At 50.7% G+C, this 230686-nt stretch carries 234 protein-coding genes, 1 tRNA gene, 2 pseudogenes and 1 other annotated feature (1 of these 238 cut by a window edge); of the genes and pseudogenes, 41 read left to right on the top strand and 196 right to left on the bottom strand.

The window, feature by feature from the left end; genetic code table 11:
- Positions 1-540, bottom strand: the 5' portion of a protein-coding gene (locus NYE24_RS01185) for a substrate-binding domain-containing protein (RefSeq protein ID WP_036694467.1). The gene continues 474 nt to the left of window position 1, outside the view; 540 of the gene's 1014 nt are visible here — the first part of the coding sequence; it begins with the start codon at positions 538-540; the stop codon falls past the left edge of the window.
- A gap of 217 nt (positions 541-757) precedes the next feature.
- Between NYE24_RS01185 and NYE24_RS01180 the strand changes: the two genes are divergently transcribed.
- The 4 genes from NYE24_RS01180 (at position 758) to NYE24_RS01165 (ending at position 4008) form a co-directional block, all read left to right on the top strand.
- Positions 758-946, top strand: coding sequence for a hypothetical protein (locus NYE24_RS01180; RefSeq protein WP_076154758.1), 189 nt, complete (start codon positions 758-760; stop codon positions 944-946).
- A 145-nt stretch (positions 947-1091) separates the two neighbouring features.
- Positions 1092-1991: a WYL domain-containing protein gene (locus NYE24_RS01175; RefSeq protein WP_342477840.1), complete on the top strand. Its 900-nt coding sequence runs from the start codon at positions 1092-1094 to the stop codon at positions 1989-1991.
- Between the two features lie 11 nt (positions 1992-2002).
- Positions 2003-3010, top strand: a complete 1008-nt coding sequence (locus NYE24_RS01170; RefSeq protein ID WP_342477839.1) for a hypothetical protein — start codon at positions 2003-2005, stop codon at positions 3008-3010.
- Positions 3007-4008: a hypothetical protein gene (locus NYE24_RS01165; protein WP_342477838.1), complete on the top strand. Its 1002-nt coding sequence runs from the start codon at positions 3007-3009 to the stop codon at positions 4006-4008. The genes NYE24_RS01170 and NYE24_RS01165 overlap by 4 nt, the downstream gene beginning before the upstream one ends.
- 15 nt (positions 4009-4023) lie before the next feature.
- Here the strand turns inward: NYE24_RS01165 and NYE24_RS01160 are convergent, their stop codons facing one another.
- From NYE24_RS01160 to NYE24_RS01130, 7 genes are all read right to left on the bottom strand, one after another.
- Positions 4024-5835: an LTA synthase family protein gene (locus NYE24_RS01160; RefSeq protein WP_179090394.1), complete on the bottom strand. Its 1812-nt coding sequence runs from the start codon at positions 5833-5835 to the stop codon at positions 4024-4026.
- A 710-nt stretch (positions 5836-6545) separates the two neighbouring features.
- The gene (locus NYE24_RS01155; RefSeq protein ID WP_036694474.1) at positions 6546-7538 is read right to left on the bottom strand and encodes an aldose 1-epimerase; all 993 of its coding nucleotides are present in this window, start codon (positions 7536-7538) and stop codon (positions 6546-6548) included.
- A gap of 82 nt (positions 7539-7620) precedes the next feature.
- Positions 7621-8343 carry an MgtC/SapB family protein gene (locus NYE24_RS01150; protein ID WP_342479181.1) on the bottom strand — a complete coding sequence of 241 codons (723 nt, stop codon included), beginning with the start codon at positions 8341-8343 and terminating at the stop codon, positions 7621-7623.
- Positions 8344-8583: 240 nt separating this feature from the next.
- The gene (locus NYE24_RS01145) at positions 8584-9375 is read right to left on the bottom strand and encodes an SDR family NAD(P)-dependent oxidoreductase (protein ID WP_342477837.1); all 792 of its coding nucleotides are present in this window, start codon (positions 9373-9375) and stop codon (positions 8584-8586) included.
- Between the two features lie 275 nt (positions 9376-9650).
- Entirely contained in the window at positions 9651-10445 is a 795-nt protein-coding gene (locus tag NYE24_RS01140) for an ABC transporter ATP-binding protein (RefSeq protein WP_209985520.1), read from the bottom strand.
- On the bottom strand, positions 10432-11361 hold the full coding sequence (locus NYE24_RS01135; RefSeq protein ID WP_036694477.1) for an ABC transporter permease: 930 nt from the start codon (positions 11359-11361) through the stop codon (positions 10432-10434). Before NYE24_RS01135 ends, NYE24_RS01140 begins: the two co-directional genes overlap by 14 nt.
- A 70-nt stretch (positions 11362-11431) precedes the next feature.
- Positions 11432-12508 carry an ABC transporter substrate-binding protein gene (locus NYE24_RS01130; RefSeq protein ID WP_036694482.1) on the bottom strand — a complete coding sequence of 359 codons (1077 nt, stop codon included), beginning with the start codon at positions 12506-12508 and terminating at the stop codon, positions 11432-11434.
- 325 nt (positions 12509-12833) lie between these two features.
- Here NYE24_RS01130 and NYE24_RS01125 point away from each other — a divergent pair, with 325 nt between their 5' ends.
- The gene (locus NYE24_RS01125; protein ID WP_256706288.1) at positions 12834-13769 is read left to right on the top strand and encodes an NlpC/P60 family protein; all 936 of its coding nucleotides are present in this window, start codon (positions 12834-12836) and stop codon (positions 13767-13769) included.
- Positions 13770-13911: 142 nt separating this feature from the next.
- Here NYE24_RS01125 and NYE24_RS01120 read toward each other — a convergent pair whose 3' ends face one another.
- Positions 13912-14367 carry a DUF2500 domain-containing protein gene (locus NYE24_RS01120; RefSeq protein WP_342477836.1) on the bottom strand — a complete coding sequence of 152 codons (456 nt, stop codon included), beginning with the start codon at positions 14365-14367 and terminating at the stop codon, positions 13912-13914.
- A 163-nt stretch (positions 14368-14530) separates the two neighbouring features.
- On the opposite strand from NYE24_RS01120, the gene NYE24_RS01115 reads away from it, so the two are divergent.
- Positions 14531-14905, top strand: a complete 375-nt coding sequence (locus NYE24_RS01115) for a hypothetical protein (RefSeq protein ID WP_036694483.1) — start codon at positions 14531-14533, stop codon at positions 14903-14905.
- A 65-nt stretch (positions 14906-14970) separates the two neighbouring features.
- Positions 14971-15843: a YitT family protein gene (locus tag NYE24_RS01110; protein ID WP_076154748.1), complete on the top strand. Its 873-nt coding sequence runs from the start codon at positions 14971-14973 to the stop codon at positions 15841-15843.
- A 114-nt stretch (positions 15844-15957) separates the two neighbouring features.
- Here the strand turns inward: NYE24_RS01110 and NYE24_RS01105 are convergent, their stop codons facing one another.
- From NYE24_RS01105 to NYE24_RS01090, 4 genes are all read right to left on the bottom strand, one after another.
- Positions 15958-16245 carry a stage VI sporulation protein F gene (locus NYE24_RS01105; protein ID WP_036694485.1) on the bottom strand — a complete coding sequence of 96 codons (288 nt, stop codon included), beginning with the start codon at positions 16243-16245 and terminating at the stop codon, positions 15958-15960.
- Positions 16246-16311: 66 nt separating this feature from the next.
- Complete coding sequence (gene recG / locus NYE24_RS01100; protein WP_076154746.1) at positions 16312-18363, bottom strand: ATP-dependent DNA helicase RecG; 2052 nt, start codon at positions 18361-18363, stop codon at positions 16312-16314.
- A gap of 15 nt (positions 18364-18378) precedes the next feature.
- Positions 18379-19239 (bottom strand): DegV family protein, encoded by an 861-nt coding sequence (locus NYE24_RS01095; protein WP_036694488.1) that lies wholly within the window; start codon positions 19237-19239, stop codon positions 18379-18381.
- 64 nt (positions 19240-19303) lie between these two features.
- On the bottom strand, positions 19304-21088 hold the full coding sequence (locus tag NYE24_RS01090; RefSeq protein WP_036694490.1) for a DAK2 domain-containing protein: 1785 nt from the start codon (positions 21086-21088) through the stop codon (positions 19304-19306).
- A 191-nt stretch (positions 21089-21279) separates the two neighbouring features.
- Between NYE24_RS01090 and rpmB the strand changes: the two genes are divergently transcribed.
- A complete protein-coding gene (gene rpmB, locus NYE24_RS01085) occupies positions 21280-21468 on the top strand; it encodes a 50S ribosomal protein L28 (RefSeq protein WP_076074411.1) in 189 nt (62 codons plus the stop codon).
- Positions 21469-21641: 173 nt separating this feature from the next.
- Here rpmB and spoVM read toward each other — a convergent pair whose 3' ends face one another.
- The 16 genes from spoVM to NYE24_RS01005 form a co-directional block, all read right to left on the bottom strand.
- A complete protein-coding gene (gene spoVM / locus NYE24_RS01080) occupies positions 21642-21722 on the bottom strand; it encodes a stage V sporulation protein SpoVM (protein WP_020431362.1) in 81 nt (26 codons plus the stop codon).
- 213 nt (positions 21723-21935) lie between these two features.
- Positions 21936-22607 carry a ribulose-phosphate 3-epimerase gene (rpe, locus tag NYE24_RS01075; RefSeq protein ID WP_342477835.1) on the bottom strand — a complete coding sequence of 224 codons (672 nt, stop codon included), beginning with the start codon at positions 22605-22607 and terminating at the stop codon, positions 21936-21938.
- 4 nt (positions 22608-22611) lie between these two features.
- Positions 22612-23517 carry a ribosome small subunit-dependent GTPase A gene (gene rsgA, locus NYE24_RS01070; RefSeq protein WP_342477834.1) on the bottom strand — a complete coding sequence of 302 codons (906 nt, stop codon included), beginning with the start codon at positions 23515-23517 and terminating at the stop codon, positions 22612-22614.
- 125 nt (positions 23518-23642) lie between these two features.
- Positions 23643-25901 (bottom strand): Stk1 family PASTA domain-containing Ser/Thr kinase, encoded by a 2259-nt coding sequence (gene pknB, locus NYE24_RS01065; RefSeq protein WP_342477833.1) that lies wholly within the window; start codon positions 25899-25901, stop codon positions 23643-23645.
- The gene (locus NYE24_RS01060; protein ID WP_342477832.1) at positions 25898-26674 is read right to left on the bottom strand and encodes a Stp1/IreP family PP2C-type Ser/Thr phosphatase; all 777 of its coding nucleotides are present in this window, start codon (positions 26672-26674) and stop codon (positions 25898-25900) included. The genes pknB and NYE24_RS01060 overlap by 4 nt, the downstream gene beginning before the upstream one ends.
- Before the next feature lie 6 nt (positions 26675-26680).
- Entirely contained in the window at positions 26681-27721 is a 1041-nt protein-coding gene (gene rlmN / locus NYE24_RS01055) for a 23S rRNA (adenine(2503)-C(2))-methyltransferase RlmN (RefSeq protein ID WP_036694503.1), read from the bottom strand.
- A 152-nt stretch (positions 27722-27873) separates the two neighbouring features.
- Positions 27874-29226, bottom strand: a complete 1353-nt coding sequence (rsmB, locus tag NYE24_RS01050; RefSeq protein ID WP_342479180.1) for a 16S rRNA (cytosine(967)-C(5))-methyltransferase RsmB — start codon at positions 29224-29226, stop codon at positions 27874-27876.
- Between the two features lie 122 nt (positions 29227-29348).
- Positions 29349-30290 (bottom strand): methionyl-tRNA formyltransferase, encoded by a 942-nt coding sequence (gene fmt / locus NYE24_RS01045; protein ID WP_342477831.1) that lies wholly within the window; start codon positions 30288-30290, stop codon positions 29349-29351.
- A 5-nt stretch (positions 30291-30295) separates the two neighbouring features.
- Positions 30296-30781 (bottom strand): peptide deformylase, encoded by a 486-nt coding sequence (gene def / locus NYE24_RS01040; protein ID WP_076154736.1) that lies wholly within the window; start codon positions 30779-30781, stop codon positions 30296-30298.
- 92 nt (positions 30782-30873) lie between these two features.
- Positions 30874-33405: a primosomal protein N' gene (priA, locus tag NYE24_RS01035; protein ID WP_036694510.1), complete on the bottom strand. Its 2532-nt coding sequence runs from the start codon at positions 33403-33405 to the stop codon at positions 30874-30876.
- Positions 33405-34637: a bifunctional phosphopantothenoylcysteine decarboxylase/phosphopantothenate--cysteine ligase CoaBC gene (coaBC, locus tag NYE24_RS01030; protein WP_342477830.1), complete on the bottom strand. Its 1233-nt coding sequence runs from the start codon at positions 34635-34637 to the stop codon at positions 33405-33407. The genes priA and coaBC overlap by 1 nt, the downstream gene beginning before the upstream one ends.
- A 239-nt stretch (positions 34638-34876) precedes the next feature.
- Positions 34877-35077, bottom strand: a complete 201-nt coding sequence (gene rpoZ, locus NYE24_RS01025; RefSeq protein WP_076154734.1) for a DNA-directed RNA polymerase subunit omega — start codon at positions 35075-35077, stop codon at positions 34877-34879.
- Positions 35078-35132: 55 nt separating this feature from the next.
- Positions 35133-35702 (bottom strand): guanylate kinase, encoded by a 570-nt coding sequence (gene gmk / locus NYE24_RS01020; RefSeq protein ID WP_076154732.1) that lies wholly within the window; start codon positions 35700-35702, stop codon positions 35133-35135.
- 18 nt (positions 35703-35720) lie between these two features.
- The gene (locus tag NYE24_RS01015; protein ID WP_006209218.1) at positions 35721-35981 is read right to left on the bottom strand and encodes a DUF370 domain-containing protein; all 261 of its coding nucleotides are present in this window, start codon (positions 35979-35981) and stop codon (positions 35721-35723) included.
- Positions 35982-36033: 52 nt separating this feature from the next.
- Positions 36034-36924 (bottom strand): YicC/YloC family endoribonuclease, encoded by an 891-nt coding sequence (locus NYE24_RS01010; protein WP_342477829.1) that lies wholly within the window; start codon positions 36922-36924, stop codon positions 36034-36036.
- Positions 36925-36962: 38 nt separating this feature from the next.
- Positions 36963-38837 (bottom strand): bifunctional homocysteine S-methyltransferase/methylenetetrahydrofolate reductase, encoded by a 1875-nt coding sequence (locus NYE24_RS01005; protein WP_076154728.1) that lies wholly within the window; start codon positions 38835-38837, stop codon positions 36963-36965.
- Positions 38838-39003: 166 nt separating this feature from the next.
- Here NYE24_RS01005 and NYE24_RS01000 point away from each other — a divergent pair, with 166 nt between their 5' ends.
- The gene (locus tag NYE24_RS01000) at positions 39004-39261 is read left to right on the top strand and encodes a hypothetical protein (protein WP_076154726.1); all 258 of its coding nucleotides are present in this window, start codon (positions 39004-39006) and stop codon (positions 39259-39261) included.
- On the opposite strand, the gene NYE24_RS00995 is transcribed toward NYE24_RS01000, so the two are convergent.
- From NYE24_RS00995 to NYE24_RS00975, 5 genes are all read right to left on the bottom strand, one after another.
- Positions 39234-40334 carry a GerAB/ArcD/ProY family transporter gene (locus tag NYE24_RS00995; RefSeq protein ID WP_342477828.1) on the bottom strand — a complete coding sequence of 367 codons (1101 nt, stop codon included), beginning with the start codon at positions 40332-40334 and terminating at the stop codon, positions 39234-39236. The two genes, NYE24_RS01000 and NYE24_RS00995, sit on opposite strands and share 28 nt — an antisense overlap.
- A 40-nt stretch (positions 40335-40374) precedes the next feature.
- Complete coding sequence (locus NYE24_RS00990) at positions 40375-41577, bottom strand: Ger(x)C family spore germination protein (protein ID WP_342477827.1); 1203 nt, start codon at positions 41575-41577, stop codon at positions 40375-40377.
- Positions 41567-43228, bottom strand: coding sequence for a spore germination protein (locus tag NYE24_RS00985; protein WP_342477826.1), 1662 nt, complete (start codon positions 43226-43228; stop codon positions 41567-41569). The genes NYE24_RS00990 and NYE24_RS00985 overlap by 11 nt, the downstream gene beginning before the upstream one ends.
- A 168-nt stretch (positions 43229-43396) precedes the next feature.
- On the bottom strand, positions 43397-44233 hold the full coding sequence (gene dapF, locus NYE24_RS00980) for a diaminopimelate epimerase (RefSeq protein ID WP_076154720.1): 837 nt from the start codon (positions 44231-44233) through the stop codon (positions 43397-43399).
- A 115-nt stretch (positions 44234-44348) separates the two neighbouring features.
- On the bottom strand, positions 44349-47159 hold the full coding sequence (locus NYE24_RS00975) for a calcium-translocating P-type ATPase, SERCA-type (RefSeq protein WP_342477825.1): 2811 nt from the start codon (positions 47157-47159) through the stop codon (positions 44349-44351).
- Between the two features lie 191 nt (positions 47160-47350).
- On the opposite strand from NYE24_RS00975, the gene NYE24_RS00970 reads away from it, so the two are divergent.
- Positions 47351-49237 (top strand): NFACT RNA binding domain-containing protein, encoded by a 1887-nt coding sequence (locus tag NYE24_RS00970; protein WP_342477824.1) that lies wholly within the window; start codon positions 47351-47353, stop codon positions 49235-49237.
- A gap of 333 nt (positions 49238-49570) precedes the next feature.
- On the opposite strand, the gene NYE24_RS00965 is transcribed toward NYE24_RS00970, so the two are convergent.
- From NYE24_RS00965 to NYE24_RS00905, 13 genes are all read right to left on the bottom strand, one after another.
- Positions 49571-50482, bottom strand: coding sequence for a PHP domain-containing protein (locus NYE24_RS00965; RefSeq protein ID WP_051493469.1), 912 nt, complete (start codon positions 50480-50482; stop codon positions 49571-49573).
- A gap of 72 nt (positions 50483-50554) precedes the next feature.
- Complete coding sequence (locus NYE24_RS00960) at positions 50555-51454, bottom strand: selenium metabolism-associated LysR family transcriptional regulator (RefSeq protein ID WP_036694991.1); 900 nt, start codon at positions 51452-51454, stop codon at positions 50555-50557.
- 93 nt (positions 51455-51547) lie between these two features.
- On the bottom strand, positions 51548-51991 hold the full coding sequence (locus tag NYE24_RS00955; RefSeq protein WP_256706320.1) for a hypothetical protein: 444 nt from the start codon (positions 51989-51991) through the stop codon (positions 51548-51550).
- Between the two features lie 112 nt (positions 51992-52103).
- Positions 52104-53072 (bottom strand): GGDEF domain-containing protein, encoded by a 969-nt coding sequence (locus tag NYE24_RS00950; protein ID WP_036694993.1) that lies wholly within the window; start codon positions 53070-53072, stop codon positions 52104-52106.
- Complete coding sequence (locus NYE24_RS00945) at positions 53053-53961, bottom strand: EAL domain-containing protein (RefSeq protein ID WP_036694994.1); 909 nt, start codon at positions 53959-53961, stop codon at positions 53053-53055. Before NYE24_RS00945 ends, NYE24_RS00950 begins: the two co-directional genes overlap by 20 nt.
- A 128-nt stretch (positions 53962-54089) precedes the next feature.
- On the bottom strand, positions 54090-55340 hold the full coding sequence (locus NYE24_RS00940; protein ID WP_342477823.1) for an MFS transporter: 1251 nt from the start codon (positions 55338-55340) through the stop codon (positions 54090-54092).
- A 159-nt stretch (positions 55341-55499) separates the two neighbouring features.
- Positions 55500-55979 carry a MarR family transcriptional regulator gene (locus NYE24_RS00935; protein WP_036694996.1) on the bottom strand — a complete coding sequence of 160 codons (480 nt, stop codon included), beginning with the start codon at positions 55977-55979 and terminating at the stop codon, positions 55500-55502.
- Between the two features lie 63 nt (positions 55980-56042).
- Positions 56043-56306: a YlbG family protein gene (locus NYE24_RS00930; RefSeq protein ID WP_036694997.1), complete on the bottom strand. Its 264-nt coding sequence runs from the start codon at positions 56304-56306 to the stop codon at positions 56043-56045.
- A gap of 42 nt (positions 56307-56348) precedes the next feature.
- Positions 56349-56786: a YlbF family regulator gene (locus NYE24_RS00925; protein ID WP_036694998.1), complete on the bottom strand. Its 438-nt coding sequence runs from the start codon at positions 56784-56786 to the stop codon at positions 56349-56351.
- A gap of 46 nt (positions 56787-56832) precedes the next feature.
- On the bottom strand, positions 56833-59082 hold the full coding sequence (locus NYE24_RS00920) for a helicase-associated domain-containing protein (RefSeq protein ID WP_342477822.1): 2250 nt from the start codon (positions 59080-59082) through the stop codon (positions 56833-56835).
- Entirely contained in the window at positions 59082-60797 is a 1716-nt protein-coding gene (locus NYE24_RS00915; RefSeq protein ID WP_342477821.1) for a DNA repair helicase XPB, read from the bottom strand. Before NYE24_RS00915 ends, NYE24_RS00920 begins: the two co-directional genes overlap by 1 nt.
- Positions 60798-60931: 134 nt before the next feature.
- Positions 60932-61366, bottom strand: a complete 435-nt coding sequence (locus NYE24_RS00910) for a CBS domain-containing protein (RefSeq protein WP_076154708.1) — start codon at positions 61364-61366, stop codon at positions 60932-60934.
- Positions 61367-61430: 64 nt separating this feature from the next.
- Complete coding sequence (locus NYE24_RS00905; RefSeq protein WP_036695002.1) at positions 61431-62612, bottom strand: amidohydrolase; 1182 nt, start codon at positions 62610-62612, stop codon at positions 61431-61433.
- 240 nt (positions 62613-62852) lie between these two features.
- Between NYE24_RS00905 and NYE24_RS00900 the strand changes: the two genes are divergently transcribed.
- On the top strand, positions 62853-63200 hold the full coding sequence (locus tag NYE24_RS00900; RefSeq protein ID WP_036695003.1) for a YugN family protein: 348 nt from the start codon (positions 62853-62855) through the stop codon (positions 63198-63200).
- Positions 63197-64465, top strand: a complete 1269-nt coding sequence (gene ftsW / locus NYE24_RS00895) for a putative lipid II flippase FtsW (RefSeq protein WP_036695004.1) — start codon at positions 63197-63199, stop codon at positions 64463-64465. The genes NYE24_RS00900 and ftsW overlap by 4 nt, the downstream gene beginning before the upstream one ends.
- A 98-nt stretch (positions 64466-64563) precedes the next feature.
- Here the strand turns inward: ftsW and NYE24_RS00890 are convergent, their stop codons facing one another.
- The gene (locus NYE24_RS00890; protein WP_036695005.1) at positions 64564-64929 is read right to left on the bottom strand and encodes an Asp23/Gls24 family envelope stress response protein; all 366 of its coding nucleotides are present in this window, start codon (positions 64927-64929) and stop codon (positions 64564-64566) included.
- A 155-nt stretch (positions 64930-65084) separates the two neighbouring features.
- Here NYE24_RS00890 and cax point away from each other — a divergent pair, with 155 nt between their 5' ends.
- On the top strand, positions 65085-66155 hold the full coding sequence (gene cax, locus NYE24_RS00885; RefSeq protein WP_036695006.1) for a calcium/proton exchanger: 1071 nt from the start codon (positions 65085-65087) through the stop codon (positions 66153-66155).
- Between the two features lie 148 nt (positions 66156-66303).
- Here the strand turns inward: cax and NYE24_RS00880 are convergent, their stop codons facing one another.
- From NYE24_RS00880 to NYE24_RS00860, 5 genes are all read right to left on the bottom strand, one after another.
- Positions 66304-66606: a YlaN family protein gene (locus NYE24_RS00880; RefSeq protein ID WP_036695007.1), complete on the bottom strand. Its 303-nt coding sequence runs from the start codon at positions 66604-66606 to the stop codon at positions 66304-66306.
- A gap of 181 nt (positions 66607-66787) precedes the next feature.
- Entirely contained in the window at positions 66788-67030 is a 243-nt protein-coding gene (locus tag NYE24_RS00875) for an HPr family phosphocarrier protein (RefSeq protein WP_036695008.1), read from the bottom strand.
- Positions 67031-67170: 140 nt separating this feature from the next.
- Complete coding sequence (locus NYE24_RS00870; RefSeq protein ID WP_036695009.1) at positions 67171-68286, bottom strand: aminopeptidase; 1116 nt, start codon at positions 68284-68286, stop codon at positions 67171-67173.
- Positions 68287-68383: 97 nt separating this feature from the next.
- Positions 68384-69247 (bottom strand): hypothetical protein, encoded by an 864-nt coding sequence (locus NYE24_RS00865; RefSeq protein ID WP_342477820.1) that lies wholly within the window; start codon positions 69245-69247, stop codon positions 68384-68386.
- A 201-nt stretch (positions 69248-69448) separates the two neighbouring features.
- Positions 69449-71455, bottom strand: a complete 2007-nt coding sequence (locus tag NYE24_RS00860; RefSeq protein ID WP_342477819.1) for a sensor domain-containing diguanylate cyclase — start codon at positions 71453-71455, stop codon at positions 69449-69451.
- A gap of 474 nt (positions 71456-71929) precedes the next feature.
- On the opposite strand from NYE24_RS00860, the gene rpsD reads away from it, so the two are divergent.
- The gene (gene rpsD, locus NYE24_RS00855; protein ID WP_036695012.1) at positions 71930-72529 is read left to right on the top strand and encodes a 30S ribosomal protein S4; all 600 of its coding nucleotides are present in this window, start codon (positions 71930-71932) and stop codon (positions 72527-72529) included.
- Positions 72530-72853: 324 nt separating this feature from the next.
- Positions 72854-75826, top strand: a complete 2973-nt coding sequence (locus NYE24_RS00850; RefSeq protein ID WP_036695013.1) for a transglycosylase domain-containing protein — start codon at positions 72854-72856, stop codon at positions 75824-75826.
- Positions 75827-75904: 78 nt separating this feature from the next.
- Here NYE24_RS00850 and acsA read toward each other — a convergent pair whose 3' ends face one another.
- Positions 75905-77629 carry an acetate--CoA ligase gene (gene acsA, locus NYE24_RS00845; protein ID WP_342477818.1) on the bottom strand — a complete coding sequence of 575 codons (1725 nt, stop codon included), beginning with the start codon at positions 77627-77629 and terminating at the stop codon, positions 75905-75907.
- Between the two features lie 159 nt (positions 77630-77788).
- Between acsA and NYE24_RS00840 the strand changes: the two genes are divergently transcribed.
- Positions 77789-78421: a GNAT family N-acetyltransferase gene (locus tag NYE24_RS00840; RefSeq protein WP_036695015.1), complete on the top strand. Its 633-nt coding sequence runs from the start codon at positions 77789-77791 to the stop codon at positions 78419-78421.
- A 21-nt stretch (positions 78422-78442) separates the two neighbouring features.
- Here NYE24_RS00840 and NYE24_RS00835 read toward each other — a convergent pair whose 3' ends face one another.
- From NYE24_RS00835 to NYE24_RS00825, 3 genes are all read right to left on the bottom strand, one after another.
- Positions 78443-79138, bottom strand: a complete 696-nt coding sequence (locus tag NYE24_RS00835) for a 5'-methylthioadenosine/adenosylhomocysteine nucleosidase (RefSeq protein WP_036695016.1) — start codon at positions 79136-79138, stop codon at positions 78443-78445.
- Positions 79139-79232: 94 nt separating this feature from the next.
- The gene (gene ccpA, locus NYE24_RS00830; protein ID WP_036695017.1) at positions 79233-80243 is read right to left on the bottom strand and encodes a catabolite control protein A; all 1011 of its coding nucleotides are present in this window, start codon (positions 80241-80243) and stop codon (positions 79233-79235) included.
- Positions 80244-80561: 318 nt separating this feature from the next.
- Positions 80562-81017 (bottom strand): hypothetical protein, encoded by a 456-nt coding sequence (locus NYE24_RS00825; RefSeq protein WP_051493470.1) that lies wholly within the window; start codon positions 81015-81017, stop codon positions 80562-80564.
- 214 nt (positions 81018-81231) lie between these two features.
- Here NYE24_RS00825 and NYE24_RS00820 point away from each other — a divergent pair, with 214 nt between their 5' ends.
- Entirely contained in the window at positions 81232-81756 is a 525-nt protein-coding gene (locus NYE24_RS00820) for a type 1 glutamine amidotransferase domain-containing protein (protein ID WP_036695018.1), read from the top strand.
- An 87-nt stretch (positions 81757-81843) separates the two neighbouring features.
- On the opposite strand, the gene NYE24_RS00815 is transcribed toward NYE24_RS00820, so the two are convergent.
- The 8 genes from NYE24_RS00815 to aroA form a co-directional block, all read right to left on the bottom strand.
- Positions 81844-83250 carry a DUF4179 domain-containing protein gene (locus tag NYE24_RS00815; RefSeq protein WP_036695019.1) on the bottom strand — a complete coding sequence of 469 codons (1407 nt, stop codon included), beginning with the start codon at positions 83248-83250 and terminating at the stop codon, positions 81844-81846.
- Between the two features lies 1 nt (position 83251).
- Positions 83252-83776, bottom strand: coding sequence for a sigma-70 family RNA polymerase sigma factor (locus NYE24_RS00810; protein WP_051493471.1), 525 nt, complete (start codon positions 83774-83776; stop codon positions 83252-83254).
- A gap of 305 nt (positions 83777-84081) precedes the next feature.
- Positions 84082-85848: a phosphoenolpyruvate--protein phosphotransferase gene (gene ptsP, locus NYE24_RS00805; protein ID WP_036695020.1), complete on the bottom strand. Its 1767-nt coding sequence runs from the start codon at positions 85846-85848 to the stop codon at positions 84082-84084.
- On the bottom strand, positions 85845-87731 hold the full coding sequence (locus NYE24_RS00800; RefSeq protein ID WP_036695021.1) for a glucose PTS transporter subunit IIA: 1887 nt from the start codon (positions 87729-87731) through the stop codon (positions 85845-85847). Before NYE24_RS00800 ends, ptsP begins: the two co-directional genes overlap by 4 nt.
- A gap of 462 nt (positions 87732-88193) precedes the next feature.
- Positions 88194-88865, bottom strand: a complete 672-nt coding sequence (locus tag NYE24_RS00795; RefSeq protein ID WP_342477817.1) for a hypothetical protein — start codon at positions 88863-88865, stop codon at positions 88194-88196.
- Positions 88866-89090: 225 nt separating this feature from the next.
- Positions 89091-89525: a CoA-binding protein gene (locus NYE24_RS00790; RefSeq protein WP_341023278.1), complete on the bottom strand. Its 435-nt coding sequence runs from the start codon at positions 89523-89525 to the stop codon at positions 89091-89093.
- 165 nt (positions 89526-89690) lie between these two features.
- Entirely contained in the window at positions 89691-90257 is a 567-nt protein-coding gene (locus NYE24_RS00785; protein ID WP_342477816.1) for a GNAT family N-acetyltransferase, read from the bottom strand.
- Positions 90245-91537, bottom strand: a complete 1293-nt coding sequence (gene aroA, locus NYE24_RS00780; protein ID WP_036695025.1) for a 3-phosphoshikimate 1-carboxyvinyltransferase — start codon at positions 91535-91537, stop codon at positions 90245-90247. Before aroA ends, NYE24_RS00785 begins: the two co-directional genes overlap by 13 nt.
- Before the next feature lie 126 nt (positions 91538-91663).
- Here aroA and NYE24_RS00775 point away from each other — a divergent pair, with 126 nt between their 5' ends.
- Positions 91664-91972 (top strand): rhodanese-like domain-containing protein, encoded by a 309-nt coding sequence (locus NYE24_RS00775; protein WP_036695026.1) that lies wholly within the window; start codon positions 91664-91666, stop codon positions 91970-91972.
- A 38-nt stretch (positions 91973-92010) separates the two neighbouring features.
- Here the strand turns inward: NYE24_RS00775 and NYE24_RS00770 are convergent, their stop codons facing one another.
- The 4 genes from NYE24_RS00770 to NYE24_RS00755 all read right to left on the bottom strand — a co-directional run bounded on the left by NYE24_RS00770 (position 92011) and on the right by NYE24_RS00755 (position 96698).
- Positions 92011-92517, bottom strand: coding sequence for a shikimate kinase (locus NYE24_RS00770; RefSeq protein WP_036695027.1), 507 nt, complete (start codon positions 92515-92517; stop codon positions 92011-92013).
- 190 nt (positions 92518-92707) lie between these two features.
- Positions 92708-94120, bottom strand: coding sequence for an NADP-dependent phosphogluconate dehydrogenase (gene gndA / locus NYE24_RS00765; protein ID WP_036695028.1), 1413 nt, complete (start codon positions 94118-94120; stop codon positions 92708-92710).
- Between the two features lie 363 nt (positions 94121-94483).
- Positions 94484-95080, bottom strand: coding sequence for a hypothetical protein (locus tag NYE24_RS00760; protein ID WP_342477815.1), 597 nt, complete (start codon positions 95078-95080; stop codon positions 94484-94486).
- Positions 95081-95408: 328 nt separating this feature from the next.
- Positions 95409-96698, bottom strand: coding sequence for an MFS transporter (locus tag NYE24_RS00755; RefSeq protein ID WP_342477814.1), 1290 nt, complete (start codon positions 96696-96698; stop codon positions 95409-95411).
- A gap of 143 nt (positions 96699-96841) precedes the next feature.
- Here NYE24_RS00755 and NYE24_RS00750 point away from each other — a divergent pair, with 143 nt between their 5' ends.
- Positions 96842-98317, top strand: a complete 1476-nt coding sequence (locus NYE24_RS00750; RefSeq protein WP_036695030.1) for an aminotransferase class I/II-fold pyridoxal phosphate-dependent enzyme — start codon at positions 96842-96844, stop codon at positions 98315-98317.
- Between the two features lie 77 nt (positions 98318-98394).
- On the opposite strand, the gene NYE24_RS00745 is transcribed toward NYE24_RS00750, so the two are convergent.
- From NYE24_RS00745 to NYE24_RS00720, 6 genes are all read right to left on the bottom strand, one after another.
- Positions 98395-98718: a DUF1292 domain-containing protein gene (locus tag NYE24_RS00745; RefSeq protein ID WP_019911532.1), complete on the bottom strand. Its 324-nt coding sequence runs from the start codon at positions 98716-98718 to the stop codon at positions 98395-98397.
- A gap of 83 nt (positions 98719-98801) precedes the next feature.
- Positions 98802-99356, bottom strand: a complete 555-nt coding sequence (locus NYE24_RS00740; protein WP_342477813.1) for a copper amine oxidase — start codon at positions 99354-99356, stop codon at positions 98802-98804.
- Positions 99357-99611: 255 nt separating this feature from the next.
- Complete coding sequence (locus NYE24_RS00735) at positions 99612-99848, bottom strand: DUF3892 domain-containing protein (protein ID WP_036695032.1); 237 nt, start codon at positions 99846-99848, stop codon at positions 99612-99614.
- Positions 99849-99939: 91 nt separating this feature from the next.
- Positions 99940-100383, bottom strand: a complete 444-nt coding sequence (locus tag NYE24_RS00730) for a GNAT family N-acetyltransferase (RefSeq protein ID WP_342477812.1) — start codon at positions 100381-100383, stop codon at positions 99940-99942.
- Between the two features lie 123 nt (positions 100384-100506).
- Entirely contained in the window at positions 100507-100722 is a 216-nt protein-coding gene (locus NYE24_RS00725) for a hypothetical protein (RefSeq protein WP_036695034.1), read from the bottom strand.
- Positions 100723-100799: 77 nt separating this feature from the next.
- A complete protein-coding gene (locus NYE24_RS00720; protein ID WP_036695035.1) occupies positions 100800-101876 on the bottom strand; it encodes a site-2 protease family protein in 1077 nt (358 codons plus the stop codon).
- A gap of 182 nt (positions 101877-102058) precedes the next feature.
- Positions 102059-102330, top strand: a binding site (T-box leader).
- Between the two features lie 49 nt (positions 102331-102379).
- Between NYE24_RS00720 and metG the strand changes: the two genes are divergently transcribed.
- Positions 102380-104029 carry a methionine--tRNA ligase gene (gene metG / locus NYE24_RS00715; protein WP_342477811.1) on the top strand — a complete coding sequence of 550 codons (1650 nt, stop codon included), beginning with the start codon at positions 102380-102382 and terminating at the stop codon, positions 104027-104029.
- Positions 104030-104237: 208 nt separating this feature from the next.
- Here the strand turns inward: metG and NYE24_RS00710 are convergent, their stop codons facing one another.
- The 10 genes from NYE24_RS00710 to NYE24_RS00665 form a co-directional block, all read right to left on the bottom strand.
- Complete coding sequence (locus NYE24_RS00710; protein ID WP_342477810.1) at positions 104238-105191, bottom strand: aldo/keto reductase; 954 nt, start codon at positions 105189-105191, stop codon at positions 104238-104240.
- Between the two features lie 157 nt (positions 105192-105348).
- Entirely contained in the window at positions 105349-106158 is an 810-nt protein-coding gene (locus NYE24_RS00705; protein ID WP_342477809.1) for a helix-turn-helix transcriptional regulator, read from the bottom strand.
- A gap of 32 nt (positions 106159-106190) precedes the next feature.
- Positions 106191-106613: an NUDIX domain-containing protein gene (locus NYE24_RS00700; RefSeq protein WP_342477808.1), complete on the bottom strand. Its 423-nt coding sequence runs from the start codon at positions 106611-106613 to the stop codon at positions 106191-106193.
- 218 nt (positions 106614-106831) lie between these two features.
- Complete coding sequence (locus tag NYE24_RS00695; protein ID WP_342477807.1) at positions 106832-108034, bottom strand: flagellin; 1203 nt, start codon at positions 108032-108034, stop codon at positions 106832-106834.
- Between the two features lie 665 nt (positions 108035-108699).
- Positions 108700-109353 (bottom strand): Ig-like domain-containing protein, encoded by a 654-nt coding sequence (locus NYE24_RS00690; RefSeq protein WP_342479346.1) that lies wholly within the window; start codon positions 109351-109353, stop codon positions 108700-108702.
- Between the two features lie 30 nt (positions 109354-109383).
- Positions 109384-109824 (bottom strand): hypothetical protein, encoded by a 441-nt coding sequence (locus NYE24_RS00685; RefSeq protein ID WP_342477806.1) that lies wholly within the window; start codon positions 109822-109824, stop codon positions 109384-109386.
- 211 nt (positions 109825-110035) lie between these two features.
- Positions 110036-110200, bottom strand: coding sequence for a hypothetical protein (locus tag NYE24_RS00680; protein WP_342477805.1), 165 nt, complete (start codon positions 110198-110200; stop codon positions 110036-110038).
- Positions 110201-110273: 73 nt separating this feature from the next.
- Positions 110274-110768, bottom strand: coding sequence for a hypothetical protein (locus NYE24_RS00675; protein ID WP_342477804.1), 495 nt, complete (start codon positions 110766-110768; stop codon positions 110274-110276).
- A 1-nt stretch (position 110769) separates the two neighbouring features.
- Positions 110770-111558, bottom strand: a complete 789-nt coding sequence (locus NYE24_RS00670; RefSeq protein WP_342477803.1) for a hypothetical protein — start codon at positions 111556-111558, stop codon at positions 110770-110772.
- A 138-nt stretch (positions 111559-111696) separates the two neighbouring features.
- A complete protein-coding gene (locus NYE24_RS00665) occupies positions 111697-111891 on the bottom strand; it encodes a hypothetical protein (protein ID WP_342477802.1) in 195 nt (64 codons plus the stop codon).
- A 451-nt stretch (positions 111892-112342) separates the two neighbouring features.
- Between NYE24_RS00665 and NYE24_RS00660 the strand changes: the two are divergent.
- Positions 112343-113657 (top strand): annotated as a pseudogene (locus NYE24_RS00660) (transposase).
- Positions 113658-113686: 29 nt separating this feature from the next.
- Here the strand turns inward: NYE24_RS00660 and NYE24_RS00655 are convergent.
- From NYE24_RS00655 to NYE24_RS00590, 14 genes are all read right to left on the bottom strand, one after another.
- Positions 113687-113998: a phage tail protein gene (locus NYE24_RS00655; protein ID WP_342479345.1), complete on the bottom strand. Its 312-nt coding sequence runs from the start codon at positions 113996-113998 to the stop codon at positions 113687-113689.
- An 89-nt stretch (positions 113999-114087) separates the two neighbouring features.
- Positions 114088-114588, bottom strand: a complete 501-nt coding sequence (locus NYE24_RS00650; RefSeq protein WP_342477801.1) for a phage tail protein — start codon at positions 114586-114588, stop codon at positions 114088-114090.
- A 380-nt stretch (positions 114589-114968) separates the two neighbouring features.
- A complete protein-coding gene (locus tag NYE24_RS00645; RefSeq protein WP_342477800.1) occupies positions 114969-116759 on the bottom strand; it encodes a hypothetical protein in 1791 nt (596 codons plus the stop codon).
- Positions 116760-116877: 118 nt separating this feature from the next.
- The gene (locus tag NYE24_RS00640; RefSeq protein WP_342477799.1) at positions 116878-117015 is read right to left on the bottom strand and encodes a hypothetical protein; all 138 of its coding nucleotides are present in this window, start codon (positions 117013-117015) and stop codon (positions 116878-116880) included.
- 58 nt (positions 117016-117073) lie between these two features.
- Positions 117074-117394, bottom strand: coding sequence for an XkdW family protein (locus NYE24_RS00635; RefSeq protein ID WP_342477798.1), 321 nt, complete (start codon positions 117392-117394; stop codon positions 117074-117076).
- A gap of 135 nt (positions 117395-117529) precedes the next feature.
- Entirely contained in the window at positions 117530-118594 is a 1065-nt protein-coding gene (locus NYE24_RS00630) for an IS4 family transposase (protein ID WP_342477797.1), read from the bottom strand.
- A 558-nt stretch (positions 118595-119152) separates the two neighbouring features.
- A complete protein-coding gene (locus tag NYE24_RS00625) occupies positions 119153-119512 on the bottom strand; it encodes an HNH endonuclease signature motif containing protein (RefSeq protein WP_342477796.1) in 360 nt (119 codons plus the stop codon).
- A gap of 34 nt (positions 119513-119546) precedes the next feature.
- The gene (locus NYE24_RS00620) at positions 119547-120014 is read right to left on the bottom strand and encodes a hypothetical protein (protein WP_342477795.1); all 468 of its coding nucleotides are present in this window, start codon (positions 120012-120014) and stop codon (positions 119547-119549) included.
- Positions 120007-120309: a hypothetical protein gene (locus NYE24_RS00615; RefSeq protein ID WP_342477794.1), complete on the bottom strand. Its 303-nt coding sequence runs from the start codon at positions 120307-120309 to the stop codon at positions 120007-120009. Before NYE24_RS00615 ends, NYE24_RS00620 begins: the two co-directional genes overlap by 8 nt.
- Complete coding sequence (locus NYE24_RS00610; RefSeq protein WP_342477793.1) at positions 120306-120641, bottom strand: hypothetical protein; 336 nt, start codon at positions 120639-120641, stop codon at positions 120306-120308. The genes NYE24_RS00615 and NYE24_RS00610 overlap by 4 nt, the downstream gene beginning before the upstream one ends.
- A complete protein-coding gene (locus NYE24_RS00605) occupies positions 120638-120973 on the bottom strand; it encodes a hypothetical protein (protein ID WP_342477792.1) in 336 nt (111 codons plus the stop codon). The genes NYE24_RS00610 and NYE24_RS00605 overlap by 4 nt, the downstream gene beginning before the upstream one ends.
- 91 nt (positions 120974-121064) lie before the next feature.
- Positions 121065-121406 carry a hypothetical protein gene (locus NYE24_RS00600; RefSeq protein ID WP_342477791.1) on the bottom strand — a complete coding sequence of 114 codons (342 nt, stop codon included), beginning with the start codon at positions 121404-121406 and terminating at the stop codon, positions 121065-121067.
- 86 nt (positions 121407-121492) lie between these two features.
- Complete coding sequence (locus tag NYE24_RS00595; RefSeq protein WP_342477790.1) at positions 121493-121831, bottom strand: hypothetical protein; 339 nt, start codon at positions 121829-121831, stop codon at positions 121493-121495.
- Positions 121832-122610: 779 nt separating this feature from the next.
- Positions 122611-124005 (bottom strand): hypothetical protein, encoded by a 1395-nt coding sequence (locus tag NYE24_RS00590; protein WP_342477789.1) that lies wholly within the window; start codon positions 124003-124005, stop codon positions 122611-122613.
- A gap of 441 nt (positions 124006-124446) precedes the next feature.
- Here NYE24_RS00590 and NYE24_RS00585 point away from each other — a divergent pair, with 441 nt between their 5' ends.
- Positions 124447-125610 carry a site-specific integrase gene (locus tag NYE24_RS00585; RefSeq protein WP_342477788.1) on the top strand — a complete coding sequence of 388 codons (1164 nt, stop codon included), beginning with the start codon at positions 124447-124449 and terminating at the stop codon, positions 125608-125610.
- 289 nt (positions 125611-125899) lie between these two features.
- Here NYE24_RS00585 and NYE24_RS00580 read toward each other — a convergent pair whose 3' ends face one another.
- From NYE24_RS00580 to NYE24_RS00480, 21 genes and pseudogenes are all read right to left on the bottom strand, one after another.
- Positions 125900-127033: an Ig-like domain-containing protein gene (locus NYE24_RS00580; RefSeq protein ID WP_342477787.1), complete on the bottom strand. Its 1134-nt coding sequence runs from the start codon at positions 127031-127033 to the stop codon at positions 125900-125902.
- 3 nt (positions 127034-127036) lie between these two features.
- Positions 127037-127384, bottom strand: a complete 348-nt coding sequence (locus NYE24_RS00575) for a hypothetical protein (RefSeq protein ID WP_342477786.1) — start codon at positions 127382-127384, stop codon at positions 127037-127039.
- Between the two features lie 85 nt (positions 127385-127469).
- Entirely contained in the window at positions 127470-128216 is a 747-nt protein-coding gene (locus tag NYE24_RS00570; protein ID WP_342477785.1) for a stalk domain-containing protein, read from the bottom strand.
- A 120-nt stretch (positions 128217-128336) separates the two neighbouring features.
- Positions 128337-128681, bottom strand: a complete 345-nt coding sequence (locus tag NYE24_RS00565) for a hypothetical protein (protein WP_342477784.1) — start codon at positions 128679-128681, stop codon at positions 128337-128339.
- A gap of 548 nt (positions 128682-129229) precedes the next feature.
- Positions 129230-130495 carry a phage portal protein gene (locus tag NYE24_RS00560; RefSeq protein WP_342477783.1) on the bottom strand — a complete coding sequence of 422 codons (1266 nt, stop codon included), beginning with the start codon at positions 130493-130495 and terminating at the stop codon, positions 129230-129232.
- 2 nt (positions 130496-130497) lie between these two features.
- Positions 130498-132078: a DNA packaging protein gene (locus NYE24_RS00555; RefSeq protein WP_342477782.1), complete on the bottom strand. Its 1581-nt coding sequence runs from the start codon at positions 132076-132078 to the stop codon at positions 130498-130500.
- A gap of 58 nt (positions 132079-132136) precedes the next feature.
- Positions 132137-132526 carry a hypothetical protein gene (locus NYE24_RS00550; RefSeq protein WP_342477781.1) on the bottom strand — a complete coding sequence of 130 codons (390 nt, stop codon included), beginning with the start codon at positions 132524-132526 and terminating at the stop codon, positions 132137-132139.
- A 345-nt stretch (positions 132527-132871) separates the two neighbouring features.
- Positions 132872-134254, bottom strand: a complete 1383-nt coding sequence (locus tag NYE24_RS00545) for a phage/plasmid primase, P4 family (RefSeq protein WP_342477780.1) — start codon at positions 134252-134254, stop codon at positions 132872-132874.
- Positions 134247-134606: a hypothetical protein gene (locus NYE24_RS00540; protein WP_342477779.1), complete on the bottom strand. Its 360-nt coding sequence runs from the start codon at positions 134604-134606 to the stop codon at positions 134247-134249. Before NYE24_RS00540 ends, NYE24_RS00545 begins: the two co-directional genes overlap by 8 nt.
- A gap of 28 nt (positions 134607-134634) precedes the next feature.
- Positions 134635-136023 (bottom strand): hypothetical protein, encoded by a 1389-nt coding sequence (locus tag NYE24_RS00535; protein WP_342477778.1) that lies wholly within the window; start codon positions 136021-136023, stop codon positions 134635-134637.
- Between the two features lie 257 nt (positions 136024-136280).
- Positions 136281-137144 (bottom strand): DUF5309 family protein, encoded by an 864-nt coding sequence (locus NYE24_RS00530; RefSeq protein ID WP_342477777.1) that lies wholly within the window; start codon positions 137142-137144, stop codon positions 136281-136283.
- A gap of 30 nt (positions 137145-137174) precedes the next feature.
- On the bottom strand, positions 137175-137576 hold the full coding sequence (locus NYE24_RS00525) for a hypothetical protein (protein ID WP_342477776.1): 402 nt from the start codon (positions 137574-137576) through the stop codon (positions 137175-137177).
- Between the two features lie 163 nt (positions 137577-137739).
- A complete protein-coding gene (locus NYE24_RS00520) occupies positions 137740-138882 on the bottom strand; it encodes a hypothetical protein (RefSeq protein WP_342477775.1) in 1143 nt (380 codons plus the stop codon).
- Positions 138883-139193: 311 nt separating this feature from the next.
- Positions 139194-139514 carry a hypothetical protein gene (locus NYE24_RS00515; RefSeq protein ID WP_342477774.1) on the bottom strand — a complete coding sequence of 107 codons (321 nt, stop codon included), beginning with the start codon at positions 139512-139514 and terminating at the stop codon, positions 139194-139196.
- A gap of 418 nt (positions 139515-139932) precedes the next feature.
- The gene (locus NYE24_RS00510; protein ID WP_342477773.1) at positions 139933-140262 is read right to left on the bottom strand and encodes a hypothetical protein; all 330 of its coding nucleotides are present in this window, start codon (positions 140260-140262) and stop codon (positions 139933-139935) included.
- A 104-nt stretch (positions 140263-140366) separates the two neighbouring features.
- Positions 140367-140921, bottom strand: coding sequence for a hypothetical protein (locus tag NYE24_RS00505; RefSeq protein WP_342477772.1), 555 nt, complete (start codon positions 140919-140921; stop codon positions 140367-140369).
- Positions 140922-141034: 113 nt separating this feature from the next.
- A complete protein-coding gene (locus tag NYE24_RS00500) occupies positions 141035-141205 on the bottom strand; it encodes a hypothetical protein (protein WP_342477771.1) in 171 nt (56 codons plus the stop codon).
- Between the two features lie 11 nt (positions 141206-141216).
- Complete coding sequence (locus tag NYE24_RS00495; RefSeq protein WP_342477770.1) at positions 141217-142146, bottom strand: site-specific integrase; 930 nt, start codon at positions 142144-142146, stop codon at positions 141217-141219.
- A gap of 121 nt (positions 142147-142267) precedes the next feature.
- A tRNA-Val gene (locus tag NYE24_RS00490) sits at positions 142268-142339 on the bottom strand.
- A gap of 193 nt (positions 142340-142532) precedes the next feature.
- Positions 142533-142786: pseudogene (locus NYE24_RS00485) on the bottom strand (PD-(D/E)XK nuclease family transposase); the annotation flags it as partial.
- 38 nt (positions 142787-142824) lie between these two features.
- Positions 142825-143370: a hypothetical protein gene (locus NYE24_RS00480; RefSeq protein WP_342477769.1), complete on the bottom strand. Its 546-nt coding sequence runs from the start codon at positions 143368-143370 to the stop codon at positions 142825-142827.
- A gap of 305 nt (positions 143371-143675) precedes the next feature.
- Here NYE24_RS00480 and NYE24_RS00475 point away from each other — a divergent pair, with 305 nt between their 5' ends.
- Complete coding sequence (locus NYE24_RS00475; RefSeq protein ID WP_342477768.1) at positions 143676-144206, top strand: GNAT family protein; 531 nt, start codon at positions 143676-143678, stop codon at positions 144204-144206.
- Between the two features lie 135 nt (positions 144207-144341).
- Here the strand turns inward: NYE24_RS00475 and NYE24_RS00470 are convergent, their stop codons facing one another.
- The 8 genes from NYE24_RS00470 to NYE24_RS00435 form a co-directional block, all read right to left on the bottom strand.
- Entirely contained in the window at positions 144342-144737 is a 396-nt protein-coding gene (locus tag NYE24_RS00470; RefSeq protein ID WP_036695041.1) for a LytTR family transcriptional regulator DNA-binding domain-containing protein, read from the bottom strand.
- Between the two features lie 17 nt (positions 144738-144754).
- A complete protein-coding gene (locus NYE24_RS00465) occupies positions 144755-144892 on the bottom strand; it encodes a cyclic lactone autoinducer peptide (protein WP_083677765.1) in 138 nt (45 codons plus the stop codon).
- Positions 144892-145419, bottom strand: coding sequence for an accessory gene regulator B family protein (locus tag NYE24_RS00460; RefSeq protein WP_036695042.1), 528 nt, complete (start codon positions 145417-145419; stop codon positions 144892-144894). The genes NYE24_RS00465 and NYE24_RS00460 overlap by 1 nt, the downstream gene beginning before the upstream one ends.
- Positions 145412-145909 carry a hypothetical protein gene (locus tag NYE24_RS00455; RefSeq protein ID WP_342477767.1) on the bottom strand — a complete coding sequence of 166 codons (498 nt, stop codon included), beginning with the start codon at positions 145907-145909 and terminating at the stop codon, positions 145412-145414. Before NYE24_RS00455 ends, NYE24_RS00460 begins: the two co-directional genes overlap by 8 nt.
- Before the next feature lie 310 nt (positions 145910-146219).
- Positions 146220-146786: a hypothetical protein gene (locus NYE24_RS00450; RefSeq protein WP_036695043.1), complete on the bottom strand. Its 567-nt coding sequence runs from the start codon at positions 146784-146786 to the stop codon at positions 146220-146222.
- A gap of 165 nt (positions 146787-146951) precedes the next feature.
- Entirely contained in the window at positions 146952-147623 is a 672-nt protein-coding gene (locus tag NYE24_RS00445) for a stalk domain-containing protein (RefSeq protein ID WP_036695044.1), read from the bottom strand.
- Between the two features lie 83 nt (positions 147624-147706).
- Positions 147707-147916 carry a hypothetical protein gene (locus tag NYE24_RS00440; protein ID WP_342479344.1) on the bottom strand — a complete coding sequence of 70 codons (210 nt, stop codon included), beginning with the start codon at positions 147914-147916 and terminating at the stop codon, positions 147707-147709.
- Between the two features lie 97 nt (positions 147917-148013).
- A complete protein-coding gene (locus tag NYE24_RS00435) occupies positions 148014-148283 on the bottom strand; it encodes a hypothetical protein (protein ID WP_342477766.1) in 270 nt (89 codons plus the stop codon).
- A gap of 355 nt (positions 148284-148638) precedes the next feature.
- Here NYE24_RS00435 and NYE24_RS00430 point away from each other — a divergent pair, with 355 nt between their 5' ends.
- Together NYE24_RS00430 and NYE24_RS00425 are read left to right on the top strand one after the other, a co-directional pair.
- Positions 148639-149694: a LacI family DNA-binding transcriptional regulator gene (locus tag NYE24_RS00430; RefSeq protein ID WP_036695047.1), complete on the top strand. Its 1056-nt coding sequence runs from the start codon at positions 148639-148641 to the stop codon at positions 149692-149694.
- Positions 149695-149880: 186 nt separating this feature from the next.
- Positions 149881-152316 (top strand): glycosyl transferase, encoded by a 2436-nt coding sequence (locus tag NYE24_RS00425; protein ID WP_342477765.1) that lies wholly within the window; start codon positions 149881-149883, stop codon positions 152314-152316.
- 69 nt (positions 152317-152385) lie between these two features.
- Here NYE24_RS00425 and NYE24_RS00420 read toward each other — a convergent pair whose 3' ends face one another.
- Positions 152386-152634 carry a hypothetical protein gene (locus NYE24_RS00420; RefSeq protein ID WP_342477764.1) on the bottom strand — a complete coding sequence of 83 codons (249 nt, stop codon included), beginning with the start codon at positions 152632-152634 and terminating at the stop codon, positions 152386-152388.
- Between the two features lie 89 nt (positions 152635-152723).
- Here NYE24_RS00420 and NYE24_RS00415 point away from each other — a divergent pair, with 89 nt between their 5' ends.
- The 3 genes from NYE24_RS00415 (at position 152724) to NYE24_RS00405 (ending at position 154688) form a co-directional block, all read left to right on the top strand.
- Positions 152724-153305: a YitT family protein gene (locus NYE24_RS00415; protein WP_036695050.1), complete on the top strand. Its 582-nt coding sequence runs from the start codon at positions 152724-152726 to the stop codon at positions 153303-153305.
- Positions 153306-153455: 150 nt separating this feature from the next.
- Complete coding sequence (locus tag NYE24_RS00410; RefSeq protein ID WP_036695051.1) at positions 153456-154223, top strand: threonine/serine exporter family protein; 768 nt, start codon at positions 153456-153458, stop codon at positions 154221-154223.
- Positions 154224-154250: 27 nt separating this feature from the next.
- Entirely contained in the window at positions 154251-154688 is a 438-nt protein-coding gene (locus NYE24_RS00405) for a threonine/serine exporter family protein (RefSeq protein WP_036695052.1), read from the top strand.
- 204 nt (positions 154689-154892) lie between these two features.
- Here the strand turns inward: NYE24_RS00405 and NYE24_RS00400 are convergent, their stop codons facing one another.
- From NYE24_RS00400 to NYE24_RS00335, 14 genes are all read right to left on the bottom strand, one after another.
- The gene (locus NYE24_RS00400) at positions 154893-156923 is read right to left on the bottom strand and encodes a Na+/H+ antiporter (protein WP_076154646.1); all 2031 of its coding nucleotides are present in this window, start codon (positions 156921-156923) and stop codon (positions 154893-154895) included.
- 181 nt (positions 156924-157104) lie between these two features.
- Positions 157105-157971 carry a VOC family protein gene (locus tag NYE24_RS00395; RefSeq protein WP_036695054.1) on the bottom strand — a complete coding sequence of 289 codons (867 nt, stop codon included), beginning with the start codon at positions 157969-157971 and terminating at the stop codon, positions 157105-157107.
- A gap of 234 nt (positions 157972-158205) precedes the next feature.
- On the bottom strand, positions 158206-158871 hold the full coding sequence (locus NYE24_RS00390; protein WP_342477763.1) for a DUF4085 family protein: 666 nt from the start codon (positions 158869-158871) through the stop codon (positions 158206-158208).
- Between the two features lie 30 nt (positions 158872-158901).
- Positions 158902-159297: a hypothetical protein gene (locus tag NYE24_RS00385; RefSeq protein ID WP_036695056.1), complete on the bottom strand. Its 396-nt coding sequence runs from the start codon at positions 159295-159297 to the stop codon at positions 158902-158904.
- Positions 159298-159326: 29 nt separating this feature from the next.
- Complete coding sequence (locus NYE24_RS00380; RefSeq protein ID WP_036695057.1) at positions 159327-159875, bottom strand: GNAT family N-acetyltransferase; 549 nt, start codon at positions 159873-159875, stop codon at positions 159327-159329.
- A 390-nt stretch (positions 159876-160265) separates the two neighbouring features.
- The gene (locus NYE24_RS00375) at positions 160266-160688 is read right to left on the bottom strand and encodes an Rrf2 family transcriptional regulator (protein ID WP_036695058.1); all 423 of its coding nucleotides are present in this window, start codon (positions 160686-160688) and stop codon (positions 160266-160268) included.
- A gap of 107 nt (positions 160689-160795) precedes the next feature.
- Positions 160796-161155, bottom strand: coding sequence for a carboxymuconolactone decarboxylase family protein (locus tag NYE24_RS00370; RefSeq protein ID WP_051493478.1), 360 nt, complete (start codon positions 161153-161155; stop codon positions 160796-160798).
- A gap of 81 nt (positions 161156-161236) precedes the next feature.
- Entirely contained in the window at positions 161237-161983 is a 747-nt protein-coding gene (gene map, locus NYE24_RS00365; RefSeq protein ID WP_036695059.1) for a type I methionyl aminopeptidase, read from the bottom strand.
- Between the two features lie 80 nt (positions 161984-162063).
- Positions 162064-162225, bottom strand: coding sequence for a hypothetical protein (locus NYE24_RS00360; protein WP_156949628.1), 162 nt, complete (start codon positions 162223-162225; stop codon positions 162064-162066).
- Between the two features lie 88 nt (positions 162226-162313).
- Entirely contained in the window at positions 162314-162613 is a 300-nt protein-coding gene (locus NYE24_RS00355) for a hypothetical protein (protein WP_036695060.1), read from the bottom strand.
- Between the two features lie 122 nt (positions 162614-162735).
- The gene (locus tag NYE24_RS00350) at positions 162736-162888 is read right to left on the bottom strand and encodes a hypothetical protein (protein ID WP_342477762.1); all 153 of its coding nucleotides are present in this window, start codon (positions 162886-162888) and stop codon (positions 162736-162738) included.
- Between the two features lie 35 nt (positions 162889-162923).
- Complete coding sequence (locus NYE24_RS00345) at positions 162924-163553, bottom strand: SGNH/GDSL hydrolase family protein (protein WP_036695061.1); 630 nt, start codon at positions 163551-163553, stop codon at positions 162924-162926.
- A 165-nt stretch (positions 163554-163718) separates the two neighbouring features.
- Positions 163719-164897, bottom strand: a complete 1179-nt coding sequence (locus tag NYE24_RS00340) for an NAD(P)/FAD-dependent oxidoreductase (protein ID WP_036695062.1) — start codon at positions 164895-164897, stop codon at positions 163719-163721.
- A gap of 31 nt (positions 164898-164928) precedes the next feature.
- Entirely contained in the window at positions 164929-165366 is a 438-nt protein-coding gene (locus NYE24_RS00335; protein WP_036695063.1) for a DUF1641 domain-containing protein, read from the bottom strand.
- Between the two features lie 324 nt (positions 165367-165690).
- On the opposite strand from NYE24_RS00335, the gene NYE24_RS00330 reads away from it, so the two are divergent.
- A complete protein-coding gene (locus NYE24_RS00330; RefSeq protein WP_036695064.1) occupies positions 165691-166308 on the top strand; it encodes a nitroreductase family protein in 618 nt (205 codons plus the stop codon).
- Positions 166309-166380: 72 nt separating this feature from the next.
- Here the strand turns inward: NYE24_RS00330 and NYE24_RS00325 are convergent, their stop codons facing one another.
- The 7 genes from NYE24_RS00325 to NYE24_RS00295 form a co-directional block, all read right to left on the bottom strand.
- Positions 166381-167052, bottom strand: a complete 672-nt coding sequence (locus tag NYE24_RS00325; protein ID WP_342477761.1) for a hypothetical protein — start codon at positions 167050-167052, stop codon at positions 166381-166383.
- Between the two features lie 606 nt (positions 167053-167658).
- Entirely contained in the window at positions 167659-171036 is a 3378-nt protein-coding gene (locus NYE24_RS00320) for a X2-like carbohydrate binding domain-containing protein (RefSeq protein ID WP_342477760.1), read from the bottom strand.
- Between the two features lie 201 nt (positions 171037-171237).
- Complete coding sequence (locus NYE24_RS00315) at positions 171238-171465, bottom strand: hypothetical protein (protein WP_342477759.1); 228 nt, start codon at positions 171463-171465, stop codon at positions 171238-171240.
- A gap of 51 nt (positions 171466-171516) precedes the next feature.
- Positions 171517-171783: a hypothetical protein gene (locus NYE24_RS00310; RefSeq protein ID WP_051493482.1), complete on the bottom strand. Its 267-nt coding sequence runs from the start codon at positions 171781-171783 to the stop codon at positions 171517-171519.
- Between the two features lie 266 nt (positions 171784-172049).
- Complete coding sequence (locus NYE24_RS00305; RefSeq protein WP_051493483.1) at positions 172050-172709, bottom strand: DUF1775 domain-containing protein; 660 nt, start codon at positions 172707-172709, stop codon at positions 172050-172052.
- A gap of 29 nt (positions 172710-172738) precedes the next feature.
- Complete coding sequence (locus tag NYE24_RS00300) at positions 172739-173404, bottom strand: response regulator transcription factor (RefSeq protein ID WP_036695068.1); 666 nt, start codon at positions 173402-173404, stop codon at positions 172739-172741.
- On the bottom strand, positions 173373-174245 hold the full coding sequence (locus tag NYE24_RS00295; RefSeq protein ID WP_036695069.1) for a histidine kinase: 873 nt from the start codon (positions 174243-174245) through the stop codon (positions 173373-173375). Before NYE24_RS00295 ends, NYE24_RS00300 begins: the two co-directional genes overlap by 32 nt.
- 241 nt (positions 174246-174486) lie before the next feature.
- On the opposite strand from NYE24_RS00295, the gene NYE24_RS00290 reads away from it, so the two are divergent.
- The 4 genes from NYE24_RS00290 (at position 174487) to NYE24_RS00275 (ending at position 177871) form a co-directional block, all read left to right on the top strand.
- Entirely contained in the window at positions 174487-175182 is a 696-nt protein-coding gene (locus NYE24_RS00290; protein ID WP_342477758.1) for a response regulator transcription factor, read from the top strand.
- The gene (locus NYE24_RS00285) at positions 175175-176272 is read left to right on the top strand and encodes a HAMP domain-containing sensor histidine kinase (protein WP_342477757.1); all 1098 of its coding nucleotides are present in this window, start codon (positions 175175-175177) and stop codon (positions 176270-176272) included. The genes NYE24_RS00290 and NYE24_RS00285 overlap by 8 nt, the downstream gene beginning before the upstream one ends.
- Before the next feature lie 173 nt (positions 176273-176445).
- Positions 176446-177309, top strand: a complete 864-nt coding sequence (locus tag NYE24_RS00280; protein WP_342477756.1) for a M15 family metallopeptidase — start codon at positions 176446-176448, stop codon at positions 177307-177309.
- Positions 177310-177355: 46 nt separating this feature from the next.
- Complete coding sequence (locus NYE24_RS00275; RefSeq protein WP_036695074.1) at positions 177356-177871, top strand: VanZ family protein; 516 nt, start codon at positions 177356-177358, stop codon at positions 177869-177871.
- Positions 177872-177900: 29 nt separating this feature from the next.
- Here the strand turns inward: NYE24_RS00275 and NYE24_RS00270 are convergent, their stop codons facing one another.
- Together NYE24_RS00270 and cysK are read right to left on the bottom strand one after the other, a co-directional pair.
- Positions 177901-178917, bottom strand: a complete 1017-nt coding sequence (locus NYE24_RS00270; protein WP_342477755.1) for a hypothetical protein — start codon at positions 178915-178917, stop codon at positions 177901-177903.
- A 19-nt stretch (positions 178918-178936) separates the two neighbouring features.
- A complete protein-coding gene (cysK, locus tag NYE24_RS00265) occupies positions 178937-179860 on the bottom strand; it encodes a cysteine synthase A (RefSeq protein ID WP_342477754.1) in 924 nt (307 codons plus the stop codon).
- Between the two features lie 184 nt (positions 179861-180044).
- Between cysK and NYE24_RS00260 the strand changes: the two genes are divergently transcribed.
- On the top strand, positions 180045-181127 hold the full coding sequence (locus NYE24_RS00260) for a nucleotidyltransferase domain-containing protein (RefSeq protein WP_342477753.1): 1083 nt from the start codon (positions 180045-180047) through the stop codon (positions 181125-181127).
- Positions 181128-181182: 55 nt separating this feature from the next.
- Here NYE24_RS00260 and NYE24_RS00255 read toward each other — a convergent pair whose 3' ends face one another.
- From NYE24_RS00255 to NYE24_RS00245, 3 genes are all read right to left on the bottom strand, one after another.
- The gene (locus tag NYE24_RS00255; RefSeq protein WP_342477752.1) at positions 181183-182886 is read right to left on the bottom strand and encodes a methyl-accepting chemotaxis protein; all 1704 of its coding nucleotides are present in this window, start codon (positions 182884-182886) and stop codon (positions 181183-181185) included.
- A gap of 160 nt (positions 182887-183046) precedes the next feature.
- Positions 183047-183745: a cyclic nucleotide-binding domain-containing protein gene (locus NYE24_RS00250; protein WP_342477751.1), complete on the bottom strand. Its 699-nt coding sequence runs from the start codon at positions 183743-183745 to the stop codon at positions 183047-183049.
- Between the two features lie 64 nt (positions 183746-183809).
- Entirely contained in the window at positions 183810-185348 is a 1539-nt protein-coding gene (locus tag NYE24_RS00245) for a DUF4173 domain-containing protein (protein ID WP_342477750.1), read from the bottom strand.
- Positions 185349-185471: 123 nt separating this feature from the next.
- Between NYE24_RS00245 and NYE24_RS00240 the strand changes: the two genes are divergently transcribed.
- Positions 185472-187148: an ABC transporter substrate-binding protein gene (locus NYE24_RS00240; RefSeq protein ID WP_342477749.1), complete on the top strand. Its 1677-nt coding sequence runs from the start codon at positions 185472-185474 to the stop codon at positions 187146-187148.
- 66 nt (positions 187149-187214) lie between these two features.
- On the opposite strand, the gene NYE24_RS00235 is transcribed toward NYE24_RS00240, so the two are convergent.
- From NYE24_RS00235 to NYE24_RS00225, 3 genes are all read right to left on the bottom strand, one after another.
- Complete coding sequence (locus NYE24_RS00235; protein WP_342477748.1) at positions 187215-187706, bottom strand: DinB family protein; 492 nt, start codon at positions 187704-187706, stop codon at positions 187215-187217.
- A 79-nt stretch (positions 187707-187785) separates the two neighbouring features.
- Complete coding sequence (locus NYE24_RS00230) at positions 187786-188841, bottom strand: DUF1835 domain-containing protein (protein WP_342479343.1); 1056 nt, start codon at positions 188839-188841, stop codon at positions 187786-187788.
- Positions 188842-188883: 42 nt separating this feature from the next.
- Positions 188884-189714 (bottom strand): copper amine oxidase N-terminal domain-containing protein, encoded by an 831-nt coding sequence (locus NYE24_RS00225; protein WP_342477747.1) that lies wholly within the window; start codon positions 189712-189714, stop codon positions 188884-188886.
- A gap of 300 nt (positions 189715-190014) precedes the next feature.
- On the opposite strand from NYE24_RS00225, the gene NYE24_RS00220 reads away from it, so the two are divergent.
- A complete protein-coding gene (locus NYE24_RS00220; RefSeq protein WP_342477746.1) occupies positions 190015-190920 on the top strand; it encodes a helix-turn-helix domain-containing protein in 906 nt (301 codons plus the stop codon).
- A 177-nt stretch (positions 190921-191097) separates the two neighbouring features.
- On the opposite strand, the gene NYE24_RS00215 is transcribed toward NYE24_RS00220, so the two are convergent.
- The 15 genes from NYE24_RS00215 to NYE24_RS00145 form a co-directional block, all read right to left on the bottom strand.
- A complete protein-coding gene (locus tag NYE24_RS00215; protein ID WP_342477745.1) occupies positions 191098-192282 on the bottom strand; it encodes an MFS transporter in 1185 nt (394 codons plus the stop codon).
- Between the two features lie 142 nt (positions 192283-192424).
- Entirely contained in the window at positions 192425-192727 is a 303-nt protein-coding gene (locus NYE24_RS00210; protein WP_036695142.1) for a metalloregulator ArsR/SmtB family transcription factor, read from the bottom strand.
- A gap of 317 nt (positions 192728-193044) precedes the next feature.
- Positions 193045-193869, bottom strand: coding sequence for a carbohydrate ABC transporter permease (locus NYE24_RS00205; RefSeq protein WP_076154612.1), 825 nt, complete (start codon positions 193867-193869; stop codon positions 193045-193047).
- Positions 193862-194758 (bottom strand): sugar ABC transporter permease, encoded by an 897-nt coding sequence (locus NYE24_RS00200; protein WP_036695086.1) that lies wholly within the window; start codon positions 194756-194758, stop codon positions 193862-193864. Before NYE24_RS00200 ends, NYE24_RS00205 begins: the two co-directional genes overlap by 8 nt.
- Before the next feature lie 205 nt (positions 194759-194963).
- Positions 194964-196292, bottom strand: coding sequence for an extracellular solute-binding protein (locus NYE24_RS00195; RefSeq protein ID WP_342477744.1), 1329 nt, complete (start codon positions 196290-196292; stop codon positions 194964-194966).
- A gap of 195 nt (positions 196293-196487) precedes the next feature.
- Positions 196488-198263: a sensor histidine kinase gene (locus tag NYE24_RS00190; protein ID WP_036695088.1), complete on the bottom strand. Its 1776-nt coding sequence runs from the start codon at positions 198261-198263 to the stop codon at positions 196488-196490.
- Positions 198264-198268: 5 nt separating this feature from the next.
- Entirely contained in the window at positions 198269-199918 is a 1650-nt protein-coding gene (locus tag NYE24_RS00185; RefSeq protein ID WP_342477743.1) for a response regulator transcription factor, read from the bottom strand.
- 192 nt (positions 199919-200110) lie between these two features.
- On the bottom strand, positions 200111-200956 hold the full coding sequence (locus NYE24_RS00180) for an alpha/beta hydrolase (RefSeq protein WP_342477742.1): 846 nt from the start codon (positions 200954-200956) through the stop codon (positions 200111-200113).
- A gap of 68 nt (positions 200957-201024) precedes the next feature.
- Entirely contained in the window at positions 201025-201468 is a 444-nt protein-coding gene (locus NYE24_RS00175) for a GNAT family N-acetyltransferase (protein WP_342477741.1), read from the bottom strand.
- A 34-nt stretch (positions 201469-201502) separates the two neighbouring features.
- Positions 201503-202075, bottom strand: a complete 573-nt coding sequence (locus NYE24_RS00170; RefSeq protein WP_342477740.1) for a histidine phosphatase family protein — start codon at positions 202073-202075, stop codon at positions 201503-201505.
- A gap of 12 nt (positions 202076-202087) precedes the next feature.
- The gene (locus NYE24_RS00165) at positions 202088-202525 is read right to left on the bottom strand and encodes a hypothetical protein (RefSeq protein WP_342477739.1); all 438 of its coding nucleotides are present in this window, start codon (positions 202523-202525) and stop codon (positions 202088-202090) included.
- A gap of 28 nt (positions 202526-202553) precedes the next feature.
- Complete coding sequence (locus tag NYE24_RS00160) at positions 202554-203093, bottom strand: AAA family ATPase (protein WP_342477738.1); 540 nt, start codon at positions 203091-203093, stop codon at positions 202554-202556.
- Positions 203094-203151: 58 nt separating this feature from the next.
- Positions 203152-203391, bottom strand: coding sequence for a hypothetical protein (locus NYE24_RS00155; RefSeq protein WP_342477737.1), 240 nt, complete (start codon positions 203389-203391; stop codon positions 203152-203154).
- A 214-nt stretch (positions 203392-203605) separates the two neighbouring features.
- Entirely contained in the window at positions 203606-205012 is a 1407-nt protein-coding gene (locus NYE24_RS00150) for an NAD-dependent malic enzyme (RefSeq protein ID WP_342477736.1), read from the bottom strand.
- 81 nt (positions 205013-205093) lie between these two features.
- On the bottom strand, positions 205094-205582 hold the full coding sequence (locus NYE24_RS00145; RefSeq protein WP_342477735.1) for a hypothetical protein: 489 nt from the start codon (positions 205580-205582) through the stop codon (positions 205094-205096).
- A gap of 134 nt (positions 205583-205716) precedes the next feature.
- On the opposite strand from NYE24_RS00145, the gene NYE24_RS00140 reads away from it, so the two are divergent.
- The 3 genes from NYE24_RS00140 to NYE24_RS00130 all read left to right on the top strand — a co-directional run bounded on the left by NYE24_RS00140 (position 205717) and on the right by NYE24_RS00130 (position 208773).
- The gene (locus NYE24_RS00140) at positions 205717-206709 is read left to right on the top strand and encodes an acryloyl-CoA reductase (RefSeq protein ID WP_342477734.1); all 993 of its coding nucleotides are present in this window, start codon (positions 205717-205719) and stop codon (positions 206707-206709) included.
- Between the two features lie 174 nt (positions 206710-206883).
- Positions 206884-208338 (top strand): prolyl oligopeptidase family serine peptidase, encoded by a 1455-nt coding sequence (locus NYE24_RS00135; protein WP_342477733.1) that lies wholly within the window; start codon positions 206884-206886, stop codon positions 208336-208338.
- A gap of 36 nt (positions 208339-208374) precedes the next feature.
- Positions 208375-208773, top strand: a complete 399-nt coding sequence (locus tag NYE24_RS00130; protein WP_342477732.1) for a MerR family transcriptional regulator — start codon at positions 208375-208377, stop codon at positions 208771-208773.
- A gap of 111 nt (positions 208774-208884) precedes the next feature.
- On the opposite strand, the gene NYE24_RS00125 is transcribed toward NYE24_RS00130, so the two are convergent.
- The 8 genes from NYE24_RS00125 to NYE24_RS00090 form a co-directional block, all read right to left on the bottom strand.
- Entirely contained in the window at positions 208885-209646 is a 762-nt protein-coding gene (locus tag NYE24_RS00125) for a cupin domain-containing protein (RefSeq protein WP_342479342.1), read from the bottom strand.
- A 641-nt stretch (positions 209647-210287) separates the two neighbouring features.
- Positions 210288-210839, bottom strand: a complete 552-nt coding sequence (locus NYE24_RS00120) for a YfiT family bacillithiol transferase (protein WP_342477731.1) — start codon at positions 210837-210839, stop codon at positions 210288-210290.
- 19 nt (positions 210840-210858) lie between these two features.
- The gene (locus NYE24_RS00115) at positions 210859-211545 is read right to left on the bottom strand and encodes an HAD family hydrolase (protein ID WP_342477730.1); all 687 of its coding nucleotides are present in this window, start codon (positions 211543-211545) and stop codon (positions 210859-210861) included.
- Between the two features lie 20 nt (positions 211546-211565).
- Complete coding sequence (locus NYE24_RS00110) at positions 211566-213191, bottom strand: glycoside hydrolase family 9 protein (protein WP_342477729.1); 1626 nt, start codon at positions 213189-213191, stop codon at positions 211566-211568.
- On the bottom strand, positions 213188-214042 hold the full coding sequence (locus NYE24_RS00105; protein ID WP_342477728.1) for an HAD hydrolase family protein: 855 nt from the start codon (positions 214040-214042) through the stop codon (positions 213188-213190). The genes NYE24_RS00110 and NYE24_RS00105 overlap by 4 nt, the downstream gene beginning before the upstream one ends.
- Positions 214043-214070: 28 nt before the next feature.
- The gene (locus NYE24_RS00100; RefSeq protein ID WP_036695103.1) at positions 214071-214811 is read right to left on the bottom strand and encodes a GTP pyrophosphokinase family protein; all 741 of its coding nucleotides are present in this window, start codon (positions 214809-214811) and stop codon (positions 214071-214073) included.
- A gap of 245 nt (positions 214812-215056) precedes the next feature.
- Positions 215057-216091, bottom strand: a complete 1035-nt coding sequence (locus tag NYE24_RS00095) for an HD domain-containing phosphohydrolase (protein WP_036695104.1) — start codon at positions 216089-216091, stop codon at positions 215057-215059.
- A gap of 253 nt (positions 216092-216344) precedes the next feature.
- The gene (locus tag NYE24_RS00090; RefSeq protein WP_036695105.1) at positions 216345-216803 is read right to left on the bottom strand and encodes a hypothetical protein; all 459 of its coding nucleotides are present in this window, start codon (positions 216801-216803) and stop codon (positions 216345-216347) included.
- Between the two features lie 81 nt (positions 216804-216884).
- On the opposite strand from NYE24_RS00090, the gene NYE24_RS00085 reads away from it, so the two are divergent.
- Positions 216885-217184, top strand: coding sequence for a Dabb family protein (locus NYE24_RS00085; RefSeq protein WP_036695106.1), 300 nt, complete (start codon positions 216885-216887; stop codon positions 217182-217184).
- On the opposite strand, the gene lepB is transcribed toward NYE24_RS00085, so the two are convergent.
- Genes lepB through NYE24_RS00035 form a run of 10 tightly spaced genes read right to left on the bottom strand, consistent with a single transcriptional unit; the run spans position 217181 to position 226167 of the window.
- A complete protein-coding gene (gene lepB / locus NYE24_RS00080) occupies positions 217181-217678 on the bottom strand; it encodes a signal peptidase I (RefSeq protein WP_076154588.1) in 498 nt (165 codons plus the stop codon). The two genes, NYE24_RS00085 and lepB, sit on opposite strands and share 4 nt — an antisense overlap.
- A gap of 25 nt (positions 217679-217703) precedes the next feature.
- Positions 217704-218105: a DUF4265 domain-containing protein gene (locus NYE24_RS00075; protein WP_036695108.1), complete on the bottom strand. Its 402-nt coding sequence runs from the start codon at positions 218103-218105 to the stop codon at positions 217704-217706.
- Between the two features lie 33 nt (positions 218106-218138).
- Complete coding sequence (locus NYE24_RS00070; protein WP_342477727.1) at positions 218139-219011, bottom strand: SDR family oxidoreductase; 873 nt, start codon at positions 219009-219011, stop codon at positions 218139-218141.
- 15 nt (positions 219012-219026) lie between these two features.
- Positions 219027-219629: a CDP-diacylglycerol--glycerol-3-phosphate 3-phosphatidyltransferase gene (pgsA, locus tag NYE24_RS00065; protein ID WP_342477726.1), complete on the bottom strand. Its 603-nt coding sequence runs from the start codon at positions 219627-219629 to the stop codon at positions 219027-219029.
- 34 nt (positions 219630-219663) lie between these two features.
- Complete coding sequence (locus NYE24_RS00060; protein WP_342477725.1) at positions 219664-220809, bottom strand: GNAT family N-acetyltransferase; 1146 nt, start codon at positions 220807-220809, stop codon at positions 219664-219666.
- A complete protein-coding gene (locus NYE24_RS00055) occupies positions 220806-222122 on the bottom strand; it encodes a F390 synthetase-related protein (protein ID WP_342477724.1) in 1317 nt (438 codons plus the stop codon). The genes NYE24_RS00060 and NYE24_RS00055 overlap by 4 nt, the downstream gene beginning before the upstream one ends.
- A complete protein-coding gene (locus NYE24_RS00050; RefSeq protein ID WP_342477723.1) occupies positions 222119-222973 on the bottom strand; it encodes an MBL fold metallo-hydrolase in 855 nt (284 codons plus the stop codon). Before NYE24_RS00050 ends, NYE24_RS00055 begins: the two co-directional genes overlap by 4 nt.
- Complete coding sequence (locus NYE24_RS00045; RefSeq protein ID WP_342477722.1) at positions 222970-223962, bottom strand: SDR family NAD(P)-dependent oxidoreductase; 993 nt, start codon at positions 223960-223962, stop codon at positions 222970-222972. The genes NYE24_RS00050 and NYE24_RS00045 overlap by 4 nt, the downstream gene beginning before the upstream one ends.
- A complete protein-coding gene (locus NYE24_RS00040) occupies positions 223959-225176 on the bottom strand; it encodes an ATP-grasp domain-containing protein (RefSeq protein ID WP_342477721.1) in 1218 nt (405 codons plus the stop codon). The genes NYE24_RS00045 and NYE24_RS00040 overlap by 4 nt, the downstream gene beginning before the upstream one ends.
- Entirely contained in the window at positions 225166-226167 is a 1002-nt protein-coding gene (locus NYE24_RS00035; protein WP_076154572.1) for a beta-ketoacyl-ACP synthase III, read from the bottom strand. Before NYE24_RS00035 ends, NYE24_RS00040 begins: the two co-directional genes overlap by 11 nt.
- Before the next feature lie 301 nt (positions 226168-226468).
- Here NYE24_RS00035 and NYE24_RS00030 point away from each other — a divergent pair, with 301 nt between their 5' ends.
- Complete coding sequence (locus NYE24_RS00030) at positions 226469-227293, top strand: hypothetical protein (protein ID WP_342477720.1); 825 nt, start codon at positions 226469-226471, stop codon at positions 227291-227293.
- 14 nt (positions 227294-227307) lie between these two features.
- On the opposite strand, the gene NYE24_RS00025 is transcribed toward NYE24_RS00030, so the two are convergent.
- The 5 genes from NYE24_RS00025 to NYE24_RS00005 all read right to left on the bottom strand — a co-directional run bounded on the left by NYE24_RS00025 (position 227308) and on the right by NYE24_RS00005 (position 230398).
- Positions 227308-228099 (bottom strand): lipid II flippase Amj family protein, encoded by a 792-nt coding sequence (locus NYE24_RS00025; protein ID WP_342477719.1) that lies wholly within the window; start codon positions 228097-228099, stop codon positions 227308-227310.
- A 120-nt stretch (positions 228100-228219) separates the two neighbouring features.
- On the bottom strand, positions 228220-228600 hold the full coding sequence (locus NYE24_RS00020) for a DUF2809 domain-containing protein (RefSeq protein ID WP_342477718.1): 381 nt from the start codon (positions 228598-228600) through the stop codon (positions 228220-228222).
- Positions 228601-228626: 26 nt separating this feature from the next.
- Complete coding sequence (locus tag NYE24_RS00015; protein WP_342477717.1) at positions 228627-229103, bottom strand: NUDIX domain-containing protein; 477 nt, start codon at positions 229101-229103, stop codon at positions 228627-228629.
- A gap of 55 nt (positions 229104-229158) precedes the next feature.
- Entirely contained in the window at positions 229159-229446 is a 288-nt protein-coding gene (locus tag NYE24_RS00010; RefSeq protein WP_342477716.1) for a hypothetical protein, read from the bottom strand.
- A 364-nt stretch (positions 229447-229810) separates the two neighbouring features.
- A complete protein-coding gene (locus NYE24_RS00005) occupies positions 229811-230398 on the bottom strand; it encodes a putative ABC transporter permease (RefSeq protein ID WP_083677754.1) in 588 nt (195 codons plus the stop codon).
- Between the last annotated feature and the right edge of the window lie 288 nt (positions 230399-230686).

Raw genomic sequence — 230686 nt, 5'->3', positions numbered from 1 at the left:
CTGATGATTATGCTGATCCGGTGTGGTGATAATGGCGACCTCGCCCTTGCCTCCGGTCAGTTCGGCCATCTTATCCGCCGCCTTCGTTCCGGCATTATAATTGTCCGTTCCCAGGAAGGAATACGCCTTGCTGCCCTCAGCGCCCGAATCAAACAGCACCACTGGAATGCCGCTCTCCACAGCCTTGTTAATCGTCGCAGTAAGCAGCTTGGAATTCACGGCCGAGATGGCAATTCCCGCCGGCTTCTTGGCGATGGTCTGCTCCAGCACCGTCATCTGTTCATTCGCGTTGTGCTGGGTGGAGCCGTGATACTCGACGGATACATTAAGCTCCTCTGCGGCGTCCTCGAAGCCCTTCAGCACGCTTTTCCAGTAATCAATACCGATCTGGAACGTAACCATCACGTATTTGTCCTCAATATTGCCGCGCAGTCCGGTAGTCTCCCACGGATCTGCCGTATTCCCCTGCTGCTTGTAATTCAGCACGTAGAGCACGAAGATGCCGATTAGCAGCACGTAGACGAGCCAAAGCTTTTTCACATATGTAACCCCTTTCATAAAAATGAATGCCGAAGGCACAAGGGCCCCAGGTTCTTCCATCTATGTCCAATCTAGTCTACTGGCTTGGCAGCCGTTCCGTCAATTACGTTACAGGGCCTATAGTTAAAAACTCAATATCTGCTGCGACATTTTATGTCGTACCAGCTATTTTATACTGTACAGGTACCATCAATTCAATGAAACGAGGATTACAAGAATGTCAAAAACCAAACGCGGACGGGTACTCTGGACCCTTCCTTCCCGCGGACGCGGCACCTGTCCGGTCTGCGGAACCACCCGAATCAAGCTGCTCTACACCAAAATAAAATCCGACGGCACCGCCCTGAAGGTCTGCAAGCGCTGTGACAAAGCCGCGCAGGTTAGAGTGGACGCAGCAAACCGGTAAACTGACGCAAGGATGCCCCCTGCTTCATGCTTCGCGCATGGATGCCGGGCAGCATCCTTGTTTCTTGACGGGGAATGCTCACCTCTGGTCTAATGCGTCATCACCAGCTATACTGGAGGCTTACAGAAAGGAGCGGAGCCGTAGTATGAGCCATATTCACCGGATTCAGTGGTTTGACCAGCAGATCCGCCAGCTTGCTTATCCGAACAGCAGTAAGCTGGCGGAACAGTTCGAGATCTCGAGGCGCCAGGCGCAGCGGGATATTGAATACCTGACAGAATCCCTGCGGGCTCCGCTCCAGTATGTGGCGAAGCAGCGCGGATATATATATCAGAACAACAGCTTCGTGCTGCCTCATCTGTACATTACGGACGAGGAGCAGCGGGTGCTTAAATATCTGGCTTACCGGTATAGTCACTATGATTATGAGAATGCCCAGAGTATCCGCAAGGTCGGGAGTCTGCTGGAGCGGTTCACCGAGCAGCCGCTTACAGATAGAGAGCTTAAGCTGCCAGTCTTTGAAGTGAATGCCCAGCGCATACAGATGATAGAGATGCTGGAGCAGGCGATCCTGGCCCGCAGGGTGGTCCATGTTCTTTACAGGAATGGACAGGACACTCCGCAGGAGCTATATCTCTGCCCCCAGCAGCTAAGCCGGCGGGTAGAGGAAGATTATCTGGTGGCCGCTGTGGAGGGAGACGGGCGAAACGAGTACTTCAGCCTGTCTGGCATCCGCCAGCTAACGCTGACCGGCAGGGTCTTCATCCCCGTGGAGGACGGCCCGGCGGCAACGGCAGAGCAGACCAGACCCTTGAAGCCTTTCACGGCGAGAATCCGTATGAACGGAATACCTCAGGATAGCTCATGGGGCGGTTACAGGCTCCACGCCGCCGCTGATGAGGTCTATGAGGTTGATTTTTATGATACCAGCGCGTTTATTACTCAGTTGCTCCAGGCGGAGTGGAATGCCCTCCTGTCCCCCAAATGGCTTAAGGACAAGCTTCGCAGTATATGTGAGGCAACGCTGAAACGGCTGGATGAATAGGAGAATGAACAGTGAGCAAACGATCAGGCGTAATTCTTGACGTTCAGATGAAGCGTGAATCGAAATCTTTTACCGATGCGCTCTATGCCGTAACCACTGCCGCCGGTTTATTCGAGGGTCCAAAATTCATGCTCTCCGGGCTAAGCGGCATGGCCTTCAAATTCACCGTGCACGAGAAGCTCCTCCCCATGTCTGTTACAGCTTACGGACAGTGGGGCACAGAGCATCGCCGGGCTGTCGATAACCTCGGGATCTTCTTGCTGGATGACGGCGGGCGAACCAGACATGATTCGTTCGGGGAGTATCAGCGCATCGCTATTGACGGTGTCAAGCTGAGTCTCGACCGCGGCCTGGCCTGCATCTACTGGATACCGGAATTCGGAGTGATTCATGGTTATGATGAGGATGACCGCGTGTTCTATGTACAGGATGGCTGGTCCGGCGAGACACAATATGTGTTATATGATAACTTCGGCCTTAACTTCACACCCTTCTGGGACTGTACGTATGTTGGAGAGCGGGTGAAGATTCCGCTGCAGGATACTGTGCTCGAATCGCTTCGCCTTGCGCTGGAGGATTGGGAGACTCCTCACAAAACACTTCCTGACGTAAGCCTCGGCTCAGGCCGCCTGGCCTACAGCTTCCTGATCCGGGCGCTTCAGCAGGGCGGATTCGACAGCTACGGCGCTGTCTACATCCTGGAATCCTACCTGACATCAAGGATCGAAATCTCCGCTTATCTGCGGGAGGTTCAGTCTGTATTGCCGGGGCTGGAGGAGGTTCAGCACTTGTATGCTGAGCTGGTGGAAGGACTGAGGGGGCCGCTCACGGCTGCAATCTCTGAGAACAACAGCGGCAAGGTGCTGAATGAGGAACAGCTTCCGTCCCTCTGTGCTGCTTTGGAGAGGGCATTGGAGCTTGAGGAGCAGGCCATGGGGCGGGTCAAAATAATCTCCGGACAGTACCCGGACCGTAAGCGGTCCACACTGCCAAGATGGGGGGCGCATACCGCACGATGAATGACCATTATAACAAGCACGTTTCAGCCACTGCGGATCAACCGCGTGTGCCGCTCGCATCTTCTTTTGCGGATGCCATGCATCAGGTCCTGTCGGCTAAAGGCTGGTTCACGTTGTCGAAGCCCATGCTGGCCGGAATGACGGCCTTATGCTTCCGCCTGTCGGTGCACAGGCAGCTTCACCCGGATTCTGCTACGGCTTATAACTGGGCAGCTGAACATTTCGTAGCAGCTGATCTGATCGGCATTATCGCCAGTCAGGGTGCAGGCTTTAACTTCAGCCCCACCTTCCCTCTCTATCAGAAGCAGGCTATTGCGGCAATCCGCCAATCCCTTGAGCAGGGCACCGGGGTGGTCTGCTGGAAAGACCGTTTCGTAGTGATTACCCGCTATGATGATGAGCGGCAGCTCTTCTATTACAAGGAGAGTGATGCTGCCGCTGAGCTGGAGCTGCCTTATGATCAACTCGGAAGAAATGAGTCACCATATTGGTACGGCCAGATCTATGAAGGTCAGGTCCAAAAAGATACTCTTCAGGTAATCAGAGAGTCCTTCATTCAAGCGGTGTACAAGGCAGAGGTCCATGATCTGATGCTGCCGGAATCGCAATATGCCTGCGGCCTCAAGGCCTATGACGCTGTGCTGGTAGCCTTAGCGGATAAGAGCTATGATGCTGCCGGAGCCTATGAGACGCTGGTCTTCTATGCTGGTATGAAACAGGATACGGCTGCCTACGCCAGGGAAGCCAGCCTGTACTGGCCCGAGCTCGAGGGGATTGCCGAACATTATACGGCTCTAGCCGCTGTCTATAATGAAATTACAGACACTCTTAACGAGAGGCTCGTGCAAGCACCAGAGGCACCATGTTCCATTGATGCTGAGAGCCTGCTGCCGCTCCTCCGGGAAGCCAAGCGTATAGAGACCGCAGCGATCCAGTCCATCCGTCTGCTGCTGCGGGAGCCGATCGAGAACCGCTTCCATGATGTGGGGCTGCGCTAAGCCCTGACGGAGTGCTCAGAACATCAGAGACTCCGCGTACTTCTCCCCTTCCAGCAGGTCATATTCAACTAGACGGTAGTCATTCAGCAGCGCCTGCTGCTCCGGGGTTAACTCCTTCAGGATTCCGGTATCGCCCGGCCCGATCAGCACCTTTTTGCTGAGTCCGGGAATTTCCGCCCGTACCTGCTCCAGTAGCTTGTAGAAGGCTGGCAGCGTCTGCCCGGATAACCGGAAGACTGCAGGGCCGAGGAAGGCCGGGCTAAGCGTCCCGAGCGGCTCCTTCCCGATCTCAAAGTTAGCGAGCACCAACAGCTTCGTCTCATGCTTCAGCCTTGGCTCCTGATCCCAGCCTGCTGCGGTATAGATCCCGGCGCTGAGCGCAGGCAGATGATCTCCCCAGAACACCGCAAGGGTCGGACGCTTTATCTTCAGCAGCTCCTGCTGGAGATAAGCCATGGCCTCGTCTGTCAACTTGGTGTCCTGTATATAAGTCTCCAGCTCATCCTTCTGCTCCGGCAGGCCTCCTTGGACGGTGATCGTGTTCGGTCCGTTCAGGCCTTTGGTGAATGGAAAATGATTCTGCATCGTCACCAGATGCAGGAATGCCGGGCCCGAAGCCGCTTGAAGCTGCCGGACTGCCTCCTGTACAGCCGCTTTATCCGAGACATACCCCCCTGGAGTCAGGCGGTCAGCGTCCGGCAGATCCTTCTCACTCGTGAAGCGGTCGAAGCCCAGCACCGGATACACACGGTTCCGGTTATAGAAGGTCTCATCGAACGGGTGCAGCGCCAGTGCCTCATACCCTCTGTCCTTCAGAATACTGACGATCGACGGCAGGGAGGACATTTTGACGATGCGCTGTTGATAAGGAATGGTTCCATCCCCCAGAAAATACATCGAAAGCCCGGTCAGGGCCTCGAACTCCACATTAGCCGTATTGCCTCCGAATTCCGGGGAGAGCAAATAACCGGACGGCGTCTGGCCCGCCACCGCATGGATGAACTTCAGCGGATCCTCGCTTAATGTATACCCAGGCAGGCGCGTAGGGTCAAAGAACGCCTCATTCATCATAAACATAATGTTCGGCTGCTCCTCCGGCGCGGCCTGCACCTGCACATCGGGCAATGCCGAATACTTAGCAGCCACCGCTTCAACCGCTTCACGGCTGTAGCCCTCCGGCTTGTCCATCAGGCTCTGCCGCAGATTCCCGGCGAAGGCATATACGAACCCGTTCTGGGTATAATTCACCTTCTGATTCCAGAAGATGTTCTGATAGCTCATCGCTGCAACAACAGGAGATTGACCGGTAACCAGCACAAGAAACCATGCGCTGAGCCCTACAGAGATCCCCGCCAGCGTCACGCGCAAGGACAGTCTGATCCGGTTCTTCGGCAGCTTAATAATCACAAGGACCAGACCGGCAACCAGCAGAACAGCGGCCCCTATAGCAAGCGGAGAGATCATCCCGCTGGTGATTTTACTCATCTCACCGGCATTCTTCAGCAGCATCAGATCCCACGGAAACAGTGGTTCGCCTCTCGTAGCCAGCTTCTGATCACTGGCAATCCCAAGCAGAACGAACAGCGCCGAGACCACTGCCGGTCCCGCATACGCGTTCGGCACAATCACTGAGCTTAAGAGCAGGATGAAGAAAATAAACAGACTTCCAGTACAATACAGCCAAGGATAAGCGCCAACCCACTTTAGCGTATGAAGCACATCCATCCGAAAAGAGGCAGTCTGCAAAAACAAATTCAGCCCAAACCCTATAGCCAGCAAAATAATCAATAAATACGACAAACGCTTCGATGGCAATAACCGTGACAAGTTCATTCACTCCTAACTGTTAAAGGAGTAGTATACGCCTTTTAGCTTAAAACCGCCTTAAAATTTAGCATCCAATTGGGCACACCCTCTATTTTTCTCCTGTTCCACTAGGATTTGGGGAGGAAACGTGCGCTTGCTGGATACCCCCCCTCTTCAAAAAAAAGCTATCGGCGAAGTAGCCGAAGGATAACAAGTTGAAAAACGTAGTTTAATACTCCGGATTCTACCGATTTTGCTGAAGCAATTGGAATAACTACATCTATACAAGCGGATTAGGGCTCTTTTGAAGGAAATCTGGTTCAACAAATGCTATTTTTCCAACTGCTTCTCGACCAGCCTTCTTCCGCCCATCAGCAAGTGGATTTTTTCCAACTGTCTCCGCTTCTGAAAGCACTCAATAAGGCAATGAGCCTACAGCCAGTTACTCCCAGCAAAAAGAGAGCAGCATCCAAATTTCAGACGCTGCTCTCTTATCTTTTCTATTCTCATCCCAGCAGGATAGACTGAAAGGATAATTAATAATTAGGCCAAGGATTGGAGGGGAATTTTGGAACTGTAGGAGCGGTAGCGTCCGCCTTTGTCACCGGATTTCTACCGCTCTAAGCGGTATAAATCAAGAAATCTGGGGACAACAGCGGCCGGAAGTCCAAATATTCTCCGGAATGACGCCTTTGCCTAAGGTTACGAACTGAAGTTCAGTTTGTCTCCCCCTACTTCACGTATATCCGGCTGCTCTCCTCCCAATATTCCCCAGGCTCCAGCCCGAACAAACCGATGTCATCAGCAGGCAGATCCACCTTCGGCGCATTCACCAGGTTGATCTGCGGTTCAGGGCAGAAGAAGCCTTCGGTCGCGCCGTTGTTCCAGATCATCCATTGCTTATACGAGGTGCCCACATCATACACCAGCGTAACTCCAGCCTTACTGTCGGTAAGCTCCATCCGGTTCCGTCCATTCTGGGCGGCTGCAGTATAGTGGTTGTCCATCGACGCGTAGAACGGATACAATCCTTCGCCGCGCAGAGCCACCTCATCGGCCGTCAGCTCCTGGAATTTACCGGTTGGCAGCATCCGCTCATTAAGCTCCCAACGTTCGCCAATCGTCAGCTTAACACGGTAATCCTGCGCGCTGCTGCCTGGTGCGAATGGAGCATTAATAGCCGTATGGAACGCCAGCAGGCAAGGCATCAGCACATCGCCGTCATTGTGGACCAGCAGCTGCTGGGACAGGCCGCTTTCACCGAGCGAGTAGCGCAGCTTGACCGTGTATTTGAACGGCAGGTACTGATAGGACGGATGATTCTCATCCACCTTAATAGCTACAGTGACGAAGCTTTCACTTTTGCCGGTGCCGAATTCCTCTACCTCCCATGCAGCTGTATGTAGGAAGCCGTGCAGATGATTGCCGGTCTTAGCTTCATTGACTGGCAGGTGGTAGGTCTGTCCGTTCCAAGGGAACTCTCCATCCTCATAGCGGTTAGGCGGAAATAGCACAGGAATGCCGTGAATGCCCGGGTTCGCCTTGAATGCTTCCATCTCCTCCGCGCCCGGCTCATGCAGGAAACGGTAACCGCTCTCAGTATCACGGAAGCAGATCAGATTCCCGCCGATGCCCGGCAGAATAGCCGCTTCATAACGGCCAGCCTTCAGCCAGACAGCAGCTTCGCCCTCATAGTGTCCTTCAAATGCTGTAATCGATGTCATTACATTAATCCCCTTCCATATGTTCAAAATGACTCTCTCATAGATAGAGTACCACATCTGCCGGAATGGAGACATGCCATTTTTACAGCTGCTCCACTTCGACACTCATGACATGCTCGATTTTTTTGACATCATAATAGATTTCCGTAGCATAATCCTTGTCTGGCGCAGAGACGACCATATCGATCATTTGCCTGCCATCATCGAGATCCTTGATCTTCATCCGCCGGATGGTCCGGCCGGTTTTGCGCGTTTTGCGCTGGTCGGTCATGACATTCCGCTGCTCAATCTTCTGGATGACATCCGTCAGGATATAGTTGGGTTCCATAATGATTTTGATGGAGATCTCGTGCTTGTTCAGCACCTCAGGTCCGATGGCCTTAATCAGATGAGGCACAGCATTGACTGCGAACATAAGCAGAACCACCGCATAACCTGCCTCTACAAAAAAGCCCGCGCCGACCGCAATCCCGATGCCGGAAGCCGTCCAGATCAGCGCCGCCGAGGTCAGCCCGGAGATGGCATCTCCGCCTCTGCGCAGAATGACACCCGCCCCCAAAAAACCGATGCCGCTGACGATCTGCGCCGCCAGACGCATCGGGTCCATGCTCGGATGCTCAGGTCCACCGAATTTGTCATACGCGTGAATAGATACCAGGGTAACCAGACAGCTGGCGATACTGATGACCATACTGGTCCGAATTCCCAGCGGTTTCTGTTTCAATTGGCGGTCAATGCCGATGAACAGCCCGAACAGCATGGCCACCAGCAGCTTAATGATTGATTCTGTATGCAGCAGGTCCATATTCATAATTTATTTTCCTCCTTTCTCGCCCGTCATGGCACATAGAATCAGTATACCTGAAATACGCTGCAATCTTTACTGAAATTTTCTGCCCCCTGTTCAAAAAAAGAAACGGACGCCTATCCCCGCTAACCGGGAGCTTCAGGCAGTACTGCCTGAGGCCCCGGCAAGGAACATCGTCCGCTTCAGAGAAGACCTCACTTATCCCATCATATGAGCGATGAGTGACTTATAGAAGGATTAGCCGTGCAGAAGCGATTCTGCTCCGTCACAGTAGATTTCCGTACCGGTGATATGATCAGAATCCTCAGAAGCCAGGAACAACGCAAGCTTGGCCACCTGATCTGGTCGCCCCGGCCCTTTCTCCAGCGGCTGCCCGCCATCCGGGAACTCCACTTCAATCTGCACTTCCTTAAGATCATCCGAAGGATAGGTATTATCATCTATATTCGTGGTAATGGCTCCCGGACAGATAGCGTTTACACGAATCTTGTACTGGGCCAGCTCAAGCGCAGCCATCTTCATAAAAGCCACCTGCCCCGCCTTGGTTGTACTATATGCAGAGAACCCGACATTGGAGAATACCCGGTTGCCGTTAATCGAGCTGTTGATCAGAATGCTGCCGCCCTTCTCCTTGAGATGGGGAATCGCATATTTGACGGTGGCGAAGGTGCCCCGCAGATTAATCTGAATCGTCTGGTCCCAGGACTCGATGTCCATCGTCTCAATCGGTGTCATGGCGCCGTTGATCCCGGCATTGGCGAAGACCACATCCAGCTGTCCCCACTTCTCCACTACCTGGTTCACGGCATGCTCCACCTGCTGCGGATCAGCAATGTCGCATTCAAACACTGCGGCTTCTCCGCCCTCCTGCTTGATCTGAGCGGCCACCTTCTCCGCATTCTCCACCGTCCGGTCCAGAAGTGCCACCTTGGCTCCGCTTCTGGCGAACTCCAGCACAGATGCCCGGCCGATACCCGAGCCGCCTCCTGTAACAATCGCTACCTTGCCTTCCAGTTTCTTCGCAGTCATATGTGCAGTCGCCTCCATTGGTGTTTGATGTTCAAGTTATGTTCTTTCCCTTAACTTTACCTCTCATACCCGGAAGTGAATCGGAACATAGCGCCTGAAATGGCAAACGGAAACGGCTGCGCCGTCCTTTTAAAGGACGGTACCGTTTCAGTGAGAAATAGAAGGATAAGTTATAGCGTGAAACATATAAATTTTTATATTTCAAAAAAGCTTGACCCGTACCGGTTGAACCGGCGTCAGATCAAGCCTTAACGCTAAAGAATAATGATCCAAAATCAGCCCAGCATCATCCGGTCGTCAGCCAGCTTATGGCCGCTGATCGCTTCGAATTCGCCAAGCAGACGCTCTACCGTCAGATCCTTCTTGCGTGTCTCATCGAAATCGAGGATGATCGACCCTTTATCCATCATGATAAGCCGGTTGCCCAGCCGGATCGCCTGATCCATGTTATGGGTAACCATCAGCGTAGTCAGCTTCATCTCACGGACAATGGATTCCGTAAGGGTGGTGATTAGCTCCGCGCGCGATGGGTCAAGCGCGGCTGTATGCTCATCCAGCAGCAGAATCTGCGGCTGGGTGAAGGTTGCCATCAGCAGGCTCAGCGCCTGACGCTCGCCTCCCGAGAGCAGCCCCACCTTGGCCCGGAGCCGGTCCTCGAGGCCGATGCCCAGGCGGCTGAGCTGTTCGCGGAACAGCGTACGTCTCTGCGCGTTGACACCCAAGGACAGCCCGCGGGGCTTGCCCCGCTTGTAGGCCATAGCCAGGTTCTCCTCAATCGTCATATGCGGAGCAGTCCCGGCCATCGGGTCCTGGAAGACCCGGCCGATCCAGCGTGCGCGCTGGTATTCCGCCAGATGGCTGATCGAGCTGCCCTCAATACGCGCTTCCCCCAGATCGGGCTTCATCACGCCTGAGATAATATTCATCAGCGTAGATTTGCCGGCACCGTTACTGCCGATAATCGTTACGAAATCCCCGGCGTTCAGTTCAAGATCAATTCCCAGCAGCGCGACCTTCTCATCCGGTGAGCCGGGGTTGAACAGCTTACATACATTATCAAGCTTCAACATTAGCGGCCCCTCCTCTCTGCTTACTGCGCTGAGCCAGCTCAGCAAGCTCTGCGGTCCGTCTGCGGGCCGTGCTCTTCTGCTTCACATACCGCTGAACCGACGGGAAGACGAGCGCAATAATAACGATAATTGCGGTGATCAGCTTGAGGTCGGAAGCCTTAAGCCAAGATACCCGGAGTGCCAGAGCGACGACGATCCGGTACACGATTGAGCCAAGCAATACAGCCAGTGTCGCCCGGAAGACGTTCTTCGCACCGAAGAGCGCTTCCCCGATAATCACCGATGCAAGCCCGATGACAATCATCCCTATCCCCATTGAAGCATCGGCGAAGGAAGAATACTGGGCGATCAATGCGCCCGAGAGCGCCACCAGCCCGTTCGACAGGCTGATTCCCATAATGGTTGTTGTATCAGTGTTCACTCCGAAGCTGCGGATCATCCGCGAGTTATCGCCGGTGGCCCGCAGGGCCAGCCCCAGATCAGTGCGCAAGAACAGATCCATCAGGATTTTGACCAGCACGACGATAAAAGGCATAACCAGCAGAGGATTAATGGAGCTGAATAACGTATCCTCCCCCATCACGGAGACATTCGGCTTCACCAGAATCCGCAGATTGATCGAATACAGGGCTATCATCATCAGAATCCCTGATAACAGGCCGTTGATTTTACCTTTGGTATGGAGCAGACCGGTACACATTCCTGCCGCCATTCCGCCGAGCAGTGCACACAGAGTCGCCAGTAATGGAGAGTAACCGCTACTGATCATCACTGCAGCAATCGCGCCGCCGGTTGTAAAGCTTCCATCCACCGTCAGATCGGGAAAATCCAGAATACGGAAGGTAATATACACCCCAAGTGCCATGAATGCGTAGAGCAGGCCCATTTCCAGAGCCCCGATTAATGAATTATACATTGCTGACTTCCTCCCTCAAGCGGCAAAGGGCGCCCACCCTCGGACGCGCCCTGTTTATGAACTCTATAGGTTATTGAATAATATTATTGCCCGGGTCAGCCACTTCAGCCTTCATGGCATCGGTCACTTCAATTCCCTGTGCTGCCGCTGCCTTGAGGTTAAGGACCAAGTCCAGCTTCTCCTGCATCGTCACCTTCATATCACCGGGACTCTTTCCGTTCTTAAGCACTTCTACCGCCATTTGGCCGACCTGATAGCCATGATCATAGTATTTGAAGCCTACTGTAGCAAAAGCACCCTTCTCCACCGTATCACGGTCTGCCGAGAAGAACGGAAGCTTGTTGTCATTAGCCGTCTGGATAATCGAGTCTACGCCGCTGACAACGGAGTTATCAAGCGTAATGTACAGCGCATCTACACGCCCTACAAGCGATTCTGCAGCCTGCTTCACTTCCGAAGTATTGGTAATCGCCGCCTTCACCAGCTCAATCCCGTGCTTGTCCAGCTCACCTTTGGCGATATCCGCCATAACTACAGCATTCGGCTCTCCTTCATTAATGACCAGGCCCAGCTTCTTCACCTTGGGAAATTGCGTGGCAATGAAGTTCATCAGGCGGGTAATCGACTCCGGATTGGTATCCGATGCGCCGGACACATTACCTCCGGGATGCTCCAGATCACTGACAATCTTGGCATCGAGAGGGTCGGTTACCGCAGCGAATAGAATCGGAGTGTCCTTCACTTTTTGAACAACTGCCTGAGCTGAAGGTGTCGCAATCCCCAGCACCAGATCGTTCTTGTCGCCGGCAATCTTCTGGGCAATGGACAGGTTGTTGGCCTGATCAGCCTGGGCGTTCTGAAGATCCACCTTCAGGTTCTCCCCTTCGACAATCCCTGCATCCTTCAGCGCAGCCAGGAATCCCTCGCGGGTGGCGTCCAGAGACGGATGCTCAACATATTGCGAGATAGCAATCTTGTAGGACTTGGCATCGCCTGAGCCTGCACCCGAGGCTGGAGCTTCCGTTGCTGCGGCCGGAGCATTTCCGGTGCCCGCGTTATTTTTCACTGGAGCATTATTGTTCCCGCAACCGGCAGCAACGAGCATCAACGCCATACTAAGCCCCATCCAAATCTTCTTTGTCTTCATGAGATAACCCCTCTTCTTGTACGGGTTCAGCGCGAGAACCTGGGCTAGCGGTCCAGCATTATCGCTTTCATCTTTAAAAGCATTAAAGCGAAGGCCTGCACCCTGTCCCCATCCGCTCCCCGAATCTATTAAACATATATTATATGTAGGTTGATTTCCCGTCAATCATTTAAGTGGGGGCCATATTTTACAAAATACGCACAATGAATGTTCACCCGCTTCAACAATCTGCAGTTTATCTTGACATTGTTTGCTAAAGCCTGCAGCACATAAAAAAAGCGGTCCTGCACAAACTTACCTTAAAGTTGAAAATGGAGCGTGCCCAATGCCAATAATCAATCTGCGTACAAGCAAAATGTTATTGTCCTCCGCTATCCTGGTTACCGCCATTACGGGAACAACCGCCTGCAGCTACACCAGCAAGGACAGCACTCCCAAGGTTAACTCGCTGACCCCAACCGGAACTTTTGCGGGCAGCTACTATGAGAAGAATTCTTTTACCGACAAGGAAGGCAAGTACTGGATTCCGCTCAAACCGGCTGTCGCCTCCATCGGCTTCCGGATGAAGGATGACACGGCAAGCGGCGGCTATACCAAGCTCGGCTATAGTGATGTCATGTATATGCTGCGGCCGGATTCCAGCCAGGTGTTCTCATTGGGCCAGAAAATCACCCTTCCCGATGTCCCCGTCCGCCGTGAAGGTCAAATCTATATCACCCCTACCGCCTTGTCCAAGCTGCTACAGACTGAGGTCGGCTGGAATCCCGTTACTGGCGAGATTAATATCGCGACTCCTTCCGACAGGGAGAGCACAGAGGATTCCGCCAAGGCAGAAGCTCCGAAGCCGCTGCGGATTCAGAGTGTATCGAATGTGGACACAGGCGAGTTGGTCTCCTATGCCAAAAAGTTTCTTGGGGTACCTTACGATTTCGGCGCCGGACCCTATGAAGAGACCAAGCGCTTCGACTGCTCGTCCTTTACACGCCATGTCTTTCAGAAGTTCGGGGTGGATCTGCCCCGGCTGGCCAAAGATCAGGACAACATCGGCAGACGGGTGTCACGCAGCGCGCTGGAGCCCGGCGATCTGATCTTCTTCACCGTACCCGGACGTTTCGAGAGCGACGCGGTTCCTGGTCACGTCGGTATCTACATCGGCGGTGGGAATTTCATTCACACCTGGGGTGACCCTGGCGTACAGATCAGTGAGCTGGACAGCGGATATTGGAGCAACGTAATTCTGCACATGCAGCGCGTGCTCTAGACCCGGACACAATAAATGCAAGGAAGCTTGCCCGGGCTCGCTCACATAGCGGCCGGTTCACTTCCTTGCATTTTTTTGCTGCAAATCATTATTATTCCAAAGGTTACTCCCTACTCTTCTTGGAGGCATGCTCTGTCAATAGTCACCTGCTGACTCCACTGTCCCTCTGCATCCCCGCCCGCACGAACCCTTTGAACCGGCTGCCCTGATACGACAGCTCTCCCCGGTCCCCCTCCACAATCATGGCGTACGCCTTTGGCTTCACTTCAAGCTCTCTGCGGCTGCCATTATGGAATTCAAAGGTCACATAATAACTCGTATGTGTCCCCATATGACCTCTTCCACCCCAGACCTCTGTCCGTTTGGCTACTGCCGTAACGACCCTTGATTGCAGAGGACTGGTCTGGTTCGTCATCCAGGTCTTGAGCCCTCTCCAAATGGTATATGCAACAAAGCCTGCGATCAGCAGCAGAATGAGCTTTAACAAGAACGGCCCCTCCGTGAAAAATCCGCTCTGACTGCTGGCCGCTGCCGGGTACAAACCGTTAAATACGCCTGCATTATGCAAATTATCTGCTCCTTCCGATATTTTTTTCACAAAAAGTTCAATTTACTAGAGAATACGCAGTGTAGCAGCTCCGGTTTCGTTATTTCGCAGTCGTAGGCCTTGAAATAATAGCGTATTATATTTGGTCCTGCTAAGATCCTATGATATGCTTTAAATAAATACATTCTTCTATTTCAAAAAAAGGGGGGTTCTCATGAGGAAAGATTGGATGCGTCTGTCGCTGCTGGATTTGCTGAAGGCTGTGTTCCTTCCGGTACTGCTGCTGACTTTTCTGATCATGGCCCTCCAGATGCTGCATGAACAAGAGCCTGAGATGCATTCTGTCCGTCTAGACCGCTATGAGCATAAGCTGGCCCAGCCGGTGCGCGTTCATCATATGCAGATTTATGACGCCCAGGCCGTCCGGCTTGCTCCCCATGAGAACCCTCTGACGCTGGAGTCCGGACCTCCCGGGCTGCTGCTCTGTGTATCTCTGCTGCCCTTCATTTACATTCTGCTGAAACGGCTGCTGATGATTCCCCTCAAATATAATTCACATTTCGTAGGAGAGCAGCTAGCTATACGCTGAACGAAGCTGCCATCGCCTTAATCCGCAACACAAATACCGGTTTCCTGCTGAAAGGAGGAAATCTTATGAAAGTCAGATATAGAAAAGCTGCACCCTTACCTTATTCCAAAACCCTGCGTCTGCTCTCCGTTGTAGGCGGAGGATTACTTGCAGCTGTTGGTCTTGAGCTGTTCCTGATGCCGCATAAGCTGCTTCCGGGCGGCATTGCCGGATTATCCGCCCTGCTGTCCCATATGACAGAAATGCGGCTTGGATTATTCCTGTTCCTGTTCAACCTTCCGTTTATTCTAATGTCGCGCAGGCAGATTAATCTCCGCTTTGCCTTGTATACGATGCTTGGCCTGATCTGTCTGACGGCAGGGTCATTGGCCTTGCACCATTTCCCGGCGGCAATCAGCGAGCCGCTGCCCGCGGCTATTGCCGGAGGTCTATGCCTCGGGTTCGGCCTGGGCATCTCTGTGCGCTTCGGTGGCCTGACCGCAGGAAGCGAGAAGCAAAGCGTACGGCTGCTGAACGGAGGACCGCCCAAATCGGCTGAGATGCCGATTATGCTGTTCAACATGCTCATCCTGCTCTACGGCGGATCATTATTCGGCTGGGATCAGGCGATGTATAGTATCATTGCGTATCTGCTCGCCTTTGAAGCGCTGCGATTCTCCCTAAGAGACCTCTCGCTCACCCAGGCGGTGTTCATTACCAGCAGCAAATGCGAGGAGATCCGGCGCAAGCTCCAGCAGTCGCTGGACCGCGAGGTGAAGCTCGTAAAATCCACAGGGCCTGAAGGTGAGCCAGGTACGGTATTCTGTCTGGCCAGCAGGCTGGAGGAAGAGCAGCTAGCCTCTATCGTGCATGACTGTGATCAGGACAGCAAGATTGTAATCAATGCCGCGCGGAACAACCGGATCTCAGCGCTTTTCCGCAATAAGCCGCCGGGCTGAGCAGTATGGCCTTCCAGGACAGCACAGAATAAGTAAAAAGCGTTCCCGTGTGTTACTTACGGGAACGCTTTTTGGATTGCAAGCCTATCAGAGGATTACTGAATCCCGCCTTCGTCAGCGGAACATCCCCCATAAGCGGATTAAGTGAAACGTATTGCCGGGGTCGATCTTTTGGGCAATGACGAATTTCACAATTTGCTCTTCCTGTGCAGACGTCAGCTTCTCATGCATCACCGACGAGGCATTGCGTACCAGCTTGCGCACGACTGCTGTATCCTGCAGCTCCTGTTTGGAGATGCCGGTAATCATATTCTTGACGCGTTCCTTGACCGCCGGATTCTTCATCTTCAACTTGATGCGCTCCACCAGCTGGGGACTGATTCCATATTGCTGATAACCCAATTACAGCACCTCCTGTCATATCCAATCATTCACAGTATATGAAGGCAGGTGCCCGGATGTGCCTGTTCAGTCAATTAAATCCCCCTGGAAAATTTGTTCCTGCTGCAAATACCCGCGCAGCGGCGCAACATCCGCCGAGGTCCAGAAGGAAGCCTCCCGCAGCAGCTCAGCAGCATCATCGCGTGCCAGCTCCAGCGTCTCGAAGTCAGCGGTCATATCCGCCAGCCGGAATTCAGGCAGGCCGCTCTGCTTCGTCCCGAAGAAATCCCCCGGTCCGCGCAGCTCCAGATCCCGCCGTGATACCTCGAACCCGTCATCCGTATCTGTCATTGCAGTCATCCGCTCGCGCCCGATCTCCGACTTCGGATCAGCCATCAGCACACAGTAGGAAGCATGCTCCCCTCTGCCGACCCGGCCGCGCAGCTGATGCAGCTGAGACAGCCCAAAGCGGTCAGCATCCATGATAATCATCAGCGTGGCATTCGGGACATCGACACCAACCTCTACGACCGTTGTAGACACCAGAAGCTGCAATTCGTTACTGTAGAAGTTCCGCATTACCTCGTCCTTCTCCGACGGCGTCATTCTCCCGTGAAGCAAACCCACCTTATAATCCGGAAAAGCCTGCGACATCTGCACATGCAGATCAATCGCATTCTGCACATCCAGCTTCTCTGACTCCTCAATCAGCGGACAGATCAGGTAGGCTTGCCGCCCCTGCTCAATCTCGCGGCTGATCAGGTTCATCACCCGCTCCAGCAGATCCGGCTTCACCCAGTAGGTGGTAATCGGCACACGGCCCTTCGGCCGTTCAGATAACGTAGACACATCCATATCGCCAAAGACGGTGATCGCCAGCGTCCGCGGGATCGGAGTGGCGGTCATCGTCAGCACATCCGGGTTGTAGCCCTTGCGCCGCAGGACACTGCGCTGGTTCACCCCGAAGCGGTGCTGCTCATCCGTAACCACAAGCCCCAGGCTGCGGAAGAAGACATCCTCCTGGATCAGCGCATGGGTTCCGACAACCACATCTAGCACTCCCATCTGTAGAGAGGCCAGCAGATCCTTCCGTTTGCGGCCGGTTACGCTGCCGGTCAGCAGGCCCACAGTAATGCCGAACGGCTCGAACATCCTCGTGAGCGAGCGCATATGCTGCTCTGCCAGGATTTCAGTCGGCACCATTAGCGCACCTTGAAATCCGGATCTTACAGTCGCGTAGAGCGCTATGGCCGCGAGTACGGTTTTGCCGGAGCCCACATCGCCTTGAAGCAGCCGGTTCATACAATACCCTGAACGCATATCCTGCAGAATCTCCAGCTCCACATGCTTCTGGGCATCGGTCAGCTCAAACGGCAGGCTGCGCACGAATTGCCTTACCGTTGCGTTGTCCACCGTATGAACCACACCATCCATCCGGCCACGGTTCAGCACGCGGAAGGCTTGTACCTTAAGCTGGAAGAGGAACAACTCCTCATACACCATCCGGCGCCTTCCCTGCTGGCCCTCGCGCGTATCTTCCGGCTGATGAATTGTGGCAATGGCCCGCTTGCGTGACATGAAGTCATATTTGCGCATAATGCTGTGCGGCAGAATCTCCGGGATCAGGTCTCCGTACTGCTGCAGAGCCTGGCCGATAATTCTGCGGATCCAGGACTGCGTAATCTTGCCTCCGATTGAGTATACCGGCTGTAGAGTACCTGTCTTGCCTTCTCCGCGGTCCGGGAATTCATAGTTGGTCACCGTAATCTGATTGCGCTTCTGGTCCCACTTCCCCGTCAGCACCACTTCACGGCCGACCGTCAATTGTTCACGCGCATAATGCTGGTTGAACCATGTCGCGGTGAACATCCACGGCTCTGCCACCATCTTGCAGCTCATACGGGATTTGCCCCCGAAGCGCTGCAACACCGGAATGCCGATAACCTTGGCCACCACGGTCGCCTTATCTCCGTGCTTGACCTCACTGAGTGATTTCGGACGGAAATCCTCATACCGGAAAGGGTAATACTCCAGCAGATCCTTCACTGTAAAGACGCCAAAGGCGTGAAGCTCGCTTTGCTTTTGAGCGCTCACGCCAGTTATTTGTTTCACTTCAATTGAATCCAAAGTAAGCACCATGTTCATCCCCTATACTTAGGCGGGCCAGATGAATACGGCTAAGGTCCCGTTCCCGACATGGCTGCCCACAACCGGGCCCACATTGGTCAGAACCTTCTCTTTCAAGGTGAAATGTCCGGCTAATTCCCGCAGGAACTCTTCGCCGGAAGCCGGTTCAGCCGTATGACCCACGGCCACATGTATTGTATTCACACCCGGCAGATCTGCCTTGAACAGTTCGATCATGCGGGCGACTGCCTTCTTGCGCCCTCTGACCTTCTCTACCGCATAGATAATGCCTTCCGCATCAATGGAGAGGATCGGCTTGATATTGAGCAGTGTACCCAGGATAGCGGACGCTTTGCCGATTCTGCCGCCCTTTTGCAGATATTCAAGGGTATCCACGAGAAAATACAGCTTCCGGGATTGGCGCAGTCTCTCCACCTTCGCCAGAATCTCCGCAGGAGCATGTCCCTGCTCCGCCAGCCGGGCAGCTTCCACAACCATGAATCCGAAGCCGTAGGAGGCGGAGAGGCTATCCACCACAGTGATAGCTTCGCCTTCCTCTTCAAGCATGGATTTGGCCATGACAGCAGACTGGTAGGTTCCACTTAAGCCGGAGGATATGTGGAAGGACAGGATTGAACTGCCCGGATTCTTCTCCTGTATACTACGGTATACATTCATATATTCTACAGGAGAAGGCTGCGAAGTGGTCGGCAGCTGTGTCGAGCGGGGAAGACGCTCGTAGAACTGTTCCGGAGTCATATCCACATTATCCCGAAATGCCTCTTCGCCGAACATCAGCGTCAGCGGAACCACTTCAATGCCGTATTGCTCCGCCAGAGCAGGCGGGATATCGGATGTACTGTCGGTAACGATTACGGTACGACTCATAATGTTCCTCCCCATACTATAATTTGGCTGCTCCACTCTGCTTGCCTTGAGAACTTAAGCGATTCTATGACTCGACTGAGAAAAGATAATAATACAGCGGCTGGCCGCCTTCATGAATCTCAACCTCAACCTGCGGATACGTCTCTTCCAGCCAGCTGCCGAGGGCATCCGTAATGTCTGCCTCAGTGTCTGCACCAGTGAGTACAGTAACGATCTCGTCACCATTGACCAGCATGCTGGACAGCAGCTCCTTGCTGACCGTGAGCAAATCATCGGCAGCAGCAACAATCTTAGAGCTCTCGATGCCGATATACTGACCGGATTTGATCTCCAGATTCTCCATCACAGTATCACGTACAGCATTGGTGATCTGTCCGGATTTGACCTGGGCAATCGCCTCCAGCATATTGCTGGTGTTAGTATCTACCGCATCCTCTTCCTGGAAGGCAAAGGCTGCCGAGATTCCCTGGGGAATACTCTTGCTCGGAATCACCGTAATCTCACGTTCGCCCTCCAGCAGCTCCTTGGCCTGCTGCGCAGCCAGGACGATATTGGAGTTATTCGGCAGAATGTAGATATGCTTCGCAGAAATCGAAGAGATCGCATTCACGAAATCCTCTGTACTCGGATTCATCGTCTGGCCGCCGGCCAGGATCGCATCGACACCCAGGCTGCGGAAAATATCCGAGATTCCATCTCCTGAGGAGACCGCTATGAAGCCGTACGGCGCCAGATCATCCGCAGGAGGAACCGCCGGCGCCTGCACGCTGGCCTTCTCTTCCGGGATATCAGCGAAGACATCCGGCATCGGTGCGATGTCCATACCGGCAGTCAACAGATCGCGGTGCTGCTCACGCATGTTAAGGATGTGAATCTGGGTAATCTCCCCGTGGACGAGCGCCAGGTTAAGCACCTCTCCGGGAGTCTTGGAATGCACATGAACCTTGATCGTCTCATCATCCGAAATAACGATGATCGAATCCCCGTTAACTGATAACGCTTTCCGAAAAGCTTCCTCATCAAAATCCGCTTTCACGGATGCGCCAAGCTGGCGGTTAATGAAAAATTCCATATCATATAAAAATTCAATGTCTTCCGTATGGAGCTGTGATTGCGCGGAAGACTGTACGGAGGACAACAAATGCTCAGGTTTGGTCAACACCGGTGCCGGCACGGATACAGGGGCCGCAGCTTGTCCTTGCACAGGAGTCTGTACAGATGCTGAGACTGCTCCGCTGGTCAGATGCTGGTGGAAGCCTTCATAGATGTAGACCAGGCCCTGGCCCCCCGAATCCACCACGCCCACCTGCTTCAGCACAGGCAACAGCTCAGGCGTATGCGCCAAGGCTTCCTTGGCTTTGGCCAGGACTTCGGTCATCAGCTCGGTAATATCCGTTGTGCGGCGTGCATAATACACTGCATGCCTTGCAGCTTCCTTGGCAACCGTCAGAATGGTGCCTTCAACCGGCTTCACCACTGCCTTATAGGCGGTATCTACCCCGGTCTGCAGCGCTGCAGCGAACTGCTGTGTGTTAAGCTCATCATATTGGGCCGCATAACGTCCAAGACCTCTGAACAGCTGTGACAAAATAACGCCGGAGTTCCCCCGCGCGCCCATCAATAGTCCCTTCGACAGCACTCCCGCACATTGACCGACAGAGGCCGTGTTGTTTCTCTTCAATTCGTTCGCGCCTGCGGTCATGGTCAGATTCATGTTCGTGCCCGTATCGCCATCCGGCACCGGAAACACATTCAATGAATTGACATGCTCGGCATGCTGCTGCAGCATTTCCGCACCGGCTAGTACCATTGCGGTAAAATCTGTCCCGTTTATAGAACGCTTACTCAATGAGAATTCCCCTTCCTAACTTCATGCCTAATCAATTCGATGATCAACTGGACATAATGCACTAATTTATATTGTACTATAAGAGTCTACAGAAATAAATGTTTTTGAATCGGTTGACGAAGCAATTTTTGCTGTGATATGATATTCAAGTATTGTTTTACGCAGGTGTAAGTAACAAGGAGGTGTAATCTATGTCCCGCACATGTACAGTAACAGGCAAGAAACCGGGCAGCGGTAACCACGTGTCTCACGCTAACAACCGCAACCGTCGCTCTTGGGGAGTTAACGTTCAGAAGGTTCGTATCTTGGTGAACGGCAAACCGAAACGCGTGTACGTCAGCACCCGTGCTTTGAAATCCGGTAAAGTTGAACGCGTCTAGTTTCCGATCATTCCCGGGCCTAGCGATATCTCATACCAAGTAGAAACGGACATGCCGTTCTTTCATAGACGGTATCCGTTTCAGCGAGAATAGAAGAGATATTATATTTGTAGCAAAAAGCACCCTTTACATTCGTAAGGTGCTTTTTTTCATATTTACTTGTCTTCTTTAACTTAACTCTTCTGAAACGTGTTCAAAATCGCTTTAACAAAACCTCCCAAAAATCTTGGCAGCTTGAACGTATAAAATTTCATAATTAACCCTCCCATCAATTCATGCCATGCAGTAGGAGACGATCCTGTCTAGATGAAAAATGTACCATCGATTGCAGACCTCCGCAAAAAAGGCTACATGAGATTTCTGCTCATGTAACCATATTTATGCGACCACAACTTGGCCTATACCTTCCGTATGTGAATCAAGCAGATTGAGGGTTAATTCGTTCATTAGTTAATGGGCATCATTGCCTATTGCCGGACTGCCCTGTCCGCCGCCTCACGTATGGCCTTGATCGCTCCTGTGCGGTCGCTGCGGCCGAACACTGCATTACCTGCCACAAGCACATCCGCCCCCGCTTCAGCTACAAGCGGTGCCGTAGCTTCGGCTACTCCGCCGTCTACCTCGATATACAGACCCTTGTGATGGATCTCTTCCGCCCACTTCCGGAGCTGCGTAATCTTATGCAGTGTGCGCGGAATGAAGGCCTGCCCGCCGAAGCCCGGATTGACGGTCATTACAAGCACCATATCCACATCCTCCAGGACCTCACGCACCGCCGCAGCCGGTGTAGCCGGATTAATGGCCACCCCTGCCATCAGGCCGAGCTCCTTGATTTGATGGATTACACGGTGCAGATGCACGCAGGCTTCGAAGTGAACCGTAATCACAGAAGCGCCTGCAGCGGCAAAATCAGCGATATAGCGTTCCGGGTTCTCAATCATTAAATGTACATCCAGAGGTAAAGAAGTATGGGCTCTCACCGCGGACACAATCGCGGGACCCAGCGTAATATTCGGCACAAAATGTCCGTCCATCACATCTACATGAATCCAGTCCGCACCGCTGGCTTCCGCTTCGGCCACCTCTGCGCCAAGCGCTGCGAAATCTGCTGACAATATGGAAGGAGCAATTTTTACCATGAGTTTAGTACCTCCGCTTTTTATCTTTCATTTCATTAAAGAACAGCTTGTAATGCTCGTAACGGCTATCTGCAATATCCCCGGACTTCCAGGCTTCTATCACCTTACAGCCCGGTTCGTGCAGATGGCTGCAGCCGCGGAATTTGCAGTTCTCCGCATAAGAGGCGAACTCCCGGAAGCACACAGACAGCTCATCCACACCCAGCTCCAGAAAATCCAGCTGGCTGAAGCCCGGAGTGTCGGCCACAAATCCGCTATTACCTATATCCATCAGCTCTACATGGCGTGTAGTGTGACGCCCGCGTCCGAGACGGAGACTGATCTCCCCTGTCTCCAGTGCCAGTCCCGGCACAAGCCGGTTAAGCAGGGTGGACTTCCCTACGCCCGACTGTCCTGAGAAGACGCTGATGATACCTCCCAGACGCTGCCGCAGCTCATCCGCACCTGATCCGTTCAGTGAGCTTGTGACCATGACCTCGTAACCAATCTGCTCATATAGAGCTTTGACGGCCTCCGTAGCCTGTCCTTCATCATCAGCCAGATCCTGCTTCGTGAGCACAATCAGCGTCTCCAGGCCTGAATGCTCGATATGAACCAGGAACTTGTCCAGCAGATTAAGATTCATATCCGGCTCCCGAACGGAGAACAACAGCACCGCCAGCTTCACGTTAGCCACCTGCGGGCGGATCAGCTCCGATTCACGGGGAAGCAGCTCATCTACCATGCCCTCTCCGTTCTCGGTCAGCACATAGATCACCCGGTCACCGACCAGCGGGGCAATTCCTTTCTTCTTCAGAATGCCGCGCCCCCTGCACTGTACCGCCTCTTCCTCAGTTACGATCTGTTGATTTCTGAGCGGCTTAACATAGTAATATCCGCTTAACGCTTTAATTATGATTCCTTCAGGCATACATGGTGGGCCTTCCTCTCCTGTATATTGCGCAAATGACCCAAGTGTGTAGTACCCCGGGTCATTTCGCTGCTTCAGCCCTGCCCGTATTCCCGGCAGCCTGACTGAAGCTTATCTCTGTTCTATTATTTATGTCCTTTATCTTTGCCGGGCCTGTTGTTAGGGCTGTTACCCTTACCATTACTGTTGCCATTGCTGAGGGCGGAAGCCAGCTCGTTGTTAGTCTGTCCGTTACCAGGAACATAACCCGTCTGATTGGTCCCGCCCGTCCCGTCAACTTCCCCGGTGTCTGGAGGAAGTATCTCAGGCTCTGCTGTCGGGTCAGGAGTTGGAGTCTCAGTAGGCTGGGCAGGCACGGTAGGAGCAACAGTCGGTGCAGGCGTCTGCGTCTCCACCGGAGGCGGTTCAGGCTGCTGCACAGTGTTATTCTTGACATCCACATAAGTGATCGGATAAGTCTCCAGGAACTCCCCGTCCCGGTATACGGATACCATGCCGTCTTTGTTAGGGGCAAGCAGCATGTTTACGGACAAGGTCTGGCTTTTGCCAATGGTGCGGGTACCCCACTCCTGGTTCTCGCCTCCGTTGCGTGCATCGGCAAACACAATACGGATCTTGCTCTTCTTGCCGTCTGCAGCCGGTGCTACCGGAACATTGAACGTAAATTCCAGAGCTTCCGGAGGATACCCTATGCTGATGTAGATCGTAATCTTCTCGCCTGGAGGGACCTGATCCCCTGCCTCGTAGGCCCACTGCTTCGTAACCTTACCCTTCTCGTAAGTGAAGCTCGGCTCTTCCTTGACAGCATCCAGCACCAGACCTACACTCTCCAGCGCAGCCTTGGCTTCCTTCTCCGTCTTCCCGAGGAGATCCGGCATCTGGGTGCTCTCTTTGCCTTTGCTCACGATTAGCTTGATAGTTACCGTATCTGGATCATATTCAGTGTCTGCGGCAGGCTCAGAGCTAATGACCTTACCTTTGGCAAATTCCTCACTGAAGCGTTCATCAGGAGTGATTCTGCTCTGGGCTATGCCAAGCGCAATTAACTCCTTGACCGCATCGTCATAACTCAGGCTAGAGACATCCTTAAGCTTAGGAAGAACCTTGGCGGCACTTACCGTCAGTAGAATATGAGTTCCTTCTTTGACCATCGTATTGCTCTTGTTCTGCTTCCAGACAATATTCTCTTCGAAATTAGGATTATACTCAACCAGCGCGGGCTCCTCGGCAAACAGCCCCACAGCCTCAAGCTCAGCCTTGGCCTCCTGGAAGGTCTTCCCTGTCACCGCAGGTACCGAGACTTCATCGACCGACAGCTTGGAATTGACATACCACACAATTCCGGTCATGGCGATCAGCACGACCAGCGTAAGGCTGATCCACAGCGCTGCGCGGCCCTTACGCTTCACAGCAGCAGGCGGCGGAGCTTCCTCCATACTGCGGACTCGCTCCTCTCCGCCGCCACGGCTGCTTAGACCGCGCTGTAGCGGCTTGATTGCCGGAATGATGCGTGTTCTGTCCTCATCATCATCCTCCTGGAACAGCATCTTGGCTTCGCTGCGCCGTTCAGGCAGCAGACAGGTCTCCAGATCCTGCAGCATTTGCTTGGCAGACTGGTAGCGCTCCTCCGGGTTCTTGCGCATCGACTTCAGAATTACATTCTCCACGCTCTGCGGAATCAACGGATTCAGCAGACGCGGCTCCTCGAATTCCTCCTGCAGATGCTTCAGCGCCACGCTGATCGGGCTCTCCCCTAAGAAAGGCAATACACCCGTAAGCATCTGATACAGTACAATACCCAGGGAGTACAGGTCCGACTTCTCGCCCGTAGTTACGCCCTTGGCATGCTCCGGCGAGAAATAATGCACGGAACCGACCACAGACCCCGTCTGGGTAATCGTAGTAGACGTAACCGCCCGGGCAATCCCGAAGTCGGTAACCTTAACCCGCCCGTTACGTCCAATCAGAATATTATGAGGTTTAATATCGCGGTGAATGATCTGATTCATATGCGCATGATCCAGCGCATCACATATCTGTGAGGCAATCCGCACAGATTCATCCACCTGCATCGGTGCCCGCTCTTTGATAATTTCATTCAGGTTCTTGCCTTCAATATACTCCATAACGATATAATGGACTTCATCTTCCTGGCCTACATCGTATATGCTGACTACGTTGGGATGAGATAACGATGCAGCCGATTGCGCCTCCCGCCGGAACCGGCGGATGAATTCCTCATCATGCACAAATTGATTGCGCAGTACTTTGATAGCAACATTCCGGTTAAGCAGAATATCATGGGCTCTATAGACAAGCGCCATGCCTCCTCCGCCGATCCGTTCGATGACTTGGTAACGGCCGCCCAATTCGTGACCGATCATCTTTCCCACTCCTTTGTCTCGGGCACTGCGGCCTCTCCTTGGTGTTCCAGCATAGCAACGCTTATATTATCGCTGCCGCCCGCAAGCAATGCCAGTTGAAGTAATCGCTCTGCTCTTTCTTCCAGAGATATTTCATTAATTCCGGCTACCTTGCCCAGATGCTCCAGGCTGACATAATTGCTAAGTCCATCGCTGCACAGCAGCAGGAGCTCACCAATTGCAAGCGTAACATATGCCAGATCTGCGGACACCACTGTATCCGTCCCCAGCGCCCTGGTAAGCACATTGCGGCGCGGATGATTATCCAGCTCCTCCAGACTGATCTGGCCGTTCCTGAACAGCTCATTCACCAGCGTATGGTCCTCGGTTAGCTGCCTGGCTTCACCGTCCCGGATCAGATAAGCCCTGCTGTCTCCGATATGGCCGATATAGCCTGCCGACCCTTTCAGCAGTGCAGCAACGATAGTGGTCCCCATATTATGGAGCTTCTCATCGCTCTGCGCTTCTCTGTGAACTGTGTTATTGGCTTCCATGATGGAGGCAGTCAGCGCTTCCTTCAGCTCTGCCTCAGGGAGATCAGGCTCAAGCTGGTCCAGAATTCCCCTGACCGTCTCAAGTGCAAGCCTGCTCGCGGTATCGCCAGCTAGATGTCCCCCCATTCCGTCGGCAATAATGCCGAGGGTATAACCGTGGCGCGTGGCGCCGATCCAGACTGAATCCTCATTGACGGTACGTACCCGTCCAATGTCGCTGGCTTGAACTGTTCTGATCAAATATCCTCACCCCAACTCCATATGTTTGGCGCGCAGCTGTCCGCATGCGGCCGCAATATCATGGCCCTGCTCACGGCGGATGGTAACATTCACGCCCTGATCGGCCAGTATACGCTGAAATTCAAAGATATCATTGCGGGAAGTCCGAACATACTTGCGCTCAGGCACATGATTGACCGGGATCAGATTCACATGGCATAGCATGGTCTTGAGCACCCCGGCCAACTCCTCTGCATGCTCCTTCTGATCATTGACGCCGCCGATCAAGGCATACTCGAAGCTGATCCGGCGGCCTGTCTTAGCCTGATAGTACCGCAAGGACTCGATTACATCATCGAACGGATAGCGGCGGTTCACCGGCATCAGCTTGGAACGGAGGGTATCGTTAGGAGCGTGAATCGAAATCGCCAGATTAATCTGTGTATCTTCATCAGCGAATTTGTAGATGTTCGGCACAATTCCGCTGGTGGATACAGTAATATGGCGCTGGCCAATATTCAGGCCCTTCTCATGGATCATCAGACGGAGGAATCTCATAGTTGCATCATAGTTCTCGAAGGGCTCGCCTGTCCCCATAATGACAATGCTGCTGACACGTTCGCCGCGCGCATCGAGAATCTGCTGGGAACGGACGACCTGGGCAACGATCTCCCCTGCCGTCAGATCCCGCTTGAGACCCCCAAGGGTAGATGCACAGAAGGTACATCCAATCCGGCAGCCTACCTGGGTGGTCACACACACGCTGTTGCCGTAATTATGCTTCATAATAACTGTCTCAATCGCATGATCATCATGCAGACCGAACAGGAATTTCACTGTACCGTCCTTGGACTCCAGCTTCGTAATCTCTGTGAGTGCCGAAATACTGAACTGATCTACCAGCTTGGCTCTGAGGGCCTTAGAGAGGTTGCTCATGGATTCGAAGTCATTGACCCGCTTCACATACAGCCAGTCAAAGATCTGCCCGCCGCGAAAAGCCGGCTCTCCGTTGTCCTTGGCCCATTGCTGCAACTCTTCTAAAGAAAAATCATATATTAAAGGTTTCATTGTATTTTTACACCTGTGCTTTCATAAATTATATGCGTATTGTTTCTCATTCTTCCTATTTTAACACAAAACTCAGAACCGGTAAAAGAAAAGCCCGCCGCGCGAAGGAATCTGCGGGCGGGAAGCTGTAGTCAAGAAGCACAATCGCTATATTACAAGAGTCGCTCCAGCCGGGCGATATAGAAGCCGTCGCTGCCATAATGATGCGGAAGCAGTTGTATTCCGTCACCGGCAGCAAGCGCGGTTCCTTCCAGCCGCTCCCAGACGGCTGACTTGAAGCTGACCGGTGCGAAGCCGGGATTGCGCTCCAGAAAAGCGGCAACAACCTGACTGTTCTCCGACTGCTCGGTAGTACACGTGCTGTAGACCAGCACGCCTCCCGGCTTCAGCAGCCCGGAGACCGACTGCAGCAGCTCAAGCTGTAGCGCAGCCACACTTACAATATCCTCCGGCTGCTTGCGCCATTTCAAATCAGGCTTGCGGCGTATGACCCCAAGCCCCGAGCAAGGAGCGTCCAGCAGAATCCGGTCATAGGATTCCGACTGAAGGGCTGTGCCCAGCTCCAGGGCATCCCCACTTGCAGTAGTGATACATTCCAGGCCTAGGCGTGCTGCCTGCTCGGCAATCAGCTTAGCCTTATGCTCATACAGGTCATTGGCCAGTATGGAGCCCTCGTCCTTCATCAGCTCGCCCATATGTGCACTTTTGCCGCCGGGGGCAGCGCAGCAATCCAGCACTTTCATCCCGGCTTCGGGAGCGACAACCTCGGCTACCAGCATGGAGCTCTCATCCTGAACGGACAGATAGCCGTCCCGGTACCAGGAGGTCAGCGCCAGATTGCCGCCGCCTCTGATGACCAGCCCTGCAGGGCTCACCTTCGATTCGGCGGCATCCAGACCGGCTTCCAGCAGCTCAGCCAACATGTCCTCCCGGCTAATCATCGTTGTATTGACACGGACACTGACTGCGGGCGGCTCATTATTCGCCGTACACATGGCTTCTGCTGTATCCGGACCGTATTCCGCCGACCAGCGCTTCACCATCCACAAGGGGTGGGAATGCAGGATGGATATCCGCTCTTCCCGGCTCAGCCCCTCAGGCAATACCGGCAGGTCTCCGGCCCGCAGTACACTGCGCAGCACGCCGTTGACCATTCCCGAGATGCCCTGATGGCCGCGTCTCTTGGAGATATTCACAGCCTCGTTAACGGCTGCATGCGAAGGGACCCGGTCCAGATACATGATCTGGTACAGGCTTAGCCGCAGCAGACTCCGTACCCAAGGTTCCAGCTTGGCCATCCCTTTGCTGACGAAGCTGCTGAGGACATAATCGAGGGTAATCATCCGTGAGAGGGTTCCGTACACCAGCTCTGTAACAAGTCCCGTATCCTCCCGGCTGAGGCCCGCCTTCTGGAGGCTGCTTCCCAGCAGCAGATTGCTGTAAGCGCCCTGCTGCTCTACGCGCATCAGAATATCAAGAGCAACCTCACGCGCAGAAGCCTGCACAGTGGGCTTGCCGCCCTGCCTATTCCGGCCCGCTCCGCCTGCGGTAGGCTCTGTGCCCGAAGCCGAAGACTGATTGCCAGAAGTACGCGGACGTTGTCCGCCGCCTCCCTTGCCGCCCGCGCTCAACCGAGCACCGTGCCGGGTGCAAGGGTTGCACCACGGCTGAAGTCGGCTGCGCTCATGGCTTTTTTGCCGGCAGGCTGGACGGTTGTAAGAAGGAGCGTCCCGTCGCCAGTCTTCACCTCAACGCCGCATTCGCTCACGGACAGCACGGTGCCAGGAGCCGCGCTGCCCCCCGGCTGTTCCTCCGCCTGCGGCTTCACCGCAGCCCATGTCTTGAAGGTCTCGCCATTCCACAGGGTGAACGCACCCGAGAACGGTACCAGACCGCGAATCTGATTGTAGAGATCCAGCGAGCCCCGGCTCCAGTCGATCCGTTCATCTTCCCGGCTTAGATTCGGCGCATAGGTTGCTTCACTGTCATCCTGCACGGCAGCTTCTACACGGCCGGCTGCTAGTCGCGGCATCTCTGCCTTGAGGAGATCCCGTCCGGCAACACTTAGCTTCTCAAACAATGTGCCTGAAGTATCATCATCCTCTATCGCTACCTCAACCCGTGAGATCATATCTCCGGTGTCCAATCCTTCCGCCATATACATCAGCGTCACACCGGTCACCTTCTCGCCGTTCATGATACAGCGCTGTATCGGAGCACCGCCCCGGTACTTGGGCAGAAGTGAGCCATGAACATTTACACATCCGTTCGCCGGCAGCTCAAGAACGCTCTTAGGAAGAATCTGCCCATATGCGGCGGTAACAATCAGATCCGGCTCATAGGCAGCCAGCTCTGCCACTGATTCGGGGCGGCGCAGCCGTTCAGGCTGAAGAACAGGCAGTCCCAGCTCTAGCGCAGCCACCTTCACCGGGGTTGGCGCCAGCGTCTTCTTGCGGCCTTGCGGCCGGTCCGGCTGAGTGACCACAGCCACTACCTCATAGCCCTCTTCCAGCAGCATCCGCAGGGAGGGGACCGCAAAGGCCGGTGTTCCCATGAACACTATTCTCATTTCATTCACTCCTCAGTTTCACTGCGTTCTGCTGTGTATTCATAGACCTTCTCAGCGATATCCGTGAACAGCACGCCATTCAGGTGGTCAATCTCATGCTGAAAAGCCCGGGCCAGCAGGCCGCTTCCGGTAATGGTCACTTCCTCGCCCTCGCGGTTCAGGCCGCGTACGGTCACTGTCTCCGCACGGCGGACATCCCCGTTCAAGCCGGGAATACTCAGGCAGCCTTCAGGTCCGAACTGCTCCCCGTCCATGCTGATAATCTCGGGATTGATCAGCTTGATCAATCCATGCTCCTCATCGGCATCTATTACAATCAGCCGTTTCAGAATGCCTACCTGCGGGGCTGCGAGACCAACACCTTCTGCGTCATACATCGTATCTGCCATATCATCGAGCAATTTTTGTACATTGGGGGTGACGGTGGTTACCGTCTTCGCTTTCTTGTGCAATACTTCATCCGGTTCTTTCACAATCAGCCTGATTGCCATTTACACTAACACCATCCTTGTTCTATACATATCATTAATACTTATCGATTCCTTAGGGCAAAACCGCCTTACTATTGTAACACGCCGGAGAATTACATCAACATCTGCGGATCAACATCAATGCTGATCTGCAGCCCCTTATCGCGGACGGAATCCTCCAGCTCCTCCGCCACCTGGCGGGCCAGCGCAATGGCGTCAATCGCACCGCGCCATTTGATGATGCACTGGAACCGGTAGCGGCCCTTCAGCCGGGGCAGCGGCGAGGCCACCGGTCCCAGCAGATCCAGCGCATCCGAAGAGAGCTTGTCCAGACTGCCGTACCAGCGCAGCTGTCTGGCTTTGCCCTGAATGCTGAGCGCATAGTTCTCCGCAAGCTTCAGCAGCAGCGGAAGCTGCTCATGCGACAGAGTAACCAGAATCAGACGGCAATAGGGCGGGTAATGCAGCTCTTTGCGGTGCTTCAGCTCGTCCCGGACGAATGAACGGTAATCATGCCCGCTGGCATGGATAATCGAGTAATGCTCCGGTGTATACGACTGCACCACCACCTCGCCGGGGAGCTGATGCCGCCCCGCACGGCCGGCAACCTGCGTCAAGAGCTGAAAGGTCTTCTCAGCCGCCCGGAAATCAGGAAGATTGAGCGCAGAATCCGCAGTAATGACCCCAACCAGCGTTACATCGGGGAAGTCGAGTCCTTTGGCGACCATCTGTGTGCCCAGCAGCACATCGGCCTTCTTGTCTCTGAACTGGTTCAGCAGCTTCTCATGCGAGCCCTTCTCCGTGGTCGTGTCCACATCCATACGAATAACCCGGATGCCGGGGAACAGCTTGCCCAGCTCTTCCTCTACCCGTTGTGTCCCTGTCCCGAAGAAGCGGATATGCTCACTGCCGCACTCCGGGCACAGCTTGGGCGCGGGCTCAGCATGCCCGCAGTAGTGACAGCGCAGATTGTCGCTACGGCTGTGATAGGTGAGCGAGATATCGCATTCCGGACAGCCGGCAACATAGCCGCAGCTCCGGCACATGACGAAGGTCGAGAAGCCTCTGCGGTTGAGCAGCAGCACCGTCTGTTCACCGCGCTCCAATCTGCTTACCAGAGCGGCATGCAGGCTGCGGCTGAACATGGAGCGGTTGCCTTCCTTCAGCTCTTCACGCATATCAACCACTGCCACCTGCGGCAGCTCGTTGCCGAGTGCACGGCTCGGCATTTCCAGCAGAATCGGCGAGAAGTGGATATCACTCTGCGATCTGGCGGCATGATAGCTCTCCAGTGAAGGTGTTGCAGAGCCCAGAATCACCACGGCACCGCCCTGCTCTGCCCTGCGGACAGCCACATCACGGGCATGATATTTCGGATTCTCCTCCTGCTTATAGGAGCCTTCATGCTCTTCATCCATAATAATGAGGCCCAGATTGGCAAACGGAGCGAACACGGCTGAGCGTGCTCCGACCGCAACCATTGCCTTGCCTTCGCGGATCTTGCGCCACTCGTCATAACGTTCGCCTACAGACAGCCGGCTGTGCATCACCGCCACCCCGCTGCCGAACCGGCCCTTGAACCGTTCCACCATCTGCGGAGTCAGTGCAATCTCAGGCACCAGCACCACTGCCTGCCGTCCCTGCTCGATACAGCGCTGGATCGTCTGGAGATAGATTTCCGTCTTCCCGCTGCCGGTCACCCCGTGCAGCAGGAAGACTTCATGCGTCTGCTGCTCTACAGTGCCCACAATCCGCTTGTATACAATCTCCTGCTCCGCTGTCAGCGGAAGCGGGGTACTTGGCTTAAAGTCCCGTCCCTGGTAGGGGTCACGGTAGACTTCAATTTCACTGATTTCAATATAACCCTTGTCTGCAAGTGCTTTGACCGTGCCCGCAGTAACCTGAAGGATCGCCAGAATATCCTTGAGCGGCATCGGCAGCAGGGCTTCCATATCAATGAGGTAGGAGAGCACCTCCTTCTGGCGCGCCGAACGCGCCGGGAAGCTGGAGAGCGACTCCCGGGCTGCTGACAGGCCAATAGCCAAATCAACGGCCTTGAGCTTCTTTTTGCCCATTTTATCCTTAATCGACTGGCTCTCTGCCAGTACGCCGCGCCGCACCATGAACTTAATCGTCTCTGCAGCCTCAGGGAAGGTGCGGGTCAGCAGCTTCATGGATACCTCACTGTGTCGCTTAACGAAATCAATGATCTGCTGTTCTTCGTTATCCGCCTCCAGGAAGAGCGGAAACAGCTCATCTGCGGGGGCGCTGGACGCCTCCTCTATACTCCCAAGCGAGATCAGACGCTCGGCTTTGCCCTTCAAGGCAGTCGGAAGCATCGCCTGCAGTGCGGAGATCCGTCTGCAGGCGTATCTTTGACTCATCCAATCAGCCAGCTCCACCAGCTCCGGCGACAGGGGCGGCAACAGATCCAGTACTTCTACAATCGGCTTCATCCGGGAGACACTGCCGGTCTCCCCTGATTCCAGGGACACTACGAAACCTTGGACCGTTCGGGGGCCGAACGGAACAGCCACCCGGCTGCCCACTTCAATCCACAGCTTCAGAGCATCCGGGATAATATAGTCAAACGGCCGGTCGGTGCTGCGTACAGGAACATCGACAATGACCTTGGCAATATCCATTATAGTAAAGCTCCGGCAACACGATCTGCAGCCAGCCGCAGAATCCGGCGCGCCACCTCATCCTTGGAGGCCAGCGGAAGATCAAGCACCAGACCTTCGGCATCATACACCTTGACGATGTTGGTATCCGTGCCAAAGCCCGCGCCTTCTACGGCCACATCATTGGCTACGATCAGATCAAGGTTCTTGCGGACCAGCTTATCCTTGGCATAGGCTTCGGCATTTCCAGTCTCAGCGGCAAAGCCGATCAGGAACTGCTTATCCTTGATTCTGCCCAGGCTCTCCAGAATATCAGTTGTCTTCACCAGCTCCAGCGTCATGGTGCTACCGCTCTTCTTAATCTTCGAGTCACTGCTCTCGCGTGGACGGTAATCCGCAACCGCCGCTGCTTTTACAAGAATATCGCAATCCCTCCAGCGGTCCATGACCGCATCGTGCATCTCCTGTGCTGACTGGACACGGACCAGATCGATACCGGCATCACGGGGCGGCGCCTCATCGGTACGCGCGGCAATCAGCGTCACCGCAGCACCCATGGCGCGCGCGGCGCGCGCTAGGGCGAAGCCCATTTTACCCGAGGAATCATTGGAGATATAACGGACGGGATCTATGCGTTCCACCGTACCTCCTGCGGTAATCACCACTTTTTTGCCGGCAAGCGGTCCGGAGGTCTTCTCCTTCTGCAGTACAAAAAAGTTCTCAACCACCTTCACGATCTCCTCCGGCTCCTCCAGCCGTCCCTTGCCCACATACCCGCAGGCCAGCAGCCCTTCTCCAGGCTCAATAAACTGAATACCTCTGTTATAGAGGGTATCCATATTGCTGAGGACCGCCGGATGCTGATACATATGGACATTCATCGCCGGAGCTACCATAATAGGCGCTGTTGTAGCAAGAAGCGTGGTGGACAGCATATCGTCTGCCAGCCCGTGGGCCATTTTGGCGATAATATTGGCCGTAGCCGGAGCAATCAGGACCAGGTCGGCAGCATCTGCCAGATCAATATGCGAAATCGAAGACGGGTCGCGCTCCTGGAACGTATCACTGTACACCCGCTGCTTCGACAACGACTGGAGCGTCAGCTCCGTAATGAACTGCTTGGCCGATGACGTCATAATAACATGTACCTCGGCCCCCTTCTGGGTAAGCTTGCTGGTCAGCGCCGCCGCCTTATACGCAGCAATACCGCCGGTGATTCCGAGTATAATCGACTTCCCTAGTAGGCTCTTCATTTGTGTTCTCCCCCCGCTACAGAATCTATATTAAGCTTCAATATTTCCATATAGATAGAGAAAAAAATAACAACCTTCCGGTTGTCAGGAACAGCCCGGTACGGGCTATTTTGTTTATGAGCAGCCTGCCCGGCAGAAATGGTTCTGCCGCCCTTACTGTGGCGGCACCATTTCAAGCGGGACAAGTGCGGATAGATCATGCACCCAAGCCTCTTCAGGCTTAGGCTACGGAACTGGTCCTATTCTTCACCGCGTGTGACTACAATGCGGTCTTCATAGATTTCTTCAAGGGCAACACCGACATATTTATGCGATTTTGGCGCAACGATATCGGTCTTGCCGCCTTCACGGAGTGCTCTGGCCCGGCGGGCTGAAGCGACTACCAGGGAATACTTGCTGTCGACCTTAGTCACCAGTTCGTCAATGGATGGATATAGCATGTAAGGCACCTCTTCATCTTTTACTGTGGAGCAATGGACCTATCTGCAGAACCTATCATCTAACCTTACAATGTTCGGCGATAATAATGCTTTCTATTCGCTTGCAAGCCAGATCAATCTCGTCATTCACCACGGCGTAATCATAATGCCTGATCAAACCGATCTCATCCTCGGCCACAGACATGCGGTGGCTGATCACATCAGGATGCTCTGTGCCCCGGCCGCGGATGCGGTCCTTCAGCTCGTCCATAGACGGGGGAAGAAGGAACACAAAGATGCCTTCGGGGAATTTCTCCTTGACCTTGAGCGCTCCCTGAACTTCGATCTCCAGAATAATATCTCTTCCGCTCTCCAGGGTTCTCTCTACAAAGTCACGCGGAGTACCGTAATAATTGCCTACGTACTCCGCATATTCCAGCAGCTTGTCGCCTTCAATCATATCGGCGAACTGCTCCCTGGATTTGAAAAAATAATTGACTCCGTTCTCTTCACCCGCACGCGGTAAGCGTGTGGTGGCAGAAACAGAATAGACGAGTTCAGGCATCTTCGGCCGCAGCGCTGTGCATACCGTACCTTTGCCGACACCGGAAGGGCCGGATAGTATAATCAGCAATCCTTTTGACATAGTACACTCCATTTGTTGTTATTCATCGTTATCGTCGTCTTTGCTGGATAGGCGGTGAGCTACCGTCTCAGGCTGTACAGCCGAGAGAATCACATGGTCACTGTCGGTAATAATGACAGCCCGCGTCCGCCTTCCGTAGGTGGCATCGATCAGCATATGCCTGTCTCTGGCCTCCTGGATAATTCTCTTAATCGGTGCCGATTCCGGGCTGACAATGGAAATAATGCGGTTCGCTGACACGATATTCCCAAAGCCGATGTTGATTAATTTGATTGCCATGTTCCGGTTGTTCCCCCCATAAGTAACATCATAGCTTGCTCACTGGTTCCTGTCATTCCAGGTTCGCTGCCTGCTCCCGAATCTTCTCAAGCTCCGCCTTCATATCAAGCGTCAGATTCACAACCGCCAGATGAGTGCATTTCGACCCTATTGTGTTGGTCTCCCTGTTCATCTCCTGGATCAGAAAATCAAGCTTGCGTCCGGCAGGCTCGCTGCCCAGCAGCAAGGCCCGGCACTGGCCGAAATGGCTGTGAAGCCTGGTCAGCTCCTCATCTATATTGCAGCGGTCGGCGAAAATAGCCATCTCCATGCCGAATTTATGCTCATCCCAGGGGAAGCTCCCGTCATTCAGCAGGTTAAGCCGTTGCCGCAGCTTCTCGCGCTGCTCCTCCACAACCAGAGGCGCATATCTGCTGATTCCGGCATGCAGCTCTTCCAGGCGGTCAAGTCTGCGCGTTAGATCAGCCGCCAAATAGGAGCCTTCCCGTCCGCGCATCTCCAGCAGGGCCTCCAGACTAAGCTGGAGACCCTGCTCCAGAAGATCTGTAAGTTCTCCGGAGGCGTCATCAGCAGCCGTCTCTTCCTTCGGTTCCATCACACCGGGCATAGCAAGGATATCCCGCAGGGACAATTCTCCCTTGAAGCCATACTCCCGGACCAGTACCTCCGCTGCATCAAGATAGGCGCTCACCCTGCGGCGGTCCAGCACAGGCTTGTCAGCCGCCCCGTCGGTGAGTTCTCTACTAATAATAACATCTACCCGTCCCCGTCTGATATGAGCCTGAACCATTCTGCGCAGCCTATCTTCATACCCCGTCCATTCCCTGGGCAACCGCAGCACAACTTCGCAGTACCGGTTATTCACCGATTTGACCTCGAACGTTATCTTGTGTCCGCCGGATTGCAGGGCTGACTGACCGTATCCGGTCATACTATATGACAACGGAATCACATCCATTACACTATTGTAATTGATTATTACTAGCGAAACAAGGGGGATAACTTACGTCCTTGCTTCTCCCAAATATACTCCAGCAGCTGCACGCTCATATCATAGAACATAAACGGCGTAATCAGATAGATTCCGTTAAAATGTGCAATCGCCGCATCCAGCAGCTCCTTGGCGATCAGCACCCCTTCGGCCCGGCCTGCTTCGCCTTCGAGTCCGGCCATCCGGCTGCGGACCTCGGCAGAGAGCTGAATGCCGGGAACCTCATTATGCAGATACTCTGCATTGCGTCCGCTGGCCAGCGGCATAATGCCGATGAATATCGGAATATCCAGATGCTCGGTAGCCTTGGCAATCCGGACAATCAATTCAGGATCATACACAGGCTGGGTCATAATATAATCCGCACCCGAGACAATCTTCTTCTCCAGGCGCTCAACCGCTTTGTCCAGATGCTTGACATTGGGATTGAACGCTGCGCCGATGACGAATTTCGCTTTCTGCTTGAGCGGCTTGCCGGAGAAGGCCACGCCGTCATTGAGCTGCTTAATCATACGTATAATTTCAAAGGAAGTCAGGTCATAGATTGAGCTTGAGCCGGGCAGATCCCCGAACCGGGCAGGATCTCCGGTCACGGCCAGCACATGGTCAATCCCCAGCGCATCGAAGCCCATCAGATGCGACTGGGTACCAATCAAGTTGCGGTCGCGGCAGGCAATATGCACCAGCGGCCGCAGGCCTGTGCGGGCCTGCACCAGATGCCCCAGCGCCATATTGCTCATCCGGGTGACAGCAAGCGAATTATCGGCTAGCGTCAGCGCATCGGCTCCAGCCCGGCGCAGCGCTTCTGCCCCCTTCATGAACTTCGCGATGTCCAGATCGCGCGGAGGATCAAGCTCTACGATAACGGTGTGGCGTTCCTTGACCAGATCGACAAGAGTCGGTTCGCCGCCTCCCTGCCCCTCGTCATCGGCCAGATGCTCCTGCACCGCAATTCTCTCAGGCGCACTGAAGGCAGCGGGCTCAGGCAGCGGTTCCACCACATAGCCCTTAAGTGCAGCGGAGATTTCAGCGATATGCTTAGGCGTGGTGCCGCAGCAGCCCCCGATAATCCGGCTGCCCATATCGGCGAACACCGGAGCCATCTGGCCGAAATACTCCGGCGAGGCGCCATAGCGGTACTGACCGTCTACATAATCGGCTACGCCCGCATTCGGATAGATCGACACCGGCAGCGCCAGCTTACCCTGTAGCGTACCCAGCGCTCGCTTGATCCCGTTCGGTCCGGTGTTGCAGTTGAAGCCGATCACGTCCGCTCCGTCCTGCTGCAGAATATGGAAAGCTTCCGGCAGGGTTAACCCGTCCAGCGTCCGCGCCGAATCGTCCACCGCCAGCTGGCAGATTACCGGCAGCGAGCTGAGTTTACGCACAGCCTTCAGCGCCAGATGAAGCTCCTCGACATCATAGAAGGTCTCCAGCATGATTCCGTCCGGCGCTTCCTCCAGGAGCGCAGCAATCTGCTGCGAGAAGAATTTCTTCAGCTCGGAGGAGGACAGATTCGCCCGTTTGCCGGCCCGGATCGAGCCGATGGCTCCGACTACATAACCGTTCTCGCCGGCAGCCCGGCGGGCAATGCGGACCCCCGCACGGTTGATATCCGCCACCTTGGCTTCTAATCCGAACTTCGACAGCTTGTCGTAGTTCGCGGAGTAGGTATTACTCTCCAGCAGTACAGCACCTGCATTAATATAGCTGCGGTGTACATCCTCAATGACCTCCGGTGAGGTCAGATTCAATTCTTCGTAGGAGATGCCGACAGGGAAACCCTTTTGATACAAAAAAGTTCCCATCGCTCCGTCTCCGACTAATACATTCTTCTCCCATGCAGAGCGCAAATCCGGCTTCACCGCAAGAACCTCCCCTTGACTGACATTAGTTTCATACTAATGTAACATAAATCGGGATGGTTGATAAGCTTTAGCAGGCAAAAGAGGCGGCCGGCCGTTATTCTTGTATGCTAGTCCGGCAAATGATTCATACTACGGATAAACTTGCCGGAAGGAGACTGCATAAATGAAGAAAAAAATAAGAAAACTGCTGCTGCGCAAATATACCGTAATTCTCCTGCTGTCTGCGCTCTCACTGTTGTACCTGTACCTGCTGGACTTGATGTTCGGCTACGGTGCGGAGAATATCCAATATATTCTCAATTATCTGCTCTATACTACCTCGGAGAAGCTGACTGCGGCTGTGCTAGTGCTGCTTCTAATTGTACCGGATGCCATCTATTGGTTGAGCGGCCGTCAGCCCGGCCGGGGAGCGGAGAAATGATCTCGGACCGCCGTTACAATGACCAGTAGCACTGGAATGACTATCATTAAATAAGGATATACCCTGTACAGCAGGGTCCCGCCCTCATCAAGATGTTCAATAAAGCTGTGTGCATCCAGCATGGAGGTGAAGAGGATGATCAGTCCGCAGGGATAGAGCATTCTCCGGTACGGAAGCTTGAACAGGTCCGAGATTCCGATCAGCGCGGCAGCAAAAAAGACGGCCATTTTGAAAAACACCCCGATGATCAGCACCATGACCACGAAAATATCCACGCGCTGGATGATATCCGAAACGGAAATCTTGCTGATCGTCGGCATCAGCGGGAGCGGCGAACGCTCTACAATATCAGCACCCAGGACCGAAACATTCAGCGCCATCGTGAAGCTGAGCAGCAGCGCGGAGAACACCATGGCGGCGGCGATGATCCAGGGCCCTTTTTTGACACTGGACAGATAGGGCATCAGCATAGTGAAGCACACCATTTCCCCGAACGGAAACATATAATTCTGATGAATCACCGAGCTAAGCACGGGCTGGAAGCCATTCTCCAGTACAGGCAACAGTCTGTGCAGATTGATCGTACCGGAGAGTATCAGCATCACTGTCCCGAACAGGCCGATTCCCAGAACGACAAACGCAAAAACCATCGACGTTCTGCTCAGCACCTCTACCCCCTTATGCAGCACATATGCTCCCGAGAGCAGCATCAGGGTGCTTAAGATGAACAGCGGAGTATGGTGCATGGTCGACATTGCGAGCATGGTGCTGCCATCGCGCAGATCCCGGGCGGCCAGGTTTATGTAGAGAACAATGTAGAGCAGGCCTACCGGTGCTCCGATATATTTTCCGAGAATTTGCCGTGTATAGCCTGTAAAAGGCTGGTTCGGGTGCTTGCGGTACAGATAGGCGTATCCCGTGAACATGATCAACCCCACCGCGCAGCCGAGCAGGATCGAGAGCCAGGCATCCCGGCCTGCCCCCATCCCCAAATTAACCACCAGCGCCGTACCCAGCTCGAAGAGCACCGTCAGGCTGAAGAATTCGACGAGTCCGATTTTGACCTTACCCATATTCTATGGACCTCCTCACCCGGTTATCTTACCGGCAGACTTAATGAATCTGAAAAGAGCTGCTGCGCATATCCGTATGCCGGATGACCACATCCGCGTCGAACCGGATTTCACAGTCTGCAAATACGTCCTCCCAGTGGTCCCTGACCTTCTTCCAGCCGCGCGGGTCCTTCCGCTGCAACGCCCGTCCAAAGCCGAGATAATCGCTGCCCAATTCTTTGGCGGTGCTGACAGCTGCATCGATATGCTTTACGCTTTCTTTTATAAGCCGGTCTGACAGCTCTCCCAGCACTTTAGGCGAGGTAAGATCAAGCGGATTCGGAGCTTCCTTGAGCGCAGCCTGCTGCGTAATTTTCACTGTAAAGACGGGATGCTCCGGGTCAGACGACTTGACCGCAAGCGACACCTGGGACTGAAAGATGTTGAAAGAGAGATAGCTGCCCTCCTGCTGCTTGAGCAGAACCGGGAACTCTTTGATCCGATTATGCAAAAGAACGGTACCTAGTGCAGCGTCACCCGTGAGCCAGCCTTTCAGCTTGTCATCCTTGAACGCCGCAAGCGAGGAGACTCTCAGGATCGACCGGGGTTCGATATTCTTCAGGCTGTCATTACTGCCCGATGCCGGAGTCCACTCTCCTCTGGTGTATACCCCGTTGATCACCGGACCGCCTCCTCTAATCTGAATCCCCCGGATCACATCGTCCACGGCCATGTGGAAGTTATAACCGAACTGCTTGGAGGTCGTCTCCAGCTTCTCCACCAGATCATTGGCCGGGATTTTGCTGAACACAGTCATTGTGGACATGATCTCACGCGCAGGCTGTCCCTTGGAGATGAAGATCAGGCTGTTCAGCCGGGTATCGCTCTCCCGCTCCAGCACATCCAGAAGATCCTTGATGCCTTCGCGGGCGAACGCCTCCGAGATCACCAGCACCCGCACATGGCCCAGAGAGAGGAGCCGTGCCGTTTGGCGGGAAGCGTCTGCCAGCGCCTCGAACATCGTGCGGCCTGTTCCAGTGTACAGCGCAACCGGCGATATGCCTCTGCTCTTCTCCCCGGAGATTTCCTCCGCCACTATCACCTGAAAAGACAACTTGTACCGCTCAGCCTCAGAATCGCCCTTGTCGATCGCGACCCCCGAGACAATCGCCCGCCGGTTGAGTTCAACACTATCCCAACAGCCGGTAAGCAGCAGCATTGGAAGGACAACCACCAGCCCCAGGCAAAAAATTCTATTTTTCACGGTTCTCCTCCTCAGCCCTGGCGTTCATGCGGATTAACGGGGGCAGTTCTTCCTCATGTCCAGTCGTTAGCAGCATGTAGTCCGGCATTTCCTCGCGCATCTGCGCCGGCGGCTTGTCCGGCCCCATCAGCCAGAGCGGCAGTCTGAACAGCGTGTCTTTCTGGCTTTTAATGGAGAGCGGCACGAAGGGGAAAAGATAAGGAACGCCGAAGGATCTCAGGCTGCTCATATGTGCCACAAGCAGGATCAGGCCCAGTGTAATTCCATAGAAGCCGAATATACTGGCCATGATCAGAAAAGCAAACCGGATAATTCTCCCGGCAATGGCCAGGTTGTATGCCGGAAGAGCAAAGCTGGCAATCCCGGTCAACGCCACTACGATAACCATGATAGGCGTAATAATCCCGGCCTCTACCACCGCCGTTCCCAAGATAAGCGCACCGACTACTGAGACCGTCTGTCCGATGGCGCGCGGCATGCGTACCCCGGCTTCACGCAGGATTTCAAAGGCCATCTCCATCAAGAGAAGTTCCACAAAGGCCGGGAAGGGCACATTCTCCCGCTGGGAGAGAAGATTAATCAGCAGCGTGGTCGGAATCATCTCATAATGATAGGTAGTCAGCGCAAGGTAGACCGACGGACCCAGAATCAGCACGAGGAAGCTCAAATAACGGACTAGCCGCATCAATATGGTAATGTCGAACCGCTGGGAATAATCCTCGGCAGACTGAAAAAACTGCGTAAACACCGCCGGAAGTATCAGCACAAACGGCGTGCCGTCCACAATAATAACCACCCGGCCTTCGAGCAGATTGCCTGCAGCCACATCCGGCCGTTCCGTGTTGTAGATCGTTGGAAACGGTGTAAAGGTCTTGTCCTGAATTAATTCCTCAATATACCCGGATTCCAGAATCTCATTGATGACAATCTTGTTCAGCCGGTCTCTGGTTTCGCGGATCAGATCCTCCCCCGCAATCCCTTTCATGTACATCAGCGCCACATGGGTATGAGTCTCAGAACCGATCTTCATGACTTCCAGGCGCAGCTTGGCAGATTTGATTCTGCGGCGGATCAGCGAGATGTTCGTGGCCACCGACTCGACGAACCCGTCCTTCGGCCCCCGGACCACGAGCTGGGAGGAAGGCTCACTGACCGCCCGCTGCTCCCCGCCCCTGGTCCCGCACAGAATCGCTGCCCGGCAGCCCTCCAACAGAATCGCAGTGTCCCCGGAAAGAATAGCGAGCATGATCTCTTTCCAATCCTCCTTAAGCTCCGCGTCACCTATCTCCATAGCACGGCTAAGGATCTGCTGCGGGAGCGAAGCTTGTTCCTGCGGTCTGTCAGCATTGCCAGCCGTGCTGTCGAGGAATAGCTCCTCCGTATGATTCAACAGTGAGCCCAGCACGAATTCATTCACGGACGCCGGGTCCGCCAGCCCGCTCAGATGAACAGCAGCCGCTTCCAGCCGGCGTTCTCCCCCGATCTGGATTCTGCGGATCAGGAGATCCGGACTGTCACCAAGCTCCGTCTGAATGTGGAGCAGACTCTGGGCGACCGTATCCGCGAGGCCCAAGGGAACACCGCCTTGTGGCCGTCCCGGTGCAGTATCTGCTCCCGCATTCTGCGTTTTTCGGTTAGACCCTGATTTCATACCCGCTCCTCCTCCCTGATTCTATGCAGAGTTCTATTATTCGCAGATACGTCTGCCATTATTCGGCTTTCATTTCATACGCAGGCTCCTTTCCGGCTCTGAATTACATAAGAAATCCCCTGCATCAGGCATACAGGGGATTTCAAATAATTATATGGGAATCAGATATCAGATATCTACTGAGCCGGTGTATACCACCTGGGCAGGGCCGGTCATATAGACATGGTTGTCTTCCTCGTTCCATTCGATGAACAAGTCGCCGCCCTTCAGGCTGATGACCGCCGAGCGGTCCGTCACTCCGTTCAGCACGGAGGAGACCAGAGTCGCGCAGGCGCCTGTTCCACACGCCAGAGTAGGACCGGCTCCGCGTTCCCAGACGCGCATATCCACGTGGCTGCGGTTCACCACTGTGGCAAATTCCACGTTCACTTTCCGCGGGAAGAGCGGGTGAACCTCCAGCTTCGGCCCCCATGTAGCGAGATCGAACGTTACGGCATCGTCCACATAAATGACTGCATGCGGATTGCCCATAGAGACTGCGGTGAATCTGAACGCTGTGCCGTCCGCTTCAATCAGCTGGTCGAGCACAGGCTCTGCATCAATCGCTACAGGAATCTGCAGTCCAGACAGAACCGGCTCGCCCATATCCACAGTTACGCTCTCCACGATCCCGTCCTTCACCTTCAGGGAGACCTTCTGTTCTCCGGCACCAATCGTCTCAATGACAATCTGCTCCGATTCCACCAGACCATGCTCATATACATATTTGGATACACAGCGGATCGCATTGCCGCATTGTTCAGCCTCGGAGCCATCGGAGTTCATGATACGCATCATGTAATCGCCGCGCTGCGAAGGGAGAATATATACCAGTCCGTCTGCGCCGATGCCGAAGAACCGGTTGCACAGTGTAACTGCAAGCTCCGCGGCATTGCCCGGCAGCTCATCCTCACCGAATACGATAATAAAATCATTGCCCAATCCGTGCATTTTAGTAAATTCCATTGTCAGGTCCACTCCTATAAGTAATCTCAGCTATTTTCACATTCCTGATTTATCATAAACCAAGCTTCTCAGTGAAACCAGCATACCCTATAGGAGTGGAGTGAGGCTATTGATTTTATGCTGAAAACTTTGTACTTTTTATCATCTGACGTCCGCCGCTGCGGCTGCGGTTCTTCTTACCGCCCAAGACGCTGCCCGCTCCCATCAGAAAGGTCGGGATTCCGGCCATCACAAGCACCAGACACCATTCACGGAAGCTGAGCGGAACGGTCTTGAACACCGGCTGAAGTACAGGGAGGTACATTACAGCCAGCATTAAGAGGACAGAGGACAGGACCGCCAGGACCAGATATCTGTTCTGGAACGGATTCCGGTAGAAGACCGAGCGCGAGCTGCGGCAGTCGAACACATGAATGAGCTGGGCCATCACAAGGGTGGCAAAAGCAACCGACTGCGCACGGATCAACTGCTGCGCACTGCCAGGATCTATCCGCAGCGTCAGCCAGAAGGCGGCCAGGGTACAGAGTCCGATCAGCAGTCCGCGGCTGACAATCTTCCAGCCCAGCCGCCGGGCAAAAATATTCTCCTTCGCCCCGCGCGGCTTGTGCTCCATCAGATCCTTCTCAGGTTGGTCAACTCCTAGCGCCATAGCGGGCAAGCCGTCTGTAACCAGATTGACCCACAGAATCTGGATCGGAACCAGCGGCAGCGGCAGCCCTAGCATCATGGCGAAGAACATGGTCAGAATCTCTCCGACATTCGAGGCCAGCAGGTACCGGATGAACTTGCGGATATTCTCATAGATATTCCGACCCTCTTCAATGGCGGCCACGATGGTCGAGAAGTTATCGTCCCCAAGGACCAGGGCCGAAGCCTCCTTCGTCACATCCGTACCGGTGATTCCCATCGAGATCCCGATATCTGCGGCCTTGATCGCAGGCGCATCGTTCACCCCATCGCCGGTCATTGCTACGACATGGCCGTGGCGCTGCAGCGACTTGACAATCCGCAGCTTATGCTCCGGTGATACCCGTGCGTAGACGAACACACTGTCAGAGACCTTATCCAGCGCATCGTCGTCCATGCGGGTAAGCTGGCTGCCGGTCAGGACCGTGCCGCCGCGCTGTAGAATGCCCAGCTGATGGGCAATAGCCTCCGCCGTTGTCCCATGGTCGCCGGTAATCATGACTGTCTTGATGCCTGCCCGGCGGGTCACGCTGATCGCATCGCGCACTTCCTTGCGCGGCGGATCGATCATCCCGGCCAGACCCACGAAGACAAGCTGGCTCTCCGCTTCCTTCTCGCTGCCGGCCGTTTCTCCGCTCCGCAGATCGCGGTAAGCCATACCGAGCACACGCAGTGCGCCGGAAGCCATCTGTTCATTGGCATCCAGCACCTTCTGGCGCAAGGTCGGCGTGCAAGGCACGACTCCGCCCTCCCATAGCATATACGTGCAGCAATTCAGGAGCACGTCAGGTGCGCCTTTGGTGCAGATCATCCGGCCGCCGGGGTGATTCACAACCACGGACATCAGCTTCCGTTCGGAATCGAACGGAAACTCTGTCTCCCGGGTATAGGTTACGGCAAGCGTTTGGGCGGTTAGTCCCATTTTGGCAGACAAAGCGACCAGCGCACCTTCCGTAGGGTCGCCCTTCAGTTCCCATACGGACTGGGTATTCGCCCCTTTATCGGCCTCTGCGCCCTTGCCTTTCTTTTTGCTGCGCGTGTCGGTGAAGCTCTCATAAATCTCAGCATTGCTGCATAATGCACCCACCTGAAGCATGCGCCGGAGACTCTGGTCATTTTTCAGATCAACTGCCCGGCCGTTACGCAGCACACTGCCTACTGGAGCATAGCCTTCCCCTGATACTTCAAGGGTCCGTCCGGCGTTCCAGAGCTGGGTAACTGTCATTTTGTTCTGTGTCAGGGTTCCTGTCTTATCCGAGCAGATGACGGAGGCGCAACCCAGCGTCTCTACCGAAGGCAGCTTGCGGACGATCGCCTTGCGCTTGATCATCCGCTGGACACCCAGCGCGAGTGCTATCGTCACAATGGCCGGAAGTCCTTCAGGAATAGCTGCCACCGCCAGACTCACCCCGGCCAGGAACATCGCCGTTGCAGGCTGACCATGCATAATTCCTGCCAGGACCACAACAATGGTCAGTCCCAGTGAGACGTAGATCAGAATCTTGCCGAGCTGCTCCAAGCGGTGCTGCAACGGGGTCTCCTGGGATTCGGTATTCTGGATCAGATCGGCAATCTTACCCATCTCGGTTGCCATACCGGTGCGGATAACCACAGCCCGGCCGGTTCCCCGGGTCACCATTGTACCCATGAAGCCGATATTCTTCTGATCGCCCAGCGGAATGTCTTCAGCATAGATCGCCGAGGCATGCTTGGAGACCGGCAGCGACTCCCCTGTCAGCGCCGACTCTTCGGCATAGATGCTGCTGCACTGCAGCCAGCGGACATCTGCCGGAATCCGGTCCCCGCTCTCCAGCAGGACGATATCTCCGGGAACCAGCATTCTGGCCGGAAGTACCTCCTGCTTCCCGCTGCGTATCACTTTGGCCGTAGGCGCGGAGAGCTGCTTCAGCGCTCTTAACGAACGCTCGGCGCGGAACTCCTGCACGAATCCGAGTACCCCGTTAAGCAGAATAATCGCGATAATCGTAATGGCGTCTAAGTATTCGCCGAGCAGGCCGGATACCAGTGTCGCCCCCATCAGCACCAGTACCATGAAATCCTTGAACTGATTGAGCAGCAACGTAAAAGGTGATACCCTTTTACCCTCAGACAGCTCATTGTACCCGCTCTCTTTGCGCCTTGCGGCGGCGTCCTCGGCGCTTAGCCCCGTTCCCGGCTGAACGCCGAACATCTCCTGCAGCTCCTCTGCACCGAGCCGGTGCCAGCTTTTTTGTTCCATAACTAATCTTTCCCCTCCCGGTCGTTTCTTGACTTCCGGCGGCGCACAGCTTTTCCACCTGTTCATGTCCAAGTGTATTCATGGTCGTCCCAAAATATCACCGCATCTAGCGTTCTCCTTTTGCACGAACCGGTAAAAGTATGGCATCATAGAGGGAGTACTTCATTATCAGGCGACAGGAGAACTTTATCATGGCATTAGACGGCATTGTTACCCAAGCGATCGTGCATGAGCTTCAGCCCTTCATCGGTGCACGCGTCGGCAAAATATATCAACCCAGCACACATGACCTCGTCTTCACCCTGCGCGGTGCGGGCGGCGGCGGCAAGCTGCTGCTGTCGGCGAACCCGACATACCCCCGGCTGCATCTGACCGAGAGAAGCAGCATCAACCCGGCGGAAGCGCCGATGTTCTGCATGCTGATGCGCAAGCATTGTGAAGGCGGCACCATCGAGAGCATTACCCAGGTGGGGCTTGAACGGATTATTCATATCACCATCAGAACCCGGGATGAGCTGGGGGATGTCTCCGCCAAAAAAATCATTATCGAGCTAATGGGACGCCACAGCAACATCATTCTGACGGAGCTGGCCACAGGGACGATTATCGACGGCATTCATCATGTCACACCGTCGATCAGCAGCTATCGGGTCGTTATGCCGGGAGCAGCTTATACCCAGCCGCCGCAGCAGCATAAGCTGAATCCCCTGCAGATCAGCCAGCCCGATTTCCTAACCCTGCTGGCCTCGGCAGAGGAAGCGGCCCGCTACGCCGCCGAGCATCCGCAAGAGCCGGAGGAGGATATGATCGAGGGCGAGATCGCAGAATTACTGGCCTCGCTTGAGGCTCCGCAGGCTGACGGCTCCGGCGGCCCGGCCCCTTCAGCCGATCCGGCCGGCTGGCTGGTTCACGCCTTCAGCGGCCTGAGTCCGCTGATCGCCGGAGAGATCCTCTACCGGTACAAGGAGATAGGCGGAGAAGCTGAGGATTTCAGCAGCGGGATGGATAAACCCGAACAGCTATGGGAAGCCTTCCATTCTGTCATGGAACCAGTAAGCAAGCAGGATTTCGCCCCGGTCACCGGCTGGAATCCCAAGGGTAAGCCTGTCTTCTCAGCCATTCCACTGAGGCTCATGAGCGGAAATGTGAAGCATTACAGCTCCATTAGCCTCTGCCTGGAGGATTATTACGGAGACAAGGCTGAGAAGGACACCGTCAAGCAGCGGGTTAGCGACCTGATCCGCTTCCTCAGCAACGAGCGCAGCAAGAACATCAAGAAGCTGGCCAACCTGCAAAAGGACCTGAACGAAGCCGAGGATGCAGACCAGTTCCGCATCTGGGGCGAGCTGCTGTTCGCTTCCCTGCACACCGTGAACAAAGGCGACAAGCAAGCAAAACTAGTAAACTACTATGATGAGAATCAGGCGGAGATTACCGTTCCGCTTGACCCGCTGCTAAGCCCTACGGACAATGCACAGCGGTATTTCAAGAAATATAACAAATACAAGAACAGCCTGCGGGTGATCGGCGAGCAGGTCCAGAAGACGCACGAAGAGATCGCCTATATGGAGCTGCTGCTCCAGCAATTGGCCCATGCCTCACTGAATGACATTGAGGAGATCCGTGAGGAGCTGGTCAGCCAAGGCTACTTACGCGACCGCAGCAAGAAAGGCAAGAAGAAAAAGAAGGCAGCCAGACCCACGCTGCAAGTCTTCACTTCCTCTGAAGGGGTGGACATCTATGTCGGCAAAAACAATCTGCAAAACGAATATGTCACCAACCGGCTCGCTTCACCGAACGATACCTGGCTGCATACCAAGGATATCCCCGGCTCACATGTGGTGATCCGCAGCGAGGAATTCGGCGATGCCACCCTAGAGGAAGCGGCCCAGCTCGCCGCCTATTACAGCCAGGCCAAGCAATCCAGCAGCGTGCCAGTGGACTGCACGCTCATCCGTTACGTGCGCAAGCCGAGCGGAGCCAAGCCGGGATTCGTTATCTACGATCATCAGCGGACACTATTCGTCACGCCCGATGAAGAGCGGATCAAGCAGCTGCCGAATGTGCTGCGGAGTTAAGGCTCCAGTAGTGTGCAAACAAATTGAGCTCGCGCGAAGGTAATCTTCACCATGTATGCGGAAAACAGCATACAATGAGCTCGAGTGAAGACGCATGAGCCCATTGTGTGAGGAAAACAGCATACAACCGGCTCTCTCAAGGCGCGTGGGCCCATTGTATGCGGAAACCTGAACACAATAACAGGTGGTTTCCTCTTACTGATCATGCGCTTTACTAACAGTAAGGATTGCTCTTACCAAAAAACCTCCGTCCTGTAGCGCATTCGCTAAGGGTCGGAGGTTTTTGGTGTCTTGTGTCTTGTGTCTTGTGTCTTACTTCTTATGTCCTGCGGGTCAGCCTCTGGCAGCCTTAAGCTGCTCCAGCACAGCGGCAGGCACACTCACACTGCCGATATCCCCGTGGAAAACAACGCCCTGCCGCGCACCGTGGAAATCCGAGCCGCCGGTAACCCGCAGGCCGAATTCCGCAGCCAGTGCAAGGTAGCGCTCATGCTCTGCCGGGCCATGGTCGGAATGGTACACCTCGATGCCGTCCAGATCACATTGCTCCACGATACTGCGTACCAGTGCGTCATCTCCATAGATTCCCGGATGGGCCAGCACCGCTGCACCGCCTGCTTCACGAATCCACTCGCAGGCTGTCCCCGGTGTAATGCGCGGTGGCGAGACATAAGCCGCCGCCCCTTCGCCCAGATACTTGTCGAAGGCATCCCGCATATCTACGGCTGCACCCAACCGTACCAGCTCATCCGCGATGTGCGGCCGGCCGATGCTCTCATCAGGCTTCAGCTCGCGGCCCAGCCCGGCCACTACCTGATCCAGAGTGATCGCAATGCCCAGTCCGCGCAGCTTCTCCATAATCGCTTCATTCCGCCCAAGCCGGGTTCCCCGCTGCTCCTCCAGGCGGGACAGCAGCAGTTCCTGCTCTATGTCGACATAGTAACCGAGGACATGGATCTCTTTGCCGCCCTGCCGTGTGCTGATCTCAACACCAGGGACCACAGTAATCCCGTACCGCTTGCCTGCTTCCAGCGCTTCCGCTATTCCGCTGACCGTGTCATGGTCAGTAATGGCTACTGCGGTCAAACCAGCCTCATAGCCAAGCCGTACATTCTCAGACGGCGGCTGCATGCCGTCCGAGGCCTGGGTATGGGTGTGCAGGTCGCATCTTCCTGCTGAGTCAGCAAGACCTTCCGTAGCTAACGCAGCCACTGATAGCCCGCTATGAATTTTATGGTCTGTCATCGAATTCCTCCATTCTTTCAATTAGGTTTACCTGCTTTCATGCAGCTAGACGCAGCTAGCTATGCATATCCGTTACTGTCCGCCGGCATGCTGGCGCAGGAAGCTCAGGAAGGTTACCGCCGAGATCGGCAATAAGGTCGATTTCAGATGAATCGCGTAGAATTGCCGTTTGAAGGAGGCATCCGTCAGATTAACAATTTTCAGCAGGCCGAGTGCCACTTCATGCTTGACGGAGGAGGTCGAGATGATCGTAATCCCCAGCCCCGCCTCTACCGCCGACTTCACCGCTCCCGTACTGCCCAGCTCCATCACAATTTGCATCGCCGCAGGATCTAGTCCGTTAGCCTCAAGCTGCTCCTCCATCACCCGCCGCGTGCCCGAACCGCGTTCACGCAGCACGAATGGGTAGGCGAGCGCCTGCGCCAGCGTCACTTCCGCCTGGCCGGCCAGCGGATGCTCCCCGGGAACGATCAGCTTCAGCTCATCGCCCATTACCGGTTCAATCACCATGTCCGGATGGGAGACCGGCGCTTCAATCAGCCCGAAATTGAGCTGATGCTTATGAATCTCATCCATAATCTGTGAAGTGTTCATCACCTTCATCATAATCGAGATATTCGGATACTCCTTACCGAAGGGCCCCAGCAGGCGGGGAAGCACATATTCGCCGATGGTCAGGCTGGCTCCTAGCATCAGGCGGCCCTCCAGCATGTGGGTGAAGGCCGACATCGCCTGATCTGTCTCACGCATCAGCTGCATACTGCGCACCGCGAACGGCATCAGCGTCAGGCCGGCCTCAGTGAGTATGATTTTTTTGGTGGAGCGGTCGAACAGCTTGGTTCCGAAATAATCCTCCAGCGCCTGAATCTGCATGGTCACCGCAGGCTGTGTCATATGCAGAGTCTGCGCCGCTGCCGAGAAGCTGCCCCGTTCAGACACAGTATAAAAAATATGAAGCTGATGAAAATTCATACGTTACTGACTCCTTCGCTAATTACAGTTGTAGAGACTAGAGCAAAAAAGGCACGCAGCCTTAAGCCGCTTGCCTCCCTCGTTTCAAGTATCCTACTTGCGCCTGCGGCGTTTCTTGGACAGCTTCATGTGCCGGGAATGACGCAGCCAGGAATAGTATCTCTTGAGATCCCGAAGCTGCGGAGTCACCGATATTTTGCCCAGAAAAGACACGATCACCATGACATACAGCGGCTCTCCGGAGAGGGCACTGACGCCCTCAAGCTGCCTGAAATCAGCCACGATCACCGTATCATTATCAATCAGATAGGCATTATAATCACTGTTCGAATATGGCCTCAGCCGGTTCTGCTTCAGGGCTTGCCAAATCCAGGCGGTCACCTCCACATTCCCGCTGTCCTCAGCAGCTACCCGGTCTGCATAACGGCTCTTGGCATGCCGGGTCAATACGATGTCGGCAATCCCGTAGTTATTCAGCATGATATGGAAGGGTTCGTGCACCCCCCACCAGTCCATCCCCTTGCCCTGCATAGTCATCACACTCCACGTAAAAAGGGTCTTGGCATGCTCTTATTGTTGTCAATCTTACCGCACTTACGGCCGTTGTTCAAGCATACCGCCATCCCCGGGAGACTTACATGGCGTAACCTCAGCTGCCCGTCCGGTGCATACTGACATCGCTGTCATCGACGTAGCTGCTGCCTCTGATCATTTTGCAGCTTTTTTTGAAGCGGGCCGCCTCTACCGACAGCTCTTCAATGGAGGCAAACCGGCGGCTGCGGTTCGTAACCACGGCAATCGAGATCGAGACCAGCGGGATCTCCTCCAGTTGTCCCGAACGGCTCTCGGTCAGCACATATTTCTGGGCCAGATGCCCGGCATGATAGAAATCCTTAACCGCCATATCAAACGCCGCGATAATGCTTCTGCAGCATTCCTCATAGTGATAATCGCTGATAAAAATAATAAAATCATCCCCGCCGATATGCCCCAGGAATCCGTTCATCCGCAGCGCCTCATGCTTCAGCAGCTCCGCAGTGGCCTGAATCATCCGGTCGCCTTCCTTGAAACCGTAGGTGTCGTTGTATGCCTTGAAATGGTCAAGATCGATGTAGAGTACACTGAATTCATCCTGAAGCAGCGTCTTCACCATCCACTCGGTAATACTGATATTCCCCGGCAGCCCCGTTAACGGATTCAGGAAGCTGGCGGCCACCGCCTGAATCTCCGCGAAGTTAAGCAGCAGATCCCTTACGCTAACCGCACCGAACAGGGCCTTTTCGTGAGTCACGATCACATAGTCATACAGATTCTCTTCCTGCCTCGACATCGCCTGCCTGCTTACCTCGATAATGGGCGTGTTATAGTCCACCACCAGCGGATTTTTGTCCATCACCAGCTCTACAGGTCTGCCCATATAGAGCGTATATCCGTATAGCGTACCTATTTTCTGATAAAAGCTGATCCTCATAATCAATCCGGCAGTCCGCCCGTTTTCCGTGACGGCTACGCCTTGGAGCTGGGGATTGCTTTTAAAAATCTGGTCCACAAACCCGCATTTATGATGAATCGAAATGTCCGGGATTTGTTCAGCGATTTCACCGATCTGAAGAAACATGCTTACACCCTCCCTTGACTGGATACGGAAGCACCGGAGACGGAAGTGCTCCACGCTCAGGCCGGTGAGCCGGTCTCCCAAGCGCATAGCCCTGACCATATTCCACCCCCGCCATCTGTAAAAAATGCAGCTCCGGCGCTGTCTCAATCCCCTCGGCAATCACCCGGGTAGAGGAACGGTCGGCATATTCCCGGACCAGTCCCAGCAGCTCCTGTTGCTCCCGGCTGGTATGAATTCCCCGGATGAGGGACTTGTCCAGCTTGATGAATTCCGGCTTCAGATAGACCAGCGTCTTGAGACTGTTGTAGCCGGAGCCGGCATCATCCACTGCAATGCGGAAGCCCTGCTCGCGGTAATGGGACAGTACCTTTTCAAACCGGACATAATCCTGCACCGCCTGACGCTCTGTCAGCTCGAAGACGATCCGCTCCGGCGCAAGCCCCAGCTCCTTCAGATAGGCCAGCGTCTCTCCGCTCTTGTGGCGGGGGTCATACAGCACACCAGGCTGCACATTCACGAACAGCAGCTCCCCGTTCCCGGCCTCTGCCTCCGGCAGCCGCTCCATGTACCGGGATAGCGACATCCTCCGGCAGTACTGCTCGAAGCGGAACATCTGATCACTCCGTCCGGCAAAATCATAAAAATGCTCCGTGCTCGGAAACTGCGGCGAAGCGGGCGGACGGTTCAGCGCCTCATGTCCCAGCGTCTCCCCGCTCCGCAAATGCAGAATCGGCTGAAAATACGTATCCAGCAATTCATGCTCCATAATATCCAGCAGCACAGCTAATCTGCCCAGCTCCTGAACCTCATCCCTGAATCTCCCGCTCATATATCTCAGATATTGCGGCAATGCCGCAAGCTTGCGGGACAGGGTTCCTGTCTTATTCATCTAATCCCCCGTATGCTTGTCTTCGTGAATTCAATAACACTCTCCTCAGCATAGATTGGAATTATTAAGCAGGGATAAACTTCGGGACGGGGCATTGCCTTCTGCGCACCTTTTTTCACACTAACGACTTATTTCGACAATACTTCTGTCCGGTTAATTGTATAGAGCACAGGGATCGCCGCTCCAATGAGGATCACCCCCATAAATGCCGGTGCAGCCGGTCCAAGTGACACGTAGAGCTGTCCTCCAACCAGCGGCCCGATCATTCTCGCCAGTGCCTGAATCGATTGACTGCCCCCTTGAACCCGTCCCTGCTCGCCCGCAGCGGCAGATCTGGACAGCATTCCGTTGAACGAAGGCCCGAAGACCGAATCGCCGAAGCCGAAGATAAACATCCCTGCGATAAAAAGAGGATAAAAGGCGAATAAGGCCGACAACGCAAACAGGACGTAGCCAACAATTTCGGAGACCATTCCGAGGAGGGCTATTTGCCTGTCAGTGTATCTTTTGAGGAGCTTTGGCATAATGAATCCTTGGGACAGGATATCCTGCAAGCCCATGATGGAGAACATCACTCCAATGATCACCGGCTTCCAGCTGAAATTATCCAACGTGAACTGTGAAAAAATAGCCTGGAATGATCCATTCGGTATCCATAGCAGGAACGCGGAGACAAGCAGCCTGTTAAGGTTCTTCATGGACAGCAGGTTCGCAAGCTGCGAGAAGGGATTCAGCCTGACTAAGGGGATTACCTTCAGTCTCTTACTTTTCTCCAGACTCTCCGGCATGAACAGGAAGCCATAACCCACATTCAGTAATGTTACGGCTGCGCCAGCATACATGGGCACCGAATACCCGAACTTGGCCAGCAGCCCGCCCATAGATGGACCGATAATCGTCCCCGCCCCTACCACCGCACTCACCCAGCCGAAGTACTTGGTCCGCTGCTCCGGCGGAAGGATGTCTGCAAAATAAGCGAAGATTGTACCGATGCTCCCGCCTGTGATCCCTTCAATGATCCGCCCGGCGAACAGCGCCCACAAAGCCCCTCCAAGGCCAAATATGAAGTAACCGGCAGCAGAACCCAGCAGGCATAGGAGAAGCAGCGGACGCCGTCCGTATTTATCACTCAGCGCACCCAGCACAGGCGCCGCACAGAACAGGCAGGCCGCATACGCTGAAGTCAGCAGGGTAACTATCACCGCTTGTTTTCCGGGATCGCTAATGTAAGGCTGGACGAGGAACGGAACCACAGGAGCGATGATACTGAAGCCTATTCCGCATAAAAACACTGAGATTAGACCGAATATAAGCGCGTGCTTATCTACCTTTGGTTCTGAAGATTGATCTTGATGGTGATCAGATCTGGATGTGGACATGTGTCTTCTCTCCTTAGAGCTTATGATATTGTTTCCTAAGAAATAATATCATCCTAACACATTTTTGATTCCACGGAAACAAAATATTAACCATAAAAAAACACCCTTCCGGGTGAAGGTAGCTCTGATGAAATATTTTGCCTCAGTCTAGAGGGGAAATTAATCTTCTTCCGTACTGTTCTCCGGCTCCTGCTTCTTAATCTCTTCATCCAAATGCTTATTATACTTCTCCATGAAGCTGAGCATACCGGCATACTGGCTGTCGGTCACCTGCTCAAACACAGGTCTGTCCCGCTCCCGGAACTCACGGTGCAAGTCGTCATGGATCTGATATACAGCCATCCCTTGAACAGTAAGCCTGAAATAGATTTCCTTCTGATTGTCCGGCTTCTGGTAGCTCTCAATAAGCCCCTTATGCAGGAGCTTCCGTGTAATCTTGCTGATCGCCCCCCTGGTCATGTACAAGGCCTCTGCAAGCTTGGTTACGTTGGCGTCCGGATGTGTTCCGATGTATTCAATGCAGTGTACCTCAGAGGGTTTATTGCCCTTAAGGCTGATCTCCATCTTCGACTTGTTCAGCCAGTTCATCTTATTGAATAATTCCCGGAAAGCGGTTAAGACCTGTTCTTCTTTGTTCATTGCGGGTCCCCCTCAAAAAAACAGACGCCAGCGGCGTCTGTCTAAATAACCTTTATCCCTGAACTACAGACCGTAGTACTTGGACTTGTCCGGTCCGTTGCTGGTATATTCCGTCTTCAGTTCATTGCGGTACGAACGCTCAATCTTGCGCACATAAGAAAGTCTGCGGACATTCTTCATGACTTCCTCAGCGCGCTCCGCATTGACGTACATTACCGCATAGTGCATTTTACGGGAAACGTAGTGCAGTGTGCCGTACTTCTCCAGGTTGCGCGCTGCCTTGACGTCGCTAACCCATACAATATAACCTGTCCGTTCCGCAAACATAAGCTCATCCGCCTCTCTTTCTCTATCTCCTCATGGGTCAGCTTATCCGCAGGAGCATTTACCGCCGCTGCCGCATCCGCCTTTGGGGGAGGGGTCATTACTGGGAACCTTAATGCTGTCCGAGACCGAGAATGCGATCGCCTCAGACATGGAATGAAGAATATCATCCAGCGTCTTCTCCGCATTCTTGAACCGGACCACTGCTTCGAACTGCTCCAGTTCCCGCTCTACAGCCTCAACCTCATCCTTAGCCGAGTGATAGTTCGGGTGAAAATGACCAAACCGCTGTGTCTCGTCAAACAGCTCCTTCTTGCTTTGCAGCCGCTTGATCATGGCCTGGATTTGGGGATGGTTATCCACCTGTCCCTTCCAGTATAGGTAATCCGACACTTCTGCGGATTGATTAATCATATCGCCTAATTCATAGGCGTATGTCAGCACTTCGGCCATATCGACCGTATTTAATTCCGCTACGCTCATGAACTTCAACTCTTTTCTGCATTTAATGTTCTACCGCAGCGATAGACTACCTTATCATAACATATCCGCCCGCCTCAGCAGAAGAAGAATTTCTGTCCTTTAGCGGATGCAACAGCTGAATTTCCTGCCAGTCTTCCGCTGCAAGCTCTGTCTCCTCTGCCGTCTCCGTTCCCGGAAGCAGCAGAATGCCCCTTACCTTCCATGGACGTCCGCTGATCCGCTCTGGAATGAAATCCGCCGCCTTGCCCCCGTAGGAAATCCGGACCTTGATTCCCCAGCTTAGGGCTTGCTCCATTACCTTTTGCGCTGTGGTGACATGATACTGCCTCCACTGATTGAACCACATCTGCGGCACGGCCTCCTCACCCGGCAGCTCCAGTATCGAGAGGCCACCTCTATCCAGCGGCAGGAGCTTCGGGGAGGGTCCTGTTCCCAGCAAGCCCCGTTCCCCGGCTGCGGCAGGAAGCTCGTAACGCTCCATTGGCCCGGACAGTTCAAACACTTGGGGGTGGGCGGCAGGCCAGTTCTGATTCCCTGCCTTTACGGACGGTGCCAGACCGGCGGCGGCAAGCTCCTTGCGCAGCTGCCCGGCAGCCTCCGGCCGGACGATGAAGTGGAGCGGGCCGATCCGGGTAACGATGTCCTGCAGCCGGGGATGGGCGGCGATATCCTCGCCCTCCTGCTCTCCGGCGCAGGACAGCAGGAGAACCTCCGCCAGCTCAGTCCGTCCGATCGCTCTGGCCCACTGCCGGAGCGCCAGTTCGATCTGCTCCGGCAATCCTCCGGCGGCATGGGCGTTCAGCCAGGAGATCACCTCACCCGGAACGAAGCCCTGGTCCGCTGCCGCTTCCAGCCGCTCCCGGGTCAACCGGAAGCTCCAGATATCGTCGTGATGCATTAGCTCCGCACACCCGGCCAAGGTCCAGCGCACCGTATAAGGGACCTCCGGCGGAACCAGCACCTCGAAATCCGGCTGGACTATGAAGCCGGGGGATGCTGAAGCCGGTGCTTGCCGCAGGGGCTCCTGCGCAGCCTCTGCTGCTACGGGACTCTGTGGGCTGAAAACGGTGTCTTGAGCTTCGGAGGCGCTGTCTAGGTCTGCAAGTTCTGAGTTGTTGCCTGCTGTTTCTATGTCACTGTCTACTTGACTTAGGTTTCTACACACTGTTGTTTGGACTCTATCTTGTGGTTTGGTGCCGCTGGCAGCGGTATTTGGGATGCTTTCTGCTATGCTTGGGCTGTTTACGAATATTCTTGGGCTGCTGCTGGTTGTTTCTGTGTCACTGTCTTCTTCCTCTGCCCCCTCTTGATGCTGCGGGATTGTCCCTAGACTACGTCCCGTTAGCTGCGGCTTCACTGCCTTCCAGCGGAAGCACGCCTCCCCTTCCGTTGAAGAGCCCAGCTCACACCAGCCAAAAGCAGCCAGAAGGCGAATCCAGGCACTTGCTGCCCGCTTAAGCCCTGAGTCTGAGTCTGAGTCTGTCCCTGCCGTCCCCGGTACAGGTTGCTCCCCGGCAAGACCATTCTGTCTCATCCAGCTTAGAACAGGCGCTACCGCAAACCACTTGTCCGGCCAAAACTCCGTTGCCGAGAGAAAATGTCTGAAATGCTGTTCTTCAGGCAGCGGAGCACCATAACGGCTGATGACCAAGGTATAGAGTATATCAGTCATCTCTTGTGCGGTAAGCGCCAGCCAGCGTTGCAGCATCGGTCTGTCTACTACATACCCGCTGCTGTCGCGGGTAATCAGCCCCAGTACGTTCTGCAGATCAATGATTAATGTAACCGGCAGCGGATAGCTCTGGTGACCGGTGGAGGACTCAAGGAGGGCCAGAGACTCCTCCGGTATGGACAACCTTCCGGCTAACCGGCTGAGCTGCTTCTTATGTATCACTCCCTTAGATGTCAGCGGCAGGCCTTCCCGGGCTATGAACAGCAGGCCTTGAAATAACTCCCCTGCCAGTTCTGAACACGCCGCATGCTCAACCCGTACTGCCCCCTCCACCTGTACCTGAGGGCAACCCGTCCAGAAGCTCCGAAGGATCAAGGGATACTGCTGTTGTGGAATCTGATACAGCCTCTCGCCCCACACCTTCTGCCGCAGCTCCAGCATCCCTGCTTGAAGCAATTCGTCCAAGGCAAGCATCTGCTCGGCCCGGCACAGGAATTCAGGCCGCAGACGCTCTATAGAATCTGCTGTACACGGCGAAGCCGCATGCTCTGCCGCTATTCGCAGCAGCACTTCACAAGCGTCCGCAGACAGTCTGCTAATATCATCTGCCGGTTCCAGTTCCATCAGAGAACAACTCCTTCCGCCGGGTCCAGCATCCGAACCCCGTATTCATAGCCTTGCTCTGTCAGGAACATCCGGCGGCGCAGGGCGAAGTCCTGCTCCCGGCTGTCTCCCGTAACCAGTGTGTAGAAATACGCCCGGTTATCCCCCGGCTTCGGACGAAGGATGCGGCCCAGCCGCTGAGCCTCCTCCTGCCGGGAACCGAAGGCGCCGGATACCTCAATTGCCACTGAGGCATCCGGGAGATTCACAGCAAAGTTCGCCACCTTGGAGACGATTAACACCGGCAGCTTGCCTTCATTGAACGCAGCGTACAGTGCATTCCGCTCCTTCTGGGGAGTCTTGCCCGTGATCAGCGGGGCCGCAAGCAGCGCCGCCATCTGCTCCAGCTGGTCGAGGTACTGGCCGATCACCAGAATCGCCGCTGCGGGATGCGCCGAAGCAATCACCGCTGCCGCATGCGTCTTGGCCTGATTGCCCGCAGCCAGCCGGAACTGTTCCTTCGCCCCGGCATACAAATACTGCTGCCGCAGCTTCTGGCTCATCGGGACGATGACCTCGATGCAGTCGACAGCTGCAATCCATCCCTGCCGCTCCAGCACCTTCCAGGGCAGGTCATAGCATCTCGGGCCGATCAGGGAGAACACATCCCCCTCCCGCCCGTCCTCCCGGACCAGCGTTGCTGTCAGCCCCAGCCGCCGCGTAGCCTGAATATCTGCGGTCGCCCGGAAGACAGGTGCCGGAAGCAGATGGACCTCGTCATAGATAATCAGCCCCCAGTTCCGTTCATGGAACAGATTCATGTGGACGAACGCTCCTCCCTTGGAGCGCCGGTGGGTCAGCATCTGATAGGTTGTAACGGTTACAGGCCGCACCTCCCGGTGCTCTCCCGTGTATTCCCCGACCTCATCTTCGCTCAGCGAGGTCTGCAGCAGCAGCTCCCCGCGCCACTGTTCCACAGAAGTCGTACTCGAAGTAAGGATCAGCGTCTCACACTGCAGCTGCTCCAGCACCGCAAGGCCCACAACGGTCTTGCCTGCCCCGCAGGGCAGAACCACCACACCGCTGCCGCCATGTCCGCCGGTCCCCTGGAACTTTCGGACAGCCTCCCGTTGATAATCCCGGAGCTCGAATCCACTGCTGCTGCCTGCTTGGACATTGTTCCCCAGAGATTCCCGCCAGGCTATCTTCAGCTGCTGCCCGTCCCGATACCCTGCGTAGTCAAGAACCGGATAGCCCAGTCTAGTCAACTCCTGCTTCAGCAGCCCCCGGTTCATCTTCGGACAATGGCTATGCAGCTCTCCGGCCCGGCGCAGGCCCAGCTCCTTCAGCTTCTGAGAGTCATTCAGTTCATCCAGCAGACTCGCCCGGTCAGCGGTTAATGTTACAAGCTGTGAATCAGTGTCATCCGCATGCAGGTGCAAGCTTCCGTAACGGGACATCAGCAGCTCCATCTCCCCCTCCACTTCGGAAGGAATACCCCACCTGGACAGCCTGCGGAGTCCTTCAATGACCTCTGCCGCTGTCTGTCCCCCGGCTGCGGCGTTCCATAGGGACAACGGTGTGATCCGGTAAGTGTGGTAGGCTGGAGGACTTTTGACAAGCTCGGCAAATCCGCTTAGAACCGCCCGCGCCTCCTCAGATCCCGGATGTCCGCATTCCAGCAGAATCGTCCGGTCGTTCCGTGTAATACATGGTCCTGCCCCTGCTCCGCTCATCCTGTTCCCTCCTTGTCTGCTATAGTGATACAATTCTCTTTTTACCTACCCTCATTTACTCATTCGACCCGCATCTCTCCCTACAACGAAAAAGCCCACCTCCGCCTAACGGATATGAGCCATTCGTCATTCTATTAATGCAGCTGCTGCCGCTGTGAGATTTCGTGAAGCGCCTCAGCAGCCTCATCTGCGAACATTCTCTTATTTGCCAAATCACCTAGGGAGACTACTCCGGTCAGCTTCTTGCCCTCTGTCACCGGAATGCGCCGGATCTGCGCCGAGGCCATCAGCTCTGCCGCTTCCTCCACGGAGGCGGACTCCTGAACGGAGAGGACCTCCCGGCTCATGACTGTCTCCACGGCTGTTGAGCCGGGGTGCTTGGCCGCATACCCGCGGATGACCAGATCGCGGTCTGTAATCACACCAATCAGCGTTGCCCCGTCAGCCGAATCTACCACCGGAATGAAGCCTGTCCCACTATCTCTCATAGCGACGGCAACCTCGTAGATATTGTCCAGCAGAGTAACCGACACCGGCTGCGCGGTCATCACTTCTTTGACTGTCTTCAAGAATGAACCCTCCTGTCCACGTTACCATGGCATTTGAGAGTAGTTTTTCCTGTAGCGGTAACATTTATACGGATAATGACTCATTCAGACAGGAGTCGGCCATACCTACCAGCAGCTTCAAGCCATAGAGCATGGCATCCTCATCGAAATCAAATTTGCTGTGATGATGCGGATAGTCGGCATCCTTGGCCTCATTGCCCGCACCCACGAAGATGAAGCAGCCGGGAATCTCTTGAACATAATAGGAAAAGTCCTCCGCCGGCATTATCTTCTCCATCAGCATCACATTGGCATCTGTACCCAGCGCCTCAGGGGCAACACGGGCAAAACGTTTATACTCAGCAATGTCATTCACCAGGGGCGGATACCCCATCAGATAGTCCACCTTCGCCTCTGTACCATACGCTGCGGCCACGGACGCCGCCATTTCTTCAATTCGGCGGCGGATCAGATGACGCGTCTCTCCATCGAATGCCCGCACCGTCCCGGTAATACGGCAGCGCTCGGCAATGATATTCTGGGCCGAGCCGCCTTGAATCGTTCCTACGCTGACCACAGCAGGGCACAGCGGATCAACGTTGCGGCTGACAATCGTCTGCAGCCCGGTGACCAGTGCCGCACCGGCCACAAGGCTGTCTGCTGTGCGGTGGGGCATGCCCCCGTGTCCGCCCCGGCCGACCAGATCGATGAAGAACTCATCGGCCGAAGCCATCAGCGGCCCCGGCGCACTGCCTACCGTCCCCAGCGGGAACGGCGTCCATAGATGCAGCCCGTAGACGGCGTCCGCACCCGCAAGCACGCCTTCCGCAATCATGCCCACTGCGCCGCCGGGACAGACCTCTTCCGCCGGCTGGAACAGAAAGCGGATTTCCCCCCTCAGCTCCTCACGGCGGGAGCTGTAATACGCTGCTGCAGCCAGCAGCATGGCGGTATGCCCGTCATGCCCGCAGGCATGCATGACCCCGGGATGCTGTGAAGCATATTCCCGGCCGCTCTCCTCCGTAATATTCAGCGCGTCCATATCTGCACGCAGGACTACCGTTCTGCCGGACTCCCGGCCTTTAAGTATCCCTGTCAATCCGTAGCCTGCTGTACTTCGCCGGACCTCAATCCCCAGCTCCGTGAGCCTTGCCCCGACATAAGCGGAGGTCTCCTTCTCCTCATAGGACAGCTCCGGATGACGGTGCAGATGGCGGCGCCATTTGACCATTTCCGGGAGCAGCTCCTCGAACTTTAACCTCTCCATAGCTCTCCATTCCCTTCTCGGACAGTATCCTGCGGATAAGCCTGCGGGGCAAGCCCTTGAGTTCAGTCCGCTCCGCAGCCTGCCAACTTTCTTTTATTGTAGCAGAAACGCAAAAAAGTGGGTATCGATCAGCCCGTTCTACCTTGCGCAACCCCCGGAAACAGACTATCATGAGGAAGAACAATAACAAATTTTAATTACAAATGAATCATTATACTTCATTAGGGGGAGTTGTGCGCTATGATATTTGAGAACACGGGCCTCGAAGGATTGAAGAGCGACCTTCTTTATCTCGACGAGAGTGCATCCAAAGCAGGATTCATCAGATGGCAATGGGAATACTACCGCGCGACTTATGACTGCAAGATAGAAGACCGCAAGGATGGCGGCGAATACTTCCTGCGCATTAATACCCGTGCTGTGGAAGGGAAGCTGGAGAAGGCGGACGCGGTGCTGGCGATTGAAGCCGTCTATCTGGGCAAGGCCACCTTCCCCCACGGACTGGAATATGAATCTCCGGTGCCTCAGCCGGTGCTTGAGGTAGCCCAGAAGCATATCGATGAATTGAAAGCGCTGCTGGAAGCTTGAGTACCGCGAAGGGAAAACCGGCCGCCAAAGCCAACCCGCCCAAAAGAGGAACGCCCGATTTCCAGCTGCTTATTCTCACCCTGTTGTTCGTAGGCTTCGGCCTGCTCATGGTGTTCAGCTCCAGCTCCAGCTTAACCCTTGCCAGCGGGAAATACAGCAATAATGCATTTTTCTTCGTCAAAAAACAATTGGTCTGGGCCGTGCTGGGTAGCTTCATCATGTTCGTTGTCATGAATATCCACTACAGCAAATTCAAGAAATGGTACGCCCCGATCTTCGTGATTACCCTCGTCCTGCTGCTGTTCGTAGCAACCACTGAGGGGATTAACGGCGCCAAGAGCTGGATGAGTATCGGAACCCTTGGGATTCAGCCTACCGAGCTGGCCAAGATCTCTATCATTCTCTACCTGGCTGCCCTGATCACCAAAAAAGGTGAACGCCTGCGCGATTTGCGGACAGGGTATATCCCGGTCATGATTATCGTCGGAATTGTCGCCGGACTGATTATGATGCAGCCCGATCTGGGCTCGTGCCTCATTCTAGTTGCAACCAGCGGACTTGTCATCTATGCCGGCGGTGCCAGCATGAAGCACATCATGGGATCGATCGCTCTGCTTGTTCTGGGGGTAGCCCTCGTCATAGGCGCGAAGGCAGCCATTGATTCCTTGTCCCCTCACACCGAGAAAGCTGAATTTCAGAAAGACTACAGACAGGGCCGCATTGAAGCCTTCCTTGACCCGGAGAAAGATGCCTCCGGCAGCGGCTACAATATTATGCAATCCCTGATCGCCCTTGGCGAGGGGGGAACACAAGGCTCCGGATTCGGACAGAGTATCCAGAAGCTGCATTATCTGCCGTATCCGTATACCGACTTTATCTTCTCCGTCATTGGTGAGGAGCTCGGCTTTGTCGGAACCGCGTTGTTCCTGCTGCTCTATCTGTACTTCATCTGGAGAGGGATTTTAATTTCACTGCGGTGCACCGATCCCTTTGGCACACTGGTCGGCATCGGGATTATGGGACTGATTGCCATTCAGGCCTTCATCAACATCGGCGGTGTCACTAATACGATCCCGATGACCGGGGTTACCTTGCCCTTTATCAGCTACGGCGGCTCCTCCCTGCTCGTCACCATGCTATGCATGGGGATTATGCTCAGCATCTCACGGGAGACCAACCGTCCTGCCAAGGAGGAAGTCGTGAAGTCTGTGACTACGGTCAGACAAGTGCGCAACAACAGAAGTGCAGGCACACGCGCACGCTAAGAGGCCACCTACATACAGATGAGGGTTGAGCCAAGTTGAAAGGCAGTCCGGAATATATTCCGGACTGCCTTTTGCATGGATGACTAATATAATTGTGCTTAAGAAATCTCGTCGTTCTTGAAGGCTACGCCTTCGACCTTAACGTTAACCTCTACGATGTGAAGTCCGGTCATACTCTCCACAGCCTCGCGAACATTCTGCTGAAGCATGCGGCACACTTCATGAATCGGCGTTTCGTACAGTACGATGATGCGCAGATCGACTGCAGCTTCCAATTGACCCACTTCGACAGTAACACCCTTCTGCACGTTCTTGCCGCTCAGGCGCTTTGCCCAGCCCTCTGACAAACCGCCAGACATAGCTGCAATTCCGGGAGTCTCAAGCGCGGCCAGGCCGGCAATTTTTGAGACAACGTCATTCGATATCCGTATATTTCCCAATTCCAGTTGAAGCTGTTCTGCCATGCCATATCCCCCCCTACTCTCATTATCAATTATTGTAATTCCAAAGCAGGCTAAAAAGCAAATGACTTTCTCTCACCCACGTTTACAGCCAGGAACAATTTGGGTATATTGATTATGAATTCAACCTACATATAGAGACTGGAGAGTGCTTACCCTTGAAAAAATGGATCTCACCGGCGCTGCTGGTCATCAGCTTCATCCTTAGCGCCATAGGGCATTACGCGAATTGGGATCATACGCTTCAGTTCGTATTGTCCGCCGTTTCAGTCATCTTCGTGGCCGGTTTCCTCGGCCGGGCCACTGAGAGTGTAGCCCACTACGCCGGACAGCGGCTTGGAGGGTTCCTGAACGCAACCTTCGGCAATGCTGCCGAGCTGATCATCGCCTTCTTCTTAGTCAAGGAAGGACTGTTTGACATGGTCAAAGCGAGTCTGACCGGCTCCATCATCGGCAACCTGCTGCTCGTCCTCGGACTTAGCATTTTTGCCGGGGGCATGAAGTTCAAGGTTCAGAACTTCAATGTCACACTCGCCGGTCTGAACGGCTCGCTGATGATTGTTGCGGTCATCGCCCTGTTCGTCCCGGCCATGTTCTTCAACACGCATTCCATCACTGAGAAAGACACTGATGTGCTTAGCCTTGTTGTTGCCGGCCTGCTGATTGCCGCCTACCTTGCCTGGCTGGTCTTCTCCATGATCACACACAAGAAGTATTTGGCGGATGTTACGGACGATACTGCGGAAGAGCTGCCGAATGAGCATGCTCCAGTCTGGTCCCGGAACCGTTCAATCCTCTATCTCGTCCTTGCCACTGTGATGGTCGCCTTCGTCAGTGAATGGCTGGTCGGAACGCTGGAGACTCTCACCGAACGCTTTGGCTTCAGCGAGCTGTTCGTCGGTGCATTCCTTGTAGCAATTATCGGTAACGCCGCAGAACACAGCGCTGCCATTATGCTCGCCATGAAGAACAAGATCGGAGCCGCAGTTGAGATCGCCGTAGGCAGCAGTCTGCAGATTGCCCTGTTCGTCGCTCCTGTGCTGATCTTCGCCAGTTATTTCATGGGCAACACCATGTCGATTGTGTTCACCACGATTGAGATCGTAGCCATTGCCGTATCGGTGTTCATCGCCAAATCGATTATTCAGGACGGCGCAACCAACTGGTACGAGGGTCTCCTGCTGCTGGCGGTCTACATGATTCTGGGCGTGTCTTTCTATTTGGTCTGATTGCCCTTCTGAGGCCCTATAGCTCCATTAAAAAAACGCACATGATCGACCCCCGGGTCCTTCATGTGCGTTTTGTTGAAAATATAAGAATTAAACGGAACCGTCCTTAACAAGGACGGCAATGCCGTTTCCACTTGATGACCGGGACTTACATCTCCCGCTCCTCAGCCTTCTTGTTCAGCGCCTCATACAGTACAGCCAAATTGCGTTCCAGCTTGCTCAGCACCTGCTTGCCTGTAAGCTCAGGCACCAGCCCCGCTCTGACCGCAAAATCGACCTCTCTGGAGAAGCCGTACATCTGGGTATCCAGCACTTCCTCATAGAGAGGGCAGTAACGGGTTGCCAAATTCTCCATCTGTACTTCAATGAGCTTCTGAATTTTATCGGCATCTTCTTGAAGAAGATTGATTGCTTTGATATTGAGCTGTTCCTGCAAATCCGATGAAGTCATGCATTTTCCCCCCCATGTCCAAAAGTTACAGCAGCGATTGCTTATTATTCTTAATATTAGTCGAAATTAGGACCTAATACAAGATTTCAGTTTGGGTTATTCCTGAAGTTCCTGCAAAATCACCCCGCTGCACAGCAAAGACGCCCAGCCGCAAGGCCGGACGTCTGAGAAGAAACTGGAATTACTCTGCTACTACTGTAAAATTCAAATTGTGTTTGGCAAAAACTTCGCTCATGGCTTTCTTGGCTTCCTCGGCATCTGTGCCATGTACATGCAGCTCGTAGCTTTGGCTGGATACCAGAGTAGTGAACAAGCCCAGGATGCTCTTAACATCAATGTACTTGTTGTCCGCTTGAAGAACGATAGATGAATTAAATTGGCTTGCTGTCTGTGCAATATCCACGATTGCCGCATTGTTGGACATAGGAATCCCTCCGCAACTTGATTATATACTTATGTTCACTTGTTACCAATTCCATGATACATTGAATCCGCTTACTCACGCAAGGTGTTTCTTGGAAACAGGCCATTACGTGCTTTTGGAATCACCGCTTTTGTACCATTTTATTTCAGGTTCTCCGGATTCAGACCTTCCAGTTCCGGCACCACAAAAATCCCATCCTTACGGATCAGCACATCGTCGAAGTAAATTTCGCCGCCGCCGTAATCAGGTCGCTGAATCAGCACGAGGTCCCAGTGAATGGACGAACGGTTGCCGTTATCCGTCACATCATAAGCCTGGCCCGGTGTGAAGTGCAGACTGCCGGCAATTTTCTCATCGAACAGAATATCCTTCATCGGATGCAGAATATAAGGGTTGAAGCCGATGGCGAACTCGCCGATATGGCGCGCGCCGTCATCGGAATCCAGAATTTCATTCAGCCGTGCGCTATCATTGCTGGTAGCCTCTACGATCCGGCCGTTCTCGAAAGTGAACTTCACATTCTCGAAGGTCACCCCGTTGTAGATTGATGCGGCATTATAGCTGATCGTTCCATTCACGGAATCACGGACAGGCGCGCTGTACACTTCTCCGTCCGGAATATTTTTCTGGCCGGAGCATTTCTCCGCCCCGATTCCCTTGATGGAGAATGTAAGGTCTGTTCCGGGACCTTCGATACGCACCTTGTCGGTTCTGCGCATAAGCTCAGCCAGCGAATCCTGGGCTTTGTCCATTTTGGCATAATCCAGGTTGCAGACTTCGAAGTAAAAGTCCTCAAAGGCCTCTGTGCTCGTGTTGGCGAGCTGGGCCATACTGGCGTTAGGGTAACGCAGCACCACCCATTTGGTGTGCTTAACGCGCTGTTCGCTATGTACCGGGTGGGAATACAGGGAGTTGTAGAGCTTCATGTTCTCTTCCGGCACATCGGACAGATCATTGACATTCTCACCGGCACGGATGCCGATATAGCAGTCCATCTGCTTCATCCGGTTCAAATCGATCTCTGCCCAGGTCTTGATTCCTTCAGGTGTTGCATATTTGAGCATACTGCGCAGAACTGTGCGGTCGGTCAGCTGCACAAATGCACGGCCTCCGGCCTTACCCACTTCCTCCACAACAGCTTTGATCAAATCTCGTTCACTGCCGATCATTTCGACGAGCACGTTCTCGCCAGGCTGTACGTTTACGGAGTAACCTACAAGGTTCGCCGCAAGCTTTTGAATCCGGGGATCATTCATCTGTCTCTCTCTTCCTTCCTCTTACTGAAAATAAACATACCGTTATATTGTAGCACGCCTGTCATAGAGCGCAAGCCATCTGCGGGAAGAGAACCGCTCACTTATAACCGTAGAAATCCACCTGCGTAATATAGGCTTCTTTCGTGGTCACTCCGGCCTTGCCGGGATAGGTTAGGGTGCGGTTCGAGGTCAGCCGGGTGGGCAGATTCCGCTTCGGGTCGACCTTAAGATAATATACCGTACGGATATCCGCCTGGTTCAGCCTCTGCTGCAGCTCTGTCAGCTTCTGTTCCCACAGTGCGCTCTTAGCCGCAAGTGCCTTAGCGTGAGTGTCAGCAGGCACAGCAGCGTCTCCACGGGCAGCCGGCTTGATTGCCTGCATCTTCTGCGTAAGCTCTGCCGAGAGCTGTCTGCGCGCCTCCTCTGCCGTTAATTCAATCCGCAGGACCCGGGTCCCTCTGGCGCTGCCCGCTTCCTCCGTCACCTTCTTGTCCAGCTTCTCCAGCTCCTCCAGCTGGCGCAGCGGATTCAGCGCCTCCAGCGGATTACTGCCGCCCAGGGCCGGAGAGGCCTGCTTCATCGTCCATTTCCCGTCTTCCTTCACCATGCGTGTATAATAGACTGGCGCATCACCCGAGCCCTGCTTCAGAGAATGCGGACCGGACTCCGCCGCAGGAGCGGGTTGTCCGCCGTCCGGCAGAAGCGAATAGAGGCTGATCTCGTTGTGATCCGCAACCTTACCCCCATAGTAGAGCGAAGATTCCGGGACCGTCTTCCCGTCGATCAGCAGCGCAGCCGCTCCTTCGAAGGACACCCCGTCAGTGCCATCCATCCCCGCCATTACCAGATTCAAATCCTCCGCAGCCGGTTTGTCCTTCATCACCGTGCACCCGCAGAATGCAAGGCTGGAGAGCGTCAGCAGTGCAAGAAATCCCGTGCGGACGCGTCGTAAGTTCATCATGGCCATCAAGCCCTTTCCGCAAAAAATAGAGTGTACCTGCATTCTACCTAGGGTCTCCCTGAATACAGGCCTTATACGCCGGATGACGCAAAACACCCCTCAAAGTGACGCTTAAGCTTTGATGTCTATTCAGGGTCTTTGCGGGGACCCCTAAACATATAAGTTCTTAGATTTGCACACAAAAAGAAAAATCCTTAAGGCCTAAGCCCAAGGATTCTTCGAATTATTCTCTGTGGTTTTGTTATCGATCACTACCTGATTGCGCCCGTTGTTCTTAGCTTCGTAGAGCGCCATATCTGCCCGGTAAAAGAGAGATTCGACACTAACCCGGTCATCGGTCCAGCTCCATTCGGCGACCCCGCAGGACACGGTCACACGCGGCTCGGTCTCTCCCATTACACGCTTGCGGATACGCTCCCCTACGAATACGGCCTGCTGCACCCCAAGCTGAGGCAGATAGACCGCAAGCTCTTCCCCGCCCCATCTGGCGGCGACATCCCCCTGACGGATCGAGGTCTTCACGATGTCGCTGACCTGCTTCAGGATTTTGTCCCCCTTCTGGTGTCCATAGGTGTCGTTCACCATCTTGAACTGGTCAATGTCCACCACGATCAGGGTTCCACAAAAATCACTCGACTGTCGCTGCTTAATCTCTTCATCCAGATAGTGACGGGCAAAGAGTCCGGTCAGCGTATCCCGGTTCGCCAGGCGGCGCACCTCGGCATGAAGCCTCGCATTTCCGACAGCCAGTCCGATATGACCGGCCATCGCCTGCAGCAGCCTGTAGCTGTCATAGGAGAAGAAGTGGGCCCGCTTATGCGCCAGCATAATGGCTCCCCGCACCTCTCCGCCCACATTCAGCGGAGTAGCGATCAGCGACTCTGCGCCGGTAGCATCCATCAGCGTCGAAGTCTGCCCCGCAGCATATTTGTAATCGGAGAGCAGCAGCGGCTCTCCCGTAGCGTAAACCTTACCCCCGAGCCCCTGATTGCCATCCAATATTTCACCCAGCAGCGGCAAATAATTGCAGGCTATAACTTCAAGCCCGCCGCGTTCTTCATTCTTATGGAGGATACAGCAATAATCCGCCTCGAACATAGCCAGCAGCTCTTCAAAGGCAAACTGGAAAATATCGCCGAGCCTGAGGCTCTGGTTCAGCCGCTGGGTAAGCTCATTGCTCATACGCAGTTCCCTGATCAGCTGGTTGGAGCGTTCATACAGCTTCGCATTCTCAAACGCTGTACCGGCGGTATCCGCGACCATGGTCAGAAAGCTAAGATCCAGCTCATGGAAGGATGCCTTGTCCATAATCATATGAAATACACCGTATACTCCCTGCTTACCGCCGAGCGGAAGCCCTACCTCAACAGTCCCGTTCTCATCACGCCCGGCATGAAGTGTGACCCGCCCATCCTTGAAGGCCCGGTCACAGACATCATTGCTTGACCATGTCAGCGGAAGCGGCTTGACCTGAGGATGCGTGCTGCGATGGTCCTGTGACATGAACAAATCAAGCCGCGCCCCCGGATACATTGCAGCGATACTGTCAATGACCTCCGTCAGTACGGCGTCTACATCGATGTTGTCATGCATACGCTGGACAATCTGAAAAAGCAGCGAACGGCGGCTGCCCTCACGCTCGGCATGCAGATGAATCCCCGCAAGATCCGAGACAAACACATGCTCAAACTGGTGATAAAAGCAGGTCTGGAAATGCATCGCCATCGCTTCAGCCGTATGCTTCCCGCCCGACTCGTACTGCTCCGCAGGCATTCTGCAGCCAAGCACGGCAAATATTTCCCCGTGCCCGCGCGTAAATACCGGCAAAGCCAGAAATGAATAGGCTTGTCCTTCCTCCAGAACCTCGGCGGCATACATCCCGCCTGTCTGCAGGCAGATTCCCGCCGCTTCTTCCCACTCTGCTCTCCAGCGCCCCTGCCGGAATTCAGAGCCGGGCTCAATCCAATCACCTTTATAATTCAGCACACACCAGCTCCAGGCCTTCGTGAAGGAGGGGACTCCTTGTCCTTGCCATTCCCTGAAGCTCTCGGCAATTAAGCTGGCGGCGTAGGGGAAATCATGAGACACGATATCCGTCTCCTTCAGCCAGGCGGCGGGATCTACATCTCCTCCGCCAGATTGCCTCATGTCCTGTAACAGCATACGGCTGTCCCGATCCTTATGGCCGTATGCCTCCTGCTCTGACATAAAGAGTACCTCCTTTGCATCTTCAATCAGGCCAGACCGGAGTACGCCCCCTGATTCTATAGTAGAGACATTACCAATCCAGCGTATATATAGTCAGGATATTTGAAATCACAGTTTTCCGATAACATCCAATTAGTTATATTTTACTCCCTTTCTTGAGGTATTGCATTATATTTTCCGCAAAACCGGGATTTTTTTTAGGACCAAAGAACTAACGACAAACCTAGACAAAAACTCTTTTAAGTTGCGCTTGACTTTGACTGTCATTTTCATATAATATTTATTGTTGAACAAGACTGTAACAAGTCTTATTGGGCGTAACGTTGTGTCACCCTCTACGCATTTCGTTACTGCCAGGGCAGCGGCTGAACTTCCCTCGGCAGTGTGAAACCATTTAACGCTTTCACGGATACGAATTGCGGCGCAAATAGGCCCTACAATAAATTTTTTTCATTAAAAGGAGTCTACTATAATATGGCACGTTACACCGGACCTAAATTCAAACTCAGCCGCCGTCTGGGCATTTCCCTTAGCGGTACAGGCAAAGACCTGAAACGCCCTTTCCCACCAGGACAGCACGGCGCTAACCAACGCAGAAAAGTAAGTAACTACGGAATGCAGCTTTTGGAAAAACAAAAACTGCGCCACATGTACGGCCTGGGCGAAAAGCAGTTTAAAACTCTTTTCACTAAGGCACAAAAGCTCCAGGGTATTGCGGGCGAAAACTTCATGTTCCTGCTCGAAAGCCGCCTGGACAACCTGGTTTACCGTCTTGGATTCGCTAACTCCCGTGCAGGTGCACGCCAGTTGGTATCCCATGGCCACGTAACCGTTAACGGCAAAAAAGTCGACATCGCTTCTTACCGTGTAAGCATTGGCGACGTTATCGGACTCCGCGAAAGAAGCCGCGCTATGACTTCGATCAAAGAAGCTCTCGACAACCGCTCCCACCTTCCAAGCTACCTGGAATATGCTGACGGATCATTCGAAGGTAAATTCCTTCGTCTGCCAGAACGTGCCGAGCTGTCCCAGGATATCGATGAGAAGCAAATCGTCGAATTCTACAACCGTTAAGATTCGCTTAGAGCGGAATCTGATCAAAGCTCCCGGATTTCTATCCGGGAGCTTTTTTTATGATAAGAATTTATATATTTTGGGGCCTCCGCACAGTATCCGAGTCATCATCGCAAGTGGAATCGGCTTTGCCGTCCTTTTAGAGGACGGTACCGTTTCAACCAGAAATAGAAGGATAATGTATCGTGTGCAACATATAAAATCTTATATTTAAGCTGAAGTCCCCACTTTATGGGGTTATTTTGAAAATCCTCTCCGGCAGAAGCGCATTCAAAATCGCCAAATTGTGCTATAATAGTTCCGTTAAAAGGAGGATTATCGTCGATGGTTGAGGAGAAGAAAAAGAAGACCGCAAAACAGCGTCCACCGCGCAGATCCTGGCTCCGCAGGTTCGGTTCAGTTGTGAAGTGGATGTTCATACTCGGTATACTCGGCTGCCTGTTCGCCGGCGGCGCTGTAGCCGGCTACGTCACTTCAATAGTGAAGGACGACCCGGTCCGGCCCGAAGAACTAATCCAGCAGCAGGTTGGGCTGAACGCCATTACCGGCTTTGCCTATTTCAGTGACGGACAGCCGATCGGCCAGCTCCGCACAGAAGAAGACCGCAGACTTATTGAATTCAACGATATCCCGCAGCTTGTGATTGATGCCGTTCTCGCTATAGAGGACAATAATTTCTACAATCATAAAGGGGTGGATTTCAGCGGCACCCTGCGGGCCGTCAAGCAAAAGGTACTGAACGAATCCGTTCAGACCGGGGGCAGTACCCTGACCCAGCAGCTTGCACGGCGCGTGTTCCTGAACCTGGACCGCACGGAAGACCGCAAGGTGAAGGAAATCCTGCTGTCCCTGCGGCTGGAACGTTTCTTGTCCAAGCAGGAGATTTTAACGGCTTATTTAAATAAGGTTCCTTTCGGGAACGGTTCCAACGGCTATAATGTATTCGGTATCAAGGCCGCCGCCAAAGGCATCTTCGGCCTGGATGATCTGGAGAAGCTGAATGTGGCCCAGGCGGCGTATCTCGCCGGCTTGCCCCAGCTCCCCTCCAAGTATTCCGCATTCAATGGCATAGGTGAATTCAACGAGACGGCCTTCGGCCGGGCGATGGACCGCCAGAAGCTGGTCTTGCGGCGGATGCTGGAGGAGAACAAGATTACCACTTCCCAGTACGACGAGGCGCTGCTCTTCGATATCAAGAGCTCCCTTGCTCCGCATACGAAGAAGGCCTATGCCACCTTCCCTTATCTCATGATGGAGACCGAACGCAAAGCCTCCGAAATCCTGTTGAAGCTGAACCAGGGTACGTCAGACAAGGCGGCCGCTGCCACCGATTCTGCCCAGCTGCTGGAGGAAGCGCGGCAGCAGTTGATGACAGGCGGCTACCGGGTGTACACCACCATAGATAAGAAAGTGTACAGTGCGATGCATAGCATCTCGGATGACAGCAGTAATTTCACCAAGGACAGCAAGGCCAGAGGCAAGGAACAGACAGCCGGTATGATGATCAATAATAAGACCGGCGCGATTCTCGGCATGATTGAAGGGCGCGATTTCAACATCGAGCAGATGAACTACGCCACCCAAATGATTCGCCAGCCCGGCTCCACTATGAAGCCGATTGCGGCGTACCTGCCTGCACTGGATGCAGGGCTCATTCAGCCTGCCGGCATTCTGGATGATGCGCCGATTGTCATGAAGGACGGGGGCAAAGGCTACCATATTCCCAAGAACGCCAACAACCGTTATCAGGGTCTGGTTACCGCCCGTTATGCCCTGAACAAATCCCTGAACCTTCCCGCCTTGAAGCTGTTCAATGACAAGGTGGGAATTGAGAAGGCCTGGACCTTCTCCAAGAAGCTGGGGATTACTACCATCCAGGACAATGATTATAGCGCTCAGACCGGGGTTATCGGGGGTCTGAAATACGGGGTATCCGTGGAAGAGCTGACCAACGCTTATTCCTCCATCGGTAACGGCGGTGCCTTCAATGATGCTTATATGATCGAGAAGATCGTGGACAGTCAGGGTAAAATCGTCTACCAGCATAAAGTTAACCCGGAGCAGGTCTTCTCCAAGCAGACCGCTTATCTGATGACGGATATGCTGCGCACCGTAATTACTGACGGAACAGCAACTACAGTGAAGAGGAACTATAAGCATTTCAAGGAAGTTCCGATTGTCGGCAAAACCGGCTCCACCCAGAACTATGGGGATGTCTGGTTCATGGGCTATTCCCCGGATGTCACCCTTGGAATTTGGGTGGGCTACAAAGAGCAGGTCAATACCCTTCAGGGAGATATGCAGAAGCGTCAAGCGCAAACCCTGTGGGCCAAGGTAATGAATACAGTGATTGACAAGCGTCCAGAGCTGTTCAGTACGAAGGAATTCGCCCAGCCGGAGGGCATCGTCAAAGCGACAGTCTCGGCATACAGCGGCAAGAAGCCTTCCAAGCTGACGGATAGATTCACAACGGATCTGTTCAATGCTAAATTCGTTCCTAAGGAGAGCGACGACGGAATTTCCAATGCCAAATATATCACTTACAACGGGGTGAACTACATCCCTCTGGAAGGAACTCCTGAGGATTTCTTGAAGGAGAAGATCGTAGTCAAGCGCGAGAAGCCGATTCAGGAGCTGGTCAAAGAGCTGCTGGCTGCCTTCCCGGCAATGAAATCACATGAGTCACTGGCGTACTACATGCCGCAGGATGCTAAGACCGACTATCCGACCGAGGTCGATCCGCGGGTCGATGACGGCAACGGGCCAAGTGCTCCCGGTGAAGTCATCGTCTCCTACAGTACCGGCAAAGCTGTAGTTACGTTCACTCCAAGCGGTTCGCCGGATGTTGTCGGCTACCGCCTCTACCGTTCCCTGAACGGCGGATCTTTCCAAAAGCAGGCCGTTCTCTCGGCTGGGGAAAGTACCGTCTTCAAGCCGGGTACTCCAGCAGGCGCTAATGCTACCTTCTATGTGGCTGCCGTGGACGTAGCCGGACATGAGACTGCTTCCGGCAGTGTGGCTGGCGGCATTAAGCCGACACCTGAGCCTACGCCTACTCCGGAACAGACGCCGGACGCAGAGCCGACACCGGACGCCGGAATCATCCCGGATAGTACGGAAGACCCTGGCATGATCATTGTTCAGCCGCCTGCCGTTGATGATTCAACTCCGTTAGGCGGTACCAATGCAGCCGGCGGAAACAGCGGCGGGAAGCCCGCAGGCAATACCAGCGGGAATACGGGCGGGAATGCCGGAGGCAGTACCGCTACTAACGCACCAGGCAGCTCCGGACGTTAAGCAGGGCAGTCAGAGTTCAGTATAAGCTTCAAAAGCCCGTTCCCCGGGATACGGGGAACGGGCTTTTTTAAATTCTGCCTAGTCTTCGATGGTAGACAAATCGCCTGCCGGAAGATGCAGCTCCCAGGCCTTCAGTACACGGCGCATAATTTTGCCGGATCGGGTCTTGGGCAGCTTATCCTTAAACTCGATTTCACGCGGTGCAGCATGGGCAGACAGGCCGGCTTTGACAAATGCCGCGATCTCTTCTTTCAGCTCCGCGGTTGGACTGTATCCGTCCCGTAGCGAGATGAAGGCCTTGATGATCTCTCCGCGCATGACATCCGGCTTGCCGATGACCCCAGCCTCCGCGACAGCCGGATGCTCCACCAGCTTGCTCTCGACCTCGAAAGGTCCAATCCGCTCCCCGGAGGAATTGATCACATCATCAATCCGGCCCTGGAACCAGAAGTAGCCGTCTTCATCCATATACGCCGAATCCCCGGAGATATACCATCCCGGAATTCGGAAGTATTCATCGTATTTAGCCTGGTTATTCCACACCTTGCCCATCATGGACGGCCAGGGGGTGCGAATAGCCAGATTGCCCATGGCATAAGGCGGCAGCACGTTGCCGCGGTCATCAAGGATAGCTGCCTCAATCCCCGGCAACGGCCGCCCCATGGAGCCTGGTTTGATGTCCATTCCCGGGTAGTTGCAGATGAGCTGCGCTCCCGTCTCGGTCATCCACCACGTATCATGAATCCGCTGCTGATAGATTTTGTCGCCCCAGCGCACGACCTCAGGGTTCAGCGGCTCGCCGACAGACAGCACATGACGCAGACTGCTGAGATTGATCCCCTCCAGAGTCTCCTTACCAGCCCCCATCAGCATCCGGAAAGCCGTAGGCGCACTGTACCATACCGTCACCCCAAAGCGTTCAATCGTCTTATACCAATCCAGCGGACTGAAGCGGCCTCCACGGATTACATTCGCTACCCCATTTAGCCAGGGGGCAAAGATCCCATAAGAGGTTCCAGTCACCCAACCCGGATCGGCCGTGCACCAGTACACATCCTCCGGCCGCAAATCCAGGACTACCTTGCCTGTATAATAGTGTTGGATCATGGCTCTCTGTACATGGTAGATGCCTTTGGGCTTCCCGGTGGAACCGGAGGTATAATGCATAATCAGACCGTCGTCCAGGCTCAGCCATTCCGGTTCCAGCTCAGCGGACGCCTCAGCCATCTCCGCTTCATAGCTCAGCAGCCCCGAATCTTCAGCAGCAGAAGCTCCTACCACAAAGATATGGCGCAGTCCTGGGAGCTGCTCCCGCTTCACCCGGTGCAGCAGCTCCGGCGTGGTCACTAGCGCCACGGCTCCGCTGTCCTCCAGCCGGTCCTTGACCGCCGTCTCCATGAACGCCTCGAACAGAGGACCTGCTACTGCTCCCGTCTTCAGTATGCCGAGCAGGCTGAAATACAGCTCCGGGGTACGCGGCATGAAGGTGAACACCCGGTCGCCTTTGCCGATTCCGTATTTGCGTAGTACATTACCGAACTTGTTCGACCGTTCCCTTAAGTCGGCGAAGGTGTACCGCTCCTCTCGCACCGCATCGCTGTAGATCAGTGCCGTAGCAGCCCCACGCCCCTCGTCGACATGACGGTCGATCGCTTCATGTGCCATATTCACCTTGCCGGTCCCATGCCAGGAGAAGCTGCGCTCGACATCCTCCCACCGGAATTCGTCAACTGCCCGGGAATAATCCTCCATATTCGAGCGCTGCACCCGGCCCGGCAAAATTTCGCCTTGAACTTGCCCCATTACTCTTGCCTCCCCTTCTGGTTTGCTTTAAGCTTTAAGGGTACCATCTACTTCTATTAATTGCGTCAACGTTCTAAATGTGAATATTCCGTGTCGGAATCAGTATATCACAGGAAACGGTTACATTCCATATTATAGTGAACCGGAGGGAGCCCAAGCATGGAGCATTATAAAATCCCTGTATTCCATACGATAGAGCATCAAGGCCGGCTGATTTCTGTCCGCGGACCCTTATCCGCCGAAACGCTTCAGACCTTAAGTATGCACCGAGATCTGGACGCCTTCCGTAAGCCGCAGGAGCAGCTTGAAGCCTTGATAGAGATATCGGGCTTACCTGAAGGACGCATCGTAGCAGCAGTGGTCTCAGACGTTATCGTGGGCTATGTCACTTTTCATTATCCGGATGAACTGGAGTTATGGTCTCAGGGCGGAATGGAAGATCTGATTGAGCTGGGAGCTATAGAAGTGGCTGACGAGTACCGCGGGAGCGGGCTTGCGAAGCTGCTGGTTTCAAGCGCTTTTGAAGAGGGACAACTGGAGAACTGCATCGTATTCACAACCGAATATTATTGGCACTGGGACCTCAAGGGGAGCGGCCTTACCGTATGGGAGTACCGCCAGATGATGGAGAAGCTGATGAAGACGGTAGATATGGTGTGGTATGCTACCGATGATCCGGAGATTTGCTCGCATCCGGCCAATTGCCTCATGGTCCGCATGGGTCAGGAAGTACCGCTATCCTCCCGCGAGACCTTCGACCGGGTGCGCTTCAGACAGCGGTTTATGTATTAATTCAGGCGGCCTGCATGCAGGTTACATTGCCTTAAGCATATGCTCCAGAATGGCATGCGAATGCTGCGAGGCAGTTACGGTGAACTCACTGTAATTTACATGGGCTGAGCCGTCTGCCTTGTCTGACATTGAACGTACGACTACAAAAGGTATCCCGTTCATATGGCAGACTTGGGCAACCGCCGCACCCTCCATCTCTGCACAGGCCCCGTCCAGTTGCTCACGCAGCATAGCTACTGATGCCCTGCTGGCGATGAATTGATCCCCGGACAGTACAATGCCAGTTACAGACTTCTGCTTCAGCTCTTGACAAGCCTCTTCTGCTAACTTCACCAGCAGAGGATCTGCCTGGAAGGCGGAGATCTCCTGATAGGGAATCACCCCTCTGGCATAACCGAGCGCTGTAACATCCATATCATGCTGAATACAGGAGGACGAAATAACAATATCCCCGATGTTCAGCTCAGGATGCAGCGCTCCGGCCACTCCTGTGAACAGCACCTGCTCTACGTCGAAGCTGTCCAGCAGAATCTGTGTGGTTACTGCGGCGTTCACCTTCCCTACTCCTGATTTGCAGACCACAGCTGCTTTCCCGAACACTGTCCCTGCATAAAAGGTAATTCCGGCCTTCACCGTGGTCTGCCGATTCTCCATCTCTTCCAGCAGCAGCTTGATTTCTTCATCCATTGCGCCAATCAGACCCAGCACTCCGCTCATTTCATAGCCCCCTTGAATTTTCTGACCGCAAACATAAAAAGCTCCCGAAGGAGCTTCTTAAGAAACCTATATTCACGTGCTAGACATACTGATCTTATTTGTTGACATGATTGACAGACAGACGAAGAATGGTCTCATGCGGCAAAATTACCCGCGGATTCTCAACGGTCTCCTTCTTCATCAGCTTCGTCAGCAGTCTCATCGCTACAGCACCGAGATCATACATCGGCTGTGCTACAGTAGTGAGGAGCGGACGAACCATCGAAGCCATCCGGATGTTGTCTACACTGATAATCGAGAAGTCATCCGGTACCTTAAGGCCTTCATCCTGAATACTGTGAATGGCGCCAATTGCCATCTCATCGGTAGCGGCAAAGATAGCTGTCGGCTTCTTCTTCAGACCCAGGAAGTACTTCATCGCTTCGACACCGGATTCGTATCGATAGTTACCGATGCGCACCAGATCCTCCTGATACTCGATACCTGCCGCTTCCAGCGCCTTCTTGTAGCCGTGGAACCGGGCATATCCGTTCGCAGGGTCCTGCAGTGTGCCGCTGATCATGGCGATCTCACGGTGTCCGTGGCGGATCAGCGTATTCACTGCATCAAATGCAGCCGTCTCGTGGTCGATATCCACGGAAGGATACGTTCCCTTCTCATCGCGGGTCGCACAGAGTACGATAGGCACAGCAGAGGTCTGGAACGCCTGAATATGCTCTTCCGTAACGGTTCCGCCCATGAACAGCAGCCCGTCCACCTGCTTCTCGAGCAGTGTGTTAATGACACGAATCTCTTTCTCTTTGCGCTTGTCAGCGTTACAGAGAATAATGTTGTAGTGATACATATTGGCAATATCTTCAATCCCGCGTGCAATTTCCGCAAAAATCGAGTTTGAGATATCAGGGATAACAACCCCTACGGTTGTCGTTTTCTTGCTGGCGAGACCTCTCGCCACAGCATTCGGACGATAGCCCAAACGCTCAATCGCTTCAAAAACCTTCTTCCGGGTCTGCGGTTTCACGTTGGGGTTATTATTCACAACCCGTGATACCGTAGCCATAGATACGCCTGCTTCTCGAGCTACATCGTAAATGGTTACCGTCAAATTACTCTCTCCATTGCGATAAATTTTATCGTTCGACTAATTAAAATTATGATACGACACTTTGTACAATTGTGCAATGATAACGCTTCATTTTCCTTTCAAAATTTCTTTCAAAGGTTGAAACGCCAGTCCTGGCGCGGCTTTAACGCCTTCCGCCAATTTCTGATCCTCCAGTAACTTCCAGATGAAAGCCCTTAAAATTTCAAGATTTCTATAAGCTTTCTCTATCGTATCAAAAAGCGCGTGAAAAATCCAACATTCACTGAAAATTTTTCATTGTTTTTGCAGACTTTTTTTCAAAATGTCAAAAAATACTCTTTATTTGGCACTTTCTGCCGATTGAGCCGTCAACTGGGATAGCCGGAGGCCTATTTCTTCCATCCATTTCCGGTCAGACAGATCCGCAGCCGTGCGGTATACATCCAGCAGCAGATCAATCCGGCTCTGCATAGCCGTGCGGATAGACTCCTCCAGTTCCGGCAAGCCACCGGCAAACAGGCCCGCAGAAAGCGTATCCTTCAGCACACTGGCCCACTCATTGCGGTCCGCAAAGGACAAATGCAGCTTGCCCGCAGGACGCTCTCCAAGCTCCTGGATCAGCAGACCCAGGTCACGCTTGATAACCGGCAAGGGCTCATAGCGGGCGCATTGCCCGCAGGTATATACAGGGACATGAGTAATTTTGATCTTCGCACTATAAATCAGCGTATGCATATGTATGGTCATGATCCCGCCGCAGCCACAAGACTTCTTCATTAATTGTTCCTTATACATCTCCCACACCTCAGAATGATCTTTTAAAAACGCATGGTTTTGCCTTTTCCCTTTCTAGTATTCGACTTCATTCCCCTGAATCCCTGCAAGTTTGCATATCATGTTTTAATTGGCAATGATTTAATTTTTTTCCATATCAAAATGTGACTTCACGTGTCTCTTTTGATAGAATGACATAGATATCAGGAAGTTAAGCCGAAGGGAGCTGTATAGAATGAGACTGTCAGGTAAAAAAGTCATTGCGCTGGTGGACGATGAATTTGAAGATCTTGAGCTGTGGTATCCCGTATACCGCGTCCGCGAGGAAGGGGCCGAGGTTCATTTGGCCGGCCTTGAGAAGGGGAAGACATATGTCGGCAAATATGGCGTCCCGGCCACTGCTGAATACAGCTGGGATGAGCTTAAGGCAGCCGACTATGACGGCATCCTTGTTCCCGGAGGCTGGGCTCCCGACAAAATCCGCCGGTACAGCGCAGTGCTGAAGCTGGTGCAGGATTTCAATACTGCGAAGAAGCCGATTGGACAGATCTGCCATGCAGGCTGGGTCTTAATCTCCGCCAAAATACTTGAAGGGGTCACCGTCACCTCCACACCGGGCATCCGTGACGATATGGAGAACGCTGGAGCCATCTGGAAGGACGAGCCTGTAGTCACTGACGGCCATATCATCTCCGCCCGCCGCCCGCCGGATCTGCCGCCTTACGGCAAAGCGTTCTGCGATGCGCTTGCTGGTGAATAGCAGGCAATAGTGATATCTGATACAAACAACAAGCCCTGCCCTGTCGTCTGACAGGGTTCAGGGCTTGTTCCTGCTTTTAAAGGAGGATTACCGGATTGGAACGGACAGTTTCTCTTTGATCAGGGCAGGATATGCCTTAATGGTGAACGTCAGCGGCTGCGGGTATTTATTACTGCCCAGACCCTGGTAATACATGTGAGGGATTGACTTCGCATTCTCCGGCTCCGTGCGCAGCGGAATATCGATATCAAACTTATCTGCTGAATGAACTGAACCTGCTCCATCGGTGAATTTTCGCCCCAGCATTAAGTTATTGTAGATACTGTTAGTCTGTGCCTGAGAATCATACTCCAGCACCATCGTAGAGCCCCTCTCCGTGTTGTGAACGGACATTTGCAGATACGGATCCGGAGCCTTGATAATTTGTTGCTTATCCGTATCTACAATTAATTGGGTTGCCTTCTTATCCAGCGCCAGAATTCCATTGATTTGCAGCTGGAGCGATTGTGTAGAGCTGCTGTCGTTTGCAAATATCAGTCTGCCCCCACTGTCCGTAAAGCTGGCGGCGCGTAAAGCCAGATACGTATAATCACCACTGCCGCCTGCCAAGAGCCCCGGTTTGTACATGGAGAAGATCTGTTTGGAGTTCAGCGGGTCGCAGGTATAGTCCAGATAAATGCCGGAGGCGGCCAGATAGACCTGATTAATTTTAATTTTCTGACCGTCTATTTCCAGTGTTTTGTCTACATGTATGGTTTCTCCTGCCTTGGCGAGCTGCTCCCGGTCCAGCGGAATGGCTACAGACAGTTTAGCGTAAAGGCTGTCTGCTGAAGCTGGGGCAAACTGTTTGTATTTACCAAGCTCCAGCTCAAACGTAAATTGATCGGGAAGAGCGCCTGCATCACTCTCCCACTGCCTTAATTCATACCCGTAGGTTATACGATTTGGGGAAATTGAGTTCTCAGGCCCCAGGGATGTATGCAAAGGATTTGAAACAGCTGATGTTAACTGAATATGTGCTACTCGGGCCTTCTCATCAGTCTTATTCTGCAAGGAATACAAAATGATAATCCCCTTCTGATCTACAGCAATTCCGTCTACAGTCAGGACAAATCCGTTCTGCTCCGCGGTAACACCCGTAATGCGCTGTACAAGGCCAGCCTCGATTGCCGAAGATACGGCGTTTGTGGTCATCACAGCTGGAATGTACTTTTCAAGGGGTCCGTAGCTCTGATATATTGCTGCCTGATCGGGAGCTGCCCCTTGGGTCTTCAACACCTCACCCGCCCGGGGAAAGGAGAATAACAGCACAATCCCAAGTACTGCCGCCGCTGTAGCCAGAGCATAACGCTTCCTTAGTGACATAGAGCTTCTACGTGAACGCGTTATGCCTTTACGGATTGCCGTATTCAGCTTCATCTCTGCAACCTCATCCGCTTCTGCCGACAGACTGTGGTAGTACTCCTTCAGCAGCTCTTCTTCTGTCTTGACCATGCTATAGTCCCCCTTTGATTCTCATTTTGTCGCGCAACTGCTTAAGTCCCTTGTTCAGCCAGGTCTTAACCGTTCCTTCCGGCTTACCCAGCACCTCGGCAATTTCTGTCAGCGTCATATCCCGGTAGTATTTCAGCACAAGCACCTGACGGTATTTCGGCTTTACCGCTTCCAGGGCCTGCTCCATATCCAGCTTACGGTCACTGGTCATCTCCTGTAGTCCAGCGCTTGCCGGTTCCGGCACAGGAGCAGCCAGCCGCTTCCTCCGTTTCAGTTCATCCTTGCAGCAGTTGATCAGAATCCGGGTCAGCCAGGGTGCGAACCGGCCCTCGTCCTTCAGGCTCCTGCGCTTGACCCAGGCCCGGTATGTAGTTTCCTGAACCATTTCAAGTGACTCAGCCTCGCTGCGCAAGTAGCTGTACGCAATGCTGTAGAGTATTTTCTTCTGCTCCAGTACCCGGCTGATAAACAGCTGCTCCTGTTCATTCAAGTGGCGCACCTGCTCGCCTTCCCACGTATGTTCCATCCAGGCTTAGTCTCCCCTTTCTTTTTTTTGACTTCTGTATATACTGACTGCCGAGTAGTCCAAACGGTTTTGCTTTTTTGACAGCGGGCTTGTTCTCCTGTAATTTCAAAGCAAAATAACCCCACAAAGTGGGGATTAAGCTTCGATGATGACTCAGATACTTTGCGGGAACCCCAAAACATATACATTCTTATCATTGAAAAAAGCCCGGTGTGTATGGCCCCCTTGACCCTCACCCCGGACTTAATATCAATATTCTTGTTCAACTTGTCCTTGTACGCCAATAATATTCGGCCGCTAGAAGGCTATGACGTCTTCTCTTTGGAATCTCCGCCAGCGCCCAGCGGGAATCCGCTCCGTCCTACAAAAGCTGTAAGCTGCTCCTCTGTCTCCGAGCTGGTGCGGTTGCGGAAGCAGACCTTCGCAATCTCTCTGGCCTCAGAAGCCAGGGTGTTCAGCGTACGGTGCTTCACCTTCAGCAAGGCTTGCGGCGACATGCTCAGCACACCGATCCCCAGCTCCAGCCAGAGCGGCAGTGAGCGCTCGTCTGCGGCCATCTCGCCGCATACACTGACATCGATGCCTACGCTGCGTGCCGCATCCACCGTCATGCGGATCATGCGCAGCACTCCCGGATGGTACGGATGATACATATGGGCAATCTGCTCATTCATCCGGTCCACAGCCAGTACATACTGCACCAAATCATTCGTGCCGATACTGAAGAAGTCCACTTCCTCTGCCAGCAGGTCGGCAATCATCACTGCGGCCGGAACCTCGATCATTATACCTACCTTCATCTCGCGGTTATACGGTACTCCCCGGCTGTCCAGCTCACTTTTCACCTCGTTCAGCACCGCTTTGGCCGCCTGCACCTCTTCGACAGAAGAGATCATCGGGAACATCATCCGGACATTGCCGTAATGACTGGCCCGCAGAATGGCTGTAATCTGGGTTTTGAACATGTCCTTGCGGTCCAAGCTGATCCGGATGGCCCGGTAGCCAAGGAACGGGTTCTGCTCCTCCGGCAGCTGGAAGTAATCCAGATGCTTGTCTCCCCCGATATCAAGCGTGCGGATGACCACGGACTCCTTGCCGACTTTTTCCGCGACCAGCTTGTAGACTTCGAACTGCTCCTCCTCTGTCGGAAAAGAACTGCGGTCCATGTACAGAAACTCTGTGCGGAACAGCCCCACTCCCTCGGCCCCGTATTTCAGCGCCATATTCAGCTCCTTCACGGAACTGATATTGCCGGCCAGCCGCAGAGACACACCGTCCTTCGTCACCGCTTCAACGGTTGCAAGCAGCTCCAATTGTTCCCGCTTCCGCTGCTGCTTCGCGCGTCTGGTGTTGAAGTCAAGAAGTGTGGATTCATCCGGATGAATCATGACCGCTCCGGTCTCCCCATCGAGCACCAGCATGTCCCCTGTCTGGATAGGAGTCAGGATCTTGTTCTCCAGGCCCGCCACCAGCGGAATGCCGAGCGCACGGGCCATGATGGAGGAATGCGAGGTTTTGCCGCCCATCATCGTCACGATGCCCAGCACATACGCCGGATTCAAATGCGCCAGCTGTGAGGGGGACAACTCCTTCGCTACCAGGATGTACGGCTGGGTATCCGACGGCAGAGTGACCTCAGGCGCACCCAGGAGATGCTTCAGCAGGCGGTTACCGACATCCTTAATGTCCACAGCCCGCTCCTTCATATATTCATCGTCGAGCAAATCGAACATCGCCACGAAGTGGTCGATCGCTTCCTTGACCGCCACCTCGGCCGCCTTGTATTGGCGTTCGATAATGCCGCGGATTTCGCTCATGAACACCGGATCATCCAGAATTGCCAGATGGGCATCGAAAATACTCGATTCCTCTGGTCCGACGACCTCGCGGAACTCTTTTTTGATAAACTCGATTTCGTCCTTGGAGGTTCGAATGCCTTCGTACAACCGTTCGAACTCCTTCGCCAGATCCACCGGATTGACCTGGGTGTCCGGCAGACTCCATTCCCAGTTCGGCAAGACAAAGGCCTTCCCGATGGCAACACCTGCTGCGGCGCCTATGCCTTGTATCATGCTTCGATCCCTCCAACATTGCTTTCATGTAGTACCACGGACATAACGGAAGACTGCCCCTTTTTCACGTTTTTGAATGGCGCATAGCTCCAGGATTTGACCCGGTCCGGGTTGGTAATCACCATCGGTGTCGCCAGTGAAGCGGCATGCTCCTTCAAGTAGGCCAGATCAAACTTGACCAGCAGCTGCCCCGGCTCCACGCTGTCACCTTCCTGTACAAGCGCCTCAAACGGCCCCTTAAGCTGCGAAGTATCAATCCCGATATGCATGAGCACCTCGAGCCCTTCGGGCGTAGCTATGCCCACTGCGTGCATTGTAGGGTATACGTGCATCACCTTGCCGAATACGGGCGAGACCAGCTCTCCCTTTTCCGGGACAAAGGCCACTCCATCCCCCACCAGCTTCGCGGCAAAAATATGATCCGGCACCTCTTCAATCGGCATCATACGCCCCTGGATCGGCGCACTGAACAGCACCTGCGGCAGATCGCGCAGCATCAGCTTGTCAATCTCCTCACGGATCAGCTCCGAATACGTCCCGAAGACGACCTGCACATTGCCCCCGCCCAGCTTAATAATACCTGCGGAACCCAGCCCCTTAAGCGCCCCTGTATCTATGAAGCGGTCATTATGCACCGTTAATCTCAGCCGGGTGATGCAGGCCTGAACCTGCACAATATTCTCCTTGCCGCCCAGCGCCTCCAGAATCAGCGGAGCCTGATACGGGATATTGCCCGCCCAGTCGCCCAGTTCAGAGCCTTCCTCGCGGCCCGGCGTAGGTATCTGGAACCGGCGGATCGCCCAGCGGAACACGTTATAATAGACAATGCCATAGCCGATCCCGATCGGAATCAGCAGCCAAGCCCGCTGGGACAGATGCATGTTGAGGAAGAAGTCGATGGTCCCCGCAGAATAGGAGAAGCCGTGATGAATCCCGAGCGAGTAGGTCAGCACCATCGCAAGCCCGGACATGACCACATGCAGCGCAAACAAATACGGCGACGCGAACAGGAAGGCAAATTCAATCTGCTCCGACACGCCGGTCAGAAAGCACACCAAAGCTGCACGCAAAAAAGTCTTCTTGATCTTGGGCTTGAGGTCCTCGCGTGCTTCCTGAATGATCGCAAAGGCAATTGCCGGCAGAGCGAACATCATAATCGGGAACAGCCCGGCCATGAACACACCTGCTGTAGGGTCGCCGGCAAAAAAGCGCGGCAAATCCCCCTGTACGACCGCACTGCCGTCAGGCGTCGTAAAGGAGCCCAATTGGAACCAGAACACATTATTCAGAATATGGTGCAGGCCAAAGGCCGTCAGCACCCTGTATAGCACCCCGTAGACAAACACTCCATACCCGCCGGTCACCTGCACTACCCTGAACAGCTCATTGAGTAGCTCCTGCAAGAGCGGTGACACTCCGAGCATGACCCAGGCGAATAACGCCGAGAATAAGCCCATGAACAGCAAAACAAAACGCGACCCTCCAAAAAACTGGATCGCCTCCGGCAGCTTGATATTCTTAAACCGGTTATGCGCTACACCGGCTACAATCCCAAGGATAATCCCAATTAAAGTTGCAGGCTGTACAGCCCCGTCTCCCATGTTGGACACAATCCGGTCATAAGTGAACATCCCTGCGAGCGCGGCCAGTCCGGCCGGTCCGGCCTGATTGGACAACCCCCACGCTACACCGACAGCAAACAAATAAGGCATGAAATAGAATATTCCTTGCCCCGCGTACGTCGTCACTTCGGATACCGAAGAAAGTCCCCATGCAGACCACGGTAAGCTGCCCAGACTCAGCAGGATAGCTGCCGCCGGAAGCACCATGGTAGGAAGCATAATGGCTCTGCCCAACTGCTGCAAAGATCCGAGCCAATTCAAGGCGACCCTCTCCTTTCTTTCTATATTGAATGGTAAGCGTTACAGCAGTTTTTGTCAAAAGAATCTGGGGATGAACCGGAGGTGAAGCGCGCTACGAAGACGGCACCGTCAGCACCCTTCGCACCTTTCGCACCCTTCGCACCCTTCGCACCCTTCGCACCCTTCGCACCCTTCGCACCCGCTAAAGTGTAGCATGAGCATAGACAGCCTACCAATAGAGCGGTAATTGTATTTTGTACAACAGATTGGCCGAAATTCCGCTCATATCCACGATCTATTGTATTTCGTACATTAGAATTCTCAGAATTACATCATAACCAACCATAAATAAAAATTCTACTGTATAAAATGCAACAGAAGCTCGAAATCGCGGGTTTTGACTAAATTCTAATGTACAAAATACATTCACACTGGTGCGGCTGCGACTATTCAAAGCCTTTTAACCAATGAAGTTCCGTCTTCTCACCAACTCTGATCCTGATGCATTGGCCTCAGTTCATAGGATCTTATCCCTCTTCCGCCAGCGACAGGCTGGAGCAGTCCTTTCTCGCTCAGAGCGCTGAGCAGCTTGCGCGCCGTTCTATAGTTGATCTGAAAATAGTCTGTAACATCCTTAGGACGAAGGGGTCTTCCAATCTGCCAGGCTAAACGTAATACGTCTTTTTCTCCAGACAACAGTTGTGCTCCGGCCACTCTACTCCGCGCCAAAAACGGTGCCAGCGCCAGCTGCAGCAGCATCCGGCACACTTCGGGACGCTGCTGAATATCGTCGAACGAGAAGTGCAGCATCTTCCAGCCCATCCCGGTAAGGAAGGTGTCCCGGTTCAGCGCATAGTTGAATTTTTCCCGGTCCATATCCTTGATATGGCTCTGATAACCGTCACATTCGATGCCAAAGCGGGTTCCGTTCTGCAGCAGAAAAGCAAAATCCAGAAACTGCGACTTCCGGTTCCAGTCGTACACCTCATATTCAGGGTGCAGATGCTCCAGTGACTCGAATAGCGGCCACCATACATTCTGCAGAAACAGCTTCTCCGCATAGTTATGTCCGCGCAGCAGCCTCCCCCTCCGTTCACCCGTTCTTTCATTCGTATGTGCCTCCATAAAGCTGCTGTGTGCCATTTCAAATTCCATATCTACCTTCCCCCTCCCGGAAAATGCAAAAAAACGCCCTTCTCCCCTTGTTAATGGAGTAAAGGACGTTCTTCGTCTGTGTAAATCATTTCAATAATTGTTAGCGAGAACTAATCAAGAATACTGCAACCAGGTCTGAGGGACGTTTGGCAAAATTAAATCTGGATAGCTTTGACCTACAAGTATATCCGGTATCTGCACACCTGATCATACATGCGAATCGTCTTATCCCCGGCTCCGGCCCTTCATCGTAATCGCTTCCTCCACCTTAATGCAGCGGTCCATGATCGCGATCATATGATTGGCAGCGGCAATGTCCGCCGCCTCTTGACTAATGATCCCTTGCTGCAGCCAAAGCACACGTGCGCCGATATCAGCAGCCTCCTGCGCAACAGCCGCGCAGTATTCACTGCGGCGGAACACATTCACAATATCCACCGGCTCCGGAATCTCCGCCAGCGTATGGTAGCATTTCTCGCCCAGGATCTCCCCGTCCACTGACGGGTTGACCGGAATGATCCGGTAGCCCCGGCTCTGCATAGCCCCTGCAACCATGTATGAGGTGCGGTCTGTTTTGTCGGATAGGCCAACAACAGCGATATTGCCTGCCGCAGCCAGTATCTCGCCGATCTCTTCCCTGCTAGGGTTCTCAAAGCTCATGTGTGTATTTCCCCTTCCGTCTGATTTCGTCCATGCCCTCCGCAGCACTGCTTGCCGCTTCAGCCACGGTTCTGTCATTTTCAGCAACACCTATATCATACAGCGCCGCACCAGAAGTTCCAAATTCCCGTCAGCCTTACGTAACCTGTTCATTTATATCTGGATCTACGAATCCTCTGGGTGCCCCAAGCTGCACAGCCATACCATATGAATGGAATCCGGCCCCCAATAATCCTGCACTGCTGCATGGGGCGTTCCGAATTTCCGCAGCCATCTGTCCTGCGCCCGCTTATATCCGCTGTCCAGGCAGAATTCGGAAATCCCCCGCTTTCTGAGAAAGACCGTGACCTCCTCAATTAAAGCTGAGCCTACACCCTGCCCCTGAAATTCAGGCAGGACATACAAGCTTCCCAGCTCACCGACAGCCGATAGGCGGTTATCGGTGCAGTTCCGTATGTCCTCTCCGCAAGGCGCATAAGAAACCGTGCCGATAACCACTCCACCGCTTCTGGCCAGCCAGAAATACACATCCGTATCCTGCGGATTCAGCGCAGCATTGGCCATCTGTATCTTGGCTGCGGTCTCCTGCCGGATGTCTGCCTGCAGGTGCCCCAATCCTTCCCGTTCGAAGGCGTCGGCGATCGTCACCTTGAACAGCTTCGATACAGAAGAGATATCTTCCGGAGCAAGAGGTGTGATGCTTAAAGAACCTAGAATGCTCACTTCACCCATTCCACATCCGCACCCAGCAAGCGCAGATGATCGAAATACTGCGGATAAGACTTCGCCACATGATGGGCATCCTTGATGAGCAGCGGCTGGCGGGCCCGCAGACCTACTACAGTAAGCGCCATAATCACACGGTGGTCATAGTGGGCATTAATCGTTACGCCGCCTTCCACGCCTTCCGGTGTACCATGCACAATGATCTCGTCCCTGCGTTCCTCGACCTTCGCACCGGCCCGGGTCAGCTCAGCCAGGTAGTCCGTGATGCGGTCGCATTCCTTGTAGCGCAGATTCTCCACATTATAGAAGCGTGAGGTCCCTTCGGCAAAAACCGCCGCGGCCACCATAGCCAGCACCGCATCGGTTGCCGCATCACCGTCGAATTCTACTGCCTTCAGAATGCCGTTCCCCTGCACATGCACTGTTCCGTTCTCATGGGTGAGCGGCACCTCCATCATTCGCAGCACATCGACAATAGCCCGCTCCCCCTGCTTGCTTCTCTCAGCCAGCCGGTGAATGGTCACATCCGACTTCGTCACCGCTGCGGCCGCAAGCACTGCGGCTGATCCCGGATAATCGCCTTGCACCGTATAGGTCTTGGCTGCATAGGTCTGGCGTCCAGGCACCTTGAAGGACATATAATCATCCGCCGCATGTACAATGATCCCGGCCTGCTCCAGCACCTCCAGCGTCTGGCCGATGACCACCTTGGATTTCAGATCATCCAGCACGATGATCTCACTGTCTTCTTCAAGCAGCGGGGTCAGGAATAAGAGTGCGCTGAGATACTGTGAGCTGACAGCGCCGGAGACGGTAATCCGTCCACCCTGCGGCTTGCCGCCGCGGATCGTAATCGGCAGCCTTCCGTTATTATGCTCTACTTCCACGCCGAGCTGCCCCAGTGCCAGAATGAGGTCGTCATGCGGCCGCTTGCCCAGAGAATCGGGATACGTATTCACGAAGGTAACCTCCGGGCTAAGCGCAGCCACTGCCATCAGGAAGCGGAGCACGGCGCCGGCATTCCCAACATTCAGCTCCTTGACGTCACGGGGATGGCGTCCGAACCCCTGCACTACGATTTTCTCATCATCTTCGGTTAGGACTGCGCCAAGATCGGCGATACATCTGCGGATCGCGTCGCTGTCCTCGCTGTGGGCAGGATGGTAGATCGTGCTGACTCCTTCAGAGAGAGCGGCTACCAGCAGGTAGCGCGTGGTGTAATTTTTGGAGGACAGGGCTCCGAATTCTCCTTGCAGCGTCGGCGTAGGCCTAACAATAACGTCCATAGTATAAGCGCTCCTTCATCATATATAGTCTGTATGTACGGGCCTGTTTGACAGGGTAATCCGCAGTTGTGTTATCATTGCGTGAAGAGAATCCATTCCCATTCGGGCAGAAAAGAGGGTACTACCATGAATGAAATTCCGCAAATTACACCGCAGGAGCTGCGTAAGCGGCTCGCTGCCGGCGAAGAGCTTGTACTGATCGATGTCCGTGAAGAGGATGAGGTTGCCTTCGGCATGATTCCCGGCGCGCAGCATATCCCGATGGGCCAGATCCCGCAGCAGACGGAGAAGCTTCCGGCAGACACTGAGATCATCTTCATCTGCCGTTCCGGCAACCGCAGCCAGCGGGTCTGTGAATATCTGCAGCAATTCGGCATTCAAGGCTCTAACCTGAGCGGCGGCATGATTGAGTGGGATGATACCAGTGCGGAATAAGCTTCATCCTGATGCATGTCGCCAACACACATAAAAGCTCAATCGCGGTAACGCAGTAAAATGTATTGCGAGACCTCAGCCACATTCAGTTCCGTTGTATCGACCGTGCAATGCGCGAAACGGTAAGCTTCCCTGCGCTGTTCCAGAATGGAACGGACCCGGTTTGCCGCATTGCCGGCGAGCAGCGGCCGGTTCTCATCCCCGCTGACCCGTTCAATAATGGTATCCTCAGAGGCTGTAAGGGCCACAACGAATCCATGCTCCAACATGACTTCGGCATTTCCGGGCGCAAGTACCGCCCCGCCGCCAGTTGAGATCACTCTTCGTTCTCCCTGCAACATTTCCTGAAGTACTTCTGATTCAATGCTCCGGAATGCCTGCTCTCCGCCATCTGCGAAGATATCCGCAATACTGCGGCCCTCTCTTCCGGTAATCACTGCATCCAGATCAATCAGTTCATAGTCAAGCTCCTCGGCCAGAATGGCGCCTACTGTGGATTTCCCCGTAGCCATCATCCCGACGAGAATGATATTTCGATCGTCCATAACTACCTCCAAGCCGCGACATTTGTCATATCATAACACAGGGTGAAAAGTTTGCACAATGCCGGCAGCCTTCATTTTGAAGCGGGCTATACCTGCCATGGCTATGCCTCATGGATGCAAAAAACCCGAAAGCCCTCCGCATGAAGCGGAAAGCATCTCGGGTTCCTAACATTAACCTGAACGCTGCCTGTTACTCTGCCAGCCAGTTGTGGTGGAACACGCCTTCTTTGTCCACACGCTTGAAGGTGTGAGCGCCGAAGTAATCGCGCTGTGCTTGCAGCAGGTTCGCCGGAAGACGTTCTGTACGGTAGCTGTCGTAGTATGCAAGGGCGCTGGAGAATCCAGGAACCGGAATACCCAGAGTTACAGCCGAAGCGATAACCTTGCGCCATGCCGACTGGTAGTTGTCCATAACATCCTTGAAGAACGGATCAAGCAGAAGGTTCTTCAGCTCTGCATTGCTCTCATAAGCATCCGTGATGTTCTGCAGGAACCGGGAACGGATAATGCAGCCGCCGCGCCAGATCTTGGCCAGCTCGCCGTATTTCAGATTCCAGCCGTATTCGTCAGAAGCCACACGCAGCTGGGCGAAGCCCTGAGCATACGATACGATCTTACTGGCGAACAATGCTTTGCGCACGTTCTCAATGAATTCAGCTTTGTCGCCGTCAAATGGAGCTGTAGCAGGTCCGCTCAGCACCTTGCTGGCTTCAACGCGTTCTTCCTTCATAGCAGACAGGAAGCGGGAGAAGACAGATTCGGTAATCATGGACAGCGGCACGCCGAGATCCAGCGAGCTTTGGCTTGTCCACTTGCCGGTACCCTTTTGTCCGGCAGCGTCAAGGATGACATCCACCATTGGCTTGCCGGTCTCTTCGTCATACTGGGCGAAGATATCCTTCGTAATTTCGATCAGATAGCTGTCCAGCTCGCCGTTGTTCCATTCTGCGAAGGTGCTGTGCAGCTCCTTGGCATCCAGACCCAGGACGTCCTTGAGCAAGTGGTAGGCTTCGCCGATCAGCTGCATGTCACCGTACTCGATGCCGTTATGCACCATTTTCACATAGTGTCCTGCACCGTCCGGCCCGATATATGTACAGCAAGGCTCTCCGCCCACGTGAGCTGAAATCGCCGTAAGGATAGGTTCAACCAGTTTATACGCGCTTTCTTGACCGCCTGGCATAATAGAAGGGCCCTTGAGCGCGCCTTCTTCACCGCCGGACACGCCGGTGCCGACGAAGCGGAAGCCTTTGTCTTCAAGATATTTGCTGCGGCGTACCGTGTCAGGGAAATAAGCGTTCCCGCCATCGATGATGATATCGCCTTGATCCAAGAACGGCAGAAGCTGCTCAATGGTGGCATCCGTAGCCTGGCCTGCCTGAACCATGATCAGAATCTTGCGCGGTACTTCCAGCGACCCTACGAACTCTTCAACGGAGAACGTGCCCACCAGGTTTTTGCCTGCTGCTTCTGCAACCAGATCATGTGTCTTCTCCGGGGAACGGTTAAACACGGATACGCTGAAGCCTTTGCTCTCGATGTTAAGAGCCAAATTTTTGCCCATTACCGCCAAGCCAATAACGCCGATTTGTTGTTTTGACATCTGGTTCTCCACCCTTTACACCCTGTATTTTTGTGAAATCCATTTCTCGCAGTATTAGAATACCACCCTTTGTCAGAGACAGCAAAGTTCTGCCTGCGAAAGAGAGATCAATTTCATTGACAAACTTCGATCCATCAGGGAAATTGCTCACAATGACTATTTTAACGGTTTTGTGCGCAGAAGTGAACCCCCTCCTCCAGAAAGGCACAACAAGTGGAAACGGCTTTGCCGTCCTTTTAAAGGACGGTACCGTTTCAGCGAGAAATAGAAGGATAATGAATAGCGTGAAACCTATACATTCTTATAATTTAAAAGGACACCCCGCGATGGGATGCCCTTAACCGCATGTATTCACTTCGCACCCTACCACTCCAGCGCTGCCAGCTCCCTGGTCAATTGCTCAAGCCTAGTTGTGCTGGCTGCCACCGCGTCTGCATCGCACTCACGCATAGCTTCATTCAGCAAGTCGAGCTGTTCATCCACGGCAAGCCTGCGGTCGCGGATTCGCTCTTCGCCCTCTATGGAGTAGAACAGCTTCGTCAGCTCCTGATCGGACAAAAGCGGCCCCTTCTGGTACAGCACCCGCTGTTGATAGCCGGAAATCTCCACGAGGCGGATAACCTCACCGAATAAAATATTCTCTATAATGATCTGACGGTCACGGAAGCGCTTGACAACGGCATGACCTCTCATATCCCCAATCAGCTTCTCCATCCATTCTGACAGGCGCGCATCACGGATCATGTAGTCTCCCACCAGCTTGAAGCCGTCCTTAATCCGCTGGAAGCGCAGCTTCACAAGCTTGCGGCCGGTGCGCACCGAAATAAGAAAAACACTCTCGTTCTCACTCCAGTACAGGGAATAACCTTCCTTGATCAAGTCCTTGATTAGATCCTGGATATGTTGTCTGTCAAACCGCAGCTCCAGATTGCAGTACTCCACTTCATCGTTTTTGTTCACGGCACTCCCCCCTAACTGCTTGATTTAAGCATCGTCAGCTTCATGGCCTAACCTAAGAGTAGAACAGACTGCCGGACCTCCGCTTGCACCTTGGTTCTTTGTTTGGCTTACACTTATTTTATACTTCATATTATGTAGCGGTAACTTGGTTTATTGACTATTTTTACCCGTTTTAAACCTTTTCCAAACGCCGGGACCCACATTAGGAGGTATTCGCCAGTCTTATTATACGCAAAAACAGCAATAAAGCCGCATTTTACCTCCTTTTCAGGGGGTCTGCGGCTTCTTGCCTTTCCACACCAGGTTCACTACCCTGTGCTCGCTCTACTCAGTGCGCTCTGCCGTGCTTCAGCTTCGTCCGGTGAACAATCAGCAGATGCAGACCGAATAACAGAACCATTACTCCGGCACTGGCCAGAAAAGGCGCACCGTGGCTGACCGTATCCCACAGCTTACCTGACACGACCGGACCAGCAACCATGCCTGAGCCCTGGAGCGTCAGGAAGAGCCCCCAGACGGTTCCGCGCTCGCCCTCCGGCACCTGCTTGGCGAGGAAGGCGTTCCACGCCGGAAGAATCAGCGCATAGCTGATCCCGACCATCGCCACCGCCACGAAGGCCAGCGGCAGCCAGCGGACCTGTGAGAAGAAGGCCATGGAGCAGGCTGCCAGCAGGAAGCCGATATTGAGGAAGATGGAGGTGCCGACCTTATCGACCAGCTTCCCTGCCGGAATAAGCGTCAGCACGGTAATCCCGCCACCGGCAATCAGCAGCAGACTGAACTGGTTGGGGGTGACATGCAGCTCCGAGCGTGCGAACAAGGTGACCACCGGCGTCATAAGCCCGATCGCAAAAGCCTGCAGGAACAACGCCGGGAACAGCAGGCGGCTTACCTTCAGGGAGGAGGTGACCTGCTGCCAGGTACGCTTCAGACTCTGGAGCGGCCTTACTGGCTTACGCGGCATCGGCGGCCCCTCCGCCGATATCTCGCGGACAGCGCGCGGCGCATGACCGCCGATCTTCGAAGGCAGGAACAGCGCCACGGCTACAACAGCGGCAGCGAAGCCCATCAGCACCAGGAAGACCGTCCGGTAGCCCTGTCCGCCATGATCCATCATGAAATTGACGATAATCGGACCGACGCCGGTTCCAGCCAGTGAGGCCATCTCCACCGCCCCCATGGCTGCGCCGCTGCTGCCGCTCTGGGTAGAGCCTGCCAATTCGGTGATGCCCGTCATCGTACAAGGCCAGAGCGGCGAGGTACCGATCCCCAGAATCAGACAGGCGATGGACAAGCTTACGGCATCTTTGGCATAGATGATCAGCCCGACAGCCACCACTAGCAGCACCAGAGCACCAGTCATCGTCCAGCGGTAACCGATCCGCTCCATCACCCAGCCGAACGGGCTGCGGAACAGGTTATCTCCAAGATACTGCAGCGCGAAGGCGAACCCCACCACCGTTACGGAGAGGCCCAGAATATTCTCCATATAGACCGGCAGCAGAGCTACCAGCAGCGATCCTTTTACGAATTCGACCAGGAAAATAATGATCCACATTTCTAATATGAACGGTGAGGCTAAACTGATATGCATACGTTGCGCTACTTTGCCAGACATTTCATCACATCCTAGTATTATGTTGATTGATTTGTTATACTGATGCTTGCTCAAGTAGAAATAGGTATTCTGCCCCTCCGGGGACGCCTTTTGCTTCAGCGAAATCTAAAACTACTCTTCGCGAAAGGTTGTGACAGCATTAAATGAATCAACAAGCTACTCCCCTCTTCACTGCTCTCAAAAAGCATGCCGCCGGAAATCCAGTTCAATTCCATATTCCGGGACATAAGAAGGGGCTAGGGACCGATGCCGAATTCCGTGAGTTTATCGGCGATAACGCTCTATCCATAGATTTGATCAATATTGCACCGCTTGATGATCTTCATCAGCCCACCGGGGTTATTCTTGAAGCTCAGAAGCTGGCTGCAGAGGCTTTCGGCGCCGATTACACGTATTTCAGTGTACAAGGCACGAGCAATGCCATCATGACTATGATCCTCTCTGTCTGCTCAGAAGGAGACAAAATTATTGTGCCGCGCAATATTCACAAATCGGTGATGTCGGCCATTATTTTCTCCGGAGCCAAGCCTATTTTCGTCTCTCCTGTACAGGATGAGAATCTTGGGATAGACCACGGCATAACCACCAGCTCGCTGGAACGGGCTTTAAGGCGCCATCCGGATGCCAAGGGTGTCCTCGTTATCAATCCAACGTATTTTGGCGTATGCGCCGACCTCCGTTCGATTGTCGACCTGGCCCATAGTTACGGGGTTCCCGTACTTGTGGACGAGGCACATGGAGTACTGATTCATTTTCATGAGGACTTACCGGTATCGGCCATGCAGGCCGGTGCAGACCTGGCAGCAACCAGTGTGCATAAGCTGGGCGGCTCCATGACGCAGAGCTCGGTACTGAACCTCAATGCCAAGACGGGTCTTGTCAACCCACAGCGGGTACAGACCATTCTCAGCATGCTGACCACCACTTCAACTTCATATATTCTGCTTGCCTCTCTGGATACCTCCAGACGCAACCTTGCCCTGAACGGTCATGAGATGGCAGCGAGAACCATTGCCCTGTCCAATTATGCCCGTAACTCGATTAATGAGATCGAGGGGCTGTACAGCTTCGGCAAAGAAATTCTCGGAACAGAAGCTACCTTCAATCATGATCCGACGAAGCTGAACATCCATGTCCGGCATCTGGGCATTACCGGTTACGAGACTGAGAACTGGCTCCGGCAGAAGTATAACATCGAAGTTGAACTCAGCGACATGTATAATATTCTTTGCCTGATTACCCCTGGAGATACACAGGAATCGGTAGATAAGCTGCTTGCGGCCTTGCAGGTGCTCTCAGCGATCCATTACAGCAAGGGTGAAATCTATGAGCTTAAGGTACAGGTGCCGAATATCCCGCAGCTGGCCCTGATCCCGAGAGATGCCTTCTACGCGGATACGCAGCTGGTTCCTTTCCGGGAATCTGCCGGCTATATCATTGCAGAATTCATCTACGTCTATCCGCCGGGAATTCCAATTCTTCTCCCTGGAGAAGTTATTACCCAGGATAATATCGACTATATCATCGACCATGTAGAAATCGGACTGCCTGTCAAAGGACCCGAGGACCGCAGCATTACCAATGTGAAGGTGATCGTCGAAGCAGAGCCTATCTCCTAAGGCTTGTCCTATAGCAGTGCGACATGCAAAACCCCGATACGTATAGAGTATCGGGGTTTTGCATGAATGCCTGAAATCTATTCTTGCTGGGCAAGCAGCTCGTTATAAGCTTCTTCAACAGCTTTCCATTCAGCCTCATCTTCAATGTTGTACAGAACCATTTCCTCGTCTTCTTCTTCCATACGAAGGATGATTCCGTCTGCTTCAGGATTCTCGCGCTCAAGCAGCAGGGCGTACAACTTCTCGCCTACGTCGAACGTTTCCACCAGTACCATTTCTACATCTTCGCCCTGCTCGTTCGTCAAGGTCAGCACAAACTCCTCGTGCTCATGGTCGTGATCATGTCCGCAACCGCATGCTTCACCATGTTCATGGCCATGCTCATGTTTGTGATCGCTCATTGTAATACCTCACTTTAATTGAATTATCCTACATTTGGTATCGTAACACGTAAGATAAGGACAGGTCAATTTGCAGGAGGGACTTAATTCTTGGATGAGGCCGTAACTACCTTCTCGGACACAAGAATGTAATCTCCGTTCCTCGATGCCTTCATGAAGAACCCTACGCTATATTTTCCCGGTTCCTTGAAATCATAGGTGAACTCCGGTGTAGAGAACCAGAAATCCTCATTCTTGGAGCCGACGGCATCCTCGAGAATATCCTTCACATTCCCGGCAGGGTCGGTGATTGCCACCTTCACGGCAGCGATGCTGTCCTTCAGGCTGTCCACCTGCGTTAGAATCTTCATCTTCAGCTTACCTGTGTTGACATTGCCGAATACCGTGTCGCCTTTGAACAATACGATATGAACATTCGGCTTGAGGATCGTCACTCTGCCCGAGCCGTCCCAGCTGACGACGCCCCCTGCCTCCCTGGCGGGAATATAGGTCTTGCCATCAATCAAATAGCCGCCATCGGCTATTTCCTTTCCATTGCTCCATACTTTGATCTTCTGGTTCACAGCGTCCGCGAACAAATAGGAGCTTCCCATCATGAAAAACACAACCGTGCACAGAGCAATTTTTCTCCATCTCATTGTAAAGCCCCTCCAAATAATTCATGCTGTTAATGTATACTGTTAAGCCTTCGACAAGTTGCGCAGAATTCAGGGATTTATTTCTTTTTGCAGAAGAAAAGAAAATCAAGCCCTCGTGCAACCGGTTTCGGCTTGTACGCAGACCTTAACGATGCATGGCAAGGGAGTCCGCAGTCGCCCTTAGCACATAGAAACGGCCGAACTTCAGCGCCTGTAAGACGCCTGTCCGGCCGTTCCCCTGTTATCTATGCCCGGCTAAAATTGCGGAAGCTGATCCAGATTATTCGTAGGATCTCCATCTGCATCGCCGCGGATATACATTTCACCGTCTTTGCCCTTAAATACATTGACCCCTGCGATGCTGCCGGACTGAACCTCCTGAAGAGCCTGCTGATAATCCAGCACGCGTCCGGAGGAGGTCTGGAACCCTGTCAGGTCCCCGTCACCGTTACGTTTGGCGGCAATAAAGCGTTCCCGTTCTTGATTCATCACTTAGGATCGTCTCCTTCGCACTAGAATTAGCCTTCTACACTGGCCCGATTCTAGCTTGTCCACCGCAGCGAAAGAGTATGTACCCGTCAGATTACAAGGCCTTATTCATTCTGACATGCAGAATTCCGGCATCATAGAAGGGCTCCTTGGAGATCACTTCATAGCCTAGCTTGCTGTAAAATGGTTCTGCTTGACACTGGGCATCCAGAACGGATGCCTGCAGACCCAGCTCACGGGCCCGTTCTTCCATAGCCAGCAGCAGGATACGTCCGTATCCCTTGGCGCGGAAGGCCTCGTGAACGGCAATCCGCTGCATCTTGGCGGTGTCCGCTTTATAGTAGATCAGCCGGCCGGTTGCAGCCGGCTGCCCGCCCTCCATGAGCAGGAAATGATGCACATGCTCACTAATGGCATCATATCCGTCGATTTCCTCTTCTACCGGCACCTTCTGTTCTTCCACAAATACCTTCTTGCGGATCTCCAGCGCCATTTGAAGCTGCTCCTCTGTAGTAACATGTACGATTTCCACTGCCATCTCCCTGGCTCCTCTCTATAGGTCCAATCAATATGGAGCATTATACAGAATTATTAATATCCTGTATAGAGTCTGAGAGTTTCCGGGTAAGGCCAGCGGGCAGGGAACCGCCGGACACTGATTTCAGGGAGTGTCATAGACCTCCTCGGGAATCGAGCGGTCATATACATCCCGCAGAACCGGTGAGGTCAGGCTATCCCGTGAATTCAGACTCCCGTCCAGTCCGGTCATGTTGTGAACATCCGAATATTCAGGAATCTCCTTGCCTGACGCACATCCGGCGATTCCCAGAAGGAGACAGGCTCCAATCCATAATAGACATACTCTTGCCATGCGCATTGTTATTACCCCCTCATCCTTCTCGGCTCTTTACAGCTTTGACGAATCGGGAGATTCATAAACGAAATTTTTCAGATTTACAGATTTACATTGCCGACCACATGGACAAGATACATCATTCCCCCCAGAAAGGCGGCAAGTGCAAAATATGCAGCCCCATATCTCAAGCGGGAAGCAGCAGGCACTTCATAATACTTATCATTGTCATGGATCGTAAAGCTGATCTCACAGGTCATCTTCATATGAAGGCTGGTGTCCACATACAGCTGGTCGAGCTGCACGACTTTGACTTTTCCGATCAACGACTGTACTGGCAGGGTTGTCGTTCCATAGTAATCCAAGTTATCCCAACGTACCCCGACAAACTGCTGGCGGTTCAAATCACTGTAGGTGGTGAACGGCAGCTCCCGTTTATGCTCAGGGCCGGGGATCAGATACCCTTGCTCCTGCAGATCCCCGATGGGGATCAGGAAGCTTTTGAGCACCGTATGCATCTGGCTCTTCGTACGCCGGCTGATGTACTTCTTATACATATCATAGGCGAACATTACCCAGATGATGCCGAACAGGATAGATTTCAGATAGATGATTACAGCTAATCCTCCAATGAGCCCTACCAGCCATAACCAGCGGGTAACTGCCGTGGCAATTCTCCCCCCGTCCAGCGGATGGATCGGCAGCAGATTAATCAGATTTAGGAAGAAGCCGATGTAGGCCAGTGAATATAACAAGGGACTATGATAATAATAGGCAGCTCCGAACACGATCAGTGCACCGATACTCCCCAATATAGGACCGCCAAAAGCGACATAAGCTTCCTCTCTGGCATCCAGCGGCTGCTTCTTCATCGTAATCAGTGCGCCCATAAAAGGAATGAACAGCGGAGCGCTTACCGGCAGTCCGATCCGCTTGGCAGCGATAACATGACCGATCTCATGAACGAATAATAACGCAACGAAGCCCACAGCGAATTGCCATGGTGAAATAAGTGCATAGGCCCAGATCGATATCATCATGGAGATCAGCGGACCTGCGATTTTCCCCAGCTTAAGCAGAGAGATAATAGCCTTTCCCTTAAGGAGGAGCAGTACCGCCCCGCTGCCCAGCCATCCCCATGCGCCCGAGCTTTTTTTCTCCTGTTTGTTTTCCTGCAATAGTCTCAATCTCCTTTTGATCTCTGTGTCGCTTCACTTCCAGGCCACGGAACAAGCACTCTTCTGCTTCCCGTTGCCCTTACTCTCTACTGTCGCACAGGAGTGCGGTGGATTGCAAATAGACTTATGATGTTGACAAATCTCCCGGCCTGCATATATGATATCCAGTAATTAGGATAACCACAATAGCTGCGAAGAGAAAGAGTACCCTGGTAATTCTTCCACAGAGAGCTCCGGCCGGTGAAAAGGAGCAAAGAAGACCCTCGGGAATATGGTCTCAGAGCTGCGCACCGAACCCCGGCATGAACGGGTCGTAGGCTGCGCCGGAACCCGCATCCGTTACCATGCTAGGGTATACCCGCTTATTTTCTGCGGACGTACCTGAAGAGGTGAATGCTGCGAGGCATTGATGAATTTGGGTGGTAACACGTGAGCACAGGCTCTCGTCCCTTTAGGGGATGAGTGCCTTTTTTGCGTCCAATTAATTTGAGGAGGAGAGAAATATGACTAACATTTTTATCGGAGGGGCTTGGCCTTATGCCAACGGCTCCCTGCATCTGGGCAGACTCGCCAGCATTCTTCCGGGAGATATTCTGGCCCGCTACCACCGTGCCAAAGGTGACGCTGTACTCTATGTATCCGGCAGTGACTGCCATGGGACTCCTGTTGCTGTACAGGCGGCGCAGGAGGGGGTAACGCCGGGTGAATTCGCCAGCCGGTATCATGAGGAGTTCGCCGATTGCTTCCGCGCCTTAGGCTTCACTTATGACTTGTATACCCGGACCGATCAGACACATCACCACAGTACGGTGCAGGAGCTATTCCTTAAGCTGCTGGATCACGGATATCTGTACCAGAAACCCGGTCTCCAGTGCTATTGTGAGCAAGATCAGCGCTTCTTGCCAGACCGTTATGTCCATGGCCTCTGTCCGGTCTGCGGACAGCAGGCCCGGGGGGACCAATGCGATTACTGTTCAACGATTCTCGATCCGGTGGATCTGCTGGAGCGCATATGTGCCCTCTGCGGCTCTAAGCCTGTGCTGCGCTCAACTCAGCATTACTACCTGTCGCTGTCCAGCTTTCAGCAAGCACTCACAGAATATGCTGATTCCGCACAAGGCTGGAGAGATAATGCCGTCCGGTTAACCCGCAGATATCTGCAGGAAGGCCTGCAGGACCGGGCAGCAACACGCGATCTGGACTGGGGCGTGGATGTCCCCATCGACGGCTTCTCAGACAAAAAAATCTATGTCTGGATCGAAGCCGTCAGCGGATATCTGTCCGCCAGCAAGCAATGGGCGGCGGAGACGGGCAACCGGTGGGAGGATTTCTGGTCTGTAGCGTCCGCACAAGAAAACGATGGGCAGCCGCCTATAACTGCTTACTACGTGCACGGCAAGGACAATATTCCCTTTCACAGCCTGATCTGGCCGGCTCTCCTGCTCGGAGCTGAGGAACTGCATCTGCCGGACCGGATCTTCTCTTCTGAATACCTGACCCTGGAAGGGCAGAAATTCTCCACCAGCCGCAACTGGGCGGTCTGGGTGCCGGATATTCTCAGCCGGTATGACCCGGACTCGGTCCGTTATTTCCTGACTGCGAACGGTCCCGAGAAGCGGGATGCCGACTTCTCCTGGAGAGAGTTTATCTATAGCCATAACAGCGAGCTGCTGGGCGCGTTCGGCAATTTCGTCAACCGCAGCCTCGTATTCGTGAATAAGTTCTGGAACGGCAGAGTTCCAGATGGAGTCTTGGACGAAGCATGGGTTAGCAGTCTTAAGGATCTGTATAAGGAGGCAGGAAGTCTGATTGAAGCCGGACATTTCAAGGAAGCTCTGGAATTCATCTTCTCGCATATCCGCCTGGCTAACAAGTATTTCGATCAGCAGCAGCCGTGGCTCCAGATCAAGCATGATCCTGCGGCCGGGGGCAACACGCTGTACACTTGTGTTCAGATTATTGCCAACCTGGCTAACCTGCTGAACCCGTTCATTCCTTTCTCCTGCGAGAAGATTAGAGGCTTCCTGTCCATAGAACAGCCTGTATGGCATCCGGTATCCGTCCTTGCAAAGCAGCCTATACTGGAGCTTGAATTACTGTTTGAGCGGATAGAGGTGCAACGGATAGAAGAGGAGTTGGAGCGGATGGGTTAAGTGGAAACGGTATTTCCGTCCTTTTAGAGGACGGTACCGTTTCAGCGAGAAAGATATGGATACTTATAGCGCGAAGCATATACATTCTTATCTTTAAAAAAAGCGTTCTTCCCCGCATACCGCTCACCAAAGCAAGCGGTGCAGAGAAGAACGCTCCGGGAATTTAATCTGGATGAATACACAACGGCTGTCCGCTCTGTATGATAACTTAGTTCTGGCCGGGGTAACGCGCTCCGGCTGCAACCCCTTGCGGGGATATCTGCTCAATCTGCGCGAGATCCTCCGCCGTTAATGTAACCTGAAGTGCTCCGAGGTTCTCTTGTAACCGCTCCAGCCGCTTCGTGCCGGGAATCGGTACAATCCGCTCTCCTTGAGCAAGAAGCCAGGCCAGGGCAAGCTGTGCCGGGGCGTAGCCTTTCTCGGCTGCCAGCTGCCCGATCAGTGAGACGACCTCCAAGTTCCTGGTGAAGTTCTCTCCCTGGAACCGCGGGTAATGCCGGCGGTAATCATCCTCCGGCAGATCATCGAAGCGCTTGATCTGTCCAGTCAGAAACCCACGGCCAAGCGGGCTATAAGGAACGAAGCCGATGCCCAGCTCCTTGACCAGCGGAAGAATCTCATCCTCCACCTCCCGGCTCCAGAGCGAATACTCTGTCTGCAGGGCGGTCAACGGATGCACCGCATGTGCCCGGCGGATCAGTTCAGGCGAAGCCTCAGATAAGCCGATATAGCGGATCTTCCCTTCCTTGACGAGATCAGCCAGTGTACCGGCGGTTTCCTCAATAGGAGTGTTCGGATCAGGACGGTGCTGATAGTACAGATCGATATAATCTGTGCCGAGATGATAGAGGCTGGCATCTACGGATTTTTTGATATAAGCCGGGTCTCCCTTGGGTCCCTGAGTATGCGTAATGCCGAATTTGGTCGCAATCACAGCCTGATCTCTCCGGCCCTTAAGCGCCCGCCCGAGAAGCCGTTCATTGCCGCCGAAGCGCTGCTGCTCGAAGACTCCATAGATATCCGCTGTGTCCAGCAGAGTTACACCCAGATCAAGCGCTCCATGAATGGTTCGTACAGACTCTTCATTATCCGGCATCATCATCGTTCCAAGTCCCAGAGCCGATACGCTCAGCCCTTCGTTCCCGAGTGTTCTTGTATGCATATGGTTGCCTCCCTCTTGTACCTGTAATAGATCTTACGAACATGTCCTTATTCTAACTGTCCTGCCGTGGAGCAGCCACAGTACGTTTATGCTAGTAAGATCATTACCAGGGAGCAGCAACAGACCAGTAAGACATGTGCCTTCAGATGATCCTCTGCTAGGTTATGACAGGGGTATAGATACAAATATGCAGGCCCGGGTGATCCGCCAGATTGGCCATCGAATTAATGTCATAGACTACAGGCTCACCTGTAACCAGGCTCTCTATAACTACACGGTTGACCCTTTTCCCCTGAATATTGTGCTGCTTCCACATCTCGGCGAAATCTGCACTGTCTTCCAACAGCTGATCGACCATCTCCTTGTGCCAAGGATCATGCAGATTCAAGTCATAATAGGTTCTGTACACACCTACTGAATGTAGAGCGAACTCCTCCCAGTTCAGCATCCGGCAGCGCAGCTCCAGATCCAGGAACAGAAGACGCATCATAATGCGCTCTGAAGCAGGCAGACCTCCGAAATCACTAAGCACTTCACTCGCTTTATCATTCCAAGCCAGTACCTCAGACCGCTCATTCGTAATAAAAGACGGATAAGTCAATTGCCGGATAATATCCCGCCACTGCGGATTCAGCTCCGGACTGACCGTATCTATAGAAGCAAGTGTATCCGGCAAGCCAGGATTCCAGAGCTCGAATAGGTGTTTACGCTCATCTGCCGACAACCGCAGCGCCTGACTGAGACTCTCCATGACCTCTCTGGAGGCTGTAACCTCCCTGCCTTGCTCCAGCCATGTATAATACGTACTGCTGAGACCGGCCAGAACCGCAACCTCTTCCCGCCGCAGCCCCGGTGTTCTGCGCTGACTGTTCGTTTCCTTAATCCCTACAGCTTCGGGCTGCAGACGGTCCCGGCGTGATCTCAGGTATTCGCCAAGACGCTTAAACCTCGTAATCTCATAACTCATGCGCTGGGCCTCCTTTCAGCATTACAATTGACTCACAGCTGCTTTAAATACTCACACACTCTCGCATAAAGCGTGGGGTAAATCCCCGGATAGGTCACCGCCTGCGGCAGCTCTCTGAAGCTTCGGAGCTCGGCCATTTCGTACGGAGGCAAGGTCCCGAATTTACGGACATCTGCATAATACAACATCCCGTAGCTCTCTGCCAGCTCATCACTGATGACCGAATAGATGCATAACGGATGCAGCTCATAGTCTTCGGCACCTGTCTCTTCGTACAGCTCTCTTACCGCAGCTTCGCCGGGACTCTCACCTGATTCAATATGCCCGCCGGCAAATTCCCACGTGGACCGCTCACGGTGCCGCACCAGCACCCAATCCTCCCCTTGCTTCATAAAAATCACTACATATGTAAGACTCACCTCAGGGCACTCCGCTTCATACAACGTTACGATCATGATAGAATTCCACCTTTTATGTTGGTTAAGAATCATTATGAATAATGAATTGAATGACGAGCTTTTCCAGACAACCTTCATTATTGTAATATACTATTAAAAAAGAAACCATTACATCGCATCAGATACGTCATGCCATCTGCTGACAATTGTTAATAGCTTTTGATTTGCTCCTTATTTCGTATTTTTTGTAAAGAAAAAACCTACCTGGAGGTAGGTTACTTTAACAATTGTAATATTGTTTGAGACTGGATATTTGCTTGTAATAACATTGCTTGTCCGGCTTGTGTAAAAATCTGATTTTTCGTAAGTTCCATAATCTCTTTAGCCATATCAGTATCTCGAATCCTCGACTCTGCTGCTGTAAGATTCTCAGTATAATTTAATACATTGTTTTGGCTGTGCTCCAATCGATTGTGATAAGCACCCATTTTTGCGCGTTCTGATGAAACAATATTTATTGCATTTTTTATTAGGGATATTGAATTTGTTGCTCCTGTAATTGTAGAAATATTTGTATCAGAAATACCGATCACCGAAGCGGTAACATTTGGAAGATCTAAAGATAAGGAATCTCCGGTGTTTGCACCAATTTGCAATATCAAGCTTTCCCCTGTAATTGCTCCATCATTATTCCCAGCATTTAATCTAATTGTACCCTGAGGTTGATTCCCTGCACTTCCTCCCCATGTATTTAAAACATCACTAACGTCAAAGGTCATTCCATTATAAGAAAATGTTGTTGAAGGATGATTATGTACGATTACTAAGCCGCTTGTAGTGTAAACATCAAGTCCGTATGCTCCGACAGAATCTATATCTGCATAGAGCTGTAAATCTGTGAACATCCACCTTGAAGGATCATTAATTACTTGCTCACCTGTATTCATTCTAACCTTTGCAGCAGTCCCACCAATTTGAATCCAACCATCATTAACGTTATATTTTGTTCCACCATTTGCATAAAAGAATGAACCAGGAACATTCAAAGAATTGCTATTAAACTCACCATTTAATAATTTTATATTATTGAATTCAGTGTTGTTAGCAATATTATTTATCTCAGACACTAATGCACTATATTCATTTTGGATGTTAGCCCGGTCACTATCATTATATGTACCATTAGAGGCTTGAACCGCTAATTCATTCATACGTTGGAGCATGGAATGAATCTCCTGCATAGCCCCATCTGCTGTAAGAATCAAGGAAATACCATCTTGAATGTTCCTTGACGCTTGATTTAATCCCCTTATTTGGCCCCTCATTTTTTCAGATATAGCTAATCCTGCCGCATCATCTGAAGCTCTATTTATTCGAAGTCCCGATGATAATTTTTCTTGGTTTTTGGATACTCCTGTATCCTTTCGTTTAAGGTTATTAGTTGTGTTTAATCCGGTTATATTATGAGATATGATCATTCTGCTTCTCCTTAATTACATCGTAGGAAGATATGCCCATAATATTAACACCATAATATTGCGAAATCTATACTTTAGAAGGAAAAAGGTAAGTAGTAGTCGCTCATTTTTTGGGGTATGTGTAATATACCTTGCTAGCGGACTATTTTCCAACTTAGGGGTAGTGCATCCAATTTAAAACTGTCCACACACAGCAAATCATACAAATAGTACAAATAATCTGTATTTTCCTTAAAAACTCAGGAAATTAGCTAGAAAACGGGGGGGACAGCAGAGGGAACCCGCAAAGCACGTTATCTGAATGAGCCGGAACGCAGAGTATTTCGGCACCAATTTTATATTGGGTGCTTCTTCAAGCCCCACAAAAAGAAAAAAAGCCTTGAATATCAAGGCTTTCTGCATATAGGACGGATGGGGGTTCGAACCCATGACCCCTCCCTGTCAAGATGAAAAGGGAGGACATGGGATTCGGCCTTACTCCGACAACGTTAATAAATAATTGACCATCAAATTTAAGAACTCGATAGTGTTATTATATGGCGGTCGTCTATTCTGAAAGTTAAGTGGTTTGACCAAAAAAGGTAGATAGTGGTCTAATAAAGTGGCTTTAATCTTATCCGCTGCCAAGTATAAACACTTGGATCACTCACTAGATAACACTTCAATTAAACATAGAAAGTCGCCTTAACCGCTCTTATTGTAATTGCCGATGTTGTCTGACTTAGAATGGTTTGATTGGCTGCTGTTGGTTCACTGACTTGATCATCTGCATATAAATGCCATGCTACATCTTCAGGCGCTAAAATGGTTTCATTATAAACCGTTGCCGTGAATGTCTTACTTCCCGATGTACTGGCGGTAATATCAACATAAGTTGCACTACTAGGTGTTAGGGTTATTGACTTAGAAACTGCAACTTGGAAATCAAGTGTTAGAGCATAATAACTTACAATTGTATTATCAATGTCCAGAACCGCTTTAACATAAATTGATTCGGCAGCAGTACCAGTATTTGCATTAGTGACAGTGGCGATATTCGAACCATCTACACTAATTGTTGCAAGTGTTGCAGGAACTGTCGTTGTCTTGTCACTGTATACAAGCGAATAGGTGACAGGTTGAGATACAGCGGAACCGTTCAAATAGACATGTTTATCTATAACAACTGATTCCCCATATACCAAGTCATGAGCATTTGTATCATAGATAAATCCATTGGTTACGTTTGAAACTTTAATGCTACAAGTACCCTCAGATATTCCTGTCACGAGCCCTGTAGCGCTTACAATGGCAATTGAAGGTGAAGAGGATTCAAATATAACTGGAACACTGTTTGTACTCGTCTAGGCTTATTGAAGAGTACTGCGAATTAGAATTGATGTGGCTGGATTTGTAATATCAACTGGACATGCAAGGCCACCAGCAATTCCATTTGGAACATCATCTAAATCTTTATTAATCTGATCCTTCTCACAGGACAAATTTGCAATTCCCTTTTGTGAAAATGTATCTATTCCTGTAATCTTAAACATCTGACCATCAACAAAGAATCTATTACCGATTTCTAGCCCCAATTCCTTATAATAATTGTTAGTAAAAACTTTGATACTTCCATCCACTTCACTTATTACCTTCCCCGATGTTACCCCTAAATCTCCAACAGTAATATAACAATCCACATGAATAAAACGACATGAGGAATTGATGATTATAGTCTGCGGTAAACTTCTGATGATCCCTTTGTTTTTGTTATAGCGCTCTAAATTCAAAATCGGCTGTATCGTTGACATTGAATAAATCAAACATCGGATCACTCCTTTCATTAAGAGTTGAACAACATAAACGTTGAACTATTACTATTCGTATCGTCTGTAACTGCCATCATACGGATTTTCCGTTCAAGTTGGTCAATACGATTCTGGAGAGAATTAGCAAAATCAGTGATATTGATATCATCAGATTTGTATGACTTCATCAACGATGGATTATTAGCAATACTGTTCAGGATAGCGCTGCTAAATAAATTTTGCGCTTATCCGTGTTGGAGGATGGAGAATATTCCGCTTCAGGATCGGTTACACCTTCTTCTGCAAGGTAAACGGACAATTCAGCAGAGGATAAAGTGATTCCTTGTGTTTCAAGTTGAAGGCGTTCTGTGAATTTCATATGATTGCTCCTTTGTATAGGGATTTTTGGGTATACAAAAAGACATCACTGGGATGTCTTCTTTAAATACTTTTTATTCGAAATACTTATTTATATTATTTGTTAATTTGTCCTTAATTAACAAGATGTCTTCTTGGCTGATATGTGCTCCATCTTCGATTATGTATTCACCGTTTTCGTTTTTGTCTAATAGGGGTTTCTCGTATTTTGTTCCATCAACGATAACAGTAAATACACTTGCCAAATCCAAAAGCGAATTGAATTTGTTTTCATTATCCATAGAGAGTTGAGCACTGGTTTCTATAATATTCAGTACTTCTAATAAATCATCGTCCATTTCTATTAGATTAGTATCTTTATCTCTATTGTTATATTTATTCACGATAGAAGTATAAACCTTACTAATTGCATCCTCAGCAATTGTATCATCAATAATTGATGCGTATTCTTGTTTCAGTTTTAGTTCTTTGGAAATATTAATCAAATCCTCATTCCCACTCTCTGAACATCCACTAATCCCTAAAATAACCATCAAACCGACAATGCACCTTATTATTTTATTCGTCATCTTATTCACCCAATGATCTGCCTAACATTTCTTCTAATTCGGCTTGAATTTCTTCTTGTGTCATTTCATCAATGGGTTTATAATCCCCATCAAAATTATAATCTTCAGGGTTGTCACTAATTCCGTTTTCAGGAACATACTGACCATCGCTATTATAATCGTTGGGATTAGTCGATGGCGCTCTAGGATCAGTTACAAGTTCCTGCTCGGTAATTTTGTTGTATGTACTCGATGTTTCGCTAGACTCATTACTAGTGACTTTAACATCTGAATTAATTGCTACTTCCTTTGTAGTTAAAATGGTACTCCCCCAGGTAGGATCAGAAATCACTATATTCCCTTCTAAATTTACACCGTTCTCACCAATGAGTTCTTTTACATGGTAAGGTTGAACATTGGCAGTTGGTGAAGTTACTTCTAATGAATATGCCCCCTTTTTTAGGCCATTGCCATTATCAGAAAAAGAACTACTTGTAAATGATCCATTAAGAACTATGGTTTTCTCTTGAGCAGAATAGTTATTCGAAGTATTCTTTAAAGCTAGCATTAACTCCATTCCACTTGGAAGGTTGGTTTTGCCACTAACGGTTACGGTATTTTCTGGGCTAATATCTGTTGAGATATCTAATTTAACATCAATTGTAGATGCTTTAGTACTCATATCATTTGTTACCAAAACATTTTCAGACTGATTAGATAATGCAACTTCTGATGTCTGATCTGAATTTGAACAACCAGCCAGTAAACAAAACATTATTGATGAAATTAATATTATTCCACACTTATTCATTTGCCCATCCCCTAATATATTTTACCTAAATTCTACCACCAGGTAAGTTAATAGGTCTATAGGATTAGGAAATTATATGGATAGTGGTCTGAAAGTATGAGGGAGGACAAAATAAAAAGCACCCTGGGGAGAGTGCACTTATTTTGTTTGTCTAAAATTGTCTAATAATCCTTGAATAGTTGAATACTCACCTTTTCTATTATAAAAAGTAAAGTAGATCCTGATGTTGTCATTTTCAGCAATGTACTTTTTCATAATCCCAATGTTATGTTCAATAACCTTGAGTTTTGAATGTATGACTTCTTCAGAATCAGTATCAACGATATCTTCCATTGGTTTAGTTCTATTATTATCAGTTTCTTCTCTAATAATATAAATAGTATCGTTTTATCGACACCATGCGCAGTAAACTTAATTATGAGATCACCAGTAGAAATTTCAATTTCCGAAAAATTAACATGAGAATCAACCTTGACCTTATATCCCTTTTTCTAAAATAAAATTCAATTTCACTTGATGCTTGTTTATATATATTGTACTTTTTATTTTCAAGCAAGACATTATCTTTGTCTTTTTGGATTAATATCTCTAATTCCTTCTTTAATTTAATTTCTTTCTTTTTTAAATCATTAACTCAACTTTCGCACCTAGAAAAACGAATTAAACCCTTGAGTGAGTAAGGAGAATTCAGTAGATTTAACCGTATTGACAAAAAAACACCCCGCTTGTTTGGTATCATGGAAGTATCGAGCTTACCATGACAACAAGAAAGGTGCGTAACCCTATGTTACAACAACATTCCCTGTCTGAACAGTCTCGGTTTTCTAAACTTTTGGCCACTCTTCACCTTGGAAAAACCTTACGGCAAGCGGGCATTTCTAAATCTTTCGGCCTTTCCAGTCTAGCCATTTTTCAAATCATATTCTCTTTCGTTTTCGAAGGGAAGAACTGGTTCCATCTTTTGGAAAGTGACCGCAGAGCAGATCTTCCTGGTAAAGATGTTGTGTATCGTTTCTTAATTCAAGCTTCATTTGCGTGGCGGCGCTTTTTTACAGGCCTTTAGTCTTCGCTTCGTGCGCCATTTCGAATCGCTGATTTCGTCGCACCGAGTACGCGTGTTCATTGTTGACGACTCCGTACTCAGCCGAAACCGGAGCAAAAAAGCGGAACTTTTGGCACGTGTATTTGACCACTCCACAGGCAAATTCACCAAAGGCTACACGATGCTAACGCTAGGCTGTTCAGACGGCTTTAGCTTTGCTCCGCTTGACTTTGTTATACTGTCTTCCGCCAAATTGGCGAACCGTTTTTGTGAAATGGCTTCGAATCTCTCCAAACGCAGCCATAGCTACAATCTCCGGATGGAGGTCTTTTCTCGGAAGCCTGATGCTGTCGTAGCCTTGCTGGAACGAGCATTACGTGCAGGATTTACCGCCGACTACGTGCTTATGGATAGCTGGTTTACACAAGCTCCACTGCTCCGTGAACTCACCGCCAAAGGACTTTCTGTGATTGGTATGGTGAAAGAAATGAAGCAACGCTACCTTGTTTAAGGTAAGCGAATGACACTCCACGAGGTGTTTCAAAGCCTTCCCGTATCGCATGCCAAAGACATTAAAGGCTCGGTCATCGTGCACACCGCCTGCGGTCTGTCTGTGAAGCTTATGTTTGTCCGCAACCAGAATAAAAAACGGGAGTGGCTGGCCATGTTAAGTACCGATGTGACGCTGGATGCAGCTGAAATCGTACGAATCTATAGTATGCGTTGGAGTATTGAGACCTTTTTCAAAGTCACTAAAAGCTATTTGAAACTGGGAACTGAATTTCAAGGCCGCTCCTTTGACGGGCTGATTAGCCATACAACGATTGTATTCAGCCGATATTTAGCCATGGAATACGAACGGCGGCAATCGAGTGATGGCCGGACACTAGGCGGACTCTTTTTTCTCTTTGCGTACGAGGTTCGTGTTCTGGACTACAAGTCTGCACTTCAGCAACTCATGAGTTTATTTCTTGAAGTGTCTCAAGCGAAAACAAGGAAAAACAAAACGGCTGTCTTTTGTCAACTCCGTAAATCAGCTCTGTCTTTGAATTATTGATATCCTTTATGACCTGCTTTGCTACCGCTTCAAATAACTCTGTACGAATGCGACCTAGAGTAACGGTTGTCAACCAATCTCTTGCTCTTGTCCAGATCTGAGATGATATCATCCATATCTTTGATTTCGATGTTGGACAATACCGCTTGTGCGTGCTTTTCCTTGGTGAAAGGATATTCCGTCAACTCCATGATCGGGGCCTTTAGGTTGTTCAGCCCGATATCTGGATCATAGCAATAGGCGGTATCTCCGAGGTCTGGTTTCACTGCATTGCTTCTAATCTTGTACAAGTCTGCGCTATCCACAGTGACTTCAAAGCTTGGGATTTCCTTTTCCCTCAGCGTCTTTCTCGCAGCCTCTAATAGATCACTCTCGGACTCGATGTTTTGCTCAATAATTTCTCCATCAAGTACGGGACTGAATTACTCGCCTAGGTTGCAGCATGTGGTGATATAAGGTAATTGACTTGCAGAATGCCGTTAACGATTGCCCCTGGAACGGCCTCCAGCAACGGCCTCTCTTCGTTTGTGAGAATCGATGCAGTTGACCTATCCATGTTCTCCCGTCCTTCATCTGGCAAATAGGCCGTCACAAGCGATGAGGCATCATCTTTGAATTGGTCAGAGACAATGTTCTTCTGAATTCGGCACTGCATGCCTTCATCCTTGCCAATCTGCTTTTTAAGGTGAATAACGAAGTTGTCCGCTTCGACTTCACAACCATACAACTCTACAACCTTGTTCAGCGCCTGGAGACAGTTTCCTTGCCCGAAATCCTTGACGACACAAAGATCGAACGTATCGTCAATGGAAAACGTAAACCGCCCACCGGTTGCAGCAGAGATAAGGTTTGTGAGTTGTGAAATGTGGACACCGTAAGCCTCGGCAATGTATGAAGAGTATGGAAACTTGAAGTCGGTTAGTTTAAACATTACATGCGTACACATGATGGATGCCGTAAGCTTGCGATCTTCCCGCACCCGGGACCGGCTATTAATCACTTAGAATTGCCCGCGCTCATCTTTAACATGACCTTTGATTTGTATTTTCTCAAGATAGTCCTTTGAGTTCATGGGTACCAAAAAGACAACTCGTAATCCGAGTTAATTCAGCGCTTTCTCGTAATATCATAAGATTTGATCAAAGCACCGATTGCTACCATATTTTATCGTATGACTGTAGTAAGTTCATCATCTACCTTCTTTCCGATCAAGGAGATTCCCTTAGCTAGAGATAAAACAAAAAACACGTCAAGTACAGGCGTGTTTTTAAAAAATAACTTTATTATATATCTTTCATTAGTAGCAAATTCCTAGTGAACTAATTTAAAACTTTTTGCGTCCACCAAGCTCTTAGATGGCACTCCACCAAACCAGACCTGATCGTTTGATATAGAAGTGATCTTATGTAAACCTCCGCTCTGGTCGGCTAATATATTACCAGGCTTAAGGCTTGTAAGAATCTCGCTATTGCTGACAAAAAAACCATTACCTTCTTTGCTGATTCCATTTATCCAATTGTTATCATTAAATTTAGCAGGATAGATAGTGATACCTTCTTCACCATTTTTACTTATTTCGATAAAACCACTTGAATATCCGTAATACTCCCAAAGATATTTGCTATCAGGAGGTTCAAATCCAAAATTACTACCACCTACAATATAATATTTCCCTGTTGCAAACTTAGATTTTCTCATAAATTTAACAGCATCTTCCAACGAACCGCATTCGACGATGTTTCTTTCGGCATAATAAATAAGATGACCTCTAACCCTTCGATTCAGAAATGCTATTTCATCATCTTTTGTATTGGCTTTAATTAAAGTTCCAGCTTCGATATATGTTTTGTAGATCACATCATTTTGTGGTGAGTTGTTTATATAAAAATAAGTTCTGACCGACCAGACAGAGGCTATGCAAACCAAAATTAACGCCAATTTTGTATATTTTTGATTTAAATACATTAAAATCAGTATTGTAGTTAGTATAATTGGAACAACCAGCTTCAAAGTAGCAAAAGTATATAGAGCAGCGTGTTCTAGGAGAAATACATTTTCCAACATGGGTATCCATGTTACAACTACTAATATTCTTAGATTCCTTAATATTATATTTGATTCACTTTCTCTTTGCCTTTTGAAACAAAAAATTATCAATAAAACTAAGGGTATAAATAAAAACAATCCAAATCCAACCCAATAGTTTTGAATCAATTCGCTAAGTAAACTTAGATGCCCTTTTCTCTGAGAAGCACGATAAAACAAACCATGAAAATATTCACTAAAGCCGACTTTAGCTGAGAACAATGACACCATTAGGATTCCCGATAAAAAGGACATTCCTCCTACGATACCAACTGCAACTAAAACTTCTTTTCGTTTATCTCTAATGTAAACATGAAATAAGGTTAAAATATAAAGAAATGCCATTATATAGGCCGTCCATTCTGTATAACACATCAAAAAAATGACTACTCCAAGGCCCCATAAAATACGCCGTCTATAATCTCCTTGAAGAATATTCAGAAACAGGTAAATAGAAGTTATCCAAATAGGCTGTAACAATGAATGCGCCCAATATGCATTCGAATGACTCCAAAGAGATTCTTCATTAAACATGTAGATAATCGCCGATATTATTGGCAGATTTGAGTACTTGCGATTTATATTTGAAGTAATCTTTTTCACTAAAAAGTATATAAGTAAGGCTGATAGCAAGCCCAATATTACATTGAAAATCCTCAAAGTGATAAGATTGAGAGGTAAGAAGAATATCTTCGCGAAAATATATGGTGCAATAAATCCTAATGGCGGAAAAGAAGTGTAGTAATAATTTCCATATTCATCTTGCTTTGAGGCGGATGGCAGGTCATCTATCCCCTTGTTATGTTCCTCCCCCAATGTAAAGATTGGAAGAAAATAATGCATTGAAAGAGGACTTTCATCGAATGCATTCATGGTCACCAAAACGTGGGATGTAGCATCTTCATTATGAAATCCCAATGGACGTTCGAAGATGTTTTCATACCGAATAATAATAGTACATAAGAAGATAAGAACAAGGGCAATAATCTTTTTGTCAAGAAATTTAGATATAATCATACCAAACACCTTTCTCTCAATTAAAAAGTAGAGTTCTTCGAATTAATCAGCACTCCCAAGAATACCCTACTTTCTTAGCATTTACTAGTCCTTGTTTTTATACATAACTTAATTTACTTTAAATATTAATCGGTTGTCCATTTTCATCATAACCCAGAATCTCCAAACGTTCTTTGACTAATTCTTTTGAGTTATTTGGTACTTGTCCGAATGTAATATCCCCCCAAAGAATCAAAGATGCCATAACGATAATCATCGATTTGTCACCTCCTTTCGAGGTCTTGAGTAGGGGAGACATGACAGGAACAAACTAATCATGACGTAGATGATTCCCCCAGCATGTTGTATATCTCAAAAAGGGCATTTTTGTTCTCGTGGTCCTTTTCCTCGATTAGTTTTTTAAGGGCTGCGTTCTCTGCCTGTATTTTTTCCAACGCCGTCATCAGTGGCGGCTTGTTTGCTCCAGCCTCCTGGTACGCTACCCAGGCTGCCTGCAACTCTTCCTCTGTCGGCTTTGGTTTGTCCAGATTCCAGATGGCGATGTATTGCTCCCCGTGTCCATTGTCTCGTACTTCAAATTCCTTCATCTGGTCTGCTCCTAGATATAAGTACTTAAGTGCTAATGCTATGTTCACAAGCAACTTCTCCTTTCTAAGCGATTTGAACGACTTCTAACCGAGTGTTAGTGCTGCCGACATACGCCGATACTGGTAAACAAGCATACAACTGTAACACAATTGGCTCTCCAGCACGCCTGTTGATTAGCTAAATTATGGGAATGTAAGATCATTAGCTAAAAAAGCAATCCATTCTACGGGTAAACGTTGCAGCGTAAATAAGCGGTCAAATTCGGCAAACGTTAGTTTTGCGCTCCAATGTACCCTTGCATTTCCTTCGTCAAACAGGAATTTCAATAACACATAAACCAGTAGAGCCGTATACAACTGACCGTACACAGCGTTTGGTGTGGTCCCGAATAAGGTTGAGATATTTAAATGCTGCTTAATCCAGCGAAAAAACACTTCAATCTGCCACCGCTTCTTATAGAATTCTGCAATCCGCTCAGCGGAGTGCCAGTGCAGATTTGTAGCAAGAATCACCGGGTTGCCTTGGGGATCGTTTAGAATCACCACGCGAAAACGGTGCTTGGAAAGCCGTTGTCCTTTTCCCAATTGGCAGGTGAAATCTCGCTCGAGTGTTCCCTTGAAGGGTTCGCCACGCGTTCGGGAGACCGGGGACTGAAAGAGCGTATTGTCCCGAAGCCGAATGACAAAGAATTGGTGCTGCTCCAGATAGTCATCGAATCGTTTGTACCCGCTATACGCCCGATCCGCTACGAGAATAAACCGCTTGTCGATCACATCGGGACAGCTTTTAAAATCATGGGAATTCCCTGTGGTCTCGGTCACTTTATAGAGTCGGCCTTCATCAGCCACCAGCGACACATGCAATTTGATTCCTGCTCGTTCACCCTTCAGCGGAGCCCAAGGAAGCCGCGCCTTACCCACGGTGATTTTGGTGGAATCGACAAGAAGCAAGGCTTTGGGAATCCCTAAATGTCTTCGGGTCGAGCGATTACACCGATCAATCATGAGAACCAGCAGTTGCTTAAAAAGCTCGAAGGGAACATCCTTCGCTTTTTTGGAGAGCGTAGAATGGTCTACGGGTCTGAGGCCGCTGGAGTCCATGCGTACTTCACCATCCCGATACCCCTTCCACTGCTGGAACGAAGCTTCCGCCAAGAATAAAAAGAGGTCATAGACGGTGAATTTCCTTGCTCTATCGACATATTTAAGCTCTTGCAGAAACGGTGAAAGTTTCTTTTCGGGAATCACCGATTACAGAATGTTCGAGATTGAAGTAGACTTTTTCATGAGGTCGCCTCGTTTCGGATGTTTGTAGGGGTACAAACACTTTACCGAATGAGCGGCCTTTTTGCTACCTTTTTTTGGCTAATCAACAGGCCTGCACTATTTCAAATAACCTCTTGGCTGATCGGTCCTTTATTTCCTTTTTTGGCTTGTGTTCCATGACCCCCCCTCTTATATGAAATGGTCATGCGCCGAAAACGAAACTGGCAGCTCGGTCCCCTGTGCCCTTCATCCCAACCTTGAAGGGAGGGGGACTGTATTTGTCCCGATTTTAAATTTACCATCATTTGTTTATTATTATAAATCCACAAAATGTAATTAAATTAACATCTAATGGTAAAATTTATAAATTACTCAGAACCCTCTATAAGCCCTCTACAGGCGTCTATATCCCTATGGGATTATCTATAGAGTATGTATAGAGAGGTCTATGACGCGGGTAGCAGGTAGATGTAGTAGCCTTATAGACTCTATAAGAGATAAGTACAGAGGAACCATACATATGTTACCGCCTGTCACCCATTAAAAGAGCTGTTCGTTAGCCTTGGACACCATGAAACGCGCCTTCCGGTTGGCTGGCACCACCTCTTCCTTCTTCCCTTCAACCCCGTGCTCTTTGTTGTGGCATCCATTACAGAGACTCAATAGATTGTCCAGTGTCAAGGATAGATCAGGACACTCGCTGATAGGCTTGATATGATGCACCATGTCTGCCGGTGTCAGGCGCTTGCGCTTTAGACAGTGCTGGCATAGACGATTGTCGCGGATGAGCGCCAGCTCTCTCGCTCTCTCCCATGCTGTGGACTTATAGAATGCCCTTGAGGTCTTGTCTCTCTTAAAGCGGTCATAATAACGGTTCTCGTCACGCCTGCTGCTTCTCATGTCACCACCTCCATTAGCACGACATGCCTACTCCCTACTCACTGGATACCTTTAAGCCCAGGTCATCCTGAAGACTATTGAGCACAGTTTGTATCTTTCCGCCCAACTCCAGGAGTGGGTTGCTCCCACCGAATGTATGGGCCAACGTAATGAGTCTGTCCAGGTACGCCAGCCTGTCTTCTATGCCGCCCTGCCCTTCAAGTTCGGACAACCCATGAGACAGCCGTTCAACGTCCTCCAGCGCTTCCTTCACTTCTGATGTGTCGAGCCTGATCTTGATATCTCCTACAGTACTGCCTTCTTTGCTCTGAGGTTCAACCTCTTCACCGTTAAAAAAGTGGACATCCGGTCCGGTATCTTCATGGTCGTACTCCACTGGTGCAATAGCCCCATCAATGATGGCAGCCCGTTCATCCTCGGATAGCTTGCTGATGTCATCCACCTCCAGCACACGCTCAATGTAGTGCTCTCCCATGCTTACTGTGGTCTGTACTCTAATCATTGTCCTCACCCTTTCTAAGTTCATGATTTACCACCGTTGCTCCGCGCTTCATATAGTGCTGCATGACTGAGCTCTCCATGATTGGGTTCAGCCAGTGCTGTCCTACCAATACAATCAGCATCTCAGCAGGGTTAAGCCCATCCAGTATGAATGGGTTACGGCTCACATACTTAACCTTGGCCTCTCTGGGGTACTTATCTCTCAAGCCTAAGTCCTTCCAAAGATTGCGGGCCTGAGTGACGTCCTTCCCTACCACAAGAATCGTCTTTAGCGCAACTACTGTATCCACTGTCATCCGCCTGCGCCTCCCTCAACTGCTGCTCTCACCCGGTCCATGCCAGCTTTGATAGCAGCCTGCGTCTGCTTGATCTTCTTCAGGATGACCGCCTGGTTAGCCTGCGGGTTCTGGAGCTGACTCTGTATGCGCCGGATCTTATCCTGCAGCTGCCGTACCTCTGGGTCTGTGTAGAAGGCGATATACTCATGCTGGCAATGTGGGCAGGTGAAGAATGTCTTCTCTATGGCTCCCGGCAGGCTGGCTGTATCAAAACCCTTGACCTCAAACTGCTCGCCGCAGCCTTCATTGCATATGGCTGGTGTGGCCTTGCTGGCCTGTGCTGTGCTCATGTTGACCCACCTTTCTGAATGCCGAATCGACTCTTAAGCCATGCCTGGTACATCTCTTCATGCTCGCGTTCATTGCTTTTGAGAGTATTGAACATTTCTGCGGGTACACCGAGGACAGAACAGATCTCTTCTTTCGACCATCTATGCTCTAGTGGTTGCTCATCGTTGTTGCAGTGAATTGGCGGCACCTGAATAAAGTAACCTCCTTGATCCCGGCTCCAGGCTGGAACCACATAACCCGGCCTCGGGTTATCATGGTACTCATCTATGATTAAAGGCACTCTGCGCAGCCCACACACAAGAGCATCCATCTGATCGTTTTGATTGCCCATGAACACAACCTCCTATATTGTTCTCCCATGTACCTTACTTCGCCGTCACCACATGGGCTTTTGGGGTTTAGATTATGGGATTGTCACGTAACTACGATATAACTCCCGTATTTTCGGAGACCACTCTGCCTGGCAATGTCGTTATTGCGACACTTCCATTAGTCTCAGGATCACCGTTGTAGGCGAATACTGCATTGTTGTGGTCATATGGATGCCTTGTTCTGTCCACCCTATACGGCCTCTGATCGCTTCCAGGATATTTCCCAGCATCTATGCCTGTTGTACTGATGATCGTATCGGGCGGCCTGTAGGGCTGCCCTGTGAGCGGCGTAATAGGCTCGATGACTTTGAAGGGCTGTAGACTCTGGAGCTTCGCATAAGCTGCCAGTTCCTCCGGGGTGCCTTCCAGTGTTCCGTCTTTATGGATTTTCATATGTTTTCTCCTTTCTGGTCACAGAAAAAGCCACCCGGGTTAACAGGTGGCTTAGTGAATGCTTATTAGATTGATGATTCAAGTGCCTAGCCAAACTCCTTTTCCAACTCGTTCCACAGAGCTAACACATTATTGATTGCCGTTTCTCGATCTTGGCTTATGCGTGTTCTATGTTCCCCGAATGCGTCTGGGCCAGGTTCCACTGCCACCACTGAAGCCATATAGGTTCCGTTGTCTAACAAAGAATAATAACCAGAATATTGTGCCCCTTTAATATATCCTTCTTTCACCACTTGTGAGTCCAACATTCTACCATCTCCTATTACGTTCTCCTGTTTAGGGTTAAATGCTCTTTCCGTCCACTTATGAAATTCTTTAACACCTTTCTCTAAGTGGACTTCTCTAAACAACTGCTCATTTTCCATGTAATACATTTTTAAGCTACGAGGATCATCAGGATTTTCTCTAGTAAAAGTTTTGACGTCTTTACTTAAAATGATGTGCAGTTCGCCTTCATCATCTTCAACAGCAATCTTTTTTCTCCTTCGTTTGACATTTTATCACCTCCCACAACCATAATTCGGCATATGGAAGATAAATCCTTCATGTGTTTATAGTTCGCCCGATTCTGTGCTCAGTCCAAATTCTTTAGTACATACTTCATGAAGTCTAGCATAAGTGACCAGGGCCACCATTAATATTGAATCCATCTGAGTAAAATCTACATCCTCTAGGTATTTCATGTGTGGATAGTCCATATCTTTAGGCTTAAGTTTGTAATTTAAATTATGCGCAAATCCATTTCGTTGATTGTTTAACTTACGTAGATTTAAATACACTTCTTCGATTATAAATCCTAGGTTGTAGAGTAGATCAACTTTAATTGCAAAAGAATAGTTATTGTTATCATCAATTATTTTTTTCCTATTTTTACTTTAGCTAGTATTAGCTTGTTAATCCAGTATTCACAATAGAGATGAATCTTGATAATCCTAACCAAATCAACATCCTCATTGTGAAATACATCATTTAAAAATGCATCATGCGTATCTTTAAAGCCTTCATAATTCGGCGTATGGAAGATAAATCCTGCTGAACTGATAATCAATAAGAAAAGCCACCCGAGTTAATGGATGACTTTCAGTCACACTGTGCTTATTCTATTTTTATTCCCATTCTCCATGATCTGAAGATTTTACCTGACCTAGATCTCTGAACCTATATCTTCTATTGCTCTTTTGGTGTTCCAATTAAAACTCTTGCTTCCTTCCCAAAGAGACCAATTCCCTGTACTTTCTCTATAAATTGTTCCATCTTCACGTACTATTTGAGGATCGTGTGATTCGCAGGTCACTATTAAACCAGCATTAGTGAATCGTATTTCAACCGTACCAATGTGTCCATAACCATCATCATCAAAAGTAAACTTCGCTACTCCCTCGTCGTTGACTACGAATTTTGATTCTACTATTGCTTCTTTAGAAATATCTCTATCTTGAATTCTACGTTCATAAATAGTTACAAAACCACTTGTATTATTTTCGACAAAAATAGTTATAACACTTGGGTATGAAATTTCTCCATTTTCATTAATATCTTCTAGGACCCAACTACCACTATACTCCCTAAGTTCCCCTAAGTTATTTTTTGTACTTTCTTGCGTACTGTTAGACGTCACCTTGGTTGTTTCTGAATTATTTTTTCTTTGCTCAAAGTTCTTCATTTCAGATATTGATGTATTATATAACTTATTAAATCCACTAACATATGGGAGCAAAACCTTTAAATTCACTTTGATTTTTTTAGTTATTATTTCATTGATATCACCGTTAACTTGTTTTGTTGAAATCAACTTGCCATTTTTAAATTCTTTTGCGGTATAAAATTCATAATCATTTGTATTTTCTAAATTCACACCACTGTTTAGCGACCAATCCTTTTTGAAGAATCCTTCAGAAAGTTCCTGTCTGTCCTCTTCCATTCCCAAATAGTAACTGTACCCTTTTATCAGCCCATTAGTTTGCTTCACCACATAGGAGAGTAAAGGTATGTATCCTTGATTGAAGTTCTTTGAGAGATGGTTTTTCACATCTTCTGGATAGCTGGCAAATCCAACCCCTACCTTATTGTCATTGTAATCAAAAATATAAGGCAAATCTTTAGGATTATTCATAGTATATCCTGTTTTCAGTTCCCCGCTTAAAAATTCCCCATTCTTTATTGTAGTTTGGCTGTTTTCATATCCAGAACCATCTATAGTATAGCTATGTATATATACATATTCACCCTGACCGTTATACGTATCATTTTTCCAATAACCATTATATTTCTTATATTCATAGTCCCCGTTTTCCTTAATAAGTGCAATGTACTTTCCATAACCTGATCGTTTTCCATTGAGCCAATCACCTGAGTATGTTTTATTTTCCGACCAACTGATGGTACCTTTTCCATTAGGCACGCCATTTTTAACTTCCCCATAGTAAACACCATTATTAAACTTAATAGATGTTTTTTGAGATGCACTATCAACTTGGATAGTCACTAACGATTGAACAATAATTAAAAGGCTTATAACAGAGATCACGTACTTCCTCACCTAATATACCTCCTTAAATAGTTAGTTTTATAGAAATAGGCAACATTTCACAATATTATCACCTCCCTATTATTAACACCAGTGCTTTCGCCCAGCGATCCTCAAAATTTTCAAATTGTATTCTGTAATAATAATAAAGACACTTGAGTAACTTAGCTGTCCTCACTGCTCCGAATGTTGGATAACAAAAAGAACAGCCTGCCCGCCGGTATACCCTTGCGGCTCGCGGCCGTCAAACGGGCATCAGTTTGTGTCGGGTGCTGTTCTCTTTGTTTTCCATGCTATAAGAATATCACGTTAAAAACCTAATGAATGAATACATCGAGTAACAATTCGCAAATAAAATCGCATTTATACTGAAACATACTAGAAACGTTCAGTAGGTTTCAGCTTGTTCTTTCTATTCAAGAATGAAAGTTTTAAATGGAAGGAGGATTGTTTATGCCATGGTATGAGGATGAAAAAACAAAAACGTACTATTTCAAGGTCAATTACAAGGAGGATGGTAAGTATAAGCAGGTACTTCGGAGGGGATTCAAGACCAAGAAAGAAGTAAAGGCAGCAATGGCCGAAGCAGAGGATCAGATCAACAAGAAGAAGTTTATCCAGAAATCGAATAAATCATTTGGGGATTTTCTGACGTCCTACCTTAATGACAAGAAAATGAACGTTAAGAGCAGCACCTGGAAAATGTACGCTTCTCTTGTGAACAACCATGTCATTCCGAGCTTAGGGATGAAAAATATTCAGTCTATCACGCCTCGGAATTTGCAGGACTTTTACAATGAGCTTCATGAAAAGGGTTCACTCTCAGATGAGAACATTCAGAAATGCCACACTTTGATTAATGATGCTATGAAGCAGGCAAAAGCTTGGAAGGAAATTGGAGACAATCCTGCGGAGCTTGTTAAACGCCCTGTTGCTCGCAAAAAGGAGATGCAGGTATGGACTCTTGAGGAATCGCACCGTTTCCTGGATGCTGCTAAGGATGACCGTTACTACATTGTGTCCCTTCTGGCATTAACAACCGGGATGAGACAAGGTGAGATTCTCGGACTGCGCTGGAAGGATGTTGATTTTGAGAATAAAATCATTTCGATTACACAAATACTTAGCCACGATGGCAAGGAACTTCAGGCTGGAGCAAAGACTGTTTCAGGCAGCAGACCTATACGGATTGATAATCACACATTAGAAATTCTAGAAAAACATCGGCGCAAAATGAAGGAAGAGAAGATGATTCGCAGGGACGTCTATCAGGATCTCGATCTTGTCGTTGCTACTTCTTTAGGGAATCCAGTATCCCTCAGAAATATCAACAGGTCATTTTCACGCATTGTTGAAAACTTGAATACGCATGTCCAGAAATCAAACGGCCTTAGAGGAGCAGCCCGCCAGCAAGATCCTCTAAAAAAAATCAGGTTTCATGATCTACGGCACTCACATGTCACTTTCCTAATAAAGAACAGGGAGACTCCGCAGGCCATCGCCGAAAGACTTGGATGGTCCGATACTCGCATGATCGACAATTACGCTCATATAACCCCTGACATTCAGGAGGATACAGCGGACTCCTTCGGTAAATCTTTTTATAAGGGTGGATAAGTTCGATAACGTTTCATATCAAATTCGTATCACTGCCGTAAAAGGCAGTCCATTAACACCCCATAAAAAGCAAAAAGCCTTGATTATCAAGGCTTTTTCTTATAGGACGGATGGGGTTCGAACCCATGACCCCTACCCTGTCAAGAGGGAATTGAGGTTATAAATGGTTCGAACTTACTCCGACAACGTTTATAATTTAATGACCATCACTTTTAAAAACTTGATAGTGTTAGTATATAGTGGTCATCGGAGAAAGTAAAGTGTTCTATCCAAATTTTAGGTTAGTGGTCTAGATTAACGATCTCAACTTAATCCGCTGCCATACAAATACACTTGGATCACTGTTGAGAGTGCATTTCAATTGGACGTAGAATGTGTATTTTACTCCTTTGAGGGTAATTGTAGTTCCCGTTGTTGCTGTGATCTGAACATTAGCCGTATTATATGGGCTTACCTGATCATCCTCATATAAATTCCACGTTACGTCCTCAGATAAAAGTACATCTCCTTCATAAACATTTGCCGTGTAGGTTTTGGATTGAGAGACTTTTAGTTCAGTGATTGGAGCCGAATTAACGCTTATTGATACAGTTTTAACAATTGGAATGTCTTCTACTGTAATAGTCACAACATCTGTAATCGCACTGTTCGTTGAATTACTCATCGAAATAGTCACTACACCTTCAGATATGCCTGTTACAAGCCCTGTAGCACTCACAGTGGCGATAGAAGGATTAGAAGAAGTGAATGTCACTGGAACATCGTTAGTGCTTGTATAGTCTAATTGTAGCGTCACGCCAACTGTCAAATTAGTATCTGTATTTGTAATGTCGATTGGACACGACAAAGCGCCAGCAATATTATTTACAACATCATCAGTAGTGGAAATCAGATCCTTCTCACACGATAAAATCATGATTCCTGGCTGACTGTATGTATCAATTCCTGAAATCTTGAACGCTTGACCACCAACGAGGAACCTAGAATTAATTTTAAGCGTTGAATTACTTATAGAGTTTGTACAATAAACAGTTATCACACCGTCCGTGATAGATAAGACCTTTCCATCTGTCACACCTAAATTACTAACAGAAATATAACAATCCAGAGTGGAGAATCGACAGGCATCATTGACCATGATCGTATGTGGAAGATAACGCATGATTCCTTTGAATTTGTTATACCGTTGTCCAGTGATCTCAGAGATAATCATATACTTTTTGTCCTGTAATAAAATAATATCGCCACGTTTAAGCAGCGATAGGGAAGAAATCTTTTTATCATCATAGTTCTGTTCAATGTTCGTATTTGTAATGACCGTTTTGATTGCTGACGATGAACCATTTACATAAACATCCGTACCAATTTGGTTCTGGAAAAACTCATAATCCGTTGTGTCGGAAATATTGAATAAATTAATCATGTCTCACACTCCGGTAAACAGCATGAAAGTGCTGCTAATCGCCTGAGTATCGTTTGAGGCCATCATACGGATTTTTCGTTCTAACTGGTCAATGCGATTTTGAATTGACTCGGCGAAATCGCTGATAGAAATGTCGTCAGATTTATATGACTTCATTAAAGAAGGATTATTTGCCACGCTGTTCAGAATAGATAATGCCGCTGAATAGACTCTACGCTTATCAATATTGGATGCAGGATTATAATCCGAATCTGGGACAGCAATCCCCTCTTCTTCAAGATAAATGGATAATTCGGAAGGGGATAGGGTGATACCTTGCGTTTCGAGTTGAAGGCGTTCCGTGAATTTCATATTGATTGCTCCTTTGTATAGGTTTTTTTTGGATTTATGGCATAGAAAAAACCTACCCGTTATAGAGTAGGCTTGGGAAAGTTAATTACTTGAATTTTAAAACAACTCTTTTTTGATTAGGTTCATATATGGCTTCCATGTTGAGTTCTAAACTTTTAAAGACATCATTTATTGGAATCAAGTATCTATCATTAGCTTCTAAAAATATGACTCCTTTGCTAGAGTTTTTATCTGTTACAATCTCATATCTTTTACCGTTTTCCGTATTGTTTAAGCTATACGACTTTTGTTTCTCAATGAGTTCAAGATATTTATAACTACTGGCGAAATGTTCCGCAGTAATGAAATCAGGATTATCATTATTAGTTTCATAAATTTTATAATCATTTGAAGCGATTGAAACAATTAAATCAATCAAAGAAGCGTTAAATGTAAGATAGATCGAACTTCCCTTTACATAAATTGGAGTGCTAATTGCTAATCCGTAATATTTATCGTCCACCTTTAGTTTTAGACTATTAGCTCCAATCTCAGTATAGTCATCTTGTTTTAATGAGGAATTATTAGAAGTGGGTGTGGTAACTGATCCGTTGTTTAATAATAATTTCCCGTTCTCCAAGACTACGGAATAACCAACTGCCTCTGAGATTTCTCTTAATGGTAGGTATGTAGTTCCATTGATAGAAACTGGTTTGTTTTTAAGGATTTTCTCATTTCCGTTTATGAATATCTTATAGCTAGTTAATTTAGCTGTTAAACTACCTGATGCTGCATAAGATACTCCTGAAAAGAACAAAGCGCCACATAAGAAACCGATAATTACTTTTTTCATTGACTTGCCTCCTGCATTTTTACCTAAATACTACCATCTTGTAGCTAGCAGGTATATAGAAATGGAAAATAACACAGGTAGTGGTCTAAAGGGATCATGCTTCATAGGAAACACAAAATCTCAATCCCAAAATATTTTTTTTACATTAATTTTGTTCACTTTATCAGATAAAATTTCAAACTGCTCATTAAAAGTAACTTGTTCTTCTTCTGAGAAAGTGAATAATTGTGGATGTTCAGATATACGATCTAGAGCAATCTCATATTTCCCTAACTCTCGTTCCATCTCTTCAATATCCTCTCTTTGAAGTTCATGCGCTTTATATTGAGTTGACATATGTTTTATTAAATTTTTACACCCGTTTGTGATTCTCTCAATATCAGTGTTGCTGTTCAAGCTTCTCCAAATAATATTTGTTGCATCATGATTGAAATATGAATTAGCATATCGTTTTGCATTTCTCATTACCAATACCCTCCCTTTTTATAGTGAATTGAGCGACGAGCAATCATATGCGTCATTTTCCTTTTTTTTCGGTCGTGTGTAAAACGTCTAGATGCCGAGCTTTTTTCCAGTTTAGGGGTATCCAACCCATTTTCCAACCTCATTTTGCATTGCAGATCATACAAATAGTACAAATCATCTGTATTTTCCTTGAAAACTCAGAAAATTATCTGAGAAATTGCCGATTTCAGACCGCTAACTATGATAGGTAGTGTTCTGAATGGCATACAAGTATAGTTATGTACCATATAACTATACTTATGTGGTATCTATGAGGGAAAAGGGCTGTATTATACCATATATTGTAATAATAACACTAAATATAGCAAAAATTTGAATTGAAAACAATAAAAAATTTGAAACAATTCACACCTATATATTAATAGGAGACGCGCACACTAATAGTTTGTATATATAACGTGTGCGCGAAATTGCATAACCCTTTTAAATATATACCTTATGTATTGCGACCATTCATTTAATGAGAATAGATACAAAAATATGTATTATTATACCCCGTTGCTCGCATTCCGAAGTCTCTCAAGCTCGCCTTGAACATCTGTCACATAGGGGTTGTGCTCCTCAATGGACTCCATACTTATACTATTGATGTCTTTTAGCACCTTCAGATTATCTACAATCTCTTTGTCGTTCGACGGTCTTGAAAATTTAAATACAATACCCAAAGTATCATATTCATCGTCGGAAAATACAAGTCCTTTACGACTTAATAACTCTCTAATCTTATCGAAGCGCTGTTCCATGCCTTCACGCAAGAACTTGCTATTCAAAGCACCTTTCATATCGGCAAGGGAGAAGAGGAGGCGTATAGAAACTTCGCTCAGATTACTCACATCCGTCTTACTCATGCTCACGGCTGGAACGTTAGCTATATCAAGCAGAGCGCTTGTAAGAGTCTTATATAACGTCTCAAAGGCTTGATGATCGAACTCATTATTGGCAAAGTAGAATTCTGCATTATCATCCAGTACAAGGCCACCGCCAATGATATCCTTAGGTAATCCATCACCTTTAAGCTGTTGCCCCTTTAGGATAGGGATACCTGAAATATGATGATAATAGCCATCTACAGCCTTACTTAGTAAGTCCTCCATGTTATCCAAGATAGGCAGGATATCTAACAGGTCAGAGTATCCAAGATTCCCGATCTCAGATTGATTATGATATAGAACAGGTAGTCCAGCAGGATTATTGAAGCTTCCAGTCATCCGTAAATTTCCGCCTTCATCCGTATACTCTTCAACTCTATCTGGATAGTACACGTTATAATAACTCACGTTACCAACACAATAATGTTCGACGAATGCCGTATACTCATTGTGATGATCAAAAACTGGATAACTGTCGGCAGGGTCTAGAAGTTTAGATTTGATTTGCTGTTGCTGATTATCTATGTAAACATACTCTGCAACGTATCCATATTTGGACATCTTATCAAGGATATCGTAATCAAGCTGATTGTATTTCCCTCTTTTATATACTCGCTTAAAAGCATCTGTGACGGACTTATCTCCTGTTAGTGTAATCGGATTAGCCATAACGTAACCAACACTAAAATTTAGAATTGTCTTTGCCATCTGTAGAATGATTTTGCGTGGTTCATATACTTGACCATTGTAATTGTAACTAGGCTTCTTTAGAATCTTATGCTTGCCGCTCAAGTACTCCTTCGTATTTAGGACATCATTAATCCTCTGCTGATTTGAAACTCTATTGACTTCCTCTACAAACCATTGATTTTCATTTTCGTACAATTTTATGCCACCTCAACGTAATATTTATTTGCCTTTATCGCTTGAATTGCAAGCATGAACGATATAACAAGGTCATCGTGATTGGATCGGTTTTTGTTTTCCATTTTGTTGTCCTTCTCGATGAATGTTTGCATCTGCTTCAATGTTTCTTTACAGTCAATCTGCACTAACTGACACTCGAACATTTCCTTAACATCTGTCACAGCTTTGTTTTTGGTAACGCTGTTACTACTCCAACCTAATTGAAGCCTGGATTTTCCTTTATCAAAATGACGATGCTTGAATAAATTTAGATAAGGGTTATCTCCTTCACGCAACCGCTCAAGGATTGATGTTCCAAATCCATTCCGCTCAATCACTATGAATGCATAATTAAAAAACAACCCGATTTCTCGGACTATTGCAGCGAATCTATATACAGGAACATCATTTCTATAAAATGAAGCATACTGCTGTCCATCTCCATCAAATACACTGATCGTAGAGTAATCATTGCCGCTTCCTGATGCTACATCTACTCCAGCGAACATTCGTTGTTTCGGCTTAGGCAATCGGAAGATATCCAATCCTTTTCCAATATATTGCTTCAGAATGTCAGGAACATGCTCAAGCTCTACTTTTGGCATTGGAGGGAGGATGTAATTTATAGCTTCTGCGATAAGCGTTTGATCAAATACTGATTGTCCAGTATTAATAAATGCTTGGATGTCAGTGGCTGGATACTCCTGATAGAACTGGTTTTTGTCCTTGTCCTGCAATATGTATTCTTTCCACATCAGCATGTTTAAGCTACAACCAGATTCGTAAAGTAGCTTCTGCTCTTTATCTAAATCTTTTGCGCTCAGCCGCTGGCCTTTATTGGATGTTTTGTACCATTTCACTGCCTCTTGGATATCGTAGGAGAATTGTTTCTCATAAGCGGAAGCATAAAAGGGGAAAAAGAACGCTTTATACTTTGATAAACCTTTATTAGCACGGTCATAGAGTTTTTGAAGATCGTTGAATCCGTTTGCGGTAGATTCAAGGCAAATTTTGCTGCGCTCTGTTTTCTGCAACGCTGGCTCCAGCGAGAGGAGAATACCATTTAGGTCATCGTAGAAGGCAGCCTCTGACAATAAGACATACATCAGATTCATTCCACGTCCTAAATCTTTGTTTCCTGTTGTTGTGCTGCGAATTGTACTCCCGTTGCTAAATACCAGTTCATCCCGATTATCACGAACAACAGAAGGGAAAGCATCATACTTTGTTCTCGGCAGATGTAGATTCATCCGTTTAAGCTTAGCGAATAGATCCTTTGCTGAATCTCCTTTATAGGACACAATCAAATAGTTAGTATTGGGATTATTTACAGCCATCCATAAGCAGTAAGCCAAACTAGCCGTTGTAAAACCTAGCTGGCGTGGTTTGAGAATCAAGTTATACTTACCAGCATTGTCAATGTAATATTGTTGCTGATCGTTTAAAACGAATGGGACAAGCTCTCCATCATTATCAATAATCTTGACGAAGTTTTTGCAGAATAATTCAAACGTGTTCATTATTTTATTGATTTTCTGCGATTTTGTTAACGCAACTGCCATTTACATTTTCCTTTCTGAGTTTAAAGCAACGCAAAAAAAGAGTAGCAATAAATGCCACTCACAACTCTAAATCATCGTCTTCTGATTCTTCATCTTTGTTGAACTGCATTGCTGCATCCTTGGCATAAATTTTAATGTCTTTACCAATTTGCAGGAGCAGCTTAATACTCTTCTCATCACCTTCTTTGGCCTTCACAGCTAAAGAATCATAGATTAGCTCTAAATCCCCATCAAAGCGAGTGTTAAGCAATATAGCAACCAGATTTCTATATTCTTCAGATCGTTCCCATCTAATATATGTATTGAGAGTAGAAAGTCCAACCGTTTGCAAAAACTCAGCTTCAGACTTTGGAGCCTTCGTCTGATCAAAGGAAAGGTTGTGTTTCCATAAAAAGTATAATTTCTTCTTTGATGGGATATTTTTTAACGCTTCATAAATGTTATTCAAATTTATTTAATTCCTTCCCATACACCAGTTTGAGATTCCATACACTACTTTGGTGTATGTTGAAAAAGTAGTGTATGAGTTTTGAACAAGAAAAGCCATATGTATCAAGGGTTTTCAGTATTTGAAATGTCAAGCATACACTCATACACCCATTTCTAAAGAATTTATTTAACTGTACACAAATCCTATATTTGTCTATTTTAATTATTTTCTCAGAAATTCAATAAAAGTAGTGTATGAGTGTATGAGATGCAAAAAAGCCATATGTATCAAGGGTTTTTCCATACACAACTTTTTAAAAAGGGTGTATGAGTAGTGTATGAGATGAAAAGCAGTGTATGAGTCTCAGAATGGCGAACGTGGAAATTCACTATTCTCTGACCAACGGATTCCTTCCCAATGTTCAGGCTGCTTGTATTTCCGTCCCTTTTGTAGAGCTAGCCTCTGACTAAATTTAATTGTGCTAACAGGTCTTAGGCCGCTATCCTCACACCATTGCCGATATGCTATGTAAACATCTTTTGTATAAAGTGTGTGTCCATCTTCTAATACACAATTGGCTTCCAAAAAGCCAGCTACAGAATCAGCGTTGATTCGATATTGATTGATGGCCTTAGTGAGACTTTCACCAATAGTGAATTTCTTGTTTTGATGAAGCCTATGTATTCCTTGGATTGCCAAGTTTAGCAAAGTAGAAAGAGCGCTAACTGTTGTCAATTTGCTAAGTAGGTTAATATCTCTATTATCATCTGTGAATTTATTACAGAAATCAAAAATTATCCATCGTCGAAAATAGCCATCAGACATATCAGGAGTTACAACCATGTGATTCGCGGAAAAGAGTAGTTTGGTCGAAGCTTTAAATGATTTGGGGTCTTTGTTTTTGCGTTCTATAGTGATCGACTCATTGGAAACAATTGCTTTAAATGCTCCAGTATCGTCAATTGGTTTTTGTGGTAAGTCAGAGAATGCATTTAGGAGTTTACCTTCCAGCCCTGCGACCCTGAATCTGTGGTCAAGGTCTTGAAGAGAGATATTTGATACATTTTCTCTACTTAATAGTGCTGTGATCATATCTATCGCAACCGACTTGCCGTTAGAGCCTACTCCTGTGAACATAAATGCTTTTTCCATATGTAAATCGTTTGTCAATATGTAGCCTATCATTTCATAAAAAGCGTTATGTGAATCCTCAGGTAGAACACTAGTAACAAAATTATGTATAACGGGATCATTAGCATTGAGGTCATATGTAACGGGTAACTGATATGTACTCAGGTATTTCGGTGAATGGGGATATATCTGTCCAGTCAGAACGTCAAGCATTCCATTACTAACATTGATCAAATTGGAAGGAGGGTTCATCATCTGACCCTCTAACAATTGTCGATCATTTTGCGTGTAATATAGTGACTCGTTTATGTATATCCGCTTGCTGCTATCACTCAAAAGTTCTTGTCCTATGGCTCGGTAGTACGCCTCCCCATCAGGCTTATAGTACCCGTCAGGATGATAACGCCATAGCAATTGTCCGTCATAGACAAAATTATACCTAGCAATCATGTCCTCGCTATGCTTTGCATGTTGAAATTTTTTGTTTATGAAATAAAGAGGCATTAACTGTGTTTCAACATGGGCTTTATTGTTTTTGTCGGAGACAATTTCAGTATTAGCACTGCCTTTTAGCTTGTTGAGTTTCTTCTGTAATTCAGATGCGGTTTTACTCAAACTTGGCACCGCCAATCAAGCGGAATAGTTCGCTCTGTCGTTTTATAATTTCCGTCATTGTGTCCTGCTGTAGTGTTGTAAGCTCTTCAAGCTCAGCAACAAGCTGCTGCTCTCTAGGAAGTGCTTGGTAGAAAGGATTATCAGGTTCAACTATGGTATGATTTTTAGCCCAGTTCTCGAATGAGTCATCGAAGTCAGGTTCTTTATAATTATCTTCATCCCATAGATAATCTTCAAGCCAGCATTCGCCGTTCCAATATTCTTTTTTGCCATAGCTAATTTTACGGAAATCGCCAACTTTATGTTCGTGTCCATATCCATCATATGTTACCTGCCCAAGTTCATATTTCATTCTTTATTCATTTCCCCTTAGTCTAATTTTAGAAACTTACGAAGCTTTTCACATATAAACTTGAATTAACCCTCCCTAACTGAGTGGATGTTAATTCAACAGTGTGCCATCCGGTGGTTTGAATCCACTCAGTTATATCCACATTGTTTTCTGAAGCATTGTAGATACTTCCTCGAATTACTCCGTCAACAACCACTCGAACACCTGAAGCAAATGTACTTTCGTAGATCCCATAATCAATCCCATGAGCATGCGGCGGCATAGAAATACTGTGCGTATGCGGAGGAATTGTAAAATCATGTGCGTGAGAAGGAACGGTTATACCATGCGAGTGAGCATCTAGGATAACCTGATGCTGATGTCCGCCAGAAGGAACCCACGTCCTCGGTACACCATTAATGTCTTTAAATACTGTCCCTGCTGGAATGCCGTGATTATGGCCTCCGGTTGAAGTGTAGAAGCCATCGGTTTGCGACAATCCAGTTACATTTTCAGGCAGGGTAGAGTGTAAATCTATTGCGGCGGATTCAGTCGTTCTGCCAATCGTCTCTGAATTATTCGTAGAATCCAAGGCAATGGTTTCGCTCAAAGCGCCTTTGCTGTATGCTCTGAATTTCTCCAAAGTGAAATTCAACTTAACAGCTTTAACACTGATTAATCCGTCATCTAAATAGAATTTCAATTTCAGCCCATGTGTGGAATCTACATTATCAGCCAATTGGATAGTATCTGTTTGAACAATACCGTCTTCGTTAAGAACGATATCTCCGGTCTTACTGATCAATCTCAAATCTGAACTTCGAGAATGTATTTTATTGGTATGATTGAATCGAAAATTTCTGATACCTTTATTATCAATAACGACAAAGCTTATTTCTCCACCAATGGCGGTATATCTGGATTCCATATCGCTATAAGTGTCCAATATTTTTTGATAAAGTGCTTCAAGGCTGCTCACTGAACCTTTCTTCTTAAAAACTTCCATAGCTTCTTCTTTTTCGATCCCTTGGCAGAGTGTGGACCCAGGTTTTAAAGGTTGTGAGTTAGCACTAAAATCGTTTTCCGGGGTGAATACGGTAAAATAGAAGCCATGATTGGGTATGTACTCAAATACAGTTAAACAAATAGGCAAAGTATCCTTCAGCCACGCTTTTGCATGTGTATCGTTCAAAAAACTATTCATTGTTGTTTTACAAATTTCTTGGATAAGGCTCAGATTTGAAGTGTTTTCTCGCTTAAGTTTATTGATTATTTGCATATTGTAATATTGACTTCCGCTTATAAATATCACTCTGCCATCAATCACAAATAATTTATCCACATTGTTGCTCATCGCTACACCATTTCCATTTACTCCACGTCCATCTGCCGCTACTATTAAAGTACCAGGGATGCACTTGGCGATACTCAAACTCATTGATTTATCTCCCTTTTTAATTGCTATTGATAAAGTTCTGGTATTTCCTGATCAAAACATGATCCCAACTATAGCTCCCAGTTTCAAATCTTGACAGATAACTTGGGCTCACTCCAATTCCCGAAGCTACTTCTCGTGACTTTAAATTTTTGGATATTCTTAGTAGCTTCCATTTCATAATCTCGTCTGGATTCATTGTATGCTCCTTTCCAGAAAGTAGGAGAAGTAACTCTCCCCCTCTGGTTATGTATATATATTTAGGCAATTGTCAAACTTGCAGCGGCTTTTCGATTAAGAAGCTTCAAGCCATATTGACCTTCTAGAAATACCGATTGTTTAGAACCACTTAATGGTTGTGGAGTGCCATGGAATGGAATCAGTGTTGCTAGTTCGAGGTAATTGGGGTTTACTACAAACATCTTATTTTGCAATTTCTCAGACAGGATAAATTTAACTTGACCAAACACACTGGAATACAATTCAATATCAAACCCGAGGAACTTATCTCTTGCCAAGTATGTAACTGAATCGAACGTATTCACGATTGTTTTGAGATTGGCTGGTAAGAAGACGGTCATATCGTAATTCGTGCCAGCATGATACATTTTGGAAAGCAGGTTCTCAAATTCAGCTTGTGTAGGAGTAGCCGCAGTAAGCCGATTGTTTGTATGAATCTGCTCAAGAATACCTCCAGTAGTGTACATTTTTGTTGTTGCATTGTACCCCTTGGTTCCGTTGATTAGAACATTTTCTAAGCGAAGCTTCAGGGATTGGGTTTTTTTAGATACTTCCTTCGCAAGTAAATCTCCAATTCCAACGGCTGTAGAAGCTTGAGCAGTGTTGCTCACGGTAGCAGTTGCAGCCAGAAGCTCGCAGTAATTGTCAAGCAACTCCATATTGTCTTCAACAAACTCTGGCGCATCGCCGCCTTCTGCGAGCGTTACGGCTGAAGACTCATCTAAGGCTTCTTCCAGCCAACTAATTTTGGGAGCTTCGGCTCTTACTGTTTTGCTAAGCATCATAGTGCTGAAGGGGCTGATAATTGGGGTCGTTTGAGTAATAATGTCTTTCATATCTACTGATTGTCCAGGTAGAAACTTATCACTTGTAAAAATAGTCATTAATATAAAACTCCTTTATAATGTTTAAATTTAATTAATGCCGAACAAAGATTTAATCATTCCTGTGGTATCGCCTTGCGCTTTAGCCTGACTATATGTATCTGTTTGGCGATGTGAGTTGGGCTGAAAGCTGTTACTTAGTTTTCGCTTATCCAATACGGACTGAAGCGTCTCAAGTTTAACGGTAATATCTTCTTCGTTGTCTGCATGTACCAATTCGATAAAATCATCAAATCCCATTTCTTTGAATCTCGAAACAACCTTTTGACGACTAAGTTCAGCCTTTAGACGTTCAATTTCCTGCTCGTGCTCTGTTGCTTCTTTAGGCTTGTGCTTGTTAATCTCTGTTTGAAGTGGTAGAAGATACTCAGTATTCCATTGCGCTTTGGCTTCATCAATTTTTGCTTGAATCTGCTCATCTGTGTATTCCATTCTGATTTCTCCTTTCTATTAAATTTCTTTAAATCACCCTAAAAAAGTGTCGGCGCTGTTAAACACCGACGAGGTAGGGGATATAAAATGAAAAAGATGAACTTGGAAGAAGAATTCTTCTTCCTATATATTATTAATGTCAATTGAGAAAAACCCGACGAGGTTAATAACTATTCTTTTGAAAATGTTTCGCTATAGTTTTAGATATAGACTGTTTGAGGCTTCGATTCATGGGTTCGGTACTCATTCCTATGTATTCTGCGTTTTTTTTGTCATTTGAAGAATTATGTAAAAAAGTATCTAAAATCTCTTTATGTAACGGACTTTGAAAATTCACGTTTCCAACCTGATGCTTAAACTCAGTCAAAATGGAATATAACGGGCTATCAGTTTGATAATGATAAGTGTTCCACAAGTCAAAGTAGTTGCGAATTAAACCATGAATGTGCGTCTGATTCGTATAATCAAATTCATCCAAAATTTGATTATTGATTAATTCTAAATAGTCAGTATCAACTCGCTTTTTTTGAATGCTGCGCTCAATTTGCATACTCTCAAGTATTTTCAGCTTATGTTCAAGCTCTTTAGCTATGGTATAAAGGAGTTTTTGCTGACTGGAGCTATTGACTAACTTTTTAGCTATATTCCTGATTCGATTCATTTCGTCAAATGTTTGGCGCTGCTCATCGTCCATTTCGGTATATGGTGTAACAGTTGTATTTATGGTTTGCCATGAGGCTTGTAGTGGATATCTCTTACTGGGTTTCTGTCTGATCTGACAGGCATTTGCATAGGCAATATCAAGTTCACTCTTTGGTTTTATGAAGTCGTCCCACGACCATTCAGGATCGTAGGGGTTCGAAGCGCTAATTTGTTTGTCATAACTGGTTACATTCGCCTCGAAATCCTGCTGTTTTTGTTTCATGTTTTCAGACTTAACCAAAAGATAATTAGCGATCATTGTGAGCAAAGCTTTAAATGAAGAAGAATATTGCTTGGAAGTAAATCTACTCTTGTAGTCAACCAAGTAATCCTCTATTTTATAATCATCATATTCGCTCATGGCGGTGTCGCCAGTAATTCGCTTTAAATCGGCAAATGAAACATTGAATATGTAATTCAGGGCTGTGCTTCTCTGAGAGGGAGTAGAAAGACTCTGATTTTGATCAGTATACAAATAATTTCGAATAACAGAGTTTGCGTAATCAAGGGGAATATCAATATGTACTTCGGGCTTAATCTGGGATTTTGGCCGACCTGTCTGCAATTCTAATTTTGTTCTATGTGTTGTATATCTCTCGATCAACAGCGCTGATTTGTCTCTGATTTCTTTTGGTACATTTTCCTCAGAAACATATATCCATTGCTCTGATTCAATTTGTTTGAGGTCGCGAGTGGGCTTAAAATTAGGATTCAGCTTTTGAAAATGCTTTTTATTAACATTCCAGCGGTACTTGTTTGATTCGTTTGTGATAATTATCGTCTCCTTGTAGTTGGTTAAAGTTGATCATTTTAATGGTTGTCATTATGATTACCTTCCATTTTCTGCGCCTTAAGCGCTGGATTAGTGGTGAAGGGAGGGAGTAGACGATTTGCTACGAATACTCCCAATTGTTTTTACAGATTGCTTAGAATAAAATAGTTATCACATTTTCCACAATCAATGCGTAACTCGGTTAATTTACTATCAATGCTCAAATTCTCTTCAATTCTGTCTTCTAGAATTTGTGTAACTTTATCTGTGTTACGAGCTTTTGCCAAATCCTCTACAAAGTTAATATCGAGAGAAGCTGATACATCATTCTTAATTTCTACACCGTAGTGATCCAATTTGAATTTTCCATCTACGGCACTACTAAAATTAATTTGATGATTATAACCGTCTGCTGGTAACTCAATCGAATTATTGCAATACTCACAAATAATTAGTAATTTCAAATTTCATTTCTCCTTTAAATTTTTTTGATGAAATACTTGTTTTACGGTATGAATCGTGATATTATGTGAAAGTAATGTAGCTAGATGGTACATAAGTACGCCATAGATGGTATACAAGTTTGTTCATAATTTGTTTAGCGAGTATTCGACAAGCAAAGGCATCACATCCTTTCAAATTTAATATATTATAGTGATATAAATCTATTTCAGATTTGAGGTATCACTTTTAAATTTACAACTTGCCAGTATTTTTGTCAAGTTATTTGTGTTTTTATTTTTTGTGTTCACTTTGTACATTCTAATTCAAACCGTCTGATATTGTAAAGGTAGTAACTTAAAAAAATGTCTGATCTTTCGTATCACCCCTCAAGATGTGATAGTTATTCACTACATGGCATATGCAGTCCATACCCCATCTTCATTCGCTATTCGCCATTTTACGATTTACGGAAAAAACGTGATCCAAACTTTTATACTGCTCCACGTCATAATAAGCATCATTGTAGTGATTAATAATATGATTGCTTATCAATTCGTTTTTTACTACTCTGGTAGGGATAACTTTTGCTTCTTCTTTTTTGATTCTACTCTTGGTTTGCTGTATGGACTTCATTTGTCTATGAGACTCTCTAGGCGGCCTCATCGCCCGTCTAAGCTGCTTTAGTTCTTCTCTAATGGCAATAACTCTCTCTGTAGTTGTCGTCCTTTTCGTTGCCTCTGCGACTAGCTGACGGTATTTATCTTGCATTCCTCTTTCCCCCTTTACTTTTATTGTAATTCATAGTTAACGGATATCCGCGACTCAGCCACCAGAGTTGGCGGTGAGTTTCGTCCAGTATCCTTCAGGACTCGTCAGGCGGATTGGGTGACAATAAAAGTTAGTACATCTTCTCCCATTTCTACATTTCCAAGCGCTTCTTCTTCGTCACGAGCTACTGTTTGCCAGAGATTACCCTTATAATCCCTCATATGATAGATATTCGTTTCACAATCATCGTTAAAATCTGTTTCGACCACAGAAGGCCAGTGCATTTCACTGTAAATTTCGTCTTTGATGCGGTTGTAGTCAAGTCTGAGATAGTTTGTTTCTTTAATTTCTTTACCCGATGTCCAGCCCGTAATATGGGTGCTAGAATGGACGCCTTCTGTTTCACAACGCTCATTGATTCTGGCAATCATCTGAGGTGACTCAGCTTCTTCAATCCAAAATTCAGAAGCCTCTACGATTCCACTAACCCTAATATCCTCTGTGATGATTTGGGTATTAGGTGTATCAAATGCTTTGATAATGATTAGGCTATCTTTTCCTAATCCCTCCAAAGTAATTGCAAATTTGATGGCAGGATAACTGTTTCCAAGGAAAGAAATAAGCTGCGCCTGGATTCCTGTAAAGGTTGATTTGTTCATTTGTTATCGTCTCCTTTGGTTTGATATGGCAAGCATAGTATGAAGGAAGAGCAATGAATAGTCTTATGTTAATATCTGAAATATGCATCAATGTCACATTATGTCGAATATCACTATTCTTCTGCAGAATAATACCACTCGAAACCTAACTCCTCTGCTTCTGCTTCATTTTTTAAATCAAATTGCCAATACATCTGACCATACAGTTTTTGAGTGGTGGCTTTATCAAGTCCTGCTTGCTTACAAGCCAGCAACATGTATCCTAACGCTTGTCTATTATCCATGAGTGTTCACCTCACAAGTCCAGAGAGTTTAGAGGGTTGTACTTTTCATTCTGTTCAGCAAGTGCAGTTCCCCACAGTGCGAAATATTTCAAACTCATGGAAACGTTGGAATGGCGTAGTAATTTCTGTACAGTTCCGATATCACAACCAGCCATGATCATTCGGTGGGCTGTTGTATGCCTGAATGTGTGAGCGGATAATCTTACATTTTTAAAGTTCATAATCACTTTCAGATGTTTAAAAACCATTTTAAGAGCATTATCCGTTAATTGTTTTCCATTTCTATCTGTAAAGACTGTCTCAGGCATGGTAGGGAAGTACTGCTCAATAAACATCCGGTATTCAATGAACTCACGTTTCAATTTATCTGTCATAGGTATACTGCTGGCAACTCTTTTCTTGCCTGTAACAGTGATCACTTGATTTACAAGGTCAACATCTGACCATTTGAGATTAACTGTCTCGCCAAGCCTACAGGCGGAGCCGAGAAGGAAGATTATTAGAAAATAATCACGGTAGGCATAAAGGGATTTGTCGCGGTATTTGATTGCTTGATAATAACGTAACATTTGCTTAATTTGTTCATCTGTAAATACTTCGATCTTAATGTTCTCTTTTGCGAAAATGATACGCTTAGTGGGGTTAGTTTTGGGAGTGAAAATCTCCAATTCAGTTTCAAAATAGTTGAAGAAGATTTTGAGGATGTGCAACTTAGAATTGACTGTTGTGGGATTATTTCCTTTTTCTTTACATTGCAACAAATATTGTTTTACGAGGGATGAAGAACAGTCTTCAATATTGATGATTTGATTGGTGACACAGAATTGATGAAACTCGTTCATGAGAGACATGTAAGCATTTAGAGTACGTTCACTGACATTGCGATATAACCTATCAGCCCTAAACTCAGTCAATGCAAATTTTAATAACAAAAAAGCCACCACCTTAAGGAATAGTGTCCTTAAAAGTGATGGCTTCTTTGGTTATAAACGTGTCACAGTGTGACCACTCATTATAGAGGAGGGAAGAATAGGCTTCAAACCCTTGCTATAATTGAATTTATAGGACGGATGGGGTTCGAACCCATGACCCCTACCCTGTCAAGATAGTGCTCTCCCGCTGAGCTACCGTCCTGCAACGTTTTTTATAATAACACAGGACGCAATGGAATGGCAAGATATTTTTATAATATGACGGGAAATGCTTTGTCCTTGTTGAAAATACAGATCGCTCTACACCCAGAGCAAGCAACTTTTGAGCCATTTCTTTTTGAGCATCTGCTTGCGTTCAGATCGCCCCTCTTCGAGCATTGTTAATTCATCACATCAATTTCAAGATCGTTGTTCAACTGAATCCCAGTGTGGTCTTCCCGAAGGTGAAACACATTATGATAATGGTCATTCGGCAGACAGGATTAGTTCAGTATATTGATCGTCACCTTTTTTGATTTTGGTGGTAATACATCTACCTCCAGTAGAAAAGTGTCCGCTTCTCCATATTGTATGAATTGAACAGCTGCATTTCGATGTTAATCCGTTTGCTCTCAGCCTTGATATCCAGAATAGACTGTTTCTCCGCGATTTTATCATGGTAGAACTACTCATTGTCAGCCCTCTCTTTTACCTTAAAGTAATAGCCATTCGCTTATCCAGCAGCACAATACCATCCGCATCCCCCTTTCCGTTGAACATGGCTGATATCACATATATTTTCGTGTCATCTTCCGCTTTCGCCACCCACTCTTTCTCCTGCAAATATCGCTTGTTGGTGGCATCGTAAGCATAATCCAGGTTGCGCTCCATCTCCTTCAGATATTGATCGCCATAGATTTGTTTGAAGTTATCTTTGGACATGCCAATTTTAAAACCGCCAATGGTTTCATACGTATCTTTCGATTCCTCTGCCAGAGTAATCCCTGCCACTTTATCCTCCCGGTACATAATCCTTACCCCAGAACTGTACATGACTGAATTCGCAATATCCTTATCTTCTCCTTTGCCCAATACCTCTTCTGCTTCCGCACGGCTCATACCATACTTAACAATGGCTTTATGATCGTTCACCTTTTGAATGGCTAAGTCTTTAGTGGTTACCCCGTCTTTGGAATCCGCACAAGCCGTCAATACGAACAAGAACAACATTACCAGTACCGTTTTTCTCATCATGCCCTCCCGAATGCTTTTACCTAAACCTTACCATGCTAGGAGGAGTAAGAAACATAAAAAAAAGACTGCATGAGCACAGGCCCACACAGACTCTATTATTGACGGTTATGAATCTACAGCAATCAAATGGTTGCTGACAGAGTCTTTTGAACACCACTATCAGGGTCGCAGACCAGATATTTAACTTCCTCCCCTGTATTCTATATAATAGAGGCAGCTTACACACGGAAAGGACTGAACTATGCGCAGATATCAATAGTTGTACCTCACCAATACCATATATATTTAATGGAGGTAACTTATTGATGATTACAGAATTACAAACCGAGAGATTAGTATTAAGACAAATGCGCCCCGCCGATTCAACCAGTCTCTTCTCGATCTGGTCCGATCCTGAAGTCACCCGGTTTATGAATATCAGCAGCTTCACGGATGAGTGTCAGGCCGTAGAGATGATTGAGCTGCTTGATAATCTAGCCACCGAGAATCAGGCGATCCGCTATTCCATCATGGAAGCAGAATCCGGCCGGATTATCGGCTCCTGTGGTTTCAATACACTGGACTATGACAATGCCAAGGCAGAGATCGGTTATGACCTTAGCCGCGAGTGCTGGGGAAAAGGATATGTACCTGAAGCCCTTCGCGCGCTAATAGATTATGCGTTTGATACACTGGGCTTCAATAGAATAGAAGCAAAGGCCCAGCCTGCTAATATCAATTCTATTAAAGTACTGCAGAAATTAAACTTCTCGCTGGAAGGAACACTGAGACAGTGCGAGCGGTCCAAAGGAGCCTTCATTGATCTGTGTATGTATTCCAAGTTAGCTACTGATTAGGATAATCTGAATAAAGGCTGGCCCCAGGCGCTTCAGAATGAACAGCGCAGGTCAGCCTTATTTGATGTACCGTTAAAGAATCTACTCCTCGCTTCTCAGCCTGGAAAAGACCGCAAACCCCCATAAAAAATAAAGCTACCACTGGGGCAGCTCCACTAATATAATATCTGATTCGAATGTCTTTACGTATTTGAGAATTTCTTTATAGCCCTTCTCTGACAGAAAACACTTTTGTTCGACTCCTCTGTGGTCTTCCCCAAAATAAGCAATATGAAACGTCTTATCCAACTGGATAATGTTAGAAACCTGAATTAACGTGTTTCTATCTGCTAGAACGAAATTATATCCTGAACTGGCCAGGGTATTAAGCCAATATTTCAGCGTACCTACTGTATAAAAGGTCTGATCGTACGTATGGACAATGATCCGATAGATAGTCCGTTCAAATTCCATAAAAGTTATTTTTTCAATATCTAGCGAGAATACACCAGTGTTTCCCTCTGTGTCTCTAGTAACAGATATAGTGCTCAAAGGGATCAACTCCAATGTTATTTAAGTAGCTCTTCAGGAACCTCTGGTTGGTTAATGTACAGGACACTGGCTGTAACCAACACAAGAATTGCCGCCATAGCAGATAAACCAGAAGCAAGTTTGTACACTGCTTTACGTTGCAAGGATTTCATCATTAAGTATTCACCTCCCTTCTAGCGATAATCAGACTGAGGGATTGTGCCAAAAAGCTGGCCGCGATAACAGATGATCCTGCAACGATATTGGCAGCGACAAGCAGTAACGCCACAATTCTCAGCTTAGGCCAATGCCGCCTGGGAATCCGGGTTTGTCGTTCAATCCCAATGGGCGCCAGCCATAGAACCACTAACAGACTAGCTGCATTCATTAGCATAACGTAAAAGGAGCTAACCTCCACAAAGGACAGGACTGTGAACAAGCTTACCGTAAACAAGACACAGGCTATACCGGATCTGAGATGGGCCCCGCCGGACACTTGACGCAATAAGGCAAAGGAGATCAAAATCTGCAAAGCTTCACTTGTCCTCCCCGTCCAAATAGAAACTAACAGTGTCAACGCAATTATAAACACCACATTAAGCACCACACTGATAGCAAACTTCAGGACAGCATAGGATGCCGGGTGCTCTGGAACGATATTTTTAATCGTAAGTGCCAGCTTGGCGGACATGGATTCAAGCATCTTCCCGCTCCTTCCGGGTAGAGTAGTAAAGAAGGAATGCAGACATCACTAGAAAAATCAAAACATTTAGCAGAATGTCATTATAGTAGAGCAGGACGGAAACACCTATCACGAAACCGAAAATCAGCACTGACAGCAGAATATCTTCTAATTTAAACCGAAGCTTATCGAGATCGAACGTGAAGCCCTTGCCTTTACGGTAAATATAGCTAAAAGCCGCGAACACCACTACCGCTGTCATCAGCTGAAGGAAATATCCTTCCGCCACACCGGTAATATTTGAAATGGAGCCAAAGACAAGAAGTACAATAATCGTCTGGATTACGGCAAACATAGCATAACCTGATATCGTTGCGATGATTGACAGGACGAGGGGCATCCTGACTACAGCTGTGAAAAACATGATAAAAATCAAGATTAAAACAAGTGGTGCCACATTCGACATTCCCAGCTCATTTCGCAATAGATAGCTCTGAAGGTTGTTCAGCAAGATGACGAATAGGACCTGCCATATGTACCATCTCCATTTGAATCTATAGAGAGACATAATCAAATAATAGAGCGCAAGCGTCTCTATGGTTGAAAAAAACATAAAACCTACAGGTTCCCATGACAAACCATTTACACCGCCTTACTAATTTCGTTCACAAGATTAATTATATAACTCCACCGTGCTTGACGTATACTACTTAATTACAAAATTCGACACTTTTTGCTCAATGACAAAAAAACATCCGTTGGCCGCTCTGAATCGAGCCTCAACGAATGTTCCTCTGTTTACAACAGCTTGGCTGTCTGTATTATAATTCAGACCAAATCACGTTAACCTCAACGGTTCCCTCCTGAGATGCAAGCGGACCGCCAATGATTGACCAGCTCTGCTTATCGTCCTTCGTCGTGCCTTGAATGATCAGATTCTTGGGATCAATAGTCTTCACAGACTGATCGCCCAGCTTAGAGACCAGATAATCATCATAGAGCTTCGTTACCGATTCCATACTATCCGTTGTTCTAAAAATCAGCAATGCTGTCTTCTTGCCCTCATTCTCCTCCGCATTCGAAAGAATGGTCTCCGTTACATTCTCCGGCATCGGGAAATCCTCCGGCAGGTATTTCGGCAGGTCCGCAGATCCGGCAGCCGTCTCGTTGCTTCCAGCTGTCGCCTCAGGAGTCTGCTCCGGCTCTGCCGTTGGTGCTGGGGTCTGCTCAGCCTCTGTTGTCGGCGCAGGAGTCTGGACACTCTCTGTTGCCGGTGCAGTGGTCTGCATCGATTCGGTTGACGGCTTATCCTCGGCATTACCGCAGGCACTGAGGGCCAATAGAGACAACGTCAAGGATAAGGACATTATTAGTTTTTTGGTATACATCTTCTCACTCCTCATCAATTCTTGAACAGTTACATGGCCAGTTAGATTCACCGGCTTACCGGATAATACCCATTTTCTTCTTCTCCCAAACAACGAATGTAGACAAAAAGATGCCCGGAAACCAAGGCTCCCGGGTCATTCTTGAATGATTTATAAGTTCAGAAATTATTTATAATACGATGTCGTAAGCGGAACGAAGACCGTTGTTCCGTCCTTCACATCCCCGTTGATATACAGGCTGCGGACTCCGGCAATATCCACTTCTATGGTAGTCAGCCCGTTAGCCGGGTCAATGGTCTGCGTCTTCAGTACAGTGTTGGTGTCGCTGTCTTGTACCTCGAAGTCTTTGATCTCTCCGCCGATCGCGGCTACCTGGAGATAAAGCTTCTGATATTTTTTGTTCGGCTCCAGCATGAAGGAACTGCCGCGGTCGCCGCTGCCGTTATCGAAGAAGACGTCCTTGTAGTCCTTGTCTTTATAGACGGTCTTGCCCGGGTCTTTGGTATGATACATATTGTCAAAGCCTGTAGCGATCGGCACACCGGCAGTCTGCTCTCCCAGGGAAATGGTGTTAGTTGCAGCATCAAACTTAACGGTAACTCCCAACAAATCGGATACGGAACGGACTGGCAGATATGTTGTATCTTTATAGGAAATTGGGGCAATCACTGCACCGCTGCCATTCTTAAGCTGCACCGGCTGGCCGTTCATCTTGAATTTGATGCTTGGATTCAGAAAAGCCTTGATCTCCTGCAGGTTGGCTCCGGCATACACGCCCGTGCCCATTCCCCCAAGTACGGCAAATGCCGTCAGTGCAGCAGTCATCTTCTTCTTCATTCGCTCAAACTCCTCTCCAGATATGACAAATTTGAATATTCCATATTCGGAGTATAATAAATCCTGCCAGCAGATGCAATCATTCAGAAATCATCTCTCCGGTGAGCCGATTCATAACGTTCGCGGATCTCCATATTTTTGGAGTGGTTGTACAAGTCCAGTGCAATAATCCCCCTGCGTGCAAGCTTCACCACCAGAACAAATAAATAAATCCCCATCCCCAGACAAGTGAACCAGAGCAAAAGTGCAAAAATACTGAATCCTCCAGCGAGCAAGGACCCAAAACCTGTCATATACACAGCGTACATCCCCCATTCGAAATGATATAAGATCTCTATCCTGATCATAACAAGTTTGGCACATTTATGTAAGCAATGCAAAGTAAAGAGCCTATTCCGGCTTATAATCACCCGTGATTTCAATCAAGTTACCGTCCGGATCTTCCAGCATGAAGCAGTAATACGGACGCACAACATTAATATAGAAAATCTCTGAGACTGCACCGATATTCAGTGATTTTATTCTCTGGTACTCTGCATTCAAATCGGTAACGTTGAAGTTAAGGATTGCATTATTTCCATACCGCAGCCCGCTTTCCTCCTTGTAATTCAAATAGGCTTCATTGAAATGATCCGACACATCGCTGCTGTTCCTTATCAAATTCGGGATTCCACAAGGCTAGGGTATTCCCGCAGTGGAATTCTACCCAGCGCTCCGGCTTTCTGGATTCCGCTCTCCTATTTAATAATGCTTCGTAAAAGGCAATCGAACCTTTCATATCCCGAACGACTAGATAGGTACAACCCAGTTGCATAGGAATGCATCTCCTCATCTTTAGTAGACTTATTCTTCATAAAAAGACTATAGCAAACACACGTTCCCATTAATGTGAGAATTCGTACATCTCGCGGGCAAAAATTATCAAATTAAAATCTTCCGGCAAATGATTGACCTCCAGGCCGGATTATTTTACAATAAGTTCATAAACGCGCGTTTACATTAGAGGGGGTACATTATGCGAAGCGAAGATATTGCCAAGCTAGCCGGGGTTTCGCGAAGCACCGTATCCCGTGTGATCAACAATTATTCCAATGTCCCTGAAGAGACCCGGGCTAAGGTGCTGAAGGTAATTGAACAGCATCAGTACGAGCCGAACAGCTTTGCCCGGGCTCTGGCCGGCAAGAAGACCGACACGATCGGGCTGTTTGCCATCAGTATGAACGAGAAGGAGAATGCGACGCGAATTTATCAGAATAATTACTTCGCCCCGTTCGTCGATGCTGTGGTAGATACGTCGAATGCCCGCGGCTGTTATGTTCTGATTCACACCGTCTATTCTCCCGACGACTTCCTGAAGGTCAAGCAGGCCTTCCTCCAGAAACGGATTGACGGAGGCATCATTGTCGGCACCCAGAAGGATATCGAGATTGTACGGGAGATGGTAGGTCTCGGCTCCCCGCTTGTGCTGATCGATTATGACATTTCGGAGATTATGTCAGAGCATCTGGACCGCAATCATCTCGCCATTGTGAATTCCAAGGATTATGAAGGTACGGCAGAAGCCATTGAGTACTTAATCGGTCTCGGCCATACGGAGATCGGCATGATCTGCGGACGGATGAATACTTATTCCGGGCGGGAGCGCTACATGGCTTACGAGAATACGCTGAAGCGCCATGGACTTGGCCTGCAGAAGGACTTCGTCCTTCAGGGTGATTTTCTCAAGGAGACCGCCTATCAGGAAGTGAAGAAGCTGCTCAGTTCCGGTAGCCCGCTGCCGACCGCCTTCTTCTCCTCCAACGACGATATGGCTATCTCGGCGATGGAAGCGTTCTCGGAGCATGGCATTTCCGTGCCGGAGGATATCTCCATTGCGGGGTTCGACGATGTGCAGCTTGCTGCGCGGATTCATCCCAAGCTGACCTCCGTCCGTCTGCCGATTTATGAAATGTCCAAAGCCGCTGTCGAGAAGGTCATTGAGCTATGTGATTCACAGCAGCCGACCTTCAGCACCATCAGTTTCCCGGCGCGTCTGATTACCCGAGATTCCTGTCAGCCGCCGAAGAAGTAGAATCTAGCTTGCCAAGTGGAAACGGCTATGCCGTCCTTAGGACGGTACCGTTTCAGCGAGAAATAGAAGGATAAGTTATCATGTGAAACATATAATTTCTTATATTTTGAAAAATCCCTTGCCCCGAGGGAATTTTTTCTCCGCTCTGTAAACGCGCGTTCACAATCGAAAGGAGACTTGTCTCTCATGAAATTCGGAACCTTTGACGACACCCGTAAAGAGTATGTAATCAACACCCCCAAAACACCTTATCCTTGGATTAACTACCTCGGCAACGAGCAGTTTTTCGGCCTAATCTCTAATACTGCCGGGGGTTACACCTTCTACCGCGATGCGCGGATGAGAAGACTTACCCGTTACCGGTATAACAATATTCCGCTGGATACCGGCGGCCGCTATTACTACCTGCACGATGGCGGGGACTTCTGGACTCCGGGCTGGATGCCGGTGAAGCGGGATCTCGATTTCTACGAATGCCGCCATGGTCTTGGTTACACCTCCATTACAGGAGAGCGTAACGGCATTTCTGTGAATCAGCTTGCTTTTGTACCGATGGGCCACAATGCGGAAGTCCACCGTCTGATTGTTAAGAACACGGGTGATGTGAAGAAGACTGTGAAGCTCTTCTCTTTTGCCGAGTTCTGTCTGTGGAATGCCAACGATGATATGACCAACTTCCAGCGTAACCTCAGCACCGGCGAAGTCGAAGTGAAGGATTCTGTCATTTATCACAAAACAGAATACCGCGAGCGCAGAAACCACTACGCCTTCTATTCTGTAAATAAGGAAATTTCCGGCTTCGATACGGACCGCGAATCCTTCGTGGGCATGTATAATGGTCTGGATGCTCCTCAGGCAGTTGCTGCCGGTGAGGCTACTAACTCTGTCGCCAGCGGCTGGTCGCCAATCGGCTCCCACGCACTTGACATCACGCTGGAGCCAGGCGAAGCCCAGAGCTTCATCTTCGTGCTCGGCTACATTGAGAACCCTGAGGATGAGAAATGGGAAGCCCTGAACGTTATCAACAAAAAGCCGGCTCAGGCTGTCATTGATCAGTTCGCTACAGACGCCCAGGTGGATGCTGCCCTCACGGTTCTGGCTGCGCACTGGGATAACCTGCTGTCGAAATACCAGATTAAGAGCGGTGACGACAAGCTGAACCGGATGGTGAACATCTGGAATCCGTACCAGTGTATGGTGACCTTCAACATGTCCCGTTCCGCTTCGTACTTCGAATCCGGAATTGGCCGCGGTATGGGCTTCCGCGACTCCAATCAGGACTTGCTTGGCTTCGTTCACCAGATTCCTGAGCGTGCCAGAGAACGGATTCTCGATATCGCCGCTACCCAGTTCCCTGACGGCAGCGCGTATCACCAGTACCAGCCGCTTACCAAGAAGGGCAACAACGAAGTCGGCTCCGGCTTCAACGATGATCCGCTCTGGCTAATCTCCGGTACAGCAGCTTATATTAAGGAGACCGGCGACTATTCGATTCTCGATGAGCAGGTTCCTTTTGACAGCAATCCGGATCACACTGCAACCTTGTTCGAGCATCTGAAGCTGAGCTTCGAGCATGTGACGAACAACCTCGGTCCTCACGGCCTGCCGCTGATCGGACGCGCGGACTGGAATGACTGTCTGAACCTGAACTGCTTCTCTACTGAACCGGGAGAATCGTTCCAGACCACGGAGAATATCGCAGGCGGCGTAGCGGAATCTGTGTTCATCGCAGGTCTGTTCGTCTTCGTTGGACCGGACTATGCCGAGATCTGCCGGATGCGCGGACTGGATGATGTAGCCGCTGACGCTGTGGCCAAGATTGAGAACATGAGTGCCATCACGTTGTCTCACGGCTTCGACGGCGACTGGTTCCTGCGCGCTTATGACCACTATGGTGACAAGATCGGCAGCAAGGAGAACGAAGAAGGCCAGATCTTCATCGAGCCGCAAGGCATGTGCGTTATGGCCGGAATCGGTGTAGAGAACGGTGAAGCGGCCCGCGCCCTGACTTCCGTGCAGGAACGTCTGGATACGGACTATGGTATCGTTTTGCAGCAGCCTCCGTATTCCAAATACTATGTGAACTTAGGTGAAATCTCCACGTACCCTCCGGGCTACAAAGAGAATGCCGGGATCTTCTGCCATAACAACCCGTGGATCATGATTGCAGAGACGGTCCTTGGACATGGCGACAGAGCTTTTGACATCTACCGCAAAATCGCTCCGGCCTACCTGGAGGACATCAGCGAAGTGCACCGTATGGAGCCTTACGTGTACTCCCAGATGATCGCCGGTAAAGATGCCGTACGTCACGGGGAAGCGAAAAACTCCTGGCTGACAGGTACAGCCGCATGGAACTATGTAGCGATCACCCAGTCTATCCTGGGGATTCAGGCAGACTTCGCCGGGCTCAAGGTTGACCCTTGTATCCCTGCGGAGTGGGACGGCTTCGAGATTACCCGCGTCTTCCGCGGCGACACTTATGTGATCTCAATCCAGAATCCTAACCATGTCTCCAAAGGCGTAGCCAGCCTGACCCTCGACGGCGCTGCCGTGGAAGGCAATATTATCGCTCCTGCGGGCGACGGTGCAGTACACCAGGTTGTAGTCACTCTCGGTTAATTATCTATCACTCCTATAAAAGCATAACAACCCGGTTGTCCGCCAAGGCGGTACAGCCGGGTTGTTTGTTTATGGACAGGCGGAACCCGGGGCAAGGATGCGGAACTGATGCAGCTCCCGGCAGTAGGATAACCCGCGAATCCGCACGGATTGCGGTGTGTAGGCTCTAATCGGGCCCGTCTCCAGCTGCTCCTCCGTCCCGCTCTTCAGCAATACTGCCACCGGCACCTCCGATAGTGCAGCAGCCAGCAGCTCCATATCAGTCTCCAGTATTTTATAGAAATCACCCATTTCAGACTTCACCTGCTTTATTGTCAATTGATTCGGGCAGAGCAGAAATTTTAGCTATTTTTTTCCAGATAGGCGCATAAAGATTAAGACATGCCTTAATTCCGGAGATGTTGACTATGAGATCCTTCCCAAGCTATGTGATTATTCTGCTGGCCAGCCTGCTGATTGCAACAGGAACAAACTTCTTCCTGGTCCCCTATAAAATCCTCGATGGAGGAATTATCGGCATTGCCCTCATTATTAATTATATCTCCGGCGCCAAAATCGGACTGTGCATTATGCTATGCAGTCTGCCTATCTTCCTGCTGGCCTGGTTCCGGCAACGGGAAATCTTTTACAACAGTATTCTGGGTCTGCTGGCTTCCTCCCTGCTGATCGAGCTGCTCTACCCGCTCCAGTATTATTTCCTGTACTATATTGAGCTGGGCTCCATTTCAAGCGCCATTATCGGCGGCTTCCTGATGGGCAGCGGACTCGGGCTGATGCTGCGGTTCAAAGCCAGTACAGGCGGAACAGACCTGCTGGCCAGATTCATCCAACGCTATCTTCCGCTGAATGTCGGCCTGATCATCTTCCTGACGGACTTCCTGATCATTGGGGCTGGTGGTATTCTGATCTCCAAGGAGACCTTTTTCCATTCGATTCTGACGATTATTGCAGGAGGGGTGGCTACAGGATTATGCACACTGGAGGAATAGCCGGTAAACATAATGCGGCAAGGAGCATGATTTCTGTACTATTGCTGATAAAAACCCGGGATTTGCCGGAAGCTATGGAATAAAGGTTGAAATTTTCAGACTTTCAGGCGACAATCGAATAGATAACATTCCCGGGGAGGATCAACGAAGTTGGATAGTACAAGCACGAATAACAATACTTCCACACATGACATTATCGATCTGTGCCTGCTGGCAGGCAAGATTATGCTGCAGAGCGGTGCAGAGACCTACCGTGTGGAGGATACCATGAGCCGGATGGCGGCGGCACTCGGCTTCCCCGGTGCGCATAGCTACGTCACGCCGACAGTCATTATGTTCACCACCAGCCGGACAGAGCCGGTGAAGCTGTTCCGGATTGCCGAACGGACAACAGACCTGCAAAAAGTATCCGAGGTGAATGACATCTCCAGGCGGCTGACCGAACGTCAGCTGACAGCCGCTGAAGCGCGGGAGCGTCTGGGCGTGGTCGATGACGCCGCCCATGCTTACCCGGTATGGGTACAGATCGCAGCGGCAGCCTTGACCGGAGCTTGCTTCACGGTCATGTTCAAGGGCAGCCTGCAGGATGCTCTGCCGTCGCTGCTGATTTCCGGTGCAGGCTTCGCAGCGGCCACTTATCTTCACCGCTTGGTGCAGATCCGCTTCTTCGCGGAATTCATTGCTTCCTTCATTATCGGACTGCTGGCCTTCTTCTCCGTCAAGTTCGGCGTAGGACGGGAGATGGACAAGATTATCATCGGCTGTGTAATGCCGCTCGTACCGGGGCTGCTCATCACCAATGCGGTCCGTGACCTGATGGCCGGTCACCTGGTATCCGGCATCTCCAAAGGGGCCGACGCCTTTCTGACTGCGTTCGCCATCGGGACCGGCATTGGGCTGGTCCTGTCGATTTTTTAACACCCATTTGAAAGAGGTCGTCCTGCCATGATTTTGCAATTGATCACCAGTTTCATCGCTGCCTCAACCTTCTGCATTCTATTCAATGCACCGGTGCGCGCGCTGCTGCAATGCGGCTTCGCCGGAATGATCGGCTGGATGCTGTACCTGCTGCTGGATTACAGTTCCGATACTGTCGTCGCAACCTTCGGTGCTACCGTTGTGGTCGGATTGATCAGCCAGTTTTTTGCGCGTTCCTTCAAGATGCCGGTCATAATCTTCAGTGTCGGCGGCATCATCCCGCTTGTGCCGGGCGGTCTTGCGTATGATGCCATGCGCAAGTTCGTGGAGAATGATAATAACCTTGGTATCCAGTTTGGGGTTCAGGCGCTCCTGTTGTCCGGAGCCATTGCGGCCGGTCTGGTGCTTAGCGAGGTGCTCGGACAGATGTTTTTGCGTATCAAGAAATTGCCCAAACAACCGTAACGCTCCATTCCACAGATAACAGCCTGAGCCTTCAGGCAGCACAGACAAGCCCGCTTGCCGCAAGGACCCCGGGTCCCTGCGGCAAGCGGGCTTTATACAAATATAAGAATTTATATGTTGCACACGATACATTATCCTTATATTTCTCGCTGAAACGGTACCGTCCTTAAAAGGACGGCAATGCCGTTTCCACTTGATCTGATCTTAATCCTCCCAGATGGAGGTTTCGAGCTGATCCACGAACCGCCGCAGCCTGCCGGCAATCTTAAGATTAATCGCCCCGTTCTGGTACATCTCCTGCACGGTATTCCGCTGCTCCTGAATTGCCTGCAGCTTCAGCTCCAGCTTGTCATCATCCAGTACGCCGTCATTACTCCAGCCTTCCCCCTGCACCAGCTTGGATTCCAGCCGTTCGTACTTGTCGATGACCTTCTGTGAGGCGAGCCGGTTCTCGTCACTCATTCCTGCACTAACGGCCGATACAGCCGCCTTGCACATCGCAATCTTCGCCGTCCGCGCACTTTCGGCATTCTGCAGGGCGAGCTGTCCTCCTTCTCCGCTGAACTTACCTGAGAACAGACCAGAGAACAGGCGCTGAATTTCTGTAACAGAGAATTTAATCTGTGTATTCAGGCGTTTGCACAGCAGAGACTCCGTATGGTCCAGCAGCTCCTCCATCTTCACGGCAACAGGCTCCGGTAGTGCCCCGTTCTCCATAATCCGCCGCAGCTCTGTGCGTTCGGCTTCGAGCGCGCTCTTGCGTGCCTCGACTCCCAGACGGAGGAACTGCTCATGGGCCGGGTCATGATCCGGTCTTGCAGCACACAGCCTATCAACCTTATCTGTGAATTCCAGCAGTACAGGCTGTGTTGAACGCTCCGGGCTCTCTGAGACCAGGCTTCGCAGCATCGACATCCCGGCGTCAATGACCACATTTCTAGCCGTCAGCTCCGCATTCCCGTGCACTACTCCGGCGTTCTGAACTATAGTCTCTTCACTGTCCGCAAGCAGCGGAAGGAAGATACTGGCGATGACCAGCGACATCAGAATCACACCTGCTGCCAGCGCAATAATGAGATCCCGCTCTGGAAAAGGTGTCACCCCGTCCCCAAGCACCAGCGGAATGGAGAAGGCACCCGCAAGGGTTACCGCTCCACGCACCCCTGAGATCGACGTAATAATCTGTGACTTGAGCGGAGCCTTCTCTGCCTTCAGCCGCTTGCTCTCCCATAAGGAGTACCCATAGACCCACAGAAACCGCAGCACAATCAGCAGCGCCGTGATCGCCAGAACATAGCCGGCCACCATGAAGTTATTCAGCGTCTGATCCCGGTAAATAACCTCAATCACATCCGGAACGGACACACCGAGAATCAGGAAGACCAGTCCGTTCAGCACCAGCAGCAGCACTGACCAGGTACTGGCGGATACCAGCTGAAGCTTATATTGCGGAGAGACTGCCCGGTCCTTCTCAATGGCGTACATAACTCCCCCTGCCACCACGGCCAGGATACCCGAGACCCCGATCTCCTCGCTGATCAGATAAATAATGAACGGGGTAAGGATCTGCAGCAGGACATGAATGGTCACATCCTCCATGCCGAATCTGCGGATGAACACGCTGAGCCGGATCAGCAGGAACGACAGCACTGCACCAAGCAGCAGTCCCCCTGCGGCAATCAGCACAAAGCTGAGCGAGGCCTTAGGCAGAGAGAACACGCCGGTAACCATGGCTGCAATCGCAAATTTAAAGGCGACGAGGCCGGAGGCATCGTTCATCAGCGATTCTCCTTCGAGAATCCGGTGGATGCTTTTGGGAAGATGAACCCTTCCAGCCAGCGCACTCACCGCTACCGCATCGGTAGGAGACAGAATAGCCGCCAGTGCGAAGGAGGCCGCCAGCGGAATCGAGGGAATCATCCAGTTAATCGCATAGCCCGCTACAAATACCGTAACAAACACAAGTCCCAGTGCCAGCAGCAGAATCGGTGCCCTAAGGTTCCACAGCTCACCGCGCGGTGTCCGCCGCCCGTCATTGAAGAGCAGCGGAGCGATGAATAATACAAAAAACAGCTCAGGCTCGAAGTGCATATGTATTCCCGTCGGAATGAGTGCAGCAATGATTCCAAGTCCTATCTGAATCAGGGGAACCGGGACAAACGGAATGAAGCGGTTCAAGATATTCGATACGGCGATTAATCCAAGCATTAACAGCACAGCCAGAAAAGTCTCCAAGCCCATCATCTCCCCGTCTGATAATCAATTATAATATTGCAATGACCCGGCTAACGTCAACAAACGGAAGGCACCGCGGAAATTACAATTCTCCGCCCGTACCTTCCGTTGCCTTATCATTCATGGCTTCCGCCGCTGGTCTAGCAGTAGATAGTAATTCGATGCTGTCTGTCCTGTTATTTTAGCGTTTCACTAGCAGCTGTATGCCTATATTCCACGGGTCCCTTAGAGTGACGATACCGCCCTCTTCTTCCACACGGTACCCGGCACGCTTCACACGATCAGCGACTTCATGCACATCCTGAATGTCCGGGAGCAGCAGTGTAAAATAATCAATGCCCGCCGCATTCGCCGGAGCCGCCGGAGCCCCCTTGCCAGCCCAGGTATTCAGTCCCATATGATGATGATAGCCTCCAGCCGAGATGAACATAGCCGCATCGCCGTAATGAGCGGTCACTGTGAATCCAAGCGCATCCACGTAGAATTTCTTGGCCTCTGCCAGATCGCCCACATGGAAGTGAACATGGCCCATTACAGTACCGGCAGGTAGCCCGGTCCAGCTCAGTCCTTCCGAGGCAGCGAGCAGACCATCCACATCCACCGGATCTGTAGTCATGACCACATTGCCTGTTGCTTCATACTTCCAGGTGTCACGGGGCCGGTCGCGGTACAGCTCGATGCCGTTATGATCAGGGTCCTCAATGTACAAGGCTTCGCTGACCAGGTGATCCCCCTGGCCCACCGATATCCCCGAGTCGATCAGATTGCGCAGCACCAGTCCCAGAGAGGGCCGGTCCGGCAGTAGAATCGCAAAATGGTACAGTCCGGCCACAGAGTTCCGGCGCAGCACCTGAGCCTGTTCAATCTCCCGCAGAACCAGCAGCACCTGCCGGCCGTCTGCCGTCAGCTCTGCCGTGCGCCCTTGCTGCCGCAGAATCTTCAGTCCGATCACATTCTGATAAAAGCTGAGCGAGCGCTCCAAATTACTTACGCGGATCTGTACAAGTCCAATTTCCAGTGCTTGCGGTAATATAGCTGTTGCTGTCATAGGAATCCCTCCTGAAATGAATATATGCTAATTCAAATACAATCTCCGGTGCATAATAACGGTTAGTGTTAACTGTTACTATCATCTCCATGCAAAGGTAATTTCAATTTCCGTTACATACTAACTTACTTAATAATAGTAGCATTCTATATGTTTGTCAATTACTTTTACAATACAGATCATGTCCAACAAAAAAGCCCAGCCAACAGGCCAGACTCCGAAGCAGTCATTCCGTTATTTAGGTTCACCAAAGATCTCTATCGATACATCCTGTGCAGTAATTATTAGTTCACTTGGCGGGGAATCCATCAGAACTCGTAGCTCGAACCCCTGCTCCGCGGCATAGATCTCGTCATACAGCCAATATTTCTTCTCAAGCGGTTCCGTCAAGTGCAGTCCGCTCACACCGCTGAACGTTAGCTTAATCTCACACTGGTAATGCATCGCCCCGCCGCAGTCCAGAATTATCTCAAGCACATTTTCTGCAGGCATGGCATAGGAGATTACTCTGGCATCATGCAGACTCTTCTCGGCTAATTGTACGGCGCCCTCCGGGAGTTCATTCTTAATGGTTTCGTACCCTTTCCGGTATTCCCTGAAAAGCGCTTGCAACCGTTCATCATATTCCCTGCCCCACTGCAAGGCCCGTTCCTTGAACTCAGACGCAGGATAGGTGGAATTTATCGTTCCGTCATGTATCGAGGCGTGGAAGTACCCGGGAAGATATTTCAGCAGATCTTTTTTCATATATTCCAGAAAATCCTTGGCCCGCTCCTCATAGCTGATCCCTTCCGCCACATGCCAGGCCACATCCTCCACCCAATCCTGCTCCGTCTCCGGGAAGACCATGAACCCGCGCACCTGCATTTCTTCATACCAGGGTATCGTGAAAAATTTCATTCTGCCGCTTCCTCCACTCTGTTGCGATCCTTAATTCCCGGCCAGCTTCTCCCCCATGTATACCCTGTGCTCCTGTGAAGCAGCCAGAACCCAGACGGTTAACTGCTGCTTATTGAACAGGAACTCATTATCTACCTTGAGATATGGGAGCTTCATCCCCTCGAAGGGTCCGTCATTGCGCAACATTGCATTCTCCGCCTTCATAATGTTCTTCACCTGATCTTCACTCAGACGCAGGAACTGTGCAGTCTCTGCAAGTGTCAATAACGGATGTTCCTCAGCTTGAGTTCCACTCTGCGCTCCGGCAGGTGTCAGCAGCTGCATCTCATAACCCGCCCTAATCCGATCACCGATTACGAAGCTGCTGGCAACCAGACACAGGCCCAGAATCAGAGCAGCTCCAAGAATGGTATATTGATTCTTCATGTACAGTATCTCCTTATATGTATGTTAGATTAATTCGCAGCCTTATACGTAAGGAGCCAACAGTCTCTCCATTCTCCTTCATGTAGTTCATGCTCCGGTAAAAGCTTGCTGCGGATAAACCCGTTTTTCTCGTAGACTCTAAGTGCCCGGTGATTCCAGCACTGCGGGTCCATGACAATCAGGTCTGCCTGCTCCGCTTCAATCAGATGCTTCACCATCCCGCCTACTAATAAGGAACCAATGCCCTGGTTCCAGCTCTGCGGCTCACCGATGAATTGATCCATACCGTAGACTTTTCCCATATACTCTGCGTAACCGTACTCTATTAGCTCTTCCCTTCCGACAGGATAGAACTGGATATAGCCTATGTCCCTGCCTTTGAACTGCACAATTGCCCGATGAATCTCCTCTTCCTCATGAATATAAAAAGTCGTCTGCACCAGCTCCTGATCATGCGGAAGGTCACGGCCCCCGTAATACTCCAGCACCTCCGGGTCCGAGAGCCACCTTACGAGCAGCGGCGCATCTTGCTGTTCCAGCCTGCGGACACTGAGGTCCCCGTTCTGAAAAAGAATCATTATGAGATCACTCCTTATATTCCTGTAGTCCTATCACATATGTGTCAGTCTAAACGATAGAAATTGCCGTGTAAAGTTAATACCAAGCCAGCAGCTCATCAATCAAAAAAGTGGCCCCGCCGGTAACCGGCAGGGCCAAAGTCTATTGTAAGGGGGTCATGGGTCTACTATACTGAGCGAAGCTTAAGGCCAGATGAAAAACACATAAAGGTTTAATGAAAATGAATGAATATATCTGGCAGCAAAAAGAAAGACCCTGCCGAGGCACGGCGGGGTCTTCCACAAATGGTTCCACTGGGGGGTGGAGAACTTCACTATACTCCCCGAACCTTAAAAAAACATAAAACGGGGCTGAAGGTTTCCTTAAATTTACTTGCATCAGAACCAGTCTCAAGCCACAGGAATCTGATGTACAATCTGGTCCAGGGTGACCTCCTGCAGCACATTCTCCATCGCCTTCTGGGCAAGAGAGAACACTGGAACAATAGCGCCTGCAATGTTCTTGCCTACCGGACACTCCGGGTTCGGATGCTCATGGACAGAGAACAGGGAGTCCTCTTCCACCGCATTCACCGCTTTGTAAATCTGCAGCAGCGTAATATCAGCTGCACTGCGGGCAAGCTTCGCTCCAGCCACACCGGGACGTACCTCCACAAGTCCTGCCTTATTAAGCATACCCGTTAGGCGGCGAATCACTACGGGGTTCGTATTCACGCTGCCGGCGATCCACTCGGAGGTGCTTTTGCCGTCTTTGTTGCTGTCGATTAAGGTTAGAATATGAATAGCCACCGCAAACCGCGTGCTAATGTTCATAACAATCACTCCTTCACACTGGCCGGAAAACTTCCGCCAGATGCAACTATAATAGTTACATTTCGAGCAATTGTCAATCCCGCGGGGAGTTTGCAGACAACAGAACACTATTCACTGTCATAAGCCTGCAATGCCACCGGCAGGGCCTGAATCACCACATTGCCTACCGCCGGAAGAGGCAGCAGCACTGCGCTGATAATCTCGTCACGGGTTGCGCCGAGCGCTTTGGCATGCTTGACATGGAAGGGAAGCCCGCTCTCCAGCCTAACCGCCGCGAGTACGGAAATATAGGCAATCTCCTCGGTTTTGGCATCCAGACTGCTTGCGGCATCCAGTTTCTTCACAATTTCGCCAAGGGCCTTCTGCTGCTCCGGCGCTTCCTTCATAAATGTCATAAAGGCATGACTGACTTGCGGTACATTATCCACTTTAATGAACCCTCCGATTTTGGAAAAAGATTCTTGCATCCCATATCATAACATCATCTTTAGTATGAGGGTTTCTTGCGTAATGCATACATTACAACTGTTAAATATTCCTATATATCTTCACGCACTGGTTAGAATAATCGGCTTGCCCTTGGTGACCACAATGGTATGCTCAAACTGGGCCACACGGCTGTTGTCGGCAACGCTGAGCGTCCAACCATCCGGCTGCTGCTCTACAAAATCAGTGCCTGTGGACAGAAACGGCTCGATGGTAATGACCTGGCCTTCTTTGAGCACGGTCGTCACACGCGGATTATAGAAGGGCAGAATCTCAAACGGCTTCTCATGCAACGCTTTGCCGATGCCGTGGCTGCACAGGTTACGCACTACTTTATAGCCGCGCTTCCGTGCTTCCGACTCCATAACCCGGCCGATCTCGTTAACCTTCATACCCGCCCGGAGATGATTAATCACGCTCATCATAGTCTCTTCCGTACTCCGGCAGAGGTGAACCAGCTTCTCATTATAAGGAGGCAGCTGAAACGATACCCCGGCATCGCCAAAATAACCGTTCAGCTCGGCAGAGACATCAATATTGATCAGATCTCCGGCCTGAATGACGCGTTGTCCCGGAATTCCATGCGCCACCTCTTCATTCACACTGATACAGGTCGTTCCAGGGAAGTTGTAGGTTACCTTTGGAGCAGATTTTGCGCCAAAATGGTTCAGAATCTTCGCACCCACTTCATCCAGCTCCGCAGTCGTCATTCCGGGAACTACACTTTTCTTCATCTCCGCGATGGTGTGGCCTACCACTGCACCCGCCGCTTTCAGTCCTTGCATATCCTGGAGCGTCTCGCTCGTCATTCTATCCACTATCCTCTCGTATTCGAAAGCTCCCCGATTCTTCATCCTGTGCAGCCCGGCACCTAATGGTTCCAGCGTCTCTACTTGGCAGCCTCCTGAAAAGCAGATCCATCCCAGCGATAGGTTGTCTCCACCTGCTTCCCAAGCGAATTAATATATTGCTTCAGCTTGAATACTGAACCGTGGCCCGAACCATATTGGCCTATTGTAAAGTCGGGATTGCCGTCCCCGTTGTAATCCACGAACTGAATCTGGAACAGATCGCCGAACCGCAGCTCTCCGGTGAAATGCCGGCTCAGCGCAAACGTTCCGATGGCCTCGCCCTGTTCATCAGTAAGAAGCAGCCGGAATTGCCCGCTCCAGCTCCGCCCTGCCAGAGGAGAAGGAACAGACCAGTCCTCCTCCGTTGAAGATCAGCTTGTGCAGCTTGTCGGCATTACTGGCGGATACGGTATACCCCGTCCCGCTGCGCTCAGCAGACAGCAGAAGTCCGCTGTTCCCTTCCTCCCGGCCCAGACCCAGAATGTAATCTTCTGTATAGCCGTCATCGTAGACCAGCTTCATGCGGAAATCTGCATCATAATCCAGTTCGCCGGCAATACGCTTGCTTGAATTCACGGCCGCAGCCATCGTCTGGATGAACTCCTCATCACTGAATCTCTTGGATTCAAAAGGAGCCCTCTCTGTAATAGAACAACCAGAAGGGCAGGCAGAATCAGCAGCAACCGCCTAATGGGTTCCACCTCCAAATCTTATGTATCTTCTAAGTATAACAGTCTTACTACGCAGAGTGAAATGAACGCCTCCTTCCTGCCGTTCAGCAGCAAGGCGTCTGTCAGGCAGACGTCAAAAAACCGGCCCCCGCAGACGCTGGAACCGGTGAGTACGGTGATCTCAATAGGCAATAATTGCGCGGCTCAATCTCCCGCTGAACTCCACTTTAGCTTATTGCACCTACGGCCTTCATCCAGGCATCGGCGATTAAGGCATGTCCCGCAGGCGAAGGGTGCACGCCATCCGCCGCCCAGTAGGCAGGTTCAGCCTTGACGGATGCCGCTGCGAACAGACCATCCAACGGCACGAGTACAGCGCCGTATTCACGGGCCAGCTCACGAACTACGTGAATTTTGGGGTCCAAGTCCTGACGCCAGCCCTTGCGGTCTACCGGCACCGGCAATACGAACGGCTCTACCAGCACCAGCTTGGCATCCAGATGCTGCTTGGTCCGTTCAATCAGATCACGGTAGGACGACTCGAATTCAGCCGCTGTAGTCTCCTGCCCGGAATCATACCACCGCCAGGTATCATTTATTCCAATATAAATAGATACCCAGGTTGGCTTCAGCCCAAGACAATCCCTCTCCCAGCGCTCCTGCAGGTCGACCGCCCGGTTGCCGCTGACTCCGCGGTTCAGGAACGTAAGATTCTTCTCTGCATACTGAAGGCCAAGCCGGGCGCCCGCCATCAGCGCGTAACCTACACCCAGCGAAGAGGCATCGGCGTAATTGCGTCCACAATCCGTGATGCTATCCCCCTGGAACAGGATGATATCGTTCTTTTGAAATGGCATGCCTGAAATCCTCCTATGAAAATATCTGTATTATGTAAACATGATCATTATAGCAAATAGATTTTCCTGCGGACACGTTTTAATTGAAAATTATTCCTTATTTTAAATCAGAAAACCCCCTAAGACTGCCATATGACAGCCCTAGGGGGATCTTAGGATAAGAGATTAATAGGCCAGACTGAACAAGCCATGGATATGAGTCAAGTAACGGATATTGCTGGCTTCCTTCATCAGTGTAGCCGGCAGCCCCTTCAGCGGAGTGGAGTTACCGCCGACAATGGCTACCCCGTCTTTGCGTCCTAGGCTGGCGAGTGTGCCGGAATTGACCGGGCTGAAGGCTTCCTGCGGTTTATCATTAAGATGAGCGAACAGATTGTAGCCGATCAGCTCACCCATCTGCCAGGCGATCTGTGCCGTCGGCGGATAAGGACGGCCATCCGGTGCAAAGACAACAGCGCTGTCTCCGGCTACAAATACATTAGGGTGCGAAGTGGACTGCAGGAACTCATTCACCGTGGCCCGGCCGCGGTTGACTTCAAGACCAGATTCGCCAACCAGCGGATTGCCCTGTACCCCGCCGGTCCAGACGAAGGTGTTCGCCACAATCTGCTGCCCATCCTTCAGATCAATCGTATTGTCGGCCACCTTCGTAACCGGAAGACCGGTCAGGAACTGCACCCCGCGCTTCTCCAGACTGGCTGTAGCGCGCTCAATCAGATGATCCGGCAGGACGGGGAGAATCTTCGGACCCGCTTCAACGAGCAGAAGCTTGATCTCAGCAGGATTCACTCCATATTGCTTCGTCAGCTTGGGCAGAATGTCGGCGATTTCGCCTACCAGCTCTACCCCGGTCAATCCGCCGCCTCCGATCAGAATCGTAGCATCTGCTGCGTTGCGGGTTTTGGAATAGTCACGAATCCGGTCTTCAATATGCCGGCGAATCCGGAGCGCATCTGCTGCTGATTTCAGCACCATGCTGTACTCTTCAAGTCCCGGAATACCAAAGTATGCTGTCGTGCTGCCCAGACCGACAACGAGAGCATCATAAGTCAGCATGACGCCGTCCGAGAGAATAATCTGCTTGTTCTCTGCGGAGAACGAATTGACCTTGGCGATTTTCAGATCAATATCTTTACCGGCGAACAGCTTCGCCAGCGGCATGGCAACCGCCTGTTCAGACGCACTGCCCGCTGCAAGCCGGTGCAATTCCGTAATAATCTGGTGAGTCGGATACTGATTGACTACCGTAATTTTGGCTTCCGCTTTGCTCATATATTTACGAACGGTTAAGGCACTTAGCAAGCCGCCGTAGCCTGCACCTAGAATCACTATATGTTTTGACATGATCATTCCTCCATCATTAAGTATTACGGGCTTATTTGCCCGATTGACGTTCACCGCTGACCTGTAGATAAGCATTCATGAACCGGAGAGCCTTCTGCACCTGCGGGTCCTTGATCATCTTCATCATGCCGAACAGGCTGATGGTTTCACTGCTTGCATCCGCGCGGTCTTTCGCTTCAATGACAGTAGCCGCCAGATTCTTGGCAGTGCCCACCACAGGACCCGCCATTTCCTTGATCGCACCGACTGTATCATTCTTAAGTACTTCATCCGTGGCAACCGACTGCACAAAATCTAGTGATTTGGACAATACACTGACCATTTGTGTGATCTGCGGCAACTGCTCGACCAGTGCCATCAGAGATTGCTGAACCTCCGGCTTCAAAAGCTCTTTCAGCACATCCTCTTTGGGAAGGGCAGCTTCTGGTATTTCTTGTTCAGGAAGATTTTGGGTAACGGTTTCTGACATATCGAAGTCTCCTTTTACAAATCGTATTCTTGCATAATGACATCCAAGTGAAACTATGTGACTATTATAACACTCTATTTGTTATTATTGTCACAATCTTTTTGTCTTTTCAACCTATTTTTGTGATTATTATCACTTCCTTATCGATTTTATCGAACTCAGTTATTTAATCAGGTTAAATTTACAAATTATTATGTATTTGCTCATTGACGTATGCAAAGAGTCGTGATATCTTAAGCAAGTAACTTAATGTAAGTTTATTAATTAATATTAGCAATTAATTTTAACTAAGCAGCATACATAATTAGATGGAGGTAATGATTTATGAGTACTTTTTCCGAATTGGTGCAATCCCGCAGATCGGCTAATAATTTCGTGGAAGGTGTTACCATCCCGCAGAGTGAGCTCGAAGAGATGTTCTCCCTGGCCCGTTTGGCTCCCTCAGCTTATAATCTTCAGCACGCCCATTACAAGGTGATCAGCGATGACAGCGTGAAGGAAGCCATCCGCAAGGACGCGTATGGTCAATACAAGATCCACACCGCATCGGCTGTTATTGTGGTACTGGGTGACAAGAATGCCTATCTGCAGGCTCCTGAAATCTATAGCGGGCTTAAGCTGCTGGGAGCGATGAGCGAGGATGCTTACGAGCAAACCATTCAATCCATCAACGATGCTTATACCGGGAATGATGCGTTCCAGCGGGATGAAGCGATCCGCAATGCTTCTCTGTCGGCGATGCAATTCATGCTGATTGCCAAGGATAAGGGCTGGGATACCTGCCCGATGATCGGCTTCGATCCGGAGGCAGTGAAGGCTACACTCGGTCTCGGCGACCATATGGTTCCGGTGATGCTGATTACGATCGGCAAGGATAACCAGCACAAGATCAGACCGCGCGGCTACCGCAAGCCGGTTAATGAGTTTGTTGAATTTATCTAATAAAAAGGGTCTTCCGGCTAATCTGCCGAAAGACCCTTATCTATATCATCCTGACGTATTCCTAATCCGTACTCACCGCGCATACTGCAAAATCGCCACAGCCGCACGCTCTTGCCGCTCCACATCCGTGCTGTATAGAGCCGCCTTCAGGATAGCTAGCGCCTGCGCTACTGTAGCTTCATCCACCTGAACGCAGCAGGCCCCGGCGGCACTCCCGCCATCCCCTGCCTGATTCCCCAGCCACAGATCGATTCGGGCTGCGGGCAGCACTCCTGAATAAGCAGTTATTCTGCTGTCAGAAGCAAGCAGCTCTGCTGCAGCCAGATTAACCGCAGCAAAAGGCAGACTCTTCAGCCAGGTGACACCGCGCCGGTGGGCTGTACTATCCTCAGTGCCGCTGTGCCGGGTATCATAGAAGTAATCGCCAAGGTCCCCGAGATACACCCACTCTTCATCGGCGATCAGCACATAATCCCCATCCTGCATCGCATTGACGAAGATATCCAGGGTATGAGTTGCGACCTCCAGCTCATGCCCGTGATAGCCTGCGGCAGCCAGCTTGCTGCTGATCTCTTCTCTGCTATGCTGCTCCAGATCACCCGTACCGGGATAACCCGCACATATATAATTATCCTCCAAAAAGGATTTCAGCAGCCCGCTGCCGAGTTCCTCAAGCTTCACTCCATACAAGCTCATTTCCGTATCCTTTCCCTCCAGGCAAAGCTGCCGGAGTCTACGCAGCATTGAAACCATCCTTTTCATTATACAGTAAAGGCAGTGGGATTTGAATTCAGCAGATTCTAAGGAAAACGTAGAATAATAGCGCTTACAATACCTTTTCCCAATTAGAAAGTGCAAATTTAAAAATTTCGGCTTTTTACTATTCTCCGTTCGGACGGTATAATTCAGGTATCAGCTCAAGGAAACAGACACTGCAGGAAGAACGTTAGCCAGGACAGAATCTCCGGCAGCTAATCTTAAGCAGCGCTCCACCTTGTGACTGAGACTATATCTTTGATCCTGACATTCCCGCCTTAAGTGAGTCCCTACACGAAACGGTATGAGCTTCTTAAAGCTCACTGGCTTCACAATCCCATCCTATCGTGGTAAGCGGATCAGTTGAGATCAGTTTGAATGTGCAGGATAGGCAAATATACTGCCGCCTCGGACCATTTCTACCCGGCTGAGAACAAAGGATAGGATAAGGAGTCTGAGACTAACATGGGTATAGTGGTAACAATATAAACCTCTATTGTTGATGTACTGATCAACGATAGAGGTTTATATGTGTTCAATGCCCTAGACTAAAAACTGGCAGCCCATGCAATTGTGCATGGGCTGCCGTTCATTCTACAAAGGCTCAATCCCCCATACCAGACTGCCGGAGATGTAAGCCGGCAGCTTGGCCCAATCCGCAGGAGCTGTGCCCGCTGGATTGAAGGAATAATCGCCGGTCTGGGAGTAATTGCTCCAATCTGCCTTGGAGGCCCGCATCTGAATATCGATACTGGCTCCCGGAGCAAGCGAGCCTGCTGCTGCTGTGAAGCCCAGCTCCAGGTAATGGTCCGCGCCGCTCAAGGCTGCTGGCAGCTTCACGAACGTCCCTGTCACATTGGCGCTCCCTACCTGGGACCAGTCACAGAAGAAATTCTGGGCTTGCTCGCCATCACTGGTGTAATAATATCTGAGCTTCACATCAGCGAGGGAGACCGCAGCAGTACCGGTATTCACCAGCTTGATCCGCGGGCTGAGGGCATTGACAGCATTAGCGGTGCTGCTATTGAACATCTGGACCTTCAGACCGCCGTCCACCGGCGTTGTCGTATCTGTCACCATGACCGCCAGGCTCTGCGGTGCGCCTGCACTGAACTGGAAGCTCAGCGTGGTTGTTCCCACAGCCTGTGCTGCCAGATAGGCCTTGCGGATCGTTACAACCGATCCGCTCACTGTATAATCCGTTCCGGCGGTTAATACTGCCGGGCCGTTTTTAATAGAAGTTAAAGTATTCCCGTTCAAGGTCATCGCTATTTCGATGTCGCTCTGATTACCCGTCTTCTTGTCGAAGCTGGCAGTGACTGGTGTGAGGGTTGAATCATTAGCCGTTGATGTCGTATCTGCCACCGTAACCGTTAAGGTCTTCGCAGCTCCGGCACTGAAATGGAAGGTTAGGGTTGTTGCTCCGATGGGCTGTGCTGCCAGATAAGCCTTATGAATCGTTACCGTTGAACCGCTGACTGTATAATCCGTGCCAGCAGTTAGTGCAGTTGCTCCATTGGTTATGGAATCCAGAGTATTTCCGTTCAGGGTCATTGCCACTTCAACGTCGCTCTGATTCCCCGTCTTCTTATCGAAGCTGGCAGTGACCGGCGTAATGACGGAGCCTGCTGCCGGAGGGTTCACCGGATCAGCATATAAAGTCCCGCGGCCATTGGTTCCGAGATAGACACGGCCATAGACGCGCGGATCTCCGGTAATCGCCATATTAATTCTGGCATACTGATGATTATCATCATTAATCCGCACCCAGCTGGCTCCGGCGTCATCCGAACGGAAGACTCCTCTAACACCATCAATCTGGGCTACCGTATAGAGTGCCATGTAATTCTCACCCGGCGCAGCCTTACCGAACCCGATCAGGTCCGCTTCTTCCACATTGCTCAGCTTCGTGAAGCTGGCACCTGAGTTGGTAGAATGCCATATGCCATACTTATCCTGCGGATGTCCTCCGGCAAACCAGATATCGCCTTCCACGCCCGGCATGGCCTTCAGGCTCACTTGCGCTTGGCTCGGCTGCAGGCCGTTCACGTTATTGGCTGGCAAGCCAGTCGCCGCCGTAGCTGTGAAGGTGGCTCCGCTATTCGTACTGACATAGAGCTTGCCCTCATAGAAACCATAGAATTTATTCGGATTCACCCGGTCGGATGCTATCTTCGCTCCGGCGGGGATTCCGCTGCTCGCCGTCCAGGAGTTGCCGCCTGTTTTGGAATAATAGACCCCGATGTCTGACGTACTCCATAAAAGCGCATTGCCGCTCGCAGATACAGCTACCTGGCCTTGCCCAACCGTGGTTGTCCCTCCGTTCGAGGGTTCCGCATTGGGCATATACCAGTTCTTGCCGTTGTCATTCGAGATCCCGATTGACTTGCTGTTCGGATATTTCTCTTTGTCCACACCGCCGACACGGACGACATAGGCCGGGTCCAGCTCTGCATAATCGATGCTGTTCGTGCTGGCCCAGGAAGGGCTGGTCTGGAACTTGACGGGTGCCGCTGTCAGATCCTCATACCGGAAGCCGGACACATCACCAAGTGCAGTAATCAGGTGGGCACCCGCCGGCGGGCTGATCAGCCCGAGCACTGCGGTCTCTTCTACCCCTTTGGCCATCACGGATATGTTGACCTTGCCGCCGGTGTCCCAGGCTCCGAGGTTATTCGTACCGTAGATCGTAGCACCCGTGCCGTACATCATCCGGTCCGAGTTGAACGGGTCAATCTCAAGGTCCCCCATCATCCAGCCCATCTTCGGTGCAGGATCAAGTGAGCTCGAAGTCAGCCCAAGATTAAGCCACGGCGCCGCTGTGATATCCATCTCGAACTTGTAGTTGCGCTCCGGATAGAAGCCCCAATCCCAGATCCGGCTCCAGGTCTCTCCGCCATCCTTACTGCGGAAGATCACCTCGTCCGGCCACCAGGCATTGAGGCTGGCGACCATAAGCGTATTCGGATGCTGGGCATCCAGCGCAAGTCCCCCGAAGCCGTAGAAGTTGTCAGCTCCGGTCGACGGGCTGATATTTTTCCAGACGCCGCTGGTTGTGTTATACTTCCAGACTTCACCCTTGCGTCCGTCATACGGCCCGACCCCGTCACTGTAGGTAAGGTACAGATCGCCGGTTGCCGACAGCTCCCCATGATGCGGAAGCAGGCCTACCGGCTGACCCGGCAGCGCCGACCAGGTTGCTCCTCCATCTGTACTGCGGAACACACTTTTGGCGGTATCCGCGACGCCGACATAGATGGTCTGGGTAGCTTGTCCGGCAGAGCCCGTGCTTTTATCAAAAGTAATCCAGGACAAGCCCACGATATCACTCTGATACTCATTCGCCGGATTCTGGACATACGTCCCTACGTTAGTGAAGGAGGTAACCTTAGACCAGGTCACGCCGGAGTCCACACTCTTCCACAGACCGTTCCCGCTACGCGCCCCAAAGAACAGAATGCTGTTCTTATTCGGGTCAATCACCAGCCGTTCCCCGGCTGAACGTCCAGGCATATTACCGCCAACCTTGAAGGGAAGCGCCGTAGACTGCCAGGTATCCCCACGGTCGCTGGAACGCATAATTTGACCATTGCCATCCCAGGAATTCGTGTACGTCCCGGTTGCCATATACACCTTATTCGGATCAACCGGATCGGTAGCCAGCGCGTCTACGCCGTTCTTGTTCCAGTCCACCCAGCCGACCGAGTCATTCAGCGGAATCCAGCTACCGTCCGCCTCATTCCAGCGGTAAGCCCCGCCAATATCCGTCCGCGCATAGATCAGATTCGGTTCCGTCTGGTTGAAAATAATCCCCGGCACAAAACCGCCGCCCGCACCGGTAACCACACTGTTCCAGCTGTAGTCTTCACTGGCTGCGGCATGGGTTACAGCGGGAGCAACGTTAAACAAAGAGCCTGACATCGCTGTCAGCAGGACGAGTATTCCTAGTCTACGGATACGTTTTCGACTCATGATCCTTACCTCCCCAAGCATACTTTGGTAACGCTTCCATTATAGAGCGGATTTCGCCCGTGCTGTGAGAGAAAACGGTTGATTCTGCGGGAATTTTGTCAGCAATTAGCGCACCATTTTCACACTTGACGAAATTGGGGATTTGGGTGTTCCATATTATGAAAAAACCTCACGATCAGCAATCGCAAGGCAGTTCCAGTGCTAGTTCTCTATTGGGGGCGGCAGCACAATCGGCTGATAACCCAGCGCAGCATCTACAATCTCCTCCGGTGTCAGCTCCGGCTCATTCCAGAAAATCAGATCACTCACGCCGGGATGAGCTACATTGCTCGCTACGACCTCCAGCCACTCATCCAGCTCGGCCTCTGTTCCTTCGGCGTTCACAATGTTGGTTACGAGTGCGATTAGTTGTTGTCGGGATAGGGACATTTTTGGGGGGGCTCCTTTATGGTAGAATTTTAAGTAATAAACCTAACTGAATTAGCGGCTTAGAATATCTCCAACATATACGGAGCATTCCTGAACCAGTTCATGTAGCATATCCACTTCTGTACAACGCTTTTCTAACATTGGATTCTCCCGATCGAAAGCTTTAATTACATATACCGCGAACTCATTTCTATACCAACCAACATCAAGAGTATATTTCCCTTCGAAATAACTGACTTGAAATATATCCTCTTGATCCAAGTCCCTCGTTTCATTATAAGTAATTATACCCGGTGAAAAATCAATATCATCAAACATAAACGATTCCTCCTATTGCGGATAGATTCAAGCTTAACTTAAGGCGAATTTTTATGTATTAGAGCCCAGTATATGTAATTATAATAAAAGTTGCTGGAATTGGTATATAGTTAGCTCCTCTATCCATTCACAATTGCTCGCATCCTGTGCAACAGACAATAGTCCGGGCCAGCTTCTCGCACCCATACAAAAACAAACACCCCCGCAGCAGATGTGATTTCACATTTGCTGCGGGGGTCTCTCCATACAATACAAATCATTCCAGCCTACTCCTGTTTCCCCCGAAGCAGAGCTATCGCTGCCAGCAGGAAGGAGACCAGGGAGATGCCGAGGGTAATGTAGAGCATCGGCGAGGTGCCGGTGCTGGCGCCTTCCTTCTCCACAATGGCCTGATGCTCGTCCATGGTCATGGTGCCGTTGCCGGACATATCTGCGGCACCGTGGCCGTGACCGCCATCGGCGCTGCCGGAGGCTTCAGCGATGGCGGTGATGGAATGCGGGGATTCCGAACCGGGTTCGCCGGACCATTGCACGAGGCTGCCATCGGCATAGTGCTGATACGCATCCCAGGCGATATTGCCTGCGGAGTCGGGGTTCTTGGCTGTGAAGTAGAAGCGCTGGAACTGTCCGGCCTGAATGCCGCCGTCCTTGGCAATCCAGCTCACTTTATTCCCGTCCACGGTTACCTCCCACCCGGGAGTGGCTTCGTATTGCTTGAATTCCGCGCCTGCCGGAATCCGCAGATCCACCTGGACGGTGGGGCTTTCTTTCTCAGATGGTACCTTCAGGGTATATGTCTCCCAGGCCCCCGTGCTGGACTCTGCTGGACTAACGGTTACGTGGGCGCTCGCCACGGCGGCGAACAACAGTAATGCGGCGGCTGCCGGTGCGGCCAGTGCTGCTATTTTGCGAAATATTCTATTCAATGGAATCTCCCCTTCTCTCTTGTGTATGTCTATCTCTTCCCCGGAAAATCCCGCTCCCGCGAAGCAAGTCCCTGCTCCAGGGCGTACCTTGTGAGCTGCGTGCGGTTCTGAAGCTGAAGCTTCTGCAGGATGTTCTTCAGGTGATTCTTGACCGTATGCTCGGAAATCCCGAGGGTGGCGGCAATCTCCTTATTGGTGGACCCGGAGGATACACAGCCCAGTATCTCCTTCTCCCGCGCCGTTAATGCCTCCCGCTCCTCCTTGACGGAGGTGAGCGCGAACTCCTTCAGAATCTGGAACGCCAACTCCCGGCTAAGCGGCACCTCTTCGCTTACAATCGCCAGCAGATATTCGATCCAGGTAGACGGGGCCAGGTTCTTCAGGAGGTACCCCTGCGCCCCCTGCTTAAGCGCCTCGAACAGATAAGAGATCTCATCCGACACGGTGACGATGACAATCCGGACATACGGATATTCCAGCTTAATGCGCCGCGTGGTCTCCAGACCATCCATTCCCGGCATCTCGATATCGATCAGAATGAGATCCGGCATCCATTGCCCGGTCCAGACGATCGCCTCCGCTCCGCTGGCCACCGCACCAATCACTTCAAACCGTTCATCCAGCGCCAGTATCTCGCTCATTGCCTCGCGGGCATGTGCATGGTCATCGACGATTAGTACCCGGCAGCGTTCCATCCTGCGCACCTCCTTTTACAATTGCTACAGTTGTTCCTTCCGCTCCTGAGTGAAGTTGAAGCGCCCAACCCATACTGCGGGACCGTTCCCTCATAATCTGCAGGCCATAGCTGCCGCTCACTGCAAAAGGATCATCATGCTCAATTCCCGCGCCGTCATCTGCAATGGTTACACGCCAGCCGTGCTCATTTCCTTGGCCCGATACGGACACCCTGCCCGCACGTGTGTGCTTACGCACGTTGATAATCGCTTCACGTATGCAGGACAACAGCTCTGCCTGTTCGGCCGGTGTCAGTGCCTGCTCTTCCAGATGCCAGTCCAGGGATACCTCGATCATGACTTCTCCGGCTATGGCTGCCAGCTGCTCATGGATAGAACGCTCCAGTGAGAAGCTCTCTGCGCCGCTCACCGGCACCTTCAGATTGGCAATAGCCTGCCGTACATAACGGTTAACCTCGTGAACGGTCTTCTTGATCTGATCCACACTGTCCGCGCTGATCCCGCCGTCCTTGCGGTTATGCTCCAGCCGGTCTATCCGTACGGAGAGAAGGAACAGGGACTGGGCCATTCCGTCATGCAGCTCTTTGGCCAGCGCCTCCCGTGCTTCCATCGCTCCGGTGGCCGCCCGTTCCTGCTCCAGCTCCCGCTGATTGCGCTCCATGAGGCGAAAAAGCGGCAGCAGCAGCATAATACTGAAGAGAAATACCAATACAGGTGTTAAGAAGTTGCCCGTGTCCATAGAGACGTATGGCATCAGGAACTGATGTCTCACCCATTCCCAGATACCGACCATAACCGTGGGAATCAGCAGGATAAGCACTTTAATTCGGGTATACGTCACGGTTCCCTCCCTAATTTCTGTTCGTTATTTTACCATTTCCGGGTGATCCCCGGCATGACTCTTTAGGGCTATGCCCGTCCGCATATGTTACAGAATTAAGTATTTAAAAGTTAATCCATTCCTTTCATAGCTCCCATCGTCCTATCATAACAGTTAGCGAAACCATATCCGATAGGGTACACTAGGAATGACATGCAATCAAGTATACATTTATGCTGACACTATTAGGAGAGATAATGAAATGAAACGGATTACGATTCTTATCGCCGACGATGATCCTGAGATTGCCGATCTGATCGGACTGCATTTGGAAAAAGAAGGCTATCACCCCATAAAGGTTACAAACGGCCAGGCAGCGGTGCAAGTCATCCAGTCCAGGCATATCGACCTGGCGATTCTGGATATTATGATGCCCGGGCTGGACGGGTATGAGGTGACCCGGCAGATCCGGGAGCAGCATGGGCTGCCGATTATTTTTGTGAGCGCGAAGACTTCGGATCTGGATAAAATCACCGGGCTTGTCATCGGCGCCGACGATTATATGACCAAGCCCTTCAATCCCATGGAGCTGGTCGCCAGAGTGAATGCGCAGCTCAGACGTTCCATGAAGCTGAACCAGCCGGTTACCGAGCAGAAGGCCGTGGTAGAATCCGGAGGGCTGATCGTCGATCCGGACCGCCGTTCCGTGACCTTGTACGGACATTCCGTGGAGCTGACGCCTAAGGAATTCGATATCCTGTATTTGCTCGCCAGCTACCCGAAGAAAGTATTCAGCGCCGAACAGCTTTTTCAGCAAATCTGGGGTGAGGCTTATTATGAAGGCGGGAACACCGTGATGGTCCATATCCGCACCCTGCGCAAAAAACTGGGCGATGACCAGAGTAAAAATACATGGATCAAAACGATCTGGGGAGTAGGGTACACGTTCAATGGCTAATCTTGTCCGCAGCTTCCGCTTCAAAATGATATCACTGCTGGTACTCAGCATGTTCTGCTCCGGCGTTATAACCTTTGTACTCTACAAAAGCCTGCAAATGTATTATACCTCTCAGGTGAAGTATGAAGACAAGCTGACCCGCTTCCGTTATCTGATTGCCGATTTCGGCGACCTTAATTTCTTCCTGATCTTCTTCATTCCGCTGGCGCTGCTGTTCTTCTTCCTGTTCACCAAGCCGTATGCCCGCTATTTCAAAGAAATCTCGCACCATATCCGCCTGCTGGCCAACGGGGATTTCAAAAGCCGGATCGAAATTCATTCTAACGATGAGTTCGAGGATATCGCTGCTGACCTTAATCAGGCCAAGGATAAGCTGGAAGAAGCGGTGGAACGCGGCGATTTCGCGGAGAACAGTAAGGACAAGCTGGTGCTGAATCTGGCTCATGATCTGCGGACTCCGCTGACCTCTGTACTCGGCTACCTGGATCTGGTGCTGAAGGACGGGGAGTTAACCGCGGAACAAGCCAGACATTACACCACGATTGCCTACACCAAATCACAGCGGCTGGAAAAGCTGATCGACGAGCTGTTCGAGATTACCCGGATGAACTACGGCATGCTTACCGTGGAGCAGCGCCCCCTTGATCTGAGCGAGCTGCTGGTCCAGCTGAACGAGGAATTATATCCTCTGCTGGAGAACAACGGGCTGAGCGCCCGCACCCAGGTCACTCCGCAGCTCAAAATTACCGGAGACGGGGAGCTGCTGGCCCGGGTGTTCGAGAACCTGCTGACCAATGCGGTGCGTTACGGCAAAGACGGCCGTTATGTCGATGTCCACTGCTACCCGGAGGGTGAGACCATCGTTGTCCAGGTCATGAACTACGGGGATATGATCCCGGCGGAGGACCTGCCTTTTCTGTTCGATATGTTCTATACGGGCGACCGGGCACGGACCCATCAGGAGAGCAGCACCGGGCTGGGCCTGTTCATTGCCAAAAATATCGTCGAGCAGCATCAGGGGACGATCTCCGTACAGAGTGACACGATCCGCACACTCTTCGAGGTCCGTCTGCCGGGTGTGATCGAGTAGTCTGCTCCGTCGATAGGTGCAGTGTTGCCGTCCTTTTAGAAGGACGGTTTTTTTGCATTTACATTTCAAGCGGGAATATTTCAAGCTATTTTAAGAAAAACTTTATCTTTTCCCCACTTCTATTTAAACACGCTACTCTATGCTTAAGTCATTGAAACAAGGAGGACGAGAACATGAAGAAATGGTTAGTGGTAATTGTGATTGCCCTGCTGATCGGTTATGAGTGGCTGTCCAGGGATAAAGAGGATGCCACGGCAGACCTGAATATTAAGACAATACGAGTCTCGGCAGATAATGATAATGGCTCGAAGACTCTGACCGTGATCCCGAAGGGCCAGATCTATCAGGGGAACCTGCTACTGGTCAACAAGGATTATCCCGTTCAGCCCTCGGGGGTCAGCGCAGATATTGTAAGGCTTACCGACTATGAGGAGCTGACTTCCGGCTACCTGCTGCTGGATCACAAAACGCTGCTCTCGAGGCAAGTGGCAGAGAAATTCACCAAGATGGTACATGCCGCAGCCGGGGATGACATCAACAGCTTCCTGATCAGCAGCGGTTACCGGGACAATGAGAAGCAGAAGCAGTTATATGAGGAAAAAGGAGCAGATTATGCTCTTCCGCCCGGATACAGCGAGCATAACCTGGGCTTGTCGCTTGACATCGGCTCCTCCCAAATGGCCATGAGCCGCGCCCCTGAAGGACAATGGCTGCGGGAGCATGCATGGGATTACGGCTTTATTCTGCGCTATCCTGAGGATAAAACAGATATCACCGGCATCAAGTATGAGCCCTGGCATTTCAGATATGTAGGACTTCCGCACAGTGTGATTATGCGCGACAAGAACTTCACGCTGGAAGAATATCTTGAATTCCTTAAGGGGCAGAAGTCGATTGCCACTACCGTTAACGGAGTCGAATATCAGATTTCCTATATCGAAATTAACGGGAACACTCCTGTTCCCACCCCTGACGCCAAGCATATTGAGTTCTCCGGCGATAACATGAACGGTGTGATTATGACGGTCTATCCTTAATAACTAAGCCATATAACATTACATTCTACAGAAAGCGGTGATGTAAATGAATAAGGCACACAAGCAGACAAAGTACGGTTTACAGGTACTGTTTACCGTCTACGTGTATATTTTGTTTAAAATTATTTTGTTCAAATTCGGTTCGATGAATCTCCCGTTTCTATGGCAGCAGCTTCAGCACAGCCCGGACCATATTGCCGCCAGTCTGCAACGCGCAAATCTGGTCCCGCTGGCCACCTTAACCAATACCTATCACCATATCAGCACAAGCACCGTCGTTAATTTCCTGGGGAATATCGCCTTATTCATTCCTTATGGCATCTTCCTGGTGCTGCTCAACCCGAATGGAAAAGGCAGCGGCTCCTTCACCGGTGTCCTGCTGTGGTCCTTCGCGTTAAGCGCCGTGCTGGAATGCTCGCAAGCCGTATTCTATATTGGAACGTTTGATGTGGATGACCTTCTTCTAAATACATTCGGCGGGGTGCTGGGATATATGCTGATCCGGCCTATCCTGACGATCTATACGACAGGCAGACAAGGCTCCTCCGTCACCCAGAAGTGACGGGGAGCCTTACTGTCCGTTCGCCCTGCTCACAAGGGAGAGGTATAGCGGCCATATTCGATCGCAAGCTCTGTGAAGCCATTGCCTGCCTGCTTCAGGAAAAAGCTGTTCACACCCTCCGCTCCCCACCAGTTCAGCCCAAGCAGTAGCCCCTCTGCTGTATGTGCCGCGAACAGCAGGGAGAACATCTGCGGGTTCACCTCTCCGCCGTCATCGACACGCCAGACTGAATATTCATTATCCGTAATCTCCGCAGGATAGTCCTTGAAGCTGAGCTTCCCGTCTTCCTCCAGCACCAGGCTAAATAGCATATCCTTATCTTGTCTTACGAACTGCACCAGATAGAGCTGTCTGTCCGGTCCCAGGCCGGCCAGCTTCCAGGCGGCCTGGATCTTCCGCCCTTTGACGGCTGCTATACTCTTACGAAGCGGATCACCGGCTGCAAGCTGCGGGCCTGCCGGGTCGGCGGGCTGAAGCTCCAGCAACGCTGCCTGCGGAAAGACCGCAGAATCAATCAGAACATAGGTCTCATCCCGCATCGCTGCGTCACCCTCTACCTTGAACAGATAACCGGACATATTCGGAATATTATTCGCCAGCTCCCGTCCGTTGTTGTTATCGTTGCCCGTCTGCCATTTCTCCAGCTTCACAGCCAGCACCTGACCTCCGTTCCCGATGGCAGTGTTCAGGGACTTCAACTGCTCTCCGGCTCCCTCCTCTTCCCTGGTGACGATAATATGACTCCCGGTCTCACTAGCGAATCCGAAGACTGGCTGCAGCTTGGCAGGGTCAAGGAAGGTAGCCGGGGCTTGGGAGGCCGTAGCTGACGCTGATGCTGCCGGAACGGCACTTGGCTGGTTATCCGTCGGCTGTGCGGCTGGTGATGGACTGCCGTCAGACGGCCCTGCCGAAGCTGCTGCACTGCTGGTAGCATCATTGCTGTTCGTCCGGGCACACCCGGTCAGACTAGAGGCTATCGCTGCTGTAAGAATAAGACTTCCGGCCGCTCTTACCCCGTACCTGAAACTGCGCTTCGCTTGATTCATAGCGGTCCTCCAATATGATTTAGTCAAAAATCCCCATGCTGAGGTAACGTTCCCCGGTATCCGGCGCGATACATAACACCCGCTTGCCCCGTCCCAGGCGCCGTGCCTCCTGCAAGGCCGTCCAGACTGCGGCTCCGCCGGAAGGTCCGATCAGAATTCCCTCAGTACGGGCCAGTTCTCTTACCATCTCCAAGGCATCCTCATCGGATACCTGCACAATCTCATCGTAGATGCCGGTATTCAGAATCGCCGGCACGAAGCCGGGGCTGGTTCCCACCAGCTTATGCGGCCCGGGCTGGCCGCCGGACAGCACCGGCGAACCCTGCGGCTCCACGACAACCACGCGCAGCGCCGGCAGTCGTGCGCGCAGCGCCTCCCCGGTTCCGGTAATAGTGCCGCCCGTCCCGGAAGTGGCAACGAAGACATCCAGCCGCCCTTCCATCTGTTCCAGAATTTCCGGCGCGGTGGTGGTGCGGTGAATATCCGGGTTCGCCTGATTCTCGAACTGCTGCGGAATGAAGCTGCCGGGGATCTCCCGTCCCAGCTCCACCGCCTTAGCAATCGCGCCGGGCATGCGCTCCGCCGCCGGAGTCAGCACCACTTCCGCCCCATAAGCCTTCAGGATATTGATCCGTTCCTTCGTCATATTATCCGGCATGATCAGGATAGCCTTATATCCCTTCGCTGCCGCGTTCATCGCCAGTCCAATTCCAGTATTTCCGCTGGTCGGCTCAATAATCGTCCCGCCCGGCTGCAGCCGCCCGTCCAGCTCCGCCTGGAGAATCAGATTATAGGCCGCCCGGTCCTTGACGCTGCCGCTGGGATTGAACATCTCCAGCTTCACATACAGCTCCGCATCCGCAGATCCCGTTACCCGGTTCAAGCGCACAACCGGCGTGCCGCCGATCAGCTCTGTAATATTGCTTACTACCCGATTCGTCATGGGTATGCCTCCTTTGTTTCTGCCTCGGTCTTCATGATTTAGCTTCTATTGTATCGCTAACCTGTATTGCTTGTCGATTTTGCATCAGGGAGAGAATGATCCTAACCGAAGTCGGTATACCCGGGGACTCCAGATCCTTTTACAATGAATACAACAACAAGCCACAACGCAGGAGGAATCAGCTATGAACGAAAGTACCAGGCAAGAACTATTATCCAAAAATGAAAAATTAATCAACATGGTGATCGAGCGGGCCAAACGGGATTTTCCGGAAGAGATTGCAGTGATCGGACTTACGGGCTCTTTCAGAACCGGGGATTTCCATGACAAAAGCGATCTCGATCTGATCATCATCAATAACAATAATGAAGGCTGGGACATCTCATCCTGCTTCATTCTCGGGGATGTCGGATATGATATCTACTGCACGCCTTGGGAGACCCGGATTGAAGATCAGGCGGCGCTTGAGAGTCCGATGATCTCCAGTCTGACCGATCTGCTGGTGCTCTACTGCGCGAAGCCGGAATATATGGAGAAGCTGAGAGCCTATCAGCAGCGGGCGCAGGATGCACTGGCGAAGCCCATTGGAAGCGAATGCCTGGAGCGGGCCAAGAAGTGGATTGATCTGGCGAAGCAGGAGTATGCGAATGCGTATCTTCATGAGGAGATCGGGGCAGTCAGGCTGGCATCAGCCGAAATGGTGTATAATCTGGTGAACGCTTTGTCGCAAATGAATAATACGTATTTTCAGAGAGGGCTGAAGCGTTATCTGGAGGAGGTGAAGTCCTTCCGGCATCTTCCGGGGGATTTCGAGACGAACTACTGGAATGTGATCCGAGCAAAAAATGTGGATGAGATCAGAAACACTTCCCGTTTCCTGCTGAATAGCATCCTTGAGCTTCACAAAGCGCTGCATCAGCAATATGTGGAACAGCCTGTGCCCACCTATGATAATCTGAAGGGAACGTATGAGGAATTATGGTGCAACTACCGTAACAAGGTGATTTCCAGCGTTGAAAGTAAGGATGCCTCTTACGCCTTTTACGCCGCTATGGGAGCGCAGGGTCTGCTGGATGAGATGACCGAGTCGCGGGGAACGCGGAAGTTCAATCTTATGCAGTATTTTGATGTGGACTATCTGGACCTGTTCAAGGACCGGTTCCTCCTGGCAATGGACGACTATCTGGAGGAATATCACCGGGTCGGACGGCAGCTTCAGCGTTACGATACTTTGGAAGAGCTGTACCGGGAATATATGAAAAAGTAGCGAAAAAGCAAGACGAAGCCCCCTCCCTCTCGTTCAGGGTAGGGGCTTCGTCTAATTATACATTAAAACGTGCTACCAAACCTTGCAGCCCTTGCGCCAGCATGCTAAGCGCACTGGCAGAAGAGGCGATCTGTTCCACTGAAGCCATCTGCTCTTGCGATGCGGCGGATACTTGCTGTGTACTTGCCGCAGTGGTCTCCGAGATATGCGTAACGGTGCGGATGGAATCTACAATCTCCTCCGTCGCTGCCGTGATTTCTTCTACCGCACCGGATACCTCCTGAACCTGTCCCGCCAGTGAATCGATCGAATGGCGGATGGCATTGAAAGACTGCCCGGCCTCTTCTATGATCCGGGTTCCGCCCATTACTTCGTTCATGCTATTCTTCATCACCTTCACTGCATGGTCAGCATCGGCCTGGATTCCAGTAGCCATTTCAGCAATCTGATTGGCGGAATCTGCGGACTGCTCGGCCAGTCTGCGCACTTGATCGGCTACCACAGCAAATCCTCTGCCGTGCTCTCCGGCCCGGGCCGCTTCTATGGTTGCATTCAGTGCCAGCATATTCGTCTCGGAGGCAATCCCCTTGATCACCCCGACAATGCTGCTTATGTCCTGTGAACGATTCACGAAGCCCGTCACCTTCTGCGATAACGACTGAATGGATTCATTGATGGAATCCATCTGCCGGACGGCAGATTGCAGGGATAGATCCCCAGCCACCGCATAATCTGCAGAACGCAAGGAAGCTTCCGAGATATCCTGTACACTGGCTGCAATCAGCTGAATGCCGTCCGACATATCAATAATCGTGTTCATGTTAGTCTGCAGGTCATTCATCTGCATGCCCGCACCACTTGCGACCTCACCCATAATTCCGGCGATCTTCTCGGTAGTTCCGGCGGTCATTCCGCTATCCGAGGTCAGCTTCACTGAAGAAGCCGCCAGACCGTTCGCGGATAGCTTCACCTGGGTGATCATCGCTCCTAGATTATCGGTCATTTTATTGAAATTCTTGGCCAGCTCACCGATCTCATCCTTCGTCTGCACACTAAGCTTGCGGGTTAAGTCGGCATCGCCGACGGCAATCTCCTGGAGCTGCCTGTTGATATCCTTCACCGGCTTCAGTATCCGTGCGGACAATACGAATGCGATCAACAGAGCCAGTACCACGGATAAGCCCGTAACCCCCATGCTGGTAATCATTGAGGAGCTGCGGTGGGTTGCCGCCTGGCTCTGTTCCTTCGTAATTTCATCATGCAGCATCGTCTCGAACACCAGCTGTGAATCGATAATAGTCGTAAGCGAGAGGCTTGTGAACGACTTTTGCGCTTGCGGGAAGTTCCCTTCCTTGGCCAAGGCAAAAGCCTGCTTCAGCACCGTCAGATAATTGTCCCACTCCCCCTCCAGCTTCTGAATTCCTGCAAGTTCCGCTTGATTCAGGCCGGCGCCCTTAAGCTCTTCAACTGCGGCTGTAATCCCCGGGATCTTGGCTTCATAGGCGGTCAGATTGGCAGTTCTCTCCTCAGTGGTATTACTCATCACATACCTTGCGGCCAGGCCGTCCGCCGTCCGGATCTCATCGGTTAATTTCTGTACCATCGAGAGCTTGCTGTAATTACGGTTGATCTGATCTGTAAGCATGGTCACCTTACCCTGAAATATAGTACTGCCGGTTATTGCGAGAATGAACACGAGAATAACAGCGGCGAAACCAAACATGATTTTGACCCGGATTCCTCTAAGTCTGCTCAACATGATAACTACCTCCACTCGATATGTAAGCTCTACTATGTAATCTCTACGTATCGTACATCACAATACTTAAATAAATCTAAAATGCGCTGATCACACGAAAAAACCCCATCCCTGCAAAGGCAGAAATAGAGGTTCTCTGAATGACTTCCTATCATCCGGTTCAATCGTACAAATTCCCGTTCGCAAGCCTTGCCAGCCGCTCCTCATCCCGTACAATCAATCGGCCGTTCCTGCGTTCAATAATTCCGTCTTCAATCAGGCGGCGCACCACCCGGTTGAGATGCCGGTAACTGGTGCCAAGCAGATCGGCGGTCTCTGTCAGTGTGGAGGTACGAATCTCTTCTACGCGCTGGGCGCCGGTGTTGTCCGCGAACAGCGACATCAGGTAGCTGGCGAACCGGTTCTCTACCGGATAGAGCACATTCATGGCTGAGGTCTGGCCGAGCGTGTACATTTTGTGGCTCAGCTCTCCTACCAGGAAGCGCAACAGCGCAGTATTGTCTTCAATCTCCCGGAGCAGCAGCTTCCTTCCGGCAACAAGCAGCAGGCTGTCCCCTACAGAGACGACCTCATTCTTGACCGGATACTGGCGCAGCAGCTCCACATCCCCGATTACCGACATCGGCCGGGCGAACCGGACAAGCATTGACTTGCCGTTAGGCAGCAGCGTATGAATCTTCAGCTTGCCTTGCATCAGGAAAAACATATGCTCCAGCCGGTCGCCCACTGAGCAGACGGCCTCCCCGCCGCCGTAACGCCGAAGCTCCATCTGGGCAATCGCGCTGCTGCTGAACATGGCTGTGAGGCCATTCTGCTCGGTAAGGCTTCGAACCGCCTCCGGATTTATAATCGATTGCATGAGCTTCTTCTCTCCTTGTGTCATTTCTGCTGAAATTACTGTATCACAAGTCAAAGCCCGGAAGCTATTTGTGCATTATCTCTCCCGCAAAATAATCCTCCAGCGCTCTGCGTTCCCGGTGATTCGCCAGATTGAACGACGGCCAGCTCTGCTTAGGCTGAGTACGTTCTGACAATCTGCTGCGCAGCGCCTCGTCCAGAATCCCCTTTTCCTGCTTGTTGAACCTGATCAGCTCTGGAACCACATCTGCGGAGAGTCCGGCCAGATAACCGGCATCCAGTGTGCCGCTTGCTTCATAACGCTGGATATTCTGCTGCGCAATGATATGATCCATCCCTATATAGTTCATCAGCACGTAGGAGAGCAGGCCGAGCACGATGTAACATTTGAGAAGCGGGAAGGGTTCCCGGCTAATCCGCACGGCCGCCAGCACCAGCAGCAATCCGAGGAAGATCATGAAGGCATGCACCAGGAACCGGATGTAGGTATAACCGTAAGCCTCTTCATACAGAGTCAGCCGCGAGTACGCAGAATACAGCATGACCATGGAGCATAACACCAGAATGTACAGCAGGAGCTGAATTACCCGCTTCAGAATGCCGCCCGCTTTACGCACAGCCAGCAAGGACAGCAGCAAGATCGCGAAGTTAATGGATGTGACCAGAATCAGCTCCAGAAAACCGCTCCGCGCATAGTCCGCATACGTACTGTTCTCCGGCAGAATCCCGTCCCAGGCGCCGAACAGATACGAGAACTGGACACTCACAAACAGCATGTACACTGCATTGATTGCAGTCAGTACAGTTGTGATAATGACGGGGTCATCAAGACCAATACCCTCGTCCCCTGCTTCAGCTGCTACCAGCTTCTGTCCCATCGAATCAAATTCACTGGCCAGTGGAGTGCGGATATAGGATTTACTCTGTACAAACCCCCAGACGAAGCCGAACATGCCCAGCCCGAGCAGCAGAACCCACAAGCCCCGGAAGATCCAGTCCCCCAGCGAAATATTGTCAAAAATCCTTGGGAGTGCTGCCAGCAGCTGACTGAATACTCCGTCCGCCGTAGAGAGCAGCGAGATCACGATCAGCAACAGCGGCACGGAAATCAGCAGGCCAATCAGCACCCGCATCAATACCTGCTTGCGTTCATTCGGTATCCCGCCTTTGCCCCGGCGCAGCAGTCTCAGTCCCGTCGCCCAGTTGCGCAGACTTTGCGGGAACAGATGCTCCAGGGCCGCGCCGATCAGTGCGATTCCGCTCCAAGCGGGCTTGCGGTAACTAAGCATATACGTCATATGTAATAGAATCAGCACGGGAATAACAACGATATTAAGCGCAAAGAAAAACCAGTTGCCGAACAGCATATAGGTCAGGGACAACAAAAAAATAGAAGCCATCCAAACATAGCTGAACCAGGTCTGCTTGCGAAGCCGCTCCTTGGCGAAATAGAGCATAAAGGCGTAGAACAATGTGACAAAAATCGGGTAAGAGATCCCCGGCATTTTGCCGTAGAACAGGTACTGATGCACAATCGCAAGCAGAAATGCGGCTAATAAGGCTACACGCCCAAGCCCCGGTTTGGATACCATTTGTTCATCCATGGTAAATTCCCCCATCTTTTTACTGTCATATCCTGATTCTAGCTGATAAAATAAGAAGAAAAAGAGAAATATAATATTATTAATTTCCTATTTTAATGTTGAGGCAGGAGGAGAATATCCCAGATGAAGCTGCACAGTCAATTCCTGAAGCTGCATTCGCAGCATGGAGGTCCGGCTGAGATCTCCATCACCCTGGACGAGCTGGCCTTGACCCTTGGCTGCACCCACCGCAATGCATTGCATGTGATCCGCAAAATGGCCGATCTCGGCTGGATCACCTGGACCCCCAGCCGGGGACGGGGACGGCGCTCCAAGCTGGTATTCCTAGCGGCAGCCGAGGACATTGCCCTGGAATCCATGAAGCAGGCCATAAGCAGCAAGGATATCAGCAGTGCGCTGGAGGGCATCCGCGGACATGCCCGAACTTCATCGCTGCAGGACACGCTGCAAGGATGGCTGCTCGCTTACTTCGGGCATCATGCCGAGGTGCACAGCGACAAGCGGATCGATACGCTGCGGCTGCCGGTCACCCAGCAGCTCCATACCTTCGATCCGCTCTATATGAATTTGCTGGCGGAGTCGTTTGTCTCTAGCCATGTTTTTGACGGGCTGGTCGGCCGCAGCGGTGAACGCGGCAAGGTGATCCCCGGTCTGGCCCATGTCTGGGAGACAGACGGGAGCCGGACGGCCTGGACTTTTCATCTGCGTAAGGAGGTCTTGTTCCATCATGGCAAGGTACTGACCGCGGAGGATGTTGTCTACTCGTTCGAACGGATGATGTCCACCTCGCAGCGCATGCTGTACAGTTATATTGTCAAGGAGATTCAGGAGGTCCAAGCCTTGAATGCCTCTACCGTCCGCATTCTGCTGAAGAACCCGAATGAGCTCTTCCTTCCCTTCCTCTGCACCAGCCGGGCGGCGATTGTGCCACGCGATCTGGAGTCCATCGGAGAGAATCTGTTTGGACGCAGACCGGCGGGCACCGGTCCGTTCAAGGTCGTGGAGATGAATGAAGACACCTGTGTGCTGGAAGTGTTCCCGTATTACTTCCAGGGGCGGGCCCATCTGGACCGTGTAGAGATTATCTATGTCCCGTGGAGCCTTGACCGGGAGCCCTCAGAGACCGGCTCTGCCTTCCATGTCATCCCTAATCCGTCCACAGCGGGCGCAGACTCTCTAAGCAGAATCCATTCCGAGTCCTATGTCCGCAAATTCGTAACCTGCAACACGAAGAAAAAGGGACCGCTAAGCGATCCCCTTCTCCGTGCCGAGCTGCTATCCTGTCTGCAGGAAACTCCGAGAGTGCCCTTCCGGCATTTCGCAGCGCCTCCGGCTGAAGTCTTGCAGATTGCCACGATCCCGCAGTATGCCGGGGATGCCGAATACATCGCCGCAAGACTAACGCAGCATGGATTTTCCTGCAAGGTGTTATCCGTGTCGCCGGAGGAATTCAAAGGCCCGATCCGCCTGAAGTCCGACCTGATCGTCTTCTCGCTGCTCCGCGACCAGGATGAGCAGCTCCGGCTGTACGATCTGTATCTGACCCTCTCGCAGCACATCGAACCGCGCACCCGTGCGGGCATTGAGGGCAGGCTGCGCCAGATCTCGCGGGAGTCTGACGCCGCCGTCCGGGCGGAAGGCTTCCGGTTGATTGAGGATACTCTAACCCGTGACCACCAGCTGCATATTCTGTACGAACGGCCTGCCGAGACTGCCTATCTGCCCTCCGTACGCGGGGTGACCTTCAACAGCCAGGGCTGGGTCGATCTGCGCCATCTGTGGTTTCCGCCGGAGCTGTAGCTATAGAGTAGAAGGTCGGGGGAGGCTGACTACACCGCCAGACTATAACAAGACCGGCAGCCCCCTTTATTCTCTGCCGGGTAAATACGTAGCCAGACCTCTGCGCACCAGATTAGGGGAGGCTGGCTTACGGTCGAGTTCCCTTGACCAGATGGAGAGCTGGCCGATGTGATGAATCTCATGCGCGGCAACATGGCGCATGACTTCGCCCCATCTATGCTGGGTAACCTGCCCATCCGGCCCATACTCACTTAGAATCCTCCGTTCCAATTCCTCATTCCAGGCCACTACGAAGGACTCCACCTCCGGCCGGAAGCGTGCGTCTACCTCTCTGATTTTCTGCAGAGTGTTGTACTCCGTGAAGTCTAAACGGATATCCGGCTTACCTTCCATATCCCGGACCCAGCTTAATTCCACATCCACAATATGCACTAGCGTCTGCAGGATTCCGCCCACTCCGCCAATCCGTGTCTTCACCAGTTCTTCTTCCGGCAGCTCCTCGCACCATTGATACCATTCCTCGCGGACCTGCCAGTTATAGCGAAATAAGGTTTGCATGGTTGGCCTTCCCCTCCGCTTCTTTTGCTTTTTGTTAAATTCTCTAGTGCTTCTTATATACCTTTATTTCTTACCCTTTCTAACGCCGGATGCTATAGAATCTCATCGCGGTGGGAACACCCTTGATCTCCAGCACCCCGCTGTAGATCAGCTCCCTCACCCTGTGCTCGAAATAAGCATCACCGATATACTGCTCACAGTATCCGATCGCCTCTCCGACCAGCCGGGCTGATTTCAGGAATCCATCATTCCCTGGCGGCGGCTCCAGCGAGTCCAGCTTATCCAGCAGATAGCTGTCGTAATAATCAGCAGGCACTTCCAGCAAGGCATCCTCCCGCCAGATTCGCAGTACGCCGGATTGCCCGGAAATCGTCAGCCAATCCTGAGATAACCGCGCAATATCCGTAGCAGTCAGCCTGCTGCCCTCATCGATCCGCAGAAGCGCTTCCCTAAGCTTGTCTGACGGAATCTCACCGGAATGACAGTAGTTTATAAAAGCATGTGGCCGGTTGAACAACTTCTCACAGATGGCCCCGGCATCAAGCACTATAATCTCAGTCTGTCTGTTCCCCAGCAGATGGACCGCAAGACGCAGCCCCGCCTGCTCGGATGCATTACTCCCGGTCCAGATTACAATTTGGGCCTGCTCAGAAATCTGCTCCAGGTTGTCCAGCAGCTCAGTATACTCTCTTTCACATTCATCAGAGACCGTAAAATATTCATGGATATGCTGGCGGAACCAATCGCTGCGCAGTTTCCTTCCCACTGGTGTATCCAACTGATCCAGCGGACCTATAGCATAATTCTCCCGCAGAATAATCAGCTTATGGGTATCCGTCCAGCCAAACTCTTTAAGCACCTGCTTCATGCTGCCCCCGAAGGAGTCGCCGCAGAGGATGTGGACATGGGTGCTGTCAGGAGCCGGGTCCCAGAAGGCACGCTGTGCCGGAAGACTCATCAATGATGAGTACTGTTCAATCAATTCGGCAACCGGCTCCGCCATATGCTCCTCCAGCGGTCTCTCCAGCAGTCCGTACTGCTCCTTCAACTCACCTATCCCCGCCAGAATCTGCGTCAAGTATGACTTGACTTCCTCATCCCTGAGCGTACTTACAGCCTTTTTGATCGCCAGCATGTCCTTCACGGATTCACCTCTGATTCAAAATCGAAATTGAAATTAATTCTCGGAGCGGTCGAGCAGGCGCCCTTTTACAAGTAAATAAGCAGGAGTACTTGGTGTTTCGGTTTTAACGGTAACCTCAATTGTTCCATCCTTACGGACAGCCGGTCTTTCCCGCTTCTGCGCCGGCAACTGAATCAATTGATCATCATACAGTATATATGCCGCTACATCCGCCGCCCCTTCAGGAACATCCTTACCTGTTATATTCTTCGACTTTACCGTGAAGCTGCCTTTTACAGGGTCAAAGGTGTAAGAAATGGGCCGGAACGCATCGTCGCTAATAATCGTCCCCGGTGGGGAAGTGAAGGGGCCCTTCTCATTGTCCTCTATAGAATACTTGATGATATCCGTCTGCATCAAGGTTTCACCCGTCAGCGTGTAGAGCTGATTCGCCTGATCCCATTTGCTCACAATGCCCAGACGTCCTGCGAGCACACTGACCGGAATGAACATCGAATTCTGCTCCATCACCGGAACCGTGTCCATCGACCCGGCAACCCCGTTAACCGAAACAGATTTAGAACCAATTGTGAACTTAACCGTTACACTATCCTTTTCTATGGCAGCCGTTCTAGCTTTGGCATCATAGCTAACCTTCGCCCCCATCAGCTCGCTGATTGAGCGAAGCGGGATCATCGTCCGGTAGTTGGCATCCACATATGGCGCCTTCGGTGCTGTATAGAGCACATAATAATCGTTGATTTTCAGCAGTGCAGGGTATTTCTTAGCCGCCGCCTCTACCTTCCCCGGATTCACCCCCGTCAACATAGCGAAGCTCAATCCCGCAGCCAGTAAGGCTGTCAACACTTTTTTACCTGTCTTCATCCCAGACATCCTCTCTTTTCCTCTATTTCATATAATTTTATTATCTTTCTTATTACTCCAAATCCCCGCCTCAGTTGCGCCTCTCTACTAAAATCTAACAAACCGCCCAGGGATGCAGTGTCATTTTTGTGACATGCCTTTCTCTGCCTGAACACGTAAAAGCAGTTTGAATACCAACTTGATATATTTATAATAATAGAGAAGTTAATGCAAAGGATGACCACCTGACAATATGCTGCACGGATAATCAGGCTACGATTACTACCCGATGATATGCTTGTTACGAAAGGAGGAATTGCGGTGGAGTGGCTGGAGCGAATGAATCGGGCGATCGGTTATATTGAAGATAACTTAGAACAAGATATTGATTACGATCAAATCGCTAAAATTGCCTTATGTTCGGTTTACCAGTTTCAACGTATGTTTTCATTTGTACTTGAAGTCCCGTTATCCGAATATATCAGGCGCAGAAGACTGACGCTGGCTGCATTTGATCTAAAGGACAGAAAGAACACTGTGATGGAGATAGCCTTGAAGTACAGATATGAATCACCGGAAGCCTTCTCCCGGGCGTTTCACAATTTGCATGGAATGACGCCTACATTAGCGCGCAATGCCGGAAGTGAGTTAAGAGCCTATCCCCGCATCTCCTTTCAAATCATCTTAAAGGGAGTGACCGGAATGAATTACCGGATGGAGAAACGGGATGCTTTTCAAGTGTATGGGCTGGAAGATATCTACCACTACGACACTATTACGAATGAAGCGGGCGTAACGATCCCGGAGGTTTGGCAAAATATCTGCAAGAATGGAGAATTGGAACGTTTATCCCAGTCAGTAAGCGGGACTTGGAGAGACGAAGGCAATTTCAGCAAGGAACTTGGAGCGGTCTTTGCATTCGATGCCTATACATTCACAAGCAACTCGACCTTCCCTTATCTAATCGGGTGCTACAAAGCGCCAGGCAGCCAAGTGAACGGATACACTGTGGTTGATGTTCCCGAAGCTACGTGGGTCGTTTTCTCAACACTCCATGATGGGAACGGCAGCGGCAACTATGATTTGCGGTCTTTGAAGAATCGTATTTTCTCTGAATGGCTGCAAACCTCAACTTATACGATTCTAGATGGCGGCAATTTCGAGATGTATGGTACAAGCGCAGATGGCTATGAATATTGTGAACTATGGTATAGAGTCGGGGAATAGGACAAGTGGAAACGGCTTTGCTGTCCTTTTATAGGACGGTACCGTTTCGGCGAGAAATAGAAGGATAATTTATAGCGTGAAACATATAAATTCTTATATTTTGAAAAAAGCGGTGCCCGGAAAAAACCGGCCACCGCTTTTTTGTCACCAGATGTATTTGTGCAAGGTTAGCAACATTCACTGGTTTTGAACTAGATGTTGAACATTCATCTCTGATTTAGAATTCATTCTATATAAAATGAGCGTAGCGATTATAGCAATTCCAACCCCAACAGCACCAATCCATGTAATAGATGCAAGCGAGACTGCTTCAATAGCTACTCCGCCTATACCGGCACCTGCTGCCATAGCAAGCTGCATCATAGACTGATTAAGGCCAAGCATAACACCTGAGGCTTCGGGTTCAATTGTCGTTAAATGATATTGCTGCGTCGGACCAGAGGACCATGCGGAGAAGGACCACAACAATAGCACAACCATTACACCAATGAGTATATTCGTTACTAAAGACAATAGGATCAGCATTACAATATGGAGTATCAACCCGCTCAATAAGGTTCGGTTAACCCCCCACCGGTCCGTGCTGAAGCCACCGATTTTGGAGCCTATCATACTAGCTATTCCGAATATAAGCAAAGCACCGCTGAGATATTTATCACTTATGCCCGATACTTCAAGCAGATACGGTGAAAGATACGTATATGCTACCGAATATCCACCAAGCCAAAAGAAGGTAATCGAGAGTCCCAAGGCGACCTTTGGCTTTTGAAGCAAACGTAATTGTTGCCGTAATGGAATAGGTTCATCTCCCTTCACACGCGGAATGGCGAAAGAAAGTATAATCATTGCGATAATCCCTAAAAGGGCGATTCCCCCGAACACAGATTTCCAGCCAAGCGTATCCGCTGCAATGCGCCCAAGAGGTACGCCAATGATTAATGATGCAGTAAAGCCCATTACGACCGTTGCAATAGCGCTTGCTTGTTTACCCTCTGGGGCAATTTTCGCGGCAATGTTTAAGGCGGTAACAACCACTACCCCTGCGCCTATGGCCATAATGATGCGGGCAACTACAAACAATCCATACCCGGGCAAAAGAACGGCGAGAATGTTAGATACCACAAACAAACCTAGACCCATCATGATTAATTTCCGTCTATCTATACCTGCGGTTACAGCCATAAGAATTGGAGTGAATATAGCGTAGACTAGCGAAAAAATCGTAATTAATTGCCCGGCTGCAGCAACTGAAACACCAAGTGAAATGGACACCTTATCTAGAATGCCAGACAGAATATACTCGGACGTCCCTACCAAAAAACTAACAATGGCTAAAATATACACTTTCCAGCTTACAGACATAGAATGATACAACTCCTTTGAATATTAAAATGTACAATTCGTGATTTGTCGATATGATATTTAAAAAGAGATATCGCGAAATGTCGAATCATAGTGCTGAGAAAAAGCTGAATTCTGTGTACAGAACTCAGTATCATCTCTCTTACATGTCAGTCATCGTATACTGAGCTAACTGCCGTATGGCTTCTTCGTCTCTCTGATAATACGTAAATTTGCCTATACGCTTTGTGGTGATCAGCCCTGCCCGCTGCAAGATCGTAAGATATTGAGAGGCCGTTGACTGAGTCATGTTCAGCTTGTCGGTTATTTGACTTACACAAACCCCAATTTCCTCCATATCCACTCCTTCGTGGGGTTTAAAATGAACGTATGGCTCTTTGAGCCATTGTAAGATCTGTAACCTGGATTCATTCGATAAAGCTTTAAATACATCAATTGGATTCATAATTTTTATTATATCGATGATTTGCGATATGTCAATACGGAAGGCATATTGGTTTTCCTTATATTTATCTCGCATCTATAAAATTAGAGGGCTTTCCCACCTGCCTCCCCCCACAGTAAGTGAACTTGAGCTTCCCCCTATTTGGGAGGGGTGGCGGAGGGGATGTTTGGAACTGTAGGAGCGATAGCGTCCGCCTTTGTCTCCGGATTTCAACCGCTGGAAGCGGCTTGAATCAAGAAATCTGGAGACAACAGCGGCCGAAAGTCCAAACGATCCCCGGAGCCACGGCTATTCCCAATATAGAGAGTAACTCCAGTTCACTTCACCGACCCGATCATCCCAGCCACAAACTGCTTCTGCATCACGAAGAATACCAGTGCAGTAGGAATCGTGCCGATTACAATCGCGATCATGATCATTCCATAGTCCGGGGCGTAGCCCGAGCCGAGAGTGGAGATGAGCAGCGGCATGGTCTTGGTCTGCGGCGTCTGCAATACGATCAGCGGCCAGAGATAGTTATTCCAGCTCGACATGAACGTAATGATCGCCCCAGCGGCGTAAGTCGTCTTCATAGTCGGCAGGTAGATGCGCAGGAAGATGCCCAGCTCGCTAAGCCCATCCATCCGGCCGGCCTCCAGCAGCTCCTTCGGGAACATCTTTGTGCTCTGGCGGAAAAAGAAGATCAGGAATGCGGTAGTCACGGTAGGCAGAATGACCGAGGTCATCGTATCAATGCCCATCCATGGGAAGACGTTCGATATCTGGCCGAACATCCGGTACAGCGGGATCATCAGCGCGGCGAACGGAATCATCATCGACAGCAGCAGAATGTTGAATACGATATCCTTCGAGCGGCTGCGGAAGACCTCGAAGCCGTAGCCGGCCAGCGAAGCAATCAGCAGCGCCAGCAGCGTGGTGGTTATGGAGATTTTCGCTGAATTCATCAGGGATACCTGCAGGTCCGTGGTGTCCAGCAGCTTGCGCAGATTCTCCATTAGATGGGTACCCGGCAGCAGCCGCCCGCGGGTGACATCCACCGACTGGTTCGTCGAGCTGACAACCATCCACAGGAATGGAAAGATGGAGACAATGGCCGCGATGCTCAGGAACAGATACATGAAGAAACGTTTACTTTTAGCCATTTTTTTCACCTGCCACTTTGAACTGGATGACCGACAGCAGCGCGATCATAATGACGATCGAATACGATACGGTGGCTGCATAGCCGAAGTCTGCTGCATATTTGAACGACAAATTGTAGATGTACTGGGAGATCGTCTGGGTCGCGTTGCCCGGGCCGCCCTTCGTAATATTCATAACCTCGTCGAACAATTGCAGCGTCCCGATGGTTGAGGTAATGGAGGTGAACAGGATGATCGGCTTCAGCAGCGGGACCGTAATTCCGAAGAACTGGCGGGTAGACGATGCTCCGTCAATTTTGGCGGCCTCGTAGATGGAGTGATCGATATTTTGCAGGGCCGACAGGTAAAAAATCATATTGTAACCCGTCCAGCGCCAAGTGATCGCTATGATAATGGTGATTTTGGCCCAGAACGGATCGGTGATCCATTCAATCGGGGCACTGACCAGATGGAGCTTCAGCAGCATCGTATTCACCAGGCCATTGCCGGAGAACAAATACTTGAATACTACAGAATACGCAACCAGTGAAGTGACACAGGGCAGGAAGATCGCCGTCCGGAAAAACCCCTTGAATCTCAGCTTGCTGTCATTCAGCAGCACCGAGATAAACAGCGCAAGGATGATCATCAGCGGCACTTGAACCAGCAGATAGATGAAGGTGTTCTTAACCGATACAATAAATGTCTTGTCAGACAGAAGCCGTGAATAGTTATCGAAGCCGGTAAACGTAAGATTGCTGCCCGTTCCCGTCTGGAACGACAGAATAAGTGCCTGAAGCATCGGGTAGAAATAGAAGACGAAGATCAGAATGACCGCAAGCAGGACGAAGGACCATCCGGTCAACACGCTTTTGGTGCGGAATCTTAGTTTGGAATTTGTTTGATGCACAGCTGCCCAGTCCTTTCCTTATCATACAAGTGGAAACGGCGTTGCCGTCCTTTTAGAGGACGGTACCGTTTCAGCGAGAAATAGAAGGATAATTTATCATGTGAAACATATAAATTCTTATATTTTAAAATAAACCCCGGACGCCGCCCGCCTCCTGAACTCCCGGAAGCTGCAGGCCACGCCCAAGGTCACTGATGAGAGTTAACTATTTAATCTGTGACTCGGCCTGGGCCTGGGCATCGCTCAGCACGCTGTCAATATCCTTGCCGTTCAGATAATTCTGCATCTCTACAATCAGAATGTCTTCAATCGCATACGTGTTGATTCCGTAATTGACGCTTGGGATCTGCTCCGTCCAGGCGGCGAAATCCGATACAATCTTCTGGCCGCTGAAGAATTCATTGGCCTGGCTGTAAGCCTCTCCGCCCGCAGCCGCTTTGAAGGTGCCAATGACACCGATGTCCGTGAGCAGCTTCTGGTACATTTCAACATTCGAGCCGAAGGTCTTCGCCATGAAGTCTGCTGCCGTCTCCTTACCATCCACGTTCATGACATACCAGGAGCTTCCGCCCAGGTTCGAGGCATGAACAGATTTGTTCACAGTAAGCTTCGGAAGCGGTGCGATGCCCCACTTGCCGGATTGTGACGCTTCAGCCGTAATCGATGGGGTGATCCAGTTGCCTGTCGGCACGGATGCTACATCGCCACTGTTCAGGGCGGCTACGAACTGGCTCCAGTCTGCATGCACCTTGGCTACGTTCGATTCCATCAACTCCTTATAGGTTTCAAAAGCTTCCTTAAGCGGTGCATTTCCCGCGATATTCGGCGTCTTGCCGTCTTCCTTCAGGTACCACTCGCCTGCGGATTGAATCATCACCCGGATCAGTCCGAGGTCGTTCGGGTCCAGCGTAATCAACGCCTTGCCGGTTTTCTCTTTCACAGCTTTGCCGATTTCAATATATTGCTTCCAGTCGATATCCTGCAGATCGGCCAGCTTGTAGCCTGCCTGCTCCAGATAGTCGGTTCTGAGATAGAGGCCGGTAACGCCGGAGTCAAAAGGAACTCCATACTGCTTGCCGTCCAGGCTGGTCGGTCCGCTTTTGTAATCCGCAAAGTCGGTGCCCTTGATTGAGCTGCTCAGATCGTAGAAGGAATCCTTGTACGATTGCAGGAAGCTCTGGGAACGGTAATCCTCAATCAGCACGATGTTCGGCAGACCCTTGGTGGTTCCGGAATTCAGCCCAGTGTTAAGCTTCTGGATGATATCCGCCTGTGCATATTCCACAATGTTAATTTTTACATCAGGGTTTGTCTTGGCATATTCTGCTTTGGCCACTTCCAGTGCGGCGATGTTGAATGCAGGGTCCCAAGCCCAAATTGTAATTTCCTTCGCCTGTGCAGGCTCTGTAGCTGCTGTATTCTCTGTCTTTCCTGTGTCCGCAGCCGTATTGCCGGAATTCTTGGACCCGGAGTTCGAACTGCAGGCCGTAAGCAGTAGCAGGCAAATCAGGACTAACGCAAAGCCTTTTTTCATTGGTAAGCCTCCCCTTTGATTGCGCTTTACTATATCTCGTTTGAATGTAAGCGCTTATTTATTACATAAGTAATCTTATCATCCGCTCCGGTGGACCCGTTAGAACTTACTTTATGGGGATTGGTCATTTTATCGCCTAATTGTAAGCGTTACCTTGATTGCTGTTTGTTCTTTTTTTAGAAAATGGTAATAATCTCACTTCTTCATCAGCGGCAGGCGGATTCGGATGGCAGTTCCCTCCCCCGGCGCACTCTTAATGGTGACTCCATACTCTTCGCCGTACATCAGCACCAGCCGGTCATGCACATTCCTAATACCGATTCCGGTGAACAGCTGGCGCTTCCCCGCCAGGCCGGACATAGGCAGATCAGCCGCTCCCATATCCATTCCGTCCCCGTTATCCACCACCTCACAGAGCAGAGATCCGGCATCCTGGGAGATAAGGATATGGATATATCCGCCGTTTTTGCGCGTAAACGCATGGAAGAAGGCATTCTCAATAAACGGCTGAATAATCAGCTTCGGCAGATGACAGTCCATACAATCCGGGGAGACGAAGAAATTCACCCTGATCCGTTCGCCGTACCGCACATGGTTGATGAACACATAGGATTTCAGATTCTCCAGCTCCTGTGTCACTGTGATGCTCTCGCTGACATTGCTCAGCGCATTCTGCAGCATCGAGATCAGGGCATGAATTGTATGCACCGCCTTCTCTTGACTGCCCTGCTGCACCAGGAAGTTGACCGAAGCCAGTGTATTGTACAGAAAATGCGGGTTAATCTGATGCTGCAAGGCCGCAATCTCGGCATTCCGCTGCTCCTTCTGCGTATCCACCAGCTTCTCGACATATTCATTCAGCTCGTCCAGCATATAGTTATAGGCATGCCCCAGCTCCTGAAATTCAAAGCTCCCTGTAACCGTAATGTAATTGTGGAAGTTACGCTCGGTGATTTTGGACATTTGCCGGGTAAGCAGCGTGAGCGACCGGGTCAGCCTTCTGAAGATCAAGAACACCACGATCAGGGCCACGGCCACGATAGCTGAGCAGAACAGCACCACCATTTTACCGTTGACCATCTGGCCGAGGGCCGTCTGCTTATCGATCAGATTCACAATATAGAAATCATAAGACGGCAGATAATCCGCAATCAGGATTGTATCGGTGCCCTGGAAATCAATGTTCTGGTAAGCAAGCTGCTGCTCCTCAATCTCGCTGGCCACCTGTAATAGATCCCCCGCCTGCTGACCCATCAGATCACTACGGTTGCTTGACACTATCATACCCTGCTTATTGAGGATCAATACATCGTTCCCGGTACTGGCAAAGCTCCCGTAGAAGGAGCGGAAATCCCGTTCATGAATGGTAAAATACAGCGTCCCGTAAATATCGCCGGTCGTCCGGTCCATCAGCGCTTTGCTGCCTACGATCACCGCTTCCTTCTTCGGCGAATCCTGCACCGTCTCCTCATAGAACTGGTACATCAGCCGTTTCGGCTCAGCCAAAGTATTCCGTGTCAGCTCGTGCTGCTGCAGCTCCCGGTCACTCATTAGCAGATTATTCGTATTGGTGGAGTAGCTGCGGCCGTTTTTGCCCATGATTTTGATCCCGACCTGGTAGGCATCGAGAGTGGACTGAATCTTCTTCATCTGCGTGGTCATATTGTAATAGGTCCGCAGCATCCGCAGAGAGTCCGAGTCCTCCTCAGACAGGAAGGAGCGGATCGTGCCGCTTAGCTGGGCATTATTGGTAGCCGTAACGATCGAATAATGAAAAGCTTCAAAGCTTGCCTTAATCTGGCTGATCACCTTGGAATTCGTAATGCTAAAGGTATTCATGAACAACTTCTCCGACATGCGGACGGTCGTCCAGGAGGAAGCGATGGCTACAGCGATGATGCTGATCAGCATGACGATGAAGATTTTGATGAACAGGCTGTGAAATTTGAACCGCTCCCAGTATCTGCGCATACGCTCTACTCCTGCCCGTAATGCTGACGCCGGTAGCTGCTCGGGGACAAACCGTTGTATTTCTTGAACACTTTGCAAAAATAGCTGTGGTCTCCATATCCGACCATGCTGCTAATCTCTGCTATAGGGGCCTCTCCGGCCCGCAGCAGCTCTGCCGCCTTGCCCGTGCGGACCGTATTGAGATGCTCCTTGAAGCCCTCGTGATTGTAGGTCGTGAACAGGCTCGACAGATAGGAAGAGTTGAAATGAAAATGACGGGCCAGCTCCGTAAGGGTTAACGGCTCAGCATAGTGCTCCTCTATGTACTGAAGCAGCTTCGTCATATTGGCATTGCTGCCCGGTGCTGGTGCTGCAGATGAAGTCAGCTCTATGATCCGGCTCAGGTAATCATCCAGTATCTGCATGGCCTGCTCGGCAGTACCCGCTTCATCTATGGCCCGGAACAGGCTGTATTTCCCCTCCTCCAGCTCCCGCAGGTGGCTGAACTGGTTCGTAATATTGAAGATCATATTGCCCAGGAAGGACTTGAACTGATACACATCCCCGTCATTCTGGCGGCTGAGTGCATCTGCATGCTGATGCAGGTCACCGAAAGCTTCCGCCAGCTGCTGCCGCTTCAGCTGCTCTGTGAAGGAGGTGAGATTGAACTTGGGCAGCGCAGTCTCCTGATCTGGACGTTCCGGCTGGATTAGCAGGGTCTGCTCCGGCCGGAAGAACCGGCACTGCTGTAATCTCGAATTGCTCTCCTGCAGGATGGCCGCCAGCTCGCTGAGCGAACTGAATCTCCGGCTCAGCGACAGACGCAGCTCCATTTCTTGCCCGGCCAGTGTATCGGCCAACTGGTGTACAGCCTCCAGCAGCTGCGGCCAATGGGTTTCCTCCAGATTGATCAGCATGAACGTAGTGCCCGAAGGCTCTGCGCATGGAATAACGCACTGTTTCAGTCCGGCAACATGCTGGTTGAGTTCACCGGTGATAGAGTTGAAGATGGTGGAGTCATGGGCGTTGGTACTTGTGGCAGCGTAATCGCCGCTAAGGTTAATGGCGTTGGTGCTGCTGGTAGCGTGTAAGGTGCTACGGTTAATGGCTTCGCCGCCCGGTGCTGGTTGCACCGTTTCCCAGCCTAGCAGCGTGAAGCTGTCATGTGGAAGCTGCTGCTTCACATACGCTTCACTCTCCGGCGGCAGCCGGTAACCTGACACCATCCGGCCAAGCAGAGTATCCAGCGGCGATGCTTCTGCCTCCGTTTGTCCTCCGGCGGCACTCAGTCCCGGGATGCGGTCCCTGGTTTTTTTTAACACTTGCAATAAGGCCCCGGCTTCCAGCTTCGGCTTCAGTATATAATCCGCCACACCATGCTGGAACGTCGAGCGCACATAATGAAACTCGCTGAAGCTGCTTAACACAATGACCTCGGTGGCCGGATAATCGCGCTTCACCAGCCGGGTTAACTCCTCGCCATCCATCACCGGCATGACAATATCCGTAATGATGATATGCGGCTGCAGGGTCTGCAGCGAATTCAGCGCTTCCCGCCCGTTGGCCGCTTCACCCACGATCTGAAATCCTTCCTGTTCCCAATCCAGCACATATTTAATCCCTTGCCGGACCAGGATTTCATCGTCCACAATCAGCACCTTGCATATTGGATTCATGATTCTCCCCCGCCTTCTCTATTCTTAACCTCTGGCCCTTGCCACTATGAACGGATTATAAAGCGCTATCATGGAGATGGTCAAATTTAAATTCTGGGAGGAGCGGTGATGAAACCTGACACTTAGTGGAGAATTGAATTGTAACAACAAAAAAAGCTAGAACCTGTGTGTCCCAGCTTTGGAAATAGCCTATTAATGAGGGGGCCGCAGCATCTGCACTATTGCATTGATAATAATCTGTGGTTTCTCAATATGTATATTATGCCCGCTGCCCTGTGCTTCAATCAGTTGGCCGTTAGTGGAGGTATGCTTCAGCTCATTTGCCACTTCCTGCAGCTTCTCTCTTATGATCCGCTGCGTATCTTCCGAAGTCCCCGGATAGAAGTCATTGACTATTTCTGATTTGATAACGGTCAATGGAATATCGGTTTGCTTCAGTTCCCTAACCTGCTCATATCCGGGCTGAACGTTAGCGAACTCGCTGTACATAGCCGCGATAGACTTTTTTTGAAAGGATAATCTCCATAACAGCGCTTGCGTCTGCTTCGAAAAAGGCTTAATGGCAGCAGAGAATCCGGGGAATCTTCTCAATGCGGACAAGACCTTTAACAATCCAGTTCTGGACAGCAAATTCATAGCCCGATAGAACCTCACCGCCATAAGCTGCCCCTTCACATGCTCTTCCGGAAACCGCGCTGTAACTTCATCCTCATGCATCGAATCTACTAGCACCACTCCCGCCACTAGCCCCGGATATCTCCCGGCAAACAGCCTTACATTTAATCCGCCATAGGAATGACCGACCAATAGATACGGACCTTCCATCCCAGAATGCTGCAACAGCTCATACAGCTCAGTTACGCACTGCTCATTGGTACGCGGGAACGGTCCTGACTCACTCCAGCCATAGCCCGCACGATCATATACGATAACTCGGGTGACCTTAGCAACCTCAGGAGCAACAAGCGACCAGAACAACGCGGAAGAACCACAGCCATGCTCCAACACTACTGGAGGCAAGCCTTTGTCTTCACCCATATTACTGTGATACAACTTATGATTTCCTACACTTGTAAGTTTCCCTTGAATCATATGTTTCCCCCACCCTAATGCGAGCTGAGATGCTTGCGGTACCCCTCGACCTTCTCCTCTCTATACCCCATCGCCTCATAGAAAATATGCGCTTCCTTCCGCTTCTCTCCCGACACGAAAATGATATAGTAGCAGTCCCGTTCATGCGCAATATCTTCGATCGCAGTCATCAGCTTCTTGCCAAGCCCCTGCCGCCGTGCGCGCGAAGATACGACTACATTCTCAATGACCATGAACGGGCGGCAATCCCCCACCAAGTCTTGACAGACGATTCCCATCAAAGAGCCTAGCAACTCCCCGTCCACAAAAGCACCCAGCAGCACATACCGCTCATCCTCCCGGATTGTCCGAAAGGCATTCTCCAGCTTCACCGGGTCCGCCCGTCCGCCCATTAATTCATTGTAGAGTGTGTTTAAAGCTTCCAGTGATGCGATTTCGATTTGTTCGATAGTTACCATGGCAGGTTGCCTCCGCTCTCATATTGTTGTGGAACTATTCCTTCATTTCATACATAAATAATTGACCATTACGCGGATAAAGCATCCGGTCAGCCTCGTAGCCCCTGCGCCGGAGCCTGCGGTCTAGAACCTTCATGAACGCACCATGACTGACAATTAGGACACAGCCTTCTTGCGCAGCCGCCTCATTATCAACAAGCAGAGAATCAATTACTCTATCCGCTCGCCGCAGAACAGCGGCTTGGCTCTCAGGTTGAGAAGAATGACCTACCGACCAGAACAAACGTCCAAGTATAAGCCAAAAAGATACAGGCAGACGTAGTTTGCTAAGCCTAATTCTCCCGAGCCGCAGTGCCGTCACGCTTATCTCCCTTAACAGCTCTGTATAGACAAACCTCTGAGCTTCAAAATAAATTGCCGTATGAACCGCCCTCGCCTGATCACTACACAGACAGAGGGTCCAGCGCTGCCCGCCAAGCTCATGCTCAGGAGCCTGAATAGGTGCTAATTCATACTCTTGGAGCCACTGGTTGAATTCTTCCCCTGTCAGCCAAGTCCGCTGCGGTTTCAGGTCTACTTTGAAATGTCTAATCAATCCCAGCTTCAATCTCCTAATCCCCTACTTCTCATTCTTGAGTTCAAACTCCTCACTCTTCCCGTCCCACTCGACAGTGACTTTAATGACGGAGTCCTCTTTCTCAACAGATCCATTTCCAGAAGCACTCATTTTCAGCATTGCCACCGCCACAGGTCCTTCGATTATCTGGCTGCCGCTGCTATGCTTAGCTTTAAACGTATATTTCATCTGTTTAATCTCTTCGAGATCAGACTGGTCGCCTTTGTAGCGCAGTACTAAGTTATACCGCTTAGAGCTTTCACTGGTTACTTTGTTCTTTTTGGTAATCAGCTTCTGGCTGGCCTCCTGCTTATAGACACCCGACCAGGTGTCCCCCTCGCCCTTGAAGGTATAGTTGAAATAGGTCGTTTCCGTATTGCAGGACGTTAGTAGGAGTAGCAGAATTGCCGGAAGCAGCAGCGCACGCAGTATTTTCTTCATAGTCAGCCCCCTTTTCCCATTAAATACATTAGCTTGAACGGGATAGGTTTTGCAGTACTGCCTCCACCCGTTCCTCCACCGTAAGATCCCCTTCCAGCCGCAGCAGATCACCGCTTAGCCCGGCCATCCATTCCTCATGCAGCGTCCGGCTGCGGACCTCCGGTCCTGCCGTATCATACAGTGCCGCCCAAGCCATAAACTCTTGTACATCCTTATATTTATCTCCGCCCGGCAGACCCTCATCACCGTATCGTTCATACTCCCGCGCCCGCAGACGTTCCAGACGAACCTGCTCAGGAATCCACAGGAAAACCACCAGATCAAAGGTATCCCGCAGCGAATCCCCCCAGCCGCAGACCGCACCGGACAGAATCCACGGCTCATTCTGCTCCATATCTGCCTGCAATTTGCTTAGACGCTCTGCCACAACACTTTGCTTCGTGTACTTCTGCTCCCAGAAATAATCGTCACTATCCAGATGTACATGCGGAAGCCTCGCCGCCAGCGCCTTGCCCAAGGTAGTCGTTCCTGCCCCGGAAGCTCCCATAATATGAATTCTGCGGTACATAAGCCCTCCTGACTGAAAGAATCATTGTATTCATTTGTATATTTTACCATGCTGCTCCTTATATATAAACAGCGTAGCCTGCCACTGAAGAGCTCGCCGCCCCCCCCCAGCTGGAAGCAAGTGGATAAACGCATCTTAATTTCTCGAATTTCGGGAATTCCCAGGAAACAAGTGGAAAAAGCACAACTGTTAACTCAGCTTTTGAACACTTTACTTGAATCACGATATTTAAGTGTTGTTTATCCAATTGTTGCCCTGCCATGCCCCCAATGGCCAGCAGCAAGTGTACAAAATCCATCTAATTCCTGCCAGACGTATCTCACACCTCTCCCTTAAGCACCGGCGTAAGCCGTAGTCCAGAACCTATCACTCCCTGACCCTGGCATCCTGGCTTCTATATTTGCCAACTATATACTTTTTCGCAAAAGCAGACGCAAACCAAGCCGCAGCCCCAAGGCCGCAGCTTGTTCACCTTGCCCTTATCCAGAGCTGTTCCGGTTAATGATTCCCGTTCAGCTCACATCCGGCGGGATGCGCCGGGCGATGCCGGTAGCGATCGCTGCCCGGATGACAGCCAGACGTACCTGTTCCACGACCTTCTCGTTGAAAATGCTCGGAATAATATATTGCTCATTCCGCTCATCCGGGTGGACCACTGCTGCAATGGCCTGCGCCGCTGCCAGCTTCATCTCCAGATTCACCGTCTTCGCCCGGCAGTCGAGCGCCCCGCGGAAAATCCCCGGAAAACACAGCACGTTATTAATCTGGTTAGGGTAATCACTTCTGCCGGTTGCCAGCACCCGGACGTAAGGCTCCGCCAGATCCGGTTCAATCTCCGGGGTCGGATTAGCCATAGCGAACACGATGCTGTCCTGGGCCATGCTCTGCAGATGGCTAACCTGCAAAATCCCTCCTCTGGATACACCGATGAAGACATCTGCTCCGCGCACCGCCTCATCCAGTCCTCCGCTCAGATTCTCAGGATTCGTGGCTTCGGCCAGCCAGCTCCATTCAGCATTGGTGTAGGATTCGTTCCGGTTCAGTATCCCCTCCTTGTCTACTGCATAGAGCTGCTTCGCCCCCGCAGCCAGCAGCAGACGGCAGACCGATACGCCTGCCGCACCGATGCCGACGACAACGATTCTGGAGTCTGCAATCGACTTCTCGACAACCTGGAGCGCATTCAGCAGACCGGCCAGCGCAACTACGGCCGTTCCGTGCTGATCATCGTGAAAGACCGGAATATCCAGCTCCGCCGACAGCCGCCGTTCAATCTCGAAGCAGCGCGGAGAGCTGATGTCCTCCAGATTAATCCCACCGAAGCCGGGAGCAACCGCTTTCACAATCTGAATGATTTCTTCCGGGTCCTTGGTGTTCAGACACAGCGGGAACCCGTCAATATCTGCCAGCTGCTTGAACAGCATGGCCTTACCCTCCATGACCGGCATCGCCGCCTCCGGTCCGATATCGCCAAGCCCCAGCACTGCGGTGCCGTCGGTGACGACAGCTACCGTATTTCTTTTCATCGTCAGGGAATACGCCTTGGACGGATCTTCGGCAATCGCCGTACAGACACGCGCCACACCGGGTGTATACACCAGTGACAGATCCTCCCGGTTCTTGATCGGCATCTTCGGGGTGACTTCGATTTTGCCGCCGAGATGGGCCAGGAAGGTGCGGTCAGAGACATTGATGACTTTGATCCCTGGCATATTCTTCAGCACGCTTATAATCTCTTCATTCGCCGCATCCTGCACATTCACAGTCAGGTCACGGGTCGTCACATCCTTGCCGCCACGGATAACATCAATCGCTACAATATCGCCGCCGGCTGCTGCCAGCCTGGACGCCACATCGCCAAAAGAAGCTTCGGCCTTACGGATTTCAAGCCGGATAATCATCGTTGTTGCAATGGACATAGAGTATGCCTCCCTCATCAGACGAATGAATTCTATCCTCAATATACTACAGTTCACATGTTGTTCACAATTAAATCCGGGTTAACCGGGAATTTCCCAATTCTCAGCAAGCTTTAACAGCTCATCCTCGGCCGCTTCTTCATCTTGCCCCAATACTTTCGCTTCTATATAGTAGGTGACCGTATCATCGCTGTCACTCTTGCCGGGACGCTGATAACAGAGCCAATAATAAGTAACTCCAGGAGCAGGATAGACCGCACTCCCCTCCTGTATGAACTTGATCAGTTCCCCTTCACCTGCCGGTGTCTGCACCGGCTTCTTCCATAGCAGCTCTGTATGATTAGGGATACTGATATAATTACCCGGACGGCTCTGATCACCCAGCGTCAGCTCCAGCTGATCCAGAGTCACAGCCGCAAGCCCTTGCAGATACCGCGCAGGCTCATCCTCACTTAGCCGCAACCGGTGTACTGGGCCGGGATCGGATGAAGCAGATACGTACAGTGCTCCCCCGCCCAGAACGAGACAAATTGCTGCGGTAAGCACGGTTTTATGCAATTTCACTCTCATATGAACGCTCCTTTGTAACCATTTAGTGTTGAATATCATTGTGTTTCCTTAGTTGACAGGGCACAATAGTAATGGCACGAAGCCTATGAATTCTTATTTAAGAACAATACAGCATGGATTAGGAGCGAGAAGTTATGACGAACTCTTTTCAAGCATTGGTAGTGGACAAGACAGAACCATTCTCCGTAGAGGTTAGACCGGTATCCCTGGAGGAACTGCCTGCCGGTGAAGTGTTAATTAAAGTAGCTTATTCCAGTGTAAACTATAAAGACGGGCTGGCAAGCATCCCGAATGGGAATATTGTGCGAAATTATCCGTTCATTCCGGGGATTGACCTGTCAGGGACGGTAGTCTCATCGAAGGACAGCCGGTTCCGCGAAGGCCAGTCTGTCCTTGCCACCAGCTATGGGATCGGTGTCTCCCATTTCGGCGGCTTCAGCGAATACGCCCGCATCCCTGCGGACTGGGTGATTGAACTGCCGGAAGGCTTGACGCTGCGGGAAGCAATGATCTACGGCACGGCCGGATTCACGGCGGCGCTGTCTGTTCAGGCGCTGGAAGCACAAGGCATGACCCCTGATCAGGGAAAAGTGCTCGTCACCGGTGCCACCGGCGGTGTTGGAGGTGCAGCAACCGCCATCCTGGCGAAGCTGGGCTATCAGGTCACAGCCAGTACCGGCAGAACGGATGAAGCCGGGTATCTGCAGGCGCTGGGTGCTGCCGAGGTCATCTCCCGCGAAGAGGTCTCGGGCAGTGCGGTGAAGCCGCTGGACAAGCAGCTCTGGCAGGCAGCAGTAGATTCAGTCGGGGGCGCCCCGCTGGCTGCTGTCCTGAGCAAAATCGCCTACGGCGGTGCAGTGGCCGCAAGCGGCTTAACCGCAGGCACGGCTGTCCCGACCACCGTCCTGCCGTTTATCCTGCGCGGAGTCAGTCTGCTCGGCATCGATTCCGTAGCTTGCCCTATGGAGAAACGGGCCAAGCTCTGGCAGCGCATGGCAGGCGACATGAAGCCTGCGGTGCTGGATACGCTGGTAGACCGTGAGATTTCGCTGACTGAGCTGCCTGCTGCGCTTCAGGATATTCTCCAGTCAGGCACCCGGGGCCGCGTGCTTGTCCGCTTATCTTAGTCTCACATGACGAGTGTCAGCAGTTGGGATGGCAGTTCGCTTCCGAATCCGGAACGGGCTGCCGTCTTTTTTTGCATATGTGCCCGGCATATTAAATCATGCCTTGACCTTGAAGTATACTTCAACCTTTATACTCTAATTGTTCCAGATGAATAGAGTATGGAGGGAGTACAAATGAGAATATTTGAGATTGTAGTCATTGTGGTGATTCTGGCTGTTACAGCAGGAATGATAGGGACCAAGAAAAACCGGAGGCTGGATGCCTTCATGCTGCTGGCTGTCGTTATAGCTTTGATGCTGCATGGGGTGCTGGAGAATTACCGGATCCAGATGGCTCCAGCCTACGCCGCAGCGCCCGGGCTGTTGACCATACTTGGATTCAGACTTGTGAGGCATCCCCGGACGGGCCAGCCTAAGCGGTATCCGAAGCTATGGAAGAGTCTGCTGCTGATATTCATCCTCCTTCTTGCAGGAGTATCCGTCTATACGTCCAGACTGCTCCCGATGTTCACGCAACCCGAGCCAACTGGGCAATATGCCATCGGAACGATCGCACGCGAGCTTATCGATGAGCAGCGTAACGAGACGCTGAGCGCTGAGGAAGGCGGCAAACGGAAGCTGATGGTTAATGTATGGTATCCAGCCGATCCTGATCAGACTGAGGGCAAGCCTAAGGAGCATTACCCCTCTGCACTGGGCGAAGCGATTAGCCTTGTATTCGGATTGCCGAAGCTGCTATTCAGCCATGTCACCTATATTCCGACTCATGTTGCAGACGGAGTGAAGCTCTCGGCACACGAAGCCAGCTATCCGGTCCTGCTGTTCTCGCCAGGTATCCGCTCCACCAGATTTCAGAGTATGTCGATTATCGAAGAATTGGTCAGCCACGGCTATATTGTCGTAGGGATGGATCATCCTTATACCTCAGCCAAGGTCACTTACCCGGACGGCGCTTCGGTCTACTACGTGCCTGATCCGAAGTTCGATACTTCCGCAGAGCTCTACAACTATAATGTGAGCGGAATTGCCATCCGTGCAGCAGACGCCAGCTTTGTACTCGACACCCTGACCGCATGGAATGTACAGGACCCGAATGGATTGTTCCAGGGCAGGCTGGATCTTAGCCGTACGGGGATTCTCGGCCATTCCTATGGAGGGGCAACAACGGCCGAAGCTTTAGCCCAAGACAAACGGTTTAAGGCAGGTGTCAGTCTGGAAGGCGGGTTCTGGGGCAAGGTTGCCCATGAAGGGCTGACGCAGCCTTTTATGTACGTGATGTCCGGCACGACTGCGCAGAATCTTGCGCATCCCGAAGCGAACACAGATCCCCTGATCTATGAAGAGTTCACACCGGATCTGAATTCGGTTATGAGCCGCAGCACCAGGGATACCTATTATCTGACAGTGGATCATTTCATTCACCAGAGTTTTACGGATATAGCCCTGCTGTCGCCCTCCTTATTCGCCAACGGCCTTGATCCGGTGCATACTGTAGATATAAGCAGAACCTATGTCCGGTCATTCTTCGATCAGTATCTGCTAAATGAGCCGCAGGTGCTGCTGAACGGTCCTTCGGCCGAATACCCGGAAGTAACCTTTGACCCGGCCTTCACGCACAAGCGACCATAGGAAGTAGATAGATATCGAATACAGGAGGAATGCCAAATGAAGGGAATGACCCGTGGTGAGCTGGCGCGGCAGGCGGGGCTGAGTGCGGCAACCATCCGTTACTATGAAGACAACCGCATCCTGCCAGTCCCGGAGCGGACCGCTAAGGGATACCGGATCTACTCTGCAGATTATCTGGTGAAGCTGAAGTTCATCAAGGATGCCAAAGTACTGGGTTATTCACTGAAAGAAATCCAGGCTGCGCTTGCCCTGCTCGGCTCGAAGATGGATGAAGAGACCTTGAAGGAACTCGTCCGCGACAAAATCACCGAAATCGACGAAAAGGTTGCGGCCCTGTATGCTATTCAAAGCATGCTGGCCGGTCTGCTCGAGACCCCGCAGGAGGATATTCAGAATTATCTGCATTCCTTCCAGGTTCCAGATAAGAATCACTGAAGACAAGCTAAGTTATAATGTGAAACATATAAGTTCTTATATTCGCAAAAAAAACGGCGGCGTCATTCTGTATTCACAGAATACGCTGCCGTTGGTGCTGTTTGGATTCTGTTATTCGGTTCCAGCCTCATGTACAGCTTGCGGAGTAGCCTGGACGTATTGCTGCTGGCGGTAGGGCTGGGCATATGGCTGCGCATAATAACCATGTACCGCCATCGGCTGGTATCCGAAGGATTGCGGAGCCTGCTGCTGGTGCTTGTAAGGCTGCATGTTCGCATTAGCCATCATCGGCGCCATATTGGCAGGAGCGATGTGGGTTCCCTTCATATTCTCGGCTGCCGCCTTCGCAGGGGGACAGCAATCCGCAGGCGGACCAATGAAGGTCTGAGGCTTCACCGGAGCGAGTGCTTCCTTAACCAGCGCTTCATTAAGGCAATAGGTATGTGCCAACACATTAGCCGGGGTTAGGCTCAGAAGATCCGAACCGAGGATGACCTCCGGTGTAGGGGCATCGAAGATCGCCAGCAGATGGGTGCAATCCATCGTGGCCACTTCATAATGCCACCAGCCCTGCGGCACATTGGCAACCTGACCCGGAGTGATCGGAAAATGCAGCAACTCGTTCGTAAACGGGTTGATCAGTGACACCACTGCCGCGCCCGAGATACAATAGACCAGCTCAGCGGCATTTTGATGATAATGCGGCTCGACCACATTGGATCTGCTGAGATAGATATCGAGCAGCGAAGTATTCTCCAGGGTGTTCAGATTTTTGATACCCAGTACGTTGATATAATTGCAGTCATCCTTCTTGAATAAGGTGTTGCCATTCATATCAAACGTAAACTGTGTATTGGGCGACGTATAGTCCATATAAGAGGTCACACATATCCGTCCTTTCCTCGGGGCCGTTTTTTTATCGTTCTGGTTATAGGATATGTATCCGCCCATGCCCAGGTGACGATGAATAGCTCCGCCGCACAGTAAATTTGCCTCTTAAGCGGAATAATTAGCTGGACAGGTCGATTCGACAATGGATAGGTGGGATGGGCAGGCGCTGGATGGAGCTTCAACCATAAAAGGAGCAATGTCTCACCTGCCCCGCAGCCTCCCATGCTATTGTATGCTGTTTTTCAGCATACACTTTGCCCGGGAGCCTCGTACCCGCCAAAATGTATGCCGTTTTCCGCATACATTTTGCCCGGAACCTCGTAGCTGCCCATATGTATGCTATTTTCCGCATACATTTGGCCTGGGAGTCTCGTATCTGCCCGAATGTATGCCGTTTTCCGCATACATTTTGCCCGGAACCTCGTAGCTGCCCATATGTATGCCGTTTTCCGCATACATTTTAACCAGAGGCCCCGTATCCACCCGAATGTATGCTGTTTTCCGCATACATTCCAGACTCCTCGTATACTCGTCGGGCCTCCACACCCTTTTCCGGCGGACAAAATAAAAAGACGGAGGGTACACACCCTCTCCGTCTGTTCATGGTAAAACAAAGTTACTACTTACCAGCCGCTTCGCTGGATCAATGTTGTAATCTGCGCGATATGATGGCGGCTGTGCCAGATGTACCTCTCCACTGCAGTATCCAGTGTCATCTCACCAAGACCGCCGCTTACGAAGGTCCGGTCATAATCCTCAGGCTGCAAGGACTCCAGTAAGGTCGCGAATCTGCGGTTAAGCAGTCCGATGAGCTGGAGTGAGGATTCCACCGGTTCGTTGGAAGAATCGCTCAGTTCCGCCCACAGATCCTGTCTGTAGCTTGGAACCAGCGGCGCTTCCTCCGTCAGTCCACGCTTGAAGCGGAGGTACGCATACATGCCCGTATCGGCGAGATGATGCACGACCTGAATCACGGTCCAGCCGCCCGGCCGGTAAGGGGTATGCTGCTGTTCCGCCGTTAGCGGCTGGACTGCTGCCCGCAGCTCCTCTGCCAACCGCCTAAAGACCGCAACCGATTCTTCCCGCACCTCTGCTGTCCGGTTCCCCTTAGCGGCGAATCTTCCAATCGGGTATTTTAACAATTCCAGCTCCTGCTCGTCCACATTGTCGTTCATTTCGCTCACGGCTCCTTTGTTATTGTTCTCTGGATATCAGCTCATAGGCCTCTTCCAGTGTTCCCGCTGTAACATCCGGCTTGACTTCAAGCTCCCAGGGCTGACCGTTCCGGTTGAGCCAGCAGGATTTGATTCCGGCTCTGGCTGCTCCGAGAATATCTGACGCAGAGTCTCCAATGTGGATAATTTGCTCCGGCTCCACCCCATAATGGGTTATCACCTCAGTAAACATACGGTTATGCGTGTCATTCTTATATGACTGATACGTCTCAGAGGTGAACAGCGCGATGGGATAATTTCGGTAGAACTCAGGAAGCATTAGATCATCTGTATCACTTACAATGCACACTTGATAATCCCGGCATATGCGCTGTAAGAAGGCCTCTGTGTCATCGTACATTTCAGACAGCCGGTGTTGGGCAAAGAGGTTATCCACTGCCTGCTCACAATCGCAATCCAAACCGGACTCCTGGAATACGCTCTGAAACCCTCTGTAATAAATCTCTCTGCTACTGATAAAAGTACCCGCCTCCCGGGCTTCGCAGGCTGCGGCATAATAACGGCTCAGCAATTGCTTGCCGAGCTGCAGTGCCCTTGCTTCACTGAACTTCTGCTGGAGAATCGGCCTCCAGACCTCTGCCCGCCTGCTCTCAATATTCACCAGGGTCTGGAACATATCCAGACTAATCACTTTGAATGACTGCATGGGCCCGTCTCCTTATCTGATCAGCAATTGAATCTCGCCGTCACGAACAATGCCGGTGAATTCCAGTAGATCGTTACCTCGTTCGTAGAATAACTGTCCTCGTGATCCGCGTAACACTGGGCTGCGGGTTTGCGCCGCAAATGCTCCTTCACATATTCATCATGCAGTCCCCGGTCCGGACCGCCAACCACCAAGCCCGGAACCGGCTCAACCACATGATCGCCCACAGACGGGCGGTGATGGGGATGCATGACCGCATGTTCGCCGAAGCCGCTCACATAGCTGATCCCCAGCACATTGCGGCCCAGCAGGTAATGCAGATGATCCAGAGCACAAGCAGCATATTCCTGTTCCCCGCTGAAATGTTCCGCTGCCAGCAGCAGCATGGCATGGTTCATGACCAGCATATTGCTGCCCCAGATATAGTCCTGCTCCAGCAGCGAGATTCTGTAGCCGTCGTCATGGCTCTGCCGCAGCAGGCGGTCTGCTTCTGCCAGCAAGCCCTCCCTTAGCTCAGCATAGAGAGATGGCTCCGTGCCTGCTTCCCCTATGAGCAGATATGCCAGTGTGCCATAGCCGCCCATATCCCCCCAGCCGAAGCTGTATTTGGGGAACGGCAGCTTGGCAAGCTCAAGCGCCGCACTGTGGAATTGTTCATCTCCTGTCGTGCGGAATAGCTCCGCCGCTGCCCAGAAGCGCTCGTCGCTGTCAACCTTATCGCCATATTCCCCCGTGGTAATCCCTCGCGGATTGGTGAAGCCTGGTACATGCGGATGCGCAGTCAGCCAGCTCCAGGCAGCCCGCGCGGCTTCCAGACACCGCGCCGCATATGCCTCATCGAACGGCTTGTAGATCCGCGCCGCCATAGCCATCACCCCGGCGAAGTCCCCGGTAGCAGCCGCAGAGACCGGCGAGAAATACAGCTCCGCAGTATCCTCCTCCGGCATCACATCAAGGCCGGGGAAATGCGCCGTGGTCAGCTTGTGGTAGACCCCGCCGCTGCCGGACTCCTGCATTTTGAATAGCCAGTCCAGCTCCACTGTGCATTCCAGCAGGACATCTGGCAGGCTGCCGTCACTCTCTGGAAGCGTATGGATACCAGCAAATGCCGCAGGATACACCTCCCAGGCCAGAAGAAGATCTGCTACGGCCTTCGCTCCCGGCCCGGAGTATTTTCCGTAGTCTCCTGCATCGTGCCACCCTCCGCTGCTATCCAGTCTCAGCCCAGGCTGGCCGATGACTGTACCCTCTGCCAGATGGCAGGCCTTATGCCCCCAGGCTCCCGCATACTCTCCGTCAAGTTCCACGCCGCAGCGGTAGTAATAGAAGGCCTTCAGCAATCCCTGCTGCAGCTCCTGATACGGCTTGTCTGCAATAACAAATGCAGCGGACTGCTCGCCCTCCGCCCCTTCGATCCGGTACTTCCCGGGTGAGGTAAGCGCCGAGAAATCTCCGCTGCGTACACGGCAGCCGCTGGGCTTATCCTCAATATAAGCCCCGGTCTGTCCGGTGAATACCACATTCTCACTTGCTATGTCAATTATATGATAACGTGGGTTATCACCGGAGAACAGAGCCAGCTTATCTCCTCCGCTTGAATAACCCGCCTGGTTCACTGCAATGGTACGAAGACGCTTGTCACTCATCCTGTAATCGCTCCCTTGTTCATAGTCTCCGCGAGAAACACTGCTACACCATCATCATTATTGGATGCTGTAATTACATGTGCAATTACTTTGAGCTCCTCTTGAGCGTTCTCAACCGCAACACTCGTCCCGGCCGCAGCGAACAGGCCCAGATCATTCAAGTGATCGCCGAACACCACAATATCCGTGGCAAGAAGGTCCATATGCTGTGCCCATAGCTTAAGCCCTTGACTTTTATTCGCATTCGGATGGCTAAATTCCAAAAAATAATGATCCTCTATGTATATATCCTTCATAAAATGAATATGAACTTCTGCGCCAAAGCGCTCAAGCACCTTCTGGTGAAGCGGCTCCAGGTCCTCCAACTTGCCTATAAAAGTCATTACAACGGTCCGGTACCCGGCAGGACATTCAAGCATCTCTACCTGACGGAAACGCACATCATTCTTCCGGGAATTACAGAACTCCACATCACCAGTCCGGGTAGGAGCTTCATACAACACCCGCTCACTGCCTGTTGCATCCAGCAAAAAATGAAAAGGGGTGATTCCATAAGCCCGCCCCAGCGTTATAATTTCCCCGGAAATAGCGGGATCCAGCCAGTAGCCGTCAATCACCCTACGTGCTACGCTGTCATAGATAAGCGCACCATTATAAAGAATCACCGGATACCTCCAAGGGATATCTGCCACTACGCTGTCAGCACTGATAAATCCTCTTGCAGTTGCAAAGCTGATAATCATTCCCTGTTCCATCGCTTCTGTAATCACCTGTACAGTGTATGCCGACAGCTTTTGTTCCGAGTTCAGCAGAGTTCCATCCAGATCAGTAACGTAGGCTTTTCTATGCATGCGCCTTCTAACAGCCACCCTCCATATTCTATTCCTTCAACAACTTAACAAAGTTGTCCGGCAGACTGAACTGCTGATTGCCCAGAATCATATCCCGCAACTCGGAGAATGGATCTTCGTCCTCCTGCGAATCCTTGATTTCCTTAATTTCACGGTGCAGCCGCTCCATCTGCACATCGAGTTCGTACGCCTTGTCAGCCGCATTCTTAAGTTCACGGGTCAGATGCTCAGGAACCGCCTGGCTGTATTTATAGAAAATTTTATGCTCCAGACTGGCCCAGAAATCCATAGCTATCGTGCGGATCTGTACCTCAACACAGACATGCTCCTGACAGTCCGACATGAATACGGGAACCTCGATAAGCAGATGCAGACTCTGATAACCGTTCGGCTTCGGGTTTTTAATATAATCTTTCACCTCAAGCACTTTGAGATCGTCCTGCTTCTGCAGCATGGCGCTAACCTGATAAATATCCGAAATGAACGAACATGTGATCCGCAGCCCGGCGATGTCCTTAATACTGGCTCTGATCTGTGGGAGGGACAACTCACTGTTCTTACGCAGCATTTTCTTCATAATGCTCTCCGGGGATTTGATCCGGGACTTGGTATGCTCAATCGGGCTATAGTCGTGAAGGAGCTGGAATTCCTCTTTGAGGATATCAATCTTGGTCTCCATCTCGGCAAGAGCGAACTTGTAAATCATCATAAAGCGGGTAAGCTCATATTTGAGCTGCTTCAATTTCTCTAACTGGTTGTCGGTATGCATCTTCATTTCTCCTTTATGCTGCTGCACAGACTGACTAGAATCTCTATCTCTATGCAACTCTTCCATCTCTCATTAATCATAGCCAATCTATGGCTTGAACACAAACCTTCCTCCGGTCACCGGGACTCCTGCGTGCTAGCTCCTTTCTTCTTTCTGCACATAAAAAAAAGCCAAACCGTCCAAAAGGACAGTCTGGCCGTTCATTAGAAGAGGACGCTGCGGACAGTGCCTCTTCATCCGGTTATTCAGTTCACCACTTCGTCGATGGACAGGCTGCGTTCACGCGACAAATCCCGGAAGCTCTCGCCCACTTTTACCAGCGGCTTAAAGAGGTCCAGCGGGTTATTCATGACGATCATGCCCACTTCGCCGTTGCTAAGCTGTACATTCTTTCCCACGAAGCTCGGCAGTAAATGTCCGGTCAATGCCTGCACCACCGTCTCGTTCAGCTTGCCGAAGCCCATCTCATGTACCTTGCGCAGCACCGTGACCAGCCCCTGCTTGGGACGGTTCGCAGTAGAGGTGGTGAGCGACATATAGATGTTGGCTACGGAAACAATCTGGGCGTATGGATGGATCTCTTTTTTGAGCAAGTGATTCGGATAGCCTGAACCATCCTCATATTCATGATGCTGGAGGGCTACCAGCGCGGTAACCTCGTCCATTTTGGAGCCGCGGATCAGATCATAGCCATAGAAGGTGTGCCGTGCCAGCTCATCCTTCTCGGAATCCGTCAGCAGACCCTGCTTGTTCAGGATCGACAGGGGCACCTGGCTTTTGCCGATATCATGCAGGTAGCCTGCACGGCTGATCAAGAAGCGCTCCTCCTTGGAGTAACCCATCCACGCAGCAATATAATAGGATAATAAGCCCACCTGTAACGAGTGGTGATATGTATCGATGTCATCCCGGTCCAACAGGAGCAGCAGGGAGACAACATCCTTTTGCCCTTCCAACGTCTCCAGCAGCGGCTTCAGCGTATCATCGACTGCCGACTGCGAGAAGCTGCCCTTCGTCAAGGCTTCCAGAAAAATCGCTTCATAATTCAAAATAGCGAGATCAAAATCATCGTGCAGCCCGTGGCTGGGCGCAGCTTCTTCATCCGTATTCAGCCCGCTGCGCTGCTCGATATCGACATAATCAATTTTGTGCCGGATCAGGATACTAATCTCTTCCCGTTCCACACGCGTCCCCTTGGGGAGAACGTGCAGCCCTACACCATTGAAAGTGTCTGCCATGAGACAATCACCGTGCTTCAGATCCGTGACATGTACTTTCAAGTACCAGCACCCCTTTTGTATTAAATATATGAACTTACAGGTTTCACACGGTAACTTATCCTTCTATTTCTCGCTGAGACGGATGCCGCCCTTGAAAGGACGGCAAAGCTGTTTCCGCTTGATAGGAATATTCCGTTATGCTCCACTTGATCATAGTCAACAGACGGTAAAGTAACAATCCGGTGAAAGTCACAAACTCCAAGCAATCTAGTTCTATAGAATCCCTGTCTTTAGACGCCTTTCCATATTCTGTTCAGAGCCATTTGACAAATCTCTTGTATTTCAGCCTAATTTCGTTCTCTTCCGCCCAGTTCATTAGTCTCTTCCTCACCGCTGCCGTGTCTTCTGTGAACCTGAAACAGAGATTAACCGGGACAATCCGTTTGCCTGCAGGTAATATTCCTACTAACGGACCATCTATGTAAATGACCTTAATCCCTGACGCGGAGATGTGCTCGTTGCGAATAATAAGCGAATCCGTCCCCCACTGAAGCCGGCCTTCCTTCCGCAGCGCGTTAACGAGAATGAAGAGGAAGGCTACGCAGCAGACACCTATCCACCCCAGTCTGAAGTAGTATAAAAAGAAATGCCTATCCGGATCGAGGCCGGGGGATAGCGAAAGAAAAATAATGGGGATCAGAATAGCTATCAAGGTTTGAATAGACTTAGGAGCCTTGATAGGGTCGGTTATGGCTAGTGAATCTCTGGTCAACTTGTTCAACCTCCATCCGTCCAATTTGTAGTATAATCGCTAATGCAGTCCAACACTTTGCCCAAGGGGGATCAATCCATTATGTATGAGCATCTCGTCGTCTTCCGCTTCAAAGAGCAATTCGAACCAATCCAGGAGCAAGACCTGTTACAAGCACTGCTGGCGCTAAAAAAGCAAATCCCCGGCATCATCGACCTTACAGCAGGCGTTAATGTGACCGAGGAGCAGGAGAATGTCCACGGCTATACGTTGGGGCTCCGCGTGACCTTTGAGAGTCAGGAAGCCCTGCGTGCCTACGGGCCTCATCCGGCCCATCAGAAGTTCGTATCCATGCTGGAGGGAATCCTGGAGAACGTTGTGGTGGTCGACTACCCGATTTAGAACAACTGGTTCACATCGAACAGTACTTTGCCGATCAGCGCATCCTTGTCTACGAACGGAGTCTCCCATAAGTGAGCATCATAGCTGACGTTACGGTTGTCGCCCAGGAAAAAATAATGGTCTGCGGGAACGGTGACCGGCCCGAAGGTATAGGTCATCGCTTCCTGGAGATACGGCTCGGCAATAGTCTCATGGTTGCGGTATAGCTTGCCTTCCTTGATCTCAATCACATCGCCCGGCAGACCGATCAGCCGTTTTACATATCTTTTATGCGCATCTTCGGCAACCGGCGGATGGAACACCACGATATCGCCATGCTTCAGCGAGGTATTCCAGAGCATTTTGTCCACCACAAGCCGGTCGTTAATCGCTATAGTCGGAATCATCGAGCCGGTAGGCACACGCATTGCTTCCGCTACGTAGGTACGGATAAATAAGGATAGAATAATGCCAATGGCAATGCTCGGCACCCACTGTTTCAAGAATTTCTTCAATTCCCTTCACCTCAGATTCGTATAATTAGCCTTCAAAATGCTCAATAATCCGCGACATTTCCTGCTCCGCGTCTACAGCAGAGTGCTTAGGCAAATAAATCACCAGCAGTCCCCCGAAGATCTGCTCCCATCTGCCCCCATGCTCTGTAACCCGCTCCGTGAAGCTGCGGATCTCGCCGGAAGCCGCCGTTTCTTTGCTCAGCAGCCAGGCATACCGGACAAGCCCGGACTTCTTCACCGTCTCAATGTAATACGCGATCCCCTCACGCTCACTCACCCGGATAATGTCGCCAAGCGCAATCCCCGGGTTAAAAATCGGCGTCTCCTCAATCCGGTAGGTGTCCTTGTCGACCCGGGTCACATCCAGCACCTCAATCTCCCGGCCTTGCTCATCAAAGCATATATGTAATCCAACCGTTCCCGGCAAAAGCATCCCCCCCTATTCTGTTCTGTCATGCTATCATTTCATTGCCCGCAGTGATTTGGAGATAATCCCCTCCAGCACCTTCCAGGGAAGCAGGGCCTTGGCGATCATGAGCACCCGCGAGCCCCGGCCTACAGGATAGCGCAGCTTCGGTGCACGTTTGGCAGTGATCCGTCCAATCAGATCAGCTACCTCCTGCGGATCTGGAGCCGTCTCGGACGCGCGCCGGGAGTACCGCAGCACTTCCTCAAGCCTGGTGTGATACGGGGAGCCTTCATTTCTGTGCATACCCGTAATCCCTTTGTCCCAGATGGGGGTACGGAAGGAGCCCGGTTCAACCAGTACAACGCGGACGCCAAAAGAGAGCATCTCCTGCCGCAGACTCTCGCTGAACCCTTCCACCGCAAACTTCGAGGCGGCATACGGACCATAGCCCGGGAATCCGCTCAGTCCGCTGACACTGCTCACGTTAATGATTAGGCCGCTGCGCTGGACCCGCATTAGAGGAAGCACCGCCTTCGTTACGGCAATCAGGCCAAAAAAGTTAGTCTCCATCTGCCCTCGCCATGCCTCCATGCTGACCTCCTCCACGAATCCGCCTACGGCGAAGCCGGCGTTGTTCACCAGCACATCAATTCTGCCGGCGAGCTCAAGACTAGCCTGAACAGCAGACGCAATCGAAGCTTCGTCCGTGACATCCAGTGCCAGCAGATGAATGCGCTCCCGCACCCCCGCTTGCTCAGCCTGCTGAACCAGCTCCTTGCTGCGGCCAAGATCCCGCATGGTGGCAATGACCCGGTACCCTCTGCGAGCCAGCGTAATTGCCGTCAGCAGCCCGAATCCGCTGGAGGTCCCGGTAATCAGCGCAACCGGTTCATGCCCCAGGGGCTGGCTTGGATTAGTGTTCATGGGGCACCTCCTTTTTTAATGATGTGATGTATGAGTCTCCAATTGCAGCAGCTGATAATTGTTCTTAATGTAGTTGTAACCCGAGTATACGGTAATGATTAATGCACCATACATCAGGGTTAGGTCAACAGGGAAGGAAGTAAACAGGCTGAAGGGCGCATTGTTCAAAAGAATTGCCGAGATTGCAGCAACTTGCAGGACCATTTTCCATTTGCCGTATTTATCGGCTGCCAGAGCTACCTTCTGCGCTGAAGCGGCGATACGGACACCCATCATTATAACTTCCCTCGCCAATATTAAAAAAGCAATCCAAGAAGGAATCATCTGCAAACTCACCATTAGAATCAGCGCGGCAGCAACAAGCAGCTTATCTGCCAACGGATCAAGCAGCTTTCCTAAATTGGTAGTCTGGTTATATTTTCTCGCCACGTACCCGTCCAGCTTGTCTGTTATAGAAGCCATAATAAAAACTATAGCTGCATAAAAAACACCATGTATCTCTAAGTATGCCAGGATCGGGAATTGGTTGACCCAGGCTTCCGGGTAAATGGGAAAAAGCGCAATAAACAGCGGAATCAGCAATATCCTGAACAAGGTAATACGGTTAGCTAAGTTCATCTTCTGCCTCCTGTCTCACATTCATGGTTCCTGCCTACAGCTTCAGCTTCTGAATAAGCGGCATGCCGATCCGCCGGAGCAGCAGCTCCAGGATGGACCAGCCGCAGCGGTTCAACAGCGAGGTGCCCCGGTCATACACAGCCGAATATTCAGTGGCTCCAGCCGCTCCCCGGTTGCGCTTGAACTGGCCGACGCCGGAGCTCTCGTGCAGTAATAGTCCCCTTCTGCCTGCAAGCCCGATCAGAACGGCGGACAGCATACGGTAGAGTCCTAGGGACTGAGGCAGACTCGTGTCATAACCGAACAATGGCGCAGTCATCGCGCCCTCCCGCTCATAGAAGCCCAGCACCGCATCCAGCCTTCCTTCCTTGCGCAGACCGTAGATCTGCAAGGTCCTCCGTTCCAGCGCCAGGGCAATATAGGCTTCACTGAACTGCGGATTATAGGCCGAATATTTATCGATATACAGCAGTCTGTACAGCTCCACGATCCGGGGAATATCCTCCTGCGTGATCTCCTCCGGACCAACCTCAGTATATCCGTGCTTTGCCAGCAAATTTCTGTCACGTTTAACCAGCCATCTGGCCTTCGAGCCGGAGGTATTCGGATGCAGCAGATAGATCTGCCGGCTTGGAACAAGCTTGCAGCCATACCCCTGCAGTCTGGCAATGAGGTCTCCCGAGGTCTCCCGGCTAAGCGAACGATAGATTAAGGTATACCCCGGATAAGTCTGGCGGAGGTAATCGAGTATCGCCGTCAGCTGTTCCGCACTTAAGGCAGGATACAGATTGGTGGACAGCAGCCAGTTATTCACCTGAACCACCCGGTTGAACCGTGCTTGCCGCAGCATCCAGCCCATTCCTGTGAGCATTAGCGACAATAGGCCCTCTAGCATCCGGTTATTGAGCAAGGCCAGCTCCTCACGTGCATAACTGACATAATGGGTATAGGGTGAGCACACATAGGAATTGTCATAGTCTGCTTCGTTGACGGTAATCGGAACCGGCAGCCCATCGATGGTCAGCACCTTAACAGTTGTACTCACATTATCGATAAAAGGTTGCGCTCCCCGCTCCAGCAGCGGTGTAAGATACTCCCGGGCATACCGCCCATACTCCGTATCCGGCCAGACCAGCCCCGTAACAGAATCGCGTTCATACTGCGTTATCCTGTCCTTCACGGCTTCCAGCCCCTCTCCACACGGCGCAGCTTCACAGTTCCGGGCACGAAGTTGTAGTCGGTAAAAGTCAGCTGCGGAGGGATACAGGACAGCCTCGCGAACAAGCGCATCAGTGATGCTATAATCTCCTGCTCCGTGCCTTGATTGGTGCCTGTCTGTGTACGATAGGAGATCTCTAGCTCAAGCAGGCTGTGCTGGATGACCCTGTAATGCTCAATGTCTGCGGAAGCCGCCAGTACAGCCCGGGTAACAAAATCAGGGAATACCGTGACCATAGTATCTTCTGCGGCATGCGGCAAATACAAGATATCATCGCAGCGTCCTTCGATTCGCTCAATGGCCGTGAACAGTGAACCGCAGGGACATGGCTCTGCCGCTTCGGTCAGAATATCATTCAGCCGGTAGCGGACGATGGGCTGCACACTTCTGGAGAAATCGGTCACGATGGGCACGAACCGGCGTGATTGTTCATCCAGCATTTCTTTGCCGATATGTACAATATCTTCGTTCAGATGCAGCGTCCCGTGACTGCAGGTAGCTCCGAGGAAGCCCTCGGTACACTGATAAGCCTGATGCACCTTCTGCCCGAAGGTTTGCTCAATCTGCTGCCTGTCGAGCGGGTCCAATACTTCCGCAACCGCAATGATCCGGCGGGGATGCAGATTCATCTCACCTGATTGCTGTGCCTCAGCCAGCAGACGCAGCATGGATGGCGGTGCAATCCAGATATCCGGCTGGTACTCCTTCATACGGGTCAAGAGCCGGGGAAGCGGCTCCAGCAGATCGAAATACCGGAACTGCAGCCGCCCCTGCTTCACAGATTCATACAAATTACTGTTTGCCCGCAGAAAAAAAGCAATTCTCGCCCGCTTCCACAGTCCCCCCGGCAAAAGCTTCGCCAGTACCGTACCGGTCCAGGCAGCCTGCTCTTCTTCTCCCACGAGAAAAATCCCCCGGTTGCCGGAGGTTCCCGAGGATAACCCGACGGTGACGCCTTGCAGCGTAGGCTTGAAGTTCCTGCTGTTCTCCGCTTCATAGGCCTCGGCAAAGGCCTGCTCCTTCGTAATGCCAGCTATGTTGAGCTGATCGAAATTCTCCATCATCTCCGGCTTCCCGATTACAGGGAAGCTCCGCCAATCCTTGGACGGAATGCCTCCCCACAGCTCCCTGTAGAACTTCGAGTGCTGCCTCACCTTATCTGCATGGAGCCGGATACGCTTCTCCTGCCATTGCTCAAGTGCTGCCCGGTTCTTCCAGCGTCTGCCCCACTTGGTGAGAATGTAATGGGTAATCACCAGCCTGATCCGCTTCATGTCACACTTCCCGTTCCCCAGTGCGCAAGCGCCTCGCGGCAATGGCTGGGCACAATCCGAAGCAGGGGAAATTGTTCATGCAGCTGACGCAGCCGCTCGAAATTGCGGTGGTATTCTGTCCGGCTGGACATGATCAGGCCTGCTGCCAGGTGCGGCTTGCGGTTCTCCCGGAACGCCCGGCTCGACCAGACCGTATCTGCGCAGAGCAGATAATCATGCTCGCCGGTGGAGACGAATATGCCGATCATTCCGGCGGCATGGCCTGACAGTTCAACCGCCAGCAGGCTGCCGTCTCCGAGCAGATCATAGGCTTCCGTGAACGGAAGGCCTTGCGGCAGTGCACGCTTCACCGAAGCTTCATCCACAGGAATGGAGCGGAGTCTGAAATCCTCCGGCAGCAGCCCGGGCAGGAATCCCGCCTTCGTAGCCCGCACAGGACCCAGCCCGCATACGGCATCGTAAGATTTCTGTAAATAAATATACTGCGCCTGCGGAAAATCCCGTACCCCGCCGATATGGTCGGCATGAAAATGCGACAGCACCACATACCGCACCTCCTCCGGCGAGATCCCGCCTGCCTGCAACCGCCGCACTGCACTCTCTTCCTCCTTGTAGACAACCGGAGTGATCTTGCGGTATAGAGAGGCTGGCAGACTTGCTGTCTCTTGGAAGAAACGCGCGCTGTAACCTGTATCGAACAGGATGGGACCGTATTCCGGATGCCGGATCAGGGCATAACCCGCCGGGAAGGCAACCGGCTTCAGTGTGCCTCCGCGCAGCGTCAGCCGCTCGGGATGCAGGCAATAGCCCGCAGACAATATAGATAATCCAACTGGAATTTCTGTAATCATTGCTGTTCCCTCCACCATTCTGCAAAGGCGCGAAGTCCCTCGTCTGTTGTTATACGCGGTTGATAACCCAGCTGCTCACGGGCCAGTGTAATATCCAGTGTCTGGGAGATACCGAGTGCGGCTGCAGAATAACGGGTCAGCAGCGGCTCACCTGGGATAGGCAGTACCTTGTAGATCCCCTCCATCAGGGCCGCTGCGGTATAAGCTACCGGGTAGGGCAACCGACGGGTGTGCAGCGGCAGCCCGAGTAGTGAGAATAGCCGGGTAACCAGCTCTTCGAACCTTAGCGGCTCACCATTGGTAATATTGTATACGCTGCCGGTTGCAGAGACCGGGGCTTCACAGCAGAGCAGCATGGCATCGACTACATTATCTACGCAGGTGAGATCAAGCCTCGCCTGTCCGCCATTCATCAGCGGCACCCCCTTACTCTCATTCGCTGCCAGCAGCCGGGGGAACAAGGCGTTATCCATCGGGCCGAATATGGCTCTGGGCCGGAGCATGAAGGCGGCAAGCCCTTCTCCAGCTGCCTGACGGACAACCTGCTCGGCAATCAGCTTCGTTGCGGCATAAGCATTGGCCGGACGCCCGGGAAGCGGATCACTCTCCCGGATGCCGAGGCGGGGCCGCTGGCTGGAATACACACTGGGCGTGGAGATATGAACCAGCCTTCCTACGCCATGCCGTTTGCACCCCTCAACTATATGGCTTGTCGCCTCCACATTGCATGTATAGAACTCCTTGTATTTCCCCCAGGGGGACGACAAGGCTGCACAATGGAACACCACATCCATTTCCCGGCAAAAGCTATAGGCAGTCTCCGGGTCACGCAGATCCCCTGCCAGGAACACTGCACCTTCCAGCTCCAGCTGCTTCCCCTGCTCCGGGTTGCGTCCCTGCGCGTAGACCTCCCAGCCCATCCGGGCCAGCCTCCGGGCGGTATGCCGTCCAAGAAATCCGGTTGCACCTGTTACCAGCGCTTTGGTCATGCCTCACCATTCCATTCTATATCTTCTGTTAACGCCTCTGTGATTGAGATGCGTTGCCGCCTGGCTGTCTTCCAGGCGGCGTATACTATGCGGAACTGCTCGCGGGCAGGGCGGCGGTCATCCCTGCGGTAGATCACGTCTGCTGCTCCAAGCAGCGCCCGCCGCCAGCTGCGGAGGCCCCCGGGTCCCGGCTTCAGCCCGCAGCCCAGCATGGGCAGTGTCAGCATGGCTGTGCGGGCTGAACGCGGAATAATAATTGTTCCGCTCTGCACGAGCAGACCGGGATTCAAGAGAGCCTCCGTCAGCCCTTCCTCTGGCGTGAACAGATGAATACCGCTTGTTGCGCGCGGATTGCATTCAATCGGATACAGCATCCCGTTCTCCGGTTCGATGAAATCGAATCCGATCTGGCCGCTGAAGCCGGTTGCTGCAGCGAACCGCTGGACCCATTCCAGAGCTGCAGAATGCTCCAACGGTTCAAAATACACGCTGGCCCCGCTGCGCCCCGTCCTGTACCTGCAGTCATACGCAGCATGCGCCACAACTGTGCCTCCGTGAAGTATGCTGTACGTACAAACAGCTCTGCCTTGAATGTACTCCTGGGACACCCAGGGAGCCTCGGCCGATAGTCCGTCTGGTGGATCTATTTCCTCCGAAACGCGGCTATACGGATTCGTTGAAGCGGATCTTTTATCCGGGAGAATGACCTTAGAGGCAAAGCGGGAATATGCGGGCTTGTAGACCCGCTGCTCCCCCCTCTCCGCTGCCTGCTTGACAGCTCTCCGCCATTCTTCTGCACTGCTGATCAGCACCGTGTCCGGGACCTTGAAGCCGAGCGAACGGAGCAGAATCATGAACTCCCCTTTATGGTGCAGCCCGGCCAGAATCCTCCGGTCTGATGTAAGTACACGGCACCCCGTCAGATGCTCAAGACCGGCAGAGACATAGAAAATCTCCTCACAGGTCGGAATCAGGCAGTGAATGCCTAGCTCTTCCGTTAACGCAGCCAGCCGCTGGACATAGGCCTGCGGGTGATGTCTTGGGGCAGGCACCCGGAAGCTGGCCTCGACGGCAGAGGATACCCGGCACAGATGATACTCAGCACTTTCTGCCACGTATACCCGGTGGCCCGCCGCCTTGAACAGCCTTGCCAGCTCCAGGGCCACCGGAGCGCGTCCGCCGGTAATCAGAATACGACGGGCCTCAGTACTCAATAATCATGCCTCCCAGAGACAGCCCTGCCGCCGTGCCGATCAGCATGATCCGGTCTCCGCGCGATATACGGCCCTGACGGACCGCTTCATGCAGCCCCATCGGGATGGATGCTGCAATCGTATTGCCATGGCCTGCGGTATTGTCGAGGAAGCGGTCCTCGGCAATACCCAGCTTTTTACGCAGGAGACGCATAGCCATTGCACTGCCCTGATGGGGAATGACCAGCGCGAAGTCGTCCATCTTATTGCCTGTGGCGCCCAGCATGTCAGCAATGAAATCCGGAAGCAGCTTGGACGCTTTGCGGAATATGGCCTGTCCATCCATATGGAACAGATAAGGCAGCGCATCCTCGGCTGTATAATTCTGGGGATGCAGTCTGGTCCCGCCTCCGGCAATCTCCGAATAACGCGCCCCGCTGCTGTAGGTCTTGAGGGAGGCATGGAGAATCTGCGAGGAATCTCCGGCCTCCGCAGGCCCGATCACCACTGCCGCCGCTCCGTCACCGAACAAGGCTGAGCTCTCCTTATCCTGCCAGTTCAGCCCTACGGATGCAATCTCAGTAGCCACCAGCAGCACATTCTTATATCTGCCCGCTTCCACCATGTAGGACATCACATCAAGCCCTACCAGAAAGCTGAGACAAGTCGCATCGATATCAAAAGCCGGGACACCGGAATCTGCCTGCCCCATGGCCTGCTGAATGAACACAGCGGTACTCGGCAGCGGCTGCTCCTTGGTTCCGCTCGTACATACCAGACAATCGACCTCACTGAAGCTGAGGCCTGCGTCGGCGAGGGCTGCTTCAGCGGCTCTTGCGCCCATGAAGGAGGCGGTTTCATCGGTTCCCACGTAATGACGGGTGCCGACGCCGGTGATTTTGTTCACCCAGCCCGGTGTTGTGCCAAGGATCTTATCAAGCTCTGCATCACTAACTACACGCTCCGGCAAATATTTGCCTGTTCCTTTTATTTTCACATGTCTAAGCTGCATAATGCATCTCCCATTCCTGTGAGTACCAAGATGTCGAACTTTATATATTATTGTAAACTACAGATATATTCTACTAGATTTTCCGGCAGAGTCATATACAAAAAAGAAGATAAAATTCCCATTCCGCGAACTAACGTTCCTAAAAATGCTTGACTATGCAGGTTCACCGGGGTTATAGTAAATGCACAGGTAACACACATTAAGCGGGAGAAGCACCTCGCAGGACAGGCAGTTCATGCCTTTCTTGGAGGTGCTTCTTTGTGTCTATTGCCAAAATGAACAATCAGAGGAGCTGAAGTCAATGTTTAGATTCACGAGCTTCACGAATTGGAGAAGTGAGGGAGTTGTTACACCTTTGTCGGGGAGAACTGTACGAAGAATGGCTGTGCTGATGATCATACTGTCATTGTGGACCTATCCCTTGTCCGGTGTCTCTGCCGATTCCGGGTGGGATACTGCGCTGGACGAGATTCATAATCTGTACACAGACTATACGGGTCTACAGGCATCGCTGAAGTCTGACCTCCAGCGGAATCAGGAATTGCGCAAGCAGAATAACACTGCCCTTGCCGCCGTGAACAAGCAGCTTCAAGCTACTAACGCCGCTCAGCTCGCCAAGCTTAAGTCTGCCTCGGAAGCCGTGCAGAAGAAGCATGCTCCGCTCCTGGACCAGTACACTGCTCTCAGTAAACAGATTACCACTGCCCGTAAGGCAAATAACTTGAAGAGTGCCACTGTGCTTGAGCTGAAGCGCAATAAGCTGAAGGCTGCCGCTGCCGCAGCACGGGCTGAAGTGAAGAAGGCCGCCTCAGCCTTGGCAGAAGCCAAAGCGTTAACTGCTGCGAAGAACAAGCCGGCTAAGGATGCCCTTGCCCCGATCCCCCTGCTCAAGAAGCAGATTGCCGCCCAGAACAAGCTTTTCTCAGCCGCACAATCAGAGAGAACCGAGGCCGACAAGCACTACAAAGCCGCTGTCCAGGCGGGGGACGCCACCCAGGCTGCGGCTGCAATGAAGCTGTCTTATAACCGGATGAAGGAGATCCGTACCATGGCCGGACAGTTATACAGCTGGGAGCAACAGATCAGCACGGCGCTCCGTGCCGCAGAGCTGAAGCTGCCGAAGTAGCTTATTCATGAGGGTCAGAGCAGCTTCACCAGCCAGGTAATGATGAAGGCACCCGGTACCAGCAGGGCTTGGCCCAGCAGAGATCCCAGGAAACGCGAGCCCATCAGGAGTACATAGATCTTCCCGAGCTGGTCACGGTATTCCGCATTCTCCGTTGCCTTATGGGTGATAATTCCCAGCTGCGGATCGATGAACACCGTCAGAAGTATCGTTGCTATCCCGTTAATCAGGCCCGATGCCTGGGAAGCAGTGGTGCTGAACGCCGGCAACAGCTTGGCCGCATACATCGAGGATAACACGCCTACCGTGTAGAAAGCCGTCACGAAGACATTCATCACGATGAAGCGCTTGGGAATTCCAAGATAACGGAAGCTGCTCAGCCTGACTTTCGGTCTGCGGATATATTTGCGCGTATTCTTAAGTTGGCTGACTGTTACACTCGTCAGAAGCTTGGGGATGGAGCCTTCGATCTCCAGCTTGGAGATCACTCTTGCGAACAGTCCTACGAAGGTCGGAAACAACGCAATGGCGATCAATGTACCCAGTGAAGATGCCAGCATAATAATCCGCAGATAGTTGAGCAGCGGGAAGCTGTCGTCAGCTTTGGCATAATCAACGAACTTCGCCGTTAAGGGGCCTTGTACCATATTTGCGGTTCTGGAGACCAGCACGATAATTCCGGTCAGGGATAAGGCGATAGCGATCTTGTTCAGCTTCACACCGGCAAAACGCACCGAATACGACAAGGTTTCCGCCGTATGAATAATCAGAGTCAACAGACATACCACCATTAAACTGTTCGTCATTTACGGTTACTCATCTCCAAATCAGGCAGCATTCGGCAGATGACCGGCATGCTTGTTCCAGATTATTACAGACCGGATCGCCTCACTTAATATATATTCTTCTTCCTATATAATCCAGAATCAATTTTGTAAGATTTGATCAACCGACCAGCAAAACAGGATTCCGGCCGTATACCGGACCAGATCAACCCAGAGGAAGCCGTGGCCCAGAATCAAGCCGCCAAGGGTTGTAGCACGCACATTCAGAATCCACTCTGCCTGATAGAACTGGCTGAACTCAATTCCGAAGCTGAAGCCCAGGCTAAGGGCAAGCGACATCCATAGCGGATGCCGGACCAGCAGCACCCGGGAAGCAAGATAGATCATCCCTGCCCAGATCGCATCCCCAAAGTGTTCGCTGACAAAGTGCGGCAGCGAGTTCCCGTATGCCCTGGTTCCAAGACCCAGCACAATGGCTAGCAGTACTGCGCCGCAGTAGATCATTCTGGATTGTAAATTCAAAATCCGCAATCGTAACCACTCCTTCATCAATCAAATATAACCTTCCGCGGCGCAGCTGCATCCCGCACGAACAGCTTCGGGGGATAAGGGATTGTTAGCCCGGGCAGTTCATCTTCCTTGAAGAATCTCAGCTCTTCCGCCTCCCCGTCCAGGCTCCTGAGCTGGCCTTTAACAATGACACATTCAAATACAATAACCGTATACTCTACCTGATCCCCATTGCTATATTCATATCTGAATTTCTCACCGCCGAATACGCCGATTATCTGTTCAGGCGTAACCATTAAGCCGGTCTCTTCGAACACCTCTCTGCGCAGCGCCCTGGACGGGGTCTCTCCAGGTTCAATTGCTCCGGCCGGCAGCCCCCATAAGGTCTCATCCTTTTTGCGGATCAGCAGAATCCGATCCTGTTCATCTCTTACTACAGCCGCTACAGAAGGCATCATTAACAGCCCCTTGCCGGCCTTCCCGCGCAGCTCCCGGTAATACTCAGACATTGACATAAAGCTTCCTCCTGACTTGAATTCGATTAGTCCCCATATCATTCTTAATTCCAGCCTACAGCTCATCCTTGCGGAAAGAAACCGGATAAACCACGAAATCATCCGGCTGATTCTCACAATCCGTCAGCTCTACCCTATAGTATTCCTCAGTCTCAGCAAGCCGGATCGCCCTGCACACATATTCAATCTTCCCACCGTCTCCTGCCCAGTCCCGGCTATTGTCCACCGTCCAGTGCAGTACCCTGCCATCGTTGTAGAAATCATGAATATACGGCCCGCTGTCAATACCCCACTGAAGCATGGTGAAGTTATCTCCCTTGCCTTCCTTAAATCTATGTATCATTTCTGTAATTCTGTCCAAATCCAGCTGATCAAAATGTGTAATCAAGTTCCGCTGATCCCTAACCAGAGGGACAGGCTTGTTGACTTCCCGTATCAGCAATAGTGAGAGTACCGCAATAAGTAGCGTTTCAAGAATTATAATAGCCCGGCTGTATTTGCTGAAAAAGTTGTTCATGTTCCCTCCCGCTCCACGGTTTATGGATAAACCGGGTTAGCACTATATTTGACATGGTTGTATGATATTCCTTGTCTGACGTACAATTGTGATAGCAAAAGGTTATATAACGCAAAAATATCTCCAGCCATAAGGCGGAGATATCTGTGGGTTCTTTGTAATTTTCATGTTTCCACTCTTCACTAACTCTTCAACCTTCGCCAAGCTCTGGTGGTTCCAACAGATGATCCAGTAATTGCAGCCCGCGTCGGCGGGTGCGGAAGGTCCACAGCAGATCCGCTGTGAATAGCAGCAGGGCGATGGGCAGCACTGGTATCCATACCCGTTCCAAATACAGGTAGAGGAAGTTTACCAGCGGTTGCAGGCCATAGAGGCAAAGTAGTGACAGTCCCCACCAATACAGCGAGAATTTCAGGCAGATATGCCCTTGCAGCTGAACCGGCATCCCTGAATAATCCCACCACTGTCTATGAAAAATCCCCTTAAGCAGCCAGCCGCTGACATATTCAACCGCCGTGGGGACAATCAACGCAAGCAGCAGGATTATCGGAAAGGAAAGCCTAATTTCATGTGCTGCCAGCAGCAGCAGCGGTGCGCAGCCATACATCGGCTTGAATGGCCCTTTGAGGAAGCCTTCTTTCCGAAAGGTCCCAGTGCTGTAGAGGTTATAGCTGCCTTCAAGGACCCATCCCAAGAACGAATATACAGTGAAATAGAACAGATAGGGGCTTGCCGCAGCCACCATACTGTAACTTTGCTGTAAAAGTAAAGGTGTCATCGTAGTTATTCCCGCCTCCGGTCCCAATTATTTTCCAATTGGAGCTAGTATGTCTCCAAGAACCGGACATTATGACGGGAATATCTGGCGGACCTGCACATGGCTGACCCTGTTAAGATGCTGCTGTTTTATTCAATTTTCAGGCGGTTCCTCATGTTTCTCCATCAGCATGCTAATAAAACTTCCTGCCTTTGGGCCAGCACATTGTGTTCGGTTTAATACGAAAATAAAAATATCGGAAAATGCGCTGCAGACTGGGTTTTTGACAAAAAAAGACCCACCACCCCA

Origin of the sequence: Paenibacillus sp. FSL H7-0350 (assembly GCF_038593195.1) — a bacterium.
Taxonomy (GTDB): Bacteria; Bacillota; Bacilli; order Paenibacillales; family Paenibacillaceae; genus Paenibacillus_AQ.
Note: the sequence above shows the minus strand (reverse complement) of the source record. Positions and strands in the feature narration are given on the sequence as shown.

Coding starts and splice junctions, on each gene's coding strand:
- NYE24_RS01135 (WP_036694477.1), bottom strand. CDS start 11,361: ATGTATAATTCATTAATCGGGGCTCTGGAAATGGGCCTGCTCTACGCA.
- NYE24_RS00320 (WP_342477760.1), bottom strand. CDS start 171,036: ATGAGTCGAAAACGTATCCGTAGACTAGGAATACTCGTCCTGCTGACA.
- metG (WP_342477811.1), top strand. CDS start 102,380: ATGACTAACATTTTTATCGGAGGGGCTTGGCCTTATGCCAACGGCTCC.
- NYE24_RS00465 (WP_083677765.1), bottom strand. CDS start 144,892: ATGATGAAATCCTTGCAACGTAAAGCAGTGTACAAACTTGCTTCTGGT.
- NYE24_RS00280 (WP_342477756.1), top strand. CDS start 176,446: ATGAAGAAATGGTTAGTGGTAATTGTGATTGCCCTGCTGATCGGTTAT.
- NYE24_RS00695 (WP_342477807.1), bottom strand. CDS start 108,034: ATGATCATATCTCATAATATAACCGGATTAAACACAACTAATAACCTT.
- NYE24_RS00725 (WP_036695034.1), bottom strand. CDS start 100,722: ATGCGCATGGCAAGAGTATGTCTATTATGGATTGGAGCCTGTCTCCTT.
- NYE24_RS00260 (WP_342477753.1), top strand. CDS start 180,045: ATGAACGAAAGTACCAGGCAAGAACTATTATCCAAAAATGAAAAATTA.
- NYE24_RS00370 (WP_051493478.1), bottom strand. CDS start 161,155: ATGCAAGAATCTTTTTCCAAAATCGGAGGGTTCATTAAAGTGGATAAT.
- NYE24_RS00565 (WP_342477784.1), bottom strand. CDS start 128,681: ATGAGAAATGCAAAACGATATGCTAATTCATATTTCAATCATGATGCA.
- NYE24_RS00920 (WP_342477822.1), bottom strand. CDS start 59,082: ATGGAACTGGAACCGGCAGATGATATTAGCAGACTGTCTGCGGACGCT.
- NYE24_RS00270 (WP_342477755.1), bottom strand. CDS start 178,917: ATGAATCAAGCGAAGCGCAGTTTCAGGTACGGGGTAAGAGCGGCCGGA.
- NYE24_RS00015 (WP_342477717.1), bottom strand. CDS start 229,103: ATGTCAATGTCTGAGTATTACCGGGAGCTGCGCGGGAAGGCCGGCAAG.
- NYE24_RS00955 (WP_256706320.1), bottom strand. CDS start 51,991: ATGACTATGCAGGGCAAGGGGATGGACTGGTGGGGGGTGCACGAACCC.
- NYE24_RS00795 (WP_342477817.1), bottom strand. CDS start 88,865: ATGGAATTTGAAATGGCACACAGCAGCTTTATGGAGGCACATACGAAT.
- acsA (WP_342477818.1), bottom strand. CDS start 77,629: ATGGGGCAAGTTCAAGGCGAAATTTTGCCGGGCCGGGTGCAGCGCTCG.
- NYE24_RS00570 (WP_342477785.1), bottom strand. CDS start 128,216: ATGAAAAAAGTAATTATCGGTTTCTTATGTGGCGCTTTGTTCTTTTCA.
- rpoZ (WP_076154734.1), bottom strand. CDS start 35,077: ATGCTATATCCATCCATTGACGAACTGGTGACTAAGGTCGACAGCAAG.
- NYE24_RS00290 (WP_342477758.1), top strand. CDS start 174,487: ATGAAACGGATTACGATTCTTATCGCCGACGATGATCCTGAGATTGCC.
- NYE24_RS00180 (WP_342477742.1), bottom strand. CDS start 200,956: ATGGGTGAAGACAAAGGCTTGCCTCCAGTAGTGTTGGAGCATGGCTGT.
- NYE24_RS00070 (WP_342477727.1), bottom strand. CDS start 219,011: ATGAACACTAATCCAAGCCAGCCCCTGGGGCATGAACCGGTTGCGCTG.
- NYE24_RS00620 (WP_342477795.1), bottom strand. CDS start 120,014: ATGATTAGAGTACAGACCACAGTAAGCATGGGAGAGCACTACATTGAG.
- NYE24_RS00535 (WP_342477778.1), bottom strand. CDS start 136,023: ATGAGTTTGAGTATCGCCAAGTGCATCCCTGGTACTTTAATAGTAGCG.
- NYE24_RS00120 (WP_342477731.1), bottom strand. CDS start 210,839: ATGAACGACAATGTGGACGAGCAGGAGCTGGAATTGTTAAAATACCCG.
- NYE24_RS00035 (WP_076154572.1), bottom strand. CDS start 226,167: ATGCAGCTTAGACATGTGAAAATAAAAGGAACAGGCAAATATTTGCCG.
- NYE24_RS00600 (WP_342477791.1), bottom strand. CDS start 121,406: ATGAAAATCCATAAAGACGGAACACTGGAAGGCACCCCGGAGGAACTG.
- NYE24_RS00960 (WP_036694991.1), bottom strand. CDS start 51,454: ATGAATTTTCATCAGCTTCATATTTTTTATACTGTGTCTGAACGGGGC.
- fmt (WP_342477831.1), bottom strand. CDS start 30,290: ATGAGAATAGTGTTCATGGGAACACCGGCCTTTGCGGTCCCCTCCCTG.
- pknB (WP_342477833.1), bottom strand. CDS start 25,901: ATGATCGGTCACGAATTGGGCGGCCGTTACCAAGTCATCGAACGGATC.
- NYE24_RS00225 (WP_342477747.1), bottom strand. CDS start 189,714: ATGAAGACAGGTAAAAAAGTGTTGACAGCCTTACTGGCTGCGGGATTG.
- NYE24_RS01115 (WP_036694483.1), top strand. CDS start 14,531: ATGAGGAAAGATTGGATGCGTCTGTCGCTGCTGGATTTGCTGAAGGCT.
- NYE24_RS00810 (WP_051493471.1), bottom strand. CDS start 83,776: ATGGAACATACGTGGGAAGGCGAGCAGGTGCGCCACTTGAATGAACAG.
- NYE24_RS00970 (WP_342477824.1), top strand. CDS start 47,351: ATGGCATTAGACGGCATTGTTACCCAAGCGATCGTGCATGAGCTTCAG.
- NYE24_RS00505 (WP_342477772.1), bottom strand. CDS start 140,921: ATGAACAAATCAACCTTTACAGGAATCCAGGCGCAGCTTATTTCTTTC.
- NYE24_RS00390 (WP_342477763.1), bottom strand. CDS start 158,871: ATGAAATTTTTCACGATACCCTGGTATGAAGAAATGCAGGTGCGCGGG.
- NYE24_RS00325 (WP_342477761.1), bottom strand. CDS start 167,052: ATGCTGCGTAGACTCCGGCAGCTTTGCCTGGAGGGAAAGGATACGGAA.
- NYE24_RS00425 (WP_342477765.1), top strand. CDS start 149,881: ATGAAATTCGGAACCTTTGACGACACCCGTAAAGAGTATGTAATCAAC.
- NYE24_RS01015 (WP_006209218.1), bottom strand. CDS start 35,981: ATGGCAATCAAATTAATCAACATCGGCTTTGGGAATATCGTGTCAGCG.
- NYE24_RS00285 (WP_342477757.1), top strand. CDS start 175,175: ATGGCTAATCTTGTCCGCAGCTTCCGCTTCAAAATGATATCACTGCTG.
- NYE24_RS00010 (WP_342477716.1), bottom strand. CDS start 229,446: ATGATACATAGATTTAAGGAAGGCAAGGGAGATAACTTCACCATGCTT.
- NYE24_RS01155 (WP_036694474.1), bottom strand. CDS start 7,538: ATGACATCGATTACAGCATTTGAAGGACACTATGAGGGCGAAGCTGCT.
- NYE24_RS00880 (WP_036695007.1), bottom strand. CDS start 66,606: ATGACTTCATCGGATTTGCAGGAACAGCTCAATATCAAAGCAATCAAT.
- NYE24_RS00005 (WP_083677754.1), bottom strand. CDS start 230,398: ATGACACCTTTACTTTTACAGCAAAGTTACAGTATGGTGGCTGCGGCA.
- NYE24_RS00245 (WP_342477750.1), bottom strand. CDS start 185,348: ATGGATGAACAAATGGTATCCAAACCGGGGCTTGGGCGTGTAGCCTTA.
- NYE24_RS00750 (WP_036695030.1), top strand. CDS start 96,842: ATGAATCAACAAGCTACTCCCCTCTTCACTGCTCTCAAAAAGCATGCC.
- NYE24_RS00355 (WP_036695060.1), bottom strand. CDS start 162,613: ATGGCTGCGGCCGTGAATTCAAGCAAGCGTATTGCCGGCGAACTGGAT.
- NYE24_RS00965 (WP_051493469.1), bottom strand. CDS start 50,482: ATGACAGACCATAAAATTCATAGCGGGCTATCAGTGGCTGCGTTAGCT.
- NYE24_RS00380 (WP_036695057.1), bottom strand. CDS start 159,875: ATGATTCTTTTTCAGAACGGGGACCTCAGTGTCCGCAGGCTGGAACAG.
- NYE24_RS00525 (WP_342477776.1), bottom strand. CDS start 137,576: ATGGAATACACAGATGAGCAGATTCAAGCAAAAATTGATGAAGCCAAA.
- NYE24_RS00205 (WP_076154612.1), bottom strand. CDS start 193,869: ATGGCTAAAAGTAAACGTTTCTTCATGTATCTGTTCCTGAGCATCGCG.
- NYE24_RS00310 (WP_051493482.1), bottom strand. CDS start 171,783: ATGTTTGATGATATTGATTTTTCACCGGGTATAATTACTTATAATGAA.
- NYE24_RS00665 (WP_342477802.1), bottom strand. CDS start 111,891: ATGGAAGATATCGTTGATACTGATTCTGAAGAAGTCATACATTCAAAA.
- NYE24_RS00975 (WP_342477825.1), bottom strand. CDS start 47,159: ATGGAACAAAAAAGCTGGCACCGGCTCGGTGCAGAGGAGCTGCAGGAG.
- NYE24_RS00055 (WP_342477724.1), bottom strand. CDS start 222,122: ATGAAGCGGATCAGGCTGGTGATTACCCATTACATTCTCACCAAGTGG.
- NYE24_RS00025 (WP_342477719.1), bottom strand. CDS start 228,099: ATGACGAACAGTTTAATGGTGGTATGTCTGTTGACTCTGATTATTCAT.
- NYE24_RS00440 (WP_342479344.1), bottom strand. CDS start 147,916: ATGACAGGTTTTGGGTCCTTGCTCGCTGGAGGATTCAGTATTTTTGCA.
- NYE24_RS01125 (WP_256706288.1), top strand. CDS start 12,834: ATGCCAATAATCAATCTGCGTACAAGCAAAATGTTATTGTCCTCCGCT.
- NYE24_RS00625 (WP_342477796.1), bottom strand. CDS start 119,512: ATGAGAAGCAGCAGGCGTGACGAGAACCGTTATTATGACCGCTTTAAG.
- NYE24_RS00445 (WP_036695044.1), bottom strand. CDS start 147,623: ATGAAGAAGAAGATGACTGCTGCACTGACGGCATTTGCCGTACTTGGG.
- NYE24_RS00685 (WP_342477806.1), bottom strand. CDS start 109,824: ATGTCAACGATACAGCCGATTTTGAATTTAGAGCGCTATAACAAAAAC.
- pgsA (WP_342477726.1), bottom strand. CDS start 219,629: ATGAACTTAGCTAACCGTATTACCTTGTTCAGGATATTGCTGATTCCG.
- NYE24_RS00210 (WP_036695142.1), bottom strand. CDS start 192,727: ATGAATCCAATTGATGTATTTAAAGCTTTATCGAATGAATCCAGGTTA.
- NYE24_RS00050 (WP_342477723.1), bottom strand. CDS start 222,973: ATGATTACAGAAATTCCAGTTGGATTATCTATATTGTCTGCGGGCTAT.
- NYE24_RS00140 (WP_342477734.1), top strand. CDS start 205,717: ATGACGAACTCTTTTCAAGCATTGGTAGTGGACAAGACAGAACCATTC.
- NYE24_RS00235 (WP_342477748.1), bottom strand. CDS start 187,706: ATGCAAACCTTATTTCGCTATAACTGGCAGGTCCGCGAGGAATGGTAT.
- NYE24_RS00675 (WP_342477804.1), bottom strand. CDS start 110,768: ATGACGAATAAAATAATAAGGTGCATTGTCGGTTTGATGGTTATTTTA.
- NYE24_RS01165 (WP_342477838.1), top strand. CDS start 3,007: ATGAATGACCATTATAACAAGCACGTTTCAGCCACTGCGGATCAACCG.
- NYE24_RS01130 (WP_036694482.1), bottom strand. CDS start 12,508: ATGAAGACAAAGAAGATTTGGATGGGGCTTAGTATGGCGTTGATGCTC.
- NYE24_RS01000 (WP_076154726.1), top strand. CDS start 39,004: ATGAAGAAAAAAATAAGAAAACTGCTGCTGCGCAAATATACCGTAATT.
- NYE24_RS00450 (WP_036695043.1), bottom strand. CDS start 146,786: ATGTATACCAAAAAACTAATAATGTCCTTATCCTTGACGTTGTCTCTA.
- NYE24_RS00030 (WP_342477720.1), top strand. CDS start 226,469: ATGTTTAGATTCACGAGCTTCACGAATTGGAGAAGTGAGGGAGTTGTT.
- NYE24_RS00160 (WP_342477738.1), bottom strand. CDS start 203,093: ATGTACCGCAGAATTCATATTATGGGAGCTTCCGGGGCAGGAACGACT.
- gndA (WP_036695028.1), bottom strand. CDS start 94,120: ATGTCAAAACAACAAATCGGCGTTATTGGCTTGGCGGTAATGGGCAAA.
- NYE24_RS00345 (WP_036695061.1), bottom strand. CDS start 163,553: ATGCCATTTCAAAAGAACGATATCATCCTGTTCCAGGGGGATAGCATC.
- NYE24_RS00790 (WP_341023278.1), bottom strand. CDS start 89,525: ATGAGCTTTGAGAACCCTAGCAGGGAAGAGATCGGCGAGATACTGGCT.
- NYE24_RS00755 (WP_342477814.1), bottom strand. CDS start 96,698: ATGTCTGGCAAAGTAGCGCAACGTATGCATATCAGTTTAGCCTCACCG.
- NYE24_RS00850 (WP_036695013.1), top strand. CDS start 72,854: ATGGTTGAGGAGAAGAAAAAGAAGACCGCAAAACAGCGTCCACCGCGC.
- NYE24_RS00950 (WP_036694993.1), bottom strand. CDS start 53,072: ATGTTTCTTCAGATCGGTGAAATCGCTGAACAAATCCCGGACATTTCG.
- NYE24_RS01145 (WP_342477837.1), bottom strand. CDS start 9,375: ATGACTGCGAAGAAACTGGAAGGCAAGGTAGCGATTGTTACAGGAGGC.
- NYE24_RS00195 (WP_342477744.1), bottom strand. CDS start 196,292: ATGAAAAAAGGCTTTGCGTTAGTCCTGATTTGCCTGCTACTGCTTACG.
- NYE24_RS00500 (WP_342477771.1), bottom strand. CDS start 141,205: ATGGATAATAGACAAGCGTTAGGATACATGTTGCTGGCTTGTAAGCAA.
- NYE24_RS00175 (WP_342477741.1), bottom strand. CDS start 201,468: ATGGTAACTATCGAACAAATCGAAATCGCATCACTGGAAGCTTTAAAC.
- NYE24_RS00825 (WP_051493470.1), bottom strand. CDS start 81,017: ATGTATAAGGAACAATTAATGAAGAAGTCTTGTGGCTGCGGCGGGATC.
- NYE24_RS00875 (WP_036695008.1), bottom strand. CDS start 67,030: ATGTCCAACAATGCGGCAATCGTGGATATTGCACAGACAGCAAGCCAA.
- NYE24_RS00775 (WP_036695026.1), top strand. CDS start 91,664: ATGAATGAAATTCCGCAAATTACACCGCAGGAGCTGCGTAAGCGGCTC.
- NYE24_RS00585 (WP_342477788.1), top strand. CDS start 124,447: ATGCCATGGTATGAGGATGAAAAAACAAAAACGTACTATTTCAAGGTC.
- ptsP (WP_036695020.1), bottom strand. CDS start 85,848: ATGATACAAGGCATAGGCGCCGCAGCAGGTGTTGCCATCGGGAAGGCC.
- priA (WP_036694510.1), bottom strand. CDS start 33,405: ATGGATATTGCCAAGGTCATTGTCGATGTTCCTGTACGCAGCACCGAC.
- NYE24_RS01110 (WP_076154748.1), top strand. CDS start 14,971: ATGAAAGTCAGATATAGAAAAGCTGCACCCTTACCTTATTCCAAAACC.
- NYE24_RS00190 (WP_036695088.1), bottom strand. CDS start 198,263: ATGCGCAGATACTGGGAGCGGTTCAAATTTCACAGCCTGTTCATCAAA.
- NYE24_RS00480 (WP_342477769.1), bottom strand. CDS start 143,370: ATGATGAGAAAAACGGTACTGGTAATGTTGTTCTTGTTCGTATTGACG.
- NYE24_RS00705 (WP_342477809.1), bottom strand. CDS start 106,158: ATGAGTTATGAGATTACGAGGTTTAAGCGTCTTGGCGAATACCTGAGA.
- NYE24_RS00930 (WP_036694997.1), bottom strand. CDS start 56,306: ATGTTTGCGGAACGGACAGGTTATATTGTATGGGTTAGCGACGTCAAG.
- NYE24_RS00340 (WP_036695062.1), bottom strand. CDS start 164,897: ATGTCAAAACATATAGTGATTCTAGGTGCAGGCTACGGCGGCTTGCTA.
- NYE24_RS00890 (WP_036695005.1), bottom strand. CDS start 64,929: ATGGCAGAACAGCTTCAACTGGAATTGGGAAATATACGGATATCGAAT.
- NYE24_RS00575 (WP_342477786.1), bottom strand. CDS start 127,384: ATGAAATTCACGGAACGCCTTCAACTCGAAACGCAAGGTATCACCCTA.
- NYE24_RS00680 (WP_342477805.1), bottom strand. CDS start 110,200: ATGAAATTCACAGAACGCCTTCAACTTGAAACACAAGGAATCACTTTA.
- NYE24_RS00915 (WP_342477821.1), bottom strand. CDS start 60,797: ATGAGCGGAGCAGGGGCAGGACCATGTATTACACGGAACGACCGGACG.
- NYE24_RS00710 (WP_342477810.1), bottom strand. CDS start 105,191: ATGCATACAAGAACACTCGGGAACGAAGGGCTGAGCGTATCGGCTCTG.
- NYE24_RS00840 (WP_036695015.1), top strand. CDS start 77,789: ATGGAGCATTATAAAATCCCTGTATTCCATACGATAGAGCATCAAGGC.
- NYE24_RS00085 (WP_036695106.1), top strand. CDS start 216,885: ATGTATGAGCATCTCGTCGTCTTCCGCTTCAAAGAGCAATTCGAACCA.
- NYE24_RS00650 (WP_342477801.1), bottom strand. CDS start 114,588: ATGTTTAAACTAACCGACTTCAAGTTTCCATACTCTTCATACATTGCC.
- NYE24_RS00125 (WP_342479342.1), bottom strand. CDS start 209,646: ATGGACTATACGTCGCCCAATACACAGTTTACGTTTGATATGAATGGC.
- NYE24_RS00905 (WP_036695002.1), bottom strand. CDS start 62,612: ATGGAGAGGTTAAAGTTCGAGGAGCTGCTCCCGGAAATGGTCAAATGG.
- NYE24_RS00165 (WP_342477739.1), bottom strand. CDS start 202,525: ATGAAGAAAATACTGCGTGCGCTGCTGCTTCCGGCAATTCTGCTACTC.
- NYE24_RS00150 (WP_342477736.1), bottom strand. CDS start 205,012: ATGTCCATTGCAACAACGATGATTATCCGGCTTGAAATCCGTAAGGCC.
- map (WP_036695059.1), bottom strand. CDS start 161,983: ATGACGAGCGAGACGCTCCAGGATATGCAAGGACTGAAAGCGGCGGGT.
- rpe (WP_342477835.1), bottom strand. CDS start 22,607: ATGGTAAAAATTGCTCCTTCCATATTGTCAGCAGATTTCGCAGCGCTT.
- NYE24_RS00185 (WP_342477743.1), bottom strand. CDS start 199,918: ATGAATCCAATATGCAAGGTGCTGATTGTGGACGATGAAATCCTGGTC.
- NYE24_RS00605 (WP_342477792.1), bottom strand. CDS start 120,973: ATGGGCAATCAAAACGATCAGATGGATGCTCTTGTGTGTGGGCTGCGC.
- NYE24_RS00595 (WP_342477790.1), bottom strand. CDS start 121,831: ATGGAAAATGAGCAGTTGTTTAGAGAAGTCCACTTAGAGAAAGGTGTT.
- NYE24_RS00415 (WP_036695050.1), top strand. CDS start 152,724: ATGAGATCCTTCCCAAGCTATGTGATTATTCTGCTGGCCAGCCTGCTG.
- NYE24_RS00900 (WP_036695003.1), top strand. CDS start 62,853: ATGATATTTGAGAACACGGGCCTCGAAGGATTGAAGAGCGACCTTCTT.
- NYE24_RS00145 (WP_342477735.1), bottom strand. CDS start 205,582: ATGAGAGTGAAATTGCATAAAACCGTGCTTACCGCAGCAATTTGTCTC.
- aroA (WP_036695025.1), bottom strand. CDS start 91,537: ATGGACGTTATTGTTAGGCCTACGCCGACGCTGCAAGGAGAATTCGGA.
- NYE24_RS00315 (WP_342477759.1), bottom strand. CDS start 171,465: ATGTCCCTATCCCGACAACAACTAATCGCACTCGTAACCAACATTGTG.
- NYE24_RS00820 (WP_036695018.1), top strand. CDS start 81,232: ATGAGACTGTCAGGTAAAAAAGTCATTGCGCTGGTGGACGATGAATTT.
- NYE24_RS00300 (WP_036695068.1), bottom strand. CDS start 173,404: ATGGAACGCTGCCGGGTACTAATCGTCGATGACCATGCACATGCCCGC.
- dapF (WP_076154720.1), bottom strand. CDS start 44,233: ATGGAATTTACTAAAATGCACGGATTGGGCAATGATTTTATTATCGTA.
- NYE24_RS00240 (WP_342477749.1), top strand. CDS start 185,472: ATGAAGCTGCACAGTCAATTCCTGAAGCTGCATTCGCAGCATGGAGGT.
- NYE24_RS00105 (WP_342477728.1), bottom strand. CDS start 214,042: ATGCATAGAAAAGCCTACGTTACTGATCTGGATGGAACTCTGCTGAAC.
- NYE24_RS00740 (WP_342477813.1), bottom strand. CDS start 99,356: ATGAGATGGAGAAAAATTGCTCTGTGCACGGTTGTGTTTTTCATGATG.
- NYE24_RS00865 (WP_342477820.1), bottom strand. CDS start 69,247: ATGATGAACTTACGACGCGTCCGCACGGGATTTCTTGCACTGCTGACG.
- NYE24_RS00815 (WP_036695019.1), bottom strand. CDS start 83,250: ATGGTCAAGACAGAAGAAGAGCTGCTGAAGGAGTACTACCACAGTCTG.
- NYE24_RS00985 (WP_342477826.1), bottom strand. CDS start 43,228: ATGAAATCAGGGTCTAACCGAAAAACGCAGAATGCGGGAGCAGATACT.
- NYE24_RS00785 (WP_342477816.1), bottom strand. CDS start 90,257: ATGGGTGAAGTGAGCATTCTAGGTTCTTTAAGCATCACACCTCTTGCT.
- NYE24_RS00745 (WP_019911532.1), bottom strand. CDS start 98,718: ATGAGCGATCACAAACATGAGCATGGCCATGAACATGGTGAAGCATGC.
- NYE24_RS00460 (WP_036695042.1), bottom strand. CDS start 145,419: ATGCTTGAATCCATGTCCGCCAAGCTGGCACTTACGATTAAAAATATC.
- NYE24_RS00385 (WP_036695056.1), bottom strand. CDS start 159,297: ATGAAGAATCAATATACCATTCTTGGAGCTGCTCTGATTCTGGGCCTG.
- NYE24_RS00645 (WP_342477800.1), bottom strand. CDS start 116,759: ATGATTATATCTAAATTTCTTGACAAAAAGATTATTGCCCTTGTTCTT.
- NYE24_RS00375 (WP_036695058.1), bottom strand. CDS start 160,688: ATGAACATTAGCACGCGGTTTGCGGTGGCTATTCATATTCTAACCTTA.
- NYE24_RS00115 (WP_342477730.1), bottom strand. CDS start 211,545: ATGCAGTCATTCAAAGTGATTAGTCTGGATATGTTCCAGACCCTGGTG.
- NYE24_RS00730 (WP_342477812.1), bottom strand. CDS start 100,383: ATGGCAGTGGAAATCGTACATGTTACTACAGAGGAGCAGCTTCAAATG.
- NYE24_RS00330 (WP_036695064.1), top strand. CDS start 165,691: ATGAGTACTTTTTCCGAATTGGTGCAATCCCGCAGATCGGCTAATAAT.
- recG (WP_076154746.1), bottom strand. CDS start 18,363: ATGGTGCTTACTTTGGATTCAATTGAAGTGAAACAAATAACTGGCGTG.
- NYE24_RS00940 (WP_342477823.1), bottom strand. CDS start 55,340: ATGTCCACATCCAGATCTGATCACCATCAAGATCAATCTTCAGAACCA.
- NYE24_RS00135 (WP_342477733.1), top strand. CDS start 206,884: ATGAGAATATTTGAGATTGTAGTCATTGTGGTGATTCTGGCTGTTACA.
- NYE24_RS00870 (WP_036695009.1), bottom strand. CDS start 68,286: ATGAATGATCCCCGGATTCAAAAGCTTGCGGCGAACCTTGTAGGTTAC.
- NYE24_RS00045 (WP_342477722.1), bottom strand. CDS start 223,962: ATGACCAAAGCGCTGGTAACAGGTGCAACCGGATTTCTTGGACGGCAT.
- NYE24_RS00935 (WP_036694996.1), bottom strand. CDS start 55,979: ATGAACAAAGAAGAACAGGTCTTAACCGCTTTCCGGGAATTATTCAAT.
- NYE24_RS00580 (WP_342477787.1), bottom strand. CDS start 127,033: ATGATTAATTTATTCAATATTTCCGACACAACGGATTATGAGTTTTTC.
- NYE24_RS00335 (WP_036695063.1), bottom strand. CDS start 165,366: ATGTCAGAAACCGTTACCCAAAATCTTCCTGAACAAGAAATACCAGAA.
- NYE24_RS00275 (WP_036695074.1), top strand. CDS start 177,356: ATGAATAAGGCACACAAGCAGACAAAGTACGGTTTACAGGTACTGTTT.
- coaBC (WP_342477830.1), bottom strand. CDS start 34,637: ATGAAGAGCCTACTAGGGAAGTCGATTATACTCGGAATCACCGGCGGT.
- NYE24_RS00615 (WP_342477794.1), bottom strand. CDS start 120,309: ATGACAGTGGATACAGTAGTTGCGCTAAAGACGATTCTTGTGGTAGGG.
- NYE24_RS00110 (WP_342477729.1), bottom strand. CDS start 213,191: ATGAGTGACAAGCGTCTTCGTACCATTGCAGTGAACCAGGCGGGTTAT.
- spoVM (WP_020431362.1), bottom strand. CDS start 21,722: ATGAAATTTTATACGTTCAAGCTGCCAAGATTTTTGGGAGGTTTTGTT.
- NYE24_RS00430 (WP_036695047.1), top strand. CDS start 148,639: ATGCGAAGCGAAGATATTGCCAAGCTAGCCGGGGTTTCGCGAAGCACC.
- NYE24_RS00405 (WP_036695052.1), top strand. CDS start 154,251: ATGATTTTGCAATTGATCACCAGTTTCATCGCTGCCTCAACCTTCTGC.
- NYE24_RS00640 (WP_342477799.1), bottom strand. CDS start 117,015: ATGATTATCGTTATGGCATCTTTGATTCTTTGGGGGGATATTACATTC.
- gmk (WP_076154732.1), bottom strand. CDS start 35,702: ATGTCAAAAGGATTGCTGATTATACTATCCGGCCCTTCCGGTGTCGGC.
- NYE24_RS00540 (WP_342477779.1), bottom strand. CDS start 134,606: ATGAAATATGAACTTGGGCAGGTAACATATGATGGATATGGACACGAA.
- NYE24_RS00395 (WP_036695054.1), bottom strand. CDS start 157,971: ATGACAGCAACAGCTATATTACCGCAAGCACTGGAAATTGGACTTGTA.
- NYE24_RS00670 (WP_342477803.1), bottom strand. CDS start 111,558: ATGAATAAGTGTGGAATAATATTAATTTCATCAATAATGTTTTGTTTA.
- NYE24_RS00130 (WP_342477732.1), top strand. CDS start 208,375: ATGAAGGGAATGACCCGTGGTGAGCTGGCGCGGCAGGCGGGGCTGAGT.
- NYE24_RS00100 (WP_036695103.1), bottom strand. CDS start 214,811: ATGCATACCGACAACCAGTTAGAGAAATTGAAGCAGCTCAAATATGAG.
- rpmB (WP_076074411.1), top strand. CDS start 21,280: ATGTCCCGCACATGTACAGTAACAGGCAAGAAACCGGGCAGCGGTAAC.
- NYE24_RS00700 (WP_342477808.1), bottom strand. CDS start 106,613: ATGATCGTAACGTTGTATGAAGCGGAGTGCCCTGAGGTGAGTCTTACA.
- def (WP_076154736.1), bottom strand. CDS start 30,781: ATGGCAATCAGGCTGATTGTGAAAGAACCGGATGAAGTATTGCACAAG.
- NYE24_RS00230 (WP_342479343.1), bottom strand. CDS start 188,841: ATGCTGGCGATCAAAAAGGCTGTAAGTACGCTCAGGGATGAGGAAGTC.
- NYE24_RS00510 (WP_342477773.1), bottom strand. CDS start 140,262: ATGCAAGATAAATACCGTCAGCTAGTCGCAGAGGCAACGAAAAGGACG.
- NYE24_RS00155 (WP_342477737.1), bottom strand. CDS start 203,391: ATGGATTTTGTACACTTGCTGCTGGCCATTGGGGGCATGGCAGGGCAA.
- NYE24_RS00610 (WP_342477793.1), bottom strand. CDS start 120,641: ATGAGCACAGCACAGGCCAGCAAGGCCACACCAGCCATATGCAATGAA.
- rpsD (WP_036695012.1), top strand. CDS start 71,930: ATGGCACGTTACACCGGACCTAAATTCAAACTCAGCCGCCGTCTGGGC.
- cysK (WP_342477754.1), bottom strand. CDS start 179,860: ATGACGAATCGGGTAGTAAGCAATATTACAGAGCTGATCGGCGGCACG.
- NYE24_RS00770 (WP_036695027.1), bottom strand. CDS start 92,517: ATGGACGATCGAAATATCATTCTCGTCGGGATGATGGCTACGGGGAAA.
- NYE24_RS01095 (WP_036694488.1), bottom strand. CDS start 19,239: ATGAGTCGTACCGTAATCGTTACCGACAGTACATCCGATATCCCGCCT.
- NYE24_RS00530 (WP_342477777.1), bottom strand. CDS start 137,144: ATGACTATTTTTACAAGTGATAAGTTTCTACCTGGACAATCAGTAGAT.
- NYE24_RS00925 (WP_036694998.1), bottom strand. CDS start 56,786: ATGAGCGTAGCGGAATTAAATACGGTCGATATGGCCGAAGTGCTGACA.
- NYE24_RS01140 (WP_209985520.1), bottom strand. CDS start 10,445: ATGTTGAAGCTTGATAATGTATGTAAGCTGTTCAACCCCGGCTCACCG.
- rsgA (WP_342477834.1), bottom strand. CDS start 23,517: ATGCCTGAAGGAATCATAATTAAAGCGTTAAGCGGATATTACTATGTT.
- NYE24_RS01175 (WP_342477840.1), top strand. CDS start 1,092: ATGAGCCATATTCACCGGATTCAGTGGTTTGACCAGCAGATCCGCCAG.
- NYE24_RS00475 (WP_342477768.1), top strand. CDS start 143,676: ATGATTACAGAATTACAAACCGAGAGATTAGTATTAAGACAAATGCGC.
- NYE24_RS00860 (WP_342477819.1), bottom strand. CDS start 71,455: ATGTCAGAGCAGGAGGCATACGGCCATAAGGATCGGGACAGCCGTATG.
- rlmN (WP_036694503.1), bottom strand. CDS start 27,721: ATGAAACCTTTAATATATGATTTTTCTTTAGAAGAGTTGCAGCAATGG.
- NYE24_RS00945 (WP_036694994.1), bottom strand. CDS start 53,961: ATGAATAAGACAGGAACCCTGTCCCGCAAGCTTGCGGCATTGCCGCAA.
- NYE24_RS01180 (WP_076154758.1), top strand. CDS start 758: ATGTCAAAAACCAAACGCGGACGGGTACTCTGGACCCTTCCTTCCCGC.
- NYE24_RS00215 (WP_342477745.1), bottom strand. CDS start 192,282: ATGTCTGTAAGCTGGAAAGTGTATATTTTAGCCATTGTTAGTTTTTTG.
- NYE24_RS00995 (WP_342477828.1), bottom strand. CDS start 40,334: ATGGGTAAGGTCAAAATCGGACTCGTCGAATTCTTCAGCCTGACGGTG.
- NYE24_RS00835 (WP_036695016.1), bottom strand. CDS start 79,138: ATGAGCGGAGTGCTGGGTCTGATTGGCGCAATGGATGAAGAAATCAAG.
- NYE24_RS00255 (WP_342477752.1), bottom strand. CDS start 182,886: ATGTTGAGCAGACTTAGAGGAATCCGGGTCAAAATCATGTTTGGTTTC.
- NYE24_RS00250 (WP_342477751.1), bottom strand. CDS start 183,745: ATGCAATCGATTATAAATCCGGAGGCGGTTCGAAGCCTTACCGAGCAG.
- NYE24_RS00555 (WP_342477782.1), bottom strand. CDS start 132,078: ATGGCAGTTGCGTTAACAAAATCGCAGAAAATCAATAAAATAATGAAC.
- NYE24_RS01150 (WP_342479181.1), bottom strand. CDS start 8,343: ATGGACCTGCTGCATACAGAATCAATCATTAAGCTGCTGGTGGCCATG.